This is a genomic window from Actinomadura sp. 21ATH, from assembly GCF_041951345.1.
Lineage (GTDB): Bacteria > Actinomycetota > Actinomycetes > Streptosporangiales > Streptosporangiaceae > Spirillospora.
The window spans coordinates 56,176-224,086 of the sequence record NZ_JBGNUR010000003.1; the positions used below are offsets into that span (position 1 = coordinate 56,176).

The 167,911-nt window shown below is 74.0% G+C and carries 170 protein-coding genes and 3 pseudogenes; 89 read left to right on the forward strand and 84 right to left on the reverse strand.

The window, feature by feature from the left end:
• Positions 1–82: 82 nt before the first annotated feature.
• The gene (locus tag ACA361_RS12510; RefSeq protein ID WP_375012069.1) at positions 83–1,348 is read left to right on the forward strand and encodes a serine hydrolase domain-containing protein; all 1,266 of its coding nucleotides are present in this window, start codon (positions 83–85) and stop codon (positions 1,346–1,348) included.
• Positions 1,349–1,447: 99 nt separating this feature from the next.
• Here ACA361_RS12510 and ACA361_RS12515 read toward each other — a convergent pair whose 3' ends face one another.
• From ACA361_RS12515 to ACA361_RS12530, 4 genes are all read right to left on the reverse strand, one after another.
• On the reverse strand, positions 1,448–2,026 hold the full coding sequence (locus tag ACA361_RS12515; protein WP_375012070.1) for a hypothetical protein: 579 nt from the start codon (positions 2,024–2,026) through the stop codon (positions 1,448–1,450).
• Between the two features lie 113 nt (positions 2,027–2,139).
• Positions 2,140–2,637 (reverse strand): hypothetical protein, encoded by a 498-nt coding sequence (locus ACA361_RS12520; RefSeq protein WP_375012071.1) that lies wholly within the window; start codon positions 2,635–2,637, stop codon positions 2,140–2,142.
• Between the two features lie 146 nt (positions 2,638–2,783).
• Positions 2,784–2,939 (reverse strand): hypothetical protein, encoded by a 156-nt coding sequence (locus ACA361_RS12525; RefSeq protein ID WP_375012072.1) that lies wholly within the window; start codon positions 2,937–2,939, stop codon positions 2,784–2,786.
• A gap of 111 nt (positions 2,940–3,050) precedes the next feature.
• Positions 3,051–3,356: a hypothetical protein gene (locus tag ACA361_RS12530; protein ID WP_375012073.1), complete on the reverse strand. Its 306-nt coding sequence runs from the start codon at positions 3,354–3,356 to the stop codon at positions 3,051–3,053.
• Positions 3,357–3,532: 176 nt separating this feature from the next.
• Here ACA361_RS12530 and ACA361_RS12535 point away from each other — a divergent pair, with 176 nt between their 5' ends.
• Positions 3,533–3,967 (forward strand): SMI1/KNR4 family protein, encoded by a 435-nt coding sequence (locus ACA361_RS12535; protein WP_375012074.1) that lies wholly within the window; start codon positions 3,533–3,535, stop codon positions 3,965–3,967.
• Between the two features lie 218 nt (positions 3,968–4,185).
• Here ACA361_RS12535 and ACA361_RS12540 read toward each other — a convergent pair whose 3' ends face one another.
• Genes ACA361_RS12540 through ACA361_RS12555 form a run of 4 tightly spaced genes read right to left on the reverse strand, consistent with a single transcriptional unit; the run spans position 4,186 to position 7,854 of the window.
• The gene (locus ACA361_RS12540; protein WP_375012075.1) at positions 4,186–4,806 is read right to left on the reverse strand and encodes a response regulator; all 621 of its coding nucleotides are present in this window, start codon (positions 4,804–4,806) and stop codon (positions 4,186–4,188) included.
• Complete coding sequence (locus tag ACA361_RS12545) at positions 4,781–6,154, reverse strand: sensor histidine kinase (protein ID WP_375012076.1); 1,374 nt, start codon at positions 6,152–6,154, stop codon at positions 4,781–4,783. Before ACA361_RS12545 ends, ACA361_RS12540 begins: the two co-directional genes overlap by 26 nt.
• A complete protein-coding gene (locus ACA361_RS12550) occupies positions 6,155–6,919 on the reverse strand; it encodes an ABC transporter permease (protein ID WP_375012077.1) in 765 nt (254 codons plus the stop codon). It lies immediately after the preceding gene.
• A complete protein-coding gene (locus ACA361_RS12555) occupies positions 6,919–7,854 on the reverse strand; it encodes an ABC transporter ATP-binding protein (RefSeq protein ID WP_375012078.1) in 936 nt (311 codons plus the stop codon). The genes ACA361_RS12550 and ACA361_RS12555 overlap by 1 nt, the downstream gene beginning before the upstream one ends.
• Positions 7,855–8,227: 373 nt before the next feature.
• Between ACA361_RS12555 and ACA361_RS12560 the strand changes: the two genes are divergently transcribed.
• Positions 8,228–8,770: a hypothetical protein gene (locus tag ACA361_RS12560; RefSeq protein WP_375012079.1), complete on the forward strand. Its 543-nt coding sequence runs from the start codon at positions 8,228–8,230 to the stop codon at positions 8,768–8,770.
• 17 nt (positions 8,771–8,787) lie between these two features.
• Here the strand turns inward: ACA361_RS12560 and ACA361_RS12565 are convergent, their stop codons facing one another.
• On the reverse strand, positions 8,788–9,852 hold the full coding sequence (locus ACA361_RS12565; RefSeq protein ID WP_375012080.1) for a hypothetical protein: 1,065 nt from the start codon (positions 9,850–9,852) through the stop codon (positions 8,788–8,790).
• A gap of 390 nt (positions 9,853–10,242) precedes the next feature.
• On the opposite strand from ACA361_RS12565, the gene ACA361_RS12570 reads away from it, so the two are divergent.
• A complete protein-coding gene (locus tag ACA361_RS12570) occupies positions 10,243–11,679 on the forward strand; it encodes a hypothetical protein (RefSeq protein WP_375012081.1) in 1,437 nt (478 codons plus the stop codon).
• A gap of 269 nt (positions 11,680–11,948) precedes the next feature.
• Here the strand turns inward: ACA361_RS12570 and ACA361_RS12575 are convergent, their stop codons facing one another.
• From ACA361_RS12575 to ACA361_RS12585, 3 genes are all read right to left on the reverse strand, one after another.
• Positions 11,949–12,140: a hypothetical protein gene (locus ACA361_RS12575; protein ID WP_375012082.1), complete on the reverse strand. Its 192-nt coding sequence runs from the start codon at positions 12,138–12,140 to the stop codon at positions 11,949–11,951.
• On the reverse strand, positions 12,137–13,210 hold the full coding sequence (locus ACA361_RS12580) for a LacI family DNA-binding transcriptional regulator (RefSeq protein WP_375012083.1): 1,074 nt from the start codon (positions 13,208–13,210) through the stop codon (positions 12,137–12,139). The genes ACA361_RS12575 and ACA361_RS12580 overlap by 4 nt, the downstream gene beginning before the upstream one ends.
• A gap of 117 nt (positions 13,211–13,327) precedes the next feature.
• Positions 13,328–13,564 carry a hypothetical protein gene (locus ACA361_RS12585; RefSeq protein ID WP_375012084.1) on the reverse strand — a complete coding sequence of 79 codons (237 nt, stop codon included), beginning with the start codon at positions 13,562–13,564 and terminating at the stop codon, positions 13,328–13,330.
• A 170-nt stretch (positions 13,565–13,734) separates the two neighbouring features.
• On the opposite strand from ACA361_RS12585, the gene ACA361_RS12590 reads away from it, so the two are divergent.
• Positions 13,735–13,914: a histone-like nucleoid-structuring protein Lsr2 gene (locus tag ACA361_RS12590; RefSeq protein ID WP_375012085.1), complete on the forward strand. Its 180-nt coding sequence runs from the start codon at positions 13,735–13,737 to the stop codon at positions 13,912–13,914.
• Between the two features lie 22 nt (positions 13,915–13,936).
• Here ACA361_RS12590 and ACA361_RS12595 read toward each other — a convergent pair whose 3' ends face one another.
• Complete coding sequence (locus tag ACA361_RS12595; protein ID WP_375012086.1) at positions 13,937–14,146, reverse strand: hypothetical protein; 210 nt, start codon at positions 14,144–14,146, stop codon at positions 13,937–13,939.
• A 271-nt stretch (positions 14,147–14,417) separates the two neighbouring features.
• Between ACA361_RS12595 and ACA361_RS12600 the strand changes: the two genes are divergently transcribed.
• The 4 genes from ACA361_RS12600 to ACA361_RS12615 all read left to right on the forward strand — a co-directional run bounded on the left by ACA361_RS12600 (position 14,418) and on the right by ACA361_RS12615 (position 17,299).
• Positions 14,418–14,858, forward strand: coding sequence for a group II truncated hemoglobin (locus ACA361_RS12600; protein ID WP_375012087.1), 441 nt, complete (start codon positions 14,418–14,420; stop codon positions 14,856–14,858).
• A gap of 186 nt (positions 14,859–15,044) precedes the next feature.
• A complete protein-coding gene (locus ACA361_RS12605; protein WP_375012088.1) occupies positions 15,045–15,908 on the forward strand; it encodes an NAD(P)H-binding protein in 864 nt (287 codons plus the stop codon).
• A 166-nt stretch (positions 15,909–16,074) separates the two neighbouring features.
• Positions 16,075–16,740, forward strand: coding sequence for an NAD(P)-dependent oxidoreductase (locus ACA361_RS12610; protein ID WP_375012089.1), 666 nt, complete (start codon positions 16,075–16,077; stop codon positions 16,738–16,740).
• A gap of 37 nt (positions 16,741–16,777) precedes the next feature.
• Positions 16,778–17,299, forward strand: a complete 522-nt coding sequence (locus ACA361_RS12615) for a DoxX family protein (RefSeq protein WP_375012090.1) — start codon at positions 16,778–16,780, stop codon at positions 17,297–17,299.
• A gap of 95 nt (positions 17,300–17,394) precedes the next feature.
• Here ACA361_RS12615 and sigJ read toward each other — a convergent pair whose 3' ends face one another.
• Positions 17,395–18,369 carry an RNA polymerase sigma factor SigJ gene (gene sigJ, locus ACA361_RS12620; protein ID WP_375012091.1) on the reverse strand — a complete coding sequence of 325 codons (975 nt, stop codon included), beginning with the start codon at positions 18,367–18,369 and terminating at the stop codon, positions 17,395–17,397.
• 168 nt (positions 18,370–18,537) lie between these two features.
• Between sigJ and ACA361_RS12625 the strand changes: the two genes are divergently transcribed.
• The 4 genes from ACA361_RS12625 to ACA361_RS12640 all read left to right on the forward strand — a co-directional run bounded on the left by ACA361_RS12625 (position 18,538) and on the right by ACA361_RS12640 (position 22,211).
• Complete coding sequence (locus ACA361_RS12625; protein WP_375012092.1) at positions 18,538–18,921, forward strand: hypothetical protein; 384 nt, start codon at positions 18,538–18,540, stop codon at positions 18,919–18,921.
• 7 nt (positions 18,922–18,928) lie between these two features.
• Complete coding sequence (locus tag ACA361_RS12630) at positions 18,929–19,399, forward strand: NUDIX domain-containing protein (RefSeq protein WP_375012093.1); 471 nt, start codon at positions 18,929–18,931, stop codon at positions 19,397–19,399.
• A 149-nt stretch (positions 19,400–19,548) separates the two neighbouring features.
• A complete protein-coding gene (locus ACA361_RS12635) occupies positions 19,549–21,162 on the forward strand; it encodes a SpoIIE family protein phosphatase (RefSeq protein WP_375012094.1) in 1,614 nt (537 codons plus the stop codon).
• On the forward strand, positions 21,159–22,211 hold the full coding sequence (locus tag ACA361_RS12640; RefSeq protein WP_375012095.1) for a B12-binding domain-containing protein: 1,053 nt from the start codon (positions 21,159–21,161) through the stop codon (positions 22,209–22,211). The genes ACA361_RS12635 and ACA361_RS12640 overlap by 4 nt, the downstream gene beginning before the upstream one ends.
• A gap of 23 nt (positions 22,212–22,234) precedes the next feature.
• Here ACA361_RS12640 and ACA361_RS12645 read toward each other — a convergent pair whose 3' ends face one another.
• Both ACA361_RS12645 and ACA361_RS12650 read right to left on the reverse strand, forming a co-directional pair.
• Positions 22,235–23,251 carry a TetR/AcrR family transcriptional regulator C-terminal domain-containing protein gene (locus ACA361_RS12645; RefSeq protein ID WP_375012096.1) on the reverse strand — a complete coding sequence of 339 codons (1,017 nt, stop codon included), beginning with the start codon at positions 23,249–23,251 and terminating at the stop codon, positions 22,235–22,237.
• Positions 23,252–23,374: 123 nt separating this feature from the next.
• The gene (locus ACA361_RS12650; RefSeq protein WP_375012097.1) at positions 23,375–24,217 is read right to left on the reverse strand and encodes an AraC family transcriptional regulator; all 843 of its coding nucleotides are present in this window, start codon (positions 24,215–24,217) and stop codon (positions 23,375–23,377) included.
• 127 nt (positions 24,218–24,344) lie between these two features.
• Here ACA361_RS12650 and ACA361_RS12655 point away from each other — a divergent pair, with 127 nt between their 5' ends.
• Together ACA361_RS12655 and ACA361_RS12660 are read left to right on the forward strand one after the other, a co-directional pair.
• Complete coding sequence (locus tag ACA361_RS12655; RefSeq protein WP_375012098.1) at positions 24,345–25,130, forward strand: phytanoyl-CoA dioxygenase family protein; 786 nt, start codon at positions 24,345–24,347, stop codon at positions 25,128–25,130.
• A 131-nt stretch (positions 25,131–25,261) separates the two neighbouring features.
• A complete protein-coding gene (locus ACA361_RS12660) occupies positions 25,262–26,806 on the forward strand; it encodes a protein kinase (protein WP_375012099.1) in 1,545 nt (514 codons plus the stop codon).
• 15 nt (positions 26,807–26,821) lie between these two features.
• Here the strand turns inward: ACA361_RS12660 and ACA361_RS12665 are convergent, their stop codons facing one another.
• Positions 26,822–27,409 carry a dihydrofolate reductase family protein gene (locus tag ACA361_RS12665; RefSeq protein WP_375012100.1) on the reverse strand — a complete coding sequence of 196 codons (588 nt, stop codon included), beginning with the start codon at positions 27,407–27,409 and terminating at the stop codon, positions 26,822–26,824.
• Between the two features lie 4 nt (positions 27,410–27,413).
• The gene (locus ACA361_RS12670; protein WP_375012101.1) at positions 27,414–28,016 is read right to left on the reverse strand and encodes a dihydrofolate reductase family protein; all 603 of its coding nucleotides are present in this window, start codon (positions 28,014–28,016) and stop codon (positions 27,414–27,416) included.
• A 130-nt stretch (positions 28,017–28,146) separates the two neighbouring features.
• Here ACA361_RS12670 and ACA361_RS12675 point away from each other — a divergent pair, with 130 nt between their 5' ends.
• The gene (locus tag ACA361_RS12675; RefSeq protein ID WP_375012102.1) at positions 28,147–29,250 is read left to right on the forward strand and encodes a LuxR C-terminal-related transcriptional regulator; all 1,104 of its coding nucleotides are present in this window, start codon (positions 28,147–28,149) and stop codon (positions 29,248–29,250) included.
• A gap of 36 nt (positions 29,251–29,286) precedes the next feature.
• Here ACA361_RS12675 and ACA361_RS12680 read toward each other — a convergent pair whose 3' ends face one another.
• The gene (locus tag ACA361_RS12680) at positions 29,287–30,561 is read right to left on the reverse strand and encodes a cytochrome P450 (RefSeq protein ID WP_375012103.1); all 1,275 of its coding nucleotides are present in this window, start codon (positions 30,559–30,561) and stop codon (positions 29,287–29,289) included.
• 314 nt (positions 30,562–30,875) lie between these two features.
• Between ACA361_RS12680 and ACA361_RS12685 the strand changes: the two genes are divergently transcribed.
• Together ACA361_RS12685 and ACA361_RS12690 are read left to right on the forward strand one after the other, a co-directional pair.
• The gene (locus ACA361_RS12685; protein WP_375012104.1) at positions 30,876–31,343 is read left to right on the forward strand and encodes a PH domain-containing protein; all 468 of its coding nucleotides are present in this window, start codon (positions 30,876–30,878) and stop codon (positions 31,341–31,343) included.
• 211 nt (positions 31,344–31,554) lie between these two features.
• A complete protein-coding gene (locus ACA361_RS12690; RefSeq protein ID WP_375012105.1) occupies positions 31,555–31,725 on the forward strand; it encodes a hypothetical protein in 171 nt (56 codons plus the stop codon).
• Between the two features lie 4 nt (positions 31,726–31,729).
• Here the strand turns inward: ACA361_RS12690 and ACA361_RS12695 are convergent, their stop codons facing one another.
• The 5 genes from ACA361_RS12695 to ACA361_RS12715 all read right to left on the reverse strand — a co-directional run bounded on the left by ACA361_RS12695 (position 31,730) and on the right by ACA361_RS12715 (position 34,085).
• Positions 31,730–32,119: a GntR family transcriptional regulator gene (locus ACA361_RS12695; RefSeq protein WP_375012106.1), complete on the reverse strand. Its 390-nt coding sequence runs from the start codon at positions 32,117–32,119 to the stop codon at positions 31,730–31,732.
• On the reverse strand, positions 32,116–32,391 hold the full coding sequence (locus tag ACA361_RS12700) for a hypothetical protein (protein WP_375012107.1): 276 nt from the start codon (positions 32,389–32,391) through the stop codon (positions 32,116–32,118). The genes ACA361_RS12695 and ACA361_RS12700 overlap by 4 nt, the downstream gene beginning before the upstream one ends.
• 125 nt (positions 32,392–32,516) lie before the next feature.
• The gene (locus ACA361_RS12705) at positions 32,517–32,732 is read right to left on the reverse strand and encodes a hypothetical protein (protein WP_375012108.1); all 216 of its coding nucleotides are present in this window, start codon (positions 32,730–32,732) and stop codon (positions 32,517–32,519) included.
• Between the two features lie 26 nt (positions 32,733–32,758).
• Entirely contained in the window at positions 32,759–33,280 is a 522-nt protein-coding gene (locus ACA361_RS12710; protein ID WP_375012109.1) for a DUF3592 domain-containing protein, read from the reverse strand.
• Between the two features lie 151 nt (positions 33,281–33,431).
• Positions 33,432–34,085 carry a TetR/AcrR family transcriptional regulator gene (locus ACA361_RS12715; RefSeq protein WP_375012110.1) on the reverse strand — a complete coding sequence of 218 codons (654 nt, stop codon included), beginning with the start codon at positions 34,083–34,085 and terminating at the stop codon, positions 33,432–33,434.
• Positions 34,086–34,201: 116 nt separating this feature from the next.
• Between ACA361_RS12715 and ACA361_RS12720 the strand changes: the two genes are divergently transcribed.
• The 3 genes from ACA361_RS12720 (at position 34,202) to ACA361_RS12730 (ending at position 37,157) form a co-directional block, all read left to right on the forward strand.
• On the forward strand, positions 34,202–35,518 hold the full coding sequence (locus ACA361_RS12720; RefSeq protein ID WP_375012111.1) for a cytochrome P450: 1,317 nt from the start codon (positions 34,202–34,204) through the stop codon (positions 35,516–35,518).
• A gap of 119 nt (positions 35,519–35,637) precedes the next feature.
• Positions 35,638–35,808, forward strand: a complete 171-nt coding sequence (locus ACA361_RS12725; RefSeq protein WP_375012112.1) for a hypothetical protein — start codon at positions 35,638–35,640, stop codon at positions 35,806–35,808.
• Positions 35,805–37,157 carry a potassium channel family protein gene (locus ACA361_RS12730; RefSeq protein ID WP_375012113.1) on the forward strand — a complete coding sequence of 451 codons (1,353 nt, stop codon included), beginning with the start codon at positions 35,805–35,807 and terminating at the stop codon, positions 37,155–37,157. The genes ACA361_RS12725 and ACA361_RS12730 overlap by 4 nt, the downstream gene beginning before the upstream one ends.
• Positions 37,158–37,180: 23 nt before the next feature.
• On the opposite strand, the gene ACA361_RS12735 is transcribed toward ACA361_RS12730, so the two are convergent.
• From ACA361_RS12735 to ACA361_RS12755, 5 genes are all read right to left on the reverse strand, one after another.
• Positions 37,181–37,687: a S26 family signal peptidase gene (locus ACA361_RS12735; protein WP_375012114.1), complete on the reverse strand. Its 507-nt coding sequence runs from the start codon at positions 37,685–37,687 to the stop codon at positions 37,181–37,183.
• Complete coding sequence (locus tag ACA361_RS12740) at positions 37,684–39,519, reverse strand: ABC transporter ATP-binding protein (protein WP_375012115.1); 1,836 nt, start codon at positions 39,517–39,519, stop codon at positions 37,684–37,686. Before ACA361_RS12740 ends, ACA361_RS12735 begins: the two co-directional genes overlap by 4 nt.
• A 40-nt stretch (positions 39,520–39,559) precedes the next feature.
• The gene (locus ACA361_RS12745) at positions 39,560–40,063 is read right to left on the reverse strand and encodes a hypothetical protein (RefSeq protein ID WP_375012116.1); all 504 of its coding nucleotides are present in this window, start codon (positions 40,061–40,063) and stop codon (positions 39,560–39,562) included.
• Entirely contained in the window at positions 40,063–40,572 is a 510-nt protein-coding gene (locus ACA361_RS12750) for a MauE/DoxX family redox-associated membrane protein (RefSeq protein ID WP_375012117.1), read from the reverse strand. Before ACA361_RS12750 ends, ACA361_RS12745 begins: the two co-directional genes overlap by 1 nt.
• Before the next feature lie 62 nt (positions 40,573–40,634).
• Entirely contained in the window at positions 40,635–40,799 is a 165-nt protein-coding gene (locus ACA361_RS12755; protein WP_375012118.1) for a hypothetical protein, read from the reverse strand.
• Positions 40,800–40,988: 189 nt separating this feature from the next.
• Here ACA361_RS12755 and ACA361_RS12760 point away from each other — a divergent pair, with 189 nt between their 5' ends.
• The gene (locus ACA361_RS12760) at positions 40,989–42,014 is read left to right on the forward strand and encodes a WGR domain-containing protein (RefSeq protein ID WP_375012119.1); all 1,026 of its coding nucleotides are present in this window, start codon (positions 40,989–40,991) and stop codon (positions 42,012–42,014) included.
• A gap of 38 nt (positions 42,015–42,052) precedes the next feature.
• Here the strand turns inward: ACA361_RS12760 and ACA361_RS12765 are convergent, their stop codons facing one another.
• The 8 genes and pseudogenes from ACA361_RS12765 to ACA361_RS12800 all read right to left on the reverse strand — a co-directional run bounded on the left by ACA361_RS12765 (position 42,053) and on the right by ACA361_RS12800 (position 47,705).
• Positions 42,053–43,351, reverse strand: coding sequence for an MFS transporter (locus ACA361_RS12765; RefSeq protein WP_375012488.1), 1,299 nt, complete (start codon positions 43,349–43,351; stop codon positions 42,053–42,055).
• Positions 43,352–43,398: 47 nt separating this feature from the next.
• The gene (locus ACA361_RS12770) at positions 43,399–43,668 is read right to left on the reverse strand and encodes a hypothetical protein (RefSeq protein WP_375012120.1); all 270 of its coding nucleotides are present in this window, start codon (positions 43,666–43,668) and stop codon (positions 43,399–43,401) included.
• A complete protein-coding gene (locus tag ACA361_RS12775) occupies positions 43,665–44,285 on the reverse strand; it encodes an FAD-linked oxidase C-terminal domain-containing protein (protein ID WP_375012121.1) in 621 nt (206 codons plus the stop codon). The genes ACA361_RS12770 and ACA361_RS12775 overlap by 4 nt, the downstream gene beginning before the upstream one ends.
• Positions 44,263–44,700 carry an HIT family protein gene (locus tag ACA361_RS12780; RefSeq protein WP_375012122.1) on the reverse strand — a complete coding sequence of 146 codons (438 nt, stop codon included), beginning with the start codon at positions 44,698–44,700 and terminating at the stop codon, positions 44,263–44,265. Before ACA361_RS12780 ends, ACA361_RS12775 begins: the two co-directional genes overlap by 23 nt.
• Positions 44,701–44,795: 95 nt before the next feature.
• On the reverse strand, positions 44,796–45,857 hold the full coding sequence (locus ACA361_RS12785; RefSeq protein ID WP_375012123.1) for an endonuclease/exonuclease/phosphatase family protein: 1,062 nt from the start codon (positions 45,855–45,857) through the stop codon (positions 44,796–44,798).
• Positions 45,854–46,492, reverse strand: coding sequence for a hypothetical protein (locus ACA361_RS12790; protein ID WP_375012496.1), 639 nt, complete (start codon positions 46,490–46,492; stop codon positions 45,854–45,856). Before ACA361_RS12790 ends, ACA361_RS12785 begins: the two co-directional genes overlap by 4 nt.
• Before the next feature lie 232 nt (positions 46,493–46,724).
• A pseudogene (locus ACA361_RS12795) lies at positions 46,725–47,024 on the reverse strand (tetratricopeptide repeat protein); the annotation flags it as partial.
• Between the two features lie 132 nt (positions 47,025–47,156).
• Positions 47,157–47,705, reverse strand: a complete 549-nt coding sequence (locus ACA361_RS12800; RefSeq protein WP_375012124.1) for a dihydrofolate reductase family protein — start codon at positions 47,703–47,705, stop codon at positions 47,157–47,159.
• Positions 47,706–47,813: 108 nt separating this feature from the next.
• On the opposite strand from ACA361_RS12800, the gene ACA361_RS12805 reads away from it, so the two are divergent.
• Positions 47,814–48,419, forward strand: coding sequence for a DNA-binding response regulator (locus tag ACA361_RS12805; RefSeq protein ID WP_375012125.1), 606 nt, complete (start codon positions 47,814–47,816; stop codon positions 48,417–48,419).
• On the opposite strand, the gene ACA361_RS12810 is transcribed toward ACA361_RS12805, so the two are convergent.
• Positions 48,309–50,243, reverse strand: coding sequence for a sensor histidine kinase (locus ACA361_RS12810; RefSeq protein WP_375012126.1), 1,935 nt, complete (start codon positions 50,241–50,243; stop codon positions 48,309–48,311). The two genes, ACA361_RS12805 and ACA361_RS12810, sit on opposite strands and share 111 nt — an antisense overlap.
• 149 nt (positions 50,244–50,392) lie before the next feature.
• Between ACA361_RS12810 and ACA361_RS12815 the strand changes: the two genes are divergently transcribed.
• From ACA361_RS12815 to ACA361_RS12845, 7 genes are all read left to right on the forward strand, one after another.
• Positions 50,393–53,140, forward strand: coding sequence for a BTAD domain-containing putative transcriptional regulator (locus tag ACA361_RS12815; RefSeq protein ID WP_375012127.1), 2,748 nt, complete (start codon positions 50,393–50,395; stop codon positions 53,138–53,140).
• Positions 53,141–53,199: 59 nt separating this feature from the next.
• A complete protein-coding gene (locus ACA361_RS12820; protein ID WP_375012128.1) occupies positions 53,200–54,273 on the forward strand; it encodes a class I SAM-dependent methyltransferase in 1,074 nt (357 codons plus the stop codon).
• Positions 54,274–54,457: 184 nt separating this feature from the next.
• A complete protein-coding gene (locus ACA361_RS12825) occupies positions 54,458–55,327 on the forward strand; it encodes an ATP-binding cassette domain-containing protein (RefSeq protein WP_375012489.1) in 870 nt (289 codons plus the stop codon).
• Positions 55,324–56,151, forward strand: coding sequence for an ABC transporter permease subunit (locus ACA361_RS12830; RefSeq protein WP_375012129.1), 828 nt, complete (start codon positions 55,324–55,326; stop codon positions 56,149–56,151). The genes ACA361_RS12825 and ACA361_RS12830 overlap by 4 nt, the downstream gene beginning before the upstream one ends.
• Before the next feature lie 13 nt (positions 56,152–56,164).
• Positions 56,165–57,376, forward strand: a complete 1,212-nt coding sequence (locus ACA361_RS12835) for a sensor histidine kinase (RefSeq protein ID WP_375012130.1) — start codon at positions 56,165–56,167, stop codon at positions 57,374–57,376.
• Complete coding sequence (locus ACA361_RS12840; protein WP_375012131.1) at positions 57,373–58,041, forward strand: response regulator; 669 nt, start codon at positions 57,373–57,375, stop codon at positions 58,039–58,041. The genes ACA361_RS12835 and ACA361_RS12840 overlap by 4 nt, the downstream gene beginning before the upstream one ends.
• 68 nt (positions 58,042–58,109) lie before the next feature.
• Positions 58,110–58,343 carry a hypothetical protein gene (locus tag ACA361_RS12845; RefSeq protein ID WP_375012132.1) on the forward strand — a complete coding sequence of 78 codons (234 nt, stop codon included), beginning with the start codon at positions 58,110–58,112 and terminating at the stop codon, positions 58,341–58,343.
• Positions 58,344–58,364: 21 nt separating this feature from the next.
• Here ACA361_RS12845 and ACA361_RS12850 read toward each other — a convergent pair whose 3' ends face one another.
• Positions 58,365–59,492 carry a hypothetical protein gene (locus ACA361_RS12850; protein WP_375012133.1) on the reverse strand — a complete coding sequence of 376 codons (1,128 nt, stop codon included), beginning with the start codon at positions 59,490–59,492 and terminating at the stop codon, positions 58,365–58,367.
• A 50-nt stretch (positions 59,493–59,542) separates the two neighbouring features.
• A complete protein-coding gene (locus ACA361_RS12855) occupies positions 59,543–59,785 on the reverse strand; it encodes a hypothetical protein (protein ID WP_375012134.1) in 243 nt (80 codons plus the stop codon).
• Positions 59,786–60,150: 365 nt separating this feature from the next.
• On the opposite strand from ACA361_RS12855, the gene ACA361_RS12860 reads away from it, so the two are divergent.
• A complete protein-coding gene (locus ACA361_RS12860) occupies positions 60,151–61,167 on the forward strand; it encodes a TIGR03617 family F420-dependent LLM class oxidoreductase (RefSeq protein WP_375012135.1) in 1,017 nt (338 codons plus the stop codon).
• Positions 61,168–61,173: 6 nt separating this feature from the next.
• On the opposite strand, the gene ACA361_RS12865 is transcribed toward ACA361_RS12860, so the two are convergent.
• Both ACA361_RS12865 and ACA361_RS12870 read right to left on the reverse strand, forming a co-directional pair.
• Positions 61,174–62,067 (reverse strand): DUF1963 domain-containing protein, encoded by an 894-nt coding sequence (locus ACA361_RS12865; protein ID WP_375012136.1) that lies wholly within the window; start codon positions 62,065–62,067, stop codon positions 61,174–61,176.
• 67 nt (positions 62,068–62,134) lie between these two features.
• Positions 62,135–63,082 (reverse strand): RNA polymerase sigma-70 factor, encoded by a 948-nt coding sequence (locus tag ACA361_RS12870; protein ID WP_375012137.1) that lies wholly within the window; start codon positions 63,080–63,082, stop codon positions 62,135–62,137.
• 194 nt (positions 63,083–63,276) lie between these two features.
• On the opposite strand from ACA361_RS12870, the gene ACA361_RS12875 reads away from it, so the two are divergent.
• The gene (locus ACA361_RS12875; RefSeq protein ID WP_375012138.1) at positions 63,277–64,842 is read left to right on the forward strand and encodes an MFS transporter; all 1,566 of its coding nucleotides are present in this window, start codon (positions 63,277–63,279) and stop codon (positions 64,840–64,842) included.
• An 80-nt stretch (positions 64,843–64,922) separates the two neighbouring features.
• On the opposite strand, the gene ACA361_RS12880 is transcribed toward ACA361_RS12875, so the two are convergent.
• Positions 64,923–65,813: a hypothetical protein gene (locus tag ACA361_RS12880; RefSeq protein WP_375012139.1), complete on the reverse strand. Its 891-nt coding sequence runs from the start codon at positions 65,811–65,813 to the stop codon at positions 64,923–64,925.
• A gap of 54 nt (positions 65,814–65,867) precedes the next feature.
• Positions 65,868–66,467: a helix-turn-helix domain-containing protein gene (locus ACA361_RS12885; protein ID WP_375012140.1), complete on the reverse strand. Its 600-nt coding sequence runs from the start codon at positions 66,465–66,467 to the stop codon at positions 65,868–65,870.
• A 279-nt stretch (positions 66,468–66,746) separates the two neighbouring features.
• Between ACA361_RS12885 and ACA361_RS12890 the strand changes: the two genes are divergently transcribed.
• Together ACA361_RS12890 and ACA361_RS12895 are read left to right on the forward strand one after the other, a co-directional pair.
• Positions 66,747–67,214 carry a hypothetical protein gene (locus tag ACA361_RS12890; RefSeq protein WP_375012141.1) on the forward strand — a complete coding sequence of 156 codons (468 nt, stop codon included), beginning with the start codon at positions 66,747–66,749 and terminating at the stop codon, positions 67,212–67,214.
• Between the two features lie 78 nt (positions 67,215–67,292).
• Positions 67,293–68,405: a septum formation family protein gene (locus ACA361_RS12895; protein WP_375012142.1), complete on the forward strand. Its 1,113-nt coding sequence runs from the start codon at positions 67,293–67,295 to the stop codon at positions 68,403–68,405.
• 22 nt (positions 68,406–68,427) lie between these two features.
• On the opposite strand, the gene ACA361_RS12900 is transcribed toward ACA361_RS12895, so the two are convergent.
• A complete protein-coding gene (locus ACA361_RS12900; RefSeq protein ID WP_375012143.1) occupies positions 68,428–71,748 on the reverse strand; it encodes a S8 family serine peptidase in 3,321 nt (1,106 codons plus the stop codon).
• A gap of 183 nt (positions 71,749–71,931) precedes the next feature.
• On the opposite strand from ACA361_RS12900, the gene ACA361_RS12905 reads away from it, so the two are divergent.
• From ACA361_RS12905 to ACA361_RS12985, 17 genes are all read left to right on the forward strand, one after another.
• Positions 71,932–73,152, forward strand: a complete 1,221-nt coding sequence (locus ACA361_RS12905) for a cytochrome P450 (protein ID WP_375012144.1) — start codon at positions 71,932–71,934, stop codon at positions 73,150–73,152.
• 240 nt (positions 73,153–73,392) lie between these two features.
• Positions 73,393–75,048 (forward strand): sensor histidine kinase, encoded by a 1,656-nt coding sequence (locus tag ACA361_RS12910; protein WP_375012145.1) that lies wholly within the window; start codon positions 73,393–73,395, stop codon positions 75,046–75,048.
• Between the two features lie 91 nt (positions 75,049–75,139).
• Positions 75,140–75,544 carry a roadblock/LC7 domain-containing protein gene (locus ACA361_RS12915; RefSeq protein WP_375012146.1) on the forward strand — a complete coding sequence of 135 codons (405 nt, stop codon included), beginning with the start codon at positions 75,140–75,142 and terminating at the stop codon, positions 75,542–75,544.
• Positions 75,541–75,903 (forward strand): DUF742 domain-containing protein, encoded by a 363-nt coding sequence (locus ACA361_RS12920; protein ID WP_366616640.1) that lies wholly within the window; start codon positions 75,541–75,543, stop codon positions 75,901–75,903. The genes ACA361_RS12915 and ACA361_RS12920 overlap by 4 nt, the downstream gene beginning before the upstream one ends.
• Positions 75,884–76,573: an ATP/GTP-binding protein gene (locus ACA361_RS12925; RefSeq protein WP_375012147.1), complete on the forward strand. Its 690-nt coding sequence runs from the start codon at positions 75,884–75,886 to the stop codon at positions 76,571–76,573. The genes ACA361_RS12920 and ACA361_RS12925 overlap by 20 nt, the downstream gene beginning before the upstream one ends.
• Positions 76,570–77,814 carry a cytochrome P450 gene (locus ACA361_RS12930; protein WP_375012148.1) on the forward strand — a complete coding sequence of 415 codons (1,245 nt, stop codon included), beginning with the start codon at positions 76,570–76,572 and terminating at the stop codon, positions 77,812–77,814. The genes ACA361_RS12925 and ACA361_RS12930 overlap by 4 nt, the downstream gene beginning before the upstream one ends.
• A 140-nt stretch (positions 77,815–77,954) precedes the next feature.
• Positions 77,955–79,466, forward strand: a complete 1,512-nt coding sequence (locus ACA361_RS12935) for an FAD-dependent oxidoreductase (RefSeq protein WP_375012149.1) — start codon at positions 77,955–77,957, stop codon at positions 79,464–79,466.
• Between the two features lie 14 nt (positions 79,467–79,480).
• Positions 79,481–80,608, forward strand: a complete 1,128-nt coding sequence (locus ACA361_RS12940; RefSeq protein ID WP_375012150.1) for a hypothetical protein — start codon at positions 79,481–79,483, stop codon at positions 80,606–80,608.
• Between the two features lie 4 nt (positions 80,609–80,612).
• Positions 80,613–81,242: a TetR/AcrR family transcriptional regulator gene (locus ACA361_RS12945; protein WP_375012151.1), complete on the forward strand. Its 630-nt coding sequence runs from the start codon at positions 80,613–80,615 to the stop codon at positions 81,240–81,242.
• 30 nt (positions 81,243–81,272) lie between these two features.
• A complete protein-coding gene (locus tag ACA361_RS12950) occupies positions 81,273–81,968 on the forward strand; it encodes a DNA alkylation repair protein (protein WP_375012152.1) in 696 nt (231 codons plus the stop codon).
• Between the two features lie 136 nt (positions 81,969–82,104).
• Complete coding sequence (locus ACA361_RS12955; protein WP_375012153.1) at positions 82,105–82,518, forward strand: VOC family protein; 414 nt, start codon at positions 82,105–82,107, stop codon at positions 82,516–82,518.
• A gap of 62 nt (positions 82,519–82,580) precedes the next feature.
• Positions 82,581–83,567: a BtrH N-terminal domain-containing protein gene (locus ACA361_RS12960; protein ID WP_375012154.1), complete on the forward strand. Its 987-nt coding sequence runs from the start codon at positions 82,581–82,583 to the stop codon at positions 83,565–83,567.
• A gap of 113 nt (positions 83,568–83,680) precedes the next feature.
• Complete coding sequence (locus tag ACA361_RS12965; RefSeq protein ID WP_375012155.1) at positions 83,681–84,121, forward strand: hypothetical protein; 441 nt, start codon at positions 83,681–83,683, stop codon at positions 84,119–84,121.
• A 72-nt stretch (positions 84,122–84,193) separates the two neighbouring features.
• On the forward strand, positions 84,194–85,225 hold the full coding sequence (locus ACA361_RS12970) for a zinc-binding dehydrogenase (protein WP_375012156.1): 1,032 nt from the start codon (positions 84,194–84,196) through the stop codon (positions 85,223–85,225).
• A 22-nt stretch (positions 85,226–85,247) separates the two neighbouring features.
• Positions 85,248–85,877 (forward strand): TetR/AcrR family transcriptional regulator, encoded by a 630-nt coding sequence (locus tag ACA361_RS12975; protein WP_375012157.1) that lies wholly within the window; start codon positions 85,248–85,250, stop codon positions 85,875–85,877.
• A gap of 68 nt (positions 85,878–85,945) precedes the next feature.
• Positions 85,946–87,667 carry a thiamine pyrophosphate-binding protein gene (locus tag ACA361_RS12980; RefSeq protein WP_375012158.1) on the forward strand — a complete coding sequence of 574 codons (1,722 nt, stop codon included), beginning with the start codon at positions 85,946–85,948 and terminating at the stop codon, positions 87,665–87,667.
• Positions 87,668–87,681: 14 nt separating this feature from the next.
• On the forward strand, positions 87,682–88,440 hold the full coding sequence (locus ACA361_RS12985) for an SDR family NAD(P)-dependent oxidoreductase (RefSeq protein WP_375012159.1): 759 nt from the start codon (positions 87,682–87,684) through the stop codon (positions 88,438–88,440).
• 16 nt (positions 88,441–88,456) lie between these two features.
• Here the strand turns inward: ACA361_RS12985 and ACA361_RS12990 are convergent, their stop codons facing one another.
• Genes ACA361_RS12990 through ACA361_RS13015 form a run of 6 tightly spaced genes read right to left on the reverse strand, consistent with a single transcriptional unit; the run spans position 88,457 to position 93,957 of the window.
• A complete protein-coding gene (locus tag ACA361_RS12990; RefSeq protein WP_375012160.1) occupies positions 88,457–89,134 on the reverse strand; it encodes a 3-oxoacid CoA-transferase subunit B in 678 nt (225 codons plus the stop codon).
• Complete coding sequence (locus ACA361_RS12995) at positions 89,134–89,826, reverse strand: 3-oxoacid CoA-transferase subunit A (RefSeq protein WP_375012161.1); 693 nt, start codon at positions 89,824–89,826, stop codon at positions 89,134–89,136. Before ACA361_RS12995 ends, ACA361_RS12990 begins: the two co-directional genes overlap by 1 nt.
• Positions 89,823–91,172, reverse strand: a complete 1,350-nt coding sequence (locus ACA361_RS13000; RefSeq protein WP_375012162.1) for an FAD-dependent oxidoreductase — start codon at positions 91,170–91,172, stop codon at positions 89,823–89,825. The genes ACA361_RS12995 and ACA361_RS13000 overlap by 4 nt, the downstream gene beginning before the upstream one ends.
• Before the next feature lie 30 nt (positions 91,173–91,202).
• Complete coding sequence (locus tag ACA361_RS13005; protein ID WP_375012163.1) at positions 91,203–91,916, reverse strand: maleylpyruvate isomerase family mycothiol-dependent enzyme; 714 nt, start codon at positions 91,914–91,916, stop codon at positions 91,203–91,205.
• Positions 91,916–92,791 carry a fumarylacetoacetate hydrolase family protein gene (locus ACA361_RS13010; protein ID WP_375012164.1) on the reverse strand — a complete coding sequence of 292 codons (876 nt, stop codon included), beginning with the start codon at positions 92,789–92,791 and terminating at the stop codon, positions 91,916–91,918. The genes ACA361_RS13005 and ACA361_RS13010 overlap by 1 nt, the downstream gene beginning before the upstream one ends.
• Entirely contained in the window at positions 92,788–93,957 is a 1,170-nt protein-coding gene (locus ACA361_RS13015; protein ID WP_375012165.1) for a cupin domain-containing protein, read from the reverse strand. Before ACA361_RS13015 ends, ACA361_RS13010 begins: the two co-directional genes overlap by 4 nt.
• A 74-nt stretch (positions 93,958–94,031) precedes the next feature.
• Here ACA361_RS13015 and ACA361_RS13020 point away from each other — a divergent pair, with 74 nt between their 5' ends.
• Positions 94,032–94,805: an IclR family transcriptional regulator gene (locus tag ACA361_RS13020; protein WP_375012166.1), complete on the forward strand. Its 774-nt coding sequence runs from the start codon at positions 94,032–94,034 to the stop codon at positions 94,803–94,805.
• A 69-nt stretch (positions 94,806–94,874) separates the two neighbouring features.
• Here ACA361_RS13020 and ACA361_RS13025 read toward each other — a convergent pair whose 3' ends face one another.
• Together ACA361_RS13025 and ACA361_RS13030 are read right to left on the reverse strand one after the other, a co-directional pair.
• Entirely contained in the window at positions 94,875–95,264 is a 390-nt protein-coding gene (locus ACA361_RS13025; protein ID WP_375012167.1) for a VOC family protein, read from the reverse strand.
• A gap of 51 nt (positions 95,265–95,315) precedes the next feature.
• Positions 95,316–95,594 (reverse strand): ArsR/SmtB family transcription factor, encoded by a 279-nt coding sequence (locus tag ACA361_RS13030; RefSeq protein ID WP_375012168.1) that lies wholly within the window; start codon positions 95,592–95,594, stop codon positions 95,316–95,318.
• Positions 95,595–95,747: 153 nt separating this feature from the next.
• On the opposite strand from ACA361_RS13030, the gene ACA361_RS13035 reads away from it, so the two are divergent.
• Both ACA361_RS13035 and ACA361_RS13040 read left to right on the forward strand, forming a co-directional pair.
• Positions 95,748–95,915, forward strand: coding sequence for an AAA family ATPase (locus tag ACA361_RS13035; protein ID WP_375012169.1), 168 nt, complete (start codon positions 95,748–95,750; stop codon positions 95,913–95,915).
• Positions 95,916–95,928: 13 nt separating this feature from the next.
• A pseudogene (locus tag ACA361_RS13040) lies at positions 95,929–96,171 on the forward strand (oxidoreductase); the annotation flags it as partial.
• A 30-nt stretch (positions 96,172–96,201) separates the two neighbouring features.
• On the opposite strand, the gene ACA361_RS13045 reads toward ACA361_RS13040, so the two are convergent.
• Positions 96,202–96,783 (reverse strand): class I SAM-dependent methyltransferase, encoded by a 582-nt coding sequence (locus ACA361_RS13045; RefSeq protein WP_375012170.1) that lies wholly within the window; start codon positions 96,781–96,783, stop codon positions 96,202–96,204.
• Positions 96,784–96,805: 22 nt separating this feature from the next.
• Positions 96,806–97,882 (reverse strand): hypothetical protein, encoded by a 1,077-nt coding sequence (locus tag ACA361_RS13050; RefSeq protein WP_375012171.1) that lies wholly within the window; start codon positions 97,880–97,882, stop codon positions 96,806–96,808.
• Positions 97,883–97,986: 104 nt separating this feature from the next.
• On the opposite strand from ACA361_RS13050, the gene ACA361_RS13055 reads away from it, so the two are divergent.
• Genes ACA361_RS13055 through ACA361_RS13065 form a run of 3 tightly spaced genes read left to right on the forward strand, consistent with a single transcriptional unit; the run spans position 97,987 to position 103,021 of the window.
• Positions 97,987–98,592: a TetR/AcrR family transcriptional regulator gene (locus ACA361_RS13055; protein WP_375012172.1), complete on the forward strand. Its 606-nt coding sequence runs from the start codon at positions 97,987–97,989 to the stop codon at positions 98,590–98,592.
• Between the two features lie 48 nt (positions 98,593–98,640).
• A complete protein-coding gene (locus ACA361_RS13060; RefSeq protein ID WP_375012173.1) occupies positions 98,641–102,021 on the forward strand; it encodes a DUF4132 domain-containing protein in 3,381 nt (1,126 codons plus the stop codon).
• A gap of 49 nt (positions 102,022–102,070) precedes the next feature.
• The gene (locus ACA361_RS13065; RefSeq protein ID WP_375012174.1) at positions 102,071–103,021 is read left to right on the forward strand and encodes a hypothetical protein; all 951 of its coding nucleotides are present in this window, start codon (positions 102,071–102,073) and stop codon (positions 103,019–103,021) included.
• 23 nt (positions 103,022–103,044) lie between these two features.
• Here ACA361_RS13065 and ACA361_RS13070 read toward each other — a convergent pair whose 3' ends face one another.
• Both ACA361_RS13070 and ACA361_RS13075 read right to left on the reverse strand, forming a co-directional pair.
• Complete coding sequence (locus ACA361_RS13070; protein ID WP_375012175.1) at positions 103,045–103,647, reverse strand: DNA-binding response regulator; 603 nt, start codon at positions 103,645–103,647, stop codon at positions 103,045–103,047.
• Positions 103,644–104,804, reverse strand: a complete 1,161-nt coding sequence (locus ACA361_RS13075) for a sensor histidine kinase (protein ID WP_375012176.1) — start codon at positions 104,802–104,804, stop codon at positions 103,644–103,646. Before ACA361_RS13075 ends, ACA361_RS13070 begins: the two co-directional genes overlap by 4 nt.
• Positions 104,805–104,986: 182 nt before the next feature.
• Between ACA361_RS13075 and ACA361_RS13080 the strand changes: the two genes are divergently transcribed.
• On the forward strand, positions 104,987–105,871 hold the full coding sequence (locus tag ACA361_RS13080; protein WP_375012177.1) for an ABC transporter ATP-binding protein: 885 nt from the start codon (positions 104,987–104,989) through the stop codon (positions 105,869–105,871).
• Positions 105,872–105,914: 43 nt separating this feature from the next.
• Positions 105,915–106,634, forward strand: coding sequence for an ABC transporter permease (locus ACA361_RS13085; RefSeq protein WP_375012178.1), 720 nt, complete (start codon positions 105,915–105,917; stop codon positions 106,632–106,634).
• Between the two features lie 75 nt (positions 106,635–106,709).
• Here ACA361_RS13085 and ACA361_RS13090 read toward each other — a convergent pair whose 3' ends face one another.
• From ACA361_RS13090 to ACA361_RS13105, 4 genes are all read right to left on the reverse strand, one after another.
• Complete coding sequence (locus ACA361_RS13090) at positions 106,710–108,530, reverse strand: ABC transporter ATP-binding protein (RefSeq protein ID WP_375012179.1); 1,821 nt, start codon at positions 108,528–108,530, stop codon at positions 106,710–106,712.
• A 203-nt stretch (positions 108,531–108,733) separates the two neighbouring features.
• Positions 108,734–109,423: a sigma-70 family RNA polymerase sigma factor gene (locus ACA361_RS13095; RefSeq protein WP_375012180.1), complete on the reverse strand. Its 690-nt coding sequence runs from the start codon at positions 109,421–109,423 to the stop codon at positions 108,734–108,736.
• A 254-nt stretch (positions 109,424–109,677) separates the two neighbouring features.
• Positions 109,678–112,434 (reverse strand): AAA family ATPase, encoded by a 2,757-nt coding sequence (locus tag ACA361_RS13100; RefSeq protein WP_375012181.1) that lies wholly within the window; start codon positions 112,432–112,434, stop codon positions 109,678–109,680.
• Positions 112,435–112,550: 116 nt separating this feature from the next.
• Complete coding sequence (locus tag ACA361_RS13105) at positions 112,551–112,799, reverse strand: helix-turn-helix domain-containing protein (RefSeq protein WP_375012182.1); 249 nt, start codon at positions 112,797–112,799, stop codon at positions 112,551–112,553.
• A 216-nt stretch (positions 112,800–113,015) separates the two neighbouring features.
• On the opposite strand from ACA361_RS13105, the gene ACA361_RS13110 reads away from it, so the two are divergent.
• Complete coding sequence (locus ACA361_RS13110; RefSeq protein WP_375012183.1) at positions 113,016–113,747, forward strand: class I SAM-dependent methyltransferase; 732 nt, start codon at positions 113,016–113,018, stop codon at positions 113,745–113,747.
• A 15-nt stretch (positions 113,748–113,762) separates the two neighbouring features.
• Here the strand turns inward: ACA361_RS13110 and ACA361_RS13115 are convergent, their stop codons facing one another.
• Positions 113,763–114,458 (reverse strand): DJ-1/PfpI family protein, encoded by a 696-nt coding sequence (locus tag ACA361_RS13115; RefSeq protein WP_375012184.1) that lies wholly within the window; start codon positions 114,456–114,458, stop codon positions 113,763–113,765.
• A gap of 191 nt (positions 114,459–114,649) precedes the next feature.
• Here ACA361_RS13115 and ACA361_RS13120 point away from each other — a divergent pair, with 191 nt between their 5' ends.
• The 4 genes from ACA361_RS13120 (at position 114,650) to ACA361_RS13135 (ending at position 119,528) form a co-directional block, all read left to right on the forward strand.
• Positions 114,650–115,558 carry an LLM class flavin-dependent oxidoreductase gene (locus ACA361_RS13120; protein ID WP_375012185.1) on the forward strand — a complete coding sequence of 303 codons (909 nt, stop codon included), beginning with the start codon at positions 114,650–114,652 and terminating at the stop codon, positions 115,556–115,558.
• Between the two features lie 273 nt (positions 115,559–115,831).
• A complete protein-coding gene (locus ACA361_RS13125) occupies positions 115,832–116,776 on the forward strand; it encodes an arpA protein (protein ID WP_375012186.1) in 945 nt (314 codons plus the stop codon).
• 66 nt (positions 116,777–116,842) lie between these two features.
• The gene (locus tag ACA361_RS13130) at positions 116,843–117,670 is read left to right on the forward strand and encodes a class I SAM-dependent methyltransferase (RefSeq protein ID WP_375012187.1); all 828 of its coding nucleotides are present in this window, start codon (positions 116,843–116,845) and stop codon (positions 117,668–117,670) included.
• Between the two features lie 49 nt (positions 117,671–117,719).
• Positions 117,720–119,528 (forward strand): choline/carnitine O-acyltransferase, encoded by a 1,809-nt coding sequence (locus ACA361_RS13135; protein ID WP_375012188.1) that lies wholly within the window; start codon positions 117,720–117,722, stop codon positions 119,526–119,528.
• Between the two features lie 12 nt (positions 119,529–119,540).
• On the opposite strand, the gene ACA361_RS13140 is transcribed toward ACA361_RS13135, so the two are convergent.
• On the reverse strand, positions 119,541–120,698 hold the full coding sequence (locus ACA361_RS13140) for an ROK family protein (protein WP_375012189.1): 1,158 nt from the start codon (positions 120,696–120,698) through the stop codon (positions 119,541–119,543).
• A gap of 115 nt (positions 120,699–120,813) precedes the next feature.
• Between ACA361_RS13140 and ACA361_RS13145 the strand changes: the two genes are divergently transcribed.
• The 6 genes from ACA361_RS13145 (at position 120,814) to ACA361_RS13170 (ending at position 125,803) form a co-directional block, all read left to right on the forward strand.
• Positions 120,814–121,542: an amino acid ABC transporter ATP-binding protein gene (locus tag ACA361_RS13145; RefSeq protein ID WP_375012190.1), complete on the forward strand. Its 729-nt coding sequence runs from the start codon at positions 120,814–120,816 to the stop codon at positions 121,540–121,542.
• A 92-nt stretch (positions 121,543–121,634) separates the two neighbouring features.
• Positions 121,635–122,567, forward strand: a complete 933-nt coding sequence (locus ACA361_RS13150; RefSeq protein WP_375012191.1) for a glutamate ABC transporter substrate-binding protein — start codon at positions 121,635–121,637, stop codon at positions 122,565–122,567.
• 58 nt (positions 122,568–122,625) lie between these two features.
• On the forward strand, positions 122,626–123,270 hold the full coding sequence (locus tag ACA361_RS13155; RefSeq protein ID WP_375012192.1) for an amino acid ABC transporter permease: 645 nt from the start codon (positions 122,626–122,628) through the stop codon (positions 123,268–123,270).
• Positions 123,270–124,190 carry an amino acid ABC transporter permease gene (locus ACA361_RS13160; RefSeq protein ID WP_375012193.1) on the forward strand — a complete coding sequence of 307 codons (921 nt, stop codon included), beginning with the start codon at positions 123,270–123,272 and terminating at the stop codon, positions 124,188–124,190. The genes ACA361_RS13155 and ACA361_RS13160 overlap by 1 nt, the downstream gene beginning before the upstream one ends.
• Positions 124,108–125,049 carry an asparaginase gene (locus ACA361_RS13165; RefSeq protein ID WP_375012194.1) on the forward strand — a complete coding sequence of 314 codons (942 nt, stop codon included), beginning with the start codon at positions 124,108–124,110 and terminating at the stop codon, positions 125,047–125,049. Before ACA361_RS13160 ends, ACA361_RS13165 begins: the two co-directional genes overlap by 83 nt.
• A gap of 7 nt (positions 125,050–125,056) precedes the next feature.
• Positions 125,057–125,803 carry a copper homeostasis protein CutC gene (locus tag ACA361_RS13170; protein WP_375012195.1) on the forward strand — a complete coding sequence of 249 codons (747 nt, stop codon included), beginning with the start codon at positions 125,057–125,059 and terminating at the stop codon, positions 125,801–125,803.
• A gap of 8 nt (positions 125,804–125,811) precedes the next feature.
• On the opposite strand, the gene ACA361_RS13175 is transcribed toward ACA361_RS13170, so the two are convergent.
• Positions 125,812–126,912: a winged helix DNA-binding domain-containing protein gene (locus ACA361_RS13175; RefSeq protein ID WP_375012196.1), complete on the reverse strand. Its 1,101-nt coding sequence runs from the start codon at positions 126,910–126,912 to the stop codon at positions 125,812–125,814.
• Between the two features lie 91 nt (positions 126,913–127,003).
• On the opposite strand from ACA361_RS13175, the gene ACA361_RS13180 reads away from it, so the two are divergent.
• A complete protein-coding gene (locus ACA361_RS13180) occupies positions 127,004–128,023 on the forward strand; it encodes a helix-turn-helix transcriptional regulator (protein WP_375012197.1) in 1,020 nt (339 codons plus the stop codon).
• Positions 128,024–128,093: 70 nt separating this feature from the next.
• Here ACA361_RS13180 and ACA361_RS13185 read toward each other — a convergent pair whose 3' ends face one another.
• A complete protein-coding gene (locus ACA361_RS13185; RefSeq protein WP_375012198.1) occupies positions 128,094–128,477 on the reverse strand; it encodes an FAD-dependent monooxygenase in 384 nt (127 codons plus the stop codon).
• A gap of 107 nt (positions 128,478–128,584) precedes the next feature.
• On the opposite strand from ACA361_RS13185, the gene ACA361_RS13190 reads away from it, so the two are divergent.
• Complete coding sequence (locus ACA361_RS13190) at positions 128,585–129,109, forward strand: pyridoxamine 5'-phosphate oxidase family protein (RefSeq protein WP_375012199.1); 525 nt, start codon at positions 128,585–128,587, stop codon at positions 129,107–129,109.
• Positions 129,110–129,184: 75 nt separating this feature from the next.
• Here the strand turns inward: ACA361_RS13190 and ACA361_RS13195 are convergent, their stop codons facing one another.
• Positions 129,185–130,435 (reverse strand): oxygenase MpaB family protein, encoded by a 1,251-nt coding sequence (locus ACA361_RS13195; protein WP_375012200.1) that lies wholly within the window; start codon positions 130,433–130,435, stop codon positions 129,185–129,187.
• Positions 130,436–130,636: 201 nt separating this feature from the next.
• Between ACA361_RS13195 and ACA361_RS13200 the strand changes: the two genes are divergently transcribed.
• On the forward strand, positions 130,637–131,320 hold the full coding sequence (locus tag ACA361_RS13200) for a TetR/AcrR family transcriptional regulator (protein WP_375012490.1): 684 nt from the start codon (positions 130,637–130,639) through the stop codon (positions 131,318–131,320).
• Here ACA361_RS13200 and ACA361_RS13205 read toward each other — a convergent pair.
• A complete protein-coding gene (locus ACA361_RS13205; protein ID WP_375012201.1) occupies positions 131,317–132,501 on the reverse strand; it encodes a DUF418 domain-containing protein in 1,185 nt (394 codons plus the stop codon). The two genes, ACA361_RS13200 and ACA361_RS13205, sit on opposite strands and share 4 nt — an antisense overlap.
• 250 nt (positions 132,502–132,751) lie before the next feature.
• Here ACA361_RS13205 and ACA361_RS13210 point away from each other — a divergent pair, with 250 nt between their 5' ends.
• Together ACA361_RS13210 and ACA361_RS13215 are read left to right on the forward strand one after the other, a co-directional pair.
• Complete coding sequence (locus ACA361_RS13210; RefSeq protein WP_375012202.1) at positions 132,752–134,083, forward strand: sensor histidine kinase; 1,332 nt, start codon at positions 132,752–132,754, stop codon at positions 134,081–134,083.
• Positions 134,074–134,736 (forward strand): response regulator, encoded by a 663-nt coding sequence (locus tag ACA361_RS13215; RefSeq protein ID WP_375012203.1) that lies wholly within the window; start codon positions 134,074–134,076, stop codon positions 134,734–134,736. The genes ACA361_RS13210 and ACA361_RS13215 overlap by 10 nt, the downstream gene beginning before the upstream one ends.
• Before the next feature lie 31 nt (positions 134,737–134,767).
• On the opposite strand, the gene ACA361_RS13220 is transcribed toward ACA361_RS13215, so the two are convergent.
• Entirely contained in the window at positions 134,768–135,952 is a 1,185-nt protein-coding gene (locus ACA361_RS13220; protein WP_375012204.1) for a hypothetical protein, read from the reverse strand.
• Positions 135,953–136,128: 176 nt separating this feature from the next.
• Between ACA361_RS13220 and ACA361_RS13225 the strand changes: the two genes are divergently transcribed.
• Positions 136,129–137,529, forward strand: coding sequence for a cytochrome (locus ACA361_RS13225; RefSeq protein ID WP_375012205.1), 1,401 nt, complete (start codon positions 136,129–136,131; stop codon positions 137,527–137,529).
• Between the two features lie 12 nt (positions 137,530–137,541).
• Here the strand turns inward: ACA361_RS13225 and ACA361_RS13230 are convergent, their stop codons facing one another.
• On the reverse strand, positions 137,542–138,369 hold the full coding sequence (locus tag ACA361_RS13230; protein ID WP_375012206.1) for a mycofactocin-coupled SDR family oxidoreductase: 828 nt from the start codon (positions 138,367–138,369) through the stop codon (positions 137,542–137,544).
• A 115-nt stretch (positions 138,370–138,484) separates the two neighbouring features.
• Here ACA361_RS13230 and ACA361_RS13235 point away from each other — a divergent pair, with 115 nt between their 5' ends.
• Positions 138,485–139,090, forward strand: coding sequence for a TetR family transcriptional regulator (locus ACA361_RS13235; protein WP_375012207.1), 606 nt, complete (start codon positions 138,485–138,487; stop codon positions 139,088–139,090).
• Between the two features lie 158 nt (positions 139,091–139,248).
• On the opposite strand, the gene ACA361_RS13240 is transcribed toward ACA361_RS13235, so the two are convergent.
• From ACA361_RS13240 to ACA361_RS13255, 4 genes are all read right to left on the reverse strand, one after another.
• Positions 139,249–140,268 (reverse strand): CU044_5270 family protein, encoded by a 1,020-nt coding sequence (locus tag ACA361_RS13240; RefSeq protein ID WP_375012208.1) that lies wholly within the window; start codon positions 140,266–140,268, stop codon positions 139,249–139,251.
• Positions 140,265–140,882, reverse strand: coding sequence for an RNA polymerase sigma factor (locus tag ACA361_RS13245; protein ID WP_375012209.1), 618 nt, complete (start codon positions 140,880–140,882; stop codon positions 140,265–140,267). The genes ACA361_RS13240 and ACA361_RS13245 overlap by 4 nt, the downstream gene beginning before the upstream one ends.
• Before the next feature lie 131 nt (positions 140,883–141,013).
• Positions 141,014–142,234 (reverse strand): CU044_5270 family protein, encoded by a 1,221-nt coding sequence (locus tag ACA361_RS13250; protein WP_375012210.1) that lies wholly within the window; start codon positions 142,232–142,234, stop codon positions 141,014–141,016.
• The gene (locus ACA361_RS13255; RefSeq protein WP_375012211.1) at positions 142,227–142,802 is read right to left on the reverse strand and encodes an RNA polymerase sigma factor; all 576 of its coding nucleotides are present in this window, start codon (positions 142,800–142,802) and stop codon (positions 142,227–142,229) included. Before ACA361_RS13255 ends, ACA361_RS13250 begins: the two co-directional genes overlap by 8 nt.
• A 203-nt stretch (positions 142,803–143,005) precedes the next feature.
• Here ACA361_RS13255 and ACA361_RS13260 point away from each other — a divergent pair, with 203 nt between their 5' ends.
• Both ACA361_RS13260 and ACA361_RS13265 read left to right on the forward strand, forming a co-directional pair.
• On the forward strand, positions 143,006–144,589 hold the full coding sequence (locus ACA361_RS13260) for a GMC oxidoreductase (protein WP_375012212.1): 1,584 nt from the start codon (positions 143,006–143,008) through the stop codon (positions 144,587–144,589).
• A 27-nt stretch (positions 144,590–144,616) separates the two neighbouring features.
• Positions 144,617–145,189 carry a TetR/AcrR family transcriptional regulator gene (locus tag ACA361_RS13265; protein WP_375012213.1) on the forward strand — a complete coding sequence of 191 codons (573 nt, stop codon included), beginning with the start codon at positions 144,617–144,619 and terminating at the stop codon, positions 145,187–145,189.
• Positions 145,190–145,243: 54 nt separating this feature from the next.
• Here the strand turns inward: ACA361_RS13265 and ACA361_RS13270 are convergent, their stop codons facing one another.
• Positions 145,244–148,813, reverse strand: coding sequence for a serine/threonine-protein kinase (locus tag ACA361_RS13270; RefSeq protein WP_375012214.1), 3,570 nt, complete (start codon positions 148,811–148,813; stop codon positions 145,244–145,246).
• Positions 148,814–149,166: 353 nt separating this feature from the next.
• Between ACA361_RS13270 and ACA361_RS13275 the strand changes: the two genes are divergently transcribed.
• Together ACA361_RS13275 and katG are read left to right on the forward strand one after the other, a co-directional pair.
• Positions 149,167–149,571: a Fur family transcriptional regulator gene (locus tag ACA361_RS13275; protein WP_375012491.1), complete on the forward strand. Its 405-nt coding sequence runs from the start codon at positions 149,167–149,169 to the stop codon at positions 149,569–149,571.
• Positions 149,572–149,600: 29 nt separating this feature from the next.
• Positions 149,601–151,799 carry a catalase/peroxidase HPI gene (gene katG / locus ACA361_RS13280; RefSeq protein WP_375012215.1) on the forward strand — a complete coding sequence of 733 codons (2,199 nt, stop codon included), beginning with the start codon at positions 149,601–149,603 and terminating at the stop codon, positions 151,797–151,799.
• Between the two features lie 69 nt (positions 151,800–151,868).
• On the opposite strand, the gene ACA361_RS13285 is transcribed toward katG, so the two are convergent.
• Together ACA361_RS13285 and ACA361_RS13290 are read right to left on the reverse strand one after the other, a co-directional pair.
• Entirely contained in the window at positions 151,869–152,300 is a 432-nt protein-coding gene (locus tag ACA361_RS13285) for a Fur family transcriptional regulator (RefSeq protein ID WP_375012216.1), read from the reverse strand.
• Positions 152,301–152,357: 57 nt separating this feature from the next.
• Positions 152,358–152,693: a HEAT repeat domain-containing protein gene (locus ACA361_RS13290; protein ID WP_375012217.1), complete on the reverse strand. Its 336-nt coding sequence runs from the start codon at positions 152,691–152,693 to the stop codon at positions 152,358–152,360.
• A 301-nt stretch (positions 152,694–152,994) separates the two neighbouring features.
• Between ACA361_RS13290 and ACA361_RS13295 the strand changes: the two genes are divergently transcribed.
• On the forward strand, positions 152,995–153,363 hold the full coding sequence (locus tag ACA361_RS13295; protein WP_375012218.1) for an RNHCP domain-containing protein: 369 nt from the start codon (positions 152,995–152,997) through the stop codon (positions 153,361–153,363).
• Positions 153,364–153,373: 10 nt separating this feature from the next.
• Complete coding sequence (locus ACA361_RS13300) at positions 153,374–153,799, forward strand: RNHCP domain-containing protein (RefSeq protein WP_375012219.1); 426 nt, start codon at positions 153,374–153,376, stop codon at positions 153,797–153,799.
• A 44-nt stretch (positions 153,800–153,843) separates the two neighbouring features.
• Here the strand turns inward: ACA361_RS13300 and ACA361_RS13305 are convergent, their stop codons facing one another.
• Positions 153,844–154,653: a VOC family protein gene (locus ACA361_RS13305; protein WP_375012220.1), complete on the reverse strand. Its 810-nt coding sequence runs from the start codon at positions 154,651–154,653 to the stop codon at positions 153,844–153,846.
• A 115-nt stretch (positions 154,654–154,768) separates the two neighbouring features.
• Entirely contained in the window at positions 154,769–155,689 is a 921-nt protein-coding gene (locus tag ACA361_RS13310; protein WP_375012221.1) for an NADP-dependent oxidoreductase, read from the reverse strand.
• Between the two features lie 112 nt (positions 155,690–155,801).
• Between ACA361_RS13310 and ACA361_RS13315 the strand changes: the two are divergent.
• Positions 155,802–155,921: pseudogene (locus ACA361_RS13315) on the forward strand (DUF1707 domain-containing protein); the annotation flags it as partial.
• A 472-nt stretch (positions 155,922–156,393) separates the two neighbouring features.
• On the opposite strand, the gene ACA361_RS13320 reads toward ACA361_RS13315, so the two are convergent.
• The gene (locus tag ACA361_RS13320) at positions 156,394–157,542 is read right to left on the reverse strand and encodes an NAD(P)/FAD-dependent oxidoreductase (protein WP_375012223.1); all 1,149 of its coding nucleotides are present in this window, start codon (positions 157,540–157,542) and stop codon (positions 156,394–156,396) included.
• A 166-nt stretch (positions 157,543–157,708) separates the two neighbouring features.
• On the opposite strand from ACA361_RS13320, the gene ACA361_RS13325 reads away from it, so the two are divergent.
• Together ACA361_RS13325 and ACA361_RS13330 are read left to right on the forward strand one after the other, a co-directional pair.
• Positions 157,709–157,915, forward strand: a complete 207-nt coding sequence (locus ACA361_RS13325; protein WP_375012224.1) for a hypothetical protein — start codon at positions 157,709–157,711, stop codon at positions 157,913–157,915.
• Positions 157,916–157,991: 76 nt separating this feature from the next.
• Positions 157,992–158,573 carry an AAA family ATPase gene (locus ACA361_RS13330; RefSeq protein WP_375012225.1) on the forward strand — a complete coding sequence of 194 codons (582 nt, stop codon included), beginning with the start codon at positions 157,992–157,994 and terminating at the stop codon, positions 158,571–158,573.
• A 12-nt stretch (positions 158,574–158,585) separates the two neighbouring features.
• Here the strand turns inward: ACA361_RS13330 and ACA361_RS13335 are convergent, their stop codons facing one another.
• From ACA361_RS13335 to ACA361_RS13355, 5 genes are all read right to left on the reverse strand, one after another.
• Positions 158,586–159,482: a M56 family metallopeptidase gene (locus ACA361_RS13335; protein WP_375012226.1), complete on the reverse strand. Its 897-nt coding sequence runs from the start codon at positions 159,480–159,482 to the stop codon at positions 158,586–158,588.
• Between the two features lie 2 nt (positions 159,483–159,484).
• Positions 159,485–159,841 (reverse strand): BlaI/MecI/CopY family transcriptional regulator, encoded by a 357-nt coding sequence (locus ACA361_RS13340; protein WP_375012227.1) that lies wholly within the window; start codon positions 159,839–159,841, stop codon positions 159,485–159,487.
• 87 nt (positions 159,842–159,928) lie between these two features.
• On the reverse strand, positions 159,929–161,383 hold the full coding sequence (gene argG / locus ACA361_RS13345; protein ID WP_375012228.1) for an argininosuccinate synthase: 1,455 nt from the start codon (positions 161,381–161,383) through the stop codon (positions 159,929–159,931).
• 66 nt (positions 161,384–161,449) lie between these two features.
• Positions 161,450–162,379 (reverse strand): LysR substrate-binding domain-containing protein, encoded by a 930-nt coding sequence (locus ACA361_RS13350; RefSeq protein WP_375012229.1) that lies wholly within the window; start codon positions 162,377–162,379, stop codon positions 161,450–161,452.
• A 70-nt stretch (positions 162,380–162,449) separates the two neighbouring features.
• Positions 162,450–165,551, reverse strand: a complete 3,102-nt coding sequence (locus tag ACA361_RS13355) for a BTAD domain-containing putative transcriptional regulator (RefSeq protein WP_375012230.1) — start codon at positions 165,549–165,551, stop codon at positions 162,450–162,452.
• Between the two features lie 113 nt (positions 165,552–165,664).
• Here ACA361_RS13355 and ACA361_RS13360 point away from each other — a divergent pair, with 113 nt between their 5' ends.
• From ACA361_RS13360 to pepE, 3 genes are read left to right on the forward strand one after another with little or no spacing between them, the layout of a single operon-like run.
• Positions 165,665–166,075 carry a hypothetical protein gene (locus tag ACA361_RS13360; protein ID WP_375012231.1) on the forward strand — a complete coding sequence of 137 codons (411 nt, stop codon included), beginning with the start codon at positions 165,665–165,667 and terminating at the stop codon, positions 166,073–166,075.
• Positions 166,076–166,122: 47 nt separating this feature from the next.
• Entirely contained in the window at positions 166,123–167,130 is a 1,008-nt protein-coding gene (gene add, locus ACA361_RS13365; protein WP_375012232.1) for an adenosine deaminase, read from the forward strand.
• A gap of 19 nt (positions 167,131–167,149) precedes the next feature.
• Positions 167,150–167,869, forward strand: a complete 720-nt coding sequence (gene pepE, locus ACA361_RS13370; RefSeq protein WP_375012233.1) for a dipeptidase PepE — start codon at positions 167,150–167,152, stop codon at positions 167,867–167,869.
• Positions 167,870–167,911: the final 42 nt, after the last annotated feature.

Here is a 167,911-nt window from a genome sequence, read left to right on the forward strand (position 1 = left end):
GGAGGCCGCGGCGAATGCGTACAAGATCCACTTGTGCGTTAGATTGCACCGGCAAGAGCGACGCTCCCCGGGAGGACGACCCATGCGGAACGAGATCTCAAGGCGCGACTTCGGCCGGATCGCCGGACTCGGCCTGGGCGGGGCCGTCCTGATTCCCGGGTACGGGCAGGCCCACGCGGCCGCCCGGACATGGAAGGTCACCGGCCGCCTCGGAACGGGGCTCGGCGGCTTCGACACCACGATGAAGACGTTCATGCAGGAACGCGGCGTCTCCTGCGGGTCCCTGGCGGTCGTGCGCAAGGGCAGGCTGCTGGCCGCCCGCGGCTACACCTGGTCGGACGACACCGCGCTCTCCACCTCGCCGACGTCGCTGTTCCGGCTGGCCAGCCTCTCCAAGCCCGTGACGGCGGCGGCCGTGCTGAAGCTCGTCCAGGACGGGAAGCTCAGCCTGGACGCGCCGGTCACCAGCCTGCTGGCGCTCGCCCCGCCCGCCGGCGGCACGGCGGACCCGCGGCTGGGCCAGGTCACCGTCCGGCGGCTGCTCCAGCACACCGGCGGCTGGGACAGCGGCATCTCGGCCGACCCGATGTTCTCCAACTTCACGATCTCCAGGGCGCTCGGTGTCCCGCTGCCGATCACCAAGGCGAACATCGCCGCCCACACCACCGGCCGCCCGCTCGACCACGCGCCCGGCAGCACCTACGCCTACAGCAACTACGGGTACATGCTGCTCGGCCTGATCATCGAGAAGGCCGGCGGGCTGCCGTACCGCGACTACGTCCAGCAGAAGATCCTCACGCCGCTCGGCATCACCCGGATGCGGCTCGGCCGCACGCTGAAGCCGCACGCGGCCGCCGGCGAGGTCCCCTACAACTCGCAGTACACCGCCGCGACGGTGTTCGACGCGTCCGGCACGATCGTGCCCGGCCCGTACGGAACGTTCAACCTGGAGAACATGGACGCGCACGGCGGCTGGCTCGGCACCGCCGTCGACATGGTGCGCTTCGCCGGCCTGTTCGACGCGGCCGGGACGGTGCTGAACTCCACCTCGCTCTCGCGGGCGTTCGCCGAGCCCGAAACCGGCGTCAACGCCAACGGCTGGTACTACGGCTGCGGCTGGCAGGTACGGCCGGTGACCGGCGGCCGCAACACCTGGCACACCGGGAGCCTGTCGGGCACGTACACCGTCCTCATCCGCCGTTCCGACGGGATCTCGTTCGCCGCGCTGTTCAACCAGCGTGACGACGCCTCCGGCAAGAGCTACGCCGAGATCGACTCGCTGCTCAACAAGGCCGCCAACGCGGTCACCACCTGGCCGACCACCGACCTCTACAGCCAGTACTTCTAAGCCCCCTGCAAGCCGGGGCCCCGGCCCCGGCTTGCCGTCCCGGCCCGTCCCATCGAACGTCAGCGGCGACGCGTCTCTCCGAGGGTTCGGCCGGTGATCTCAGCATCCGTATTCGTCCTTGACGCGGTGGACGGGTCGGACCTTCAGCGTGCTGCGGTCGAACGTCGACCGGTACAGGCAGCCGTCGTCGGCGACGATCTCTATGGTGTTCCGTCCGGTGAAACGCACGGTCTTCGGGACGCTGCCGTCCTCCTTGCCGTCCCAGACCAGTGCCTCCTGCGCGCGCCAGCCCTTTCCGGCCCTGACGTACACGTCGCTCTCCGGGTCGATCGCCACGAATCCGGCGCCCTCGACGACCAGCAGCTCGTGCCGCCCGTCGGCGGCCGGTACTCGCTGCTCGACCAAGCCGCCCCTCTCGAAGAGGGCGGCCAACGTCCACAGACAACCGCCGAGGAGCACGGCGGCGACCACCGTGCCCACCAGAACGATGTTCCGCAGCAGCCCGCTCTTCAGCGCCAGAGCGATCCCGATCCCGGCAGCCAGGAGCGCCGCCAGGAGCAGGACGATCGACATGTAGGGGCCCAGCACCAGGTTCCAGCGTCCCAGCCACAGCGCCGTCACCGTGCAGGCCGCCGCGGACGCGAGTCCGACCGCGCACCAGCCCCATCTGCGCTCCACGCGCTCCCCCCGCTCCTGCGATCACGTCTCGGCACTGCTGTTGGAGTCGGAGCGTCGGGCGAGGGTTCCGGCCAATGCGTCGATGGAGGGGAGAGCGCGGGCTTGCCGGGCCGCTACTGCGTCTCTCGGATCAGGGTGGCGGACTGGCCGGAGAACTTCACGAAGGCGTTGTGCGGTGCGGCCTGCACCCACTTCTCGAAACCGTCCATGGTGCACGTGCTGTCGCCGGGCGGCCTGCTGCCGTCCGGGCAGGTGTCACCGGCGACGTAGAGGACGGTGGCGTCGGCCGTGAAGAAGGCGACGCCGTCGACGGTGAACTTGCCCGGCGCCAGGTAGCGCAGCCGTCCCCACTTGGACGTGATCTGCTGGCCGCCGGGCGTCCCACCCGCGGGCTCCTGGGCGTCGGGAGTGCCCGCTCCCTCAGGGGACGAGGCGTTCGGCGTGGAGGCGTCGCCGCCCGGGGTGGAGGACTCGTTGGGGGCGGGGGTGGAAGCGCCGGGCGAGGACGCCGACGGCGCCGCGGAGTCGCCGGTGCCGGTGCCGGTGCCGTCGCAGGCCGTCAGGCCGAGCGCCAGCGCCGCCGCCATGCCGGTGAACACGATCTTCCGCATGTGCCGCTCCCATCTCCGTGCGCAGCCCCACTGGCCGCGTTGTAGAAAATGAGATGCGGGCGTGGTCCGGGGAGTTGGCGCCCCGAACTGTGATCAGTTCGACCCGGTACGTCATGAACTCGCACGCCGATGCGAACGTCTGGAACTTACCGTTCTGCTTCGGCGGAGAAGGCGGCCGCCAGGCTGCTGAACGCGTACGCGACGAGGGCTCCGGTGCGGCCGCTGACCGAGTCACCCTTGAGGGCGCGTACGCGATCCAGCGCGCGGGTGGAGCGGTGACTCGCGGACGGGGCGCGGTTCAAGGGCCGCAAGGTGGGGCTCACCTCGGCCGCGATGCAGCGGCAGCTCGGGGTGGACCAGCCGCACTACGGCCCAAGGCAGGGCCCGCTGGTGTCCGGGCCCTGCCCTGTCTGTCAGTCTTCGCCGTTGTAGGCGCGCAGCTCGCGGCGCGCCTGGTGACGGCTGCGGCGGCGCTCTTCGCGTCGGATGCGGTACCACTCCCGGCCACCGCCGAGGGTGCCGCAGTCGAACAGGTAGTGGTCGGTGGCGCCCCAGTAACAGCCGCTTCGTCCGCTGCGGTTCATGGACGCGCTGCCGTCGGCGATCTCCTCCGGCAGCGTGCACGGCCCGAACCGATGATCATGCACGGGCCGGCAGTTCACCATCGGCGCCTCGGCCATCCCCACCCACCAGGGACGGGTCTTGTCGGTCTTGCTCATACGGTCACCTTTCGGCTCCGCGACGCCCCGGGCTGGGGCCGTCACAAGACCTGGCGCACCGTGATCACCTCCGGCATCGCGACGAGAAGGCGACCTCGCCGTTCGAGAGAACCTGATTCCGACCTTAGCGCCCACCGCGTACCATGATCGCTGATCTCGCGGCGGGAGGACCGGCCATGTGGACGGAACTGATCGGGCGCCTGTACGGCGACGCGGAGTTCGCCGCGCCCGCCGCCGATGAGGCGGTCGACCGGATCCGTCCGCTGGGCGGCGTGCCCGACGACCTGCGGGAACTCCTGCGGCAGACCGACGGTGTACGGGCCGAGTACGGTTCCGGGCTGGTCTGGTCGGTCCAGGAGATCATCGACGGGAACGCGGAATTCCGGCGGGACCCCGGCTTCGCGGAGCTCTACGCGCCGTTCGATCGGCTCCTCTTCATCGCCGACAACGGCGGCGGCGACCAGTTCGCCTACGTCCAAGCCCCCGAGGGCAGGCCCGGCGAGATCGTCGTTTGGGATCACGAGACCGATGAGCGCAGACCGGTCGCCACGTCCCTGCGGGACTACCTGGAACGCCGCGCCGGCGCCCAAGGCGACGACTGGTACAGGTGACACGCGGGCCGCCTCGTCTAGCGGGTGGCGATCACGATCAGGCGGTTGCTCTCGGCGTGGAGCGGCTCCCCCATCTCGTCGAGCCCCCGCACCTCGCGGAAACCGGCGTCGAGGAGCCAGTCGCGCAGCTCGGTGAACGAGTGCTACCTCAACGGGCGACTCGCGATAGAGATCATCTGAACGAGTGGAGGGTGGCGGCCCGCAGGGCCGCCACCCTCCTACGTGAGCAGGCGGCGGCGGTAGCCCTCGGCCACGGCCGAGGCCCGGTCACGGACGCCGAGTTTGTCGTAGATGTGTTGCAGATGCGTCTTGATGCTCGCTTCGCCGATGAACAGCGCCGCGGCGGCCTCCCGATTCGAGTTGCCGTTCGCGACCAGTTGCAGCACCTGCTTCTCTCGATCGGTCAGCGTCCCGGCGCCGGGCCTGCGGACCTGCCCCATGAGGTGCCGCGTCGCCGACGGCGCCAGCACCGACTCGCCGCGCGCGGCCGCGCGGACGGCTCGCATCAGTTCGTCGGGCAGGGCGTCCTTCAGGAGGTATCCGGTCGCGCCCGCCTCGATCGCAGGCAGTACGTCACTCTCGCCGTCGAAGGTGGTCAGTATCAGCACCCGGGCGCTCGGGGCCCGCTCGCGCAGGGCCGCGGTCGCGGCGACGCCGTCCATCACGGGCATCCGGAGGTCCATGAGCACGACGTCCGCCGCGAGCAGCCTCGCGCGTTCGATGCCCTCGGCGCCGTCCCCGGCCTCACCGACCACGACGATGTCCTCGGCGTGCGCGAAGGTGTCGCGGAGACCGCCCCGCACGATCGGATGGTCATCGACGATCACCAGTCGGATCATCCGCCGGCTCCCCCTCAACTCTCGTGCCCCCGGGGGCGATCGCCGGGACGCGCGCGCTGACGGACGTCCCTTCACCCGGTCCGCTCTGCACCTCGATGTGGCCGCCGACCCCTCGGATGCGCTGGCGCATGCTCGTCAGGCCGAAGCCGGTGCCGGCCCTCTTCGCGAACCCGCGTCCATCATCCCGCACGTCCAGCAGCACCTCGGGGCCCGTGTACGACAGCGTGACGCCGACGCGGGAGGCCGCCGCGTGCTTGGCCACGTTGGTCAGCGACTCCTGCGCGACCCGGAAGAGCGCCACCTCGATCGCCGGGCTCAGCGGCTCCCGGGTGCCGGTGACCTCCAGCCGCGCGCTGATCCCCTGGTCCTCCGACCACCGCTCGGTCAGCGCGCGCAGCGCGCCGGGGAGGTGCGCCCGCCCGAGTTCCCGGGGAGCGAGCGCACGCACGGACCGCCTGGCCTCGGTCAGGCTGCTGCGCGCGAGCCGGAGCGCGCGCGCGACGTGCTCTTCCGTCTCGCCCCGCACACTCGCGGAACGCTCCGCCGCCTGGAGCTGCGTGATGATGCCGGCGAGACCCTGGGCCAGCGTGTCGTGGATCTCGCCGGCCAGTCGCTGCCGCTCGTCCTGCGCCCCGGATTCACGGGCCTGGGCGACCAGTTGCGCGTGGAGCCCGGCGTTCTCGTGCAGGGCCGCCTCGAGCCGCTCGACGAGTTCCTCCCGCTTGCGCTCCTCCGGTTCGCTGCGCGCCGTCAGCAGGATGCCCACCCCGATCGCCGCGGTCTGCACGGCGACGACCAGGATGAACTCCGCGAGCATGTCCGGGGTCGGGCCGGCCCACACGCGCATCGCCGACCCATTGAGGGCCACGGAGGTGGCCAGGACTCCGAGCACCCCCAGCGGCCACGGCCTGATCAGGTACGCGTGGAAGAAGCCCGCGACGGTGAAGACGAGGAAGATGTCGGAGTACGCCATGAGGGGGACGCACAGCGCCAGCAGCCCGGCGAGGAAGACGCCCGCCCGCGCGGGCCGGAGCGTCCTCCTCCTGATGGGCAGCGTGTGCCCGAACAGCACCCACGGCACCGCGGCCGCGACCAGCCCGAGGACGGTCGCGCCCTCGGGCCAGAAGGGTTCACCGGAGGCCGGGAGCGCCCACGCGAGATAGACGGCCGTCGAGATCGTCAGCAGCAGCCACGGTGAGAACAGCTGCAGAAGGTCCCAGACCCGCAGCTGCTCCTCTTTCCAGGCCAGCCGGGAGCGGTTCGCGATCTTCGCCTCTTCCGCGATGGCGGATTCGCGCGTCCCGCGGCTCGGGCGCTCGCCGCCCCCGGCGTCCCGCGACATCGACATCTACTCCCAGCGGAAGAGCCTGGCGGCGACCGCGGTCGCGATCGCCGCGATGCCCGCCATGACGGCGATCTGCAGCCAGAAGGGCTGCCCGCCGGCGGTGGCGGTGATCTCGCCCGCCTCGGCGGACCACGCCGAAGTGAGCGCCTGCAGCCCGGGCGGTACGAACTCGCCGGCCCGGCGCAGCACGTCGGGCATCAGGACGCGGGGCAGGAAGGCCCCGCCGAAGAACATCAGCGCGACGAACAGCAGGGTACCGATCTGGTTCGCGGCGCCGCTCGTGCGGGCCACGGCCGCGGAGATCATGCCGATCCCGAGCAGTGCCGCATAGCCGACGACGAAGGCGGCGGCGAGTTCCAGGGGGCGCTCGGGCGGCGCGATGTCCAGCACCGCCCACGCGAGGAGGGTCATGAGCGCCGCGGAGACGACCACGGAGGCGAACGCGGCGATCATCTGCGCGAGCAGGACGGTCCGCGGATGCACGGGAGTGGTCGACAGCCTGCGCAGGACGCCCCGTTCCCGATACGTCGCGATCACCGCCGGGACGTGCTGCACGGCGATCATCACCATCCCGAACACCAGCGCGGTCGGCGCCCAGACGTCGATGGACCGGAGCCCGCCGGTGTCCGGCGACGGCTCCCTGAGCGACGGGACGGCGCCCAGCGCGAGCAGGAGTCCCGCCGGGAACAGCACGCCGAAGACGACGGTGGCGGAGTCTCGGAGGAAGAGTCTCGTCTCGATCTCGACCAGCTTCAGGAGAGCGCGCATCACCCGCCCCTCCTCTCGGAGGGTTCCGGCGCCCCCGGGGCGCGTCCCGTGAAGGCCACGAACGCGTCGTCGAGGTTGCGCTGGTCGACGCGGAGGTCCTCCGCCACGACCTGCGCCCTGGCGAGAGCCCCCGCGACGCTGCTCAGAAGCCGCCCCCGGCCGGTGACCAGCCAGCGGTTCCCGGTGATCTCGACACCGGTCACGTCGGGAAGCGCCGTCAGGACGCTCTCGTCCAGCGGCCGGCTCACGCGGAACCGGACCTGCTGCACCGCGCTCGACTGCGCGATCAGCCCTTCGGGGGTGTCCACCGCGGCGACCCGGCCGCCGTCGATGACGGCGATCCGGTCGCTGAGGCGCTCCGCCTCGTCCATGAAGTGCGTGACGAGGAGGATCGTGACGCCCGTGTCGCGGACCCGTTCGATGAGGCTCCAGGTGTCGCGCCTCGCCTGCGGGTCCAGTCCCGTCGTGAGCTCGTCGAGGATCGCGACCTTCGGACCGCCGACCAGGGCGAGCGCGATCGACAGCCGCTGCTTCTGCCCGCCCGAGAGGGCCTTGTACCGCGTGTCGCGCTTCCCGGTGAGGCCGAGGAGCTCCATGAGCTCGCGCCAGTCGGCGGGGTCCCGGTAGAACGAGCTGTAGAGCTCCAGGGCCTCGGCGACCTTGATCGCGTCCGGGAAGCTGCTCTCCTGCAGCTGCACGCCGAGCCGCTCGCGCACCTCCGCCCGGTCCTTGACCGGGTCGAATCCCAGCACGGAGATCGAGCCCGAGTCGGGCGTCCGCAGGCCGGCGATGCTCTCGACCGTCGTCGTCTTGCCGGCGCCGTTGGGCCCGATGATGCCGAAGATCTCCCCCTCCTCGACGGTGAACGAGATGTCGTCGACGGCGACGTGCCGCCCGTAGCGCTTGTGCAGGTTCCGTACTTCCAATGCGGTCACGCTGCGAAGCTACGAGCGCACCGCACCCCGCCACATCGACCGCGTCGTCCGCGCGCGGGTTGATCCGCGCATCCACCGTTCGGTGGATCCCGTCGGCCGGCCGGCCGTCCGCCTCGGCCGTGCGGCGCCCGGGCGTCCTAGATCGCGGCTTCTAGGGCACATGTCCGATGCCCCGGGGGCGGCACGGTTCGTAGCGTTCCGGGCAAGGCACGCGCTCAGCCGCCAGCTCGGGGATGCGGAGGCCAGCCGGCTCGTGGCATCGCCGGTCTGACCACATCTTGCCATTGACTAGATGGCGCGCGTACCGCAATCTAGACAGTGACAGGATTCAGCGTTCGGGGCTCAGCGCCCCCCGCACAGGAAGGCCGGAACCATGGAAGACTTCGCCAACACCCTCGGCGTGGAGTTCATCGTCCTCGTCATCGCCGCACCGGTGCTGCGCCTCCTCGGCGCCCTGGGCGTCCGCCGCTTCGCCGACTGGCCGGCCTGCGCCGCCCACGCGATGGCGGCCATGCTCGTTCTCACCGGCGTCGTGCGCTTCGTGCCCGACAGCGTGGCCGGGATGCCCAGCGCCGAGGAACTCGCCCGCATGGTGCCGCCGTTCGTGCCCTTCCCGCTGGCCATGGTCTACCTGACCGGCGTCCTGGAGCTGCTCATCGCTGCCGGCCTCGTCCGCACGTCCACCCGCTGGGGCGCCGCCGCCGGCCTGGCCGTCCTGCTGCCGCTGCTGCTCCCGGCCAACATCTACGCCGCCCTCAACGACATCCCCCTCAACGGCGCCGAGGCCACCCCCCTGTGGTTCCGGATCCCCCAGCAGGCCGCCTACATCGCCGTCGCCCTGTGGATCGCCCACTCCGCCGACTCCACCAGAGCCCGGAGCCTGCTCAGGCCGCTCCGCCGGGAGACCTCGAAGTAGCCGGTAGCCGGGAAAGGTCACCGGGTGCCGGAGATGACGGCCGGGCTGAAGAAGACGGTGTCGGGGCACATCGTGTCCACCCGCGGCCCGGCCCCGCGGCTGCAGTCGGCGTAGAGATCGAGATGGCCCATCATCCAGTCCTCCAGCCCCTGCACGTACCTGCCGGCGGACGCCTTCTCCTCAGCGGACAGGGCGAGCCGCCGGTAGAGCTCGGGGAGGACGCCCTTGAGGCGCAGGAAGTCGCGCACGATCCGGTTGGCCGCCGCGCAGGTGCGCAGCTTGGCCGGGCCGAAGTCCCGTTCCGAGGCCCTCCGCTCGGGGATCACGACGTTGTCGACCTCCCCGCTCCGGTACTCGCGTTCCGCCGAGAAGACGTCGTTGACGTGGAGGATGTGCAGGGCCGCCAGGTCGGACAGCCGCGCGAAGACCGGGTCGGCCGCGAAGCCCTCCGGAACGGTGAAGGACCCCATGCGTTCGATGAGGTCGAAGCAGAAGTGCGCGCCCACGGTGTCCAGCCGCAGCCGGGTGGCGGCGGCCACCGTGATCGGGCGGGGGTCCCGGCGGCGGGCGAAGGCGGCGCACACCGCCTCCAGGTAGGCGCGGTAGTGCCCGTCGGCGCGGCGTACCCACCGTTCGGGCATGCCGCGCGTCCAGCGGTCCCGGAGGTCGGCCAGGGCGTCGATGCCCGGCGACCGCACCGCCGGGCGCGGACCGGCCGGCGCGAACACCTCGAGCATGGCGTCGACCAGCCTGCGCACCTGTGCCGGAGAACGCTCCGGATGCAGGTCGAACTGGTCGTCGCTGATGAAGATGTAGCCCATGAAGTCGGCGCCGAGCCGCATCGCGTCGGCGCCGGCCCGCGGCCAGGCCAGGGCGGCCAGACGGTGCACGCGCATGGCCAGGTACGCCGGCATGTCCCGGGGGTCCGCGACCAGCCGGTGGCGCAGCATCCACTGCTCGTGCGCCTCCTGCACCTGCGCGTGGTACGGGTTGAGGCTGCTGGGGAAGGGGCGTTCCAGAGCCCGCAGGAGCTCCCGGTTCCCCACTGGCGTCGATTCGTCGGCGGGCAGGTCGTCGCACATCCTCGAACGCTTCCTGACCCCCGTCCCTTCGTGCCTTACCCGGCGTGACCCCGCGGGCATCTCCCGGCCGGGATGCATCCCTCGTACGCGCAGGTCAGGACGGGCGCACCCGGTCCTGCGGGAAGCTCCCGCCCGGCACCCCGCCGCCTCGCCCCGACCGCTCAGGCGGCGGGGTGCCGTCGGCGTGGGCGGGACCACCTTCCGGCGGTCGCTCGCACTGTCACGGCCGCCGATTCGCGGTGCAATCGTACTAGTCACCTTTGGCGCTGCACTAGTTCACTTTACGCCTATGACGCGTAGAACAGCCTGTTTAGTGGCGTTACGGTGTCTCAGGTCAGAGATACGCCGTACCGACACTCGCTCGCGAAGCGTCGGGGTCAACGAGAAGAGATGGAGCACGCCATGGTGACCGAGATCGACACCGACTACCTGGTGGTCGGTGCCGGCGCGACGGCGATGGCCTTCGTGGACACGCTGCTCACCGAGTCGGACGCGACCGTGGTGATGGTCGACCGCTACCACCGGCCCGGCGGGCACTGGACGATCGCCTACCCGTTCGTGCGGCTGCACCAGCCGTCGGCGATGTACGGCGTGAACTCGCGCCCGCTCGGCGACGGCACGGTCGACGGCACCGGCTGGAACGCCGGGATGTACGAGCTGGCCGGCGCGAGCGAGGTCTGCGGCTACTTCGACCGGGTCATGCGGCAGACGTTCCTGCCGTCCGGCCGGGTGTCGTACTTCCCGATGGCCGAGTACGACGGCGCCGGCCGCTTCCACCTCACGACCTCCGGCCAGGAGTACGAGGTGACCGTGCGCCGCAAGGTCGTCGACACCACGTACCAGGGCGTGACCGTGCCGGCCATGCGGCCGCCGGAGTTCCCGGTCGCCGACGGCGTTCCCCTGGTGCCGCCCAACGACCTGCCCGCGATCCGCGAGCCGTACGACCGGTACGTCATCGTCGGCGCCGGCAAGACCGGCATCGACGCCTGCCTCTGGCTGCTCGAACAGGGCGTCGACCCGGCGAAACTGACCTGGATCATGCCCCGCGCGCCCTGGCTCGTCGACCGCGAGACGGTGCAGCCGATGTCGCTGCGCCGGCCCGAGGACATCGTGCGTGTCCACATGGCCCGACATGAGGCCATCATGGGCGCCGAGTCCGTTCCCGACCTGCTCGACCGGCTCAACGCCGCCGGCATCCTGCTGCGCATCTCCGCGGACGACCGGCCGACGGCGTTCCGCTGCGCGACCGTGTCGCGGGCCGAACTCGGGCAGCTCCGCCGGATCGGGCACGTCGTGCGCCTCGGCCGGGTGAAGCGGATCACCGAGACCGGCGTCGAACTCGACGGCGGCACCGTACCGACCGGCCACCGCGCGCTGCATGTGGACTGCACCGCCGACGCGATCAAGCAGCGTCCCGTCGTCCCGATCTTCCAGGACGGGCTGATCATTCCGCAGCCGGTGCGCGTCTGCCAGCCGGTGTTCAGCGCCGCGCTGATCGCGCACGTGGAGACGGCGTACGGCGACGACGCGGAGAAGAACGCGCTGTGCCCGGTCGCGCCGAATCCGCGTACCGACACCGACTGGCTCCGGTTCGCCATCGCCGGGAACCTCGAACAGCTGAACTGGGCCGGGAACGCCGACATCGCGCGCTGGCTGGAGACCTCCCGGCTCCATCCGAACCTGGCCCCGCCGATGCTGGCGGACCCGGCGGCGCGGGCCGCCTACGAGCAGCAGGCCCTGGCCCTCGCCGAAGCACAGACCGCCAAGCTGGAGGAGCTGCTCCACGCCCACGCCGCCCAGACCGGCACGGGTGGCGCGATCCGGTGAACGGTCGGCTGCGTCGGCACCAGAGCCCGGCGCCCCCGGTCCGGTGTGACGGCCTCGCGGGACCGGACATGGAGAGTGCCCGGGGCACGGACGCAGCTTGGAGAGGGCGATCGGGAACATCGCTCAGGCGACTCCGGCGCGGTCAAGCAGCCCGTGCATGGTCTCGACGGGCAGGCCGGGGTCGGCAGCGGCGGCTTCGGCCAGCCCGGCGTGATCGAGCAACGGCAGGAGGGCGTCCAGGGGCAGCCGCGGAACGGTCTGCCTGCGGCTCAGCCGGCCTGGGGGCCGCAGGGTTCGAGCCGGTCGGCCAGGCGGTGCAGCGTCCGCGCGGTCGCCCTGCGGACCTGCCCGCGGTGGCGCCGCCGCGGGCGGCCGGGGACGCGCGGCGCGTCCGGCATCGCCGAGCGCGCCCGGCTGCGGGAGATCTCGTTGGCGACGGTGAAGCCGAGCAGATCCATCATCGTGCTCCTTCCATGGGGGCCGGGCCGGTGGAGGCCCGGATGACCAGGTCCGCGGGCAGCACCACGTCGCGCGCGGCGCGCCCGGCGGGAGGGTCGAGCAGGAGGCCGCCGGCGACGCGCCCCATCTCGCGGGCGGAGTGCCGGACGGTGGTGAGGCCCGCCGCGGCGGCCTCCGGTACGTCGTCGAAGCCGATCACCGAGACGTCGTGACCGGGGCGCAGCCCGCGCTCGGCGAGCGCGTCGAGGACGCCGAGGGCGAGCATGTCGTTCACGGCGACGATCGCCGTGGGCCGGGGCGAGCGGTCGAGCAGGAGGGCGGCCGCGGCGGCGCCGTCGGCCCGGGTGTAGGCGGCGGCGCGGGCGAACGCCAGGTCCGTCCAGCCGACGCCGGCCTCGGCGAGCGCGTCGCGGTAGCCGCGCAGCCGCTCGCGGCTGAAGTGGTACGGCATGTCGTCGGGGCTCGCCAGGGAGAACGGGGCGGTGGGCCGTCCGGAGGTGGGCAGGGCGACGATCGCGGCGATCCGCCGGTGGCCGAGCCCGGCGAGGTGCGCGCCCGCGGCACGGGCCGCCGCGGCGTCGTCGATGCCGACGAATATCGCGTCGGGGTCGTCGTCGCGCCGGTCGGCGTTCACGATCGGGAGACGGCGGGCCCTGACGGCGTCCAGCGACCGGTGCCCGTCGGGCAGGCCGTACACGCAGAAGCCGTCCACGGAGGCGTCCTGCACCAGGCGCACGGCCGCCTCGTCGTCGCGGCCGGACAGCGGCACCAGCAGCAGGCCGGTCTCGTGCCGCTCGGCGGCGGCGGCCAGGCCGCTCATGAACCGCACGGTGTAGGGGTCGGTGAAGGCCACCGACACGGCGGCGTTGAGCAGCACGCCGATCGCGCCGGTGGTGCCGCGCCGCAGCGACCGGGCGGTCGGGTGCGGCCCCGGGTAGCCCAGCCGCCGCGCCGTCTCCAGGACCTTCTCGCGCAGCTCAGCGGAGAGCTGGTCCGGGCGGCTGTAGGCGTTGGACACCGTGCTCCGGGAGACCCCGAGCTCGTCCGCGACGGTCTGCAGTGTCGGCCGCATCCTTGGATGATCTTTCTGTATCGATTTAGATCTGGATCGATACAGTAACACACCCGCGCGGCGACATCGAGACGGCGGGGCACAGAAAAGGGACGGTCCGGATGCCGGGCCGCCGGCTCAGCGCCGCCGCCTGACCGCCCACGAGAACGTCAGAGCCATGCCGGGCCCGACCAGGACTCCACCGAGCGGCGCCAGCGCCGGGGCGTCCCACCAGAACCACGAGCCGAGGGCGAAGAGCAGGCCGAGCACGATCGCCACGACACCCACCACCGCGGCGCGCCGGGGCAGGGGCGGATGCGCACGCGCTCGCAGGCTCCCTTCGGAGTCGTAGAGCAGCCGGTCGTCCAGCCTCATCAACCACCGCCACAGTCGCTTCACACCGGCCTCCAACTCCAGATGGCGCCGATATGCCCTATATGGCCCGAAGTACGTCTGCCTGGGCCTGCCGCGAGCCCGCCCGCCGCCGGGGCGGCCGATGGTGTGCGCGGCAGCCGGAGCCGCCTGGCGGTGCCTACACTGCACTCATGTCCACCCGCGACCCCGGGCGCCCCGGCCCGGACGAGCCCGACGAGGCCGAGTCCGAACAGCGCGGCCACGAACGCACCGCGGCCATCAGGGCCTGGGCCAAGCAGCAGGGTCTCGCCGTCACCGACGACGGCCCCCTCCCGGCCGCGATCGTCGCCATGTACGAGGCCGCCCACTGAACGACCCGGCGCGGCCGGCATGTCAACCGCCACCGGGCGAAGCGCCGGTGATGGCCTGCCGCTGCCGTCCCGTGATCTCCCGCAGTGGCGCGTCGTCGTTGTTGGTGAGGACGACGCCGACCCACCCGGTGCCCGGGTAGATGCTCCAGTGACCGCAGCTGCCGGGGTGGATACCGCCGCGCGACAGCTCCCACCGGCCTTCGACGATGTGGGCCGGCGGCCCGTAGGGCACCGGCACCTGCCTGCCTGCCCGCCCCACTTGAGCAGCCGCCGGTCGGCACCACGTTCGGAATCTGGATTCATGTTCACGCCCCTTTCCGGATCGGCAAACTGGCATGGCCTTTCCCGACTTTCCAGCCAGAGGACGGTCACAGCACGGCGCCAACGGTTGCCACCCGGCCGTGACCGGGACTTCGACATCGACGAGAATCGGCCGCCGCTTCCGGCCAGCCCGCCCCCTCGGTGCGCGAGCCTGCTTATAGTGCTCGCAGGGAGGCACCCGCATGGTGAGTCTGTACGAGCACGCGGGCGGCGACGACGCCCTGCACCGGCTCGAAGAGATCTTCTACGCCAAGCTGCTGGCCGATCCGGTGCTGAAGCCCCTGTTCCCCGTCCGGCGCCCGGACCACGTCAAGCATCTGACCTGGTTCACCGCCGAATCCTTCGGCGGTCCCGACCGCTTCACCCGCGAACTGGGCTTCGCCTACCTCGTCCGGGAGCACCGCCACCTGAACATCACCGACGAGCAGCGGCAACGCTTCGTCGACCTTTATATGGAATCGCTCGACGAAGCCGGACTTCCCGACGACAAGGCGTTCCGCGAGGCATTCCGTTCCCACGCCGAGTTCGGGGCGATGGTCGCCCAGCACAATTCCCGCGCACAAACGGAGAACGACCTGCATCCCCTGCGCGAGGTCCCCCGCTGGACCTGGAACGACGACTGACGAGAAATCGGGTCGCCTGCGCACGTCCCATTCTTCGAGGCGCCTCAGCGATCTCACTTCGGTGACCTGGGTCACACGATCGCGCCTGATGTCACACTCGGCCGCTCCAACACCTCTCAGGATGCGGCTCCCCCGACCCCGTGCCGGCTGGGGCCTCGAATCCACACGCAGAGGAAGAAGGTCGCGATGATCGTGGTCACTGGAGCGACGGGCGTCGTCGGGCGCCCCCTCGTCGAGTTCCTCGTCGGAGACGGGGCCGATGTTCGCGCCGTCACCCGGGACGCGGGGGCGGCGAAGCTGCCTGATGGAGTCGAAGTGGTCGAGGGCGACCCGCGGAGCCCAGCCACTCTCGCCGCCGCTCTGGAGGGGGCCACCGGCCTGTTCCTGCATCCCCGCGCCGCGGGGGACGCGAGTGCCGAGCTCGCGGCACTGGCCAAGGAGCGGGGAGTCGCACGTGTGGTGGCCCTGGCGGCCGTGAACGTGGAGGACGATCCCGCCGACCAGCCCTCCCGCTACCGCGGCGACCGCAACAAGGAGGCCGAGGACGCCGCCGTCGGCAGCGGCCTGGAGTGGACCAGCCTCCGTGCCGGCTTCTTCGCCCTCAACACCCTGACCATGTGGGGTGGCCAGATCGGCGCGGGCGACGTCGTGCACGGTCCGTACGCCGAGGCCACCGAGGCGCCGGTGCACGAGCGCGACCTGGCCGCGGTGGCGGCTCGCGCGCTGCTCACCGACGACCTCGTGGGACGCAGGCCGGTGCTCACCGGGCCGCGGTCCCTGTCGTACGCCGAGATGCTCGCCGCCATCGGGCAGGCGATCGACCGGCCCCTGAGCTTCCGGGAGATCCCGCCGGACGCGTTCAAGGCGCACATGATGGGCATCGGCCTGCCCGAGGCGTTCGCCGACGCCTACCTGGCCGCGATCGTCAAGTCGGTGGGACGCCCGGCCCTGGTCACCGGCGAGATCGAGAAGATCCTCGGCCGTCCGGCGCTCACCTTCGCCGAATGGGCCGCCGACCACGCCGGGGACCTCCGGGCGTCCGGTGGCTGAGCGGCCTTCGATGACCGCGGTACGCCGCGGTAGCGCCGCCGGCGACTTGGCCTCGACGGTCTGGAATCGCCTCACGGCGCCTCGTGTCGCCGGGCGCGGACGGTCCGCGACTCGTTCCGGCCTCGATCGCAACGGGGCCGCCTCGGAACCTCCTTGGAGTGTCGTCATGCATCTGACCATCGTCGGTGCCACGGGGCGGGTGGGCCGCCACGTCCTGGACCAGGCGCTGGACGCCGGGCACACCGTCACCGCGGCCGTCCGGACGCCCGCGAACCTGCACCGCGACGTGGACACGGTCGCCGTCGACCTCACCGATCCCGACCCCGGAGAACTCACCCGGGCCGTCATCAAGGCGGACGCCGTCATCTCGTGCCTCGGTCCGCGCGACAAGCGCGAGTACGGCATCGTCACACCGGGGACCGAGGCCATCGTCACGGCCGTGCGAGGCGTCGGGTGCCGCCGCGTCCTGGCCATCAGCGGCGCCGGCGTGTCCACCGCGCGCACCCCAGACCGCCCGAATCCACCCAAGCGCGAGCCGGGCGCCGGCTGGTACAACCAGTACTTCGCCACCCCGCTGGCCCGGAGAGCGCTCGGCCGGAACTTCGTCGACTGCGCCATGATGGAGGACCTCCTCCGCGCCGGCGATCTCGACTGGTCCTGCGTACGCCCGACGTACCTCGTCGACCGGCCGGTGACCGGCACCTACCGGACCGCCGTCGAACGGAACGTACGCCGGGGCCTGCGCATCGGCCGTCCCGACGTCGCGCATTTCCTGCTCCGTGCCCTCGACGATCCGGCGACCTTCAGGAAGGCCATCGGCTTGGCCTACTGACCCCCGCGCATCGCCGGAGACAAGGAGCGATCAATCCGTGTTGAACTCGACCGTCTGGGCCGCCCAGGGCTTCCTGGCGCTCTTCTTCTTCGCCGCCGGTGCGCCCAAGGTGGCGGGCAGGGGCATCGACCGCTGGACCGGCTTCGACCAGGTGCCCCGGATCATGACCATCGTCATCGGCGTCAGCGAGGTCGCCGGTGCCACGGTCCTCGTCGTGCCGATGCTCGTCGACCGGCTCGAATGGACGACCCCCCTGGCCGCCGTCGGCATCGCCGTCATCTCGCTGATGGCCGCCGGCTTCCACCTGCGCGCCCGCGAACGGCTCGCCGGCATCGAGACCGCACTCTGGGCATCGCTCGCGGCGTCGATCGCGATCGCCCGCTGGGACCGGCTGGCCACCGGCCCCTCGCTGTCGGAGGACCTGCTCGTCCCCCTCCTGTTCGTCCTCGTCCCCGCGGTCATCGCCAACCTCGTCCTCCTGGCCCGCGCCACCTCTCCCGCGCGGACGCGGGACGGCGGCGGGCCGGAGCACGCGGAAGCGCGGTCGGTCCGTTCCTGAGCAGGGTCGTCGCCCAGCCCGCGCGTTCGGCGCGTGGGCTGGGCCGATCGCCGTTCGGCCGCGGCGCCCTCGTCCTCGTGCTCACGCGGGTGCGCTCATGCTCCCTGGTCGCTCTGCTCGACGTGGGTGAGCTTGTCGGGGTTGGTGACGGCGTAGATGCCGGTCACCTGGTCGCCGTCCGGGCTGAGATCGAGGACCATGACGGCGAACGGGGCGTCGTCGGCGAACAGCAGCGCGGAGGGGTCGCCGTTGACCGTGCGGTAGCGCACCTCCAGCGCCTGGTCGTCGTCGCGCCCGGCGACGCCCTTGATCAGCCGGGCGACCTTGTCGCGGCCGTGCACCGGGCGCAGTATCGAGGCCCTGACCTTGCCGCCGCCGTCGGTCCATAGGGTCACGTCGGGCGCCAGGACCTGCATGAGGGCGTCCATGTCGCCGCCGAGCGCGGCGGCGAGGAACCGTTCGGTGACCTGCCGCTGCACGCCCGGGTCGGCCTGGTAGCGGGGACGGCGGGCGTGGACGTGCTCGCGGGCGCGGTGCGCGAGCTGCCGGACGGCCGACGGGCTGCGGTCGAGGATCCCGGCGATCTCGGTGTGGCCGTACGCGAAGACTTCGTGCAGGACGAAGACGGCCCGCTCCAGCGGGCTGAGGGATTGCAGCACCACCAGCAGCGCCAGCGACACCGACTCGGTGCGCTGCACCTGGTCGGCGGCGTCGAGCGCGCCGTCCGCGTGCGGTCCGGTGGCGGCGGCCGGGGAGACGAGCGGTTCGGGCAGCCAGGGCCCGACGTAGGTCTCGCGGCGGCGGCTGATGCGGGCGCGCTGGGAGAGCGCGTGGTTCACCGCGATGCGCACCAGGTAGGCGCGCGGGTTCTGGACCGGTTCGCCCGCGTCGCGCTGCTTGCCCACCCATGAGAGCCAGGTCTCCTGCAGGACGTCCTCGGTGTCGGCGACGCTGCCGAGCAGGTTGTAGACGATGGAGAACAGCAGTTCGCGGTGCTCGACGAACACGTCCGTCGCACGGTCCACGGGGTCCTCGGGGATCCGGGACGGGGTCTCCGGGCCGTCGTCCATGACGAGCCTCCTCCTGGCGAGAGCGCGTACGCATCCGAGAGGGACGGCGGCGCCCGGATGTGACATCTGCGCGGGCGATGTGGCCTGTATCTCATACAGGAACAGCTCGTGAGTACGGCTCGAAGCGTTCGTGCTTTTGGGCGAGAGCGCCGCTCGCGGCGCGTCCGGGTGAGATCGTGGACGGGCGACCGCTACCTGCTCTGCTCGGAGGACCTTTGGCGCGGCCTGGACGACGAGGAGGTCCGCGACCTGCTGCGCCGGTCCCGGGACGCGGACCACGCGGCCCGGAGCATCGCCCGCCTCGCGCGGGCGAACGGAGCCGCCGGGATCCTGGGGTGCGTCGTCGGCGAGGTCCGGGAGCGATGGGACGCCACCCTGCGGCGGACGGAACTCGTCCTCGTCACCGCGGCGGGGGCGCCCGCTCCCGCGCGTTCGACGACACCAGCGAACGTCCGAAGCCGTCCACTCGCGGCGGAAACGTGCACGCATCGAGATGCGCCGCCCGGCGCCGCTATCGCCCTGTGGAGGATTGTTGACCTGGCTTCCGGTTGACGAATACGTGCGGACCCTGCCTCGCGCGACCATGTACGCGGGGCTGTACTTCACCGACCAGGACGGTCATCCGCTGGCGTTGCGGTCGGCGCAGAAGGCCGAGGCATGGCAACTGCCGGGCGGCAACGTCGACCATGGTGACGTGACGCCGTTCGCGGCGGCGGTGCGGGAGTGCCGGGAAGAGACCGGGATCGCGTTCACCGGGCCTCCCTCGCTGCTGCTGACGCATTTCCTGGGCCCCGGCTCGGGATGGCCGTGCGCCAAGGTGGGGTTCGTCTTCGACGGCGGGGTGCTGACCGCCGGGGAACTCGACCGGATCGTCGTCGACCCCGCCGAGCACTCCGGCTGGCTGGTGCAGCCGCTGCCGGAGTGGCGGAAGACGATGAGTTCGCGGCTGTTCGCCCGTATCGCGGCGTTGGCGGAGGCGCGCGGCACGGGCCGCGCCGCCCTGCTCACCGAGCCCGGCGATGCCATGTAGTGAGGTCGGCGACGCGGACGGTCCGGAGTCATAAGGCTACGTCGCGTGACAGGGCGTGGCGGGTGTCGGTTAGGCTCGGAGTGGAGAAGATCCACTGCAGGTGCGTCCGAAGGGGAGGGGGAGCCCCGCCCGGGCTCGGGTTCGATGCCATGACCGAAGACGGAGACGACGGCTCTCCCGGTGCCCTCGACCCGGTGTCGCGGTCGGCTCCTCACGCGGTCCTGACGGTCGAGCCGTCCGGGCTGGTCGCGCAGCTCAACGACGCGGCACGGGCGCTGCTGGGCGCCTCGGCCGGTCGCGCTCTGGCCGACGCGGCGCCGGGCTGGCTCGCCGACGCGCACCGCGCGCTGCGAGATCAGCCTGCCCGGAGCGGACGCGCGGGGACGGCGACCGCCGGCGGGCCGATCGGTGACCGGGTGTTCGAGGCCCGGGCCGTGCCGCGGCACGGCGCCCAGGGCGGTCCCGTCCCCACGGACTGGTGGCTGGCCGACGTCACCGAGCGGGCCCGGCTCGCGGAGGAGCTGGCGGCCGAGCGGCGGCGGATGGCGTTCCTGGCGGAGGAGTCCGGCTGGTTCCTCGGTTCGCTCAATCTGGAACGGTGCATGGAGGCCGCCGTACGGCTGGCCGCCCGGCATCTGGCCGATGCGGCCCTGGTGATCGCCGTGCCGTCCGGGCACACCCACCCCGTCGCCTACTGCGGTCCGGACGGGAACCCCGTGCACGAGGAACGGGCGATCGACCCCGCGGAGGTGCCCGGGCTCGCCGAGGCGATGCACGGGCTCCCCATCCCTCGCTGGATCGACCCGTCCGACGTCCCCGGCTGGGTCGCGCGGCCGGAGCCGGGCGCCGGCGGCGCGATCGCGGTGATCGGGCTTCCGGGGCAGGGCGTCCCGGCCGGGGTCCTGCTGCTGCGCCGCCGCGGCCGGGCGGGATTCTCGGAGGGCGAGGAGACGGTGGTCCGGCTCTTCGCCCGCCAGGCGGGGGCGGCGATGGCGGCCGCCCGGCTGTACGGCGAGCAGGCGTCCATCACCGAGACGCTGATGCGCGATCTCCTGCCCCCGCCGGCGCAGCACCTGCCCGGGATCGAGCTCGCGGCGCGCTACCGGCCGTCCGGGGACGCCGAACGCGTCGGGGGCGACTTCTACGACGTGTACCCGGCCGAGTCCGGCGGCGAGTCCCTCGTGGTCCTCGGAGACGTGGCCGGCAAGGGCCTGGAGGCCGCGGTGCTCACCGGCAAGATCCGTACCACGCTGCGGGCCCTGCTGCCGCTGGCCGCGGACCACCGGCGGGTGCTGGAACTCGTGAACGCGGCGCTGCTCCACGACGGCGGCACCAGGTTCGCCACGCTGGTCCTGGCCTCGGTCCGGCGGGAGGACCGGCAGGTGCGCGTCCGGCTCACCAGCGCCGGCCACGCCCCGCCGCTGATCGTCCGGACCGGCGGCCCGATCGAGGAGGCGGCGACCGGCGGCTCGCTGATCGGTGTGCTGGACGAGATCGTCTCCACGACCGCGGAGGTGACCCTGCGGCCCGGCGACACCTGCCTGATGTTCACCGACGGCATCACCGAGGCGTTCGGCGGCCCGCTCGGCGACGAGATGTTCGGCGAGGAGCGGCTGTACGCGGGGCTGGCCGGCTGCGGCGGGATGCTCCCCGAGGCGCTCGTGGAACGGGTCCACATGCTCGCCGCCGAATGGGTCCGCGGCAACCGGCACGACGACATGGCGATCATCGCGATCAGCGCCCCCCGGCAGGGAGGGACATGACGCACGCGGCGGATTCGCTGACCGACCGTCTCTGGGAGGCCGTCACCTCCGGGGACGAGGCCACCGCGGCCGACATCGCCGTCGCGGCGCTGGACGGCGGGCTCGACATCGAGGCCCTGCTTCTCGACGTCATCGCGCCGCTCCAGGGCCGGATCGGGAGCGAGTGGGCGGCCAACCGGCTGAGCGTGGCGCAGGAGCACCTCGCGACCGCCGTCAACGAACGCGTGATCAGCGCGCTCGCGCACCATCCGTCCGTCCGGGAACGGCAGGCGGCGCGGCGGCGGCCCGGCCGGGTCGCGGTGGCGTGCATCGACGGCGAGTGGCACGCGCTGCCCGCGCGGCTGGTGACCGAGGTCCTGCGGCTGCGCGGCTGGCGGGTCGACTACCTCGGCGCCCAGGTGCCGACCCAGCATCTGGTCTCCTACCTGCACGGCACCGGCCCGGCGGTCATCGCGCTGTCGTCGTCGATCGCGACCCGGCTGCCCGCGGCGCACGCGGCGATCGTCGCCTGCCGGGCGACCGGCACCCCGGTCATGGTCGGCGGTGCCGCGTTCGGCCCCGGCGGACGCTACGCCGCCCGGCTGGGCGCGGACGCCTGGGCCGGCGACGCCCGCGCCGCCGCCGACCGCCTGGCGGAGCGGCCGCCGCCGGAGCCGCGGAGGGTCCACCGCCAGGTCATCGACGACCTGCCGCACCTCGCGGACATGGAGTACGCGCACGTCAGCCGGACGGCGCCGCAGCTGGTCCGGCACGTGCTGGCCGGCCTGGCGGCCCGCTTCCCCGCCATGGCCGCCTACAGCGAGCAGCAGCTGCGGCACACGGCCGAGGACGTCGCGCACATCGTCGACTTCCTCGGCGCGGCCCTCTACGTCGACGACCCGGACCTGTTCAGCGGCTTCCTGGCCTGGGCGGCCGGCCTGCTCGCCACCCGCGGCGTGCCCACGCACAGCCTCCTGCCCGCGCTGGAGCTGCTCTCCGAGGAACTCCAGGGCCGTCCCCGCGCCATCGCCATGCTCGCCCGCGCCCACACCGAGATCCAGAACCTCTGACGCCTGGGCCGCGGGCCGCTGGACTACCGATCCTCGCCGGTGGCGGTGCCGGTGCGGTGGCCGTTCGGACGGTCGGCGAGCATGGCGGCGAACCCGTCCAGATGCCGCGCGAGTCCGTACTCGAAGAGCGCTTCGAGGTCTCCCACGACTCCCGGGGAGACCTGGGCGGCCAAGGGGAACCTCGCGCGGTTGAGCATCTTCCGCTCCCGCACGTGCGGGGTCGCGTTCCAGCGTTCCAGGCTCATCCCGGTCTCGTTCTCCGTGTCCTCCTCCGCTGTCACGGAGTTCCCGGCGGCCAGGGCGATCATGTGGATGGTGAGGGCCTCGCGCATCCGGATCTCCATCGGGAGGCCGAGGCCGCCGAGCGCGCCGAGCACCCATTCGGTGTGCGCCATCATGTTCGGCGCGAACGACGGCCGAGTGAACGACACCGTGGCCGGCAGCCAGGGGTGGCGCCGGCACAGCTCCCGTTCGGCGCGGGCGATGAACTCCAGTTTCGCCCGCCACCCTTCCGGCCCGTCCTCCGGCAGGGTGATCTCGCCGAAGGCGTGGTCGGCCATCCGCGTCAGCAATTCCTCCTTGCTCGCGATGCTCTGGTAGAGCGACATCGGCCGGACGCCGAGGTGCGCGCCGAGCCGCCGTATCGACACCGCGTCGATCCCTTCGGCGTCGGCGATCGCGATGGCCGCTTCCAGCAGCCGCGGGTGCTTGCCGGGCTCCGCCGGCGGCCGGGGAGGTCTGCGCGGGCCGGGGGCGCTGGGGGCGCTGGGGGCGCTGGGGGCGCTGGGGGCGCTGGGGGCGCTGGGGGCGCTGGGGGCGCTGACCACGGTCCCCGCGCCGACCCGCGCCTCCACCAGGCCCTCCTCGCGGAGGACGGCGGCCGCCCTGGTCGCGGTCGCGACGGCGACGCCCCACCGCTGGGCGATCTGGCGGATCGACGGCACCCGGTCGCCGGGCTTGAGCTCGCCGGACTCGATCCTGGACCGGATCTCCGCGGCGATCGTCCGGTACGGCGGATCCGGCCGCTGCCCCGCCGCCATGGCCACGCTCCTCACGGCGCTCGCCCGCCACCTGGGTCACTTCTCGGAATCAGTGCTGAGAGCAGCGGCTTTTGTGTCGATACGTCGTCTCACATTAGCCGGTACACCGTACGAGCGACCTGGCTAGGCACGTCCGAAACGGGTGCGGTAGGCGGCCGGGCTGAAGCCGAAGTGGTGCCGGAAGCGGCGGCTGGCGTAGTTGGGGTCGTTCCAGCCCACCAGCCGCCCGACCGCCGCGACGGGCAGGTCGGTCTCGATGAGGAGCGCCGCGGCGCGCTCGGCGCGCAGCCTGCCCAGGTAGGTCATCGGCGGGACGCCCAGCTGCGCGGTGAACAGGCGGGCCAGGTAGGCCGGTGACGTGGTGACCGCCGCGGCGAGCTCGTCCAGGCTCCAGGCGCGCTGGACGTCGTCCTCCAGCAGCCGCGCCGCGGCCGTCACGGCGGGGTGGGTACGCCCGGCCGGGCCGGCGTCGGCGGGGAGCGACGCGGCCGTGCCGCCCAGCAGGCAGAGCAGCAGGCCCACCAGTACGGCGTGCGGGGGTTCGGGGCGCGGCCGGCCGGCGATCGCGGTGAGGCCGGTCTCGACGATGTGCAGCGTGGCGGGGTCCAGCCGCAGCGGGTGGCCGGAGCGGCCGGCGTCGTGCAGGACCCGGCCGAGCCGCGGGTCGTCGCGCAGCCAGGCCAGTTCGCGCTGGAACACCTCCGGGCCGACGTAGAGGTTGTGGACCACCAGCCGGCGGCAGTCCCGGTAGCCGTGCCAGTCGCCCGGCCGGAGCATCGCCACCGAGCCGCGGTCCAGTTCCCGCTCGCCCGCGGCCGACACGTGCGTCGCGGTGCCGCCGGTGACCACGGCCAGCTCGATGAAGTCGTGGCCGTGGGGGGAGGCGCCGTCGCGCAGCTCGTACCGCTCGGCGACGGCCGGCGGCCCGCCGGGCGGGAAGACCTCCGCTCGCCGCACGCGATGCACCGGGCCCTCCTTCCGCAGGCGACCGTCAAGATTGTGCTACACCTGCCGGGTTCCTGTGCTAGCCGCGCGCCCCTCGTGATCGCGACAGTTGTCGTGACCGGCTCACCGGAACGCGAGGAAGATGAGAATGAACGCCGTCGCAGCACGCCCCCGCACCACCCCCGAGAACCTCTCCGAGGACGCCGTCGCCGCCTACCGCCGTGATGGTTTCGTCCATGTGCCCGGGGTCATCTCCCGGACGGACGCCGCCAGGTACGCCGAGGCGGCGCTGGCGGTCAGGGAGAGCGTCCGCGACAACCACGACGGGATGATCTTCACCCAGCTGCTCCAGCTCTGGCGCCAGGACGAGACGCTGCGGGAGCTCACCCTGCACCCTGGCCTGGCGGCCATCGCGTCCCGGCTGGCGGGGATCCCGCTGCGGCTGTGGCACGACCAGCTCCTCATCAAGGAGCCGCACAACGGGGCCGCCACCGAGTTCCACCAGGACCAGCCGTACTGGCCTCACGCCGGCTCCCGGCACGCGCTGTCGGCCTGGGTGGCGCTGGTGGACGTCCCGGTCGACCGCGGCTGCATGACGTTCATCCCGGGCTCGCAGCACCTGGACGGGCTGCGCCCGCAGGACCTGTCCGACCATGCGGACATGTTCGCCGTGGCGCCCGAGCTGCAATGGGAGCACCGCGTCACCGTCCCGCTGCGGGCGGGCGACTGCACGTTCCACCACTCCCTCCTCGCGCACAGCGCCACGCCCAACCTCACCGACGATCCCCGCATCGCCCACGTCATCATCTACGTGGACGCCGGCCTGACCCTCGCGACCGGGCCCGCCCACCCCGTCACCGACCCGCTCGGCCTCACCGCGGGCGAGCCGCTGCCGGACGAGCACTTCCCCCGATTCCCCGGCACCCGCGGGTGATTGACCGGCGCATCGGGCCGGCGGAACGTCCGGCCGGGGCGGGTGGGCGGGCCACTTCCAGACAGACATAGATGTCTCCAGGTAGCCCGGATCGCCTTCTCCCGGGCGTTCCGCACCGGTAGGTTCCGATCATGGACTGGGAGGGTGGCGGGATACTGGCGGGCCGGTACCGCAATCTCGGCCGGATCGGCCAGGGCGGCATGGGCTCGGTGTGGCGCGCCCACGACATCGACCTCGACCGCGAGGTGGCCGTCAAGGAACTCCGGGTGCCCGAGCAGGTCCCCGACCGGGAACGGCGCGACTGGTACGCCCGGATGGAACGCGAGGCCCGCGCCGCCGCCCGCCTCAGGCACACCGGTATCGTCACCGTCCACGACCGCGTGAAGGGCGAGGACGGCCGCCCCTGGATCGTCATGGAGCTGGTCCGCGGCCACTCCCTCGAACAGCGGCTCGCCGAGCGGCAGGCGCTCCCCCCGAGGGAGGTCGCCGCGATCGGGCTCGCGATGCTGGACGCCCTCTCGGCCGCCCATGCCCAGGGCGTCGTCCACCGCGACGTCAAACCCGCCAACGTGCTCCTCGAAGGCGACAGGGTCCTGCTCACCGACTTCGGCATCGCCGCGCTGGAGGGCGACGCCACCATCACCCGCTCGGGCATGGTGCTGGGGACGCCCGCCTACATGTCCCCCGAACAGGTGGAGGGCAGGGCCGTCACCCCGGCCTCGGACCTGTGGTCGCTCGCCGCCACCCTGTACGCGGCGGTCGAGGGCCGCCGCCCGTTCGACGGGCCCAGCCACGGAGCCGTCTTCGTCGCGATCGCCACCCGGCGGCCGCCGCCGCCCCGGTGCGGCGGCCCGCTGGCACAGGCCCTCGACGGCCTCCTGCGCAAGGATCCCGGCGAACGGCTCTCCCACGCCCAGGTCCGCGACCTGCTCAACGCCGCCCTGAACCCCACGGCCGCCACCACCGCCGACGCGGGACGGGCCGTCCCGCACCCGCCGCCGCCCCGTACCGCGGTCCTCCGCCCGCCCGCCGGTGCCGTCCCGCCACCGCGCTACCGGACGCCCCTCGTCAGGGCCGCCCTCGTCTGCACCGCGCTCGCCGTCCTGGCCTTCCTGGCAGGGCCATGGGGGGACGAGACCGGCGACGGGCGTCCCATCATCTCCCCCTCACCCGCCACGGCCATCCTGCTGCTGCCCGTGGCCGCCGCGTTCATCGTCATGTGCGGGCTGTGGTTCCTGCCGCACCGGCCGGCGCTCGTCCTCGTCCTGGTCTCCGCGATCCTCGGCGGCGTCCACGTGGAGGCCCTTCTCGTGCGGGCGCACCGGTCCTCCGACGACCTCCCGGTCATCGAACCCCTCGCCGGATTCGAGATCTCCTGGCTGCTGAGCACGCTCGCGCTCATGCTCGCCTTCGCCGCCGTCAACCCGTCGCTCGCGAGGCGGGTGGCGGACCCGCTCGCCCGCCGCACCCTGCTCACCGCGGCCGTGGCCGTCGAAGGCGTCGTGGCCCTGCTCTGGGTCGCGCCCATCTACGAGGCGGCGGGTTCGGGCCTCGACCTGGACTCCGACCACAACGCCCCGCTCATCGCCCCGCTCATGCTCCTGGGCCTGATCTGGCTCGGCATCCAGCCGTTCATCTGGTCCGGCCGGGTCAGGGCCGAGTTCTCCCGCCGCTGACGGGACGGCCGCGGATCACGGGCGGCGGACGCGGTAGCGCAGGTGCGTGACCTGCCGCGCGGGATCCTCGTCCCGCGGCGTGGCCAGCCGGCGGAGCAGTTCGAGTTCGACGTGCTCGGCCGGCAGGCCCTCGAACAGGCGGCGTCCCTGCCCGAGCAGGACCGGCACGAGATGCAGCTCCAGCTCGTCGAGTTCCCCCGCCCGCAGCAGCGCCTGCGCCGCACCGGCGCCGTGCACCATCACGACGCCATCCCCGGCCGCCGCGCGGGCCCGTTCGGCGCACTCGCGTACGTCGGTGACGTAGCGGACGGCGCCCGGCGGCGGGCCGTCCGGGACCTCATGGGTCAGGACGAAGACGGGCACGCCGTCGTGATGGTCGCCCTGCCAGCGGCCCGCGTGCTCGTAGGTGCGGCGGCCGGAGATGACGGCGCGGGTGGCCAGCACCTCGCCGTACACCTGGCCGCTGGGTCCCGGGTCGTGGCGCCGGTCGAGCCAGTTGAAGAGGCGGAACCCGCCGATGCCCATCGGCGCGTCCGGGCCGTCCTCCGGCCCGGCGACGTAGCCGTCCAGGGACATGGTCATGTAGAGCCGGATGAGCGCCATCGCCTCAGACCTCCGTCCGCACGCGGTAGCTCAGGTGCGCCGCGCCCGGTCCGTCCGTGGCGCGGAGCGGTTCCAGCTCGACGTGGTCGGGCGGCATGTCCTCGAAGAGCCGCTCGCCCTGCCCGAGCAGGACGGGGACCAGGTGGATCCGCAGCTCGTCCAGGACGCCGGCGGCCAGCGCCAGCCGGGCGGTGCGGGCCCCGTGGACCAGCACGTCCTTGCCGCCGGCCGCGTCCTTGGCCATGCGCATCGCGGCCGTCACGTCGTTCACATAGGTGACCCCGGGCCATTCCAGGCCGGGATCGGGCCGGCGGCGGCTCAGGACGAAGATCGGCACGCCGTCGTGGTGGTCGCCGCCCCAGCCGCCGGCGAGCTCGAACGTCCGCCGGCCGGCGACGACCGCCCCGGTGGCCATCGCCTCGTCCATGACCTCACGGTCCGCGCCCGCGAGATGGCCGAGGTCTCCCCTTGAGGAGGCGCCGGCGTCCGGCAGGAACCACCGATGCAGCCGATGCCCTCCGTCGCCGAGCCCGTTGCCCGGCGCCGCGCCCGGCCCGGCGATGAACCCGTCCACCGACATCGACATGTACAGCACGGTCCTGCTCACGCTTCCGGTCCTCTCGGTACGGCCAACGGGACGCCGCGCGGCGGCGGCGTGCCCAGCATGCGAGATCGCGAAGCCGGGCGGTATCCCAGATTCCTGGGATGATGCCCCCGATCGTCGTAAGCTCTCGCTCGTGGCCAACGCGATGGCGCCGCACGCGCGCGTCCGCGACGAGATCGTCAGGCTGGCCCACCGAGGGCTGTCCGTGCCGGACTTCGCCCGGGCCGCCGGCGACGCGCTGTGCCGGGCCGTGCCCGCCGAGGGCACCTGCCTGATGACGACCGACCCCGCGCCCCTGCTCCCGACCGCCGAGTTCGTGGAGAACGGCCTGCCCGCCGCGGAGCTGCTCCGGCTCGTGGACATCGAGATACGCGAGCCGGACTTCAACACGTGGGCCCGGCTCGCCCGCGCCGGCCGCCCGGCCGGCAGCCTGAGCGAGGCCACCGGCGGTGACCTCGACCGCAGCCCCCGGCGCCGGGAGATCCGCCGCCCCGGCGGATTCGCCGACGAGCTGCGGGTGGTGCTCGCCGGCGGCACCGGGACATGGGGGCAGCTGACCGTCTTCCGCGAGACGGAGCGCCCGTACTTCTCCCCGGCCGAGGTGGAGTTCGCGGCATCGGTCGCCCCGCTGATCACCGATGGACTACGGCGCGGCCTGCTGCTCGACGGCGCGCGGGCCGAGGACGGCGACATCGGCCTGCTGGTCCTCGACGCCGACGACGGCGTGCGCATGTCCAACAAGGCGGCGGACCGCCTGCTGGACGAGCTGGGCACCGGGGACAGACCGGGCACCCGATTGCCACTGGTGATCTCCGCTGTGGCCCGCCGTACCCGTTCCCTCTCCGCGACCAGCACGACACCTGCCCCGGCCGCCGCCCGGCCGGCCAGAGCCCGGGCGCGTACCCGGGCCGGTCAGTGGCTGCTCGTCCGCGGCTCGCTACTCGACGACACGCAACCGCAGGTCGCGGTGACCCTGGAAGTCGCCCGCCCGGCCGAGATGGCGCCCCTCATGGTCGACGCCTACGGCTTCACCGGCAGCGAGCGCCGCGTCACCGAACTGGTGGCCAGGGGTCTGTCCACCAGGCAGATCGCCGACCGCCTGCACGTGTCGTCGTACACGGTGCAGGACCACCTGAAGTCGATCTTCGCCAAGTCGGGCACCGGCTCTCGCGGCGACCTGATCGCCCACCTGTTCCTCGCCCACCACGCCCCCTCCCTGACCGAGCACGACACCTGATCCGGCCGTCATCAGCCGTCACTCCTCGGTCAGGAGTCACACCGGAGCTCGTACGGACCCGCTCCACGCCACCGGTACCTCGTTCGGTCGGCGGATCGGCGTGGCCCGGCTCCACCCCACCTCGTGCGGTGCGACGGCGAGCCGCAGTCCGGGCAGACGGGCCGTCAGCTGTTCGAGGGCTACATTCAGCTCCAGCCGCGCGAGGCCGGCGCCCAGGCAGTAGTGCGCGCCGTGCCCGAACGCCAAGTGCGGGTTGTCGGTGCGAGCCAGGTCGATACGGTCCGGTTCGGCGAACACCTGCGGGTCGCGGTCGGCCAGGTCGTGCGCGACCAGGATCAGGTCTCCGGCCTTGATCTCGACACCGGCCAGTTCGGTATCGACCGCCGCGCGTCGCGGCTGCCCGGTCTCGAACCACGAGTTGGGCATCACCCGAAGCAGTTCCTCCACCGCGGACGGGATCAGCTCGGGCCGGGCGCACACCTGGTGATACAGGCCGACGCCCGTTTCGTCGGTAGTGGTGAGCAGCTTGTACACACTCCCGGCGATCGCTGCCGCGGTCGCCTCCCACCCGGCGACCGCGAGGGACGCGACCAGCAGCGCCGACTCCCCCTCGTCGATGCCGAGTTCGGCGCCTCTGGAGACCGCATGGGCCAGCAGTCCGCCGTCAGAGTCGTTCGCCTGGGCGGCCATGAGCCCGCCGGCGTAGGCGGTCAGCTCGGCTATCGCCCGAGCGTTCTCCGTCCGGCGGTCAGGACCGGTGGACAGCAGCATGTCGCCCCAGACATGGAACCGCTCCCGCCCCTCGGCGGGGACACCGATGAGTTCGGCCACGGCGTTGAGGGACAGCGGCCACGCGAGATGCCGGACCAGGTCGGCGGGTTCTCCGGAGCCGATCAGGTCGTCCAGGCACGTTCGGGCCAGGGCCTCGACCGTGGGCCGGAAGCGGCTCATGTTGGCACCGGTGAACGCGCGGACCACCAGGCTGCGCATGTCCCGCAGATGCCTGCCGTCCTGGGCGGCGATCAGTGGGGCGAGTTTGAGATACGGCGCTATCCCGTCGGCGTCGTGCCGCCGGTAGACATCGTCCAGGTGGTACACCTTCTTGGCGGCGGCGTAGTCCCTGACCCACCATGCTTCGGTGTCATCCTGCCCTGGTGGCAGTGCCACCTTGGCGATCTTCTCGCCGCTGAGCGCCGGTGGCACGGGAGCCGGTTCGGTGGGATCGAAAGTGAGGGGTTCGGCGGGATCCGTCGGGACGAACGGGAAAGGGCAACCGCTCGCGGCGGGCCTAGGAGAGTCAGACAGGGCCACGTCGATCCTTTGGCTGGGTACCGCCACTCTGCTGCAATTCTCAGAAGCCGATTGTGATCATGTTGCCAACACCGCCGGCCAGATGTCACTGGGAGGCCGGTGGCCGAAGGTGGTCCATCAGCCGCTTGACGAAGGACGGAGCCACCGACGCGAAGGGTCGCCGCGGCGTTGGTGGATAGGGCGGCTCCGAAGGCCATTGGGCCACCTGTGAAGTCCACCGGGAGGAGGACGAGGCGCCCGGCGTCGGGGGCCGCCGGATGCTGGAGCGGGCGCGCGTGCATGGGGCGGGTCGGGGCCTGCTAGACATCTGTCGCATGGAACGACGGACCGTGCGCTGCCACCGCTACCTGCTGATCATGACCGCGCTGGTGGCGTCCCTGTGCGTCGGTGCCGGCCTGCTGGTACGCGCGCTGTTCCGGGGGCTGCCGTACCTCGAAGGGCTCGGCGCGATCATCCTCCTGGCCGTCGCCGTCGCGGCCCTGGTGACGGCCGCCGCCGCGTTGCGCAGCCGGGCCATCGTGGACGCCGAGGGCATCACGATCGTGGGCGCGCTGCGCCGCTGGCGCTACGTCTGGGACGACGTCACCGAGATCTCCCTGCACGCGTCGCTGCGCTACTGGGAGGTGTACCTGCGGACGGCCGACACCGAGCGCCGGGTCTTCTTCTATCCGGTGGGGGTGTTCGCTCCCGCGGCGAACGGCGAGCGCCACTCCACGCCGCCGCCGTACACCCCGCCCGGCCTGGCGATGCTCTACGCGCGCCTGACCGAACTCCGTGGCTGAGGCCCGAAGGCGCAGCCGATCGGCGCGGCCGGCGGAACCCGTACGGGGCTGATCGAAAAGCCGCCGGGGCCGCGGTTCCCGTGGTCTTATATTGCGTGACTTCCGGGTGGACTTCGGTGGAAGCGTCCCGTATGAGGAACCGTTGCCCGGGCGGGGCGTCCGCTCATGGGGTGACGATGCTGGAGGGCATGCGTGGAGCCGGGAACGCTGCTTGACGGCCGTGCAGCTGGTACGGGACGGCGCCGTCGGCCAGGCGATCTTCAAGGGGCATCTGGCGTGGCTGTGCGGCACGCTGTACATGGCGATGGCCGCCGTTCTCGGGCTGCAGGTGTTCCGCCTGCTGCGCTGGTCCTACCGCCGCGCCCGCCGCGTACGGTCCTAGGTATTCACGCGGGCTCGGGCGGTGAGGCCGGTGCCGCCGTGGCGGAGGCCAGTGCCGCCTGCACGATGCGGATCGCCTCGTCGATGCCGATGCCGACGCCGGCGATCAGGGCCGCGTACTCGGCGGCGGCCCGGCGGGCCCGTTCCCGGCCCTCCCGGCCGGCGGCCGACACGAACGAGCCCGCCCGCCCGCGCGTCTCGATCAGCCCGGCCTCCTCCAGTTCCCGGTAGGCCCGGCCGACCGTGTTGGCCGCCAGGCCGAGGTCGGCCGCCAGGTGGCGGATGGTGGGCAGCCGGGCGCCCACGGCCAGCGCGCCGTCCTGGATCCGGCGCGCGAGCTGCGCGCGGAGCTGCTCGAACGGCGGCACCGGCGAGGCCGAGTCGATGACGATCATCGCAGGCCCATGGCCCGGCGGGCCACCGTCGCGCTCGACGGCGCCCTGAGGCGGAGGGCGACGTACGCGGCCAGGCTCAGGACCAGGAAGGCGACCGCGGCCGCACCCCACCAGCCGGGCGCGGCGCCGAACAGCAGCGCCATGGGCAGCGATATCTGCACGGTCGGCATGGTGAGGTCGCGGGCGTCCTCGATCCGCATGATGACGTCGGCGGTCAGCGACTCCTCGTCCTCCGCCACGACCGGCCGCCGCAGCAGATGGCGCAGCTGCACGGCGTTGATGGCCGTGATGCCGAGCAGGCCGACCAGCAGGACGAGGGCAACCTGCCGGACGGTGGGGTCGGGGACGGCCAGGGCGTCATACCTTGCGACAAAAGCAACGCTCCGGCACCGCGCGGCTACGGGGCCGGTTCCGCGGGATGGAAGTAGACGGTCGCGCTCACGAGGGGGCCGTCCGCGTTGATCTCCTGGTGGATGACGAGGTCCTGGACCTCGACCGCGCCCAGTTTCTCGATCGAGTCGGCGACCCTCCGCAGCAGGGCGGGGACATCGCCCTGCCCGGGGCCCGCCGGGTTGGCCTGACTGAAGTGCCGGATCGGCCAGGAGTTCGTCATCCGATCATGATGGCGGTTCGCGCCGGTCACGGTGCGGGTTCGCTGAACGAGAACAGGGAGTGGACCGCCGCCGCGACGAACAGCACTCCCAATCCGGCGAGCAGCAGCATCGCCGGGTTCGGCGCGGCCGACAGCCCGCCCGGAGGCACGCGCCTGGCCCGCCCCACGGCCTCGGGATCGTAGGCGACGGCCAGCCGGGCGCCGGGCGCGAGCCGGGCGCAGGGACCGCGCTCGCAGGTCCCCAGCCTGATCCTGGCGGTGACCGGCCTGCCCGCGGCCGTATAGCGCACGGTGCCGTGGTAGGCCAAGATCGGCGGGCCGTCCTCCCGGTCCAGCCGGTACGGCGCCTCCGCCTTCTCGACCGTGGCCTCGGCCACCACCGCACGCCGGGCGAACGCCTGCGCGTCCCAGTACCACCATCCCCCGGCGGCCAGCATCCCGAGCCCGAGCGCCAGCGGCAGGAGCACGCCGGAACTCCGCAGCCGGCCGCGCCAGCCGCGCCACCCCACCGCCCACACGTCGCGCCGGCTGATCCTGAACGGGTCCACGCCGCCTCCTCCGGCCGGCCGGGGCACCGCGTGCCGTCGCGATCCGGCCTGCTCTAACAAGACGCGCCGGCCCCTCGGAGGGTTTTCGGCGGCAACGCGGCGGCTCCGGGCGGGCGGGTACGGCCCGCCGCCGGGACGCGTCGCGGGCCGGTCAGCGGAGGCGCTGGTGGAGCGGGGCGGCCAGGTCGGCGGTGCTCAGGATCAGGGCGACGGTGTAGCGGACGAGGTGGTCCCGGTCGATGTCCAGTTCGCCGCGGAACCAGGTGGTGAACAGCTCCCACAGGCCGGCCGTGAGGGTCAGGCCGGTCAGTTCCAGGTCGCCGCCTGGGAGGGCGGGCTCGTCCATGACCTCGGCGGCCTGGGCGGCGAAGATCGCGGCCAGCGAGCGGACGATCTCCAGCCGGCGTCGCTGGAGGAGCGGGGAGGCGGGGAACTCGTGGGTGAGGATCCGGGCGCGGCGCGGGTCCGTGGTCAGGAAGTCGAGGACGGCCGTCACCACCGCGCGGGTCCGGGCGTGCGGGTGGCGGGGGGCCTGGCGGGCGGCGGACAGGATCACGTCGGTGCCCCGCGCGATCTGCTCGTCCACGACCGCGAGGAGCAGGGCGTCCCGGTCCGGGAAGTTCTCGTAGAAGTAGCGGTCGTTGAGCCCGGCCTCGGCGCACACCTTCCGTACGGTCATGGCCGCCCGTCCCTGGGTGCCCAGGAGTTCCAGCCCGGCGCGCAGCAACTCGGCACGGCGGCGGGCGCGGCGCTGCTCGGCGGGAACGCCGCGGTAGGTGCGGGCGCGGGGCGGCTCGGACGTCACAGCCCCGATTGTGCCGCACCCCTTGACGCCGCCCGCGAATCTGGGGATCGTTCTCACCAGATAATTCTGGTGCATGGCTTCACCAGAATTCCATCGCGGTGTGACTGGGAGGTCCGATGGCCATGGAGAGCGCGGACATCGATCTGAGCGACCTGCGGTTCTGGACCCGGCCGCTGGAGGAGCGGGCCCGGGCCTTCGCGCTGCTGCGCGCCCGTCCCGGTCCCGAGTTCTTCACCCTGCCCAGGCTCCCCTTCCTCGGGCAGAGCCCGGGGTCCTGGGCGCTGGTACGCCACGCGGACGTGACCGAGGCCAGCCGGAACCCGGCGGTTTTCAGCAGCGAGCCCAGCGCCACCAGCCCGGCCGACATGCCGCGCTGGATGGACAGGTACTTCAACTCGATGATCGACATGGACGATCCGCGGCACGCCAAGATCCGCCGGATCGTGTCCCGCGCGTTCAGCCCCAGGATGCTCGCCAAGGCCGAGGACGACATCGCGCGGCGGGCCGCCCGGATCGTCGACGAGCTGATCGAGGCCGGCGGCGGCGACTTCGTGTCGCGGGTCGCGGTGCGGCTGCCGGTCGAGGTCATCTGCGACATGCTCGGCATCCCCGCCCGGCACCACCGCCGGGTGGTGGAGTGGACCAACGTCATCGTCGGCTACTCCGACCCCGAGTACGTGGGCGCCACCGTGGACTACGGCGCCGGCGGCACCGCGCGGATGGGCCGGCTCGCCACGCTGCGCATGCTCGGCACGATCGCGTCCGCGGGATGGCGGCTGCACCGGCTCGCGGCCCGGCTCGGCCGGGAGCGCAGGGGCGCGCCCACCGGCGACCTGACCTCCGCCCTGGTGAACGCCAACGTCGACGGCGAGCGGCTCACCCCGCGCGAGTTCGCCACGTTCTTCCTGCTGCTGGTGGTGGCCGGCAACGAGACCACGCGCAACGCGATCGCGCACGGCCTGAGGCTGTTCACCGAGCATCCCGAGCAGCGCGAGCTGCTGCTGGCCGACTTCGACGGGCGCATCGCGGGCGCCGTGGAGGAGATCGTCCGGTTCAGCAGCCCGGTCATCTTCATGCGCCGCAACCTCACCCGCGACCACGAGATGAACGGCCACACCTTCCGCAAGGGCGACCGGGTGACGCTGTTCTACTGGTCCGCCAACCGCGACGAGAGCGTCTTCACCGACCCGGAGCGGTTCGACATCACCCGTTCGCCGAACCCGCACGTCGGATTCGGCGGGCCCGGCCCGCACTTCTGCCTGGGCGCCAACCTCGCCCGGCGCGAGATCACCGTGATGCTCCGCGAGCTGTTCACCCGCCTGCCCGACATCACCGCCGGGGAGCCGGACCGGCTCATGTCCGGCTTCATCAACGGCTACAAGCGCCTGCCCTGCACCTTCACTCCCCCGGCCGCCGCCGTCCCCCGCACCTGATCCGGCGGACCCGCCCGATTTTGGTCGGCACGCGCACCTGCGGTTTCCCGGCACCGCCGCACAGTCACTCGCGAACCCCCGCTCAGCGTCGGGGACCTGACAGAAGGACGAGCCAGGAAGTGAGCAACGTGCCGACCGCCCTTGCCCCCGCGACCGACGAGAAGAACCAGCCCTGCCACTGCGGGAGGAGCATGGCCAGCTGCGTCACCTGCGGCACGCCGCGGTGCCTGGCCTGCGATCCGTACACGTCGGACGACTGCGGCGGGCCGGCCGCAGAACGCGCGTCGTGACCGGGCCGTCCGACGCGCACGGCACCCGCTCGTTCCTCGTCATCGGGGACACCAACCTCGCCCGCCACGTGTGCGCGTCGCTGCACGAGGGCGGGCACGGCGTGCAGCACCTCATCGACCCCCGGGACGAGGAGCTGCGCGCCGCGATGACCGCGCGCCCGCAGGGGGTCGCGGTACTGCTGCACGACGACGTCGCGGCCCTGCGGTACGCGCTGGCCATCGCGCACATCTCCGCCCGGGTCCCGATCATCGTGACGATCTTCGATCGGACGGTGGCCGACGAGCTGCTGCGCCTGCTGCCGCAGTGCGACGTCACCTCCCTCGGCGAGCTGGTGGCGCCGGCCCTGGCCGGGCCGTGCGTGGACGCGTCGTTCGCCGCGCTCCGGCACGGCGGCCGCGGGGCCCAGGCGGTACGGGTGGTCGGCGGGGGGCTCCAGGCCGAGCCGTGGCGGCCCCGCCGGGCCTCGGCGCGGTCGCGGCTGCGGCGGCTCGCCGGGCAGCTGCGGCCGCACGACGCCGGCACGCGGATCATGCTGGCGGGCATGGCCGGCATGATCGCCGTGCTGGCCGGCGACTGGGCCTGGCTGCTGGCCCTCGGCCACCCGCCGGCCGAGGCGTTCTTCGAGGCCGCCCGCGTCGTCACCACCGTCGGGCCCGCCGCCGCACCGCACCACTCCGCCCTCTACCAGGTGGTCTCCGGCGCCTTCATGCTCGGCACCGTCGGCTTCAGCGCGATGTTCACCGCCGGGCTCGTCGACCGCATGCTCGGTCCCCGGCTGGTCGGGCTGATCGGGCCCCGCACCGTGCCGCGGTTCGGGCATGTGATCGTCGTCGGCATCGGGCAGGTGGGGCTGCGGCTGTGCCACGAGCTGCAGCGCCTGGGCGTGCCGGTCGTCGGCGTGGAACGGGATCCCGACGCGCCGAACGTACGGATCGCCCGTTCCCACGGCATCCCGGTGGTGGCGGGCCACGGCGGCGACCGGGCGGTGCTGGAGCGCCTGCACCTCGGCCAGGCCGCCGCGCTGGCCGCGGTGGGCTCCGACGACCTCGACAACATCGCCGTGGCCATCACCGCGCAGGGGGTCTCCCGCGAGACCAGGGTGGTGCTGAGGGCGGGCGAGCACGAGGCGATCGCCGAGACCCGGTCGCTCCTGCCTCTGGGGACCATCCGCGACGTCACCAGCCTGGCCGCGGCGTACGTGCTGGCCAGGCTGCTCGGGCGGCCGGCGACCGGTGTCGCCGCGCACCGGCACCGCGTCTTCGTGGAGACCCCCGAGGACGGCTTCGCGCCCTGGCCGCTCGCGGCGCGGGAGGGCTGCTGCCAGGTGGGCGTCCCCGTGACCGTGTGACCGGCGGGACGGCGGGACGGCGGTCAGCTCGGGAGGCGGCGGACCGCCACGCCGACGAACTGCCCGGCGCGGACGAAGCCGTAGTCGCGGGAGTCCCAGCTGGAGTCCGCGTTGTCGCCCAGGACCACCAGGGCCCCCGGCGGAACGGCCGTCTCGCCCGACTCCCGCAGGCACGGCACCCGGTCCACCGGAACGGGGTCTCCGGCCACCGCGATCGCCCGCTTGACGAGCAGGAGGCCGTCCGGATGCTCGCGCCGGGCGGGGAGCGCCACCGCCTCCCCGCCCGGCTCGGGCGCGTCCGGCGGGGGCGCGGCCAGCGTCGGCGGCCGGATCCGCACCACCACGATCTGCCCGGCGCGCACCCGCTGGGTGCGGCGGGTGCGGCGAACCAGCAGCCGGTCGCCCGAGCGGAGCGCGGGCTCCATGCTGGGGCCGTCGACCGTGGTGACCAGGTACCGCCGCCGCACCCATCCGACGAGGACGGCCACCGCCAGCAGCACGCTCCCCGCGGCGGCCGCGAGCGGCGTCATCCGGCGCCCTCGCGCGGGCCGGGGACGTTCTGGTATCCGGACGCCTGGAGCCGGAACGACCGCGCGTAGCGGCCGCCCGCCTCCATCAGCGTCTCGTGCGCGCCGAGTTCGACGACCCGGCCGCCGTCGAGGACCGCGATGAGATCGGCGTCCCGCACGGCGCTCAGCCGGTGCGAGATCAGCAGGCTGGTCCGGCCGGACCGGTAGAGGCGCATCTGCCCGTGGATCTCGTGCTCGGCCTCCGGGTCGAGGCCGGAGCTGGGCTCGTCCAGGATCATCAGGTCCCGGCCGTCGCGGACGAACGCGCGGGCCAGCGCGAGGCGCTGCCACTGGCCGCCGGACAGCACCACCCCCGTCTCGGGGTCCTCCTTGTCGGCCTCCGAGAAGAACATCCGGGTCAGCAGCGTGTCGTAGCCGCGGGGCAGCCCCGCGAGCCGGTCGTGGACGCCCGCGCGGGCGGCCGCCCGCCGGATCGCGTCCGGCCGGTCGAGCGTCCCGATGTCGCCGACCGCGATGTTCTCCCGCGCGGTCATGTCGTAGTTCATGTGGTCCTGGAACACCGCGCTGATGCGCTCGCGCAGCGCGGCCGGCGGGATGTCCCGCAGGTCCACGCCGTCCCACAGGATGCGGCCGCGGGTCGGGTCGTACATCCGGCAGAGCAGCTTGACCAGCGTGCTCTTGCCGGCGCCGTTCAGGCCGACCAGCGCGACGGCCCGGCCGTGCGGGATCGTCAGGTCGACGCCGCGCAGCACCCACGGCTGGTCGTCGCCGTACCGGAACCACACGTCCCGGAACTCGACGCCCCGCCGCAGTTCCGGGGCGTCGCCCGCGGCGGCGCTCGGCAGGTCCGGTTCCGCCCGGGTCACCGCGACGTAGTGGGTGAACGTGAGCAGGCGGCCATGGGCGGTGGCGATCGAGGACGTCAGCACGTCCAGGGCCGTCTGCACGCCGATGACCGCGGCGAGGAACATGGTGACGTCGCCGACGCCGAGCGCGCCCCGCCCCGCCGCCGTGATCGCCCACCACAGGCCACCGCCCGCCACCGCCGCGCTCAGCACGGTGAGACCGCCCTGGGCGGCCAGCTCGCGCCGGTCCATCCGGCGCTCGGCCGCGTTGCCGCGCTCGCGTTCGGCCATCATCCGGGCGCGCAGGAAGGCGCCGATGCCGAACAGCCGGATCTCGGTGGCCGCCTCCACGTCCGTCAGCAGCCGGCTGTAGAAGAACTCGCGGCGGTGGGTCTGCTCGATCGCCCATTCCATGGCCGCGCGGCTCCGCGACAGCAGCAGCTGCGCGATCAGGGCCGGTACGGCGGCCAGCAGCACCAGCATCGCCATCGGCGGGCTGATGACCAGCAGCGACGCGAGGAAGCCGATGAGCGACAGCGTCCCGCGCGCGGTGCCGCAGACGGAGTCGACCAGGTACCCGGCGCTGGCCGTCGCCTCCTGCGCCAGGCGCAGGCGGTCCAGGAACGCCGGATCCTCGAACCGCCGCAGGCCGACCTGGCGCTCGGTCGCGGCGAACAGCCGGTCGGTCGCCCGCACTCCCGCGACCCGGCCGGTCTGGTCGCGCAGGTACCTGCCGATCGCGGGCAGCGCCGCCGTGGCCAGCCCGGTCGCCACCAGCGCGGCGGCCGGGCCCGCGAGCGGCTCCCCGGACGCGGTCAGCCGGTCGACGACCGTCTTCGTCAGCCAGGCGGTGGCGACCGGCGCGGCGGCCTCGGCCAGGGTGACCAGGAAGTAGCCGGACGCGCAGCCGGGCGCCGACCGCCAGATGAGCGCGGTCGCCTCCGCCGCGGCGGCGGCCAGCTCCCGCACGGGGGCTCGCCCTGTCATCCGCGCGGCCCGTCCGGCTTCCGGCAGGCGTCCGGCGCCCTCATGCCGGGGCTTCGATGGGCAGGTCCTCCAGGCCGCCGCCCGCGGCCACCACCCGCTGCTCCCCGTCGACGAGGAACAACGCCGGCGTCCAGGTGTTCCGGAACGCACCGCTCACGGTGCCGTCGTGCTCCTCGACGACGACGCGGACCGCCGGCGACAGGACCGCGACCAGTTCCGGATCGTCACCGGTCACCACCGCCAGCCGCGGCAGCCCCGTCGCGAGGCGCGCGAAACGCGGGGCCAGCTCGTGGCACGGCTCGCACCCCGCGGAGAAGAAGCCGACCAGCCCGATGAGGCCGGCCCGCGAGACCTCCTCGCCTTCGGTGGTGGTCGCGGTGAAGTCGCCGATCCGCTCGCCGGGTTCGAGCCCCGGCTGCGGGCCGGCGTGCCGCGCCGGGCCCGCCTCCCGTTCCCGCAGCCTGCGGATCACGCCGAGCGTGAGGACGAGGTTCAGCACGCACAGCAGCCCGATGAGGGCGACGGCCGCGGCCAGGTAGGGCATCAGGGGTTCCTCGCGAACAGGTCGACGATGTCGTCGAACGAGACGATCAGCAGCGCTCCGACCAGCCCGGCCGCGGCGGCCACCGCGGCGCCGCCCGCGTGCGGCAGGCCGCCCGGGGCCAGGCCGCCGGCCGCGGCGCAGGCGAGGAGCGCTCCGTTGCGGACGAGGTGGCGCGGGCCGAGCGGGACGCTGGACGGGCCGAAGCACCGGCAGGCGGTGCGGCGGCCGCGCCGTACCGAGGCCGCGATGACCGCGGTGAACGCGGCCAGCAGCACGGCGGCGAGGCCGAAGCCGTACGACGTGGTGGGCGGCGCGATGAGCAGCGGCGGCACCAGCGCCTCAAGGGCGATCGTGGCGATCGCCAGCCGCCGGGCGCGGCCGGGCCGGATCCCCGGCACCAGCGCGGCCACGGACCTGGCGAACCCGTCGACGTCGCGGAGCTTGGAAACGGCCGACACGGCCAGCACCAGCCCGATCAGGCAGGCGCTCCCGATCCGCACGAACTCCATGCGCACTCCTCAGAGAACGACCGCCGCGGGCGGTGAAACGGCGTCACCGCCCGCGGAGGACGTCACGGCGATCCGCAGGCACCGACGACGTAGTGGCGGCAACGGCCGTCGCAGCAGACCTTGCGGTACTTCAAGCCCCCCGAGCAGTAGTAGGAGGTCTGGCAGCCGGCGGACGCGGTGGCCTTCGGGGCCACACGCGCCAGCAGGCGATCGACGAGACGGGTCATGCGTGTCTCCTCTCCCCGGCCGTCGGCGGCCGTGGGGGTGATCGTCGTGGTCCGGACTGACCGGATTACAGCACAGCGCAGGCCCCGATTCCGGGCAATTGATCATTTTCTCGTTCCGGGCGGGTGTGACCGGGTGTCCGGCGCGCGTGGCATCATGCGGCTTCCGGACGGCGGAGAGGACACGGAGGCATGGCCGAGACGCGGTACTTCGAGAGGAACGGCGAGGGCGCCGTCCGGCTCTGGCGGATCACCCTGGACGGCATCCGCTGCCGCACGGGCTGGGGCGTGGCCGGCGGCGCCATGCGCGGGATGAGCATGACGCTCGACGACGAGGCGCACGCGCGCCGCCACTTCGCCAGGAAGATCGCCGAGAAGAGGCGGAACGGGTACGTCGAGGTCGCGCCCCCGCCGGAGGCACCGGAGGCACAGCGGGCGAACGCGGCGGCCGGCGCGGACGCCGGCACGGGGGCCGGCGTCCGGCTGCTCGACCTGGTCGGGCGCGGCCACGAGTACGAGCCCGTCGCCGGGCACCCGGGCGTCGTCGTGCGGTTCCACGACTTCAAGGCCGGGCCCGGGCCGTTCTACGAGTACTACATCGTCGGCGAGGACCCGGGCCGGGGCCTGTCCCTGGTGGTGAAGAAGCCCGGTCACGACGGCTCGATGGTGTCGGCGTTCCTGGACTTCGTCCGGCCGCGGGTGGGGCTCGCCTTCGACGGCCGCTCCCATCACAAGGTGCCGCTGCCCGCGCCGATCGGCCCGTTCGACCACGTGCTGTTCTGCGGGCCCTCGCTCACGGCCGTGAACCACGACGGCAGGCTCGGCAAGGTCTTCCCGATCCGCGACTGCGAGATCGGCGACGAGGACACCGAGACGTTCGTCGAGGCGCGGATCCAGGGCCGGGACGCGCTGCCCTCCACCACCTGGGACCGCGCGCCGTTCCCCGTCATCGACCTGCGGTTCGACCTGCGGCGGGCGGCCGGATTCGGGGAACTGGGCGGCCGCGGGTCGGTGCGGGAGAAGACGTTCAAGGTCTACCCGCGGGCGATGGTGGAGCGGGGGCTGCGGCTCCTGGCCGAGGCGGACCCGGGCGGTGTGCTGGAGATCCGCAACCACCGGCGCGACGTCCTGGAGGTGACCTCCGAGCGGCCGCGCACGATGGACGAGATCGACCGCTTCCTGCTCGGACCGGCCGGGGACGGCGGCCGCAACGGCTGATCGTCCTGCTCGCCCGGCGGCCTGCTGCGGCCGGGCCGTCAGGCGGCGGATCGCTGGGCGATTCCCAGGTCGTCGCCTCGGGGTTCCTTGACGGCGCTGACGGCGGCCAGCGAGATCACGCAGAGGACCATGATGTAGCCGCCGACGGAGTAGGCGCTGCCGGTGGTCTCCACGAGGGCCTTGGCGATGGTGGGGGCGAAGGCGCCGCCGAGGATGGCGCCGAGCGCGTACCCGATGGCGACGCCGGAGTAGCGCACCGAGGCGGGGAACATCTCGGCGTACATGGCCGACATGGGGCCGTAGGACAGGCCGAGGCCGACGGTCAGGACGATGATCGCGATGGCGAACAGCCAGATGTTGCGGGTCTCCATCAGCATGAAGAGGGGGATCATCCAGACGAACACGGCGGCGTAGCCGATCTGGAAGGTGCGGACGCGGCCGATCCGGTCCGACAGCACGCCCGCGTACAGGGTGAAGGCCAGCCAGCCGGCGGCGCCGGCGACGGTGGAGAGCAGGACCGAGGGCCTGGAGTGGCCCAGTGCTTCGGTGCCGTAGCCGATGAAGTAGGCGATGAGGAGGTAGCCGGCGGCGTTGTTGGCCACGAAGATCAGCGCGGTGAGCAGCACGTTCCTGCTGTCGCCGCGGAACAGGTCGCGCAGCGGTGCCGAGGAGGTCCTGGTGCGCCGGCGCAGTTCCTGGAAGACGGGGCTCTCGTCCACGGCGCGGCGGACCAGGTGGCCGATGACGATCAGGACGAGGGAGAGCAGGAACGGCACCCGCCAGCCCCAGGACTGGAACTGGTCCTCGGTGAGCGCCGTACTCATGATCCACAGGACGCCGGTGGCCAGGATGAGGCCGATCGGCACGCCGATCTGCGGGAAGGCGCCGAACAGCCCGCGGCGGCCGCGCGGGGCGTGCTCGACCGAGAGCAGGGCGGCGCCGCCCCATTCGCCGCCGGCGGAGAAGCCCTGGAGGACGCGCAGCAGGATGAGGACGGCGGGCGCGGCGACGCCGATCGTGGCGTAGGTGGGCAGCAGGCCGATGGCCGTGGTGGACGCGCCCATGAGCAGCAGGGTCAGGACGAGCATGCGCTTGCGGCCCAGCCGGTCGCCGAACCGGCCCGCGATGATCGCGCCGAGCGGCCGGAACAGGAAGCTGATGCCGATCGTGGACAGCGAGATGAGCGTCGCCATGCTGGAGCCCTCCTCGTCCACCGGGGCGAAGAACAGCGGCCCGAACACCAGGCTCGCGGCTTGGGCGTAGATGAAGAAGTCGTACCACTCGATGGTGGTGCCGGCGAGCGTGCCGGCCAGGACCTTGCGGTCCTCCCGCGTCATGGGCCGGGCGTCGTGCGGTGGGGCCGGCGGGTGCGCCGGTTCTTCGGTCACGGTGCTCTCCGTTCGTTCTCCTCGGCTCTGGTGGCGCGTTCGAGCGCCACCAGAACGGATTCGTAGGGGTGTGCGCCTGCGTGCAGGTCACCGGTGGTGCCGAGGTGGCCCATCGCGCACGTCGGATGCAGGACGGCCCGTGCCAGGGGGCGCGTGACCGTGAGTTTCGGCAGGAGCTCGGTGCGCACCCAGGTGAGGGCGTCGAGCACGGTGAGGACCACGTGCCGTTCGCGGTTGCCGGCGGTCAGGACCTCCGGGGGCCTCACGGATGATCCCCAGCGCGCAGGAGGTAACCGTCGAACCGGTCCAGGACGAGCGCGGCGATCTCCTCCAGACATCGGGCGTACCGGTCCACATCGGCCGGGTCAGCCGGGTCGAACACTATGGTGAAGTGCACGTTTCCCGCCGAGACGTGCCCCGCGACCGAGGCGTCGAACCGGTGCGCAGCCAAGATGTCGCGCAGCGCGACCGGCCGCCTCGGCGATCCGCGCCGGCGGCACGCACGTCCTCGCTGAGCGCGATCGTGCCCGCCGGCCGGTTTGCGCCCAGCGCGGTGAGCAGCCCCTTGCGAACGGCCCAGTAACCGTTGGCGACCGCGCTGCCGCGGGTGAACCCGCCGTGCAGGAAGGCGGTGGTCTTCCAGCATCGTCCAGCGGCGGCTGTTCCATCCCGTCCGAACGGACTCGAAACTGCGTACGGGACTGGCCGCGCCGTCATCGCGCACGACCTCGCCTACCGGATGACGCGCTCCTGTCCTACCTGAGGAACTTCGGGGACGTCCGCGCCACGCGCGAAGAACTGACGCTCCACGAGAACATGCCCCACCGCCTCCTGATCGAACGGGAACTCGGAGCGGAGGTCTAGTGATCGGCGGTCTGAGCATCGAAGGCGGCCGACAGCCGGGACGCCCACTCGGTGGGGGCGTCTTCACCGAATCCGTTGCCGCGCGGAGGCCACATATCGCCGATCTGATCCCCGGTCCAGCGCGGCACCAGATGGAAATGCACGTGGAAGACCGTCTGCGACGCCGCGCGTCCGGCCGAAGTGATCAGGTTCAGGCCCTCCGGGGCGAGCGCGTTCCTTATCGCGTGGCTCATCTTCAGGACCGTTTCCATGACGCTCGCCGCCAGGGCGGGCGTCAGTTCCCAGATGTCCCGCACATGGTCCCTGGGGATGATCAGCGTGTGCCCCACCGCGGCCGGGCGGATCGGGAGGAACGCGAGCGCGGCGGGCGACTCGCCGACGACCCTCGCGGGCTCGTCACCGCGGACGATCCCGCAGAACACGCAGGAGGACATGGCCTGCTCCAAGGACGCCCGGCGCCGACCTCAGCATCGTAAGGTCGCGGACGGCGGCGCACACTCCCCCAGGCCGGTCGCGCCGCGAACCATGGTCACCAGGTGATTCTGGCTGCGACCGGGCGGTGGTCGCTGCCGGTGGCGGGCAGGACCCATGAGCTTTTCGGTTGCACGCCGCGGACGAGGATGTGGTCGATGCGTGCTACCGGGAGTGTGGCGGGCCAGGTGAAGCCGAAGCCGTCGCCGGTGGTGTCCTGGGTGGAGCGTAGTTGGGTGGTGAGGGGGTGCAGGGCGCGGTCGTGGGTGGTGGCGTTGAGGTCGCCGAGCAGGACCACCCGCTGGTTGGGTTCGGTGGCGATGGTGTGGGCGAGGGCGTGGGCGTTGCGGTTGCGGTGGGTGGTCCAGAAGCCGGTGCGGGGGGTGAGGCGGGCGGAGCCCAGGTGGGCCACGTACACCGCCAGCGGCCCGTGGGGGGTGGTCACGGTGGCGCGCAGGGCGCGGTTGTAGGCCTGTTTGGTTTCGGGTGCTTTGGTGGCGGCCAGGGGGCCGTGGTCCATCTGGATGTCGACCGGGCGGATGTGGGTGAGCGGGAGTTTGCTCCAGAGGCCGACCGTGCCCTGCACGGTGTGGTGCGGGTAGGTGTGTGCCAGTGCCTTCTCATAGGCCGGCCGTGCTTGGGGGGTGAGTTCTTGCAGGGCCAGCAGGTCGGCGCCGGTGGCGGTCAGGGTGCGGGCGGTGCCGGTGGGGTCGGGGTTGGCGGCGCCGAGGTTGTGGCCGGCCAGGGTGAGGTCGCCGCCCGGGCGGGTCTTGTCGGTGAGGGTTGCGGTGAACAGGTGCAGCCAGACCGCGGCCGGCAGTAGCAGCGCTACCGCCGCCGTGGGTGAGCGGCGCCACAGTGTGGCGGCGGCCAGTGCCGGGATCGGCAGGCCGGTCCAGGGCAGGAAGGTCTCCACCAGGCTGCCCACGTTCCCGATCCGGTTCGGGATGTGCGGGTGCAGCAGCATGAACAGGCCCAGCAGCAGCGCCAGCACGGCCAGGACCGGGCCGCGCCGCCACGGCTCCGATCGGCGATCGGTCGCGCGCCGGTCACCGGAGGCGGTGTCCGGTGCGGTCTCCGCCGTGTCCTCGGGTTTCCGGGTGGGGTCAGCGGTGGTCATGTGGCCTTGCCGCGGGCGATGTAGAGGTTCATGCCGGTGAAGTCGAGGGTGACGTTGTAGGGCTTGTAGAAGGGGTGGAAGAAGGTGGCCAGCACGTCGAACCCGGAGCGGGACGGCCTGCTGTTCGGGTTCGTCATGCAGTAGCTCCCCTTGGCGGTGGCGCCGCCGAGGCGGATCTCCTTCGGGTAGCAGGGGTACGCGACGGTCGGGTGGCTGTGGGCGAACGTCTCCACCGGGCGGTCGCGGTCGGTACGGATCCGCAGCCGCTCCGCCGTTCCGCCGGGTATGACCGCCGCGCTCTCCCCGACTCCGCCGATGGACAGGCCCACCACCTGGGCGCCGGAGCCGTCGACGCTCCCCCGGCTGTGCAGCTCGTGCTCATGCCCCAGGTACAGCGGCAGGGGCCTGGCGCCCGCCCGGGCCGCGTCCGCGCGTACCTTGGCGGCCGCTTCGGGGGTCGGGCGGCGCAGGATCAGCGACCGGCCCGCGTAGTCGAAGGTGGTCAGCAGGTGGTAGAAGACCCACGTGCCGATGAGGCCGTCGTTGGGCCCGGCGGGCGAGACCTGATCGGTCTCCGTCCACACCACGGGCATGTTGCGCAGTTCGATGTCGCCGAGCCTGAAGGAGTCCAGCACCGCGAAGTACTGCCATGAGGTGCCGTTCAGGTAGTCGATCCGCTGCTTGGCGACGGAGCGGCACCTGCGCGGTGTCGCCGTGGATCCGGTACGGCGCGCCGCGGACGGCCCCGAACCACTCGGCGTAGACGTCCTTGCCGGCCGCTCGCCAGCACGGAAGGGAGAGGGCGAACTCGTCCTGCCGGATATGGCAGTCGCCCAGGAGCTGGTTGGTCTCCTTGTCGCCCGGCGCCAGTTCGAGGGCCCGCTTGAGGTACCTCTCGGCCTCGGGGAACCTGTTGGCCAGCAGCGCGACATGGCCGCGCCGGCGGGCCGCGTGCAGGTTCGCGGGGTCCTTTCGCAGGATCTCCTCGTAGGCGCGGCCGGCCTGCTCGAACCTTCCGGCCTTGAACAGCGCGTCCGCGCCGGCGGCGTCCGCTCGCGCCGCCGGTGTCCCGCCGAGCACCGGCACGGCCGCGGCGGCACCGGCCACCGCGGCGGCGCCCCGCAGTAGCGAGCGCCGGTCCCATTCCCTGTCGTGGTCACCGTCCATGCGGACTTTCTAGCCAGCGGACGGTCACAGCGCGGTGCCGGAAGCTGTGACCCGAGTGTGACCGGGGTCCGCGGCGGAGGCCGGCCGGTCGCGGCCCCCGGGGTGGGGGCCACGGCCGGCCGGGTGGGCGTCTCAGCCGCCGGTGGGGCGGTACGTGAGGACGACGATGCCGCTCGGGAAGGTGAGGGTGTCGACCAGTTCCACCTTTCCGGCGCTCTCCGGGCGGAACAGCGGCTCGCCGGAGCCCTTGATGACCGGGTGGACCCAGATCCGGTACTCGTCCAGGAGCCCGGCGGCGGCCAGGCCGTCGGTCAGCCGGCCGTTGCCCCAGACGAGGATGTCGCCGCCGTCCCGCTTCTTCAGGTCGGTCACCGCGCCGGCGAGGTCGTTGCCGTCGATGACCGTGGTGGGGTCCCAGAGGGAGGTGTCCACCGGCTCGGTGGCGACGACGTACTTGGCCATGGAGTTGACGTGGTCCGCGTACGGGTTGCCGCCCATGTTCGGCCAAGCCTGCGCCATGCCCTCGTAGGTGACGCGGCCGAGCAGGAGCGCGTCGGCCTCCTTCGTCGTGGTGAAGGCGTGGGTCTGGGACTTCTCCTCGGAGTACTCCATCGACCATTCGTGCGGGTTGTCGATGAAGCCGTCGAGGGTGGCGATCGTCGAGGCAACGACCTTGCGCATGGTTTCCTCCGTTTGGGTGGGTATCGCCTGTGCGGGCGTGATTAGACTCGCAATCCGGAGAAACCGCCGGTAGTGGCCCCGTTCAGTACTTCCATGTGAAGGATTCACATGATCCGTGTGATGGTCGCCGAGGACGTCCGCATCCTGCGGGAGACGCTGACCACCGTCCTCGGGCTGGAGGACGACATCGAGGTCGTGGCGGCGGTCGAGCGCGGCGACCAGATCGTCGCCACGGCCGAGCGGGCCCGGCCCGACGTGGCGGTGCTCGACATCGACCTGCCCGGCATGGACGGCCTGGACGCCGCCGCCGAGCTCCGCGCGCGGCTCCCGGACTGCCGGTCGGTCGTCCTGACCGGTCTCGGCAAGCCCGGATACCTGCGCCGCGGGCTGGCCGCGGGGATCTCGGGGTTCCTGCTCAAGCACGCGCCGGCCGACGACCTCATCGACGCGATCCGCAAGGCCGTCGCCGGCGAACGGGTGGTCGACCCCCAGCTCGCCCTGGCCGAGCTGGAACGGGCCGACAGCCCGCTCACCGCGCGCGAGGCCGACGTGCTCCGGCTGTCGGCGACCGGCGCGGAGGCCGGCGACATCGCCCGCTCCCTCTCACTGAGCCTGGGCACCGTCCGCAACTACCTCTCGTCGGCCGTCATGAAGCTGAACGCCCGGAACCGCATCGACGCGATCCGCATCGCCTCCGACCAGGGCTGGCTGTAGCGGCACCACCGCCGTCAGCCGGAAGCCCTCCCCGTCCTCGCCGTCCTCGCTCTCCTTGCCGGCGGTCAGCGTCCCGCCCAGCTCCCGCACCCTCCGCGCGAGGTTCTCCAGCCCCAGGCCCGGGGCGGCCGCCCGGCCCGGGACGCCGTCGTTGGCCAGGCTCAGCCGGACCCCCTCCCCGGTCTCCTCGACGTCCAGCTCGCACCGACTCGCCTCGCTGTGCCGCAGCACGTTGGTGACGCCTTCGCGCAGGACGGTGGCGAGGACCGTGTCGGTCTCCGCCGGCAGCCGTACCGGCCGGACCGTCCCGGTCACCTCGATGCCGGCGGCCGAGAGCGCCGCGCGGGTGGACGCGGCCTCCGCCGCCAGCGTGATCTCGCCGCGCCCGGCCACGACGTCGTCCAGGTCCGCCAGGGCACGGCGGGCCGCCGCGAGGCCCTCGGCCAGCTCGGCGCGGGCCCGGCCGGGGTCCCTGTCCAGCAGCCGCAGCGCCAGCTCGTTCTTGAGCACGACCACCGACAGCCCCAGGCCGAGCAGATCGTGCAGATCGGTCGCGAACCGCAGCCGCTCGCGGGCCACCGCCGTCCGCGCCAGCTCCGCCCGCGCCTCCCTGACCCGCAGGGCCAGCTCGCCCATCCGCACCAGCCCGTACACGACCAGCGCCCGCTCGCAGCTCCACACGATCTCGTAGGCCATCCCCAGCGCGGTCGGATCGCCGAGCTGCGCGTCCCAGACCATGAGCAGCGGATCCAGGCAGATCAGCGGGACGGCCAGGACCCACCGCGCCCACCCGCGCACCACGACCAGCACCACGCCCGGCAGGTAGTAGACGAGGATCCACAGCGCGAAATCGAAGACGAGCAGCGGCGCCAGGGCGGGCACGACGATGAGCAGCGTCCAGAGCGGCCGGCCCGAGGGGGCGCACGCACGGAGGAACAGCAGGACGAACGCGGCGAGCGCCCCGAAGTACAGCGCCGTCTCCGGCAGGCTCAGGTCGACGCGCAGGAACGCCCGCACCGCCCCGGGAACGATCATCAGGCAGATCGTCGCGGCGCCGAGGACCGCCACCCTCCTGGACGTCAGGTCGTCCGCCGCCGGCCGGCCGGTGGCGAGATGCTCGCGGCCGTACCCGTGCGCCACCGACCGCGTCTCGTTGAGCGCCGCCCGCGCCACGTCCAGCCGCCGCCCGACCGCCGCCCGGTCCCCCGCCTCCCCGTCCCGGACGACCCGCTCCAGGCTCACGGCCACCCGCTCGTTGAGCTGCTGCGCGAACACCAGCCGCTCGCGGGCCACCTCGGCCGCCGCGAGCTCGTCCCTGGTGCGCCGCATGTCGCTGACCAGGTCGGCCAGCCGCGCCACCCCGTACAACGCGATCCCGACGAAGGCCGCGTGCCCGACCGCCAGATGGGCCGCCTCCGCGACCGTCGGCCGGACCGGCAGCGCGGCGGCGAACTGCGCCGCGATCACCAGCGCGAACCCGCCCCACGCCGCCCACCGCCGGCGGATGAGCAGCAGGAACGCCGCCGCCAGGAACCCCGAGTTGCCGTACCAGGTGGACGCGTACCAGATCTGGCCCACGGCGGTCAGGACCGCCTGGACGCCCAGCGTCCACTGCCAGCCGCGCACCCGAACGTCCTCCGACCAGCGGATGCAGTTCCGCAGGTGCAGGAGCAGCAACGCGGTCAGCAGGGCGAACGCGGCCGGCTTGCCGCCCGGCTCCGCGTTGATGATCCCGACATACCCGCCGAACGCGAACCCGCAGCTCACCCCCACCGCGACGACGCGCGCCCAGCGAACGGCCGCCACCGGAGACGCGATTTCCATACAGCCTCCCGGGATGGGAAATCCCGCGCATCGTATAGACGAGCGGCCGTCGGGAGCGCCGTCCGGCGCCGGTTGGCCCACATCTGCCAAATGGCGCCCGGGCGGGATTCGGCGTCCACCGGATCCGGTCCGGAGCGCAGAATGGTCGCGTGGGCATCGAGGTCGGTCTGCTGGGGCCGGTGGAGTTGCGGCTGGACGGCTCGCCCGTACCCCTGCCCGGCCTGTCGCAGCGCATCGTGCTCGCCCGGCTGGCCCTCGCCGCCGGCCGGGCCGTCCCGGCCGGCGACCTCGTCGACGCCCTCTGGGACGGCGCGCCGCCGGACAACGCGACCGGCAACCTGCACAGCTACGTGTCCCGGCTGCGGCGCCGCACCGGCGCGGACGCCATCCGCCGCGAGCCCGGCGGCTACCGGCTGCGCCTCCCGGCCGGCGCCCTCGACACCGAACGGGTGGAACGGCTGGTCGCCGCCGCCCGCGGGCAGCCGCCGGAGCCCGCCGCGGCCGCCCTCGGCCGGGCGCTCGCGGCCTGGCGCGGCGACCCGCTCGCCGACGTGGCCGGCCGGGTCGCGTTCGCCCCGCACGTCGCGCGGCTCACCGAGTGGCGGCGGCAGCTGCGGGAGGAGTACCTGGAACGGCGCCTCGACGCGGGCCGGGCCGCCGCGGCGCTCCCCGAGATCGAGGCGCTGGTCGCCGCCGGACCGCCGCGGGAACGCCCGCACCTGCTGCTCGTGCGGGCCCTGCACCAGAGCGGCCGGACCCCGGAGGCGCTGGCCGCGGCCCGCGCGTACCGGGAGCGGATCGCCGACGGGCACGGCATCGACCCGTCCCCGGAGTTCGCCGAGCTGCACCGCCGCGTCCTGAGCGAGGACCCCGCGCTGCGTCCCGCCGTACGGGTCGCGCCGCGGCGGCCCGCCGACCGCTTCTTCGGGCGCCGGGCGGAGCTGGCCGCGCTGCGCGAGGCGCTCGCCGCGGGGCGGGTGACGACCCTGGTCGGGCCGGGCGGCGTGGGCAAGACGCGGCTGATGACCGAGGCGCTCTCCGGCGGTGAGCTGGTGGTCGAGCTGGCCGAACGGTCCGTGCCGGCGGACGTCGCGGTGGCGGTCGCCGGCGCGCTCGGCCTGCGCGCCGCCCCGCGCGGCGGTGCCGCGGCCATCGCCGAGCGGCTCGGGGCGGCGCCGGCGGTGCTCGTCCTCGACAACTGCGAGCACCTGCTGGAGGCGGTGCGCGCGCTGGTCGACGAGATCGTCGCGCGCTGCCCGGGCGTGCGGGTCCTGGCGACCTCGCGGCGGCGGCTCGGCGCGGCCGGGGAGCGGGTGCTGCGCCTCGGCCCGCTGCCGCCGGCCGACCAGGTGGCGCTGTTCTGCGACCGTGCGGCGCTGCTGCGCGCCGGCTTCCCGGACGACGCGCGCACCCGCGAGCTGGCCGCCGAGATCGGCGGGCTGGTCGACGGCCTGCCGCTCGCCGTCGAGCTGGCCGCCCGGCGGGAGGCGGTCTTCGGGCTGGTGCACCTGCGGGACCGGCTCGGGGCCGGGCTCCAGGTGCTCGACCCGGCCCGCGCGGGCGACCGCGCCACCGCCGTCTCGGCGACCGTCGAGTGGTCGTACCGGCTGCTCGACCCGGCCGCGCAGGCCCTCCTCGACCGGCTGGCGGTGTGCCGGGGCGGCTTCGGGCCGGACGCGCCGCCGCACTTCGCGCCGGACGCCGACCGGCTGCTCGCCGAGCTGGTGGACGCGTCGCTGGTCGAGTGCGACCTGCGCACGGACACGCCCCGCTACCGGCTGCTGGAGACGGTCCGCCACGCGGCCCTCGGCCACCTCGGCGCGGACGGCGTGCGGGACGCCCGGGACGCGCATGCCCGCTGGATGCTCGGCCTCGCCGCCGAGCTGGCCGACCGCAGCCGCGACCGGGACGCGTGGGCCGTCCCGGCGTACCGGCGGGAACGGGCGAATCTCCAGGAGGCGCTCGCCTGGCTGGACGGCACCGACGACGGCGCGCGGCTGGCCGCCCGGCTCGCCGTGATCAACTCGGGCGCGCCCGACCCGGCGGTCACCGCCCAGCTCGCCCGGATCGCGCCCGCCCGGGTGACGACCGAGAGCGAGGTGCTGCGGGCGGTCGCCGCCGGCAACGCCGAGCTGCTGAACGGCCGTCTCGCGGCGGCCGACCGGGTCCTCGACGCGGCGTTCGGCCGGATGCCCGGCGACCACCCGCTGCGCTGGAACGTGCTGCTGAGCCGGATCTCCAGCGCGATGTTCCAGGGCAGGCCCGATGCCGTGCGGGCCGACGCGGTGCGGATGGCCGAGGACCCCGGGGCGCCGCGCTGGGCGCGCGCCACCGGGATCTGCTGCGCGGCGCTGATGGACGCGTACGCCGGCGAGGCGGAGCGGGGCCGTCGCCGGCTGGAGCGGTACGCCGACCGCCTGCGCACCGATGGCTTCGTGTCGTTCACCCGCGGGGAGCTGCTCGCCGCGAGCGACCCGGAGGCGGCCCTGGACTGGTACGAGCGGTCCATCGCGGCGAGCGACCGGGTTTACCAGGCGTACATGGCCAACGTCGCCCGGGTCGCGCGGGCCGCGGTCCTGATCCGGCTGAAGCGGCACAAGGACGCGGTGGCCGCCTGCCGCGAGGTGATCGGCGAGGTGCGGGAGACCGGGATGACCGCGCAGGTCTGGACGATCCTGCGGCTCACCGCCGAACTCCTCGCCGACCTGGGCGACGCGGGGACCGCCGCGATGATCGTCACGGCGGCCGACGCCGACCCGCTCGCCCCGGCGGTGATGGGCCCGGACCGGGAGCGGCTCGCCCGGCTGCGTGCCGTCGCCCCGTCCGCGCGGCCCGGTGACGGCGGCTCCGCCGCGGTCGCGGAACGCGCGCTGGCCGCGCTGGCCCGCCACGGCTGACAGCGGCCGGCAAGGGCGGGGCAAGCGCCCGGCAAGCGGGCCCGCGCAGGGTTGCCGGCATGACACAGACACAGCAGACTCCGGCGGTCGACGAGGCCAGCGTGGAGGCGTTCGCCGGCAAGCTGATCACCGACTTCGCCGGCGCGTCCAGCACCGCGATGACCGTCCTCGGCGACCGGCTCGGCCTGTACCGGGCGATGACCGGCGCCGGCCCGATGACCGCGGCCGGCCTCGCGACCGCCACCGGCCTGAACCTCCGCCTCGTCACCGAGTGGCTGAAGGAGCAGGCCGTCTCCGGCTACGTCGTCGCCGACGGCGAGACCTTCGAGCTGCCGGCCGAGCACGCGCTCGCGCTGTCGGTGGTCGACTCGCCCGCGTACGTGGTGGCGGCCGCCGAGATCATCACCGGCTTCTTCCAGTCGCTGGAGAAGCTGGCGGACGCGTTCCGCGGCGACGGCGGCGTCCCCTACGGCGACATGCCCGGCTGCACGTTCCACGGCATCGAGCGCTACTTCCGCACGGCGTACGTCAACCAGCTCGCCCAGACCTGGTTCCCGGCCGTGCCCGGGCTGGTCGCCAAGCTGGAGGCCGGCGCCCGGGTGGCCGACGTCGGCTGCGGGCACGGCTTCGCCACCATGCTGATCGAAGAGCTCTGGCCGAAGAGCACGGTGATCGGCCTGGACTTCCACGAGCCGTCCGTCGCCGTGGCCCGCGCCCGCGCGATCGAGGCCGGCGCCGCCGCGACGTTCCACGTCGCCGACTCCGCGGGGATCGGCGCGCACGGGCCGTTCGACGTGGTCCTCTACCTCGACTCGCTGCACGACCTCGGCGACCCGGTGGGCGCGCTGCGCGCCGCGTACGACTCGATGGCCGCCGGCGGCGTCCTGGTCGCGGTCGAGCCCTGGTCGGCCGACGACTTCACCACCGCGGTCGGCTCGCCCATCGCCCGCATCGGGTACGCGTCCTCCACCGCCCTCTGCACGCCCGGCTCGCTGAGCCAGCCCGGCGCGTACGGGCTGGGCACCCAGGGCGGCCCGGCGAAGCGGCTGGCGCTGCTGGCCGAGGCCGGCTTCCGGGACCCGTTCCTGGCCGCCGACACCGGCTTCAACCTGGTGGTCGCGGCGACCAGGTAATCCCCCTCCCGGAGGGCCGCCGCACCGCGCGGCGGCCCTCCGGCACTTCCGTACGACAAAGGTCGTACCGGGCCGGTGGCGAGGATCAGACCGCGGTCTGTTTCCGCGGGCGGCGCATATCCGTAGCGTTGTTCCGGTGATCGAGATAAGCGATTTGACCAAACGTTACGGCCGCAAGACCGCCGTGCGGAATCTGTCCTTCACCGTCCGCCCCGGCCAGGTCACCGGATTCCTCGGACCGAACGGCGCGGGCAAGTCCACCACCATGCGCATGATCGTCGGATTGGACCGCCCGACCGGCGGAACCGCCACGGTGAACGGCCGTGAATACGCCGAATACCATGCGCCCTTGCAGAAAGTCGGCGTACTCCTGGAAGCGAAAGCGGTGCACCGGGGCCGCACTGCTCGCAACCACCTGCTCGCGCTGGCGCAGACCCACGGGATCCCCGCCGGACGCGTGGACGAGACGCTGGACCTGGTCGGCCTCGGCGAGGCGGCCCGGCGCCGCGTCGGGACCTTCTCGCTCGGCATGGGCCAGCGGCTCGGCATCGCCGTCGCCCTCCTCGGCGACCCGGAAGTGATCATCCTCGACGAGCCGGTCAACGGCCTGGACCCCGACGGCGTCCTGTGGATCCGTAACCTGCTCAAGGACCTCGCCGGGCAGGGGCGCACCGTCCTGGTGTCGAGCCACCTGATGAGCGAGATGGCCGTCGCCGCCGAGCACCTCGTCGTCATCGGCCGCGGCCGGCTGCTCGCCGACACCACCGTCGAGGAGTTCATCGCCCGCGTCGACACCGGCACCGTCATCGTGCGGTCCCCGCTGGCCGGCGAACTGCACGACCTGCTGATCGGCCACGGCGCGACGGTCGCGAGCACCGAGCGTGGCGTGCTGCGGGTCCACGGCCTGCCGGCGGAGCGGATCAGCGAGCTGGCCGCCTCCGGCGGTGTCCCGCTGCACGAACTGACTCCGAAGCGCGCGTCGCTGGAGGAGGCGTACATGGAACTGACCCGGGACGCGCTGGAGTACCGGCCGGCGGAAAGGAGCGCGGCATGACCAGCGGCCTCGACACGCCCGCAACGGCCACCCGCCCGGAGTACCGGGTGACCCTGCCCCGGGTGTTCCGTTCGGAGCTGACGAAACTGTGGTCGCTGCGCTCCACCTGGATCGTGCTGGCCTGTGTCGGCGCCGCGCTGATCGGCCTCGCCGCCCTCTTCGCCGCCGCGTACGCGTCGGACGTGGACGCCGGCAAGGCCGAGCCGTCCACCGCCGCCGCCATCGACACCGCCTTCGACGCCCTGCACCTGGGCTCGCTGATCATCGTGGTCCTCGGCATGCTGCAGATGACCGGCGAGTACGCCTCCGGGTCGATCAGGTCGAGCCTGACCGCGGTACCGCGGCGGCTGCCGCTGATGTGGGCCAAGGCGCTGGCGATGACCGTGCTCGTCGCCCCGGTGATGCTGGCCGTCTGCCTGGTGTCGTTCCTGGTGAGCCAGGCGGTCGCCGGCGAGCACGGGGCCGGCCTCGGCGACGGCGGCGCACTGCGCGCCGTCGTCACCGGGCCGCTGACCGTGGTGGCGCTGGCCCTGGTCGGCCTCGGTCTGGCCACCGTCATCCGGCACACCGCCGGGGCGCTGACCACCTACGTCGGCGTCATGCTGGTGACTCCGGCGCTGCTGGCGCTGGCCGTCCCCGAGCCGGTGCGCGAGGCGATCCTCCCGTTCCACCCCGGCCTGGCCGCCGAAGCGGTCTACACGCTGGACACCGGCGCGTCGCAGACGGACCTGCTCGCCCCCGGCGCGGCGGGCGCGGTGCTGGCGGTCTACATCGTGCTCAGCCTCGCCGCCGGCGCGGTGGTCCTGCGTGTACGGGACGTGTAACACTCGGACGACCATGGTGCCGGTTCTCTCTCACATCGCACCGCATATCGCACGGCGGCCGCGGGCGGCCGACGCCGCCCTGGCCGCCGCGCTCACCGTGACCAGCCTCGCGGCGGGCGGACAGGCCGGCGTCCTGGGCTGGTTGTGCGTCGCCGCCGTCCACGTCCCGCTGGTGTGGCGGCGCCAGGCCCCGCTGCCGGTCTTCTGGACGGTCGCCGTGCTGGCCGGGGTCGCCGCGTACCCGCTGGCCGTCGAAGGGCCGTACCTGCTGCTGGCCCCGCTGGCGGCGCTGTACACCCTCGCCCGGCACCGGCCGCGCTGGCAGTCGCTGATGGTCGCCGGGCTCGCCGAGACCGCGCTGCTCTGGGGCTGGGCGGCGGGCGAGCTGACGTGGGCGAAGATCCTGGGCCTCGCCCCGCTGACGGCCGTCACCGTGCTGGCCGGCACGAACCTGCGCAGCCGGCGCGCCTACCTCGACCAGCGGGCGGCGCGGGCCCGGCAACTCGAACGGGACCGCGAGCAGCGGGCGAGGCTGGCGGTGGCCGCCGAGCGGGAGCGCATCGCCCGGGAGATGCACGACATCGTCGCCCACAACCTGGCCGTCATGGTCGCCCTCGCCGACGGCGCGGCGCTCACCGCCACCGGCGATCCGGAACGGGCGGCCACGGTGATGCACAAGGTGGCGTCGACCGGGCGGCAGGCCCTGGACGAGATGCAGCACCTCCTCGACCTGCTGCGGAACGGCACCGCCGAACCGTCCTCCGGCCACACCCCGCAGCCCGGCCTGGCCGACCTCGACGACCTGGTCGAGCAGGTGCGCGCCGCGGGCCCGCAGGTCACGGTCACCCAGGAGGGCATGCCGCGCGACTGGAGTCCCGGTGCCGGGCTGGCGGTGTACCGGATCGTGCAGGAGGCGTTCACCAACACCCTCAAGCACGCCGGGCCGGCCGCCCGGATCGAGCTGCGCCTGCGCTACCTGCCCGACGGCGTCGAACTGGAGGTCGTCGATGACGGGGCGCTGCGGCGGTGGCCGGGGGCCGGCCGTACCGGCACCGGCGGCCACGGCCTGGTGGGCATGGCCGAGCGGGCCGGTGCCTACGGCGGCGGCGTCGAGGCCGGGCCGCGCCCCGGGTCCGGCTGGCGGGTCGCCGCCCGGCTGACCTTCGAGAACGCCGATCCGGGCGCCGTCCCGGACGGCCCCGTCAGGAGGATGGCGACCCGGTGACCACCACCGTGCTGCTGGCCGACGACCAGCCCCTGATGCGGATGGGCTTCCGCATGGTCCTGGAATCGCAGCCGGACCTCGCCGTGGCCGGCGAGGCCGGCGACGGCCGCGAGGCGGTGTCCATGGCCCGCGAGCTGCGGCCCGACGTGCTGCTGATGGACGTGCGGATGCCGGAGTGCGACGGCATCGAGGCCACCCGGCTGATCGTCGCCGAGGGCATCCCGACCCGGTGCCTGGTGCTGACCACCTTCGACCTGGACGAGTACGTGTACGCCGCGCTGCGCGCCGGGGCCAGCGGGTTCCTGCTGAAGAAGGTGACGCCGCAGGAGCTGATGTACGGCGTCCGTGCCGTGGCCGCGGGCGACGCCGTCATCGCGCCGAACGTGACCCGCCGGCTGATCGGCGCGTTCGCCGACCACCTGCCCGACCCGGCGGCCGGGCGCCCCGCCGCCGACCCGCGGCTGGACCTGCTCACCGAGCGGGAGCGGGAGGTGCTCGAACTCATCGCGGACGGGCTCTCCAACAGCGAGATCGCCGCCCGCCTGGTCATCTCGGAGGCCACGGTGAAGACGCACGGCGGGCGCATCTTCGCCAAGCTGGGCGTCCGGGACCGGGTGCAGGCGGTCATCTTCGCGTACGACAACGGCATCGTCGGCCGCGGCTGAACCCGTCCCCCTGCCGCGACGCCACCCCGGATATGGAGGCCGGTGGCGGGGGCGGGCAGGATGGCGTCATGAGCGAGGTCCAGTCCCTGCAGCCGAACACCTGGACGCCCATGCTCGGCACGGACACCGAGGTGCTGATCGACGGTCTCCCCGCCGGCATCGACGTCCGGGCCGAGCGCTACCGGGACCGGAACGGCCACGAGCTGCTGCAGTTCAGCTGGACGATGCCGTCCGGCGAGAAGATCGCGATCCGGGCCCCCGGGGTCGCCCCGGACTGGACCGAGGACTTCCCGCCCGGCTGACCGGCGGGCGTGGCACGAGCCCTACGAGGACCCGGCCTCGGTGTGGCGGTACCAGTTGCCGTCGGGGCCGGTGGTCCGCCATGAGCCGTCGCCGAGGGGGACGACGTCCGTGCGGGTGAGGAACTCCGGGGCCAGGGGGCGGAGCACCCTCCCGGCGCGGAGGTCGACCAGGTGGTTCTCGTGGAAATCCTCGAGATCCTCGGGGTCGCCGTACTCGTCGTGCCCGGTGGCGCGTTCGCCGCGGACGGAGACGATCGCGGTGCCGGCGTCGAGGAAGCCGGCGATCCAGCCGATGAAGAAGGTCTCGTGCTTCTCTTCGTCGTACCCGAACGCGTCGGCGTTGACGGCGGTCCCCTCCTGCCCGTCGGGGAAGGTGCGGATGAGCAGCCGCTGGAGCCGCGAGCCCGGCACGTCCTCGATCGTGAGCATGCGGTCGCCGTCGGGCGACAGGTCGTACAGGGTGCCGTTCCACGCGTACTCGGAGACCGAGATCCCCCCGTCCTCCAGGGAGCCGCGGTACACCCTCGATCCCTCTTGCCCTTCGCCCACGTCGAGCAGCACGTGCTCGCCCTCCGGGTGAACGAGATGGAACGCGCCGTGCCCTCCGCTCGCGAGTTCGGCCTGCCCCAGCACGTCGCCGGTCGCCGCGTCGAGGGCGAGCCACTGGTCGAAATGGCCGCGCCCCCTCATCGCCAGGTCCGGCCGGTAGAGCCACACGACCTCGCCGTCCAGGGAGAACGCGCAGGAGGCGCGGCCGTTCATGTACTGCTCGGGCGCCGCGCCGAAGTCCACTCGCCATTTCGGCTCGCCGTCGCGCCCGACGCAGACGAGTTCCTCGCCGGTCGTGTACACGGCACGTTCCAGGTCGGGCGCCGCCGCATGGCCGAGGGGCCGCTCCCCGGCGGGGAACACCGCCGCCGGGTCGAGGAGCGCCCCACTGGCGAAGGGGCGCGAGAGGTCATAGGCGACGACGCTGTCGAGCGTGGCTCTGGTCTGGATTCTCCGATCGGCGGGCATGCCGCCACAGGCTAATCGAAGCGGGCCCTGGTTCGGGGGCACGACGACGATCACGACATTGCCGATCTTCTGACCGGTCTCGACGTACCGGCAGGCGTCGACGATCTCGTCGAGCGGATTGATCGTCCGCAAACCTCCCGCCCGCCGCCCGTCCACAGCCGGCCACTCGCGCGGAGCAGGCCCTAAGCGGGCTTGCCCATGTCGATCCACCGCTGGAGCGTTTCCAGCCGCTCCTCGGACCACGTGCCGTCGCAGGGCATGTGCCCCATGGCCAGGGAGCCCATGATGGCGTCGGCGTTCTCGGCCACATCGGCGTGGTCGAACAGGTCGAAGTAGGACAGCATCGCCTTGCGGTCCTTCTCCCGGAACAGGGGCTTGATGTCCTGCTCGAAGCCGAGCTCGCCGCCCTGGTCGGTCGTCGCCATGTCTCCTCCTCCTTCAGCGGACGGCGCGCGCCGGTCCAGTAGGTAAGACAGGGCGGCTCGTTGATCGGTGACAGGGCCGTTCGAGGAGTCCGCCGTCGGCCGGGACCTCGTGCATCAGCTCGGCGATGCCGGTGGGGACGGGCGGGACGGGTTCGCGGCGCACGCCGGTAGCCCTTGACGGGGTAGCGGTCCAGGCGGGCGATGCGCGGAACGGACACGACACTCCATAACAGTCGAAAACGGCCGTCCTGGGCGCGACGATCTTCCCCGTCGCCTTGACCGCGGCGGGCCCGGTGCCCACGATCCTGTTGATCGGCGGCGGCACCGGACCCGGCGCGCCCGCCGCGCGGAACGGAGGGCGCTCGGTGAAACTCGACGTGCAGCTGGACGGCCGGCCGGACGAGGCGGCGGCGCGCGCCCGCGCGCTCATCGCCGCGGGGGTGGACGGCCTGTTCACCTTCGAGGGCCCGCACGACGTGTTCCTGCCGCTGATCGTCGCGGCCGGCGCGGCGGAGGTACCGCCGGCCGACCTGATGACCAACGTCGCGATCGCCATCCCCCGCAGCCCGATGCAGCTGGCCAACATGGCGTACGACCTGCACCTGCTCAGCAAGGGCCGCTTCCGGCTCGGGCTCGGCTCGCAGATCAGGCCGCACATCGAGAACCGGTACGGCTCCACCTGGAGCAGGCCGGCGGCCCGGATGCGCGAGTCGGTCCTGGCCGTGAAGGCGATCCTGAACGCCTGGCAGGACGGCACCCGGCTGGACTTCCGCGGGGAGTTCACCAGGCACACCCTGATGCCGCCGGCGTTCGACCCCGGCCCGAACCCGTACGGCGTCCCGCCGGTCCTGCTCGGCGCGCTGGGGCCGGTGATGACCAGGACCGCGGCGGAGGTCGCGGACGGGCTGCTGGTGATGCCGTTCCACAGCCGCCGGCATTTCCGCGAGCGGACGCTCCCCGCCGTGGCCGAGGGGCTGGAGCTGGCGGGCCGCGAGCGGATCGACGTGTATCCGCAGGCGATCGTCGCGATGGGCGACACCCCCGAGGAGATCGCGGCGGCGGCCGTGGGGGTGAAGGGGCTGCTGGCGTTCTACGGCTCCACCCCGGCCTACAAGCCGGTCCTGGACGTCGAGGGCTGGGGGGACCTGCAACCCGAGCTGAACGCGCTCTCCAAGACCGGCGACGTCATGACGATGATCGGCCTGATCGACGACACGATGATGCGGACCCTGGCGATCGCCGGAACGCCGGCCGAGTGCGCCGCCGAGATCAAGGCACGGTTCGGCGACGTGGCCGAACGGGTCTGCGCCTACTTCCCCGGAACGTCCCACCGGCGGGAGACGGTCGCCGCCCTCGCCCGCGAACTGGGCACGAAGCCGTGAAGCCGCTCACATGGGGTAGCGCCGGATCGGATGGTCCCAGGAGGCCGGGCAGTAGTAGACCTGCAGATAGGTGTTGTCGCCGACGGTGAGGCCGGTCGGCTCGGAGAGGGCCGGCCCCCGAGGTTCCCCGGCGGGGACGCGGTAGGAAGACGGGGCGGTCTCCGGGGTGTGCCGGACCTCCATGCTCGCGATGGTGAGCAGCGCTTCTAGCGGAGTGCCGCAGTCGCAGGTGAACCAGCCGTGGTACGGGCCGCCGATGTTGGAGTCGGCCGGCCATCCCCCGACCTTGCAGCCGTCGGCGTAGGAGCGGACGTCCGGGTACCAGGTGCCCATGCGCTCGTCCTGCTCCGCGACATGGTCGTGGAACGCCTCGCCGAGGACCCACGCCGGCGGGTACTCGGCGACCCGCTCGGGACTCAGCGTGCACGGCACCGGCAGGTAGCCCTCCTCCAGCAGGATGCCGTCGCCGGAGCCCGGCCGCGGCGGGTTGGGCGCCGGGTCGGCGATCTCGGCGGAGGCGCGCCAGCGGACCTCGAAGGACTCGTCCGCCGGGTCGCCCTGCGGCGACCCGTACAGGCAGTCGACGGTGTCGTCCGGGATCCAGAGCACCTGCAGGAGGTCCTTGCCGGGCGGGTGGGGCAGGTCGGGCAGGTCGCGGACCCACAGCTGCGCCACCGCGATCAGCGGCAGCGGTTCGGCCTGCGGGGCCCGGTCCGCCCGCGAGCCGTACGGGCGGCGCGGCCACGGCTCGTCCGCCGGCCACAGCAGCGGCCCGCCGATCGAGCTGTCCCGCACCCCGGGGGCGCCGGGGACCGGGTGCAGCATCGTGGTGGTGCGCTCGTGGCCGCGCAGGGCAGGGAAGAGCGCGGTGATGTCCGAGGGCGGGGGCGGGGTTCGCACGGGCGCATTCTGCCACCGCGGAGGTGGCGGCGGGCCGTGATCGTTCCGCACCCGGCGGCTCGGCGGCTCAGCGGCTCAGCGCGGTCTCCCGTTCCACCCGCGACAGCTTCTCGGGGTTGCGCACGTGGTAAGCGCCGGTGACGAGGCCGTTCTCGACCCGTACCGCCACCACGCCGTCGATCTCCCCGTCCAGCCGGACGAGCAGCCCCGGGGCGCCGTTGACCTGGACCGCCTCGACCGACCGCCGCGCGCCGCGCCGCCACCAGCCGGCGGCCAGCAGCCGGGCCACCCGGTCCGCGCCCACGACCGGCCGCAGCAGGGCCTTCCTCACCCCGCCGCCGTCGCTCAGGGCGACGACGTCCGGCGCGAGGATGTCGAGCAGGTTCTGCAGGTCGCCGGTCTCGACCGCGCGCTGGAACGCCCGGAGCGCGGCCCGGATCTCGGCCGGGGACGCGGCGCCGCGCGGCCGGCGCGCGGCGACGTGCGCCCGCGCCCGGTACGCGAGCTGGCGGACCGCGGCCGGGCTCCGGCCGACGGCGCCGGCGATCTCCTCGTACGGCAGGTCGAACACCTCGCGCAGCACGAACACCGCCCGCTCGGTCGGGCCCAGCGTCTCCAGCACCAGCAGCATCGCCATCGAGAGGCTCTCGGCCAGCTCGACGTCCTCGGCCACGTCCGGCGCGGTCAGCAGCGGCTCGGGCAGCCACGGACCGACGTAGGACTCCCTGCGGCGGCCCATCGTGCGCAGCCGGTCCAGCGCCTGCCGGGTGACGATCCGCACCAGGTAGGCGCGCTCCTCCCGGACGGTGGCCGGATCGACGTTCACCCACCGCAGCCACGTCTCCTGGAGGACGTCCTCGGCGTCGGCGGCCGAGCCGAGCATCTCGTAGGCGACCGTGAACAGCAGGTTGCGGTGGGCCACGAACGCCTCGGTCGCCGGATCCGCGGACTCCGCCCGGCCGGCGCGCTCCGGCCGTTCATGCGCGCCGGCCGTCCGCTCGCCGCGCTCGCTCATGCCCGGCTCCCGCCCGTTCGGCCTCGTGACTGCCACACGCACAAGACGCCGTGGCGCGCCCTTCTGTAACACCGCCGCCCGGTGGCGTACGTCACATGCCCGCGGCTGTTATGGCGGCGGGGGCACCGGCGTCTCGTGTTCGTCAGGACCGGCGTACGCGCCGGACATGAGGAAGAAGGAAGGTAGCCCCATCCATGGCCGACACGACCCTGCCCGGCATCGACCCCGCCCGCCCCGGCGGCTCCCCGGACGCGAAGGGGGCCGCCCCGCCGCCCGATCCCCGCCGCTGGTGGGGCCTGGTGGTCATCGCCCTCGCCCAGCTGATCGTGGTGCTGGACATGACCATCGTCAACATCGCCCTGCCGTCCGCGCAGCGGGACCTCGGCATGACCGACGGCAACCGGCAGTGGGCGATCACCGCGTACACCCTCGCCTTCGGCGGCCTGCTGCTGCTCGGCGGGCGCATCGGCGACCTGTTCGGGCGCAGGCGCGCCTTCGTCACCGGACTGGTCGGCTTCGCCGCGGCGTCCGCGCTGGGCGGCGCCGCCACCGGCCCCGGCATGCTGTTCGCGGCCCGCGCCCTCCAGGGCGTCTTCGCGGCGCTGCTCGCCCCCGCCGCGCTGTCCCTGCTGACCACGACCTTCACCGACCCGCGCGAGCGCGGGAAGGCGTTCGGCGTGTTCGGCGCCATCGCCGGCGCCGGCGGCGCCGTCGGCATGCTGGTCGGCGGCCTGCTGACCGAGTACCTGGACTGGCGCTGGTGCCTGTACGTCAACGTCCCGGTGGCGGCCGTCGCGGTGGCCGGCGCGGTCGTGCTGCTCAAGGAGCCGGGCCGCGGCACCGGCGCAAGGCTGGACGTCCTCGGCGCCGTGCTGGGCACCGCCGGCGTGCTGGCCATCGTGTACGGCTTCAGCGAGGCCGAGTCCCGCGACTGGACGGACGCGCGAGTGCTCGCCCTGCTCGTCGGCGGCGTACTGATCCTCGGGCTCTTCGCCCTGCGGCAGTCCCGCGCCCGGACGCCGCTGCTGCCGCTGCACATCGTCAGGGACCGCCGGCGGGCGGGCGCCTACCTGACGATGGGCCTGGTCACCGTCGCCATGTTCGGCGTCTTCCTGTTCCTGACCTTCTACCTCCAGGGGATCAAGGAATGGTCCCCGCTGAAGACCGGCACGGCCTACCTCCCGATGACCGTCTGCATGGTGATCGGCTCCACGCAGATCTCGGCCCGGCTGCTGCACCGGGTGCCCGCCCGCGCGCTGATCACGCCCGGCCTGCTGGTGGCGGCCGGCGGCCTGGCCTTCCTCGCCTCCATGGACGTCGACGCCACCTACCTCGGCCGCGTCCTGCCCGGCATCTGCCTGATGGGCCTCGGCATGGGCGTGACGTTCATGGCGGCCATCTCCACGGCCACCGGCGGCGTCGCGCCGGGGGAGCAGGGCGCGGCGTCGGCGACCCTCAACACCATGCAGCAGGTGGGCGGGTCGGTCGGCACCGCGCTCCTCAACACCATCGCGGCGAGCGCGACCGCCGACCGGCTGGCCGGCCACCGGATCGACCCCGCCGGGCAGGCCGCGCAGGCGAAGGCGGCGCTGGCGGAGGCGACGGTGCACGGCTACTCCCTCGCGACCTGGACCTCCGCGGGCATCCTGCTGGTGGCCGCGCTGGTCGCCGCCGTCCTCATCAACTCAAGGCCGCCCGCGAACGACACGGCTGAGGCGGCGGACGACACCACGCCCGCCACCCCCGTGCACGCGGGCTAGCCCGAGCGGTCGACTCGTGGCGTGTTCCCCGTCCGGCGGGCGCGCGAAGGGGGAACACGCCACGAGTCGACGTGGTGGGGTCAGCGGGAGTGGGCGGGGCGGTGGCGGCGGTTCAGAGGGGTCGGACCCCAGGGCTTGGTGATTGAGAGGATGACCGCGGCCACGGCCAGCGCGGGAGAGACCATGGCCAGGTACGGGGTGGCGCCGAGCGCGGCGCGGATCTCGGCGCCGGTACGGCCCGCCTCCGCGAGCGCGAGGCCGTCGGCCGGGACGTCCTGCCAGGCGATGATCGGCAGCACCATCAGCACGAGCATCGTGGCGAACTTCGCGGCCACCCACCATCGGCGCAGCAGGCCCCAGCGGGTGCCGGCGGCCAGCACGATCCCGCTGAACAGCGCGCAGAACGCGGCCGGGCCGAGGAAGGTGCCGTCGATGACGAGCATCGCGGTGAACAGCGCCCGCGCCGTGCCGGCGTCCCCGGCGCTCACCGCGGTGATGCCCAGCGAGCCCTGCACGGTGATGATGCCCAGCCACGCCACCGAGGACGTCACGTGCACCACCAGCACGCCCTTGCGTACGGGCGGGGACAGTTCGCGCCTCGCCGCGGTCCGGATGTGGGCGTTGGACGGCGGCAGGAACGCCAGCGCCACGGCGAGGATCTGGGCGGCCGCGCACGCCAGCGCCAGCCGCACGGCGGCGTCCGGCCGGTGCGCCGGGTCCAGCTCGGAGGGCTCGGCGAACACCAGGACGGGTGACAGCAGCACGGTGAGGGCGGCCTGCACCGCCAGCATCGTCCGTCCCCACCGCCGGTCCGCCATGGCGGCGAAGAACAGCAGCGCCGCCGACCAGAACGCCGGCCAGAACGCGGCCCGCACCGCCGCCCCGGCGCGCTGCTCGACGAGCATCGCGGCCGCCAGCAGCGCGGCGGCCAGAACGGAGACGGCCGTCGCCGCACGAAGGGTGATAGGCATGCCGCGACGCTATGGAGGCCCCCGCCCGGGCGCCTTGGAGAAATGGGACACCGTTCAGGACGGCCGGGCCAGGACGTCCGGTCTGGTGGCGAACTCGGTCGGGGTGCAGCCGGCCAGCGCGCGGAAGTCGGCGTCGAGATGCGCGTGGTCGTAGTAGCCGCAGTCGGCCGCGATGCGCGACCACGGCCGCTCGGGCGCCAGGGCGCGCAGCCGCGCGGCCCGCCGGAACCGCAGCACCCGCGCCATGCTCTTGGGCGGCAGGCCCACCTGGTGGTGGAACCGGCGGCTCAGGTGCCGGCGGCTCATCCCGAGTTCGGCGGCCAGCTCGCCGATCGCGACGGTGCCGCCGGACCGGCGCAGCCGCCGCCACGCCCACGCGACGGCCGGGTCCGGCGCGTCCGCGGCGGCCGCCCGCTCGCCCAGCACCCGGCCCAGCAGCCGGAACCGCGCGTCCCAGTCGCCGGTCGACGCGAGCCGCTCGACCAGGTGGTCCGCGGCCGGTCCGAGCACGTCGGCCAGGTCGGCGGCGGCGCCGCTGAGCGCCCGCATCGGCACCCCCAGCACCCGGTACGCGCCCAGCGGCGTCATCTCGACCTGGAGGCTGTGCACCTCGCCGGCGTGCACCGTGGACCCCGGCGTGTCCTTGACGCCCACCACGAACGCCGACGCCGCGCGGGCACCGATCCCGACGTCCCGGACGCGGACCGTACCGGATCGCCGAACCGCAGGATCACCTTCACGCCGCCGCCCGGCGCCGACGGCCGCTCCCGCGGCTCCGCGAAGCGCGCGCGGTACCCCAGGCAGCGCACCACCTCCGCCTCCGGCGGCCAGCCCGGCGGGCCGTGCACGATCTCCACCCGGCCCACCCTACGCAGCGGAACGGCGCCGCCCCATAGGCTGAGGTCCCCCGGTCGGTGAAGGAGTCGGCGGACGGTGAGCAGGCGCTGGAACGGATGCGGTCTTCTCGTCCTCGCGACGTTCGTCAGCGCGCTGGCCGCGGTCGCGGGGGCCATGGGATCCGTCTCGTGGACGCACCACCGGCTGGCGCACGAGAAGGGCGGCGTGCCGGGAACGCTCACCGTCACGGGCCATTCCACCGGGAAGGGCGGCTCTCGCGGCTGCGTGGGCGACTTCCGGCCGGACCGCGGCGGGGACGCCCGTACGGGAATCCGGCTTGAGGCGTCGGGAAAGTGCGCGCACGGCGTCGGCGACCGGGTCCGGACGAGGATGGCGCCCGGCTCGGACACGGCGGTCCCGCCGGGGTCCCGGAGCTGGATCGCGCCGGGAGCCGTCGCGGCGGGCTTCGGCCTGATGCTCCTGTTCGCGCTCACGGCGATCGGCGTCACCGCCGCCCGAGCCGTCCGGGCACGCGCACGCAACGCTCCCTCCGGTCCTCCCTAGAACGAACCCGTGGCAGGAACCGGCCATCGACCGGCGGAACGCACATTTCGTGATCTTCGTTTCGTAGTTTCGGCGCTCGTGACTCCGCCATCGAACGCCGACGAGACCGCGAGCCCCTCGCCGGCCGACCCGTCCTCCGGCGAAGCGCCGGCCTGGACGCCTCCGGACTCGCTTCCGGAGCCCTCGGACCGGGCCGCGGCGCCGCCGCCCGCCGCCCCTCCCCCGACGGGCCCGTTGCCCGGCCCCCAGGCCGCGCGGACCAACCGGTACGCGCTGGTCGCGCTGCTCGCCGGGCTGTTCGGGATGATCGTGTTCGCGATCGGCTTCGGCATCGCGGCGCTCGTCCAGATCGGCCGCCGCGGCGAGCGCGGCAGGGGGATGGCCATCGGCGGTCTCGCCGCCGCCGGGGTGTGGACGCTGGGCGGCACGGTCGTCGCGGCCGTGTCCTTCGGCACGGCCGTCGGCGACGCGGCGGAGGAGTCGTCGCTCGCGCTGTTCCCCAAGGCGGGCCAGTGCTTCGACTTCGGCGGCGCCGACGGGGCCGAACTCGCGGTCGTTCCGTGCAGCGTGCCGCACCAGGCCGAGATGGTCCTGCGCTACACGATGCCCAAGGGCCCCTACCCGGGCGACCAGGAGATCCAGCGGCGCGGGGACGCCGGGTGCGAGCAGCGCTTCCAGGGCCGCTTCAAGACCAAGGCCCCGGTCGACAACGGCATGGCGCACGCGATCGTCTCGACCAGGATCGGCTGGCGGCTCGGCGACCGCGGCGTTCACTGCGCCGTCGTGTCGGCGCTGCAGGACACCCCGCTGACGCAGCCGATCGGGCCCGGCCCCTGGAACCACCGCGCCCTGGACGAGCTGCGGCCCGGCGACTGCTTCATCCACACCCGGGACGAGACGTTCACGGTCGAGCTCGCCGAATGCAGGGACCCGCACAACGGCCAGCTGTTCCACCGGTTCGAGCTGCCGGCCGGGGCCTATCCGGGCGACGCCGCGGCCGAGAAGGCGGCGGAGCGCGGCTGCACGGCCCGGTGGAAGGACATCAGGGCGGAGGGGAAGCCGCCGGTCCCGATCCAGACCTGGCACTGGAACCCCTCGAAGGAGACCTGGGCCGAGGGCGACCGCCTGGTCCTCTGCTACGTCACCGATGCCCGCGACCGGGACCTGACCAGGTCGGTTCTGCCGAGCTGAGGTCCCGGCCGCGGGAACGGCGTCAGCGGGTCCGGTAGGCGTTCATGATCCGCTGGTCGACGGCGCTGCCGCCGGCGTCGCGGGCCTCGACGCGCAGGGACACGCCCTGGCCCTCGGCCGGGACGGGGAGCGGGGCCGAGTACCGGCCGCCGCCCAGGGCCCTGACCGTGACCGGCGTCCAGGTCCCGCCCTCGTCGGCCGACGTCCACAGCCGCATGCCGGTGACCGGCGCGGCGCCGGTCCCCTCGACGCGCGCGACGGTGAAGGTGGCGGGGCGCCCCGCCGGCCGGTTGAGCAGGTCGAGGCCGAGGTCGTGGTCGACGGTGAGCAGCGGCAGCCGGGCGGTGCCGGTGCCCGCGGGGCCGGTGGACCTGAACGTCCAGGTCGTGGACGTGCGGTTCGACACGGCGAGCAGCGCCGAGGCGTCGGTGTCGTACCGGAGGCGGTAGGTCGCGGCCGCCCGCGGAACGGCGAAGCGGGCGGCCTGGACGGTCGACTCGCCGATCTCGCGATCTCCCGCGTGCAGGGTCATCCGCCGCTTGATCGCGCCCGGGTCGGGCAGCCCGCAGTCGAAGCGGTCCGGGCGGGCCTGGAGGTCGGCGAGGTGGACGGTCATCACCTCGCGGGTCCGGGCGGACGGCAGCGGCGTGCACTCGCTGGCCGACACCCGCGTCGCCGAGTACGGGCCGGGGCGCATCGGCTGGACGCCCCAGCTCTTGACGATCCGGCTCCCGGGGGCGCGCTCGGTGAACGGCTCCTGCTCCACCCACTCCTCGATCGCCGCGGGGGACGCCAGCTCGTTCCACAGGAGGCCGCGGCCGGTCGACAGGTGGTCGGTCCGGGTGGTCCCGGCCGTGTTGGCGCTGCTCCCCTCGGCGAGCAGGAGGCCCTCGGGGGTGATGCCGTACCGCTTGTCCCGCAGTCCCTTGAAGGTGTCCCCGTCGATGGCGGCGAACCGCTGGTCGACGCGCGCCATCCGCGCCTGCGCGGCCGGGGTCACCACGACCGAGGGGTCGGCGGGGAAGCGGTCGCCCAGCGGCTCCAGCAGGTCCCACACGTTCCCCGGGGCCTCCAGGCGGAACGAGCCGTACGCGGTGAACGTGCCCGTGCCCACCGGACCGGTCGGCTGGGCGTAGATCTTCTGCGTTCCGGGATCGGCCGAGTAGAGGCTCTGGGCCCAGGTCATCTGCCCGTTCCCCTGGACGTAGGCGGCGATCGCCGAGGCGGTCCGGGTGGTGCGCCCCTGGACGCTCGCGGTGACCTCCTTGGCCGCGGCGCCGTCCAGGGTGACCGTCATGTCCCGGTCCAGGGTGAAGTCGGGATCGCCGGCGAGCGCGGTCCGGGAGGCGCCGTCGGACTCGTCGGAGATCAGCCCCATCACGCTGTAGCGGCCGCGCGGGAGCCGTACCGCCGTGGCGCCGCCGGCGGCGATCTCCACGTCGCCGAAGGTCCGTGTCACGTCGTTCAGGTCGATGACGTAGGCGTACGCGCTGAACGCGTCGCCCGGCGTCCCGCCGATGGGGGCGGCCTTGAGGGTGAGCGTGTGGGCCGGCGGCTCGATCTCGAACGTGACGAGCGTCCGCGGCCCGCCCTCGGCGGTCACCTCCGCGACGTACAGGCCGGGCTCGTCCTTGAGCTGGGCGGTGTCGATACGCAGGGTCGCGGTGGCAGTGCCGTTCGGGGGCACGTCCACCGCGGCGGCGGAGAGTCCGGCCGCGCCCGCGACGGTGCCGCCGCGCCGCCGGGTCAGCTCGACCGACAGCGGGAGCCGCGCGCCCTGCCGCCCGGTCCAGGCCAGCTCGGTGGTGACGGGGCCGGTGACGGCGCCCAGGTCGACGACCCCGGTGGCGGTGGTCGCGGGGGCGGTGACGGCGGTGCCGGCGTCCAGCCGGCCGGTCCCGCGCTCGAACGCGTCGCCGCCGGTGGCCGGGGCGGTCGAGCCGGTGAGCGCGGCCTCGATCCGCGCCGCGGTCCAGTCCGGGTGCCGCTGGGCGACCAGCGCGGCCGCGCCCGCGACGTGCGGCGCGGCCATGGACGTGCCGGACGCGGCGGTGTAGCGGGCGTCGACCGGCTCGCCCATCGAGGTCCCGGCCGCCCGCGCGGCGACGATGCCGACGCCCGGCGCGACGATCTCCGGTTTCATCGCGGTACGGCCGGGCCGCGGCCCCCGCGAGGAGAACCCGGCCAGCGCGTCCGCGGGGTCGACGGCGCCCACGGTGAGCGCGGAGCCGGCCGCGGCGGGCGCGCCGATGTCGCCCGGCCCGCCGCTGTTGCCCGCGGCGGCCACGAACAGCGAGCCGTGCTCCGCCGTCAGCCGGTCGAGGGCCCGCGAGACCGGGTCGGTGCCGTCGGACGGCTCGGTGCCGCCCAGGCTCAGGTTCACGACCCTGGCGCGCGGCGCGGCCCATTCCGCTCCGGCGATGACGTCGGACATCTCGCCGTAGCCCTCGTCGTCCAGCACCTTGCCGGAGATCAGCGACGCCTGCGGGGCCACGCCCTTGCGCTCGCCGCCCGCCGCCGCGCCGGTGCCCGCGGCGGTCGCGGCCACGTGGGTGCCGTGCCCGGCCCGGTCGGCGGTGTCCGGCGCCTGGCTGAAGTTCGCCGCCTCCGCCACGCGGCCGGCGAGGTCGGGATGGGCGGCGTCGACGCCGGTGTCCAGCACGGCCACCGTGACGCCGCGCCCGGTGTACCCGGCGGCCCACGCCTTGGGCGCCCCGACCTGGGTCAGGTTCCGGTCGAGTCCGGCGGCGCGCGCCGCCGGGGCGGCCGCCGCGCTCGACGCCTTCACCTTCTGGTCCAGCCAGATCTTCTTGATCCCCCCGGACCGCGCGGACAGCGTGGACGCGAGCCGCGTCCCCTGCCCCTTCGGCTGGCGTACGGCCACGGCCCCGATGCTGGCCAGCCGCCGTTCCGTGCGCGCGCCCAGCGCCCGCACCCCGGGCTCGCCGGCGACGATCAGCGGCAGTTCGCGGCTGCGCGCGTCGTCGTACCCCTGCCGGATCAGCGCCGTCACGTCGAACAGCTTCGGGTCCAGCACCCGCCCGACCTGCGGCGCCACGTCCGCCGGGATCACCGTCACGGTCCCGTCCGGCCGGATCGCCCGGTGGAAGACCCTGTTGCGGCGGTCCGCGCCGGGTTCGACCGAGACCAGCGGCATCCGCCCCTTCACCGCGCGGACCTTCACCACGTCGCCGGTCAGCAGCGTGACCGTCCACGATCCGCCGGCCGGCGGCCGTCCCGCCGGCGGGTCGCCGGGGGCGGCGTGCCCCGGCACCGCGGGCAGCACGGCGACCGCGGCGCCCAGCAGCGCCGCGCCCAGCACCGCCCTGTTCGTTCGTCTCACCGGACCTCCTCGTGATCATTCGTTCGATCACTTGTGTCCGGTGAACCGTTCCGGTTCCACGAAGATCTGATGCGGCACCGGGGCCGCACCATTAATCCTTCCGTCACCTTGCGACAGGTGATCAGAAAGGATATTCATGAACGCGTCTTACAAACAGCCTCCCACAACTTCAAATGGGGTCGAATGACAACGAGCTTGCCCGCCTTCCCCGCCACCGGCGAAGCGCCGCTCGACACGTGCGTACGGCTGCGGGAGATCGCCCCCGTGGTCGAGGTGGAGTTCCCCGGAGGCGTCCCGGCGTACCTGGCGCTGACCCATGACGCGGTACGGGAGATCCTGGCCGGGGACAACAGGACCTTCCTGCGGGACCCGAAGCACTGGCCCGCCCTGCACGACGGAACGATCCCCGAGGACTGGCCGCTGCGCGCCATCGTCCAGGGCGGGCACCTGTCCACCAAGGACGGCGGCGACCACCGGCGGCTGCGCGGGCTGGTCGTCAAGGCGTTCACGCCGGCCCGGGTGCGGATGATGGAGCCGCGCGTCCAGCAGATCGTGGACGGCCTGCTGGACGACGTTGCGGCCGCCGGCGACGGCGTGGACCTGGTCCCGGCCTTCACCGAGGCGCTGCCGATGTGGGTGATCTGCGAGCTGTTCGGCGTGCCCGCGGAGGACCGGCCGAAGATGCGCCGCTGGACGGCCGCGCTGCTGGCGCACACCACTCCCCCGGAAGAGGCGTTCGCGACGCAGAACGCCCTGCAGGCGTACCTGCACGAGCTGGTGGAGCGCAAGCTCCGGGAGCCCGGCGACGACCTCACCTCCGGCCTGGTCCAGGCCCGCGACGAGGGCGACCGGCTCACCACCGAGGAACTGGTCGGCGTGCTGTGGCTGATGCTCGTCGCCGGCCACGAGACCACCGTCCACCTGCTGGGCCACGCGATCGTGGCGCTGGCGCAGAACCCCGACCAGCTGGCGCTCGCCAAGGCCGGGGACCGGTGGGGCGACGTGGTCGAGGAGACCCTGCGGTACCGCCACTCGGTGATGATGACCAGCTTCCGCTTCACCGCGGAGGACGTCACCATCGCCGGCGTGCCCATCCCCAAGGGGCAGGCGGTCGGCGTGGTGTACCAGGCGAGCGGGATCGACCCGGCGGAGCACGGGGAGAGCGCGGACCGGTTCGACATCACCCGGGAGCAGAACGGGCGCATCGGCTTCGGCCACGGCCCCCGCTACTGCATCGGCGCGTCCCTCGCGCGGCTGGAGGGCCGGCTGGCGCTCGCCTCCCTGTACCGCCGGATGCCGGACCTCGCCCTGGCCATCGACCCGGGCGAAATCCCCTACTCCCCGTCGTTCTTCACGGTCGGCCCGCTCTCCCTGCCGGTCACCCTGGGCACCGTCCGCCCCTGACACCCCGGACGTCCCGGACCGCTCCGGGGCGGCCCGGCGGCTCCGGCCGCCGGGCCGCGCCCGTCCGCCCTGGTCAGAGATGTGACGTTTGCCGCGTGTGGGAGAGATCCGCGTTTTCTGTAACTAGCTGTGCGCACGAGCGTTATGGTGCATCCTTATCACGCCTTATTCCGTTATGGCCGCCAGGCAGTGGACCGACGATTCCGGCGCCAGTCACCAACGCTCACAAGGACACGATGGATGGCAACACGAGCAGGTCGAGCACGCATCGAGCGCGCCGCGCTGGAACGCGCGTTCTGGATCTGGCTGGCCGCGGCGATCGTCACCGGCGGCGCCTGGCTGGGCACGCTGCTGGCCGTTGACGAGCGGTCGCGCGCGCTGGTCGCGGCCGGCGGCGGCGCGGCGGCGCTGGCGCTCAGCCTCGCGGTCGGCGTCGCGGCCTACCACTTCCAGGAGGCCAGGGCCGCCCGCGCCCGGCTCGCCCGGACGCAGGCCGAGAGCGACCGGCTGGAGCGCAGGCTCAGCGAACTGGTCGAGGGGCCGCTGCCCGCGCTGATCGCCCGCCTCCACGAAGGGGCGGCGCCGAACGAGACGCTGGCCGAGCTGCGGACCGTACCCGACCATCTGCTCGGACGCCTGGTGCGCGTGGTGGCGGAGGGCGTCGCCGTGAGCGAGCACAAGGCCGCCCGGGCGCGGGCCGAGCTGGCCGCCCTGCAGGGCGACGCCGCACGGCTGGCCGACTCGACGCTGCCCACCCTGATCGACCGGGTCCGCGGCGACCGCGCCTCCGCGGCGTCCGTGCTGGCCGAGCTTCCGGCGCCCGCGGACGAGGCGCTGGACCGGCTCCTGCACCGGCTCGCCGACGACCTCGCCGCGGGCGAGCGCACCAGGGCGTCCGCCATGGCCTCCTGCGCGAGCGCGGCGGCCCGGATCCAGGCGCAGACCACCCGCATGCTGGCGCGGCTGCGCGAGCTGGAGGACCAGTACCACGAGGACGAGGTCTTCGGCGACCTGCTCGACCTCGACCACCACGTCTCCCAGATGGGGCGCCTGGCCGACAGCATCGCGCTGCTCAGCGGCGGGCGCACCGGGCGGCGCTGGACCCGGCCGATCGTGCTGGAGAGCGTCATCCGCGGCGCCATGGGCCGGATCGCCTCCTACCAGCGCGTCCAGTACCACTCGGTCAGCAACGCCGCCATCGCCGGGTTCGCCGCCGAGGGCGTGATGCACGTCCTCGCCGAGCTGATGGACAACGCCGCGAACTTCTCCCCGCACGGCACCGCCGTGCACGTCTACGCCGAGGAGGAGGACGCCGGCGTCGTCGTCACCATCGAGGACAGCGGCCTGGGCATGCGGCAGCGCGAGCGGGAGCGCGCCGAGCGGCTGGTCTCCGAGGCCGCCGACCTGACCTCGCTGCCCGGCACCCGGCTGGGCCTGGCGGTGGTGGGACGGCTCGCGGGCAAGCACGGCCTGCGGGTCAGCTTCCGGCCGTCCTCGCGCGGCGGCATCGGCGTCGTGGTGCTGATCCCGCGCCGGCTCATCTCGCACCCCTCCGGCGACGCCTCCGGGGAGACCCTGGCGGAGTCCGTCCAGAGCGCCCCCCGCGGCACTCCCCTGCCCGGCTCGGCGGAACGCGTCCCGGCCGCGGTCGGGGCCTCCGCGGCGGCGCCCGCCGCGGACGGCCCCGGCGCGGACGGCTCCGGCACGGATCCGTACCTGCCCAAGCGGCGCCGCGGCGCCACGCTCACCGGGACGGTCGGGCGGCAGGCGGCGCCGGCCCCCAAGCCCCGCGACCCGGGAGCGCGGTTCGCCGCCTTCCGCGAGTCCGCCTCGGGGCGCCGGACGGCCGAGGACGGACCCGCGTCCAGTGCGTCCCCCGAAGACACCGACCAGTAGGGCCGCGGCCCGGGCATCCGCGCCCGGATCGCAGATCGACAGATAGGAGGCAGGGGCGTGCATCCGCGGCGGGCGCCGTCCCGTGATCTTGATGAGCACCGATGAGCGTCAACTCGACTGGCTGCTGGCGTCCCTCGCGGACCGGGCCCCCGGGATCCAGCACGTCCTGGTGCTGTCCAGGGACGGCCTGAAGATCTGCCACACCCGCGGCCTGGACGACGACCGGGCCGACCAGCTCGCGGCCATCGCCTCGGGAATCCAGAGCCTGTCCCTGACCGCCTCCCACGAGTTCGGGAGCGGCGCCGGCGCCGGCCAGTCGATGATGGAGTTCGCCGGCGGGCTGCTGCTGATCATCCCGGCCGGCGAGGGGGCGCACCTGGCCGTGGTGGCCCACGAGGACGCCGACGTCGGCCTGGTCGGGCACAGCATGAACGAACTCGTGGAGCAGATCGGCGGCTATCTGACCGCGGCACCGCGCACTCCCGCGCCGAGATGAACCCGCGCCCGCTGGACCTCGACGGGCCGGACCGGCTCTACACCGTGACCCGCGGCCGCAGCCGGGCCGACGGCGCGGACTTCGACCTGGTCACGCTGGTCGTCGCCGAGAACGAGGCGGCGCCCGGGATGCAGTCCGAGCACGTCACGATCCTGCGGCTGTGCCGCCACGAGCCGGTGGCGGTGGTCGAGCTGTCCTCGCATTTGAGACTCCCGGTGAGCGTGGTGAAGATCCTGCTGCTCGACCTCCGCGACACCGGCCACATCACCGTCCGCCATCCGACGTCGGCCACCGCGACGACCCACCTGGCCGACCTGGAAACGTTGAAGCAGGTGCTCGTTGGACTCCAAGACCTCTGACCACGCGGCGGACCCCGGGGGCGGCGCCGCGCCGGCCGGCCCCGCCGGCGGGGTGCCGCTGCGCCGCACCGCCCGGGACGCCCTGAAGATCGTGATCGTGGGCGGGTTCGGCGTCGGGAAGACCACCATGGTCGGCTCGATCTCCGAGATCCGCCCGCTGAGCACCGAGGAGGTCATGACGAAGGCCGGTGTCGGCATCGACGACCCCAGCCGCGTCGCCGACAAGCGGACGACCACGGTCGCGTTCGACTTCGGCCGGATCTCCCTGGACGACCACCGCGTGCTGTACCTGTTCGGCGCGCCCGGCCAGAAGCGGTTCTGGTTCGTCTGGGACCAGCTGTTCTCCGGCAGCCTGGGCGCGGTGGTCATGGTGGACACCCGCCGCCTGGAGGACTCCTTCTACCCGCTGGACCGGCTGGAGCACCACAGGATGCCGTTCGTGGTGGCGGTCAACCGGTTCGACGAGCCCGGGCCGCGGCCCTCGCTGGACCAGGTGCGGGACGCGCTGTCGCTGAGCGCGGACGTCCCGCTGGTCGACTGCGACGCCCGGGTCCGGGACTCGTGCAAGAGCGTGCTGATCACGCTCGTCCGGCACCTCACCACCCTCCACGACCCCTCCGCGCCCGGCGCGCTCGCCGGGCCCGCCGCTCTCCAGGAGGCCGCGCAGTGACCGAAGAGGCCGTCCGGCCGCACATCGACGAGGGCGCCGTCCGCCTGTACGGGCCGGAGTTCGACCAGCGGCCGCGGGACTTCTTCCAGCAGATGCGCCGCGAGCACGGCCCGGTCGTGCCGGTCCTGCTCGAAGGCGACGTCCCCGCCTGGTACGTGATCGGCTACCGCGAGGTCAACCACGTCACCGGCAACCCCGGCCTGTTCGCCCGCGACACCCGCCGCTGGAACGCGTGGGACATGGTGCCGGAGAACTGGTCGCTGCTGCCGTTCGTCGGCTGGAACCCGTCGGTGATGCTCGCCGAGGGGCAGGAGCACCAGCGGCGCAGCGCGGCGATCAGCGACGCGCTGGACGCCGTCGACCGCACGGAGCTGGGCGACAGCTGCGAGCGCGTCGCCGACCGGCTGATCGACGGGTTCGCCGGGGACGGCGAGGCCGACCTGATCAGCCAGTTCGCCGACCGGCTCCCGCCGCTGGTGGTGGCGGGGCTGTTCGGCGTCCCGGACGCCGAGGTGCCCGAGATGATCCGGGACGTCATGGCCGTGGCGGGCTCGGACGAGAACGCCGTCCCCGCGCACCAGCGCCTCCAGGAGCGGATGCGCGCGCTGGCCGAGGCGCGCAGGGTGCGTCCCGGGCCGGACGTCACGTCCCGCATGCTGCAGCACCCCGCGGACCTCACCGTGGACGAGCTGGTCAACGACCTGATCCCGATGATGAGCGCCGGGCACCTGCCGACCGGCCACTGGATCGGGAACGCGCTGCGGCTGATGCTGGTCGACGACCAGTTCGCGGTGACGCTCCAGGGCGGCCGCGGCAGCGTCGCGCAGGCGCTCAACCAGGTGCTGTGGGAGGACACGCCGTCCCAGAACAACATCGGCCGCTTCGCCGTGCACTCCTGCGAGCTGGGCGGGCGCCGGATCCGCACCGGCGACATGCTGATCCTGGGCTGGGCCGCGGCCAACGCGGACCCGCAGGTGCAGCCACCCGCCCACGGTGAGAGCGTCGCCAACCGCGCCCACCTGTCCTTCGGGCACGGCGAGCACGGCTGCCCGTTCCCGGCGCCCGAACTCGCCGAGATCATCGCCAGGACGGCGGTCGAGGTGCTGCTCGACCGGCTGCCGGACATCGACCTGGCGGTACGGCCCGAAGAGCTGATGTGGCTCCCCTCGTTCTGGGTTCGCCGCCTGGCCGCCCTCCCGGTCACCTTCAGCCCGGCCACGGCCCTGCATCCGGCCGGCTGAGCGGCCGGCCGGCTGAGCGGCCGGCCGGCTGAGCGGCCGGCCGGATCCCGCCTCCGGGGCCCGCCTTCGGAGGCGGGCTGTTGACCCGCCACGCCTCAGATCATACATTCATGCAACATCTGTATGAATGGAGGCTCGGGATGCGCGGAGAGACGGCCGTGGTGCTCGGCGGCAGCGTGGCGGGGCTGTGCGCGGCGGGAGTGCTCGCGAAGCACTTCGACCGGGTGGTCGTCCTGGAGCGGGACCGGCTGCCACCGGACGCCGAGCACCGCCGCGGCGTGCCGCAGAGCAAGCACCCGCACTTCCTCCTCAACTCCGGCCGGCGCGCCATCGGCGAGATCTTCCCCGGGTTCGAGGAGGCGCTCATCGCCGCGGGCGGGATGCGCCTGATGCCGTCGATGGACGCCGCCTACTGCGAGAACGACGGCTGGGCGCCGCGCAAGTCCGGCTCGATGACGATGGTCTACAGCTCCCGCGTCCTCATCGAACGGGTCCTGCGCGACAAGGTCCGCGAGTCGCCGGCCATCGAGATCCGCGAGGGCGCGACCGTCACCGGGCTCCGGACCTCCGGCGGCGGCACCCCGCGCGGCCGCGTCGAGGGCGTCGAGTTCGGCACGGACGACGGCGGCGCGGAGGCGCTGGCCGCCGACCTGGTCGTGGACGCGCTGGGCCGCGGCTCCTCGGTCGCCGACTGGCTCACCGCGGCCGGCTGGCCGGCCCCGCCCGAGCGCACCCTCGACGCCAAGGTCACCTACACCTCCCGCTGGTACGACCTGCCGCCCGCCGACCGGCGCCCGAGCACGTGGTGGTGGAAGCACCTGGTCATCACGCCCACCCAGGACACCGGCACCCATCCCGACGAGCACGAGTTCCTCAGCAACTTCTTCCCGATCGAGGGCGACCGGGCCATCGTGTGCATGGGGTCCTGGGGCCTGCCGATGCCGCGCAAGGCCGACGCGTTCGAGGCCGCGGTGGACCGGGTGCGCGCCACGGCCTTCGGGGCGGCGGCGCGCGCCTGCACCCCGATCTCCGAGGTGCACCTGACCCGCTCCACCGGCAACAGGTGGCGCCGCTTCGACCTGCTCGACGCGCCTCCGGCGGGGCTGGTCGGCATCGGCGACTCGATCTGCGCGTTCAACCCGTTCTACGCGCAGGGGATGAGCTCGGCCGCCCGCTCGGCGCTCATCCTCGGCGAACTGCTGCGCGGCCGCGGCGCCCTGGACGCGGCGTTCACCCGCGAGTTCCTGGCCCGGCAAAAGAAGTCCCTCGACGTGCCGTGGATGCTCGCGATGGCGCGCGACCAGGCGTACGACTTCGCGACCGGCAGCGAGGTCGCCCCCCGCTGGCGGCGCCGGCTGGCCGCCCGCCTCAGCTGGCCGGTCTTCAACGCGATCAACGCCGCGAGCCGCGAGGACGCCTACGTCGAGCAGACCTTCGCCAAGGTCTTCAACCTCGACAGGTCCCTGAGGGAGATGGCCGCCGACCCGCGGTTCTGGTTCGGCATCGCGCGCTACAAGGTGCGGCAGAGGCTCGGCCGCACGGTCGTGCCCGGCGGGTTCGACGAACGGAAGGACCCGCCGGGGACCGACTACACCGGCTACACGCGCGCCGCGCGGCGGCCGTCCGCCGACGCCGACACCGTCGGCGCCTGACCCGGGAGCGAGCGATGGACCACACCTGCGAAGCGGCGGCCGAGCGGCTCGCCGAAGGACTGGGCTTCTCCTGCCGGGACGCCGAACCCGTGATGGACCTCCGCAGCCCGTTCGGGCTGGAGAACGGCACCATGCCGGTCCTCGAACTGCTCATCGTCGGCGGCGCGGTGTTCGCGCTCGTCCACGCGTGGCGCCGGTGGCGGCGCGACGGCGACCCGGTCAACATCTCGCTGTGGTTCGCCTCGGTCGTCTACCTGGCCGTGATCGAGCCGCCGCTGTACTTCCCGGGCTGGTTCGGCCTGGAGGAGCACGTCGGGTTCATCTTCTCCCACAACGTGTTCACCGTGCAGTTCATGTACGACCGGCTCCCGCTCTACATCGTGGCCTTCTACCCCGCGCTGTCGCAGCTCGCGTACGAGCTGGTCCGGGCCCTGGGCGTCTTCGCGCGGCGCGGGCCGCTGCTCGGCTCGGTGGCGGTCGCGTTCGCCTGCCAGGTCTTCTACGAGATCTTCGACCATCTCGGGCCCCAGCTGAAGTGGTGGGCGTGGAACCCCGGCAACGAGATGATCAACCAGCCCGCCCTCGCGTCGGTGCCGATGAACAGCATGCTGCTGTTCGCCTCGGTCTCGTTCGGCGCGATGACGTACCTCGTCGTGCGCCTGGCCGGCCGGGACGGCGGCGGCGCGCTCACCGGCCCGGGGATCGCCTGGCGGACCGCCGTCGCCGGCGCCGCGACCCCGCTGGCCATGATCATCGTGAGCGCCCCCAGCGGCGCGTTCCGCGGAGAGGGCCAGCTCGGGATCCAGCGGGCCATCCTGGGCGCCGAGCTCCTCGCCGTCTGGCTCGCCGGCCTCTACCTGCTCGCGGACGCCTGGCGCGCGCGGCGGGCCGGCGCGGTGGAGCCGATGGCGTCGCCGCTGTTCGTGCGCGTCTACCCGGCCGCCTACCTCGGCGTCCACGTCATCCTGTGGCTGGGGGCGCTGCCCGCGTACTTCGCGGCGACCGGCGGCGTCACCGAGCAGGGCACCCCGGTCGGCAGCCTGTGGTACGCCGCGCTCTGCGCCGCCGCCGCGGCCGGGCTCCTCGCCGCCGCGATCCGCGCGACCGCGGCACGGGCGGCCCCGGAGCCTGTGAGATCCTAGGGCGATGGCGCGCCACGGCTGGGGAGGACGGCCTCCCGCATCGGATGCCGAGGCGCGCCAGCGCATCATCGACGCGACCGCCCGCTGCGTCGACCGGCACGGCGTCGCCAAGACGACCCTCTCCGACGTGGCCGCCGAGCTGGGCGTCACCCGCCAGACCGTCTACCGGCACTTCGCCCGGATCAGCGACATCATCGGCGAGGTCGCGGCCCAGGGGGCGGAGTCGTTCGTCGACCGGCTGGTCGCCCACCTCCAGGGGATCGAGGATCCGGCCGAGGCCGTCGTCGAGGGCATGCTCTTCTGCGTGCGCGCCATCCCGACCGAGCCGCATCTGAGCCTGCTGCTCCAGCTCGGCGACTCCACCGCGTTCGGCCGCGGGGCCACCACCGCGGACGCCATCGCCTACGGCGCCCGGATGCTGCGGCGGTTCCCCGTCGACTGGGACGCCGCCGGCGTCGGCGAGGACGACCTCAACGGGCTCGCCGAGATCATCATGCGGCTGCTGTCGTCGTTCCTCCAGCACCCGAGCGAGCCGCCGCGCGAGGAGGCGCGGCTGCGGGCCCTCCTGCACCGCTGGCTGGCCCCCGCGCTGCGTCGCGAGACGGTCTCCGGTCGTAGCCTGAACGTAGGCTGAGACCCCGCACGCGACGGACGGGAGGCCGGGATGGCTGGGACGGCTGGGACGACGGTGACCGAGACGGCCGTGGCCGAGGTGATGGCCGAGCTGGCCGCCCTCGACGACCCGAAGGCCCGCGCGGTGAACGAGCGGCACGGTGACGATCACGGTGTGAACCTCGGCAGGCTTCGCGCGATCGCGAAGCGGCTGAAGACGCAGCAGGAGCTGGCGCGCCGGCTCTGGGCGACCGGCGACACCGCCGCCCGGCTGCTGGCGCTGCTGATCTGCCGCCCCAAGGCGTTCGAGCGCGCCGAGCTGGACGCCATGCTGCGCGAGGCGCGCGCCCCCAAGGTGCACGACTGGCTCGTGAACTACGTGGTGAAGAAGGGCCCGCACGCCGAGGAGCTGCGCCTGGCCTGGTCCGCCGACCCGGACCCGGTGGTCGCGAGCGCCGGCTGGGCCCTGACCACCGAACGCGTGGCGAAGAAGCCCGAGGGGCTCGACCTCGCCGGGCTGCTCGACGTCATCGAGGCGCGGATGAAGGACGCCCCCGACCGGCTCCAGTGGGCGATGAACCACTGCCTCGCCCAGATCGGGATCGACCATCCCGAGCACCGCGCCCGCGCCGTCGCGATCGGCGAGCGCCTGGAGGTGCTCAAGGACTACCCGACCTCCCCGGGCTGCACGTCCCCGTTCGCGCCCGTCTGGATCGCCGAGATGGTGCGCCGGAAGAACGGCGGGTAGGGCGCGGGAAGGGCGCGCTCCCGCGCGTGCAGCATCGGTCAGGTTTCGAGAAGCGCCGGCCCCCGGTCCGTACATAGCGTCTTCCCATGGACGCCGCCGCTCGCGGCGCGCACACCTCGAACCAGGGAGACCCGGCATGAAGGCGCACGTCAGCTCGATCCTGCTCGCCGTCGAGGACATGGACCGCGCGAAGCGGTTCTACACGGAGGGGCTCGGCTGGAAGATCAAGAACGACTGGGGCATCTCGGTGTTCTTCGAGTCGGACGGGGCCTCCCCCGTCGGCTTCTACGGCCGCGAGGGCCTGGCCGACCAGGTGGGGACGAGCCCGGAGGGCAGCGGCTTCAGCGGGCTGGTCCTCACCTACGTCGTCCGTTCCGAGGCGCGGGTCGACGAGATCATCGGCGAGGCCGAGAAGGCCGGCGCCACCGTTCTCAAGCCGCCCGCCGCCCTGCCGTGGGGCGGGTACGGCGCCACCTTCGCCGACCCGGACGGCTACATCTGGAGCCTCGCCTACAGCGACCAGGGCGAGGACCAGCCGTACGCGGAGTAGCCCGCCCGGGCCACCGGACCGCGCCTGGACCCTCCCACCGTGGGAGGGTCCAGCATGGTGGCATGACCACGGTGACGGACATCGACGCCCGCGGCGGGCTGCACTGCGAGACGACGGCGCTGGGCGTGCTGCTGCGGCACGAGGGGCTCGACCTGTCCGAGCCCATGCTCTTCGGCCTCGGCTCCGGCCTGTCGTTCGTCTACTGGGACGCCAGGAACATGGACTTCCCCTTCCTCGGCGGGCGGGTCAGGCCGTTCGAGCTCACCAGGAACCTGGCCGCCGCGCTCGGGCTGGAGCTCCAGGTCCGGGAGACCGCCTCGCCCCGCCGGGGCTGGGAGAACGTGGCGGCCGCCATCGACGCCGGCCGGCCCGTCGGGCTCCAGCTCGACAGCCACCACCTGGACTACTTCGGGTCGAAGGCGCACTTCGGCGGTCATGTCGTCGCCATGTACGGCTACGACGACCGCGACGCCTTCCTCGTGGACACCGCCCAGCAGGGCGGGGCGGTGTCCACGAGCCTGGCCGGCCTCGCCAGGGCCAGGGCCGAACGCGGCCCGATGACCGCCAGGCACCGCTCGTTCACGCTCGCGGCGCCGCCGGTCCCGCCCGACCCGCGGGAACGGCTCGTTCCCGCGATCACCGCCTGCGCCGGGGCCTTCCTCGACCCGCCCATCGCCAACCTCGGGCACCGCGGCATCGCGAAGGCCGGCACGCTCGTCCCCGGGTGGCTCCAGCGGGCCGGGGATCCGGAACGGGACCTGCCGCAGGCCGCCCTGCTGATGGAGAAGGCGGGCACGGGCGGCGCCCTGTTCCGCAACCTCTACCGCGACTTCCTCGCCGAATGCGCCGAACTGGTCGGCGGCGGCCCGCTGCGCACCGGGCACCGGCTGTACGCGGAGGCCGCCGTCCTGTGGACGGAGGTCGCGGCGCTGATCGCGAAGGCCGGCGAGTCGGCCGACGCGCGGCACCTGGTGCGGGCGGGCGCCGTCCTGCACGACCTGGCCCGCATCGAGCGCGAGGCCATGCTGGCGCTGAGCGCCCTCGGTTGAGCGCCCTCGCTTGAGACCGAACCAGATTCGCCCGCCGGCCGTCACACCATTCGGCCGCCCCATCGGCCGGGTTCTCGCGCCCGGCCGGCGGCCGCTCTTACGGGAGGGCGAGAATGCGCTGGAAAATGGTGTCCGCGGTCGTACTGCTGCCGGTTCTCGGGCTCACCGCCTCGTGCTCGACGGAGAACACGGCCCTCAGGCAGATCCAGCCGGACACGACGGTCTACATCGACGGCTGGGACGAGGACGCCGACGCCGGCGACCGGGCCATGGTGGAGCAGAAGCCCTCGGGGATGTGGGTCGTGCCCGCGAACGCGCCGTTCCGCACCCGCCGTGTCGGCGGCTTCACGGTCCGCGTGACATTGGACGCCAAGCGCGGATTCGTCGTCAACGACCTGGGCGGTACCGCGGTCGGCAAGGACCACGACAACTGCCTTGAGAACGGCGAGACCTATGCCTTCGTCACCGTGCCGGCGAATTCGCTGAGGTGGGAGCCCGCGAACACCGACTCGTCCGCCAGTGACGACGACTGCTCGGTCCTTCCGGAGGACTGATCCGGCCGCTGGCCCGCGCCCATCCGGGACTTTAGTATCGATCGATACTTCGGTATCGGTCCGGGAGGTCGGATGCTCGCCGCTTACACCACGGCCTCGGGGGTGCGGGTCGGGGAGGTGCCGGAGCCCGCCGCGGGACCGGGGCAGGTGCTGGTCGCGCCGCTCTCCGCGGGGATCTGCGGCTCCGACCTCCACATGGTCGACGAGTTCGCGGCCTTCGGCGACGAGGCGCCGCGGATCGTGCTGGGGCACGAGTTCTGCGCGGAGATCCTCGAACGCGGACCGGAGACCTCCGGGCGGTTCCGTCCCGGCGACCGGGTCGTGTCGGTCCCGTACGCGGACGGCCCTTCGGGCCCCGAGGGGCTCGGGCTGTCGCCGGTGCTGCCGGGCGGGTTCGCGCAGCGGGCCGTGATGCAGGAGTCGCTGCTGCTGCGCGTGCCGGACGGCATGCCGGACGACCACGCCGCGCTGACCGAGCCGCTCGCGGTGGCCGTCCACGCCGTCCGGGCGGCCCGGCCCGCCGCCGGGGACGTCGCGCTGGTGGTCGGGTGCGGGCCGATCGGGCTCGCGGTGATCGCGGTCCTCAAGGCCGAGGGGCACGGGCCGGTGGTCGCCGCGGACTTCTCCCCGGCGCGCCGGGCCCTGGCCGAGCGGCTGGGCGCCGACATCGTGGTGGATCCCGCCGAGTCGTCCCCCTACGAGCGGTGGGCGGAGCTGGGGGTCGTCGAGCAGCCGCCCTCACCGCTGCTGCCGGCCGGGGTGCCGGCCGGGAACGCCGTCGCGTTCGAGTGCGTCGGCGCCCCGGGGCTGATCCAGCGGATCGTCGACGGCGTCCCGCGGCACACCAGGATCGTCGGCGTCGGCGTCGCCATGAAGCCCGACACGATCACGCCGGTGGCGGCGATCCTGAAGGAAGTGTCGATCACGTTCGTGTACGCGTACCGGCAGGAGGAGTTCGCGCACGCGCTCGGGCTCCTGGCCGGCGGCCGGGTCGACGCGGCGGCGTTCGTCACCGGGGGCGTCGGGCTCGACGGGGTCGCGGGCGCGTTCGCCGAGCTGCGCGCCCCTGACAGGCATGTGAAGATCCTTGTGCGTCCCCGGTGAAGGGGACCGCGATACTGGCCGTATGGCCTCATCGCATCCGGCGGCCCCGACGCTGCGCCAGCGCAAGCGGCAGCGGGCCCGGGAGGAGATCTACGCCGCGGCCCTGGACCTGCTGGCCGAACGGCCGTACGAGGAGATCACGATCGACGAGATCTGCGCGCGGGCGGAGGTCGGCCGGGCGTCCTTCTACCGGATCTACGGGGCGAAGGCGGGCCTGCTGCTGGAGTTCAACCACCGGCTGGCCAGGGACGCCCGCGAGGCGATGCCCGCGCACGAATCCGCGACCGCCGTGGAGCGGCTGCGGGCCGTCCAGCGCACGCTGGTGGCGCACTGGACCGCCACCGGCCCGGCGCTGCGGGAGATGCTGCGCGCCTTCCTGACCGAGGCCGGGCCCGCGCTGTTCTCCGCGGCCACGGAGGCGCCCCCGCATCCGGAGCTGCTGTCGCTGGTGGCGCGGATCGTCGAGCGCGGCCAGCGCACCGGGGAGCTCGACGCCCGGCTGGAGCCGTCGTTCGTCTCCTGGCTCGTCGTGACGGGGATGGCCACCGCCACCGGCCAGTGGATCACCGGCGGGGAGCGGGCGGATCTGGAGCGGGCCACCGGGGACGTGCTGGAGGTGCTGCTCGCCGGACTGGTCCGGCCGGTCCCGTAGGACCCTTGCCGCCAAACTGAAACTCAAGTATCAATTGAGATCTGAGTCTCATCCCGAGGAGGAGACGCGTGGATCTCAACGGCGGCACTCTCCTGGCGAGGACACTGGCCGAGACGGCCTCCATCGTGTTCACCCTCCACGGCGGGCATCTCGACTCCTTCTACAAGGGCTGCGCGGACGAGGGCATCGAGCTGCTCGACTTCCGGCACGAGGCCGCCGCCGTCAACGCCGCCGACGGGTACGCCCGCGTCACCGGCGGCCTCGGCGTCGCCGCCGTCACCAGCGGCCCCGGCTTCGCGAACGGCTTCGCCGGGATCACCCACGCCTACGCCGACGACGTCCCCCTCCTGGTCATCGTCGCCGCACCCCCGCTGCGCGAGGTCGAGACCCGCGAACTCCAGGGCGGGATCGACCAGATCGCCGCCCTCAAGCCGGTCACCAAGTGGGCGCACCGCATCACCACCCCTGAACGCATCCCCGACCTGGTCGGCCTCGCCGTCCGCCGCGCCCTGTCCGGCCGGCCCGGGCCGGTCGCGCTGGAACTCCCGATCGACGTGGCGTTCACCCCGGTGAACCCGGCGCACGTCAGGCCGGCGGGAGCCCCGCGGATCGGCGCCCGCCCCGCGCCCGGCCGCCGTGCGCTCGCCGCGGCGCTGGAGACGCTGGAGAGCGCGGAACGTCCCGTCGTCCTGGTGGGCGAGGGGGCGCGCTGGGCGCGGGACGACGCGGCGCTCGCCGAGTTCGCCGAGGCCACCGGCCTCCCCGTGCTGTACGGGGGCCCCGCCTCGCGCGGCCTCCCGCCCCGGCACCCGCTGAACGGCCACGGCGCCGGCTCCCTCGTCGCGCTCGCGATGTCGGGCGGCGGCTCCCCCGACGTGGTGCTCCTCCTCGGCTTCACCCCCGGCCTGTCGTCGGGCGGGCGGCCCGGGGCGGTCATCCCCGCCGACGCGAAGATCGTCCAGGTGGACGCCGACGCCGCCGAGATCGGGCGGCTCGGCCCCGTCCACGTCGCGGTGCAGGCCGACCCCGTCGAGACCATGGCCGCCCTGCTCGCCGCGCACGAGGGCCGCCCCTGGCGCGACCGCCGCGAGTGGGCGGAGAAGGTCGTGAACGCGCACCGGCTCATGGACCTGATGTACGCCGACGCCCCGGACGAGGTCGGCGGCCGGCTCCACCCGTACCACGCGACCAGGAACGCCCTCGCCGCCCTCGACCCCGGCGCGGTCGTCATCGCCGACGGCGGGGAGACCGCCGGCTGGGTCGGCTCGGCCATCACCGCCACCGAGCCCGCCCTGCTCCTCAACCACGGCCACCAGGGGCACCTGGGCATCGGGCACGGCATGGCCATCGGCGCGCAGCGCGCCGAACCCGGCCGCCGCGTCGTCCAGATCACCGGGGACGGCGCGGTCGGCTTCCACATCCAGGAGTTCGACACGATGGTGCGGCACGCGCTGCCCATCGTCACCGTCGTGCTGTCCAACGACACCTGGGGCATGTCGGTCCACGGCCAGGACGCCGTGCTCGGCGCGGGGAACGACCTCATCAGCCGGCTGGCCCCCACCCCGTACGAGAAGGTCGCGCAGGCGTTCGGCGCCCACGGCGAGCACGTCACCGAGATGGGCGAGGTCGGTCCCGCCGTCCGCCGCGCCCTCGACTCGGGCCGGCCCGCCCTCGTCAACCTCGCCGTCTCCAACGAGGTCGTTCATCCGATGACCACCGCCATGCTCGGCGACGTCCACGCGACCGACGAGATCGTCATCCCGTACTACGAGAACATCCCGCTCAAGTAGCGCATGGAGGAACCATGGCCGACGATCTGACGGGCCGGCACGCCCTGGTCACCGGTGCGGCGTCCGGGATCGGGCTGCGGTGCGCCCGCGCGCTGCACGGCGCCGGCGCGCGGGTCACGCTGCTCGACATCTCCGAAGAGGCGGTGTCGGGGCACGCGGCCGAACTCGGCGGCCGGGCGCAGGCGTTCGCCGCGGACGTGACCGACGAGGCGCGGGTCGAGGAGGCTGTCCGCGCCGCCACCGGCGCGTTCGGGCCGCTGCACGTCGCGGTGAACTCCGCCGGCTCGGGAACGTTCGGATCGGTGACCGACCTGCCGGTGTCCGAATGGCGCAGGGTCCTGGACCTGAACCTGACCGGGGTGTTCCTGTCGGTCAAGCACGAGGCCCGCGCCATGGCCGACGGCGGCTCGATCATCAACATCGCGTCCCTCAACGCCCGGCAGCCCGCGATGGGCTTCGCCGCCTACTGCGCCAGCAAGGCCGGCGTCGAGATGCTGACCAAGGTCGCCGCCATGGACCTCGGCGCGCGCGGCATCCGGGTCAACGCGATCGCCCCGGGCCTGGTCGACACGCCCCTCACCGCCGGCATCAAGGGCTCCGAACTGGAAGAGGAGTACCGGGACAACATCCCGCTCGGCCGCACCGGCACCCCGGACGACATCGCCCCGGTGGTCCTCTTCCTCGCCTCCGCGGCCAGCGGGTGGATGAGCGGGGACCTGCTCCTGGTGGACGGCGGCGCGCACACCATGCGCTACCCCCGCCTCGCGAAGTAGCACCGGCTCCGAGTGATCAGGTGAGCAGGCCGACGGAGAGCCGCTCCCCCAGCTCGGCGACGGTGGTGCCGTACGTCTCCAGGACCCGTACGCCGTCCGGGCCGGGGACGAAGACGCCGTGGTCGGTGTAGACGACGCTGACGCAGCCGGTGCCGGTGAGCGGGTAGGCGCACTCGGGGACGAGCTTGGGGGCGCCTTCGCGGGTGAACAGCCGCATCATCACCAGCACCCGCCGCGCCCCGATCGCGAGGTCCATCGCGCCGCCCACGGCGGGGATGGCGCCGGGGTCGCCGGTGTGCCAGTTGGCCAGGTCGCCGCGGGCCGAGACCTCGAACGCCCCGAGGACGCACACGTCCAGGTGGCCGCCGCGCATCATCGCGAACGAGTCGGCGTGGTGGAAGTACGCCGCCCCGGGCAGCTCGGTGACCGGGACCTTCCCCGCGTTGGTGAGGTCGGGGTCCACCTCGTCGCCCGCCGCGGCCGGGCCCATGCCGAGCATGCCGTTCTCGGTGTGCAGCACGATCCCCGCGTCCGCCGGCAGGTGCTCGGCGATCCTGGTCGGCTGCCCGATGCCGAGGTTGACGTACGAGCCGGGCGGGATGTCGCGCGCGATGCGGGCCGCGAGCTCGTCGGTGGACAGCGGGCCCCGGCCGGCGTGCTCGGCGGGGCCGGGCGCGGTGTTCGCGGAGGTCATCAGCGGGCTCCTTGCACGGTGAGCCGGCGGGCATCGACCCGGACGACGCGGTCGACGTAGATGCCGGGGGTCACCACCGCCTCCGGGTCGATCTCCCCGGCGGCCACGATCTCGGCGACCTGGACGACGACCGTGGTGGCCGCGGTCGCCATGACGGGCCCGAAGTTGCGGGCGGTCTTGCGGTAGACGAGGTTGCCCATGGTGTCCGCCCGGTACGCCGAGACCAGCGCCACGTCCCCCTTGATCGGGTACTCCAGGACGTGCGCGCGGCCGTCGATCTCCCGGGTCTCCTTGCCCTCCGCCAGCGGGGTGCCGGCGCCGACCGGGCTGTAGAAGGCGCCGATGCCCGCCCCGGCGGCCCGCATCCGCTCGGCGAGGGTGCCCTGCGGCACGACCTCCAGCTCCACCCGGCCGGACCGGTACAGCTCGTCGAACACGTAGGAGTCGCTCTGCCGGGGGAACGAGCAGACCATCTTGCGGACCCGGCCCGCCTTGAGCAGCGCGGCCAGGCCCACGTCCCCGTTCCCGGCGTTGTTGGACACCACGGTCAGGTCGCCGGCGCCCTGCCGGATCAGCGCGTCGATCAGCTCGAACGGCATCCCGGCGAAGCCGAACCCGCCCACCAGTACCGTCGAGCCGTCCTCGATCCCCGCCACGGCCTCGTCGGCCGTCGCGGCGATGGTCGCGGTCATCCCCGGCTCCCCTCCGCTGCGTCGCTCCCCGCCTGCCGCGGCGGGACGTCCCCCGAGTCTTCCACGGCCGCCGAGGACAGCGGGATCGGCGTGAACATGGGCGGCAGCTCGTCCGGTGTGAGGGCGGTGGGGCCGTACACCCAGTCGGTGAACGAGTGGTCGCCGATGTCCCGCGCCCGCAGGAGCGCGTTGCGCTGGAGCCGGGGCGTCCCGTCGAGGTGCCACAGCTCGCCCCAGGCGCGGGCGGTGACCTGCACCCGGCGGCAGTGCTCCACCCGTACGGCCTGGTACGCGGCCAGCACGGCGTCCCAGTCCGGCGCGACCCCGGCCGGAGCGGCCGCGACCTGCCGGGCGTAGTGGCGGGCGAGCACCCAGCCGTCCTCGATCGCCATGATCGCGCCCTGCGCCATGTACTGGAGCGGCGGGTGCGCGGCGTCGCCGAGCAGGGCGACCCGCCCGTGCACCCAGGTGTCGACGGGGTCGCGGTCGAGCATCTGCCACCAGCGGTCCCGCCACATCAGCGGGATGCCCTTGCGGACGGTGTCGCAGGTGCCCTCGAACGCGGCGTCCAGCTCGTCCGGGGTGCCCCAGTCGGCCTCGCCCGCCAGCGCCTTGGGCGACTGGAACACGGCGACCTGGTTGAACATGTCGCCGCCGCGCAGGGCGTACTGGACGAAGTGGCAGCGGGGGCCGACGTAGACCGTGACGTCCCGCTCGGCGACGCCGTTGCCGCGCACCTCGCCGATCGGGACGGCCGCGCGGTACGCGACGTAGTCGGAGCTGACGACGCCGTCGCCGACCAGCTCGCGGCGGGCCACCGAGTGGAGCCCGTCCGCCGCGACGATCAGCGGGGCCTCGTCCACCCGCCCGTCCGCGAGGCGGACGCGGGCGCCGCCCCCGGTGTTCTCGTAGCCGGCGACGGCCCGGTCGGTGAGCAGCTCGACGCCGGCGCGCTCGCAGGCGTGCAGGAAGATGCCGTGCAGGTCGCTGCGGTGGATGACCATGTACGGGAAGCCGTAGCGGCGTTCGAGGTCGCCCAGGTCCAGCCGGGTCAGCTCGCGGGAGTCGAGCGCGTCGCGCATCACCATGTTCCGCGGCAGGACGCCGAGCGACTTCGCCTCGTCCAAGAGGCCGTACTCGGCGAGGATGCGGGTGCAGTTGGGGGCGAGCTGCAGGCCGGCGCCCACCTCGCCGAACTCCCTGGCCCGTTCGAGGACGCGCACGCGCAGCCCTTGGCGGGCCAGGGCGAAGGCGGTGCCGAGGCCGCCGATGCCGCCGCCGACCACGATGACGTCGGGCCGGCCGGGCCGGTCGGGGAAGCTGGGGGAGCCGGGTTCAGGCTTCATCGATCCGTTCCTTCGAGTGCGGGCCAGGGGTCACAGCCAGGCGCCCAGCGCGGGGGCGGGCGCGCCGCCGGCCGCGGTGAGCGGGCCGGCGTCCCGTCCCGTCAGGTAGGCGGCGATGTCGTGCAGCTCGCCCGTGACCACGGCGGGCTCGCCGTCGCCCGGCAGTTCCCAGGAGGCGCCCGCGGCGGGCGCGCGCAGGGTCACGGCCGGGCCGGGGGACGCGGCGCGCTTGGCGGCGGCGTCGTCGCACAGGGCGGTGAGGAAGCCGGGCGGCAGGTCGGCGAAGGACGTGCCGTTCGCGAGGTCGACGGCGTGCACCCACACCTCGCGGGAGCGCATCCAGGGCACCTCGGCGGCCGGTACGGTCCGGCCCTGCGCGGTGACGACCTCCGCGGCCCACCGCTCCTCGCCGAGCGCGGCCATCGCCGCCTCCAGCGCCTCCGCCGAGCGGTGCAGCCACGCGGTCAGCTCGGCGGCGGGCAGCGTGCGGCCCCGTTCGATGCCGGCGGCGCGCTCCTCGGGCGAGGCGTACATCGGGGTGGGCTCGCCGGTGGCGGCCCAGCGCACCAGGTTGGACAGCGCCCCGGCGTTGGCGGCGACGTGCGCCGCCACGTGCGCCCTGCTCCAGCCGGGCAGGGCGCTCGGCGCGGCGTACCCGCCGGCGTCGAGGCCGGCGGCGGTCGCGAGCAGCACCCCGGTGCCCTGCGCGGCCCAGCGGCGGGCGTCGTCGAGCGTGCGGCGCATCAGGACGCGTTCCTCCCGTTCTCCCCGGCCGCCCCGGCTTCCTTGACGACCCGGTTCTCCAGGCGGCCGATGCCCTCGATCTCGGTGACGACGGTCTCGCCGCCGAGGAGGTAGCGCTCGGGCCTGCGGGCGTGGCCGACGCCGCCGGGGGTGCCGGTGGCGATGATGTCGCCCGGGTTCAGGCGGACGATCGTGGAGACGTACTCGACCAGGTCGACCGGGTCGAAGAGCAGGTCGCCGGTCGAGTCGGCCTGCATCTCCTCGCCGTCCACGGCCAGCCGCACGTCCAGCACGGGGCGGACGCCGCCCGGCAGCTCGTCGGGGGTGACGAGGTACGGTCCGACGGGGGTGGTGGAGTCCCACATCTTGCCCTGGAGCCACTCGCGGGTGCGGAACTGCCAGTCCCGGCAGGTGATGTCGTTCAGGACGGTGAAGCCCGCGATGGCCCGCTCGGCGTCCGCGCCGCGGGCCCGGCGCGCGGGCGCGCCGACGACGAGGGCCAGCTCGACCTCCCAGTCGAAGCGGTCGGTCTCCGCGGGCCGGACGATGTCGTCGCGCGCGCCGATCAGGGCGTCGGCGAACTTGGCGAACAGCGTGGGGTGCTCGGGCAGGTCCCGGCCCATCTCCCGGATGTGGTCGCGGTAGTTGAGGCCGACGCACACCACCTTGGACGGGGCGGGCACCACGGGCGCGAAGTCAGCGCCGTCCACCGGGTGGGCCGCCGCGTTCGCCGGGGTGGCGGCCGCCGCCCGCGCGGCCCAGCCCTCCTCGGCGAGCAGGGCCCCCAGGTCGGGGGCGCCGAGGTCGACCAGGACGTCGCCGTCGAGCCGTACGGCACGGGTGGCGCCGCCGGTGCGGAGGGTGGCGAGCTTCATCGGGTGGTTCCTTCCACGTGCGTGCGGGCGAGCCGCAGGGCTTCGAAGACGGGCGCGTCGCCGAACCGGAACAGGTCCAGGGCGCCGGAGTCGGAGTCGCTCGCGCCGGCCTCGGACCGGACCGACAGCGGCTGCCAGGACGGGACGACGAACAGGTCGCCGCGGGTCACCGACCAGCCGGCCTCGCCGACGGTGACCCGGCCGGAGCCGTCGAAGACCTGGTAGACGGACGAGCCCGTCTCGCGTACGGGCGCGGTCTCGGCGCCGCGCGCGATGCGGTGCATCTCCGCCCGGATGGTCGGCAGCACGTCGGCGCCGGTCGCGGGGTCGGTGAACCGTACGGCGGCGTGGCCGGGCTCCACGGTGCCGGCGTGCCCCTCGGCCTCCAGGGCGAGCTGGTCGGCGAGGGCGCGGTCGGTGTGCTCCCAGCGGTAGGCGAGCAGCGGCGAGCCGGGGCCGGTGGCGCCGGCCGACACCGGGCGCAGGCCGGGGTGGCCCCACAGGCGCTCGGCGCGCGAGCGCTCCGGGGTGGTCCGCTCGGCGTGGCCGATCTCGTCCCGGCCGAACTCGAAGAACTGCGCCTCGGTGGCGTACTGGAACGGGATGTCCAGCCCGTCGATCCAGGCCATCGGCTCCGCGGTGGCGTTGTGGTGGGCGTGCCAGTTCCAGCCCGCCTGCGGCAGGAAGTCGCCGCGGCGCATCGCGACCGGGTCGCGGCCGACGACCGTCCACACGCCCTCGCCCTCGACGACGAAGCGGAAGGCGTGCTGGGTGTGCCGGTGCTCCGGGGCGTCCTCGCCGGGCATGAGGTACTGGATGGCCGCCCACAGCGTCGGGGTGGCGAACGGCCGGCCGCCGAGCCCGGGGTTGGCCAGCGCGATGGCCCGGCGCTCCCCGCCGCGGCCGACGGGGACCAGGTCGCCGGCCTCGGCCGCCAGCTCCCGCAGCCGCTCCCACCGCCACAGGTGCGGTACGGCGCGCGAGCGCGGGTGGGCCGGCATCAGGTCGCCGATCTCGGTCCACAGCGGGACGAGCAGCTCGCGTTCGAAGCCCCGGTACAGCCGTTCGAGCGCCGGGGTGACCTCGGGCTGCCCCGCCGCGGCGACGGCCTGGAGCCGGACCGGGGAGCCTGGGGCCGCGTCTTGGGCGATGGAGGACTGAGTCACACCCCGTACTCTGCCCCGTGTCCCTTAGAGAGAAGATGTAGATTCTGGAGAGCAGAACCCAAGGGAGCCAGAGCATGGACAAGCCGCTCAAGACGCCGCCGCCCTACCCCATCGCCAGCGTGGACCACGCGCTGCGCACGGCGACGATCCTGCAGATGGAGGGCGGCGCGACCGTGTCGGAGATCGCCGAGCGGCTGGGCGTCGCCAGATCGACCGCCCACCGGATCCTGGCGATGCTCGTCTACCGCGACTTCGCCGTGCGGGACGAGGACCGCGGCTACCGCGCCGGGCCGGTACTGGAGCTCGCCGCGCACTCCCAGTCCCTCGTGTCGCGGCTGCGCGCGGCGGCCCTCCCCCACCTGCACCGGCTCGTCGATCTCCTGGACGAGACCGCGAACCTGACCGTGCGCACCGGCGACACCGCCCGGTTCATCGCCAGCGTGGAGTGCCGGCAGGCGCTGCGGGTCGGGTCCCGGGAGGGCATGGTGTTCCCGGCGCACCGCACGACGGCGGGCCTCCTCCTGCTCGCCGAGCTCTCCGGCGAGGAGCTGGAGGAGGTCTACGCCGCCGAGCGGTACCGCGGCCGCCCCGCCGACCGGCCCGATCTCGGCCGGCTGCGGGCGGAGCTGAAGCGCCTGCGCCGCAACGGTTTCGCCGTCAACAAGGAGCGGTCCGAGCGCGGCCTGGTCGCCGTCGGCGTCCCCGTACGCGACCGGGACGGCACCGCGACCGCCGGGCTGTCGGTGTCGATGCCCAGCGTCCGCTACGACCCGCACCGCCTCCAGTCGCTGGTCGCCGTCCTGAACGCCACGGCCCGCGCCCTGGAACGGACGCTGGCCCAGGATTGACTCGTGGCGTGTCGCCCCTCCGGCGGCCGCGCGACGGGGGAACACGCCACGAGTCGACGCCTCGTGGCGTCAGGCGGGCTGGGCGGCGATCTGGATCAGGTTGCCGCAGGTGTCGTCCAGGACGGCCGTGATGACCGGGCCGGCCTCCAGGGGCTCCTGGGTGAAGCGCACGCCCAGGCCGCGCAGCCGGTCGTACTCGGCCTTGACGTCGTCGACGGCGAACGAGGTGAACGGGATCCCGTCGGCGACCAGCGCGTCCTTGAACGGCTTCGCGGCCGGGTGCTCGCTGGGTTCGAGCAGCAGCTCGGTGCCCTCGGGGTCATCCGGCGACACGACGGTCAGCCACCGGTGCTCGCCCACCGGGACGTCGTGCTTCTTCACGAAGCCCAGCACCTCGGTGTAGAACCGCTCCGCCTTCTCCTGGTCGTCGACGAGCACGCTCGTCAGGTGGATCCTCATGCCGGTCTCTCTCTCCGCCGGTGAGCGGCGCCCCGGTCGGGGCCGCCCGGCCTAGGTGTCGGGTCTCTGGAGCCACCGCTCGACGATCGGTTCGAGCGGCTCGGTGTTGATGTAGTGGAACTTGTACCGGCCCTCGCGCCTGGTCTCGACCAGCCCGGCGCTCTCCAGCACGTCGAGGTGCTGCGAGATCGCCTGGCGCGACGAGCCGAGCCCGTGCCTGGACGTCAGGCGGGCGCAGATCTCGAAGAGCGTCTGGCCGTTCCGATCGGTCAGCTCATCGAGGATGATGCGCCGCGTGGAGTCGGCCAGGGCCTTGAACACGTCTCCCACATACGGAACGTTATGCAAGCTACTGCTTGCATGTCAAGCTAGGTCGAGGTGCGGCGCGCCCGGCCGCGTCCGGCACCGGCCATACGGCGGAACGCGGGACCAAATTCCAGGTCAAGGCGGATATTCAGACACGCACCGGTTCAATGAACCGCAATGATCGCGGCCGTCCGTACCGGGGAGAGCCGCGTGCTGGTGGTGCACGGCGCGCCGGGAGTCGGGAAGTCGGCGCTGCTGGAGTACGCCGAGAACGCGGCGGCGGACATGCGGGTGCTGCGCGCGGCCGGGAAGCAGCGTTTACAGTTCGACCAATTCAGGGCTTAACGCGTTCACGGAATCGCTCCGCCAGGAATTGCTCCATGAACAGGTCCGGGTCAGCGTGGTGCAACCCGGAAACGTGGCCACCGAACCGGCGGACCGCCCCGGCGAATTCACCCGGGACGCGGCCCGCCGGCCGATCAGCGGAATGGACGCGCTGCGGCCGGAGGACGTCGCGGACGCCATCGGCTACATCGTCACCCGGGACCGGCGCGTCGCCGTCGGCGAGATGCCGGTGCGCGCCGGCGGCGAGACCCGGTGACGCGCGTTCTCAGGCGCCGGTCCGAGCGCCTCACTCCGGCCGGAGGCGCATCCGGTACCACTGCGGCGAGCTCCTGTTCATCGGCCATCCCAGCCCGGCGGTCTCCGCGGGCCGGACGTCGAGCATCTCCCAGTCCGGGAACGCGTCCTCGACCTCGGCCTGGGAGACCCCGCCGATCCGGCCGCGCAGCCGGGTGACGCCGAAGGCCAGCATCAGCAGCGTCGCGCCGGGGTTGGCCAGCGCGGACACGCTCCTCCCCTCGCCGCGCCGCCGGTCGGCCTCGAAGCCCTGGAAGCAGCCGATGTCGAGGAAGAAGTCGAACGTCCCCAGGCCGGCCCCGGCCAGGTTCGTCACGTCGCCCACGACGTAGGTGACGCCCTCCGGCCGCTTCCGCTCGGCGGCCTCGATCGCGGCGGGCACGTAGTCGACGCCCACCGCCTCCCAGCCCCGGCGGCCAAGTTCCGGAGTGAACTGGCCGCGGCCGCAGCCGAGGTCCAGGGCCCGGCCGAGCGGGCGGGAGCGCTCGGCCTCCTCTCGATGCAGTACGGCCGCGATACTGTCCGCGGCCGCCTTTCCGTAGCGTTCCCACGGGGTAACACCGAAGCGATACATGCGGGCATAGTTTGTCATTTGCCTAAACCCTCTCACGGCACTTCCCGGACGCCGCATCGGGGTGGGGGAAAGGGCTCGCCTCCCGGTAGTGGTCCGCCACGGCGGTGAATGCGGCCTTGGGTTCCCAGGGCATTCCGGGGTAGGCGGTTCCGCGGCGGTCCTCGTAGACCCTGACGACGCCGTAGCTGGCGAGGTCCAGGTCGTCGCGGGGGTCGCCGTCCGGACGGTGCGGGTGGTCGTAGAGGGCGAACGTGAACACGAAGGCCGCGTCGACGCCGCCGGCGTCGAAGATCTCCAGCAGCTCGCGCACGTACGCGGCCTGGCCTGCCTCGTCGCGCGCGTACTCGCCCTTGAGCCGGAGGGGGGCGCGGGTCCCTTCCTCGTACTCGACGATCTCCAGGCCGCGCCCGCCCATGTCGGCGGCGCCCCGGAACGTCGCGGCGCCGAACTCGGTGACGGCGACCGGCTTGCCCTGCGCGACCAGGTCCCGCACACCTCCGGCGAAGCGGTCGGCGACCTCCGGCGTGCGGTAGAGGTCCACGGAGACGATGTCGAAGAGGCTCCAGTCGACCCGCTCCAGCGGGACCGAGGCGTACGTGACCCTGCCGCCGAACCGCTCGCGGACCAGCGGAACGGCCCTGCCGAGGAAGTCGTTGACGCGCGCGCCGACCTCGGCGACGCGCTCGCGCAGGCCCTCCGGCCGCAGCAGCGCCGCCACCCGTCCGGCGGTGTCGGCGCCGGGGAGGAAGCCCGGCGCCATCAGGCTGAGCTCGGCGCCGGTGACGAACACGACCTCGGCCCCGCGCCGCCGGATCCGCTCGGCGCGCTCGGCGCAGTCGGCGAACAGCGCCAGCATCTCCTCGCCGGTCAGCTCCAGCGGGTAGGGCGAGACCCAGACCTCCAGGCCGAGCTCGGCCGCGTACGCCGCCGCGAACTCGATCCGGTCCGGGTCCCCGCCCATGACGCGGACCGCGGTGCAGTGCAGGTCGTCGCGGATGATCCGCAGCTCGTTCCGGACCGTCTCGGGGTCGAAGGGCTCGTGGCCGACGGCTCCGCCGAGGACGAAACCGGTGTCGTAGCTGATGCCTTTGGCGCGCATGTCCTGCCCTCTCCACTTAAGGTACTGCCCGTACCCTAGTTGCGTACGGGCAGAAGACGCAACGAGCATTGGGGGGTACCAGCCGTACCGAACGAGGGAGGACGATGGCGGCGAGACCGGCCGGGCGGACGCGGCGGCGCGGGGCGGCCCTCGAAGAGGCGATCCTGAGCGCGGCGGCGGACGAGCTCACCGAGTCCGGATTCGCCGGGCTGACCATGGACCGCGTCGCCGCCCGCGCCGGCACCAACAAGAACGCGATCTACCGCCGCTGGCCCGGCCGCCTGGCGCTCGGCATCGCCGCCTACCGGCGGCTGACCACGGCGGTCCGGCCGCCCGACACCGGCGACCTGCGCGGCGACGCCCTGGAACTGCTGCGCGGCGCCAACCGCCACTGGAGCTCCCCGCTCGGCGCGATCCTGCGCGAGCTGCTCGCCGCGGCCGGCGGCGCCCCGGAGCTGCTGGCCGGGCTCCAGGACCAGTCCGGCGACGCCGTCGCCGCCCCCTGGCTGACCATCCTGGGACGCGCCGTCGCGCGCGGCGAGGCGGCCCCCGAGGCGCTCCACCCCCGGGTCGCGACCGTGGCGATCGTGCTGCTCCGCAACGAGTTCGTCGTGCGCGGCGCCCCCACCGCCCCCGACGACGTCCTGGTCGAGATCGTCGACGAGGTGTACCTGCCCCTGGTGCGGCGGCGGGGCCCGGCACCGGGCTGATCTCCCGCGGGGCGGAACCGGCACGGGACGGGCGCCGTCTCTCCGTGCATGAACATCCCGGACGAGGACATCATGACGATCCCGGACGCGTGGGCGGAGCTCGTGCACCCGCGCCGCGACCTCGGTCCCGTACCGGCGGCCGAGCCCGCCGCGGACGCCCTCCCCCGCTGGCGCGCCCGCATCGACGGCGACCGCGCCGGGATCGGCAAGGTCCTCGCCGCGGTGGAGGACGCCGGGACGGCGGCGGCCGCCCGCGCCTACCTGGACGGCGCCGCCGACCCCGTGGGCGCGGCCGTCGTCGCGGTCGCCGTCCTCTGGTACGCCGGTGCCGTGACCGACCAGGACGAGGAGGAGGCCACCGCGCGGTACGCGGAGACGCTCGACGCGTGGGCGGCCGAGCACGGCGTCGCCTTCGCCGCGTGCGCGTTCACCGAGGTGAACGGCATCGTCCTGCGGCGGGCCCGGCCGCCCAAGCGGAAGGGCGGGTCGCGGCCCGCCGGGCTCGGAGACATCACCGCACTGCGGACCGAGGGGCCGAACGATCCGCTGGACCGGTACCTGCCCGGCTGGCGGGCGGGCCGCCGGATGCGCGCCCTGCTCGCCGCCGCGTCCGATGGCGACTACGCGGCCGCGGTGGAACGGCTCGCCGCGCTCCGCACCACCCCGGTCCGGCGCGCGACGGCCGCCTACCTCGCCCCCACCGAGCCGGACTGGGTGGACGAGTGGTGCCGGGAGCGCCCGAAGGAGCACGGCTACGCGTCGAACGTCTGGGCCATGCGGTTCTGCGCCGTGAGCACCCCGGCGCAGCTCGCGGCGATGGGCGAGTCGGCCGTCCCGACCGGCCAGGCGCTCGAACGCCCGGTGCTGGCGACGCTGGCCGTGGCGCTGGGGGACGCGTTCGCGCCGCTGCTGTCCGCGGCGAACCGGCGCGTCGACGACCTCCCCTTCGACCTGCTGGCCGCGATCCCCGGCGACGCGTCGTTCCGGCTGCTGCTGGAGGTCGGCGAGCGGCGGCCCATGACGGAACCGCTCCGAGAGGCGCTGCGCCGCTACCCGGTGCGGACGCTGCGCCAGACCACCCGGCTGTGCTCCCAGCAGGGCCGCATGGGCCTGGCCTCGGCCGGCGTGCTCGACGCCTGGACCCGCACCGAGCCGGACCTCCTCCGCTCCACCGCGCCCGCGCTGGGCCCGGGGGCCCGGCAACTCGTCGACTCCGCTCTGGAGAGGGCCCGGCGCCACCCCGAGGCCGCCGCCGGCGCGCTGCCCGAGGTCCTCGTCGCGCCCGCCTGGACCCGCCGGCCGGAGAACGCCAAGCCGGTCACCGTCCCGGGCCTGAAGGCGCCGGACGAGGTCACGATCCACTGGACGGACGGCGCGCGCCGGGCGTGGGCCGAGGCCGACATCAGGGAATGGACCGGCCACTACGGCGTCAGGCCGGACTGGACGGAGATCTGGCGGCCCGGCGACTGGCGCGACAGCGGGATCGTCCTGCCCCTGGTGTTCGCCCAGGCCCCCGTGGAGGTGGCGCGGCCGCTGCTCGCCGAGTGGGACAGCACCGAGGGGCACCGCGTCACCAACGCGATCAAGCGGACGGTGGCGCGCTTCGAGATGGAGGTCTACCCGTACATGCTGCGGGGAGCGCGCGCGAACTCCCGCTCGTACGGCGAGTTCCTGCTGCCGTACCTCGGCGCCGATGTCGCCGCGCTCATGGCGGACTGGTTCGTCCGGCTGAAGGCCCTGCGGCGGACGGCGGCCGCCTGGCTCGAATGGCACGGCACCGGCGCCGCCCGGATGCTGGTGCCGGCCGCGCTCGGCAAGGCCGGGCCCGCCCGGCAGGCCGCCGAGGCCGCGCTGCGGCACATCGCGGCCGTCCACGGCGACGAGGCGGTGCTCGCCGCCGCCCGCGAGTACGGCGAGCGCCCCGCCGCCGCGATCCGGACGCTCCTCGCCACCGATCCGCTGGACGTCGTCCCGCCCGCCGTCCCGGCGGTCCCCGATTGGCTGGACCCCGCCGCGCTCCCCCAGATGCTGCTGCGCGACCGGGACGTCCGGCTGCCCGACGACTCGGTCGTCCACCTGCTCACGATCCTGGCCCTCTCGCCGCTCGACCTCCCGCACCCGGGCCTGCGCGTCGTGCGCGAGACGTGCGATCCGGACTCCCTCGCCGCGTTCTCCTGGGCCGTCTTCGGCGCCTGGCGGTCGAACGGCATGCCGTCGCGGGCCGGCTGGGCGTTCACCCAGCTGGGCCTCATCGGGGACGACGACACCGCGCGCCGCCTCACGCCGTTCCTGCGGGAATGGCCGGGCGAGGGCGGGCACGCCCGCGCCGTCACCGGCCTGGACGTGCTCACCGCGATCGGCACCGACACCGCGCTGATGTGCCTCAACCAGATCGCGCAGCGGGTGCGGTACAAGGGCCTGAAGACCAAGGCCGTCGAACGGATCGGGCAGATCGCCGAGCGGCTCGGCCTCACCGCCGACCAGCTCGCCGACCGCCTCGTCCCCACGCTCGACCTGGACGCCGCGAGCGCCCTCACGCTGGACTACGGGCCCCGGACGTTCACCGTCGCGTTCGACGAGGCGCTCAGGCCGCAGGTGATCGACCAGGCGGGCAAGGTTCGCAAGTCCCTGCCCAAGCCCGGCGCGAAGGACGACGCGGCGCTGGCCCCCGCCGCGTACCAGCGGTTCTCCCAGCTGAAGAAGGACGTGCGCGGCATCGCGTCCCACCTGGTCCACCGGCTCGAACGCGCCATGGTCGACGGGCGCCGCTGGACGCCGGAGGAGTTCACCGGGCTGTTCGCCGGCCATCCCCTGACCCGGCACGTCGCCCGCCGCCTGGTCTGGCTCGCCGAGACCCGCACCGGCACCGGTTCGTTCCGCATCGCCGAGGACCTCACCCTCGCCGACGCCGACGACGACGCCTTCGCCCTCCCCGGCGACGCCCGGATCGGCATCGCGCACCCGCTCGACCTCGGCGACGGCCTCGCGGCGTGGGGGCAGGTCTTCGCCGACTACGAGATCGTCCAGCCGTTCCCGCAGCTCAGCCGTGACACCCACCGCCTCACCGAGCAGGAGCGGAACGGTTCCAGGCTCGAACGCTTCGAGGGCGTGACCGTGCCGGCGGGCGTGATCCTCGGCCTGACCAACCGCGGCTGGGAACGCGGCGACCCGCAGGACGCGGGCATCGAGCACGCCTTCCTGCGCCCCCTGCCCGGAGACCGGTACGCGATCCTCTTCCTGGACCCCGGCTTCATCGCGGGCGACGCCCGCGCGTTCGAGGAGCACACCGTCGTCCACGCCTTCGTGTCCGACGACCGGTTCGGCACGGCCCGCGGGAACGCCGTCCGGCTCGGCGACCTCGGTGACGTCACCGCGTCCGAGCTGCTCCGCGACCTGACCGTCCTCCAGGAGGCCGCCCTTGGCCGATAAGGGACAGAACCGGTAGAACCGCATCTGCCCCACCGGCGTCCAAGCCCGCATGTCGCTGAAGACGCTTCCCCTGCTCGTCGCCGGGGTCCTGGTGATCATTGCCGTCAACGCCTGGCCCTTCTACGAGACGTACACCTTCGTGAAGGACGACCGGGCCACCGCCCACATCGAGAGCTGCAGCTTCGGAACGCGCTCGCGCTCCTGCCGGGTCGTCTGGAGGACTCCGGACGGCCGGACCGGCACCGGGGAGGTCTCCGAGAGCGGCGGCGGGCCCTTCGCCGTCCGGATCACTCCGCTCGGCGGCGTCCGGATGGTCGGCGAGTACACCTTCGCGATGGCGTACATCGCCCCGCTGGCGACGTTCTCGGCGGCCGGCGGGCTCGCCCTGCTCATCGGGCGGGCCGGCCGGCGGGCGCGCCGGCACGCGGCGGAACTCCTGGAATCCGGGCGGGGAACGATCCTGCGCGTCCAGGACGGCCGCGTCACGACCGGGGACGGCGAGCAGGTCATGCGGTCCGCCTGGACGGACGCGCCGGCCGGCCACCGGCCCGCGGACCTGCCCGCGCGGCGGGCGCTCAAGGAGGACGCCAGGCCGGCCAAGGCCCCGGAGGCCGGCCGCGAGTTCATGACGGTCACCGGAACCACGGGCGCGCCGCTCTTCGTGGTGCTGCTGCGCGGCGGCGACGGCGGCGCGCCCGACCTGTGCCTGCTCGATCCCGGCGGGACGGTCCGGGCCGCGCTCCAGCGGCCGTTCGGCGACCTGCCCGGAGGCGACGTCGTCGGCGCGGACGGCCGTCCCGCCGGTTCCCTCGCGGCCGCGACGGTGACGTTCTGGGACTACACCATCCGGAACGAGCGCGGCGAGCGGGCGGGCGCGCTGGTGCGGCAGGCGAACCGCGACTGGGTGCTGCAACTGGACGACGGCGCACCCGACGTCCTGCTGCACATCGGGCTCGCCGCCGCTCTCAACCCCTCATGGATCGAGGCCATGTACGCGTGAGGAGCCGCCGCGCGGAGCGGCCGCTACAGCCAGTCGTGCTCGCGGGCGTAGCGGGCGGCCTCGTGGCGGGTCCGGGTCTGGGTCTTCTGCATCGCGTTGGAGAGGTAGTTGCGCACCGTGCCCTCCGCCAGATGGAGCTGGACGGCGATGTCGGCGACCGAGTAGCCCTCGCGGGTCGCGCGGAGGACGTCGACCTCGCGGTCGGTGAGCGGGTTGTCGTCGACGAGGGCGAGCGCCGAGACGTCCGGGTCGATCCACCGCCGGCCCTCGTGCAGCATCCGGATGACCGACGTGATGTGCGCCGGGTCCGCGGACTTGCTCACGAAGCCCTGGACGCCCAGCTTCAGCGCCTTGCGGAGCACGCCGGGCCGGGCGTGCCGGGTCAGCATCAGGACGACCTGGTCCGGCCGGGCCCGGCGGATCTCCGCGACGGCGCCGAGGCCGTCCACGCCCGGCATCTCCAGATCGATGACGAGCACGTCGGGCCGGTGCCGCAGCGCCGCCTGGACGGCCTCGGCGCCGTCCGCCGCCTCGGCGAGCACGGTGATCTCGCCTTCGAGCGGCAGCAGCGCCGCCATCGCCTTGCGGAGCAGGGCCTCGTCGTCGGCCAGCACCACCGTGGTCATCGGCCCTCCCGCGTGCGGGCGCGCGGGAACGCGGCGGCGGTCACGAAGCGCCCGTCCTTCCGCTCCACGGTCAGCTCGCCCCCGTCGTCCGCGACCCGTTCCCTGAGCGCGGCGAGCCCGCTGAGTTCGGGGAGGGGAGCCTCCTGCGCGCCGTCGTTGACGATGGTGATGCCCTCCTCCGTGAGCGTGATCCGCACCTGCCCGGCCTGCGCGTGCCGCAGGATGTTGGTCGTCGTCTCCCTGAGGACCTGGCCGAGCAGCTCGTCGGCGGCCGTGCCGGCCCCGGCCCCCGCCTCGCGGTCGACGCGGACGCGGATGCCCGCCGCCTCGAAGAGGTTCTTGGCGTTCTCCAGCTCCGCGGACAGGTTGAGCCGCCGCTGGGCGTAGGCGAGCTCCTTGGTCTGCGCGATGGTGTCGCCGACGAGGGCGTGGATCTCCCGCAGCTCCTCCTCGGCCCGGTCGGCGTCGGTGCGCACCAGCTTCCGGGCCAGCGCGGCCTTCAGCTTCACCACGTGCAGGGTGTGGCCCTGGATGTCGTGGAGGTCGCCGGCGAACCGCACCCGCTCGCGGACGACGGCCAGCTCGGCCTGCCGCTCCCGGGACTCCGCCAGCTCCTCGACGAGGTCGTAGTACCACTGGCCGGCGAACATCCCGGCGGTCGACACCACGGCGATGCCCGCCGGGATGAGGGCGTACGCGATCAGGTCGGCGGCCGCGTCGTCCGGCGCCACCAGCAGCCGCGCCGCCCCCACCAGCGGGATGAAGGCGATCAGCCCGGCGGTGGCCGCGACGCGGTGGCGCGGCAGCTTCGGGACGTAGACGGAGCCCACGACGGAGATGCCGTAGAACGCCGTGGAGCCGTCCAGCGCCAGCGCCCCGGCGGCCCACACCGCCGCGGCGACGATCGCGCAGGGCAGCACCACCCGGGAGATCCCGCTCGCCGTCCAGCGCAGCACGGCCACCAGCCCCGCGGCCACGCCCGCGCCTAGGACGGCGGCCTCCCACCACGTCCGGGCGTCGACCGCCACCAGCAGGACCCCGACGGGGCCGATGGCCACGACCATCGAGGTGACGTTCAGCGTGTGCAGCCGGTCCCGCACCTCCTCGTAGTGCCCGGACGCCATGCGGGCGCGCGGGCGCGAAGGTCTGGGATCCATGTGGTCTCCGGATGCGAACGGCAGAGAGCGGCAGAGAACGGCGATGTGCGCCTCCAGTATTCTTCCCGCTCCGCGGCGTCACCAGTGACGCCGCGTCATGCCTTCACCCAGGGAAACGTCACGCCGAGGTGGTGACGTGGCCCCACTGCCGGGCGGGCGCGGCGTCGGCTGGAATCGGTGCCATGTCCTCCACACCGGTCATCGACGTCGATCACCTGAACCTCAAGTACGGCGACTTCCACGCCGTCCGGGACCTGTCCTTCCAGGTGCGGCCCGGCGAGCTGTACGCGCTCCTCGGCACGAACGGGGCGGGCAAGACCTCGACCCTGGAGACCGTCGAGGGCCACCGCACGGCCACCTCGGGAACGGTCCGGGTCTTCGGGCGGAGCCCGCGCGACCGCCGCGCCGTCCGGCCCCGGATGGGCGTCATGCTCCAGGAGAGCGGGTTCTCCCCGGACCTGACGGTGCGGGAGTCCGTCCGGCTGATCGGGCGGCTCACCCGGCGTGTCGACACGGTGGACCGGGTGCTCGGCGTCGTCGATCTCACCCGCAGGGCCGGCACCCGGGTGTCGCAGCTCTCCGGCGGTGAGAAGCGCCGCCTGGACTTCGCCACCGCCGTGTACGGCGCGCCCGAGCTGATCTTCCTGGACGAGCCGACCACCGGCCTGGACATCCAGTCCCGGGACGATCTCTGGGAGGCCGTGGGCCGGCTGCGCGAGGACGGCTCCACCATCGTCCTCACCACGCACTACCTGGAGGAGGCCCAGCAGCACGCCGACCGCATCGGGCTCATGCACCGGGGCGCCCTGCACAGGGAGGGGACCGTCTCGGAACTGACACGGACGCTCCCCGCCACCATCCGCTTCTCCGTTCCGGAGTCGGCGCCGGCGCTGCCGCTGCGGGCCCGGCGCGAGGGCGACGGGCGGTTCCTCATCGAGACGTTCGACCTGGCGGGGGACCTGTACGCGTTCCTCCACTGGGCGCGGGTCCACGGCGTGGAGCCGCGGGACCTGGAGGCCGGGCCGACCCGGCTCGACGACGTGTTCCGTTCCATCAGCGGCGAATGACCCCGCTCCGCCTCGCACTCCCCCTTCGGGAAAGGACCCTCCCATGCTCCCCATCGCCCTCGGCGAGCTGATCCAGATCTTCCGGAACCGGCTGGTGCTGGTCACCAGTCTCGTCATGCCCGTCGCCGTCAGCGCGTACTTCATCTACCAGCACGACGTCTTCGCGAGGATGGCCAGCCTCGGCTACATCGCGGCGATCATGGTGTTCACGGTGGGCGCGTTCGGCCTCTACACCACCACGGTGACGACCCTGGCCTCGCGCCGGCAGAACCTCTTCCTCAAGCGGCTGCGCTCCACCGCGGCCGGCGACGCCGGCATCCTGTCCGGGCTGCTGCTCCCGGTCACCGTGATCGCGCTGGTGCAGGCGGCCGTGCTCCTGGCGGTCCTGGCCGCGGTCGCCGGCGGGCCGGACGACGTCCTGCTGCTGGCGGCGGCCGTCCTGTCGATGGTGGCGATGATGCTGGGCCTGGGGCTGGCCACGGCGGGGCTGACCAACTCCCCCGAGCACGCCCAGGTGACCACGCTGCCCGTCAGCCTCGGCACCATCGCCGTGGCGAGCTGGGTGGGGATCAGCGGGACCGAGGAGCTCGCCCCGCTGAAGCGGCTGCTGCCCGGCGGCTCGGCCACCGAGCTGGCCGTCAACGCCTGGAACGGCGGCGTCCCCATGGCGGACTCGCTGCTCCTGCTCGCGCCCACGCTGGCCTGGGTCGGCGTCGCCGTCGCGCTGGCCTCCCGGCTCTTCCGCTGGGAGCCGCGCCGCTGACGGTGCGCCGTCCCCGGCCCCGGCCCGGCGGCCCGGCCCGAGCGGGGGCCGGGCCGCCGCCGGGCGCGTGCCGGGTCACGCCGGGCGGCGGTCGAGCGACCCCTCGGCGGCGTCCCCGGCGCGGGCGTCCCCGGCATCCCGGGCGTCCTCGGTGTCCTCGGTGAGGAAGCCGCCGGACTGGTGCTGCCAGAGCCGGGCGTAGGCGCCGTCCGCCTTGAGCAGCTCCCGGTGGGGGCCCTGTTCGAGGACGCGGCCGCGGTCGAGGACGATCAGCCGGTCCATCCGGACGACCGTGCTCAGCCGGTGCGCGACGACCAGGGCGGTACGGTCGCGCATCAGGCGCCACAGCGCCTCCTGGACGAGCAGCTCGCTCTCGGAGTCCAGCGCGCTGGTCGCCTCGTCGAGCAGCAGGATCGGGGCGTCCCGGAGAATGGCGCGGGCGAGCGCGACGCGCTGCCGCTGGCCGCCCGACAGCTTCACGCCCCGCTCGCCGACCAGCGTGCCGAAGCCGTCCGGCAGGCTCTCGGCGAACTCGGTGACGTGCGCCGCCCGCGCGGCCCGGAGGACGTCGGCCTCGGTGGCGCCCGGCCGGGCGAACGCGATGTTGTCGTACACCGACCGGTGGAACATCGCGGGCTCCTGCGGAACGTACGCGATCAGGCCGCGCAGGTCGCGCTGGCGCAGCCGGGCGATGTCCTGGCCGCCGATCAGGACGCGGCCGCCGTCGACGTCCATGAGGCGCAGCAGCAGCCGGGTGAGGGTGGTCTTGCCGCCGCCGGACCGGCCCACCAGGCCGATCTTGGCGCCGCTGGGGATGTCCAGGTCGAGCCCGTCGAACAGGGGCGGGCCGCCGCCGTGGGCGAAGCGCACCCGCTCGAAGCGGACCGCCGCGTCGGCCGGGCGCAGCGGCTGCGGGTCGGGCGGGTCGACGACCGTCGGCGGCTCCAGGAGCAGCTCGGTGTACTGCGCGGCCTCGGTGAGCGTGCTCTCGATACGCCGGTAGACCTGGTTGAACTCGAACATGATCCGGGTCGCGTTGGTGTAGTACGAGAACGTCACCACGATGGCCTCCACCCCGAGCCCGCCGCGCAGCGCGACCGCGGCGAGCAGCCCCAGCGCGCTGGTCAGGACGGACATCGGGGCCACGATCATGTCGACCCGGAGGTTGGCGTAGTCCCAGGAGCGCAGCGAGAGCCGGGCCTGCTCGGCGGCCCGGCCGCGGAACTCGGCGGCCTCCCGCTCCTCGGCGGCGAACGCGCGGACCGTCTCCATGTTGGTCATCACGTCGGCGACATGGCCCGACACCCGCACCTTGGCGGCCTCGCGCGCGTCCACCAGCGCCTGGCGGCGGCGGATGAACGGGGCGATGAGGAAGCCGGTGACGATGATCAGCCCGACCAGCACGAGGACCAGCACCGGGTGGTATCGCCACAGGATCACCGAGGCGAAGCCCAGCGGGATCACGTTGGCCATGACGGAGAACGTGAGCGTGTCGATGAAGTGCTCGAACCCGCCGGAGAAGTTCAGTATCCGCTTGGTCAGCGCGCCGGCGAAGTTGTCCTGGAAGAAGGAGGCGTCCTTGGCGAGCAGCTCGTCCATGCCCACGACGCCGAGCCGTTCCACGCCCCGGGCGCCCGCCCGGTTGAGGAAGTGGATCCCCACCCGCCACAGCGCCTCGCCCGCCAGCATCAGCCCGGCGAACCCGAGCACGTACGGCAGGAGCGCACCGGCGGTGCTCTCGCCTCCGGCGGCGAGGTGCCCCACGAGGGCGGCCACCATCAGCGGCGTCAGGTAGAACAGGCAGGTGTTCCCGAGCGCCGGGAGGATCATCGCCGGGATCGAGACCCGCCACTGGCGGCGCAGCATGCCGTTGTAGTGGCGCAGGGCCAGGAGCACGGCCGATTTCCGAGGGGACCGGCCGTCGCGGGACCCACCCCGTTTTCCGAGCACCGAAACCCCGCCCTCCCGCGCCGCCGGCTCTCCATGCTCCCCCGGACCGCCCGGGCAGGCGAATGGTTTTTCCCCGGCGAAGCGCGGCGATCGCGGGATGTCTCGCGTGCCAGGCACGCGGAGCAGGAAATACTCGCCCGTGGCGGCCGTCAGGACGCGAGTCCGGTCAGGGCCGGGTCCACTCCTCTCACGCGGCGGGCGGAGGCGTGGACGACGTCCGCGGCGAACAGGTCCTCCAGCGCCGTCACGTTGCCCTCCTGCGCCGCGTCGAGGAAGGTCGCCAGGAGGCGCCGGTGCTCGACGGCGTCGATGGGCTCGCGCCGCTCGGTGTTCAGGTGCTTGCGGGCGCGGCTCACCAACTGGCGGACGTTGGCCGGGCTGAGCTGGATGATCTCGGCGATCTGCTCGTACGGATAGACGAACGCCTCCCGGAGGATGTACGCGGCCCGCTGCGCCGGGGTGAGCCGCTCCAGCAGCAGGAGGAGGGCGAACTCGACCGCCTCGCCGCGCTCCGCCCCGGCCGCGGGGTCGGCGGCGGTGTCGATGGGCTCGGGCAGCCAGGGCCCGATGTAGGTCTCGCGGCGGGCCCGCGCGGACCGCGCGGCGTTGATCGACAGCCGCGTCGTGATCAGGGTCAGGAACGCGGCCGGGTTGGCGATGGCCGAGCGTTCGGTGTTCTGCCAGCGCAGCCACGTCTCCTGGACGATGTCCTCGGCCTCCGCGGAGCTGGCGAGCATCCGGTAGGCGATGCCGAAGAGGCGCGGACGCACTTCGACGAAGACGGCGGCGGCCCGGTCGAGCGAACTCGTCTGGTCTCGTGGTTCGGGATGTGCGCTCACTCGCGATTCGGATGCGATCTTCGCCTCGACCGCCATGGCCCCTCCGTTCGTCCTGCCCGCGGACGCCCGCCGCCGGCACGATTCACTCTCGCCGGGAGGGGACCCGGGTCGCATCAGGGAGAGCCTGGCGTCAGTCCCTAGGGAACCCGGGGACACCCCGGGGCACCCCCTGGGGACACCCGGGGGTGCGGGGCCGGGGTGCGGGGCCGGGGGCCCGATCACGGTGGCGGGTAGGGGGCCGTGCCGCCCGCGGGTCAGAGGGGGTCTTCGAGCTGGTGCCGCGAGGTGACCCCGAGCTTGGTGAAGACCTTGTGCAGGTGATACTCCACGGTACGGGGGCTCACGTACAGGCGTGCGGCGATCTCCTTGTTGGTGAGGCCGGTACGGGCCAGCCGGGCGATCTGCGCCTCCTGCGGGGTGAGCTGCTCGGCCGCCTCGACGTCGCGCCTGCGGGCGGTCTCCCCGGTGGCCTGGAGCTCGCGCGCGGCCCGGTCGGCGAAGGCCGCCATGCCGATCCCGGTGAACAGGTCGAAGGCGGTGCGGAGATGCTCGCGGGCCTTGACCCTGTGGCGCTCGCGGCGGAGCCATTCCCCGTACAGCAGGTGGGCGCGGGCCAGGTCGACGCGCATCGAGGTGCGGCCGAGCCGGTCGATCGACTCGCGGTAGAGGCGGTCGGCCTCCTCGCCCTCCGCGAGCAGCGCGCGGCAGCGGGCCTCCAGGCCGAGGCCCCAGTCCGTCCCGCCCGACCGGGCGGAGAGGGCGAACCGTTCCAGGGCGCGGGACGCCAGGTCGTGCCGGCCGGTGCGGGCGGCGGCCTCGATCAGCTCCATGGGCGCCCAGTGCACGTTGCAGCCGGTGGGCGACCCCTCGTCCACCCCGGACCGCAGGACGGCCTCCAGCGCCATGCCGTACTGGCCGAGCCCGTTGTAGAGGACGGACCGCACCCAGTCGCAGACGGCGAGCGTCCTGCCCTCCCCGCGGACCGCGCCCTCCTTCGCGATGACCTCCGCGAGGTGCTCGGTCTCCTCCTCGTTCCCGCGCCAGCCGGCGAGTCCGAGGGCACCGCCCAGCTGCACCAGGGCGCCGCCGGACGTCCAGACGTCGGCGGCGACCGCGTGCGCCTTCGCCTCCTCGTGCGCGGTCTCGGCCGCGGCGAGGTCACCCGCGAACAGGGAGATCATCGTCGAGTTGCTGAGGACCTGGGGCAGCAGCGCGAGCGCGCCCGAGTCGCGGACCAGGCCGAGGAAGTACCGGTCCAGTTCGCGGCAGGCCGCGTCGTCCCACAGGGCCATGGCGAAGAAGTTGACGACCCAGCTCCACCGGAGCCGCTCGGCGGGGCCGGTCGCGTCGCTCATGACGGCGTCCAGGGCGCGCCGCAGGGCGGGCGCGGCCGCCACGGTGTCCTCCGTGTAGAGCCGGGCGAGGGCGTCGAGGATCAGGTCGGTGGCGCGGGGCGTGCCGGGCGCGGGGGGCGCCGCGCGGGCGGCGGCGGCGACCTCGGCGAGCTCGGCCATGCCGGGCAGGACGCCGATCGCCACGAACAGCGCCTGGAGGTACGTGTCGCGCGACAGGTGGACGTCGAGCGGTTCGAGCTGCCGGGCGGCCTTGAGCAGGATCGCCGGAGCGGACGTGCCGCGGTTCGAGGTCAGGGCGATCTCGGCGCGCAGGGTCTCGGCCTTGGCGCGGCGCAGCTCGTCCGGCGGCCCGGCCTCGGCCGCCGCCAGCAGCGCCACCGCGGCCTCGGGCGCGCCGGCCAGGTGCTTGGCCCGGGCGGCGGCGAGCGCGCGCTCGGCCCGCTGCCGGGGCCCGGGGGTGAGCGCGACCGCCCGGTCCAGGAACGCGGCGGCCGCGGCCAGGCCGCCGCGGCCCTGGGCGCGGCCGGCGGAGCGTTCGAGTTCGGCGGCGATGTCCTCGTCGGGGTGGGCGGCGCCGTGGGCGCGGTGCCAGGCCCGCCGGTCCGGGTCGGTGGCGGGGTCGGTCGCCTCGGCCAGCGCCCGGTGCGCCCGCCTGCGCTCGCGCGGGGCGGCCCCGTTGTACACCGCGGAGCGGACGAGCGGATGCCGGAAGCGCACCCGGTCGCGGAGGTCGATCAGCTCGTCGGCCGCGTCGACCGCCGCGGCGTCGACGCCGAGCACGCCGGCGGCGGCCCACAGCAGGGTCGGGTCGCCGAGCGGTTCGGCGGCGGCCAGCAGCAGCATCATGCGGGCGTCGTCCGGCAGGCCCGCCAGCCTGCGCTGGAAGCCGTCCTCGATGCGGCCCGACAGCGACTGCCCGGTCTCCGCCACGAAACCGCCCGCGGACGCGGCGCGGGGCAGTTCGAGCAGGGCGAGCGGGTTCCCGCGCGACTCGAACAGGATCCGCTCGCGGACCTCCTCGTCGAGCGGCCCGGGCGCCACCCGGCCGACGAGCGCTCGCGCGGCGGCGTCCCGCAGGCCGCCGACCTCCAGCACCGGCAGGCCCGGCAGCGCGCCCTCCTCGCCGGTGTCGCGGACGGCGAAGACGCACGCCACGCGTTCGGCCATCAGGCGGCGGGCCACGAAGGCGAGCACCTGCGCGGAGGCGTGGTCGAGCCACTGGGCGTCGTCGATCACGCACACCAGCGGGCGCTCGTCCGCGGCCTGGGCCAGCAGGTTGAGCACGGCGAGGCTGATGAGGAACTGGTCGGGGGCGGGCCCGGCGCGCATCCCGAACGCCGTGCCGAGCGCGTCGTGCTGCGGCTCCGGCAGGGAACCGAGCAGGTCCAGCATCGGCACGCACAGCTGGTGGACGGTCGCGAACGGCAGCTCCATCTCCGCCTGGACCCCGGCGGCGGTCACGACCCGGCACCCGGTGGACGCCGCGACGAGGTGGTCGAGCAGCCTCGACTTGCCGACCCCGGCCTCGCCGCGCAGCACCAGCACCCGGCTCTCGCCGCCGCGGACGTCGGCCAGCAGCCGGTCGAGCGTCTCGCACTCGGCCTCTCTGCCCACGAGCGGCACCTGCTGCGGCTCGCCGCCTTCTCCCACTTTCATCTGATGCAATATCTCATCATCGCTTGCAATATCGCACTCAGACGTAAAGCCGGTTCCCGGTTGGCCGGAAGTGGCATCCCGGGCGCGTCAGAGGGTGGCGGCCCCGCCGCTCCGCGTCACCGCGCCGCGCGGCGGGCGGGCATCGGCTCGATCAGGTCGTCCATCGTGCAGTCGAGAATGTCCAGCAGCGCCATCAGCGTGCGGAGGTTCAGCCGCTCCGGCTTGTCGACCACCAGCCGGTACACCTGGCTCGGCGACAGGACGACACCGCGGTCGGCCAGCAGCGGACGCAGCTCCGTGGTGGAGAACATGCCGCGTGCCGCCATGACCTCGCGCAGCCGCCACCCATAGTCGAGATCGTCCATGGCCCGTACGTCCCTCCGGTTCCTCGGCGTCGCGCTCGCACGGGAGATGCTCCAGGGGCAGGGGTGCGAGCCCGTCCGGACCAGCGTCCACCCGCCGCACCGCCTTCGCATCCGTGACTCCCTAGCGCGAATGTCCCGGCACCGGGGGGTGCCCGCCCAACGGCGCACGATGCACGGCCGGTGCCGTGCCGGGGCGGCGGACAGTAATCTGGGCCGGTGTTCTCGCCTCATGGTCCGTCGCTGCGCGAGCTGGCGATCCAGGCGCTGTCCTCGGTCGAGCGCGGGTACGACCTGCTCGCGCCGAAGTTCGACCGCACCCCGTTCCGCACCCCCGACGGCGTCCTCGCCGCCACCGCCGGCGCGCTGCGGGAGTTCGGGCCGTTCGGCCGGGGGCTGGACGTGTGCTGCGGCACCGGCGCGGGCATGCGCGTCCTCGAACCGCTCTGCGGCGAACGGGTCACGGGGGTCGACTTCAGCGCCGGCATGCTCGCGCAGGCGCGGGCGGCGCACCCGGGCGCCGCGTGGGTACGGGCCGACGTCCGGGCGCTGCCGTTCACCGGGGGGTTCGACCTGGCCGTCACGTTCGGGGCGCTGGGGCACTTCCTGCCCGCCGAGCGGCCCGCGCTCTTCGGCGGCGTGTACCGCGCGCTGCGGCCCGGCGGCCTCTTCGCCTTCCCGATCGGCGGGCCGCCGCCCTTCACGTCGGGCTGGTACTGGGCGCTGCTCGGGTTCGACGCGGCCATGCGGGTCCGGAACGCCGTGTGGCGGCCCCCGTTCGTCATGTACTACCGCACGTGCCCGCTGGGGGCGGTCGGCGCCGACCTGAGGGCGGCCGGGTTCACCGTGACCACGGTCCCCCTGGACGCCCTGGGCGAGCGGCCGGACGGGAGCCCGCGCCACCGGCTCGTCCTCGCGCGCCGGCCTCCGGACGACGGCCCGGCCGCCTGACCGGCCGGTGCCCGCTCAGGCCGCGCGCCAGACGGTGCCGCGCCGCTCGTACTCCAGGACCTTCTCGGCGAGCAGCGCCGGCTCGGGCCCGTAGAGGCGCTCGATGAGCCACAGCGCGAGGTCGAGGCCCGAGGTGACGCCGCCGGACGTGATGAGGCCCCCGTCGTCGACGACCCGGCCCTCGACCACCCGGCCGCCCTGGGCCGCCAGGTCCTCCTTGGCCGCGTGGTGCGTCGTGCACGGCCGGCCGGCGGTGATCTTCGCGGCGGACAGCAGGAGCGCGCCGCTGCACACCGAGGCCATGATCAGGCCGGGCCGCCGGGCCGCCGCCAGGGCGCGGGGCAGGGCGCCGCGGCGGATCTGCTCGTCCACCGCCGATCCCGGGCCGAGCCCGCCGCCGGGCACGATGATCACATCGGCCGACCGGGGCGACCACGGGGTCCGTACCGCGACGTCCATCCCGGACATCGTCCTGATCGTGCGCGGCTCGCCGGCGGTGACGAAGCTCTGCTCCACCTGGAAGCGGTCGGCGATGATGCCGAGGACCTCCACCGGCCCGGCGAAGTCCTGCTCCTCGACGCCGTCGTAGAGGACCGTGTGCACGCGCAGCGGCTTCCTGGGGGCCGCCTGCGCCGGGGACGCCCCGAGCACGCCGAGGCCGAGGCCGGTCGTGGTGATCGTGCCCGTGCGAAGCAGGTCGCGCCTGTTCATGTTCCGACTCCCTGGGTGTGCGGGCGAGTCCGCCACGGAGCCGCCCCGACCTTCAGCTTGCCTGAAGCTTAGCCCCACCCTTCAGGCCGCCTGAAGGTGGGGCCGTCCCAAGCCGCGCGAGTTGCGGTTCGTGTCACGAACTAATATTATTCGTGACACGAACTTAATCCCTTCGTTCGAGAGGCGGCACAGTGCCGGCACAAAAGGTCTTCTTCGGTTTCGGCGCGCACAGCGGCATCGACGGCGCGCCCGAGCTGCTGCGCATGGTCCGGCAGGCCGACCGGGACGGGCTCGACCACTTCTCGCTGTCCGACCACCCCTACTTCGGCGGGCGCCTGGACGCCTACGCCGCCCTCGCCTTCCTCCTGGGAAGCACCGAGCGCATCGCGGGCTTCGCCAACGTCAGCAACCTGCCGACCCGGCCCGCCCCCATGCTGGCGCGGATGGTGACGTCGCTGTCGGCGCTGTCGGACGGGCGCGTCGTGCTCGGCATGGGCGCGGGCGGGCTGTGGAACCGCATCGCCGACATGGGCGTGCCGCGGCTGTCCCCCGGCGCGGCGGTGGAGGCGTTCGAGGAGGCGGTCACCCTGGTCAGGAAGCTGTCGGGAGGCGGCCCGCCGGTCACCTTCCAGGGGCGCCACTACCAGGTGACCGAGATCGAGCCGGCCCCGGTGGCCGCGCCGCCGGTGTGGACGGGGTCGGTCGGCCCGAAGTCGCTGGCCGCGACCGGCCGGGTGGCCGACGGCTGGATCCCGGGCCACGCCGCCGACTGGCTCAGCGAGCGGTACCGCACCTCGCGCCCGGTCATCGACGAGGCGGCGGCCGCCGCGGGCCGCGACCCGCGCGAGATCCGCACGGTCTTCAACCTCCCCGGGCGGATCACCGAGCGGCCGCTGGCCGCCACCCGCGACGCCGACGGCCGCTGGATCGGCGGGTCCGCCGGCCAGTGGATCGAGGAGCTGACCGGCGCCGTCCTCCGGCACGGCGCCGCCGGCTTCACCCTCTTCTCCCCCGACGGCGGCACCCAGGACGCCGCCTCGCTCGGCCGCTGGGCCGCCGAGATCGTCCCCGCCGTACGCGAGGCGACCGCACGAGGTTGACTCGTGGGGTGTCTCCCTCCGGCGGGCGCCGCGGAGCGGAGACACGCCACGAGTCGACTGACGGCCGGCTGCGGCGGAGCGTGACTTGGGACACAGGGGCGGGTGGCGGGGGCCCGATGACGGCGGCCTTCGCGCCAGGTCACCGTCCGGGACGGGTGGCCGCGGGCCGTGCGGGACGGCGGATCCGGCCGCCGTCCCCCGGAACGACTGTGCTAAGAAACCGTCGTGGGTCCCGCCGCCGGACGGCCGGCGGGACCGCAGGACGCAGGCAGCGTGGCCTGTTCGCGGATCGAGGGTCTTGACGGCGGGCGGCTCCTGCACCGGGACGCCCAGATGGAGAGGATCTTCATGGGCATGCCCGGGGCTCGGGACGTCGAACAGGTGGTGGACACCGGCCGCTATCCGCTCGGGGAACCGGGCGGCGGCGCCTGGCGCGCGCTGGTGGAGCGCACCCGCCGTGAGCTGCGGGAAAGCGGATGCAGCGTGCTGCCGGACTTCGTCCGGCCGGAACTCCAGGACGCGCTCCGGACCGAATGCGCCGCCATCGCGCCGCTGGCGCATTTCGAGGTCGAGACCGTCAACGCCTACAACATCGCGGTGGACGCGTCGCTGCCGGCCGACCATCCGGGACGCATCCCGATCGAGCGCGGCAACGCGTTCGTGGCGCGCGACCTCATCCCCGTCGGCCATCTCGTCCAGCGGCTCTACACCAGCGGGCCGTTCCAGCGTTTCGTCGCCGCCTGCTTCGGGCTGGACCGCGTGCACGAGCTGGCCGACCCGCTCTCGGGGCTGTGCCTGAACGTCGTCCGCCCCGGCATGGAGCACCCGTGGCACTTCGACACCAACGAGTTCACGGTCAGCATGCTCACCCAGCCCGCCGAGGACGGCGGGATCTTCGAGTACTGCCCCAACATCAGGACGGCCGGAGCGGAGAACTTCGCCGACGTGCGCGCCGTCCTGAACGGCCGCGGCGACCGGCTGGTGCGGCGGCTGGAGCTGCGCCCCGGCGACCTCCAGCTCTTCAAGGGCCGCTACTCGCTGCACCGGGTCAGCCCGGTCCGGGGCGGCACCTCGCGGCACACGGCGATCTTCGCCTACAGCGAGCGGCCCGGCGTCATCGGCAGCGTGGCGCGGACCCGGCAGCTGTTCGGCCGGGTGCTGCCCGAGCACCTCGCCGCCGAGGGCCGCGCCGTACGGGTCGACGCCCTCCTCGACTGACCCTCGACCACCGATCCCGGTTCTCCCCCGCTCGTCCCCCCGCGACGCCCCGAGAGGAACGAGACCGTGCGCGCCGACACCACCGGCAAGATCTGCCTGGACGACATCTACACCCGGCCCGATCCACGCGCCTATTTCAGCACCCTCCGTGAACTCGACTACCACATCCCGGAACTCGCGAAGCCGCATTTCCGCGCTCTTATCGAGGAGTACCGTGCCGCCACCGGGGTCCGGAATCCGACCGTTCTCGACATCGGCTGCTCGTACGGCATCAACGCCGCCCTGCTGAAATGCGACGCGACCATGGACGAGCTGTACGAGCGCTACGGCGGCCCGGAAGCGGACGGGATGAGCATCGCCGGGCTGCTGGAGCGCGACCGCGACCTGGTCCGTTCGAGGGGCGGCGCGGCGGGCGGGTCCGGCGGCGTGCGGTTCATCGGGCTGGACTCGTCCCGCCCGGCCCTGGAGTACGCGGCCGGGGCCGGGTTCGTCGACGGTGCCGTCCACGCCGACCTGGAGGAGAACGAGCCGACCGCGGCGCAGCGCGAGCGGCTCGCCGCCGCCGATCTGGTGATCTCCACCGGCTGCGTCGGCTACGTCACCGAGCGGACGCTGGGCCGGATCGTCGACGCGGCCCCGCCGGGCCGCCGGCCGTGGATGGCGCACTTCGTGCTGCGCATGTTCCCGTTCGATCCGGTCGAGAAGGCCCTGGACGCGGCCGGCTACGAGACCGTCCACTCCGCGGAGACGTTCCGGCAGCGCCGGTTCGCGACGGCCGGCGAGCAGGCGCAGGTGCTGGAGACCCTGTCCGCCGCCGGCGTGGACCCCGACGGCCCGGAACGCGACGGCTGGCTTTCCGCACGCCTGCACGTATCCCGCCCGGCCGCGCGATGATGGACCGCGGCACCCCGACCAGCCCACCCCGGACCGAGGGACCGACGAATTGAACAGTAGCCACGAGCCGTCCGCCCGCACCTTCGGCAACGAGGACGGCCTGCTCCGCGTGCCGCTGCCCGCACTGGACGACAGCTGCGCCCGGCTCCTCGAATGGTGCGCGCCGCTGCTGGACGACGCGCAGCTCGCCGAGACCAGGGCCGCGGTGGAGGAGTTCCGGCGCCCCGGCGGCCCCGGCCCCGTCCTGCACGCCGCGCTGGAGCGGTACGACGCCGAGGAGGGCGTGCACAGCTGGCTCGACACGTTCTGGCCGTACCGCTACCTGGGGCGCCGCGACCGGATCGCGCTGAACGCGAACTTCTTCTTCCTCTTCGGCGACGCGCCCGGGACGGGGCAGGCGGAGCGCGCCGCCGGCCTGATCGCCGGCGCGCTGGACCACAAGCTGCGGCTGGACGCCGAGCGCGTCCCGCCCGCGTCGCAGCGCGGCCGCCCGCTGTCGATGGTGCAGCAGCGGTTCCTGTTCTCGACCACCCGCATCCCCGGCGAGGTGCAGGACACCGTCCGCGCGCCGTACTCCGCGGAGTGGCCCGGCCCGTCCGGCGCCCGGCACATCGTGGTGTTCTTCCGCGGGACGATGTTCCGGCTGGACGTGCTGGGGCCCGGCGGCCGCCCGTACACGCTGGACGAGCTCGCCGCCGCCCTCCGCACGATCCTGAAGTCGGACGCCCGCCCGGACGCGCCGGTCGGCCACCTCACCACGATGGCGAGGGCGGAGTGGGCGCGGACCCGCCGCGCGCTGCTCGACCACCATCCGCGCAACGCCGCGTCGCTCGACGAGGTGGAGACCGCGCTGTTCTGCGTCTGCCTGGAGGACTTCGTCCCCGCCGGCGAGCAGGACGCCTGCGACCACCTGCTGCACGGCGAGAGCGGCAACCGCTGGTTCGACAAGGCGGTCTCGCTGATCGTCTTCGCGGACGGGACGGCCGGCATCAACGTGGAGCACTGCGAGCTGGACGGCACCACGATCCTGGCCTTCGTGGACGCGCTGCTCGGCACGCCCGCCGCGGAGCAGTCGGCCCGTTCCGGTGCCGTCTCCCAGGGCGAGCCGCCCGTCAGGCCGATCGAGTTCGTCCTGGACGACGGGCTGCGGGCGGCCGTGCGCGGCGCGGGCGAGGCGTTCGCGGCGTACGGCGCGGCCACCGCGACCGCGACGGTGTCGTTCGACGACTTCGGCGGCGACCGCGCCAAGAGCCTGGGCGTCTCGCCGGACGCGTTCGTGCAGATGGCGTACCAGCTCGCCCACAAGCGGGCGAAGGGGTTCACCGGCGCCACGTACGAGTCGATCGCGACGCGGCACTTCCGGCACGGCCGTACCGAGGCGATGCGGGTGGTCACGCCCGAGGTGCCGCGCTTCGTCGCGGCGATGGACGATCCCGCGGCCGGCCCGGAGGAGCGCCGGGCGGCGTTCCGGGCCGCGGCCGAGGCGCACGTGCGGCGGGCGAAGGAGTGCCAGGCCGGGCAGGCGCCCGAGCAGCACCTGTGGGAGCTCCAGCTGATCCAGAAGCGGCGCGGCGCGGAACTCGGCGTCGCGGAGGAGCCGCCGCTGTTCGCGTCGCCGGGCTGGCTGGTGATGCGGGACGACTACCTCAGCACCAGCTCCGCGCCGTCCACGAGCATCCGCTACTTCGGCTTCGGGTCGACGAGCGAGCACTGCATCGGCGTCGCGTACGTCCTGCTGCCGGACCGCTTCAACGTCTACCTGAGCACGCCGCAGCCGGTCGCGGACGCGATGCACGCGTTCGCCGGCCGGCTGCGGGAGGCGGTCGCGGAGCTCCAGGAGCTGCTCGCGCCGGAGTGATCCGGCACGCCGTCAGCGGGTGAGGGCGGGCTCGATCCAGTCGGCGGAGCGTTCGAGGAGGAGCCGGCCCGCGCCGAGGATGCTGGCGTCGGGGCCGGCCCGGGACGTGGCGATCTCCAGGTTGCGGGTGGCCAGCGGCAGGCAGCGCTCGTAGATGACGCCGCGGATCGTGGCGACGAGCGGCTCGGCGCCCGACAGGCTGCCGCCGATGACGAGCGCGTCGGGGTTGAAGAAGTTCACCAGCGCGGTGAGCACCTCGCCGATGAGGCGGCCCGCGGTGCGCACCGCGCTGGTGGCCTGCGGGACGCCGTCGGTCACCAGGTCGACGATCTGCGCGGGCTGCTCGACCGCGATGCCCTGCGCGCGCAGCCCCGCCGCGAGCGCGGCGCCGCTCGCGTGCGCCTCCAGGCAGTCGGGGTGGCCGCACGAGCAGTCGGCGCTCGCCTCCGGCAGGATCCGGACGTGGCTGATGTCGCCGGCGGCGCCGCGGCCGCGGTGCAGCCGGCCGGCGACGATGACGCCGCAGCCGATGCCGCTGCCCAGCTTGATGACCATGAGGTTGTCGAGGCCGGGCCAGGAGTGGCGGTGCTCGCCGACGGCCATCAGGTTGGCGTCGTTCTCGACCAGCGCCGGGAGGCCGGCGTGCTCGGCGACGAAGTCGCGGACGGGGAAGTCGTTCCAGCCCGGCATGCGGGACGGTGACACGACCTGCCCGGTGTGCGGGTCGACGGGCCCGGGGAGTCCGACGCCGATGCCGCGTACCGGGACGTTCCCCATGCCGTGCGCGCGCGCCAGGTCGCGGAGGCTGCCGACGACCGCGGTGAGGGTCCGCTCGGGGCCGACGGCGATGTCGCACGCGAGGTCGGCCAGGGCGAGCGGGGACCCGGCGAGGTCGACGACGGCGAGCCGGGCGTGGTGCGCGCCGAGGTCGGCGACCAGGAAGACGCCGGCCTCGGGGGCCAGCCGCAGCCGCCGCGGGCGCCGCCCGCCGCGCGAGGCGCCGGCCCCTTCCTCGGTGAACAGCCCGGCGTCGATGAGCTGCTCGACGCGCAGCGAGACGCTGGAGGCGGCCAGCCCGGAGAGCCGGGCGAGCTCGGCCCTGGACTCGGCCTGGCCGGTCGCCACGAGCCGGACGAGCGCGGCCGGTCCGTCGTCTCTGTTGTTGCGCACCCCAGATGTCTAGCACGCCCCACTTTCTTCATCAACACGTTGACTTGTTGCGATGTCGACCCTTATCGTCCTGCTCTACTTCGATTTCGAAGGAAGTTCGAGCAGGGATGGACGAATGATCGAAGTGCGCGGCCTGCACAAGCGGTTCGGCGACCACACCGCGCTGCGCGACGTTGATCTGGACGTCGCGAAGGGCGAGGTGGTCGTGGTCATCGGCCCCTCCGGATCGGGCAAGTCCACGCTCTGCCGGTGCCTCAACCGGCTGGAGTCCCCGGACGCCGGAACGATCCGCGTGGACGGCGAGCCGCTGCCCGCCGAGGGCCGGGCGCTCGCCCGGCTGCGCGCCGACGTGGGCATGGTGTTCCAGTCGTTCAACCTGTTCCAGCACAAGACCGTCCTGGAGAACCTCACGCTCGCGCCGACGCGGGTGCGCGGCCTCTCCCGTGCCGAGGCCGAGAAGCGCGCCCGCGAGCTGCTCGACCGCGTCGGCATCGGCGAGCAGGCCGGCAAGCTCCCCGCGCAGCTGTCGGGCGGGCAGCAGCAGCGCGCGGCCATCGCCCGCGCGCTGGCCATGCGGCCGAAGGCGATGCTGTTCGACGAGCCGACCTCCGCGCTCGACCCCGAGATGGTCGGCGAGGTGCTGGAGGTCATGACCGGGCTGGCCCGCGACGGCATGACGATGGTGGTCGTCACCCACGAGATGGGCTTCGCCCGCAAGGTGGCCGACCGCGTCGTGTTCATGGCCGACGGCGAGATCGTCGAGAGCGGCGGGCCGGCGGCCTTCTTCGACTCACCCGCGAGCGACCGGGCCCGGGACTTCCTGGCCAAGGTCCTCAGCCACTAGCCGGCCGGCCGCCGCGGGGACGCGGCGGCGGGCCGCGGCAGGCGTACCCGGCAGGTGACCGCGGTGCGCGACTTCGAGAAAGGTTGATGATCATGGTGCGTACCTCCGCGAGGACGCGTCGGACGGCGGCGACCGCGATCGCGGCGCTGTCGCTGGCGGGCCTCGCCGCCTGCTCCGGCGGCGGCGACGCCGCGGTGCCCGGCGCGGACAAGGGCAAGCAGGACGACCTGCTCGCCGCGGCACCGGTCGCGTCGAGCCTGCCGGCCGGCTCGACCATGGAGAAGATCAAGCAGCGCGGCCAGCTGGTCGTGGGCGGCTCGCTGGACGCCCCGCTGCTGTCGCAGCAGAACCCCGCCACCAAGCAGGTCGAGGGGCTGGACGCCGACTTCGGCCGGCTGCTGGCCAAGTACATCATCGGCAAGCCGAACGTGAAGATCGTCAACTCGGCGTCGGAGACCCGCGAGGCGCTGCTGTCCAACGGCACCGTGGACGTGGTGCTGCAGACGTACAGCATCAACCCCGAGCGCGCGAAGCAGGTCGCGTTCGCCGGGCCGTACTACACGTCCGGGCTGGTCATCGCCACCAAGAAGGAGGAGACCGGGATCAAGGTCCCGGCCGACCTCAAGGGCAAGACGGTCATCGCGGGCGCCAACACGCCGGCCATCCCCGCCATCAAGAAGGCCGCCCCGGACGCGAAGATCATCACGTTCGGCAGCGACCCCGAGTGCGTGCAGGCGCTCAAGCAGGGCCGCGGGCAGGCGTACGTGCAGGACGAGGCCGTGCTGCTGGCCACCGCCAAGCAGGACCCGTCCGTCCGCATCCAGGGCCGGCCGTTCACCAGCGACCCGTACGGCATCGGGCTCAAGCACGGCGACGCGCAGATGAAGCAGTTCGTGAACGACTGGCTCAAGCAGATCCAGGCGTCCGGCCTCTGGGCCAAGGTCTGGAAGAACTCGATCGGCACGGTCGCGGAGGGCGCGGCACCTCAGCCGCCCGCGATCGGCTCCGCGCCGGGCTCGGAGTGAGCGGGACCGCGGTGACGGGAGCGGCCCGGCCCGGGCGAAGGGCGGGCCGGGCTCCGTCATGAACGTCATCACCGACCATCTCGCGGAGTTCGGCGCCGGCCTGCGGCTGACCGTCGTGCTCACGCTGCTCTCCCTCGCGGGCGCGCTCGCGGCCGGCGTGATCGTCGCCGCGATGCGCGTGAGCCCGGTACGGGTGCTGCGCGCGGCGGGCATGGCCTACGTCGAGGTGCTGCAGAACATCCCGCTGCTGGTCTGGCTCGTGCTCGCCGTCTTCGGCCTGCCCGAGATCGGGGTCATGGCCGGGCTGTTCACCACCGCGGTCGTCGTGATCGCCCTGTACCAGGGGGCGTACATGGCCGAGGCGATCCGGTCGGGGATCAACGCGGTGCCGGCCGGGCAGGGCGAGGCGGCCCGGGCGCTCGGGCTGACGTTCACGCAGTCGCTGCGGCTGGTGATCCTGCCGCAGGCGCTGCGGACGGTCGTCCAGCCGCTCGGCAACATCGCGATCATGACGCTGATGAACACCGCGCTGGCGGCGGCGGTCGGGCTGGTCGAGCTGACCGCCGCCGCCAACCGGGTGAACCTCGCCGAGGCGCAGCCGATCTGGATCTTCGTCAGCGCGGGCCTCGCCTACATGGCGCTGTCGGCGGTCTTCGGCCTGGTGACGGGCACGCTCGAACGGAAGCTGGCGATCCTGCGGTGATGACCGGAAGCAAGCAGACCACCGGACGGAAGCGGCCGGGCTCGGCGCGGCTGCTGTTCGACGAGCCGGGCCCGCGGGCGCGCGCCCGCATCCGCGCCGCGACCGTGCTCACCGTGCTGGCCGGGCTCGCGCTGGCGGCGCTGGCGCTGAAGCAGTTCGGCGACAACGGGCAGCTCGCCGCCGACCGGTGGCGCCCGTACGGCACCTGGCCGATGTGGCGCTACCTGCTGGAGGGGCTGCGCTCGACCGCGCTGGCCGCGGTGGTGTCGATCGCGCTGTCGATGGCGGCGGGCGTGCTGCTCGCGCTCGGCCGGCTGTCGCCCGCGCGGTGGCTGCGCCTGCCGTGCGCCGCGTACGTGGAGGTCGTCCGGACGATCCCGGCGCTGCTGCTGGTGTACGTGGTGCTGTTCGCGCTCCCCCGGTACGGCCTGGACCTGCCGCTGTTCTGGAAGCTGGTCGTCCCGCTGTCGGTGTCGAACGCGGCCGCGTTCGCGGAGATCTTCCGGGCCGGGATCGCGTCGGTGGAGCGCGGCCAGCTGGAGGCGGGCCTGGCGGTCGGCCTCACCCGCGGCCGCGCGATGCGGCTGATCGTGCTGCCGCAGGCGGCGCGGCGGGTGCTGCCGTCGCTGGTCAGCCAGTCCGCCGGGCTGCTGAAGGACACCTCGCTCGGCTACGTCGTCAGCTACGCCGAGCTTCTCTACAGCGGCAAGGTGCTGGCGAACTACAACCACCTGCTCATCCAGACGTACCTGGTGGTCGCGCTGATCTACCTGGTCGTCAACGCGACGCTCGCCAAGGTCGCGCGGACGCTGGAGCAGCGGACCATGGAGGGACGAGATGTACGACGTGCTGGCGGAGGTCGTCCGCAACGGCTTCGCCGAGAGCGTTCACTACGGCAGCGTGGCGGGGCTGGCGCCTGACGGAACGCTCGCGTACGCGCGCGGCGACGTGCGCGGGACCGTGCTGCCGCGGTCGACGACCAAGCCGTTCCAGGCGCTGGCGTGCCTGGCGGCGGGCGCGCCGCTGGCCGGCGAGCGGCTGGCGATCGCGGCGGGCAGCCACACCGGCGAGGACTTCCACGTCGCGGCCGTCGAGGCGATCCTGGCCGCCGCCGGCCTGGACGCCGGCGCGCTGCGCTGCCCGCCGTCCTGGCCGGAGGACGAGCCGTCCAAGGCCGCGCTGATCCGGGCCGGGAAGGGCGAGACGCGCGAGCACATGAACTGCTCGGGCAAGCACGCCGCCATGCTCGCCGCCTGCGCCGCCAACGGGTGGCCGCCGGAGACGTACCTCGACCCCGGGCACCCCGTGCAGCAGGGCGTCCGCGCGGCTCTGGCGGACGGCTCGGGCGAGACGCCGGCGCCGGTGGCGGTGGACGGGTGCGGCGCGCCGCTGTTCGGGCTCACGCTCGTGGGGCTGGCGCGGGCCGTGCGGTCGCTCGCACTCGCCGCCGGCGGGCCGTCCCGCGCGGTCGCCGACGCCATGCGCACCCACCCCGAGTACGTCGGCGGCACCGGGCACGCCAACACCGAACTGATGCGGGCGCTGCCCGGCTCCGTGGTGAAGGGCGGCGCCGAGGGCGTGCTCGTCGCCGCCACCGCCGCGGGCCACGCCGTCGCGGTGAAGGTCATCGACGGCAGTCCCCGCGCCACCACCGCCATCGCGCTGCGCGCGCTCGCCGCGCTCGGCGCCGACACCACCGCCGCGGCGAAGCTGGGGGCCGTCCCGGTCCTGGGCGGCGGCCGCCCGGTGGGCGAGATCCGCATCATCGAAGGGAAGTAAGAAGTCAGTGAGCCTCACCTACGAGATCTGCATCGACAGCGTCGCCGGCGCCATCGCCGCCGAACGGGCCGGCGCCCACCGCGTGGAGCTGTGCGCCGCGCTGTTCGACGGAGGGCTCACCCCCAGCCTGGGCACGGTCCGGGCGGCGCTGGCGGCGGTGTCGTCGATCCGGGTGCACGTCATCATCCGCCCGCGCGGCGGCGACTTCATCTTCGACGAGCACGAGATCGCCGCGATGGAGCACGACACCGCGCTGGCCCGGGAGGCCGGCGCGCACGGCGTCGTCATCGGCGCCCTCACCCCGGACGGCGAGATCGACCGGCCCGTCACCGAGCGCCTGATCGCCGCGGCGGGCGGCCTGCCGGTGACGTTCCACCGCGCGTTCGACATGGCCGCCGACCCGTACGCCGCCCTGGAGACGCTGATCGAGCTGGGCGTCGACCGGGTGCTCACCTCCGGGCAGGACGTGAGCGTGCTGGAGGGCGCGCCGCTGATCGCCGAACTGGTGCGGCGCGCGGGCGACCGCATCGTGGTGATGCCGGGCGGCGGCATCACCGCGCGGAACGCCGCGCGGGTGGTCGCGGCCACCGGCGCCCGCGAGATCCACTTCGCCGCGCTGAGCGAGGAGGCCAGCCCGGCGGTGCACCGCAACCCGTACCCGTTCATGGGCGGCGAGCTGCGCCGCCCCGAGTACCAGCGGCTGGTCACCACCTCCGGCGGCATCTCCTCGGTGATCGCCGCCGCGGGCCGGTAGCGCGGCGTTCAGGCGGGCGAGGCGGCGACCTCGACGCGGTCGGACGCGCCGCCGGACAGGAACGCCGCCAGCGCCCGCCCCTCCTCGGCGACGGCGGCGCGGTCGGCTCGCGAGAAGGGGCGCAGCGGGGCGACGGTCACGATGCCGTCCTTGTCGTTCCACGTGGCGGCGACCCGGCCGTCGACCAGGACGGCCCGCTCGCCGGCGACCGACAGGCCGCGGTGCTCGTCGTCGATGATCCGGCGGCGGTCGTGGTAGCCGAGGATCGCGTTGTCGAACGCGGGCAGGAAGCGCACCGGGGCGGGCGTGTCGGGGTCGGGGCGCGGCGCGCCGGGCAGGTCGAGCAGCTCGCGGCCGCGCTCGTCGCGGAAGGAGACCAGCTCGTCCCGGATCGCGGCCACCGCGCCCGGCAGCCCGGCGACCCCGGACCAGGCGCGCACGTCGGCGGTGGCGGCGGGGCCGTACGCGGCCAGGTAGCGCCGCACGAGCCGCCGCCCCACGGGGTCGGTGCCGTCCGGGGCCGGCGGGTCGACCTCGCGCCCCAGCCAGTCGGCCACCGGGACGTTCCGCGCTCCCCCGGTCGCGCGCCACACCCCGCGCGGCGGCACCTGCACCATCGGGACCAGGGCCCCGACCACCAGCTCGCCGAGCACCCGCGGCCGCACCTCCGGGAACCGCCCGGCGAGCGCCCGGCCGAGCTCGGGCATCGTGCGGGACTCGCCGTCGGCCATCACCTCCCGCCCGGCCGCCGCGAGCTCGGCCGTGTCCACCCCGGCCAGCTCCGCGCGGTAGACGCCGAGGACCCGCTGGAGCAGCATGGCGTCGTGGCGGGCCCGCCAGGCCAGGGTGTCCCCCGCGGTCATGAGGTGGATGGTGCGGCGCATCAGGTGGGTCCGCACCACCTCCCTCCGCACGAGGAGGTCCGACAGCACCGCGGGGTCGAACGCGCGCAGCCGGGACCAGAGCCCGAAGTAGGGCTCCTGCGGCTCCTGCGCCTGGAGACCGCACAGGTGCGCGACGGCGTCCAGGACCGGGAGGTCGGCCCGTTCGAGCAGCATCTGCCGTGCGAGGGTCGCGCGGTTCAGCGCCCGGGTGGTCAGAACGGTCATCAGCGTCCTCCGGTCCGTCGTCTTGCCCCACGGACAATCTCTCAGGAGAAGCGGTCAGGACGTGTCCTCTACTCGGGCCAGTATGGGCACCATGCCGAAGACATCCGCCCGACTGCTGGCGCTGCTCTCGCTCCTCCAGGCGCGCCGGGACTGGCCCGGGGCGCTGCTCGCCGAACGGCTGGGGGTCAGCCCGCGCACCGTGCGCCGCGACGTCGACCGGCTGCGCGAGCTCGGCTATCCGATCGCGGCGTTCAAGGGGCCCGACGGCGGGTACCGGCTCGACGCCGGGACGGAGCTGCCGCCGCTGCTGTTCGACGACGAGCAGGCCGTCGCCCTCGCCGTCGCGCTCCAGCTCGCCACCACCTCCGGGGCCGGCATCGAGGAGGCCGCGGCGCGCGCGCTGAACACCGTCCGGCAGGTCATGCCCGCCCGGCTGCGCCGCCGGATCGACACGTTCCAGGTCACCGCCGTCGAGCGGCCCGCGGCCCGGGCGAACCCGCGGGTCGACGGCGCCGTGCTCATGGCGATCAGCGCCGCCGTGCACGCCCGCGAGGTGCTGCGCTTCGACTACCCGCCCGCGTCCCCGCCGGAGGCCGGGGACGGCGGGGGCGGCGGGGACGGCGGCGTTCCGGTGCCGCCGCGCCGGGTGGAGCCGCACCACCTCGTCACCTGGAGCGGGCGCTGGTACCTCGTCGCCTGGGACCTCGACCGCGCGGACTGGCGCACCTTCCGCGCCGACCGGATCACCCCGCGCTCCCCCACCGGCCCCCGCTTCACCCCGCGCGAGCTGCCCGGGGGCGATGTCGCGGCGTTCGTGTCCGGCCGGTTCATGGGCGCCGGCGGCGCCGGCGGCTGGCCCTGCCGCGGCGAGGTGATCCTCGCCCTGCCCGCCGCCGCCGTCTCCCGCCACACCCGCGACGGGCTCGTCGAGGAGCTCGGCCCGGACCGCTGCCGGCTGGTCCTCGGCTCGTGGTCCTGGCCCGGCCTGGCCGCCGCCATCGGCCGCTTCGACGCCGACTTCGATGTCGTCGGCCCGCCCGAGCTGAGGGCCGCCGTCGCGGACCTGGCCCGGCGCTACACCGCCGCCGCGCCGGCCCGTCCACGAGGTTGACTCGTGGCGTGTCCGCCCGCGGCGGCCGCGCCGGAAGGGGGACACGCCACGAGTCGGCGCGGCGCTGCGGTCAGGCATCGCGGTTCACCTGGTCGCGGGACGCGCCCGCCGCCCGGGCGTAGCCCGTCACGATCGCTTCCAGGGTGGCGGTGTCGATCACGTCCTCGATGCGGGCGAAGCCGTCGGGCGCGCGGCGCTCGACCTCGTCGATGGCGTTCTCCGGCCCGCCCCTCGCGGTTGCGCAGCACCACCTCGCCGGTCGCCGGTCCCGCTCGTACGCCAGCAGCGCCGCGGCGGGATCGGCGTGCCGGGCCAGGTGGCGGCTGAGGCTGGTGGCGTCCAGGATGGCCTGGCCCGCGCCGTTCGACCCCATCGGGTACATCGGGTGGGCGGCGTCCCCCAGCAGGGTCACCCGGCCGCGCGTCCAGTACGGCAGCGGGTCGCGGTCGCACATCGGGAACTCGTAGCAATCCCGCGTGGGCCCGGACCGATGAGTCCCGGGGCCGGTCCCGGTCTACCCGGATGACCACCGAAGGCTCATCCGAGGGGAAAGGCGGACGCATGACCGATCGCGAACCGGCCGAGGCCGTGGACCTCGACATCTACGATTCGGGCCCGCTGCCGTGGAGCCGGGCCCACGAACGGCTGACGACGGAGCTGACCAGCCCCGAGACACCGGTGTTCCTGGGAACGGTCCGGCCGGACGGACGCCCGCACGCGGCCGGCGTCGGCGCCCTGTGGCTCGACGGCGACCTCTACCTGGCCAGCGGTCCCGCGACCCGCAAGTCCCGGAACCTGGCGGCCAACCCGGCGTGCACGCTGTCCATCCGGCTGACCGGCGTCGACCTCGTCCTGGAGGGCGAGGCCGTCCGCACCGCCGACCCGGACCTGCTGGAACGGGTGGCGGCGGGCTACCGGGACGGCGGCTGGCCGGCGCGGGTGGACGGCGACGCGCTCACCGCGCCGTACAGCGCGCAGAGCGCGGGCCCGCCGCCCTGGCACGTCTACCGCTTCACCTTCCACACCGCCTTCGGGGTGGGCACCGCGAAGCCGTTCGGCGCGTCGCGCTGGCGTTTCGAGCGCTGAGCCGCCGGCGCCGCGGCCGCGCGCCGCGATGCGACCCGGGCTCGGAGCGGGACGGTTCCGAGCCCGGGAGGCGGGTCAGTAGTCGGGGTTGTTGGTCACCGGGATCTCGATGCTGATCGGGTAGTCCGCGCCGGACAGGACGAGCAGCGCCGACAGCCGGAGGATCTCGTCGAACGCCCAGTAGGAGCTCTGCACGATCCCGGGCGCGTCCTCGAGTTCGAGCAGGCCCTCGCGGACGCGGACGAACGGCTCCCACGCGGTCTCGAAGATCGTGTCCCAGAGCGGGTACCGGCGGATGTTCAGCCAGCCCGCGATCTCGTCGCCGAGCACGTACCGGGTGAGCGCGCCGAGGATGGGCTTGGTGACGTACTTGAGCGGGCCGCCCGGGACGATCGTGGCCAGGTTGAGCAGCATGTCGGCCAGCTTGATGCCCTCGGGCGTCGGGGCCAGGATCGGGTCCAGGACCTGCTTGGCCTGCGAGTTCGCCTCGTCCCACGACTTGGGGATGTACTCGTCCTTGATCCCGAGCATGTGCGCGCACAGCTGCCAGGAGTGCAGGAACGCCTCGGACTCGGCGGCGGGGATCGGCACCTTCCACTTGACCAGGTTCTGCATGACGGTCGTGGGGAGGCTGTGCCAGGTGACCATCATGTCCGCCTGGCTGATCGGGACCGTCTCGTCGGCGACCTTGTTCCAGTACGGCGACTTCGGCAGCAGGTGGCGCACGCCCGCGTGCGCCAGCCGGGTCTTGACGCAGGTCACGATCATCTCGCCGTCGGGCTTGTAGGCGTTCGCCGTGCCGATGTCGTAGCCGAGCTTGGCGGTCTTGGTGATGCGGTCCCGCATGTCCGCACCGCCCTTGGAGTAGTAGACGGCGCGCGCCTCCCTGGGGATGACCGTGCTCATCATCCCGCTGGCGAACCCGTAGGTGACGCCGAGGTAGAGCCCGCGCTTCTCGTTGAAGTCGACCGCGGTGTCGAGCTTGGCCTGGTCGGCCCAGGACGGCAGCCGCCTGGCCCGTTCCATGAAGTCGCGCAGGTCGGCGGGGAGCCCGCTCGGCAGTGCCTGGCCGTTCTTGGTCCAGGTCCGCAGCTTCCTGTTCACGTCGGGGACGGCGCCCCGGTCGAGCAGCGAGGCGACCAGCTGGTCGGCCTCCGGGTCCCACACGCCGCGCGGGTCGGCCCCCGCCCCCGCGCCGGCGATCGAGCCTTCGGGCGACCACGTCCACAGCCGGGACGCCTGGGCGGGGGTGGCCGCGGTCAGCGCGCCGACGGCGCCCAACGCTCCACCCGTCATCAGCACGTTGCGCCTGCTGGGCTTGTCCATCTTCGTTCCTCCTCGGGGCCGAGATCGCCGTGCGATACGGTGAAACGCATCCTGCATCCGCGTATCATCGACGGCAGTCCAATGACAGCACACTGTGTCGGCCGCCACAAGACCTGATCTTGACGGCGGCCGCGGAAGGGTGCGGCAGAATGGATGGGGTCGTCCCAGGAGGAGAACGTGGAACCTGTGCTGTCCTTCCTCATGGCGACCTCGGGACACGAGTCGCTGCTGGAACGCGCGTACAGCGAGGCCGTCGGCCAGGCCGGCGAGAACGGCGAGGCGGGCGAGACCGACACCGCCCGCGCGCGCGTCCTCGACGCGGCGTACGAGCAGTTCTGCCGGATGGGCATCCAGCGGTCCACCATGGAGGACGTGGCCCGCCGGGCCGGGGTCTCGCGGATCACGGTCTACCGGCGGTTCGCGACCAAGGACGCGCTGGTCGAGCAGGTCGTCCGCCGCGAGTTCCGCCGCTACTTCGACCGGTTCCTCACCGACATACAGCGGGCCGAGACCGCCGCCGACCGGGTGGTGCTGGGCTTCGTCAGCTCGCTGCGCGCCATCCGCGGCAACCCGCTGATCGGCGGCCTGATCGACGCCGAGACCGACCTGCTCGTCTCCGCGATGATCAGCGACGGCGGCCACACCCTCGCCACCGTGCGGCGGTTCGTCGCGGGCCAGCTCCGCCAGGAGCAGCGCGCCGGCAACGTGGCGGACGGGCTGGACATCGACCACGTGGCCGAGATGATGGTCCGCGTCTCCGCGTCCTTCCTCGCCATCCCCAGCCACCTCGTCGATCTCGACGACGACGCGCAGCTCGCCGCCCTCGCCCGCCGCTTCCTCGTCCCCATGCTCGAACCGCCCGCCCCGCCCGGCTCCGCCGGCTAGGCCGTGCGGCGGCCGTAGGCGAGGCGGCGCAGGAGCGCCTCGGCGGGACCGCGGCGGCCGGCGCGCGCGGCCATGGCCGCGGCGAGCACCGTGGCCAGCCAGGTCAGCGCGGCCGCGGCGGCCATCGCGGCGGTCCCGAGATCGTCGCCGAGCCCGCCCGCGTACGGCGCGAACAGGGCCACGAACACCACCGACTGCGCCAGGTAGCACGACAGCGACCGCCGGCCGGTCGCCACCATCGCCCGCGCCACCGGCCCGCCCCGCCCCGCCCGCCCGGCGGCCGCCAGGCCGAACGCGGCGCCGGCGCCCAGCGCCGCGGCGAACCCGGTGAGGACGTGCAGGGCGGACGCCAGGTACGTCGCCGCGACCCCGGCGTTCCAGAGCCCGGCCGCGATGAGGCCCAGCGGGAGCCCGCCGGCCACCCCGGCGGGAAGGCCGACCAGGGCGGTGCGCCGCAGGAGGCGGCGGTGCCGGGCCGGGTCGTCCAGGACGCGGCGGCGCGCCGCCCAGACCCCCAGCAGCATCGGCGCGAAGGCCGACAGGGCCAGCAGGACGACGTCGAGCGGCCAGGCCGCGGCCCGCAGGACGAGCGCCTCCCAGGGGTCGCCGGTGAGCAGCGACGGGACGCTGCTGCGCACGTCCGTCCCGAACGGGGGCATGCCCACCAGCGCGGCCGGCGGTACGGCGGCGGCGAGGGCGGCGCCGGCCCAGGCGAGCAGGGACCGGTCCGGGGCCCGCAGCGTGAGCAGGAGCCCGAAGCCCAGGATGCCGTAGATGGCGAGGATGTCCCCGCCGAAGAGCAGGAGCAGGTGGGCCAGGCCGAACGCGGTCAGCCAGCCGAAGCGCCGCCGCTGCAGCCGGCGCACGGCCCGGAGGTCGTGCCCCGACGCGAGCTGCCGGCGCATCAGCTGCACGGCGCCGTACCCGAAAAGCAGGGCGAACAGGGGCAGCCACCTGGCGTCCACGAGCGTCACCAGGAGCAGGTCGGCGGCGCGGTCCGGCCAGGACCCGTCGAGCGGGCGGGAGCGGGCCCCGTACTCGGGGGCGTTCACGTAGTAGACGGAGTTCGCCAGGGCGATGCCGAGCAGGGCCGTTCCGCGGGCCAGGTCGGGGGCGAGCGAGCGTTCCTTCTCGGGGGTGGGCGCGTCCGCCGGTGTACGGCGCGGTGCGGTCTCGTTCATGGCGGCGAGTCTTCGCGGGACTCCCGCCGCGCCGTATCCGCTGAACGGGCCATCCGCGGTTCGACCGGTTGAATCGCGCGCCGCCGCGTCCCGCCGGGCCGGGCCCGGCCGCCGCCCCGGACAGGGCGCTGACCGGCGCGAACGGCGCGCGCCACCGCGCCGGCTAGCACGCGGTGCCGTGCGCGCGTGTCGTCCGGTCGATGGAATCCGCGCGCGGGCTCCCCGGCCGGAATCGGTGGATACTGCAAGCGTGGCCGGACGCGATCGACACCAGGAGGCCGCCGTGGACGTCCCCGCCGGGCGGAGCGGCTGGGACCGGTTCTGGCTGGCGTCCCCGTACGCCGCGGTGGCGGCGGCGTCCCTGCTCGTGCTGGCGGAGCGGCCCGCGCCCTCGCCGGACCTCCTGCTCACGCTCGGGCCCGCGGCGCTGGCCGCGCTGTGGCACTGGTGGATGGTCACGGCGCATCCGCGCTGGCCGGAACGGGCCGCGGCGCCGATGGCGGCGTACTTCGCGGTGCTGCTCGGCCTGGCCTGGTGGCTGTTCCTGCGCGAGCCCGTGTACGTCCTCCTGGTGGCCGCCTGCTACCCGACCGCGTTCGTGACCCTTCCGGGGCGGCTCGCGTACGCGGGCGTGGCGGCCACCAGCGCGGCGACCGTCACCGACTGGGATTGGTCGCCGGGGATGCTGGCCACGCTCTGCGGAACCACCGTGCTGATCGGCGCCGTGGGCGGAGCGCTGCGGGCGGTGGAGTCCGAGGCCCTGCGCCGCCGCGTCGCGTACGAGGAGCTCACCGCCGCGCACGCGCGCCTCGCCGAGATGGCGCGGCACAACGCGGGGCTCCAGGACGAGCTGCTGGAGCGCGCCAGAGCGGCGGGCGTCCTGACCGAACGCACCCGCATGGCGCGGGAGCTGCACGACACGCTCGCCCAGGGGCTGGCGGGGATCCTCACCCATCTGGAGGCCGCCCGCGGGCACATTCCGGCGGACGGCCCGGCGCGCGGCCATGTCGACGTCGCGCGGGAGACGGCGCGCGAGAACCTGGCCGAGGCCCGCCGCTGGATGCTGGCGATGCGGCCGTCCCCGCTCGACGCGGGGACGCTGCCCGAGGCGATCGAGGCCGTGGTCGGGCGCTGGCGGGCGCGCGAGGGCGCGGACGCCGCCGTGACCGTCACCGGCACGCCCGTGCGGCTGCGGCCGGAGGCCGAGGAGGCGCTGCTGCGCGCGGCCCAGGAGGCGCTGGCGAACGCGGCCCGGCACGCGCGGGCCCGGCACGTCCGCGTCACGCTGTCGTTCATGGACGACGTGGTCGCGCTCGACGTGCACGACGACGGCGTCGGCTTCGACCCGGACGCGGCGGCCGCAGGCCCGGCCGGCGGCGGGCTCGGCCTGTCGGCGATGCGGCACCGGATCGCGCGGTTCGCCGGAACGCTGAGCATCGAGTCGGCGCCGGGCCGCGGAACGGCGGTGAGCGTGACCGTCCCGGCGGTGCGCCCGGATGAGCAAGAAGGGGACGCGCGGCAAGGGGACGGGCAGCAAGGGGACGCGGAGCAAGGGGACGCGGAGGAACGGGAATGCGTGTGAACGACGGCTCGGGCGGCGCCGAAGTGGTCCGGGTGGTCGTCGTCGACGACCACCCGGTGGTCCGCGCCGGGCTGCTGGGCATGCTCGGCGGGCAGCCGGGCTTCGAGGTGGTGGCGGAGGCCGCCGACGGCGCGGAGGCGCTGGCCGCGGTGGCCCGGACGCGGCCGGACGTCGTCCTGAGCGACCTGCGGATGCCGGGCGTGGACGGGGTGGAACTGATCCGGCGGCTGGCGTCGGCGGCGCCGGGGACGCGGGTGCTGGTGCTGACCACCTACGACGGCGACGCCGACGTCCTGCCCGCGATCGACGCGGGCGCGGTGGGCTACCTGCTGAAGGACTCGCCGCGCGAGGAGCTGTTCCGCGGGCTCCGCGCCGCCGCGCGCGGCGAGAGCGTGCTGGCCCCCTCGGCGGCGGCGCGGCTCATCGAGCGCGTCCGCGCGCCCGCCCGGCCGCCGAGGGGACCGCTGAGCGAGCGCGAGATCGAGGTGCTGGCGCTGGTCGGCGGCGGCGCGAGCAACCGCGAGGTGGCCGCCGCGCTGTTCCTCAGCGAGGCCACCGTGAAGACCCACCTGGTACGGATCTTCGCCAAGCTGGGGGTGTCCGACCGTACGGCCGCCGCGGTCACCGCCCACGAGCGCGGCCTGCTGCCCTGACGCTCCGGCGCCCGTCCGGATCCGGCCCTGCTCAGTCGCCGGTCTCGGTGCCCAGGAGGGGCTCGTCGGCGGCGCGGAGCTCCTGGTTGGGGAGGCCGTCCGGGTAGTCGCGCCCGACCCGGTCGAGCGCCGCGAGGGCGATGCTCAGATGGCGGCGCTTGCTCGCCTCGTAGAAGGGCTGGGCGCCGCCGGCGAGCTTGGGCTCGGCGTGCAGGGGCTTGTCGGAGACGCACAGCAGCGTCGCGTTGGGGATGCGGTAGCGGAACCCGTTGGCCGCGATCGTCGCCGACTCCATGTCGACGGCGATGCTGCGGGCGCTCTTCATCATGGCCAGCGTGCGGCCCTGGTTGAACTCCCAGTTGCGGTTGTCGGTGGTGTGGACGACGCCGAGGCGGTAGCGGGCGCCGGCGGCATCGAGGCTGTCGAGCAGGATGGCGTTGAGCCGGTGGTTGGGGATGACCGGGATGTCGAGCGGCAGCACCTCGTCCAGGACGTGGTCGGCGCGCTGGTACGCGGTGGCGAGCACGAAGTCGCCCAGCGCCTGGTGATTGCGCAGGCCGCCGCAGTGCCCGATCATGATCATGGTGTCCGGGCGCAGCACCGCCAGGTGGTCGGTGATGGTCTTGGCGTTGGACGGGCCGACGCCGATGTTGACCAGGCTCACGCCGCCGCCGTCCGGCGTCCGCTGGTGCCAGGCCGGCATCTGGACGCCCGGCCGGACCGGGCCCTCCGCGTCGGGGAAACGCTCCCGGAACGACTCGACGTGCATCGCGTAGTTGGTGAACAGCACGTGCCGCTGGAACGACTCGGCGGGCGTCCCGCAGTAGTGCGAGAGGCGGTCCAGCGAGAGCGCCATGCGTTCCGGGCCGAAGAGGAAGAGCTTCTTGCCGCGCAGGTCGACGCGGTCCTCGTCCAGGGCGGGGAAGAAGCCGGGGTCGTTGAAGTCGAGCGCGGGGCGGGACGCCCGTACCGTCACGGTCGCGCCGGCCCGCATCAGCGCCGACAGCTCGCGGCGCAGGTAGGGCCGGATCGCGCTCGGGCGCGCGAACTCGCCGGCGATCCGGGGATTGGCCGTCGACCACGGCCGCTCCACGTCGACCGCCGGGTACCAGCCCTCCGCGTCCACCGAGTCGAGCTCGTCGAGCAGCTCCTCGACGGCGGCGTCGACGCCCGCGGCCGGGCCCGCGCCCACCGGCTCCGTTCCGCCCCGTCCCACCTGGCCCACCTCGCACGTCCGCCCCTGTGCCGTCCATGGCCACCCTAGAACAGCGGCCGGCGAGGCCGCGGGCGCGCTCCCCGGTGAGGGCCGCACCGCCGTCCGCGTCGTCGGCCGCCCGCCGTCATGAGCCGATCGCCGGGCGTTCGGGGGTCGCACTCTCTAAAGTTCCGGACATGGACCCTCAGATGCCCTCAGCCTCCCCCTTTCCCGCCGGACGGCTCGACGCGGTGGCGACCGACGAGCTGCTCACCCGCGAGTTCGACAACGACCCGGCGCCGGTGTACGAGCGGCTGCGCGGCAAGTACGGCAGCGTCGCCCCGATCCTGCTGATGGGGGTACCGGTCTGGATGGCGCTCGGCTACGACGAGGTCCTGTCCGTGCTGCGCAACCACAACGGGCTGTGGAGCAAGCGGATGAGCGACTGGCGCGCCTACGTCCACGGGGAGATCCCCGCGGACTGGCCGCTGCTGACCGTTCACCTGAACCCCGGCGTGCCGTTCCACGAGGGCCGCAGCCACGCCGAGCTGCGGGAGGCGTGGGCGGCGGGGCTGAAGCCGTTCCAGGACCGCACGCAGCCGCAGGCCCGCCGGCTGGAGAACGAGATCCGCGGGCACGCCGACGAGCTGCTCGCGCTGCTGGCCGAGGGCGGGCCGACCGGGTTCGCCGACCTGGCGGCCCAGTACGCGCGGCCGCTGACACTGGTGGCGTGCAACCGGCTGATCGGCATCGACGCGACCACCGACGAGGCGCTGATCGACACCTGGCGGGTGGTCGACGCCGGGCCCGACGCGGCCGGGGCGATGAGCCGGCTGACCACCGCGATCGGCCAGGTCGTCGAGGCCCGGGCCGGGCGGCCCGGGGACGACGTGCCCTCGGGGATGCTGGCCGCCGCCCCCGGCCTCGGCACCGAACAGGTCGCCATCGAAGTGGTCAACCTGATCAGCACCCTCGGCGACTTCACCAGCCTGCTGATCTGCAACACGATCGTCGAGGTCGTCAACGGTGACGCCGGTGTCCGGGCCAGCCTGGCCGGCGGCATGCTGCACGAGGCCGTCAACCGGGCCGCGATGGCCAAGCCGCCCAACACCAACCTGACGCTGCGCTTCGCCACGACCGGCGCCAGGCTCGGCGGCGTGGCGATCGCCCCCGGAGACCCGGTCATGCCGTCGGTGGCCGCCGCGCACGCCGACCCGGGCTTCGCCGGCGCGCTGGACCCGCACTCGGTGCACAGCTCCCGCGCCCACCTCGCGTGGGGCGCCGGCCCGCACCGCTGCCCCGGCGACGAGCTCGCCACCACGATCACGACGATCGCCGTGGAGCGCCTCTTCGAGCGGATGGCGGAGTTGGAGCTGGGCCTGCCCGCCGACCATCTCCCGTGGCGCTCGTCCGCGCTGATGCGGGGACTGAGCGCGCTGCCGGTGCGGTACCGCTTCCACCAGGGTCCCGCTCGGGCGGAGCGGGCGGCGCCCCGTGCGGGGGCGGACGGGCCGGCGGAGACCGGGGCCGGTGCGGGCGCGCGGTCCCAGTCCCCGCTGGCCCGCCTCGTCCGCACCCTGCTCAGGCAGCGCTCCTGACGGGCCGGACGGTCACAGGGAGCCGCCGGCGTCGATGACGTGGGTGGCGCCGGTGACGTACGCGGCGTCGTCGGAGACCAAATGCAGGACGGCGTTGGAGATGTCCTCCGATTCGAGCGCGGCGACGGGGAGGCGGTTCAGGGCGCGGGCCGCCTCCTCGAAGTCCGCGCGCGTCGGGTCGTCCAGGTCGGGGCGGAACAGCCGGTACGTGGCGTCGTTCAGGATCATCTCGGTCGCGACGGTCGTCGGGTGGACGGTGTTGACCCGGATCCGGTGCGGGGCCAGTTCCTTGGCCATGACCTTCATGAGCATGACCAGCCCGGCCTTGGCGGCCGAGTAGTGCGCGGTGTTCTCGTTGGCGTAGATCGCCGCGAGCGAGCTGGTGATGACGACGGCGCCGCCGCGGCCGCCGGCGACGATGTGCGGGACCGACGCCTTGAGCGACTTCCACACCCCGGTCAGATTGATGTCGATCATGTCCTGCCAGGTCTCGTCGCTCATCTCCAGCGTCGGGGCCGGGGAGGAGATGCCGGCGTTCGCCAGGACGATGTCGAGCCGGCCGAACTCCGCGATCCCGGCCTCGACGGCGGCGGCCAGCGCCGCCGAGTCGCGGACGTCGGCGTCGCGGGCGACGATGCGGCGGCCGGTGGCCTGGACGAGCCGTACGGTCTCGGCCAGGTCGTCGGCCGTGGCGAGCGGGTAGGGGACGCTGTCGACCTTCGCCGTGGTGTCGACCGCGATGATGTCGGCGCCTTCGCTCGCGAGCCGTACCGCGTGGCTCCGGCCCTGGCCCCGCGCCGCTCCGGTGATGAACGCGACCTTGCCGTCCAGCTTGCCCATATCCGTCTCCCGTGCCCGTTCCGAGGGTTCCCCTCCGGAGGTTATGGCGCACGGTGACATAAGTCTAGGGCCCCGCGTACACCGGCGGGCGGGGACCGCGTGCGACCATCGGGGCATGCCGCCATCCCGCCAGCGCCGCCCGGGCGCCGACCGCGGCGGACGCCCCGCGCTGACCAGCGCGCACGCGCTCGCCGAGATCGCGCAGGGCCTGTTCCTCGACCGGGGCTTCGAGGAGACCTCGGTCGACGACATCGCCGCGGCCGCAGGGATCAGCCGCCGCACGTTCTTCCGGTACTTCTCCTCCAAGGCCGACGTGCTGTGGGTCGAGTCGCCGGCCGAGTTCGCCCGCTTCCGCGCGGAGCTCGCCGCCGCCCCGCCCGGCGAGCCGTACGACGCGGCGCTCCGCCGGGCGGCGCCGCGCGCCCTGCACCATCCGCCCGAGCACCGGACGTGGGCGCTGCACCGGGCGCAGCTGCTCCTCAGCGTCCCGGCGGTGCAGGAGAAGGCCGCCGCGCGGCACGCCGAATGGCGGCGCATCGCGGCCGACTTCGTGGCCGCGCGCCGCGGCACCGGCCCCGGCGACCTGGTGGCGATCGCCGCCGGGCACGCCGTGCTCGCCGCCACGCTCGCCGCGCACGAGTACTGGCTGGCCCACCCGGACGAGGACCTGCCGGACGTCCTGGACCGCCTGCTCGCGCTCCTGCTCCCCCGCCCGGAGTGACCGGGTCCGCCCGCGGCGTCCGGCTCAGCCGCACGCCCACCCCATCCTGACGGTGGGCGTTCCCTCCTTCCCGTCCCGCGCCGCGAACAGCGCAAGGAAGGGCGGCGCCGCCCTCGGCCAGGCGAGGCGAGGGCGGCGCCGGTCCACGATGCGGGGTCTCAGGGCTTCTTGAGCTGCTCCGGCGGGATGGCGTCCACGACCCGCTGGTCGGTGATCATCCAGGAGAGCAGCGGGGTGCCCGGCTTCTGGTCGGCGCCGTACCGCTCCATCGCCCCTTCCTTCGACGCCCTCGCGCGCGCCTTCGGGTCCGAGAAGCCCTCCGGGTTCGCGAGGTCCTTGCCGCCCTCGGGCTGGAACGAACGGTCGGGGTCGGCGACGGTGCGGGTACCGATGAAGCGGTACGTCCCGGGCTCGAACAGCAGCTCCACCCGGACGCCGCGCCAGGTCTGCCCGACCGCGACGTACTCTCCGGTCGTCTTGACGAGCTTCACGCCGGGGAGCGTCCCGACCGCCTTGAACATCGCCGCCTGCGAGGCGGGCGCCAGCCTGGCGCCGGAGACGATCTCATGGACGTGGCTGTAGGCCCGCACGTCGGGCGGCAGTGCGGTGCCCGGGGCCTTCTGGTAGAGGTAGGCGCGCATGGCCTTCGCGTCGATCGGCAGGTCTTCGCGGTAGCGCGGCTCGTTCTCGCAGTCGGCGGGCGCCTTGGCCGGAGCGGGCCGCGCCATGGCCTCGCAGACCCAGAAGCGCCGGCCCCCTTCGATCTTCAGGCCGATGCCCTTGCCGTTCGCCGAGTACCAGCTCCGCTCGCGGATCACGGTGGGCGTGTCGAAGCCCCGCGACTCGGCCGCCCGGTAGATGTACTGGTCCGGGCGCGGCTCGGCCTCCCGGGCCGCGGTCTCGGCGGCGCGGTCGAGGACCTGGGGCGCGCTCATCGGAACGACCCGGGTCGTCCCGCCGCCCGGGGCGGCGTCCTCGCCGCCGCCCGGCACGACCACCAGGGCCGCGGCGGCGCCGCCCGCGAGGACCGCCGCGCCGAGGCCGCCGAACATCAGCCGGCGTCCCGGGGCGCGGCGCCGGGCGGACATCTCGGTCAGCAGCGCGGTGCGCCGGGCGGCATGGCGGCCGGCGGGCATGTCCTGCCGTTCCGGCGGCATGGGGGGCGTCCGGTCGATCATGATGCCTCCTCCGTGTAGAGCGTCGTGGGCCGGTCGCCCTTCCTGTGTCCGTCCACCCGGACCGGTTCCATGTCCTGCTTGAGCCGTTCGCGGGCCCTGGCCAGCCGCGACCGCACGGTCCCGACCGGGACGCCGAGCGCCGCGGCGGCCTCCGCGTACCCGAGGCCCTCCCAGACGCAGAGCGCGAGGACCTCCTGGTCCTTGCGGGCCAGCTTCCGGATCGACGCGAGCACGGCGCGCATCTCGTGCTCGGCGTCGAGGCGGGCCGCGGCGGCCGCGGCGTCGTTGACGGCGGCCGGCAGCGCCCGCACCCGGTCCAGGGCGGCGCGGTGCCGGCGCAGGCTGCGGCGGTGGTTGTGGAGGACGTTGGTGGCGACCCCGTAGAGCCAGGGCAGCAGGGAGTCCGCGCTGAGCCGCACGTGCGCCCGCCGGCGCCAGGTCTCCATGAAGACCACGGAGGTGAGGTCCTCGGCCGCCGACCAGTCCGCCGTTCGGCGGAAGCAGTAGTTGTAGACGGTGCGCGAGTGCCGGTCGAAGAGCTCGCCGAACGCGCGCTCGTCGCCGTTCCGGGCACGGCCCCACAACTCCGCGTCCGCGGGGGGTTCGTTGGTCATGGCCTGCTTGTGTCCGGTGCGCCCGTTCGGTTCCCCTCATTCTGATCCTTTTCCGCGCGGAAAGGGGCGTGCCGCCCGCGACGAGCGTCGCGGGCGGCACGTGCGGTGGCGGCGTTACGGTGTGCGCCGGGTCAGCGCCGCGGTTCGGCGTCGGTCCACTCGGTGACCTGGTACACCTCGTACCCGGCCAGCTCGCCCGGGCGGTGGAACCGGTCGGGCATGTCCGCGGCCTCCAGCCTGCGCGGCCTGCCGTCGTCCCCGGGCGGCAGCCTCCGGCTGCCCTTGGGCGGCGTGGCCACCAGGTCCCGGACGGCCAGCAGCGTCCCGGCGGCCGGGTCGACGATCAGCTGCCGGCGGTACGTGCCGAGCTGCTTGGGCGCGGTGTAGAGCCCCAGCGGCACGGTCGTCTCCAGCGGCAGCGAGACCGCCGTGCCGCGCCGGCCGATCGGGTCGGTCGTCGCGCCCTCGGCCCTGACCCCGGGCTGGGCGGCGAGCATCCGCCACGCCGCCGCGCGCACCTTCGGCGGGGCGGGCGCCATGGACAGCAGCTTCTGCGTCACGTCGCTCAGCGCGCGGACGCGCTCCTGGCCGCGCAGCGCCCGGATCGGCTCGGGGTTCCTGTTCCGGGAGTACGCGTGCCAGTCGCCCTCCAGGTCCAGCAGCGACTCCTCCAGCGCCTCCGGGTCCGTGGGCAGCGCGGCGATCTGCGCCGCCGTGAGGCCGAAGTAGCGGTCGTCGGCCGGGTACCAGGCCGGCGTGCCCTGCTGGGTGGGCGACGCCATGTCCAGCAGCATCTGCGCGTCGCCGCCCTCCGAGTTCGGGATCTTCGCCCACTTGGGCGAGCCCGCCGCCCGCCACTTCCGCCGGTCCTCGGGGGTGAGGGGGATGTCGGAGTACTCGATGTGCGCCCAGATCGCCTTGCCGCCGCGCTCCGCCCAGCCCTCGCCGCCCTGCCGGGAGTCGACCTTGTAGTGGTTCGCCGCGCTGCCGCCGACCGCGTGGATCTCGCCGCTGATCCGCTTGACGTGCCAGTACTTCCCGGCCGGCGCCTTCTGCGCGTTGGCCGCGGCGACCAGCAGGACGTTGCCGCCCTGCGCCACGGTCGCCTCCTCCGGGGCGGCGTCCGGCTGCACGGAGACGACGGTGACGGCCCCCGCGGCCACGGCGGCGGTCGCCGCCAGGCTCACCAGCGGCATCCGGAACCCGCGGCGGCGTCCCAGCGGAGCGCGGCCGCCGCGCCGGGGCCGCACCTCCGCCCTGGCCCGCCAGTCGGTCCGCAACGCGATCCGGTCCGGGTGCTCCTCCTCCGCCAGGGCGGTCCGCATTCCGCGCAGTGCGTCCAGCTCATCCATCGTTCTTCTCCTCGGGAAGGTGCTTGCGAAGCTTCTTGCGGGCCCGGTGGATCTTGGCCTTGACGGTGCCGAGGGGGAGATCGAGGGTCGCCGCGATCTCCGCGTACGACATCTCCCCCCAGGCCAGCAGCAGGACGGCACTGCGCTCCTGCGCGCCGAGCGAGGCCAGCGCCCGGGCCAGCCGGGGACCGAGCGCCGCGGCGGCCGCCCGGTCGGCGGCCGGGCCGGCGAAGTCCTGCTCCGCGGGGTCCACGCCGGTCCGGGCGAACGCCCGGTACATGCGGGTCTCCTGCCGGTGGTGCCTGGCGATCTGGTTGCTCGCGATGCCCCACAACCACGCGCCGAACTCCGCGCGCCCGTCGAACCGCTCCCGCCGCTGGAACGCGGTCGCGAACGTGTCCGCGACCACGTCGTCGGCCAGTGCGGGACCGAGCCGCCGCCTGATGTACGCGTGGAGCCGCGGCGAGTGGCGGCGGAACAGCTCGCCGAACGCTTCCGGGTCCTCCAGGGAGGCGGCGACGATCCGCGGATCGTCCATCTCCTCCCCGACCCGGCTCACCATCGCCATGGGCGACTCTTCATGGCTGCGTCCTCCGTGTTCTGGGGGTGCTGACACCCTCCTCTATCCCGAAGGCGGCCCCCGGGTTGCGCCCGGCCGGCGAGCGGCACCCGGACGGCACGCGTACTAGCCGATCGGCTACCTTTAGCCCGGCTCCACCGACCTTGTCCCGGCCACGCTCACTCCCCGCACCCCCCGACGTCTGGAGAGTCATGACCGAGATCAGCCGCCGTTCCCTGCTCGCCGGCACCGCCGCGACCGGGGCCCTGTCCGTCCTGGGAGCGCCGCCGGCCCGGGCCGCCCGACGCGGATCCGTACCGGTGCGGCGCGAGGAGCACCGGCTGGTGATCATCGGCTCCGGCTTCGGGGGCGGTGTCGCGGCGCTGCGGTTCGCGCAGGCCGGAGTGCCCTCGCTCGTCCTCGAACGCGGCCTCTGGTGGCGCACCGGGCCGGACGCCGAGACGTTCCCGCACGCCACCAGTCCCGACCGGCGCGCGATGTGGATGGGGCTCGACCCGGAGCTGTTCGGCGTCCCGATGCCGGTCCACGACCCGTACACCGGGCTGCTGGAGCTGGTGAAGGGCGACGGGATGAACATCATGTGCGCCGCGGGCGTCGGCGGCGGCTCCCTCGTCTACCAGGGCATGACCCTCCAGCCCTCGGCGGACGTCTTCGAGGCGACCATGCCCGGCGGTCTCGACTACGCCCGGATGGACGGCGTGTACTACCCGCGCGTCGCCCGCATGCTCAGGCTCCGGACCGCGCCGGACGAGCTGATCGCCAGCAGGCCGTACCTGCCGTCCCGGATCTTCGCGCGCAACGTCGAGCGCGCCGGCTACGAGCTGTCGAAGATCCCGATGCCGATCGACTGGTCGTACGCGCTGCGCGAGCTCAAGGGCGAGATGAAGCCGTCGTACACCAACGGCGACTGCTCGCTCGGCGTGAACAACGGCGGCAAGCACTCGGTCGACGTCACCTACATCGCCGCCGCGCGGGCGACCGGCCTGGTGACGGTCGCGACCCAGCACAACGTCACCGACGTGGCGATGGCCCGCGACGGCCGCTGGCAGGTCTCCGTCGACCGCATCGCCACCGACGGCACCGTGCTGGAGAAGAAGGTCATCACCACGAAGGGGCTGGTCATGGCGGCCGGCGCCGCCGGCACCACCAGGCTGCTGATGCGCGCGGCGGCCAAGGACCAGATCCCGGACATGCCCGACGGGCTCGGTAGCAACTGGGGCACCAACGGCGACCGCATCTACGTCTGGACGAACCTCGCCGACGACTTCGGCGTCCCCCAGGGCGGGCCGGTCGTCTACGGCAGCAAGGAGTGGGACGACCCCGCCACCGCGAACACCGTCATCCAGGCGTCGCTGCCGCCGCTGCCCGCCAACCTGCGCTCCACCATGCTCGTCGGGTACGGCGTGAGCGAGGGCCGCGGGCGCTTCGTCTACGACTCCGCCAGGGACGAGGCCGTCCTGCACTGGCCCAGTGGCGGCGACGCGAAGCTGTACGAGCGGCTCCAGCGGCGCGCCACGAGGATCGCCGGGCCGGGCTCCGTGCTCCTCGACACCAACGCGGTCGTCCCGTCCACATGGCACCCCCTGGGCGGCGCCTCGATGGGGATCGTCTGCGACCTCGCCGGCCGCGTCCGCGGGCACCGCGGCCTGTACGTCCTGGACGGGGCGCTGATGCCCGGCACGACCGCCGCCTGCAACCCGTCCATGACGATCGCCGCCGTCGCCGAGCGCGCGGCCGACGAGCTGGTCGCGCGCGACGCCGGGACGGTCTTCTGACCCGCGCGCCCGCCGTAGGCTGCTGGGATGGCCAGGGGGAGTCGGCGGCCGGGAGAGGCGCGGGAGCGGCTGCTGGCCGTTGCCCTCGAACTGTTCGCCCGGCACGGGGTGAGCGGGACGTCGCTGCAGATGATCGCGGACGAGCTGGGCGTGACGAAGGCCGCGGTCTACCACCGGTTCCCGAGCAAGGAGGACATCGTCTGGGCGGTGATCGCCCCGGCGCTCGCCGAGCTGGAGGAGGTGGCCCGGCGCGCCGAGGCGCGGAGCCGGCGGTCCGACCGGGTCGCGGCGGCGCTGGCGGGCGTGGTCGACCTGGTCGTGGACAACCGCCGGCTGATGGCCGTCATCCTGGCCGATCCCGCGGTCGGCCGCCTCATCCGCGAGCATCCCACGCTGCACGCGCTGGAAGGCCGCGTCAACGCGATCCTCACCGGCCCGGACCCGGACCCCGGAACGCTCGTCGCCGCCGCCATGGTCAGCGGCGGGATGCTGGCGGCCGGGCTGGATCCGCGGCTCGCCGGCCTGGACGACGAGGCCCTCCGCCGCCACCTGCTGGACACCGCCCGCCGCCTGCTCGGCCTCCGCCCGCTCCCCCGTTGAACGGCGCGCGGGGCCGGTGCGGGTCTCCGCACCGGCCCCGCGGCGCCGCCGGGGTCAGCAGGTCGCGCGGTACTCGATCCCGCTGGGGCCGCCCACGTACCGCTGCCATTCCTGCCGGGACAGCTGCCCGGTCTCCTTGCAGAGCGTCTCCTTCAGGAGCCGGGGGCCGACGATGTGGGTGACGAGCGCCGCGTCGTCCTGGCCCACGCTGTGGACGCGCGTGCCGTCGGGGCTGAACGCCAGCGACTGGATCACCGTGTCGGTGCTCGTGGTGTGGCCGGTGAGCGCGAGCCCGAGGTGGCGCTGGGTCGCCACGTCCCAGATGTCGATCTTGCCGCGGACGTCGGCGGTGGCCGCGAGCCGGCCGTCCGGCGAGATCGCCGTGATCGGGGTCTTGTTCTTCGGCAGCCGGATCGGGCTCCCCTTCTGCCTGAGCGTCCGGGCGTCCCAGAAGATGAGGGCGCTCTGGTCGCCGGAGCCCTCGACGGTCGCCAGCACGCCCTGCGCGCTGAGGGCCTGCACGGTCCGGCCCACCACGGGCGGGCCGGGCTCGACGAGCGTCTTCCCGGACGGGAAGGCGACCACGCCCAGGTCGCCGGTCGAGACCACCCGGCGCCCGTCCTCGCTCCAGACGATCCGGAGCTCGCGCCCCTCCGACGTCGTGGCCGGCTTCTTCGGGCGGGCCTCGCCGAGCTGCCGTCCCGTGCCGGTGTCATAGAACCGCAGCACGTGCGGCTTGCTGGACACCAGCACGGCCACCGCCTTGCCGTCCGGCGAGAACGAGGGCAGCGGGCGGCCGGCGAGCGGCGGCGGGCCGGCGTTGACCACGGCCCGCCTGGCCCGCGACCGCACGTCCCAGATCTCGATCGTGCCGTCCCGGGCGGGCAGGGCGAGCAGCCGGCCGTCGGGCGACAGCGCCATCTCCGGCTCCAGCGGGCGGCCGACGCCGACATCCGGCCGCCGCTTCCTGGACTCGGTGTCCCAGATCTGGACGGCGTCGGGATTCACCTTGACGGCCAGCGTCCGCCCGTCCTGGCTGATCGTCGAGTGGACGCCGAGCTCGGCGAACCGGAGCCGCTCGGTGTAGCCGGACACGTCGATCGACCGGACGCGGTCCTGGGAGTCGACGCAGCGCAGGCTGCTCCCGTCGCCGCCGAAGCGGGTGCCGCTGCACATGGTGTCGGGCGTGTAGCGGAGGTAGGGGCCCGCGTTCGTGCCGGGCTCGGTGCTCCACAGCGTCATCTCCGAGGCGATGTGGTTCCCGTCGCGGCTGAAGTCGAGGTCCGTGCCGAGCATGCCCTTCGGCACCGCCAGCGTCGTGCGGATCTCGCGGTCGTGCGCGTTCAGGACGACGATCGTGTCGCCGGCGCGGGTCGCGAGGAAGCGGCCGTCCGGGCTGAACGTCGTGCCGGTGAACTGCCTGGCGCCGGCGAACGGGTACTGGTTCGGCGCGCTGTGCCGGCCCGGGACCTCCTTGCCGGTGGTGAGGTCCCACCAGGCCAGCCGCATCCGCTGCTTCCCGGTCTCCAGCGGCATGACCATGTACCGCTCGTCCGGGGGCATCGCCGGCCCCCACACGCTCGTCCTCCCCTTGGCCCGGAACAGCTCCCGCCCGGTGGCCGTCTCCAGCACCGTGATCCGGCCGTTCAGCGTTCTGATCAGCTTTCCGCCGGTGGGGCTGAGGAAGAGCCCGGACCCGACCGCGTGCTTGTACGGGAGCGGGCTCGCGGTGCCCTTCGCGACGTCCCAGAACGTCATGGTGCCGTCGGTCTGGAGGGTGAAGAGCCGGCGGCCGTCCAGGGTGAGGTCCATGCCCACGAGCGGCGCGCCCTTGGCGGTGAGCGTGCGCACCACCTTCCGCCGCTCGGGGTCCGCGATGATGATCGTGGGCCGGTCGCGCTTCCAGAAGACGAGCGGGCCGCCGCCGGCGGGATAGAGGTCGTTCCACGTGCCGTCCGTGCCCGGCGGCCGCCAGATGTCCTTCTCCCACTGCGAGTGCACGGAGAGCAGCGCGTCGTGCGTCTCGGGCGTGCTCCCGGCGAGGGATCCGGCCGCCACGGCGAGCCGCCGCGCGAGGGCCGGGTCACTGCGCCGCGTCTGGACGGCCTGCGCGGCGAGCTGCCTGCCCACCGCCGAGTCGCGCTGCGCGGCGACCTCCGCGTTCGCCCGGCTGAGGTTGAGGCTCAGCACGCCCGCGCCGCCGCCGGCGAGCACGGCGACCAGGAGCAGGCCGGCGAGCGCCGCCGTGACGATCGTCCGGGTGCGGGCCCGGTGCCGGGTCTGCTCGACCGACGCCTCCAGGTACGCGCGCTCGGCGAGGTTGAGCGTGATCTGGCGGCGGCCGGTGGACGCCCAGCCGAGCGCCTCCTCCAGGCCCGAGCCCTGGAGCAGGTCGGCGGGCTTGCGGCCGTTGGCGTCCCAGCGGCGGGCGGCGTCGGCCAGGGCGTGGTGCCCGTTCAGGCCGCCGCGCTCGGCCTCCACCCAGTCGCGCATGCGGGGCCACGCGCGCAGCAGGGCGGGGGTGCCGATCCCGACGGTGGCGCCGTCGGGACTGTGGAGCAGTCCGGCGTCGCCGAACGCCTTCAGCACCCGCCGCACCGTCTCGTGGTCGGTCTCGCCGTCGGCGAAGTCGCTCAGCGGGACGGTGCGCAGGACGTCGCCGGCGTCGGGACGCGCGAGGACCATGCGGAGCAGGATGCGCGGCACGGCCTGCTGCGTGTGCGGGTCGAGCGCGCCGTACACCTGCTCGGCGAGCTCGGCCAGGGACGGCGGCAGCGTCATCGACGGCTGGGCGCCCTCGGCGGCGGCCTGCTCGCCCGCTTCGAGCGGGTCGCGGGCCTCGCCGCCGATGAGCCCGACGAGGATCTCCTCGGGCGCGGGGCGCTCGGCCGGGTCCTGGCTGAGGGCGGCGTCGACGAGGCCGCGGAGCGGCTCGCCGAGCACGGCGGTGTCCGGCCGGGTGTTCGTGATCTGGTGCATCAGCACCGGCAGCTCCCCGCCGCCGAACGGCGCCCTGCCGGTCGCGGCGAACAGCACGGTCACGGCCCACGCCCACACGTCGACGGCGGGGGTGGCGCGTTCGCCGCGGAACAGCTCGGGGGCCATCCAGCGCGGGGTGCCCTTGAGCTGGCCGGTGGCGCTGCGCGACATCTCCTCGGTCTTGGCGATGCCGAAGTCGATGACGCGCGGGCCGTCGGGGCCGAGCAGGACGTTCGCGGGCTTCAGGTCGCGGTGGATCACGCCCGCGCGGTGGATCGACGACAGCGCGGTGGCGATGCCGATCGCGAGCCGGTAGAGCTCGCCGGAGCCGTACGCGCCGTTGCGGTCGACCCAGCTCTGCAGGTCGGGGCCGGGAACGTACTCGCTGACGATGTAGGGGGGAAGGTGGTCCAGGTCGGCCGTGATGATCCGGGCGGTGCAGAACGCGGCGACGCGCTGGAGCGTCGCGACCTCCTTGCGGAGCCCGTTGCGGTACGCCTCGGTGACCGCGTCCGCGTGCAGTGCCTTGACGGCCACCCGGCCGCCCTGGGCGTCGTAGCCCTCGTAGACGACCCCCTGGCCGCCGGCGCCCAGGCGCGCCGCCAGCCAGTAGCCGCCGAGCTGGCGAGGATCTCTCTCACGCAAGGGGGAGACCATGTGTTTCGCATCCTCGGGAGTTGGGTCGGAGACCGGCCGGGAGCGCTGAGGCCGCCCGCCGGTCCGGCGTGGCGAATATATAGATGCCGGTGTTCTTCTGGCGGCGGCGCGGGCCCGGTGTGACCACGGCCACCGCTACCTCCTTCAGAAGAACATTGTTGTTCTGTCGAACGGGTACGACGGGGCCCGGCGGAGCGAAGTTCGGTGAACGTCCGGGAAATCGATCACAGTGATCGCCGGACCGCCGGACGGCCGTGGCCGGGAGGTATTCCTCTAGTCTTGACTCATTCAAGTTTATGGGCCAGTCTGTGGCCGTGGTCACACCCATGGACTACCAGCGGATGCTGCGCGAGGCCGCGCTGCGCGTCACCCGCCCCCGGCTGGCGGTGCTCGGCGCGGTGCACGCGCATCCGCACGCGGACACGGAATCGATCATCGACGCCGTGCGCGCGGAGCTGCCCAGGGTGTCCCACCAGGCCGTGTACGACTCGCTGCACACGCTGACGGCGGCGGGCCTGGTCCGGCGCATCCAGCCGTCGGGCTCCGTGGCGCGCTACGAGTCGCGGGTCGGGGACAACCACCACCACGTCGTCTGCCGGTCCTGCGGCACCATCGCCGACGTCGACTGCGCCGTCGGCGAGGTGCCCTGCCTGACCGCGTCCGACGACGGCGGCTTCACGATCGACGAGGCCGAGGTCATCTACTGGGGGCTGTGTCCCGCCTGCTCCACACCTGAAGATTCCTGATCCACCCCCGCTCCCCGAAGGGAAAGCACATGTCTGAGAACAGCGAAGGCGGCTGCCCGGTGGCGCACACGCGCGCACCGCACCCGACGCAGGGCGGCGGCAACCGCGGCTGGTGGCCGGACCGGCTCAACCTGAAGCTGCTCGCCAAGAACCCCGCGATCACCAACCCGCTCGGCGAGGACTTCGACTACACCGAGGCGTTCAACAGCCTCGACCTCCCCGCCGTGAAGGAGGACATCGCCCGCGTCCTCACCGACTCCCAGGACTGGTGGCCCGCGGACTTCGGGAACTACGGGCCGCTGATCATCCGGATGGCCTGGCACAGCGCGGGCACCTACCGCGTCAGCGACGGCCGCGGCGGCGCCGGCGCCGGCCAGCAGCGCTTCGCGCCCCTCAACAGCTGGCCGGACAACGCCAGCCTCGACAAGGCCCGGCGGGTGCTGTGGCCGGTCAAGAAGAAGTACGGCCGGAAGATCTCGTGGGCCGACCTGATGATCCTCGCGGGCAACGTCGCCCTGGAGACGATGGGCCTGAAGACCTTCGGCTTCGGCGGCGGCCGCGAGGACGCCTGGGAGGCCGAGGAGGACGTGTTCTGGGGCCCCGAGACCGCCTGGCTCGACGACGAGCGCTACAGCGGCGAGCGGGACCTTGAGAAGCCGCTGGCCGCGGTGCAGATGGGCCTCATCTACGTCAACCCGGAGGGCCCGAACGGCAACCCGGACCCGATCGCCGCGGCCCGCGACATCCGCGAGACGTTCGGCCGCATGGGCATGAACGACGAGGAGACCGTCGCCCTGATCGCCGGCGGCCACACCTTCGGCAAGACGCACGGCGCGGCCCCCGACCCGGCCAGCATCGGCCCCGAGCCCGAGGGCGCCCCGCTGGAGGACCAGGGCCTGGGCTGGAAGAGCACTCACGGCAGCGGCAAGGGCCGCGACTCCCACACCAGCGGCCTCGAGGTCACCTGGACGCCCACCCCGACCAAGTGGGACAACAGCTTCTGGGACGTCCTCTTCGGCTACGAGTGGGAGCTGACCAAGAGCCCCGCCGGCGCGCACCAGTGGCGGCCGAAGGACGGCGCCGGCGCGAACACCGTGCCCGACCCCGAGGACGGCACGCTCAACCGGCAGCCGATGATGCTGACGACCGACCTCTCGCTGCGCTTCGACCCGATCTACGAGCCGATCTCGCGGCGGTTCAAGGACGACCCGGAGGCGTTCGCGGACGCCTTCGCCCGCGCCTGGTTCAAGCTGACGCACCGCGACATGGGCCCGGTCGCCCGCTACCTCGGCCCCGAGGTCCCGTCCGAGACGCTGATCTGGCAGGACCCGGTGCCGGCGGTGGACCACGAGCTCGTCGGCCCCGAGGACGTCGCCGCCCTCAAGGCCCGGCTCCTGGACTCCGGCCTGACGGTCTCCCAGCTGGCCGCCACCGCGTGGGCGTCGGCCGCCTCGTTCCGCGGCACCGACAAGCGCGGCGGCGCCAACGGCGCCCGCATCCGGCTGGAGCCGCAGCGGAACTGGGAGGTCAACAACCCCAACGAGCTCGCGACGGTCCTGCGCACCCTGGAGGAGGTCCAGCAGGCGTTCAACGCCGAGCAGTCCGGCGGCAAGCGGATCTCCATCGCCGACCTGATCGTCCTCGGCGGCTGCGCCGCGGTCGAGAAGGCCGCGAAGGACGCCGGGGTCGACATCGAGGTGCCGTTCACGCCGGGCCGCACCGACGCGTCGCAGGAGCAGACCGACGTGGAGTCGTTCGAGGTGATGGAGCCCACGCACGACGGGTTCCGCAACTACCTCGCGAAGGGGAACGTGCTCCCGGGCGAGTTCCTCCTCATCGACCGGGCGAACCTGCTCACCCTGAGCGCGCCCGAGATGACGGTCCTCCTCGGCGGCCTGCGCGTCCTGGGCGTGAACCACGGCCAGTCGGACCTGGGCGTCCTCACCGACACCCCCGGGCGGCTGACCAACGACTTCTTCGTGAACCTGCTCGACATGGGCACGGTGTGGAAGCCGACCTCCGACGAGTCGGAGACCTTCGAGGGCCGCGACGCCTCGGGCAAGGTGCGGTGGACCGGCAGCCGCGCCGACCTCGTGTTCGGCTCGAACTCCGAGCTGCGCGCGGTCGCGGAGGTCTACGCGTCCGACGACGCCAAGGAGAAGTTCGTCACCGACTTCGTCGCCGCGTGGGACAAGGTGATGAACCTGGACCGGTACGACCTCGCCTGATCCGGTGCCGGTGACCGGGCCGGCCCGCACGGGCCGGCCCGGGCGCCGCCCTCCGGCGCCGTCCGGCGGTCAGCCCGCCGGGCGGCACGCGGGGCACAGCCCCCAGAACGTGACATCGGCCTCATCGACCAGGTACCCGGCCTCGTCCACCGGGTGCATGCAGGGCGGCTGCCCCAGGGCGCAGTCGACGTCCTTGACCGCGCCGCAGTTCCGGCACACCAGGTGGTGGTGGTTGTCGCCCACCCGCCCCTCGAACCGGGCCGGGCTGCCCGCCGGCTCGATCCGGCGGACGAGCCCCGCCGCGGTGAGCGCGTGGACGGCCTCGTACACCGCCTGGAGCGAGATGTGGCCGACGCGCTCGCGCACCCCGGCCGCGATCGCCTCGACGCCGAGGTGGTCGCCCGCCCGGACGGTCTCCAGCAGCGCCACGCGGGCGGCCGTCACCCGCAGGCCGGCACCGCGCAGCTCCTCGGCGGGGGTCGGGGTCTGGGATGCGGTCATGGCCCCAAAGTACCCGCACGGCCGCTAGCCCCCAAAGGCGGCGGCCGGGTGGCTCCCTCAGGCGAGCCGGCCGTCGGCGCCCGCCTCGTCGAGGATCCGGGCGGCCGCCCGGCTGTCGATCATCTCCAGGCCGCGCACCGCCCAGAACCGCAGCGACTCGTCCGGGCTCTCCAGCTGCTCCCGGAACACGTCCAGGGCGCGCTCCGACCTGGCCTCGGCGATCAGCTCCAGCAGCCAGCAGCGCAGGCTCTGGTCGTCCCGCTCCGCCGCGAACTCCGCGATCAGCTCGTCGACGTAGGCGTCGGCGTGCTCCCGGAGGAAGTCGAAGGCGTCCTCCCGTACCCGCGGGTCCCGCTCCCGCATCCGCTGCATGGCCCGATCGAAACGCGACATGCGCCGAGCTTACGAGCCGCCGGCCCCGCGAAAAACCGCTCGCCCGCGGCGGTGCGCCCTTGTTAGCCTGCGCGGGATCCCGTCAGTCGGACACTACCCGGGCCGCGGGCCCTGGAAAGAGGCAGGTCGATGTCCCGGTCAGCGCCGTGCGCGCTCTGCCATGCCCCGGGCCACCCCCGCCGCTGACGGATCCTTCCCTCTCCCGCCGGCCGGTCGGCCCGGTCCTCGACAGCCCGCCGAGGCGCGTTCGGCGCTTTCCCGCCGCCCGTCCAGTGACCGATCGGCAAGGAGAGACCCTGCTGTGTCCGACCATGAGGACATCCCCCGCTCCGTAACGAGCATCGAAACGTTCCGCTGCGCCCGCTGCGGCCTCAGCGTGCCCGCCCGCTCACCCGAAGGCGCCCGGCGCGACCACTGCCCCGGCTGTCTGCACTCGCTGCACCTCCGCGACCGCGACGGCGGGCCGTCGGAGTGCCGGTCGGGCATGGCGCCGATCTCCATCGCGGTGCCGCGCGACGGCGACTGGACGATCGTCCACCGCTGCGGCCGCTGCGGCGTGCTCGCGTCCAGTCCCGTCCGCGCCGACGACAACCGGCTCATCCTGATGCGGATGGCCGTGCGGCCGCTGGCGCAGCCGCCGTTCCCGCTCGAGCCGTTCGGCGCCCTCTGAGGAGGCGGCGATGGCACGGCGGAAGCACCCGCGGCACAGGCCGCAGAAACCCAAGGAAACACGAGCCGTGCAGCCCGGACGGCAGGGACGGCCGGGGCGGCAGGACGCGTTCCGCTGCGCCGGCTGCCGCCTGGACGTGCCGCTGGACGCGCCCGGCACCGCGCACCGCAACCACTGCCCGCACTGCCTGACCAGCCTGCACCTGGACGCCCGGGTGCCCGGCGACCGGCGGGCGGGCTGCCGGGGGCGGATGGCCCCGCTCAGCGTCGCCGTACGGCCGGACGGCGAATGGATGATCATCCATCGCTGCCTGGCGTGCGGCGAGCTCGGCGCCAACCGCATCGCGGGCGACGACAACGCGCTCGCGCTGCTGCGCCTCGCCACCCGCCCGCTGGCCGGCGTCCGCCTGCTGGCGGGCGGCCGGCCGCCCGGCTGACCGCCCGGCCCGGCGGCCCTCGGGCCGCCGGGCCGGGCGGCGGGTCAGGGGCGGGTCCTGATCTCGGCGCGGTCGCCGGGCTCCGGCGTGATCAGCGCCAGGCGGGCGCCGGCGGGGTCGGTCATCATCGCGAAGCGGCCGGGCTTGATGTCGGTCGGCGGGAGCCGGACGCGGGCGCCCAGCTCGGCGGCCCTGGCGGTGCTGGCGTCGCAGTCCTCGACCCAGAAGTACGGCATCCAGTGCGCCGGGTAGTCGGGCGTCCACAGCTCGTCCAGGGAGAGCATGCCCGCCACCGACCAGTCGCCGACCTTGAAGTTGGTGTAGTACGGGGAGTAGTAGTCGCGGTCCACCGCGCGCCATCCGAAGACCTCGCCGTAGAAGCGGCGGGCCCCTTCGAGGTCGCGGCAGGCCAGCTCGACCCAGCACACCGTCGAGGGCTCGTCGGCGACGCCCGCGCCCTTCAGGGTGCCGGGCAGCCAGAACGCGAAGTCGGCGCCCTCCGGATCCGAGCACAGCGCCATCCGGCCGAGGTTGGAGATGTCGGTGGGCGGCATGAGCTCCTGCCCGCCCATGCGGACGACGGTGTCCACCGACGCCCGCAGGTTCTCGGTACGGAAGTAGCAGGTCCAGGACGCGGGCTGCGCGTCGTCCGCGAGCGCCTGCATCCCGCCCACCGCGGGGCCCTGGACGTCCCCGAGGGTGAAGATCTCGTAGTCGGCGAGGCCCGGGATCGTCACCGTGTAGGCGTACCAGCCGAACAGCCCGCAGTAGAACGCGTTGGACGCCTCGACGTCGGGACTGGCCAGTTCCGCCCACGTCGGCCATCCGGGCGCGTACCCGGTCACCTGCGGCATCGGCGCATCTCCAGAGGGCGCATGGAACCCACGCTAGGGGCGGGCGTGTAATCACCCTGGATGCGCCGGCGGCGAAAACCGCCAAGCCCGCCCAAAGCTTCGCCAAGTCGGCCGTTCAGGGGACGATGACCAGCTTGCCGCCGGCATGGCCGCCGCGGCTGGCGTCGAACGCCTCGCCGACCCTCTCCAGCGGGTACGCGCCGGCCACCTTCACCTGGAGACGGTGCCGCTCGGCGAGATCGGCCAGTTCGGCGAGCTTCGCGCCGTCCGGGCGCACCCAGATCCAGTGGCCGCCGTGCTTCTCCACGGAGTCGTCGGCGATGGACACGTGCCGGCCGCCGCCGGCGAGGACGCCGAGGGTGCTCTCCAGCTGGCCGCCGACGAAGTCGGCGACCTTCGTGACGCCGCCGGGGGCCAGCTCGCGGACCCGGCCGGTGAGGCCGTCGCCGTAGGCGACCGGCTCGGCGCCCAGTTCGCGCAGAGAGTCGTGGTTGCGTTCGGAGGCCGTGCCGATCACGCGGGCACCGCGGGCCCGGGCGATCTGGACCGCGAACGACCCCACCCCGCCGGACGCGTTGTGGATCAGGAGCGTGTCGTCCGCGTCCACTTCGAGGCGGTCCAGGGCGCGGAGCGCGGTCATCCCCGCCAGCGGCAGCCCGCCCGCCTCCTGCCAGCCGAGCGCGGCCGGCTTGCGCGCCACCGCGGCGGCGGACACCGCGACGTACTCGGCGAACGTCCCGTGCCACACGACGTCCTTGCGGGCGTACGACATCACCTCGTCGCCGGGCGAGAACTCCGGCGTGTCCGGGCCGGTCGCCCGGACGACCCCGGCCACGTCCCAGCCCGGGATGACGGGGAAGACGGCGTCCATCATCGCGTCCAGGCCGCCGGCCATGACCTTCCAGTCGACCGGGTTGACCCCGGCCGCCCGCACCTCGATCAGGACCTGGCCCGGGCCGACCTTGGGATCGGGGACGTCGCCGGTGGTCAGCCGGGAGTTGTCGGCGGCATAGGCGTCGTAAGTGGCGGCGCGCACGGGCCGGCCTCCTTCCGTCGGTACTCCCGTGCCCTCCCTCCGTTCCGGGGGAGGTAAACCCTGCCGCCCGCCAAGGAAGGACCGGGCCGGCGATCGCCCGTATGATCGGGCCATGACCGCCGACGTCCCGAATCTCCGCGTTTCCCACGCCGAGCGGGAGGCGGTGGTGGAGCGGCTGCGCGAGGCCGCCGGCGAGGGCCGGCTGGAGATCGACGAGCTGGAGGCGCGGCTGGACGCGGCGCTGACCGCGAAGACCTACGCCGACCTCGCGCCCCTCACCGCCGACCTGCCGCCGGTGGTGCCGGCCGCCGAGACCGCCCCGCTGGTCCTCAAGGGCGGGCTGAACGGCCTCTCCCGCACCGGCCGGTGGACGGTGCCGCCGCGCATCCAGGCGTACGGCGGCGCGGGCGGCCTCAAGCTCGACTTCACCCGGACCGGCTGCCGGCTGCCCGAGATCGAGATCGAGGCGCACGGCCAGATGGCGGGCGTCACGCTGGTCGTCCCGGACGGCTGGGCGGTGGACACCACCGGCATGGACCCGGGGATCGGCGGGCTGAAGGACAGGACGTCCCCGGAACGGCGCCCGGGCACGCCGCTGGTCCGCCTCAGCGGCGACGGCGGGCGTGGTCGTCCGCCATCCCAACCGCTGGGAGCGCCGCAAGCTGGAGCGCAACCCGCCCGAGTGACCCGGCCGCCGGCCGGCGTCACTGCTCGCCGGGGCGGCGGGCCGGTGCGGGCGCGGGCCCGGCGGAGCCGTCGAGGAAGCGGCCGGGACGGTACGGGCCCAGCACGGCCGATTCGCCGCCGAGCACCTCGGCGGGCACCTCGCCGTACAGGAGGGCGGAGAGCGTGACGCCGCTGTGCGTGGCGACGACGTAGATCCGCGCGTGCTCGTCGGCGAAGCCGGCGACGGTGAGGCCGTCGGCGGGCATCGCGCGCTGCCCGACCCGCACCTGCTCGATCCGCGCGCCGGAGGTGGACGCGAGGACGCCCGCGAGCCGGCCGAGCATCTCCGCGCCGATGGCGGGCGCGGGCTCGGCGGCGGGGTCGGCGGTGCCGTCCAGGTCGAGCGCCTGGAGCTGGATCCGGCCGGCGCCGTCGGGCCGCAGGTTGAGCCGCCCGGTGGTGACGACGCGGGAGAGCCGGGCCGGTACGGCGGTGGTCACGCCCAGGTAGCCGTTGGTGGCGCGCCCCGACACGCGCGGATCGAGCATCGGCACGGTCAGCCCGGCGGACGCGGCGAGCTCCTGCGTCCACCGGCCCGCGCAGGTGGCGGCGGTGTCGGCGGTCAGCGTGCGGCCGTCGGCGAGCGCCAGCGTGACCCCGCCGGGCGAGGACGCGATCCCGCGGACCTCGGCGCCGGTCTCGACCCGGGCGCCGCGGTCGCGGGCCTCGCCGAGGAAGCGGCCGAGCAGCCGGATCGGGTGGGCGTGCGCCTCCTCCGGGAAGTACGCGTACTCGGCGGCGGCGGGATGGAGCAGGTCCGGCTCCAGGTCGCGGGCCTCGGCGGCGGTGACGCGCCGTACCGGATAGCCGCGCGCCTCCAGCCTGGCGACCCGCTCGGCGAGCATGGCGCGGTGCTCGTCCCCGGCGGCGCACTCCAGGTTGCCGGTGGGGAAGAACCAGTCCGCTCCCCCGCCGGCGAGGGCGTGGTGCGCCCGCACGGCGGCGTGGTTGAGCGCGAAGTAGTGCTCGGGGTCCTTGTTGTTGGCGTTGATCCACGCGACCGAGGTCGCGGTGGTCCCGGCGCCCGGGACGTCCCGGTCGAGCAGCACGACCTCCGCGCCGCGCCGGGCCAGCCCGGCCGCCACGGCGGTCCCCACGACGCCGGCTCCGATGACCGCGACTCGCACCGCACGACTCCTTCGCTTGCTTCGCTCACGCTCGTTCCCGCCTCGGCTGACGCCGGGCGTAGTAGTACCGCATCCCGCCTGCCACGGCGAACGGCGCCGCGCGTGTAGAGCCGTCCGGAGGCGGGCAACCATCAGCCGTACCGGCTCATCGGCCCTGGAGGTTCTCATGCTCGGCAAGTCACTGCTCGGGCTCGTGAAAGGCATGCTGGCCGTGGTGACGGCGCTGGTCCCCGCGTCCGCCCCGGCGGTCGCCGCCGTGGCCGTCGTCGGCTCCACCGTCATGGTCACCGCGGGCTGCGCGGACGGTGACGACGGCGGCGACGACAACGACCAGAACGACAACGACAACGACGACGACGGCAACGACGACTGAGCCGGCCGTCTCCTGACGGCGCCGCCGGAGACCGCCGCGGCGAGAGGTGATCGCGGGACGGTCTACTGTCTATTACATGTGTAATAGCGAGGCGGTGCCGGGCGCCGCGGAGCTCGCGTTCGCGATCGGTGACGTGGTGATCGTCTCCGGGCTGCCCGGGAGCGGGAAGAGCACGCTGATCGAGCGGGCGGTGGCGGACCTCGACGCCGCCGGCGGGCTCGTGGCGCGGGTGGACTCCCAGCTCGTCCGGGACGCCTGGGAACGCGGGCTCCCCGGCGCGCTCCCGTACACGGCGCTCCGGCCCGCGGTACGGATCGCGCACTACCTCCGCTTGTATCGCCACCTGCGTGCGGGCGGGGGCGTCGTCGTGCACGACTGCGGCGCGTACCCGTGGGTGCGGCGGCTGGCCGCGCGCCGCACCCGCCGCCGCGGCGGCCGCACGCACCTGGTGCTGCTGGACGTGCCGCCGCATGTCGCGCTGGAGGGCCAGGCCCTCCGGCGCCGCCGCGTCTCCCGGCACGCCTTCCGGCGGCACCTCCGCGGGTTCGGGCGGCTCGTGGCGGACGCGCGGGAGGGCCGCCCGCCGGACGGATGCTTCTCGGTCCTCCTCCTGGACCGGGCCGCGGCGGACGCCGTGAAGGTGATCCGGTTCGAGTGACGGCGGGCCGGTTCAGAGGAACGGGATGCCGAGGGCGTGGTCGAGCTGCCAGGCGATGAGGGCCATGCCGCCGGTGGCGAGGCCGGCGCCGGTGAGGGTGACCGGGCCGGTGACGGGGTTCTTGGCGGGCGGCGTGGCCAGCAGCGCCTCCACCCGCTGGACGACGCCGGAGCCGCTGAACGCCGGGAACGGGGGCCGGGGCGCGGCGGCCGCGGAGCGGGCCGATGGGGCGGCGGCCAGGGCCACCTGGGCGATGGTGCGGGCGACCAGTGCGCGGTCGCCGACCGCCTCGGCGGCGTCCTCGTCGGCCCAGCGCTCCAGGGTGAAGCGCAGCCGGGCGTTCAGCCGCCGCAGCACCGGGACGGTGCCCGCGGCCAGGGCGCCGAGCGCGAGGTAGCGGTGGTGGCGGTGGCGCAGGTGGGACGCCTCGTGCTGGAACACCACCCGCAGCTGGTCCCGGTCGAGGGCGCGCATCAGGCCGCGCGAGACCAGCACCCCGCCGCCGCGGCCGGGGACGGCCAGCGCCAGCGGCTCGTCGGAGTCCAGCACCCGCCGGGCGGTCCGCCGGGCGGTGCGGGTCTCGCGGACCGAGCGGACCGCGAGCCGGCCGAGGCCGGCCGCGCACGCGCAGGCCAGCGCGGCGGCGGGGACGCCGAGGCCCGCGTGGACGGGGCTGTCGTCGCCGAACAGCGCCCATTCGGGCAGGTGCTCGGCGGGCCCGGGCAGCAGGGTGGCGGCGTAGTTGACGGTGACGAAGACCAGGGTGCCGATCGCGGTGACGGCCGTGGCACCGGCGACGGTGGCCAGCAGGCGCGCCGTCCAGGCCGGATGCAGCGGCGTCCGGACCTCGCCTAGGACGGCGCCGAGCGCGATGGTCAGCACGGCGGGCAGGAACGTCAGCCAGACCACGGCTAGACCTCGGGCCGGCGCAGCACGGCGCGCAGCGCCTGTTCCTCGTCGCTGCTCAGGTTCTGCACGAACCGGCTCAGCACGGTGGAGGGGTCGCTGGCCAGCCGCAGGTGGTCGTGCATGCGGTCGGCCACCAGCCGCGACTCGTCCACGGCCAGCCGGTACAGGAAGTGGCGGCCCTCCCGGTCCCGGGTCACCAGCTGCTTGGCGTGCAGCCGGAACAGGATGGTGTTGATCGTGGTGTAGGCGCAGTCGCCGGGGATGCGCGCCTGGAGATCCGCCGTGCTGACCGGGCCGTCGGCGTCGGCGAGCGCGGCCAGCACCTCGGCCTCCAGCTGCCCCAGTGGTCGTCGCGGCACAGGCCCTCACCCCCAGCGGTCCCGGATCCCAGGCTCCGAGCAGGATATCCGGCCCCGCCCCGCCCACCGGCGGGGCGGCGGCGGGCGTCAGTCGTTGCCGGCCTCCATGGCGGCGTGGTCGAGCAGCTCGTCCTCGCCGGGGGCGGTGCCGCGGGAGGCGATCGCCTCGGCGCCGCCCTCGGGCATCGCGCCGATCAGCCCCGTCGCGGCCGCCTGCGCGGCGCCGATCAGGATCGGCTGCGGCTGCGCGCTGCCGACCAGGCCGAGCCCGGCGTACTGCTCCAGCTTGGCACGGGAGTCGGCGATGTCCAGGTTCCGCATGGTCAGCTGGCCGATCCGGTCGACCGGGCCGAACGCCGAGTCCTCGGTGCGCTCCATCGACAGCTTGTCCGGGTGGTAGCTGAACGCCGGGCCCGAGGTGTCGAGGATGGAGTAGTCCTCGCCGCGCCGCAGCCGCAGCGTCACCTCGCCGGTGACGGCGGCGCCGACCCAGCGCTGCAGCGACTCGCGCAGCATCAGCGCCTGCGGGTCCAGCCAGCGGCCCTCGTACATCAGCCGGCCCAGCCGCCGGCCCTCGGCGTGGTAGCTGGCGAGGGTGTCCTCGTTGTGGATGGCGTTGACCAGCCGCTCGTACGCGGCGTGCAGCAGCGCCATCCCGGGGGCCTCGTAGATGCCGCGGGACTTGGCCTCGATCACCCGGTTCTCGATCTGGTCGGACATGCCGAGCCCGTGCCGGCCGCCGATCGCGTTGGCCTCCAGGACCAGGTCGACGGCCGTGGCGAACTGCTTGCCGTTGATCGACACCGGCCGGCCCTGCTCGAACGCGATCGTGACGTCCTCGGCGTGGATCTCCACGGCCGGGTCCCAGAACCGCACGCCCATGATCGGGTCGACGATCTCGATCCCGGCGTCCAGGTGCTCCAGGGCCTTGGCCTCGTGGGTGGCGCCCCAGATGTTGGCGTCGGTGGAGTACGCCTTCTCGACGCTGTCGCGGTAGGGCAGGCCGCGCTCCAGCAGCCACTCCGACATCTCCGTGCGGCCGCCCAGCTCGCCCACGAACGCCGCGTCCAGCCACGGCTTGTAGATCCGCAGCGACGGGTTGGCCAGCAGGCCGTACCGGTAGAACCGCTCGATGTCGTTGCCCTTGAACGTGGAGCCGTCGCCCCAGATCTGGACGTCGTCCTCGAGCATCGCCCGGACCAGCAGGGTGCCGGTCACGGCCCGCCCGAGCGGCGTGGTGTTGAAGTACGCGCGGCCGCCCGAGCGGATGTGGAAGGCGCCGCAGGCCAGGGCCGCCAGGCCCTCCTCGACCAGCGCCGCCCGGCAGTCCACCAGCCGGGCGATCTCCGCGCCGTACGCGGTGGCGCGCCCGGGGACCGAGGCGATGTCGGGTTCGTCGTACTGGCCGATGTCGGCGGTGTAGGTGCAGGGCACGGCGCCCTTCTCGCGCATCCACGCGACCGCGACCGAGGTGTCGAGGCCACCGGAGAAGGCGATCCCGACACGTTCACCGACAGGCAGGGAGGAGAGCATCTTGGACACAGTAGAAGTATATGCACACTGCTGCATGAGTATGCAAACTGATCAGCGGTGTCCCGCCCGGGCCCGTCACGCCTCCGGGGTGAGCCCCTCGGCGGCCTCCTGGAGGGCGTCGATCAGCGATCGGGCGGCGGGGCTCAGCCGGCGGTGGGCGTTGAGGGTCAGGCCGACGCTGTGGCCCACCGGCTCCAGGGAGAACCGCAGGGTGGTGAGGCGGGGGTCGTCGGCGCCGATGAGGCCGGGAAGGGCGCCGATCATGTCGGTCTCCATGAGGAGCTGCCGGACGGTCAGGTACGAGGTGGCCTCGACGCGGTTCTCGGGCAGGTCGGCGCCGTTGCGGACGAAGAAGCCCTCCAGCTCCCGGCGGAGGGTCGTCTCGACGCCGGGGAGGATCCAGGGGTAGCCGCGCAGCTCCTCCAGGCCGATGCCGTCGCGGCCGGCGAGCGGGTGGTGGACGCCGACGATGAGCCGGATGGACTCCTGGTAGAGGCTGCGGCGGACGGTGTCCTCGGTGCTGGGGCTGGAGAGGCGGCCGACGATCAGGTCGACGCGACCGGCGGTGAGCTCCACCATGAGGGCCTCGGGCGTCGCCTCGCGGACGATCACGTTGAGCAGCGGGCGGTCGGCCTTGAGGCGGGCGATGGCCCGGGGCAGCAGCAGGTTGGAGCCGGCCAGGTGGGTGCCGACGACGACCTCGCCGCGGGTGGCGTCGGCGAGCTCCTTCACGTGCCGCGCGGCCTGGGTGAGCTGGGCGAGGACGGCGCGCGCGTGCTCGGTGAACGCCGTGCCGAAGTCGGTCGGGGTGATGCCGCGCGGGCCCCGCTCGTAGAGGGTGACGCCCAGGATCGCCTCAAGGTCGTGCAGGCCGCGGGTGACGACGGGCTGGGTGACGTGCAGCGCGGCGGCGGCGCCCACGACGCTGCCCCGTTCGGAGAGCGCGTCGACGAGGACCAGGTGGCGCAGCTTGAGGCGGCCGTCGAGCAGGCGCGGAGTCTCCATGGACGCACCGTACTCCGCCCTGGGCATCGCTCAGCGACGGATCCGCCCACGCCGGGCATACCGCGCTGCTCTACGGCGCGGCCGGCGGGCGGAGGCGCGCGGCGACCGAGGCGAGCGCGGCGGCGCGTTCCAGGCCCGCGCCGCGCCGGTGGGCGGCGGCGAAGGCGGACTCGCCCAGCACGGCCGTGACCTCGCGGGTCACGGCGGCGACGTCCAGGTCCGCGGGGCTCGGGCCGCCGCGCAGCGCGGCGGCGGCGCCGAGCGTCCCGGCCGCGGCCGCGTGCTCGCCGCGCGCGGCGAGCAGGCCGGCCGCGCCGACGGCGGCGAGGGCGGCGGCGGCCATGTCGGGGACCTCCACGGCCAGGTCGAGCGCGGCGGCGAGGTCCCGGCGCGCGGTCTCCAGGTCGCCCGCGCGCAGCGGGAGCCAGGCGGCCGAGGCCCGCAGCAGCCCGTCGAACGGCGGCATCCGCTCCGGCAGCGACGCCAGGTCGGCGCGCGCCGCGCGGTAGTGGTGCGCCGCCTCGTCCGGATCGTCCCGCCACCGGGCCAGGTCGCCGAGGCCGAGCCGCGCCATGATCCGCCGCCGGACGGCCGTCCACACGGTGCCCGGGGCGAGCAGCCCCGCGAGGAGGTCCCGGGCCCCGTCCGGGTCGCCGCGCTGCGCCCGCACGGTCGCGAGCATCACCCGCTGCAAGGTCGCGTCGTCGGTGGTGCCCAGCTCGTCCAGCAGGGCGACGGCCCGTTCCAGCGAAGCGGCGGCGCCGCCGAGGTCGCCGAGCGCCGTCTGGTCGTACGACAGGAACGTCAGCGCCATCGCCAGCCCCCACCGCTCGCCCGCCGCGGCGAACGCGTCCGCCGCGGCGCGCAGGTCCGCCGCGCCGGACCGGTCGCTCTGCATCATCGTGCGCATCAGCAGCAGCATCCCGGCCGTCCACGGGTCCGGATGCGGCAGCCACCGCGCGATCCCCTCCAGCACCGCGGCCTCGCCGGCGCCGGTCAGCAGGGCCAGGCCCGCCCGGGCCAGCGCGGCGGCGGGCTCGTCGGCCGCGCCCAGCCGGTCCTGGACGGCGCGCGCCGCGCCCGGTTCCGCCGTGCCCGACAGGATCGCGTTGACCGCGTAGAAGGCGGCCGCCGCGGCGGCGGCGTGCGGCTCCGCCGGGCCGGGGACGCGCAGGGCGAGCAGGAGCCGTTCGGCGGCCTGGACGTGGTCGCCCTGGATCGTCCAGAAATGCCCGAGCGACGCGGCCAGCCGGACGGCGGTGCCGGCGTCGCCGCGCCCGGCGGCCAGGCGCAGCGCCGCCATCAGGTTGCCGTGCTCGCGGGCGAGGACGTCCAGCCAGGGCAGCTGGCCCGCGCCCGCCAGCCGCGGCCTGGCGCGCTCGGCGAGGTCGAGGAAGCAGGCCGTGTACGCCGCCTCGGCCTCCCCGCGCTCGCCGCTCTCGTCCAGCCGGGCCAGCCCGTACTCGCGGATCGTCTCCAGCATCCGGTAGCGCGGCTCGTCGCCCTCGACCTGCTGGAGGAGCGACTTGTCGGCCAGGACGGACAGCGCGTCCAGCGCCCGCGCGGGCGCGAGCCCGCACACGCGCGCGGCGGCCTCCGGCGTGATCCCGGCCGGGAAGACCGCCAGCCGCCGGGCGAGCAGCCGCTCCCGCTCGTCCAGCAGGTCCCAGCTCCACGCGACCACCGCGTCCAGGGTCCGGTGGCGCGGCAGCGCCGTACGGCCGCCGCGCAGCATCGGGAGGCCGTCCTCCAGGCCGGCGGACAGCGCCCGGAGGGGGATCGACCGCAGCCGGGCGGCGGCCAGCTCCAGCGCCAGCGGCAGGCCGTCCAGCCGCCGGCAGATCGCTTCGACGTCGCCGGCGTCGTCGCCGGTGACCGCGAACCCGGGCCGTACGGCGGCGGCCCGTTCCGCGAACAGCCGGGCCGCCTCGGGCGGTTCGAGCGGGCCGACCGGGCACAGCGTCTCGCCGCCGATCCCGAGCGCCTCGCGGCCGGTGGCCAGGATCGTGAGGAGCGGGCAGCGGCCGAGCAGTTCCTCGGCGAGCCGGGCCGCCGCGTCGATGACGTGCTCGCAGTTGTCCAGGACGAGAAGCGTCCGCCCGCCCGACAGCGCGCCGGCCAGCCGCGCGACCACGTCCCGGGGGCCGGGCGCCTCCAGCGCGGCGCGGCCCAGCGGCCCCAGCGCGGCGACCACCGCGCGCGGGACGTCCGCCGGGTCGGCCACCGCGGCCAGCTCGGCCAGCCACACGCCGCCCGGCGCCCGGTCCGCGTGGTCGGCCGCGACCACGGTCGCCAGCCGCGTCTTCCCCGCCCCGCCGGGCCCGACCAGCGTGACCAGCCGCCCGCCCGCGAGCGCGGCGCGGGCGCGTTCCCGTTCCGCGGCCCGGCCGACGAAGCTCGTCAGCGGCGCCGGGAGGCCGCCCTCCCGCGGCGGTCCGGGAGCGGTCCCGCGCAGGATCGCGACGTGCAGATCGCGCAGCGCGGGACCGGGGTCGCCGCCGAGCTCCTCGGCCAGCAGCGTCCGGTACGCGTCGTACGCCGCCAGCGCCTCCGCCGTCCGCCCGCCCGCGTGCAGCGCGCGGATCAGCAGCTCGCGCGGCCGCTCCCGCAGCGGGTGCGCGGCCACCAGCTCGGCCATCTCCGCGACCAGGTCCGGCGGCCCGCCCGGGACGGCGAGATCCGCCTCCAGCCGGTCCTCCACCGCGGACAGCCGCAGCTCGTCCAGCCGGCGCCGGTGCGGCTCGGTGAACGGCGCGCCGCCCGCGTCCGCCAGCGCCTCGCCCCGCCACAGCCGCAGCGCCTCCCGCAGCCCGGCCGCGGCCCCCGCCGGATCGCCCGCCCGCAGCGCGCGCCGCCCCGCGAGCGCCAGCCGCTCGAACTCGGCGGCGTCCACGGCCTCCGGCGGCAGGGCGAGCCGGTAGCCGCCGCCCGCGCGCTCCACCAGCCCCGCGGGCAGCGACCGCCGCAGCCGCGACACGTGCGTGTGGAGCGCGTTCGCCGGATCGCCGGGGCCGTCGCCGTCCCACAGGTCGCGGACCAGCGTCCCCGCCGGAACGGGCCGTCCGGCGTCCAGCGCGAGCCGCGCCAGCAGCGCCCGCTGCCGGGCACCGGCGATCCCGATGGCGCGCCCCCCGGCCACGGCTTCGAGCGGACCCAGGATGTGCACGCGCATACCCGCCACCCTGCCAGACGGCAGCGGCGGCTACGTCCCAGGTAATCGTCTTGCCGCCCGCCCCTCCGTAACGTCGTGGCCATCAGGCAGAGACCTCCCGGAAGGGGATCCCGATGACCACCTCGCACACTCCCGCCCGCGCCCTGCTCGCCGACGGCGCCCGCCTGCTCCGCGTCGCGCTGCGCCTGGACGCCGTCGTGACGGGTGCCAACGGGCTGGCCTACCTCGCCCTGGCCGGGCCCCTGCACGACCTGCTAGGGCTGGAGGCCGCGCCCGCCCGCGCGCTGGGCGCGTTCCTCGTGGTGTACGCCGCCGCCGTGTGGGCCGTCTCGATGCGCCCCCGCCCGCTCGCCGTGACCGCGGTGGTCGAGGCGAACGTCGTGTGGACCGTCCTGAGCCTCGCCACCGCCGTCATGGGCTGGCTGTCCCTGAACGCCGCCGGCGTCACGTGGGCGGTGCTCCAGGCGGCGGCCGTCGCGGGCTTCGCCGCGCTCCAGTGGACGGCCCTGCGGCGTACCCGCTGATCAGGGCCGATATCGTCGATCCCAAACGATCGATCGGTGGGGGAAGAGTGGACGAGTTCATCGCGGGGCTGCCCAAGTGCGAGCTGCACCTGCACATCGAGGGCACCCTGGAGCCGGAGCTGAGCTTCGAGCTGGCGAAGCGCAACGGCCTCACGCTCCCCCACCGCACCGTCGAGGAGGCGCGCGCCGCGTTCACCTTCGACAGCCTGACGACGTTCCTGGTCGGCTACTACGAGGGCATGAACGTCCTGCTGAAGGAGCCGGACTTCTACGACCTCGCGATGGCGTACCTGGCCAAGGCGGCCGCGCAGAACGTCCGGTACGCCGAGATCTTCTTCGACCCGCAGGCGCACACCTCGCGCGGCGTCCCGTTCGACGTGGTGATCCGCGGGCTGCGCCGCGCGGTCCTGGACGCCGAGCGCCTGCACGGCGTGCGCGCCCAGCTCATCATGTGCTTCCTGCGCGACTTCTCCGCCGGGTACGCGATGGCGACGCTGCTGGAGTCGCTGCCGTACCGCGAGTGGATCGTCGGCGTCGGCCTGGACTCCGACGAGCGCGGCAACCCGCCGGCCAAGTTCGAGAAGGTCTTCGCCCGCGCCCGCGAGGAGGGCTACCTCCTCACCATGCACTGCGACGTCGACCAGGAGGACTCGACCGAGCACATCCGCCAGGTCCTCCAGGTGATCGGCGTCGACCGGATCGACCACGGCGTCAACGCGCTGGACGACCCGGCCCTGGTCGAGGAGATCAAGCGGCGCGGGCTGGGCCTGACCGTCTGCCCGGTCTCGAACGGCTTCGTCACCGACGGCTCCAAGGCGGACGCGATCCGCCGGATGCTCGACCTGGACCTGCGCGTCACGATCAACTCCGACGACCCGGCCTACTTCCGCGCCTACGTCGCCGAGAACCTCCAGCTCGTCAGCGACGAGCTGGGCCTGTCGCGGGAGGACCTCGTCCGCCTCGAACGCAACGCCTTCGAGATCGCGTGGCTGCCCCGCGCCGTCAAGGACGCCTTCCTCACCGAACTCGACACCTACGCGCGGAGCTCCCGATAAAGCGGTGTTGAATTGGAGCATGGAGCTTTTTCTGCTGTCGAACTCGCGGACTCACGGGCGGGCGTACCTGGAGCACGCGGCGGAGGCGATCGGGGAATTTCTGGGCGGGCGGCGGCTGGTGTTCGTTCCGTTCGCGCTGCGGGACCATGACGGTTACACCGCGACCGTCGCCGGGGCCATGCGGGCCCTCGGGATCGAGGTCGTCGGGGCGCACACGGCGGACGATCCGCGCGGCCTGGTCCGGGACGCGGAGGCCGTCTTCGTCGGGGGCGGCAACTCGTTCCGGCTGCTGTCGACGCTGCAGCGTACGGGCCTGCGCGAGGTGATACGGGACCGCGTCCGGGAGGGCGGGCTGCGCTACATGGGGTCCAGCGCGGGGACGAACATGGCGTGCCCGACGCTCCGCACGACCAACGACATGCCGATCGTGCGGCCGGAGTCGTTCGAGGCGCTCGGGCTGGTGCCGTTCCAGATCAATCCGCATTTCCTGGACGCCGATCCGGGCAGCACGCATATGGGCGAGACCAGGGAACAGCGCATTACCGAGTTCCTGGAGGAGAACGACGTTCCGGTGCTGGGAATGCGCGAGGGCGCATGGCTCCGGGTGAGCGCGGGAAAGGCCGTTCTCGGCGGGACGACCGGGGCCCGGCTGTTCGCGCGCGGCGCCGAGCCGCGCGAGGTGGCGGCGGACGCCGACGTGTCGTTCCTGATGGAGGCGGAACCTAGGTTCGACGTCTGACGGAAGAGGGGGGCGCCGCCGCGGCGGCGCCCCCTCACCGAT

What these genes read in the sequence shown, in the direction of transcription:
- ACA361_RS12510 (WP_375012069.1), top strand. Translation starts at nt 83, where the DNA reads ATGCGGAACGAGATCTCAAGGCGCGACTTCGGCCGGATCGCCGGACTC.
- ACA361_RS12520 (WP_375012071.1), bottom strand. Translation starts at nt 2,637, where the DNA reads ATGCGGAAGATCGTGTTCACCGGCATGGCGGCGGCGCTGGCGCTCGGC.
- ACA361_RS12530 (WP_375012073.1), bottom strand. Translation starts at nt 3,356, where the DNA reads ATGAGCAAGACCGACAAGACCCGTCCCTGGTGGGTGGGGATGGCCGAG.
- ACA361_RS12535 (WP_375012074.1), top strand. Translation starts at nt 3,533, where the DNA reads ATGTGGACGGAACTGATCGGGCGCCTGTACGGCGACGCGGAGTTCGCC.
- ACA361_RS12540 (WP_375012075.1), bottom strand. Translation starts at nt 4,806, where the DNA reads ATGATCCGACTGGTGATCGTCGATGACCATCCGATCGTGCGGGGCGGT.
- ACA361_RS12545 (WP_375012076.1), bottom strand. Translation starts at nt 6,154, where the DNA reads ATGTCGATGTCGCGGGACGCCGGGGGCGGCGAGCGCCCGAGCCGCGGG.
- ACA361_RS12550 (WP_375012077.1), bottom strand. Translation starts at nt 6,919, where the DNA reads ATGCGCGCTCTCCTGAAGCTGGTCGAGATCGAGACGAGACTCTTCCTC.
- ACA361_RS12560 (WP_375012079.1), top strand. Translation starts at nt 8,228, where the DNA reads ATGGAAGACTTCGCCAACACCCTCGGCGTGGAGTTCATCGTCCTCGTC.
- ACA361_RS12565 (WP_375012080.1), bottom strand. Translation starts at nt 9,852, where the DNA reads ATGTGCGACGACCTGCCCGCCGACGAATCGACGCCAGTGGGGAACCGG.
- ACA361_RS12570 (WP_375012081.1), top strand. Translation starts at nt 10,243, where the DNA reads ATGGAGCACGCCATGGTGACCGAGATCGACACCGACTACCTGGTGGTC.
- ACA361_RS12575 (WP_375012082.1), bottom strand. Translation starts at nt 12,140, where the DNA reads ATGATGGATCTGCTCGGCTTCACCGTCGCCAACGAGATCTCCCGCAGC.
- ACA361_RS12580 (WP_375012083.1), bottom strand. Translation starts at nt 13,210, where the DNA reads ATGCGGCCGACACTGCAGACCGTCGCGGACGAGCTCGGGGTCTCCCGG.
- ACA361_RS12585 (WP_375012084.1), bottom strand. Translation starts at nt 13,564, where the DNA reads ATGAGGCTGGACGACCGGCTGCTCTACGACTCCGAAGGGAGCCTGCGA.
- ACA361_RS12590 (WP_375012085.1), top strand. Translation starts at nt 13,735, where the DNA reads ATGTCCACCCGCGACCCCGGGCGCCCCGGCCCGGACGAGCCCGACGAG.
- ACA361_RS12600 (WP_375012087.1), top strand. Translation starts at nt 14,418, where the DNA reads ATGGTGAGTCTGTACGAGCACGCGGGCGGCGACGACGCCCTGCACCGG.
- ACA361_RS12605 (WP_375012088.1), top strand. Translation starts at nt 15,045, where the DNA reads ATGATCGTGGTCACTGGAGCGACGGGCGTCGTCGGGCGCCCCCTCGTC.
- ACA361_RS12610 (WP_375012089.1), top strand. Translation starts at nt 16,075, where the DNA reads ATGCATCTGACCATCGTCGGTGCCACGGGGCGGGTGGGCCGCCACGTC.
- sigJ (WP_375012091.1), bottom strand. Translation starts at nt 18,369, where the DNA reads ATGGACGACGGCCCGGAGACCCCGTCCCGGATCCCCGAGGACCCCGTG.
- ACA361_RS12635 (WP_375012094.1), top strand. Translation starts at nt 19,549, where the DNA reads ATGACCGAAGACGGAGACGACGGCTCTCCCGGTGCCCTCGACCCGGTG.
- ACA361_RS12640 (WP_375012095.1), top strand. Translation starts at nt 21,159, where the DNA reads ATGACGCACGCGGCGGATTCGCTGACCGACCGTCTCTGGGAGGCCGTC.
- ACA361_RS12645 (WP_375012096.1), bottom strand. Translation starts at nt 23,251, where the DNA reads ATGGCGGCGGGGCAGCGGCCGGATCCGCCGTACCGGACGATCGCCGCG.
- ACA361_RS12655 (WP_375012098.1), top strand. Translation starts at nt 24,345, where the DNA reads ATGAACGCCGTCGCAGCACGCCCCCGCACCACCCCCGAGAACCTCTCC.
- ACA361_RS12660 (WP_375012099.1), top strand. Translation starts at nt 25,262, where the DNA reads ATGGACTGGGAGGGTGGCGGGATACTGGCGGGCCGGTACCGCAATCTC.
- ACA361_RS12665 (WP_375012100.1), bottom strand. Translation starts at nt 27,409, where the DNA reads ATGGCGCTCATCCGGCTCTACATGACCATGTCCCTGGACGGCTACGTC.
- ACA361_RS12685 (WP_375012104.1), top strand. Translation starts at nt 30,876, where the DNA reads ATGGAACGACGGACCGTGCGCTGCCACCGCTACCTGCTGATCATGACC.
- ACA361_RS12695 (WP_375012106.1), bottom strand. Translation starts at nt 32,119, where the DNA reads ATGATCGTCATCGACTCGGCCTCGCCGGTGCCGCCGTTCGAGCAGCTC.
- ACA361_RS12705 (WP_375012108.1), bottom strand. Translation starts at nt 32,732, where the DNA reads ATGACGAACTCCTGGCCGATCCGGCACTTCAGTCAGGCCAACCCGGCG.
- ACA361_RS12720 (WP_375012111.1), top strand. Translation starts at nt 34,202, where the DNA reads ATGGCCATGGAGAGCGCGGACATCGATCTGAGCGACCTGCGGTTCTGG.
- ACA361_RS12735 (WP_375012114.1), bottom strand. Translation starts at nt 37,687, where the DNA reads ATGACGCCGCTCGCGGCCGCCGCGGGGAGCGTGCTGCTGGCGGTGGCC.
- ACA361_RS12740 (WP_375012115.1), bottom strand. Translation starts at nt 39,519, where the DNA reads ATGACAGGGCGAGCCCCCGTGCGGGAGCTGGCCGCCGCCGCGGCGGAG.
- ACA361_RS12745 (WP_375012116.1), bottom strand. Translation starts at nt 40,063, where the DNA reads ATGCCCTACCTGGCCGCGGCCGTCGCCCTCATCGGGCTGCTGTGCGTG.
- ACA361_RS12750 (WP_375012117.1), bottom strand. Translation starts at nt 40,572, where the DNA reads ATGGAGTTCGTGCGGATCGGGAGCGCCTGCCTGATCGGGCTGGTGCTG.
- ACA361_RS12755 (WP_375012118.1), bottom strand. Translation starts at nt 40,799, where the DNA reads ATGACCCGTCTCGTCGATCGCCTGCTGGCGCGTGTGGCCCCGAAGGCC.
- ACA361_RS12760 (WP_375012119.1), top strand. Translation starts at nt 40,989, where the DNA reads ATGGCCGAGACGCGGTACTTCGAGAGGAACGGCGAGGGCGCCGTCCGG.
- ACA361_RS12765 (WP_375012488.1), bottom strand. Translation starts at nt 43,351, where the DNA reads ATGACGCGGGAGGACCGCAAGGTCCTGGCCGGCACGCTCGCCGGCACC.
- ACA361_RS12775 (WP_375012121.1), bottom strand. Translation starts at nt 44,285, where the DNA reads ATGCTCAGACCGCCGATCACTAGACCTCCGCTCCGAGTTCCCGTTCGA.
- ACA361_RS12780 (WP_375012122.1), bottom strand. Translation starts at nt 44,700, where the DNA reads ATGTCCTCCTGCGTGTTCTGCGGGATCGTCCGCGGTGACGAGCCCGCG.
- ACA361_RS12785 (WP_375012123.1), bottom strand. Translation starts at nt 45,857, where the DNA reads ATGACCACCGCTGACCCCACCCGGAAACCCGAGGACACGGCGGAGACC.
- ACA361_RS12800 (WP_375012124.1), bottom strand. Translation starts at nt 47,705, where the DNA reads ATGCGCAAGGTCGTTGCCTCGACGATCGCCACCCTCGACGGCTTCATC.
- ACA361_RS12805 (WP_375012125.1), top strand. Translation starts at nt 47,814, where the DNA reads ATGATCCGTGTGATGGTCGCCGAGGACGTCCGCATCCTGCGGGAGACG.
- ACA361_RS12810 (WP_375012126.1), bottom strand. Translation starts at nt 50,243, where the DNA reads ATGGAAATCGCGTCTCCGGTGGCGGCCGTTCGCTGGGCGCGCGTCGTC.
- ACA361_RS12820 (WP_375012128.1), top strand. Translation starts at nt 53,200, where the DNA reads ATGACACAGACACAGCAGACTCCGGCGGTCGACGAGGCCAGCGTGGAG.
- ACA361_RS12830 (WP_375012129.1), top strand. Translation starts at nt 55,324, where the DNA reads ATGACCAGCGGCCTCGACACGCCCGCAACGGCCACCCGCCCGGAGTAC.
- ACA361_RS12835 (WP_375012130.1), top strand. Translation starts at nt 56,165, where the DNA reads ATGGTGCCGGTTCTCTCTCACATCGCACCGCATATCGCACGGCGGCCG.
- ACA361_RS12845 (WP_375012132.1), top strand. Translation starts at nt 58,110, where the DNA reads ATGAGCGAGGTCCAGTCCCTGCAGCCGAACACCTGGACGCCCATGCTC.
- ACA361_RS12855 (WP_375012134.1), bottom strand. Translation starts at nt 59,785, where the DNA reads ATGGCGACGACCGACCAGGGCGGCGAGCTCGGCTTCGAGCAGGACATC.
- ACA361_RS12870 (WP_375012137.1), bottom strand. Translation starts at nt 63,082, where the DNA reads ATGAGCGAGCGCGGCGAGCGGACGGCCGGCGCGCATGAACGGCCGGAG.
- ACA361_RS12875 (WP_375012138.1), top strand. Translation starts at nt 63,277, where the DNA reads ATGGCCGACACGACCCTGCCCGGCATCGACCCCGCCCGCCCCGGCGGC.
- ACA361_RS12880 (WP_375012139.1), bottom strand. Translation starts at nt 65,813, where the DNA reads ATGCCTATCACCCTTCGTGCGGCGACGGCCGTCTCCGTTCTGGCCGCC.
- ACA361_RS12905 (WP_375012144.1), top strand. Translation starts at nt 71,932, where the DNA reads ATGACAACGAGCTTGCCCGCCTTCCCCGCCACCGGCGAAGCGCCGCTC.
- ACA361_RS12910 (WP_375012145.1), top strand. Translation starts at nt 73,393, where the DNA reads ATGGCAACACGAGCAGGTCGAGCACGCATCGAGCGCGCCGCGCTGGAA.
- ACA361_RS12915 (WP_375012146.1), top strand. Translation starts at nt 75,140, where the DNA reads ATGAGCACCGATGAGCGTCAACTCGACTGGCTGCTGGCGTCCCTCGCG.
- ACA361_RS12920 (WP_366616640.1), top strand. Translation starts at nt 75,541, where the DNA reads ATGAACCCGCGCCCGCTGGACCTCGACGGGCCGGACCGGCTCTACACC.
- ACA361_RS12935 (WP_375012149.1), top strand. Translation starts at nt 77,955, where the DNA reads ATGCGCGGAGAGACGGCCGTGGTGCTCGGCGGCAGCGTGGCGGGGCTG.
- ACA361_RS12940 (WP_375012150.1), top strand. Translation starts at nt 79,481, where the DNA reads ATGGACCACACCTGCGAAGCGGCGGCCGAGCGGCTCGCCGAAGGACTG.
- ACA361_RS12945 (WP_375012151.1), top strand. Translation starts at nt 80,613, where the DNA reads ATGGCGCGCCACGGCTGGGGAGGACGGCCTCCCGCATCGGATGCCGAG.
- ACA361_RS12950 (WP_375012152.1), top strand. Translation starts at nt 81,273, where the DNA reads ATGGCTGGGACGGCTGGGACGACGGTGACCGAGACGGCCGTGGCCGAG.
- ACA361_RS12955 (WP_375012153.1), top strand. Translation starts at nt 82,105, where the DNA reads ATGAAGGCGCACGTCAGCTCGATCCTGCTCGCCGTCGAGGACATGGAC.
- ACA361_RS12960 (WP_375012154.1), top strand. Translation starts at nt 82,581, where the DNA reads ATGACCACGGTGACGGACATCGACGCCCGCGGCGGGCTGCACTGCGAG.
- ACA361_RS12965 (WP_375012155.1), top strand. Translation starts at nt 83,681, where the DNA reads ATGCGCTGGAAAATGGTGTCCGCGGTCGTACTGCTGCCGGTTCTCGGG.
- ACA361_RS12970 (WP_375012156.1), top strand. Translation starts at nt 84,194, where the DNA reads ATGCTCGCCGCTTACACCACGGCCTCGGGGGTGCGGGTCGGGGAGGTG.
- ACA361_RS12975 (WP_375012157.1), top strand. Translation starts at nt 85,248, where the DNA reads ATGGCCTCATCGCATCCGGCGGCCCCGACGCTGCGCCAGCGCAAGCGG.
- ACA361_RS12985 (WP_375012159.1), top strand. Translation starts at nt 87,682, where the DNA reads ATGGCCGACGATCTGACGGGCCGGCACGCCCTGGTCACCGGTGCGGCG.
- ACA361_RS12990 (WP_375012160.1), bottom strand. Translation starts at nt 89,134, where the DNA reads ATGACCTCCGCGAACACCGCGCCCGGCCCCGCCGAGCACGCCGGCCGG.
- ACA361_RS12995 (WP_375012161.1), bottom strand. Translation starts at nt 89,826, where the DNA reads ATGACCGCGACCATCGCCGCGACGGCCGACGAGGCCGTGGCGGGGATC.
- ACA361_RS13000 (WP_375012162.1), bottom strand. Translation starts at nt 91,172, where the DNA reads ATGAAGCCTGAACCCGGCTCCCCCAGCTTCCCCGACCGGCCCGGCCGG.
- ACA361_RS13005 (WP_375012163.1), bottom strand. Translation starts at nt 91,916, where the DNA reads ATGCGCCGCACGCTCGACGACGCCCGCCGCTGGGCCGCGCAGGGCACC.
- ACA361_RS13010 (WP_375012164.1), bottom strand. Translation starts at nt 92,791, where the DNA reads ATGAAGCTCGCCACCCTCCGCACCGGCGGCGCCACCCGTGCCGTACGG.
- ACA361_RS13020 (WP_375012166.1), top strand. Translation starts at nt 94,032, where the DNA reads ATGGACAAGCCGCTCAAGACGCCGCCGCCCTACCCCATCGCCAGCGTG.
- ACA361_RS13025 (WP_375012167.1), bottom strand. Translation starts at nt 95,264, where the DNA reads ATGAGGATCCACCTGACGAGCGTGCTCGTCGACGACCAGGAGAAGGCG.
- ACA361_RS13035 (WP_375012169.1), top strand. Translation starts at nt 95,748, where the DNA reads ATGATCGCGGCCGTCCGTACCGGGGAGAGCCGCGTGCTGGTGGTGCAC.
- ACA361_RS13045 (WP_375012170.1), bottom strand. Translation starts at nt 96,783, where the DNA reads ATGTATCGCTTCGGTGTTACCCCGTGGGAACGCTACGGAAAGGCGGCC.
- ACA361_RS13050 (WP_375012171.1), bottom strand. Translation starts at nt 97,882, where the DNA reads ATGCGCGCCAAAGGCATCAGCTACGACACCGGTTTCGTCCTCGGCGGA.
- ACA361_RS13055 (WP_375012172.1), top strand. Translation starts at nt 97,987, where the DNA reads ATGGCGGCGAGACCGGCCGGGCGGACGCGGCGGCGCGGGGCGGCCCTC.
- ACA361_RS13060 (WP_375012173.1), top strand. Translation starts at nt 98,641, where the DNA reads ATGAACATCCCGGACGAGGACATCATGACGATCCCGGACGCGTGGGCG.
- ACA361_RS13065 (WP_375012174.1), top strand. Translation starts at nt 102,071, where the DNA reads ATGTCGCTGAAGACGCTTCCCCTGCTCGTCGCCGGGGTCCTGGTGATC.
- ACA361_RS13070 (WP_375012175.1), bottom strand. Translation starts at nt 103,647, where the DNA reads ATGACCACGGTGGTGCTGGCCGACGACGAGGCCCTGCTCCGCAAGGCG.
- ACA361_RS13075 (WP_375012176.1), bottom strand. Translation starts at nt 104,804, where the DNA reads ATGGATCCCAGACCTTCGCGCCCGCGCGCCCGCATGGCGTCCGGGCAC.
- ACA361_RS13080 (WP_375012177.1), top strand. Translation starts at nt 104,987, where the DNA reads ATGTCCTCCACACCGGTCATCGACGTCGATCACCTGAACCTCAAGTAC.
- ACA361_RS13085 (WP_375012178.1), top strand. Translation starts at nt 105,915, where the DNA reads ATGCTCCCCATCGCCCTCGGCGAGCTGATCCAGATCTTCCGGAACCGG.
- ACA361_RS13100 (WP_375012181.1), bottom strand. Translation starts at nt 112,434, where the DNA reads ATGAAAGTGGGAGAAGGCGGCGAGCCGCAGCAGGTGCCGCTCGTGGGC.
- ACA361_RS13105 (WP_375012182.1), bottom strand. Translation starts at nt 112,799, where the DNA reads ATGGACGATCTCGACTATGGGTGGCGGCTGCGCGAGGTCATGGCGGCA.
- ACA361_RS13115 (WP_375012184.1), bottom strand. Translation starts at nt 114,458, where the DNA reads ATGAACAGGCGCGACCTGCTTCGCACGGGCACGATCACCACGACCGGC.
- ACA361_RS13145 (WP_375012190.1), top strand. Translation starts at nt 120,814, where the DNA reads ATGATCGAAGTGCGCGGCCTGCACAAGCGGTTCGGCGACCACACCGCG.
- ACA361_RS13150 (WP_375012191.1), top strand. Translation starts at nt 121,635, where the DNA reads ATGGTGCGTACCTCCGCGAGGACGCGTCGGACGGCGGCGACCGCGATC.
- ACA361_RS13155 (WP_375012192.1), top strand. Translation starts at nt 122,626, where the DNA reads ATGAACGTCATCACCGACCATCTCGCGGAGTTCGGCGCCGGCCTGCGG.
- ACA361_RS13160 (WP_375012193.1), top strand. Translation starts at nt 123,270, where the DNA reads ATGACCGGAAGCAAGCAGACCACCGGACGGAAGCGGCCGGGCTCGGCG.
- ACA361_RS13165 (WP_375012194.1), top strand. Translation starts at nt 124,108, where the DNA reads ATGTACGACGTGCTGGCGGAGGTCGTCCGCAACGGCTTCGCCGAGAGC.
- ACA361_RS13175 (WP_375012196.1), bottom strand. Translation starts at nt 126,912, where the DNA reads ATGACCGTTCTGACCACCCGGGCGCTGAACCGCGCGACCCTCGCACGG.
- ACA361_RS13180 (WP_375012197.1), top strand. Translation starts at nt 127,004, where the DNA reads ATGCCGAAGACATCCGCCCGACTGCTGGCGCTGCTCTCGCTCCTCCAG.
- ACA361_RS13185 (WP_375012198.1), bottom strand. Translation starts at nt 128,477, where the DNA reads ATGTGCGACCGCGACCCGCTGCCGTACTGGACGCGCGGCCGGGTGACC.
- ACA361_RS13190 (WP_375012199.1), top strand. Translation starts at nt 128,585, where the DNA reads ATGACCGATCGCGAACCGGCCGAGGCCGTGGACCTCGACATCTACGAT.
- ACA361_RS13195 (WP_375012200.1), bottom strand. Translation starts at nt 130,435, where the DNA reads ATGGACAAGCCCAGCAGGCGCAACGTGCTGATGACGGGTGGAGCGTTG.
- ACA361_RS13200 (WP_375012490.1), top strand. Translation starts at nt 130,637, where the DNA reads ATGGCGACCTCGGGACACGAGTCGCTGCTGGAACGCGCGTACAGCGAG.
- ACA361_RS13205 (WP_375012201.1), bottom strand. Translation starts at nt 132,501, where the DNA reads ATGAACGAGACCGCACCGCGCCGTACACCGGCGGACGCGCCCACCCCC.
- ACA361_RS13215 (WP_375012203.1), top strand. Translation starts at nt 134,074, where the DNA reads ATGCGTGTGAACGACGGCTCGGGCGGCGCCGAAGTGGTCCGGGTGGTC.
- ACA361_RS13225 (WP_375012205.1), top strand. Translation starts at nt 136,129, where the DNA reads ATGGACCCTCAGATGCCCTCAGCCTCCCCCTTTCCCGCCGGACGGCTC.
- ACA361_RS13230 (WP_375012206.1), bottom strand. Translation starts at nt 138,369, where the DNA reads ATGGGCAAGCTGGACGGCAAGGTCGCGTTCATCACCGGAGCGGCGCGG.
- ACA361_RS13235 (WP_375012207.1), top strand. Translation starts at nt 138,485, where the DNA reads ATGCCGCCATCCCGCCAGCGCCGCCCGGGCGCCGACCGCGGCGGACGC.
- ACA361_RS13240 (WP_375012208.1), bottom strand. Translation starts at nt 140,268, where the DNA reads ATGATCGACCGGACGCCCCCCATGCCGCCGGAACGGCAGGACATGCCC.
- ACA361_RS13245 (WP_375012209.1), bottom strand. Translation starts at nt 140,882, where the DNA reads ATGACCAACGAACCCCCCGCGGACGCGGAGTTGTGGGGCCGTGCCCGG.
- ACA361_RS13250 (WP_375012210.1), bottom strand. Translation starts at nt 142,234, where the DNA reads ATGGATGAGCTGGACGCACTGCGCGGAATGCGGACCGCCCTGGCGGAG.
- ACA361_RS13255 (WP_375012211.1), bottom strand. Translation starts at nt 142,802, where the DNA reads ATGGCGATGGTGAGCCGGGTCGGGGAGGAGATGGACGATCCGCGGATC.
- ACA361_RS13260 (WP_375012212.1), top strand. Translation starts at nt 143,006, where the DNA reads ATGACCGAGATCAGCCGCCGTTCCCTGCTCGCCGGCACCGCCGCGACC.
- ACA361_RS13265 (WP_375012213.1), top strand. Translation starts at nt 144,617, where the DNA reads ATGGCCAGGGGGAGTCGGCGGCCGGGAGAGGCGCGGGAGCGGCTGCTG.
- ACA361_RS13275 (WP_375012491.1), top strand. Translation starts at nt 149,167, where the DNA reads ATGCTGCGCGAGGCCGCGCTGCGCGTCACCCGCCCCCGGCTGGCGGTG.
- katG (WP_375012215.1), top strand. Translation starts at nt 149,601, where the DNA reads ATGTCTGAGAACAGCGAAGGCGGCTGCCCGGTGGCGCACACGCGCGCA.
- ACA361_RS13285 (WP_375012216.1), bottom strand. Translation starts at nt 152,300, where the DNA reads ATGACCGCATCCCAGACCCCGACCCCCGCCGAGGAGCTGCGCGGTGCC.
- ACA361_RS13290 (WP_375012217.1), bottom strand. Translation starts at nt 152,693, where the DNA reads ATGTCGCGTTTCGATCGGGCCATGCAGCGGATGCGGGAGCGGGACCCG.
- ACA361_RS13300 (WP_375012219.1), top strand. Translation starts at nt 153,374, where the DNA reads ATGGCACGGCGGAAGCACCCGCGGCACAGGCCGCAGAAACCCAAGGAA.
- ACA361_RS13305 (WP_375012220.1), bottom strand. Translation starts at nt 154,653, where the DNA reads ATGCCGCAGGTGACCGGGTACGCGCCCGGATGGCCGACGTGGGCGGAA.
- ACA361_RS13325 (WP_375012224.1), top strand. Translation starts at nt 157,709, where the DNA reads ATGCTCGGCAAGTCACTGCTCGGGCTCGTGAAAGGCATGCTGGCCGTG.
- ACA361_RS13330 (WP_375012225.1), top strand. Translation starts at nt 157,992, where the DNA reads ATGTGTAATAGCGAGGCGGTGCCGGGCGCCGCGGAGCTCGCGTTCGCG.
- ACA361_RS13350 (WP_375012229.1), bottom strand. Translation starts at nt 162,379, where the DNA reads ATGGAGACTCCGCGCCTGCTCGACGGCCGCCTCAAGCTGCGCCACCTG.
- ACA361_RS13355 (WP_375012230.1), bottom strand. Translation starts at nt 165,551, where the DNA reads ATGCGCGTGCACATCCTGGGTCCGCTCGAAGCCGTGGCCGGGGGGCGC.
- ACA361_RS13360 (WP_375012231.1), top strand. Translation starts at nt 165,665, where the DNA reads ATGACCACCTCGCACACTCCCGCCCGCGCCCTGCTCGCCGACGGCGCC.
- pepE (WP_375012233.1), top strand. Translation starts at nt 167,150, where the DNA reads ATGGAGCTTTTTCTGCTGTCGAACTCGCGGACTCACGGGCGGGCGTAC.